Origin of the sequence: Paenibacillus sp. 2TAB26, from assembly GCF_052115145.1 — a bacterium.
Classification (GTDB): Bacteria; Bacillota; Bacilli; order Paenibacillales; family Paenibacillaceae; genus Pristimantibacillus.
In genome coordinates this window covers 1-173066 of sequence record NZ_JBFRGC010000020.1, presented here as the reverse complement: position 1 = coordinate 173066, position 173066 = coordinate 1, and the positions used below count along the sequence as shown (strand labels likewise).

160 protein-coding genes are annotated in these 173066 nt (G+C 43.7%); 130 read left to right on the top strand and 30 right to left on the bottom strand.

Going from position 1 to position 173066, the window contains the following annotated elements; all coding sequences use genetic code 11:
* Nucleotides 1-186 precede the first annotated feature (186 nt).
* Together AB4Z50_RS22900 and AB4Z50_RS22895 are read left to right on the top strand one after the other, a co-directional pair.
* A complete protein-coding gene (locus AB4Z50_RS22900) occupies nt 187-1563 on the top strand; it encodes an MATE family efflux transporter (RefSeq protein WP_441882532.1) in 1377 nt (458 codons plus the stop codon).
* A gap of 342 nt (nt 1564-1905) precedes the next feature.
* Entirely contained in the window at nt 1906-3183 is a 1278-nt protein-coding gene (locus AB4Z50_RS22895) for an ATP-binding protein (protein WP_441882530.1), read from the top strand.
* 53 nt (nt 3184-3236) lie between these two features.
* On the opposite strand, the gene AB4Z50_RS22890 is transcribed toward AB4Z50_RS22895, so the two are convergent.
* The 3 genes from AB4Z50_RS22890 to AB4Z50_RS22880 form a co-directional block, all read right to left on the bottom strand.
* Complete coding sequence (locus AB4Z50_RS22890; RefSeq protein ID WP_441882528.1) at nt 3237-5102, bottom strand: glycosyl hydrolase family 18 protein; 1866 nt, start codon at nt 5100-5102, stop codon at nt 3237-3239.
* 235 nt (nt 5103-5337) lie between these two features.
* A complete protein-coding gene (locus AB4Z50_RS22885; RefSeq protein WP_441882526.1) occupies nt 5338-5616 on the bottom strand; it encodes a YxcD family protein in 279 nt (92 codons plus the stop codon).
* 2 nt (nt 5617-5618) lie between these two features.
* A complete protein-coding gene (locus AB4Z50_RS22880; RefSeq protein WP_076265784.1) occupies nt 5619-6035 on the bottom strand; it encodes a hypothetical protein in 417 nt (138 codons plus the stop codon).
* Between the two features lie 192 nt (nt 6036-6227).
* On the opposite strand from AB4Z50_RS22880, the gene AB4Z50_RS22875 reads away from it, so the two are divergent.
* Nucleotides 6228-6770 carry a DUF309 domain-containing protein gene (locus AB4Z50_RS22875; RefSeq protein WP_441882524.1) on the top strand — a complete coding sequence of 181 codons (543 nt, stop codon included), beginning with the start codon at nt 6228-6230 and terminating at the stop codon, nt 6768-6770.
* A 24-nt stretch (nt 6771-6794) separates the two neighbouring features.
* On the opposite strand, the gene AB4Z50_RS22870 is transcribed toward AB4Z50_RS22875, so the two are convergent.
* Complete coding sequence (locus AB4Z50_RS22870; RefSeq protein ID WP_441882522.1) at nt 6795-7361, bottom strand: beta-class carbonic anhydrase; 567 nt, start codon at nt 7359-7361, stop codon at nt 6795-6797.
* Entirely contained in the window at nt 7358-7687 is a 330-nt protein-coding gene (locus tag AB4Z50_RS22865; RefSeq protein ID WP_076265787.1) for an iron-sulfur cluster biosynthesis family protein, read from the bottom strand. The genes AB4Z50_RS22870 and AB4Z50_RS22865 overlap by 4 nt, the downstream gene beginning before the upstream one ends.
* A gap of 139 nt (nt 7688-7826) precedes the next feature.
* On the opposite strand from AB4Z50_RS22865, the gene AB4Z50_RS22860 reads away from it, so the two are divergent.
* The 22 genes from AB4Z50_RS22860 (at nt 7827) to AB4Z50_RS22755 (ending at nt 35834) form a co-directional block, all read left to right on the top strand.
* A complete protein-coding gene (locus AB4Z50_RS22860; RefSeq protein WP_339209632.1) occupies nt 7827-9341 on the top strand; it encodes a carboxypeptidase M32 in 1515 nt (504 codons plus the stop codon).
* A gap of 157 nt (nt 9342-9498) precedes the next feature.
* Nucleotides 9499-10509, top strand: coding sequence for an ABC transporter substrate-binding protein (locus tag AB4Z50_RS22855; protein WP_430058807.1), 1011 nt, complete (start codon nt 9499-9501; stop codon nt 10507-10509).
* A 27-nt stretch (nt 10510-10536) separates the two neighbouring features.
* Nucleotides 10537-11334, top strand: coding sequence for an ABC transporter ATP-binding protein (locus tag AB4Z50_RS22850; RefSeq protein ID WP_441882519.1), 798 nt, complete (start codon nt 10537-10539; stop codon nt 11332-11334).
* Between the two features lie 82 nt (nt 11335-11416).
* Nucleotides 11417-12214 (top strand): ABC transporter permease, encoded by a 798-nt coding sequence (locus tag AB4Z50_RS22845; protein ID WP_441882555.1) that lies wholly within the window; start codon nt 11417-11419, stop codon nt 12212-12214.
* Nucleotides 12215-12252: 38 nt separating this feature from the next.
* The gene (locus AB4Z50_RS22840; RefSeq protein WP_076265791.1) at nt 12253-13221 is read left to right on the top strand and encodes an aromatic acid exporter family protein; all 969 of its coding nucleotides are present in this window, start codon (nt 12253-12255) and stop codon (nt 13219-13221) included.
* Nucleotides 13222-13822: 601 nt separating this feature from the next.
* On the top strand, nt 13823-14386 hold the full coding sequence (locus AB4Z50_RS22835) for an outer spore coat protein CotE (protein ID WP_076265792.1): 564 nt from the start codon (nt 13823-13825) through the stop codon (nt 14384-14386).
* A gap of 139 nt (nt 14387-14525) precedes the next feature.
* A complete protein-coding gene (locus AB4Z50_RS22830) occupies nt 14526-15944 on the top strand; it encodes a putative amidoligase domain-containing protein (RefSeq protein WP_441882516.1) in 1419 nt (472 codons plus the stop codon).
* Nucleotides 15945-17473: 1529 nt separating this feature from the next.
* Nucleotides 17474-20173: a DNA mismatch repair protein MutS gene (gene mutS / locus AB4Z50_RS22825; RefSeq protein ID WP_441882514.1), complete on the top strand. Its 2700-nt coding sequence runs from the start codon at nt 17474-17476 to the stop codon at nt 20171-20173.
* Between the two features lie 27 nt (nt 20174-20200).
* Entirely contained in the window at nt 20201-22282 is a 2082-nt protein-coding gene (gene mutL / locus AB4Z50_RS22820) for a DNA mismatch repair endonuclease MutL (protein ID WP_441882512.1), read from the top strand.
* The gene (locus AB4Z50_RS22815) at nt 22279-23055 is read left to right on the top strand and encodes a class I SAM-dependent methyltransferase (RefSeq protein ID WP_441882510.1); all 777 of its coding nucleotides are present in this window, start codon (nt 22279-22281) and stop codon (nt 23053-23055) included. The genes mutL and AB4Z50_RS22815 overlap by 4 nt, the downstream gene beginning before the upstream one ends.
* The gene (gene miaA, locus AB4Z50_RS22810) at nt 23052-24065 is read left to right on the top strand and encodes a tRNA (adenosine(37)-N6)-dimethylallyltransferase MiaA (protein ID WP_441882508.1); all 1014 of its coding nucleotides are present in this window, start codon (nt 23052-23054) and stop codon (nt 24063-24065) included. Before AB4Z50_RS22815 ends, miaA begins: the two co-directional genes overlap by 4 nt.
* Before the next feature lie 17 nt (nt 24066-24082).
* Nucleotides 24083-24328 carry an RNA chaperone Hfq gene (gene hfq, locus AB4Z50_RS22805; protein WP_076265797.1) on the top strand — a complete coding sequence of 82 codons (246 nt, stop codon included), beginning with the start codon at nt 24083-24085 and terminating at the stop codon, nt 24326-24328.
* Between the two features lie 152 nt (nt 24329-24480).
* Complete coding sequence (locus AB4Z50_RS22800; RefSeq protein ID WP_441882506.1) at nt 24481-26961, top strand: PBP1A family penicillin-binding protein; 2481 nt, start codon at nt 24481-24483, stop codon at nt 26959-26961.
* Nucleotides 26962-26978: 17 nt separating this feature from the next.
* Nucleotides 26979-27617 carry a peptidylprolyl isomerase gene (locus tag AB4Z50_RS22795; RefSeq protein ID WP_339202718.1) on the top strand — a complete coding sequence of 213 codons (639 nt, stop codon included), beginning with the start codon at nt 26979-26981 and terminating at the stop codon, nt 27615-27617.
* 224 nt (nt 27618-27841) lie between these two features.
* Nucleotides 27842-28399, top strand: a complete 558-nt coding sequence (locus AB4Z50_RS22790; protein WP_076265800.1) for a DUF402 domain-containing protein — start codon at nt 27842-27844, stop codon at nt 28397-28399.
* Entirely contained in the window at nt 28396-29073 is a 678-nt protein-coding gene (locus tag AB4Z50_RS22785) for a YdcF family protein (protein WP_441882503.1), read from the top strand. The genes AB4Z50_RS22790 and AB4Z50_RS22785 overlap by 4 nt, the downstream gene beginning before the upstream one ends.
* Nucleotides 29074-29162: 89 nt before the next feature.
* Nucleotides 29163-30152 carry an AAA family ATPase gene (locus AB4Z50_RS22780; protein WP_339202714.1) on the top strand — a complete coding sequence of 330 codons (990 nt, stop codon included), beginning with the start codon at nt 29163-29165 and terminating at the stop codon, nt 30150-30152.
* Nucleotides 30153-30177: 25 nt separating this feature from the next.
* Nucleotides 30178-31467: a GTPase HflX gene (gene hflX, locus AB4Z50_RS22775; RefSeq protein WP_441882501.1), complete on the top strand. Its 1290-nt coding sequence runs from the start codon at nt 30178-30180 to the stop codon at nt 31465-31467.
* 93 nt (nt 31468-31560) lie between these two features.
* On the top strand, nt 31561-32853 hold the full coding sequence (locus AB4Z50_RS22770) for a methionine gamma-lyase family protein (RefSeq protein ID WP_441882499.1): 1293 nt from the start codon (nt 31561-31563) through the stop codon (nt 32851-32853).
* A gap of 62 nt (nt 32854-32915) precedes the next feature.
* Nucleotides 32916-33326, top strand: coding sequence for a MerR family transcriptional regulator (locus AB4Z50_RS22765; RefSeq protein WP_053376247.1), 411 nt, complete (start codon nt 32916-32918; stop codon nt 33324-33326).
* 44 nt (nt 33327-33370) lie between these two features.
* Nucleotides 33371-34699, top strand: coding sequence for a type I glutamate--ammonia ligase (gene glnA / locus AB4Z50_RS22760; protein WP_441882497.1), 1329 nt, complete (start codon nt 33371-33373; stop codon nt 34697-34699).
* A gap of 505 nt (nt 34700-35204) precedes the next feature.
* The gene (locus tag AB4Z50_RS22755; protein ID WP_441882495.1) at nt 35205-35834 is read left to right on the top strand and encodes a hypothetical protein; all 630 of its coding nucleotides are present in this window, start codon (nt 35205-35207) and stop codon (nt 35832-35834) included.
* A 111-nt stretch (nt 35835-35945) separates the two neighbouring features.
* On the opposite strand, the gene AB4Z50_RS22750 is transcribed toward AB4Z50_RS22755, so the two are convergent.
* Nucleotides 35946-36056 (bottom strand): sporulation protein YjcZ, encoded by a 111-nt coding sequence (locus AB4Z50_RS22750; protein ID WP_083681511.1) that lies wholly within the window; start codon nt 36054-36056, stop codon nt 35946-35948.
* Between the two features lie 152 nt (nt 36057-36208).
* Here AB4Z50_RS22750 and AB4Z50_RS22745 point away from each other — a divergent pair, with 152 nt between their 5' ends.
* Nucleotides 36209-36703 carry a GNAT family N-acetyltransferase gene (locus AB4Z50_RS22745; protein WP_441882493.1) on the top strand — a complete coding sequence of 165 codons (495 nt, stop codon included), beginning with the start codon at nt 36209-36211 and terminating at the stop codon, nt 36701-36703.
* A gap of 72 nt (nt 36704-36775) precedes the next feature.
* Here AB4Z50_RS22745 and lexA read toward each other — a convergent pair whose 3' ends face one another.
* Nucleotides 36776-37396 (bottom strand): transcriptional repressor LexA, encoded by a 621-nt coding sequence (gene lexA / locus AB4Z50_RS22740; RefSeq protein ID WP_054024635.1) that lies wholly within the window; start codon nt 37394-37396, stop codon nt 36776-36778.
* Between the two features lie 158 nt (nt 37397-37554).
* On the opposite strand from lexA, the gene yneA reads away from it, so the two are divergent.
* From yneA to AB4Z50_RS22700, 8 genes are all read left to right on the top strand, one after another.
* Nucleotides 37555-37929, top strand: coding sequence for a cell division suppressor protein YneA (gene yneA, locus AB4Z50_RS22735; RefSeq protein WP_430058841.1), 375 nt, complete (start codon nt 37555-37557; stop codon nt 37927-37929).
* A gap of 159 nt (nt 37930-38088) precedes the next feature.
* On the top strand, nt 38089-38808 hold the full coding sequence (locus AB4Z50_RS22730) for an ABC transporter ATP-binding protein (RefSeq protein ID WP_076265809.1): 720 nt from the start codon (nt 38089-38091) through the stop codon (nt 38806-38808).
* Nucleotides 38798-40153 (top strand): ABC transporter permease, encoded by a 1356-nt coding sequence (locus AB4Z50_RS22725; protein WP_441882490.1) that lies wholly within the window; start codon nt 38798-38800, stop codon nt 40151-40153. Before AB4Z50_RS22730 ends, AB4Z50_RS22725 begins: the two co-directional genes overlap by 11 nt.
* A 26-nt stretch (nt 40154-40179) precedes the next feature.
* Nucleotides 40180-41262 (top strand): efflux RND transporter periplasmic adaptor subunit, encoded by a 1083-nt coding sequence (locus AB4Z50_RS22720; protein WP_441882488.1) that lies wholly within the window; start codon nt 40180-40182, stop codon nt 41260-41262.
* A 121-nt stretch (nt 41263-41383) separates the two neighbouring features.
* A complete protein-coding gene (locus AB4Z50_RS22715) occupies nt 41384-41575 on the top strand; it encodes a DUF896 domain-containing protein (protein ID WP_441882486.1) in 192 nt (63 codons plus the stop codon).
* Between the two features lie 45 nt (nt 41576-41620).
* Complete coding sequence (locus AB4Z50_RS22710) at nt 41621-42610, top strand: aldo/keto reductase (RefSeq protein ID WP_441882484.1); 990 nt, start codon at nt 41621-41623, stop codon at nt 42608-42610.
* Between the two features lie 26 nt (nt 42611-42636).
* Nucleotides 42637-43143 (top strand): hypothetical protein, encoded by a 507-nt coding sequence (locus AB4Z50_RS22705; RefSeq protein WP_441882482.1) that lies wholly within the window; start codon nt 42637-42639, stop codon nt 43141-43143.
* 24 nt (nt 43144-43167) lie between these two features.
* Complete coding sequence (locus AB4Z50_RS22700) at nt 43168-43956, top strand: HAD family hydrolase (RefSeq protein WP_441882480.1); 789 nt, start codon at nt 43168-43170, stop codon at nt 43954-43956.
* 73 nt (nt 43957-44029) lie between these two features.
* Here AB4Z50_RS22700 and AB4Z50_RS22695 read toward each other — a convergent pair whose 3' ends face one another.
* The gene (locus tag AB4Z50_RS22695) at nt 44030-44578 is read right to left on the bottom strand and encodes a 1,2-dihydroxy-3-keto-5-methylthiopentene dioxygenase (protein ID WP_441882478.1); all 549 of its coding nucleotides are present in this window, start codon (nt 44576-44578) and stop codon (nt 44030-44032) included.
* Nucleotides 44579-44744: 166 nt separating this feature from the next.
* Between AB4Z50_RS22695 and metH the strand changes: the two genes are divergently transcribed.
* Together metH and rnz are read left to right on the top strand one after the other, a co-directional pair.
* Nucleotides 44745-48161, top strand: a complete 3417-nt coding sequence (gene metH, locus AB4Z50_RS22690; protein WP_441882553.1) for a methionine synthase — start codon at nt 44745-44747, stop codon at nt 48159-48161.
* Nucleotides 48162-48271: 110 nt separating this feature from the next.
* Nucleotides 48272-49213, top strand: coding sequence for a ribonuclease Z (rnz, locus tag AB4Z50_RS22685; protein ID WP_441882476.1), 942 nt, complete (start codon nt 48272-48274; stop codon nt 49211-49213).
* A 39-nt stretch (nt 49214-49252) separates the two neighbouring features.
* Here rnz and AB4Z50_RS22680 read toward each other — a convergent pair whose 3' ends face one another.
* Both AB4Z50_RS22680 and AB4Z50_RS22675 read right to left on the bottom strand, forming a co-directional pair.
* Nucleotides 49253-49864 carry an SdpI family protein gene (locus AB4Z50_RS22680; protein WP_441882474.1) on the bottom strand — a complete coding sequence of 204 codons (612 nt, stop codon included), beginning with the start codon at nt 49862-49864 and terminating at the stop codon, nt 49253-49255.
* Complete coding sequence (locus AB4Z50_RS22675; protein ID WP_339202685.1) at nt 49861-50148, bottom strand: autorepressor SdpR family transcription factor; 288 nt, start codon at nt 50146-50148, stop codon at nt 49861-49863. The genes AB4Z50_RS22680 and AB4Z50_RS22675 overlap by 4 nt, the downstream gene beginning before the upstream one ends.
* Before the next feature lie 236 nt (nt 50149-50384).
* On the opposite strand from AB4Z50_RS22675, the gene AB4Z50_RS22670 reads away from it, so the two are divergent.
* From AB4Z50_RS22670 to AB4Z50_RS22565, 22 genes are all read left to right on the top strand, one after another.
* Nucleotides 50385-52631: a DEAD/DEAH box helicase gene (locus AB4Z50_RS22670; RefSeq protein WP_441882551.1), complete on the top strand. Its 2247-nt coding sequence runs from the start codon at nt 50385-50387 to the stop codon at nt 52629-52631.
* 2 nt (nt 52632-52633) lie between these two features.
* Nucleotides 52634-52759 (top strand): hypothetical protein, encoded by a 126-nt coding sequence (locus AB4Z50_RS22665; RefSeq protein ID WP_441882472.1) that lies wholly within the window; start codon nt 52634-52636, stop codon nt 52757-52759.
* A complete protein-coding gene (locus AB4Z50_RS22660; protein WP_441882470.1) occupies nt 52756-54057 on the top strand; it encodes a ribonuclease H-like domain-containing protein in 1302 nt (433 codons plus the stop codon). Before AB4Z50_RS22665 ends, AB4Z50_RS22660 begins: the two co-directional genes overlap by 4 nt.
* 135 nt (nt 54058-54192) lie before the next feature.
* On the top strand, nt 54193-55005 hold the full coding sequence (locus AB4Z50_RS22655; RefSeq protein ID WP_441882468.1) for a TIGR01457 family HAD-type hydrolase: 813 nt from the start codon (nt 54193-54195) through the stop codon (nt 55003-55005).
* 38 nt (nt 55006-55043) lie between these two features.
* Nucleotides 55044-55874, top strand: coding sequence for an Fpg/Nei family DNA glycosylase (locus AB4Z50_RS22650; protein WP_441882466.1), 831 nt, complete (start codon nt 55044-55046; stop codon nt 55872-55874).
* A gap of 28 nt (nt 55875-55902) precedes the next feature.
* A complete protein-coding gene (locus tag AB4Z50_RS22645; protein ID WP_076265823.1) occupies nt 55903-56235 on the top strand; it encodes a cyclic-phosphate processing receiver domain-containing protein in 333 nt (110 codons plus the stop codon).
* Nucleotides 56236-57976: 1741 nt separating this feature from the next.
* Entirely contained in the window at nt 57977-58993 is a 1017-nt protein-coding gene (locus tag AB4Z50_RS22640) for an SAM-dependent methyltransferase (RefSeq protein WP_076265825.1), read from the top strand.
* A 135-nt stretch (nt 58994-59128) separates the two neighbouring features.
* Nucleotides 59129-60883, top strand: a complete 1755-nt coding sequence (locus AB4Z50_RS22635; protein WP_441882462.1) for a sensor histidine kinase — start codon at nt 59129-59131, stop codon at nt 60881-60883.
* Entirely contained in the window at nt 60876-62432 is a 1557-nt protein-coding gene (locus AB4Z50_RS22630) for a response regulator transcription factor (protein ID WP_441882459.1), read from the top strand. Before AB4Z50_RS22635 ends, AB4Z50_RS22630 begins: the two co-directional genes overlap by 8 nt.
* 116 nt (nt 62433-62548) lie before the next feature.
* Nucleotides 62549-63886 (top strand): ABC transporter substrate-binding protein, encoded by a 1338-nt coding sequence (locus AB4Z50_RS22625; protein ID WP_441882456.1) that lies wholly within the window; start codon nt 62549-62551, stop codon nt 63884-63886.
* Between the two features lie 102 nt (nt 63887-63988).
* Nucleotides 63989-64888 carry a carbohydrate ABC transporter permease gene (locus AB4Z50_RS22620; protein WP_076265829.1) on the top strand — a complete coding sequence of 300 codons (900 nt, stop codon included), beginning with the start codon at nt 63989-63991 and terminating at the stop codon, nt 64886-64888.
* Nucleotides 64889-64890: 2 nt separating this feature from the next.
* The gene (locus AB4Z50_RS22615; protein WP_441882452.1) at nt 64891-65727 is read left to right on the top strand and encodes a carbohydrate ABC transporter permease; all 837 of its coding nucleotides are present in this window, start codon (nt 64891-64893) and stop codon (nt 65725-65727) included.
* 35 nt (nt 65728-65762) lie between these two features.
* A complete protein-coding gene (locus tag AB4Z50_RS22610; RefSeq protein WP_441882549.1) occupies nt 65763-66794 on the top strand; it encodes a glycoside hydrolase family 88/105 protein in 1032 nt (343 codons plus the stop codon).
* Between the two features lie 76 nt (nt 66795-66870).
* Nucleotides 66871-68562: a serine/threonine protein kinase gene (locus AB4Z50_RS22605; RefSeq protein WP_441882449.1), complete on the top strand. Its 1692-nt coding sequence runs from the start codon at nt 66871-66873 to the stop codon at nt 68560-68562.
* Between the two features lie 86 nt (nt 68563-68648).
* The gene (locus AB4Z50_RS22600) at nt 68649-70199 is read left to right on the top strand and encodes an ABC-F family ATP-binding cassette domain-containing protein (RefSeq protein ID WP_339202673.1); all 1551 of its coding nucleotides are present in this window, start codon (nt 68649-68651) and stop codon (nt 70197-70199) included.
* Between the two features lie 203 nt (nt 70200-70402).
* The gene (locus tag AB4Z50_RS22595; RefSeq protein WP_076265833.1) at nt 70403-71101 is read left to right on the top strand and encodes a response regulator transcription factor; all 699 of its coding nucleotides are present in this window, start codon (nt 70403-70405) and stop codon (nt 71099-71101) included.
* Nucleotides 71098-72456, top strand: a complete 1359-nt coding sequence (locus AB4Z50_RS22590) for a HAMP domain-containing sensor histidine kinase (RefSeq protein WP_076265834.1) — start codon at nt 71098-71100, stop codon at nt 72454-72456. Before AB4Z50_RS22595 ends, AB4Z50_RS22590 begins: the two co-directional genes overlap by 4 nt.
* 24 nt (nt 72457-72480) lie before the next feature.
* Complete coding sequence (locus AB4Z50_RS22585) at nt 72481-73341, top strand: carbon-nitrogen hydrolase family protein (RefSeq protein WP_441882443.1); 861 nt, start codon at nt 72481-72483, stop codon at nt 73339-73341.
* A gap of 39 nt (nt 73342-73380) precedes the next feature.
* The gene (locus AB4Z50_RS22580; protein ID WP_441882440.1) at nt 73381-74040 is read left to right on the top strand and encodes a GNAT family N-acetyltransferase; all 660 of its coding nucleotides are present in this window, start codon (nt 73381-73383) and stop codon (nt 74038-74040) included.
* 14 nt (nt 74041-74054) lie between these two features.
* The gene (locus AB4Z50_RS22575) at nt 74055-74729 is read left to right on the top strand and encodes a GNAT family N-acetyltransferase (RefSeq protein WP_441882437.1); all 675 of its coding nucleotides are present in this window, start codon (nt 74055-74057) and stop codon (nt 74727-74729) included.
* Nucleotides 74726-75502 carry an MBL fold metallo-hydrolase gene (locus AB4Z50_RS22570; RefSeq protein WP_441882434.1) on the top strand — a complete coding sequence of 259 codons (777 nt, stop codon included), beginning with the start codon at nt 74726-74728 and terminating at the stop codon, nt 75500-75502. The genes AB4Z50_RS22575 and AB4Z50_RS22570 overlap by 4 nt, the downstream gene beginning before the upstream one ends.
* 446 nt (nt 75503-75948) lie before the next feature.
* Nucleotides 75949-77922: an endonuclease MutS2 gene (locus tag AB4Z50_RS22565; RefSeq protein ID WP_441882431.1), complete on the top strand. Its 1974-nt coding sequence runs from the start codon at nt 75949-75951 to the stop codon at nt 77920-77922.
* 74 nt (nt 77923-77996) lie between these two features.
* Here AB4Z50_RS22565 and AB4Z50_RS22560 read toward each other — a convergent pair whose 3' ends face one another.
* Complete coding sequence (locus tag AB4Z50_RS22560) at nt 77997-78635, bottom strand: thiamine diphosphokinase (protein WP_441882428.1); 639 nt, start codon at nt 78633-78635, stop codon at nt 77997-77999.
* Nucleotides 78636-78858: 223 nt separating this feature from the next.
* On the opposite strand from AB4Z50_RS22560, the gene AB4Z50_RS22555 reads away from it, so the two are divergent.
* Entirely contained in the window at nt 78859-79500 is a 642-nt protein-coding gene (locus tag AB4Z50_RS22555; protein WP_076265841.1) for a trimeric intracellular cation channel family protein, read from the top strand.
* Nucleotides 79497-79994 carry a low molecular weight protein-tyrosine-phosphatase gene (locus tag AB4Z50_RS22550; protein WP_441882425.1) on the top strand — a complete coding sequence of 166 codons (498 nt, stop codon included), beginning with the start codon at nt 79497-79499 and terminating at the stop codon, nt 79992-79994. Before AB4Z50_RS22555 ends, AB4Z50_RS22550 begins: the two co-directional genes overlap by 4 nt.
* Before the next feature lie 61 nt (nt 79995-80055).
* On the opposite strand, the gene AB4Z50_RS22545 is transcribed toward AB4Z50_RS22550, so the two are convergent.
* A complete protein-coding gene (locus tag AB4Z50_RS22545; protein ID WP_339202661.1) occupies nt 80056-80793 on the bottom strand; it encodes an alpha/beta hydrolase in 738 nt (245 codons plus the stop codon).
* Nucleotides 80794-81083: 290 nt separating this feature from the next.
* Here AB4Z50_RS22545 and pdhA point away from each other — a divergent pair, with 290 nt between their 5' ends.
* The 10 genes from pdhA (at nt 81084) to AB4Z50_RS22495 (ending at nt 93674) form a co-directional block, all read left to right on the top strand.
* On the top strand, nt 81084-82151 hold the full coding sequence (pdhA, locus tag AB4Z50_RS22540; protein ID WP_339202659.1) for a pyruvate dehydrogenase (acetyl-transferring) E1 component subunit alpha: 1068 nt from the start codon (nt 81084-81086) through the stop codon (nt 82149-82151).
* Between the two features lie 20 nt (nt 82152-82171).
* A complete protein-coding gene (locus AB4Z50_RS22535; protein WP_339202658.1) occupies nt 82172-83149 on the top strand; it encodes an alpha-ketoacid dehydrogenase subunit beta in 978 nt (325 codons plus the stop codon).
* 14 nt (nt 83150-83163) lie between these two features.
* Nucleotides 83164-84498 (top strand): dihydrolipoamide acetyltransferase family protein, encoded by a 1335-nt coding sequence (locus AB4Z50_RS22530; protein ID WP_441882420.1) that lies wholly within the window; start codon nt 83164-83166, stop codon nt 84496-84498.
* A gap of 3 nt (nt 84499-84501) precedes the next feature.
* Complete coding sequence (lpdA, locus tag AB4Z50_RS22525; RefSeq protein WP_076265847.1) at nt 84502-85917, top strand: dihydrolipoyl dehydrogenase; 1416 nt, start codon at nt 84502-84504, stop codon at nt 85915-85917.
* A 112-nt stretch (nt 85918-86029) separates the two neighbouring features.
* The gene (locus tag AB4Z50_RS22520; RefSeq protein WP_441882416.1) at nt 86030-86515 is read left to right on the top strand and encodes an acyl-CoA thioesterase; all 486 of its coding nucleotides are present in this window, start codon (nt 86030-86032) and stop codon (nt 86513-86515) included.
* Nucleotides 86516-86571: 56 nt separating this feature from the next.
* The gene (locus AB4Z50_RS22515; RefSeq protein WP_441882413.1) at nt 86572-87528 is read left to right on the top strand and encodes a thymidylate synthase; all 957 of its coding nucleotides are present in this window, start codon (nt 86572-86574) and stop codon (nt 87526-87528) included.
* A gap of 42 nt (nt 87529-87570) precedes the next feature.
* Entirely contained in the window at nt 87571-88062 is a 492-nt protein-coding gene (locus AB4Z50_RS22510; RefSeq protein ID WP_441882410.1) for a dihydrofolate reductase, read from the top strand.
* 245 nt (nt 88063-88307) lie between these two features.
* The gene (locus AB4Z50_RS22505) at nt 88308-89795 is read left to right on the top strand and encodes a glutamate synthase subunit beta (protein ID WP_441882407.1); all 1488 of its coding nucleotides are present in this window, start codon (nt 88308-88310) and stop codon (nt 89793-89795) included.
* Between the two features lie 257 nt (nt 89796-90052).
* On the top strand, nt 90053-91213 hold the full coding sequence (locus AB4Z50_RS22500) for a hypothetical protein (protein WP_441882404.1): 1161 nt from the start codon (nt 90053-90055) through the stop codon (nt 91211-91213).
* 202 nt (nt 91214-91415) lie between these two features.
* Nucleotides 91416-93674, top strand: a complete 2259-nt coding sequence (locus AB4Z50_RS22495; protein WP_441882401.1) for a DNA topoisomerase 3 — start codon at nt 91416-91418, stop codon at nt 93672-93674.
* 84 nt (nt 93675-93758) lie between these two features.
* Here the strand turns inward: AB4Z50_RS22495 and AB4Z50_RS22490 are convergent, their stop codons facing one another.
* Nucleotides 93759-94493, bottom strand: coding sequence for an HAD family hydrolase (locus AB4Z50_RS22490; protein ID WP_076265854.1), 735 nt, complete (start codon nt 94491-94493; stop codon nt 93759-93761).
* A 145-nt stretch (nt 94494-94638) separates the two neighbouring features.
* Between AB4Z50_RS22490 and AB4Z50_RS22485 the strand changes: the two genes are divergently transcribed.
* On the top strand, nt 94639-94776 hold the full coding sequence (locus tag AB4Z50_RS22485) for a hypothetical protein (protein ID WP_441882397.1): 138 nt from the start codon (nt 94639-94641) through the stop codon (nt 94774-94776).
* A 65-nt stretch (nt 94777-94841) separates the two neighbouring features.
* Here AB4Z50_RS22485 and AB4Z50_RS22480 read toward each other — a convergent pair whose 3' ends face one another.
* A complete protein-coding gene (locus AB4Z50_RS22480; protein ID WP_441882394.1) occupies nt 94842-95066 on the bottom strand; it encodes a hypothetical protein in 225 nt (74 codons plus the stop codon).
* Between the two features lie 158 nt (nt 95067-95224).
* Here AB4Z50_RS22480 and AB4Z50_RS22475 point away from each other — a divergent pair, with 158 nt between their 5' ends.
* The 11 genes from AB4Z50_RS22475 to AB4Z50_RS22425 all read left to right on the top strand — a co-directional run bounded on the left by AB4Z50_RS22475 (nt 95225) and on the right by AB4Z50_RS22425 (nt 105815).
* Entirely contained in the window at nt 95225-95950 is a 726-nt protein-coding gene (locus tag AB4Z50_RS22475) for a phosphonate ABC transporter ATP-binding protein (RefSeq protein WP_076265856.1), read from the top strand.
* Nucleotides 95947-96459 (top strand): GNAT family N-acetyltransferase, encoded by a 513-nt coding sequence (locus AB4Z50_RS22470; protein WP_441882390.1) that lies wholly within the window; start codon nt 95947-95949, stop codon nt 96457-96459. Before AB4Z50_RS22475 ends, AB4Z50_RS22470 begins: the two co-directional genes overlap by 4 nt.
* 15 nt (nt 96460-96474) lie before the next feature.
* On the top strand, nt 96475-97086 hold the full coding sequence (locus tag AB4Z50_RS22465; protein ID WP_441882387.1) for a DUF3298 domain-containing protein: 612 nt from the start codon (nt 96475-96477) through the stop codon (nt 97084-97086).
* 62 nt (nt 97087-97148) lie between these two features.
* Entirely contained in the window at nt 97149-97745 is a 597-nt protein-coding gene (locus tag AB4Z50_RS22460; protein ID WP_441882384.1) for a response regulator, read from the top strand.
* A gap of 131 nt (nt 97746-97876) precedes the next feature.
* Nucleotides 97877-99490: an amino acid permease gene (locus AB4Z50_RS22455; protein ID WP_441882381.1), complete on the top strand. Its 1614-nt coding sequence runs from the start codon at nt 97877-97879 to the stop codon at nt 99488-99490.
* 268 nt (nt 99491-99758) lie between these two features.
* Nucleotides 99759-100430, top strand: a complete 672-nt coding sequence (locus AB4Z50_RS22450) for an MOSC domain-containing protein (RefSeq protein ID WP_441882378.1) — start codon at nt 99759-99761, stop codon at nt 100428-100430.
* A gap of 15 nt (nt 100431-100445) precedes the next feature.
* Entirely contained in the window at nt 100446-101429 is a 984-nt protein-coding gene (locus AB4Z50_RS22445; protein ID WP_441882375.1) for a phosphotransferase, read from the top strand.
* Nucleotides 101426-102349, top strand: coding sequence for a polysaccharide deacetylase family protein (locus AB4Z50_RS22440; protein WP_441882372.1), 924 nt, complete (start codon nt 101426-101428; stop codon nt 102347-102349). Before AB4Z50_RS22445 ends, AB4Z50_RS22440 begins: the two co-directional genes overlap by 4 nt.
* A gap of 15 nt (nt 102350-102364) precedes the next feature.
* On the top strand, nt 102365-103324 hold the full coding sequence (locus AB4Z50_RS22435; protein ID WP_339202631.1) for an AAA family ATPase: 960 nt from the start codon (nt 102365-102367) through the stop codon (nt 103322-103324).
* 8 nt (nt 103325-103332) lie between these two features.
* Entirely contained in the window at nt 103333-104475 is a 1143-nt protein-coding gene (locus AB4Z50_RS22430; protein WP_441882368.1) for a DUF58 domain-containing protein, read from the top strand.
* Nucleotides 104472-105815 (top strand): DUF4129 domain-containing protein, encoded by a 1344-nt coding sequence (locus AB4Z50_RS22425; RefSeq protein ID WP_441882365.1) that lies wholly within the window; start codon nt 104472-104474, stop codon nt 105813-105815. Before AB4Z50_RS22430 ends, AB4Z50_RS22425 begins: the two co-directional genes overlap by 4 nt.
* A gap of 49 nt (nt 105816-105864) precedes the next feature.
* Here the strand turns inward: AB4Z50_RS22425 and AB4Z50_RS22420 are convergent, their stop codons facing one another.
* Nucleotides 105865-106839 carry a YpdA family putative bacillithiol disulfide reductase gene (locus AB4Z50_RS22420; protein WP_441882362.1) on the bottom strand — a complete coding sequence of 325 codons (975 nt, stop codon included), beginning with the start codon at nt 106837-106839 and terminating at the stop codon, nt 105865-105867.
* A 207-nt stretch (nt 106840-107046) separates the two neighbouring features.
* On the opposite strand from AB4Z50_RS22420, the gene AB4Z50_RS22415 reads away from it, so the two are divergent.
* The 3 genes from AB4Z50_RS22415 (at nt 107047) to AB4Z50_RS22405 (ending at nt 111471) form a co-directional block, all read left to right on the top strand.
* Nucleotides 107047-107589, top strand: coding sequence for an ADP-heptose synthase (locus tag AB4Z50_RS22415; RefSeq protein WP_076265867.1), 543 nt, complete (start codon nt 107047-107049; stop codon nt 107587-107589).
* 312 nt (nt 107590-107901) lie between these two features.
* A complete protein-coding gene (locus AB4Z50_RS22410; RefSeq protein WP_441882359.1) occupies nt 107902-109647 on the top strand; it encodes an ABC transporter ATP-binding protein in 1746 nt (581 codons plus the stop codon).
* Nucleotides 109648-109662: 15 nt separating this feature from the next.
* Nucleotides 109663-111471 (top strand): ABC transporter ATP-binding protein, encoded by a 1809-nt coding sequence (locus tag AB4Z50_RS22405; RefSeq protein ID WP_441882356.1) that lies wholly within the window; start codon nt 109663-109665, stop codon nt 111469-111471.
* A 49-nt stretch (nt 111472-111520) separates the two neighbouring features.
* On the opposite strand, the gene xerS is transcribed toward AB4Z50_RS22405, so the two are convergent.
* The gene (gene xerS, locus AB4Z50_RS22400; RefSeq protein WP_441882546.1) at nt 111521-112615 is read right to left on the bottom strand and encodes a tyrosine recombinase XerS; all 1095 of its coding nucleotides are present in this window, start codon (nt 112613-112615) and stop codon (nt 111521-111523) included.
* A 529-nt stretch (nt 112616-113144) separates the two neighbouring features.
* Here xerS and AB4Z50_RS22395 point away from each other — a divergent pair.
* The 13 genes from AB4Z50_RS22395 to AB4Z50_RS22335 all read left to right on the top strand — a co-directional run bounded on the left by AB4Z50_RS22395 (nt 113145) and on the right by AB4Z50_RS22335 (nt 123800).
* Complete coding sequence (locus AB4Z50_RS22395) at nt 113145-113942, top strand: TerC family protein (RefSeq protein ID WP_076265871.1); 798 nt, start codon at nt 113145-113147, stop codon at nt 113940-113942.
* Between the two features lie 308 nt (nt 113943-114250).
* Nucleotides 114251-114907 carry a spore cortex-lytic enzyme gene (gene sleB, locus AB4Z50_RS22390; protein WP_441882544.1) on the top strand — a complete coding sequence of 219 codons (657 nt, stop codon included), beginning with the start codon at nt 114251-114253 and terminating at the stop codon, nt 114905-114907.
* Nucleotides 114908-115058: 151 nt separating this feature from the next.
* Nucleotides 115059-115778: a DsbA family oxidoreductase gene (locus tag AB4Z50_RS22385; protein ID WP_441882352.1), complete on the top strand. Its 720-nt coding sequence runs from the start codon at nt 115059-115061 to the stop codon at nt 115776-115778.
* Nucleotides 115779-115802: 24 nt separating this feature from the next.
* Nucleotides 115803-116000, top strand: a complete 198-nt coding sequence (locus AB4Z50_RS22380; RefSeq protein WP_441882349.1) for a hypothetical protein — start codon at nt 115803-115805, stop codon at nt 115998-116000.
* A 108-nt stretch (nt 116001-116108) separates the two neighbouring features.
* Complete coding sequence (locus AB4Z50_RS22375) at nt 116109-117197, top strand: lactonase family protein (protein ID WP_441882346.1); 1089 nt, start codon at nt 116109-116111, stop codon at nt 117195-117197.
* A gap of 45 nt (nt 117198-117242) precedes the next feature.
* Nucleotides 117243-117458: a cold-inducible protein YdjO-related protein gene (locus AB4Z50_RS22370; RefSeq protein WP_076265875.1), complete on the top strand. Its 216-nt coding sequence runs from the start codon at nt 117243-117245 to the stop codon at nt 117456-117458.
* A gap of 129 nt (nt 117459-117587) precedes the next feature.
* The gene (locus AB4Z50_RS22365; RefSeq protein WP_441882343.1) at nt 117588-118904 is read left to right on the top strand and encodes an ATP-binding protein; all 1317 of its coding nucleotides are present in this window, start codon (nt 117588-117590) and stop codon (nt 118902-118904) included.
* A gap of 21 nt (nt 118905-118925) precedes the next feature.
* Entirely contained in the window at nt 118926-119564 is a 639-nt protein-coding gene (locus tag AB4Z50_RS22360) for a response regulator transcription factor (RefSeq protein WP_076265877.1), read from the top strand.
* Between the two features lie 135 nt (nt 119565-119699).
* Nucleotides 119700-120140, top strand: a complete 441-nt coding sequence (locus tag AB4Z50_RS22355) for a thiol-disulfide oxidoreductase DCC family protein (RefSeq protein ID WP_441882340.1) — start codon at nt 119700-119702, stop codon at nt 120138-120140.
* A complete protein-coding gene (locus tag AB4Z50_RS22350; protein WP_441882337.1) occupies nt 120141-121046 on the top strand; it encodes a DoxX-like family protein in 906 nt (301 codons plus the stop codon).
* Nucleotides 121047-121071: 25 nt separating this feature from the next.
* Nucleotides 121072-121749, top strand: a complete 678-nt coding sequence (locus AB4Z50_RS22345; protein WP_441882334.1) for a DUF4166 domain-containing protein — start codon at nt 121072-121074, stop codon at nt 121747-121749.
* A gap of 131 nt (nt 121750-121880) precedes the next feature.
* Complete coding sequence (locus AB4Z50_RS22340) at nt 121881-122756, top strand: radical SAM/SPASM domain-containing protein (protein WP_441882331.1); 876 nt, start codon at nt 121881-121883, stop codon at nt 122754-122756.
* 201 nt (nt 122757-122957) lie between these two features.
* Nucleotides 122958-123800 (top strand): undecaprenyl-diphosphate phosphatase, encoded by an 843-nt coding sequence (locus AB4Z50_RS22335; RefSeq protein ID WP_430058959.1) that lies wholly within the window; start codon nt 122958-122960, stop codon nt 123798-123800.
* A 51-nt stretch (nt 123801-123851) separates the two neighbouring features.
* Here the strand turns inward: AB4Z50_RS22335 and AB4Z50_RS22330 are convergent, their stop codons facing one another.
* Nucleotides 123852-125075: a voltage-gated chloride channel family protein gene (locus AB4Z50_RS22330; RefSeq protein ID WP_441882328.1), complete on the bottom strand. Its 1224-nt coding sequence runs from the start codon at nt 125073-125075 to the stop codon at nt 123852-123854.
* 95 nt (nt 125076-125170) lie between these two features.
* A complete protein-coding gene (locus AB4Z50_RS22325) occupies nt 125171-125524 on the bottom strand; it encodes a DUF5658 family protein (protein WP_441882325.1) in 354 nt (117 codons plus the stop codon).
* Nucleotides 125525-125631: 107 nt separating this feature from the next.
* On the opposite strand from AB4Z50_RS22325, the gene AB4Z50_RS22320 reads away from it, so the two are divergent.
* The 6 genes from AB4Z50_RS22320 to AB4Z50_RS22295 all read left to right on the top strand — a co-directional run bounded on the left by AB4Z50_RS22320 (nt 125632) and on the right by AB4Z50_RS22295 (nt 134439).
* The gene (locus tag AB4Z50_RS22320; RefSeq protein ID WP_441882322.1) at nt 125632-127200 is read left to right on the top strand and encodes a glycosyltransferase; all 1569 of its coding nucleotides are present in this window, start codon (nt 125632-125634) and stop codon (nt 127198-127200) included.
* Between the two features lie 139 nt (nt 127201-127339).
* The gene (locus AB4Z50_RS22315; protein WP_441882319.1) at nt 127340-129283 is read left to right on the top strand and encodes an ATP-dependent DNA helicase; all 1944 of its coding nucleotides are present in this window, start codon (nt 127340-127342) and stop codon (nt 129281-129283) included.
* A 242-nt stretch (nt 129284-129525) separates the two neighbouring features.
* Nucleotides 129526-131010 carry a spore germination protein gene (locus AB4Z50_RS22310; protein WP_441882542.1) on the top strand — a complete coding sequence of 495 codons (1485 nt, stop codon included), beginning with the start codon at nt 129526-129528 and terminating at the stop codon, nt 131008-131010.
* Between the two features lie 19 nt (nt 131011-131029).
* Nucleotides 131030-132124 carry a spore germination protein gene (locus AB4Z50_RS22305; RefSeq protein ID WP_441882316.1) on the top strand — a complete coding sequence of 365 codons (1095 nt, stop codon included), beginning with the start codon at nt 131030-131032 and terminating at the stop codon, nt 132122-132124.
* Nucleotides 132124-133338: a Ger(x)C family spore germination protein gene (locus tag AB4Z50_RS22300; RefSeq protein ID WP_441882313.1), complete on the top strand. Its 1215-nt coding sequence runs from the start codon at nt 132124-132126 to the stop codon at nt 133336-133338. The genes AB4Z50_RS22305 and AB4Z50_RS22300 overlap by 1 nt, the downstream gene beginning before the upstream one ends.
* A gap of 165 nt (nt 133339-133503) precedes the next feature.
* Nucleotides 133504-134439: a tyrosine-type recombinase/integrase gene (locus tag AB4Z50_RS22295; protein ID WP_441882310.1), complete on the top strand. Its 936-nt coding sequence runs from the start codon at nt 133504-133506 to the stop codon at nt 134437-134439.
* A 94-nt stretch (nt 134440-134533) separates the two neighbouring features.
* Here the strand turns inward: AB4Z50_RS22295 and AB4Z50_RS22290 are convergent, their stop codons facing one another.
* Both AB4Z50_RS22290 and AB4Z50_RS22285 read right to left on the bottom strand, forming a co-directional pair.
* Nucleotides 134534-135334 carry a (2Fe-2S)-binding protein gene (locus AB4Z50_RS22290; RefSeq protein ID WP_441882307.1) on the bottom strand — a complete coding sequence of 267 codons (801 nt, stop codon included), beginning with the start codon at nt 135332-135334 and terminating at the stop codon, nt 134534-134536.
* Nucleotides 135335-135431: 97 nt separating this feature from the next.
* Complete coding sequence (locus AB4Z50_RS22285; RefSeq protein ID WP_441882304.1) at nt 135432-136271, bottom strand: sugar phosphate isomerase/epimerase family protein; 840 nt, start codon at nt 136269-136271, stop codon at nt 135432-135434.
* Nucleotides 136272-136498: 227 nt separating this feature from the next.
* Here AB4Z50_RS22285 and AB4Z50_RS22280 point away from each other — a divergent pair, with 227 nt between their 5' ends.
* From AB4Z50_RS22280 to AB4Z50_RS22265, 4 genes are all read left to right on the top strand, one after another.
* On the top strand, nt 136499-137068 hold the full coding sequence (locus AB4Z50_RS22280; protein ID WP_441882301.1) for a class I SAM-dependent methyltransferase: 570 nt from the start codon (nt 136499-136501) through the stop codon (nt 137066-137068).
* A gap of 50 nt (nt 137069-137118) precedes the next feature.
* Entirely contained in the window at nt 137119-137805 is a 687-nt protein-coding gene (locus AB4Z50_RS22275; protein WP_441882540.1) for a response regulator, read from the top strand.
* Between the two features lie 10 nt (nt 137806-137815).
* On the top strand, nt 137816-138871 hold the full coding sequence (locus tag AB4Z50_RS22270) for a HAMP domain-containing sensor histidine kinase (RefSeq protein ID WP_441882538.1): 1056 nt from the start codon (nt 137816-137818) through the stop codon (nt 138869-138871).
* A gap of 82 nt (nt 138872-138953) precedes the next feature.
* Nucleotides 138954-139382 (top strand): GNAT family N-acetyltransferase, encoded by a 429-nt coding sequence (locus AB4Z50_RS22265; protein ID WP_441882536.1) that lies wholly within the window; start codon nt 138954-138956, stop codon nt 139380-139382.
* Nucleotides 139383-139434: 52 nt separating this feature from the next.
* On the opposite strand, the gene AB4Z50_RS22260 is transcribed toward AB4Z50_RS22265, so the two are convergent.
* On the bottom strand, nt 139435-140235 hold the full coding sequence (locus AB4Z50_RS22260) for an AraC family transcriptional regulator (protein WP_441882298.1): 801 nt from the start codon (nt 140233-140235) through the stop codon (nt 139435-139437).
* 184 nt (nt 140236-140419) lie between these two features.
* Here AB4Z50_RS22260 and AB4Z50_RS22255 point away from each other — a divergent pair, with 184 nt between their 5' ends.
* From AB4Z50_RS22255 to AB4Z50_RS22200, 12 genes are all read left to right on the top strand, one after another.
* A complete protein-coding gene (locus AB4Z50_RS22255) occupies nt 140420-141424 on the top strand; it encodes an aldo/keto reductase (RefSeq protein ID WP_441882295.1) in 1005 nt (334 codons plus the stop codon).
* Between the two features lie 130 nt (nt 141425-141554).
* Nucleotides 141555-142994 (top strand): SWIM zinc finger family protein, encoded by a 1440-nt coding sequence (locus AB4Z50_RS22250; RefSeq protein ID WP_441882292.1) that lies wholly within the window; start codon nt 141555-141557, stop codon nt 142992-142994.
* Between the two features lie 21 nt (nt 142995-143015).
* On the top strand, nt 143016-144824 hold the full coding sequence (locus AB4Z50_RS22245; protein ID WP_441882289.1) for a hypothetical protein: 1809 nt from the start codon (nt 143016-143018) through the stop codon (nt 144822-144824).
* The gene (locus tag AB4Z50_RS22240; protein WP_430059001.1) at nt 144800-145891 is read left to right on the top strand and encodes an AAA family ATPase; all 1092 of its coding nucleotides are present in this window, start codon (nt 144800-144802) and stop codon (nt 145889-145891) included. Before AB4Z50_RS22245 ends, AB4Z50_RS22240 begins: the two co-directional genes overlap by 25 nt.
* Nucleotides 145888-148215, top strand: a complete 2328-nt coding sequence (locus AB4Z50_RS22235; protein WP_441882285.1) for a DUF5682 family protein — start codon at nt 145888-145890, stop codon at nt 148213-148215. Before AB4Z50_RS22240 ends, AB4Z50_RS22235 begins: the two co-directional genes overlap by 4 nt.
* A gap of 1 nt (nt 148216) precedes the next feature.
* Nucleotides 148217-149425 carry a VWA domain-containing protein gene (locus AB4Z50_RS22230; RefSeq protein WP_441882282.1) on the top strand — a complete coding sequence of 403 codons (1209 nt, stop codon included), beginning with the start codon at nt 148217-148219 and terminating at the stop codon, nt 149423-149425.
* Nucleotides 149426-149543: 118 nt separating this feature from the next.
* Nucleotides 149544-150620, top strand: coding sequence for a D-alanine--D-alanine ligase family protein (locus AB4Z50_RS22225; protein ID WP_441882279.1), 1077 nt, complete (start codon nt 149544-149546; stop codon nt 150618-150620).
* A 5-nt stretch (nt 150621-150625) separates the two neighbouring features.
* On the top strand, nt 150626-151798 hold the full coding sequence (gene alr, locus AB4Z50_RS22220; protein ID WP_441882276.1) for an alanine racemase: 1173 nt from the start codon (nt 150626-150628) through the stop codon (nt 151796-151798).
* Nucleotides 151750-152601: a D-alanyl-D-alanine carboxypeptidase family protein gene (locus tag AB4Z50_RS22215; protein ID WP_441882273.1), complete on the top strand. Its 852-nt coding sequence runs from the start codon at nt 151750-151752 to the stop codon at nt 152599-152601. Before alr ends, AB4Z50_RS22215 begins: the two co-directional genes overlap by 49 nt.
* Nucleotides 152546-153616, top strand: a complete 1071-nt coding sequence (locus AB4Z50_RS22210) for an acyltransferase family protein (RefSeq protein ID WP_441882270.1) — start codon at nt 152546-152548, stop codon at nt 153614-153616. The genes AB4Z50_RS22215 and AB4Z50_RS22210 overlap by 56 nt, the downstream gene beginning before the upstream one ends.
* Nucleotides 153617-153953: 337 nt before the next feature.
* The gene (locus AB4Z50_RS22205; RefSeq protein WP_441882267.1) at nt 153954-154307 is read left to right on the top strand and encodes a zinc ribbon domain-containing protein; all 354 of its coding nucleotides are present in this window, start codon (nt 153954-153956) and stop codon (nt 154305-154307) included.
* Nucleotides 154308-154408: 101 nt separating this feature from the next.
* Nucleotides 154409-155092, top strand: a complete 684-nt coding sequence (locus AB4Z50_RS22200; protein ID WP_441882264.1) for a YjjG family noncanonical pyrimidine nucleotidase — start codon at nt 154409-154411, stop codon at nt 155090-155092.
* Between the two features lie 34 nt (nt 155093-155126).
* Here AB4Z50_RS22200 and AB4Z50_RS22195 read toward each other — a convergent pair whose 3' ends face one another.
* Entirely contained in the window at nt 155127-155540 is a 414-nt protein-coding gene (locus tag AB4Z50_RS22195) for a hypothetical protein (protein WP_441882261.1), read from the bottom strand.
* A gap of 101 nt (nt 155541-155641) precedes the next feature.
* Nucleotides 155642-156829 carry an ROK family protein gene (locus tag AB4Z50_RS22190; protein ID WP_076265903.1) on the bottom strand — a complete coding sequence of 396 codons (1188 nt, stop codon included), beginning with the start codon at nt 156827-156829 and terminating at the stop codon, nt 155642-155644.
* A 294-nt stretch (nt 156830-157123) separates the two neighbouring features.
* On the opposite strand from AB4Z50_RS22190, the gene AB4Z50_RS22185 reads away from it, so the two are divergent.
* Complete coding sequence (locus tag AB4Z50_RS22185) at nt 157124-157759, top strand: GntR family transcriptional regulator (protein WP_441882258.1); 636 nt, start codon at nt 157124-157126, stop codon at nt 157757-157759.
* Nucleotides 157760-157805: 46 nt separating this feature from the next.
* Nucleotides 157806-158975 carry a helix-turn-helix domain-containing protein gene (locus tag AB4Z50_RS22180; RefSeq protein ID WP_441882255.1) on the top strand — a complete coding sequence of 390 codons (1170 nt, stop codon included), beginning with the start codon at nt 157806-157808 and terminating at the stop codon, nt 158973-158975.
* Between the two features lie 97 nt (nt 158976-159072).
* Here AB4Z50_RS22180 and AB4Z50_RS22175 read toward each other — a convergent pair whose 3' ends face one another.
* Entirely contained in the window at nt 159073-159978 is a 906-nt protein-coding gene (locus AB4Z50_RS22175) for an RraA family protein (protein ID WP_441882252.1), read from the bottom strand.
* A 231-nt stretch (nt 159979-160209) separates the two neighbouring features.
* On the opposite strand from AB4Z50_RS22175, the gene AB4Z50_RS22170 reads away from it, so the two are divergent.
* From AB4Z50_RS22170 to AB4Z50_RS22155, 4 genes are read left to right on the top strand one after another with little or no spacing between them, the layout of a single operon-like run.
* Nucleotides 160210-161163 (top strand): carbohydrate ABC transporter permease, encoded by a 954-nt coding sequence (locus tag AB4Z50_RS22170; protein ID WP_441882249.1) that lies wholly within the window; start codon nt 160210-160212, stop codon nt 161161-161163.
* Nucleotides 161160-161990 (top strand): carbohydrate ABC transporter permease, encoded by an 831-nt coding sequence (locus AB4Z50_RS22165; protein WP_076265908.1) that lies wholly within the window; start codon nt 161160-161162, stop codon nt 161988-161990. The genes AB4Z50_RS22170 and AB4Z50_RS22165 overlap by 4 nt, the downstream gene beginning before the upstream one ends.
* Nucleotides 161991-162028: 38 nt before the next feature.
* Nucleotides 162029-163375 carry an ABC transporter substrate-binding protein gene (locus AB4Z50_RS22160; protein WP_441882246.1) on the top strand — a complete coding sequence of 449 codons (1347 nt, stop codon included), beginning with the start codon at nt 162029-162031 and terminating at the stop codon, nt 163373-163375.
* A gap of 23 nt (nt 163376-163398) precedes the next feature.
* The gene (locus AB4Z50_RS22155; RefSeq protein ID WP_441882243.1) at nt 163399-164406 is read left to right on the top strand and encodes a mannonate dehydratase; all 1008 of its coding nucleotides are present in this window, start codon (nt 163399-163401) and stop codon (nt 164404-164406) included.
* A gap of 163 nt (nt 164407-164569) precedes the next feature.
* Here the strand turns inward: AB4Z50_RS22155 and AB4Z50_RS22150 are convergent, their stop codons facing one another.
* From AB4Z50_RS22150 to AB4Z50_RS22140, 3 genes are all read right to left on the bottom strand, one after another.
* A complete protein-coding gene (locus AB4Z50_RS22150; RefSeq protein WP_441882240.1) occupies nt 164570-165958 on the bottom strand; it encodes a mandelate racemase/muconate lactonizing enzyme family protein in 1389 nt (462 codons plus the stop codon).
* A gap of 64 nt (nt 165959-166022) precedes the next feature.
* A complete protein-coding gene (locus AB4Z50_RS22145; protein ID WP_441882237.1) occupies nt 166023-166808 on the bottom strand; it encodes an SDR family NAD(P)-dependent oxidoreductase in 786 nt (261 codons plus the stop codon).
* 21 nt (nt 166809-166829) lie between these two features.
* Nucleotides 166830-167609 (bottom strand): SDR family NAD(P)-dependent oxidoreductase, encoded by a 780-nt coding sequence (locus AB4Z50_RS22140; RefSeq protein WP_441882234.1) that lies wholly within the window; start codon nt 167607-167609, stop codon nt 166830-166832.
* Nucleotides 167610-167797: 188 nt separating this feature from the next.
* Here AB4Z50_RS22140 and AB4Z50_RS22135 point away from each other — a divergent pair, with 188 nt between their 5' ends.
* Nucleotides 167798-168307, top strand: a complete 510-nt coding sequence (locus AB4Z50_RS22135) for a hypothetical protein (RefSeq protein WP_441882231.1) — start codon at nt 167798-167800, stop codon at nt 168305-168307.
* Between the two features lie 98 nt (nt 168308-168405).
* Here the strand turns inward: AB4Z50_RS22135 and AB4Z50_RS22130 are convergent, their stop codons facing one another.
* Nucleotides 168406-168936 carry a PCYCGC motif-containing (lipo)protein gene (locus tag AB4Z50_RS22130; RefSeq protein WP_441882228.1) on the bottom strand — a complete coding sequence of 177 codons (531 nt, stop codon included), beginning with the start codon at nt 168934-168936 and terminating at the stop codon, nt 168406-168408.
* Between the two features lie 165 nt (nt 168937-169101).
* Between AB4Z50_RS22130 and AB4Z50_RS22125 the strand changes: the two genes are divergently transcribed.
* From AB4Z50_RS22125 to AB4Z50_RS22115, 3 genes are all read left to right on the top strand, one after another.
* On the top strand, nt 169102-170109 hold the full coding sequence (locus AB4Z50_RS22125) for an SDR family oxidoreductase (protein ID WP_441882225.1): 1008 nt from the start codon (nt 169102-169104) through the stop codon (nt 170107-170109).
* A 318-nt stretch (nt 170110-170427) separates the two neighbouring features.
* Nucleotides 170428-171513, top strand: a complete 1086-nt coding sequence (locus AB4Z50_RS22120) for a glucosaminidase domain-containing protein (RefSeq protein WP_441882222.1) — start codon at nt 170428-170430, stop codon at nt 171511-171513.
* Nucleotides 171514-171594: 81 nt separating this feature from the next.
* Nucleotides 171595-172119: a hypothetical protein gene (locus tag AB4Z50_RS22115; RefSeq protein ID WP_441882534.1), complete on the top strand. Its 525-nt coding sequence runs from the start codon at nt 171595-171597 to the stop codon at nt 172117-172119.
* 82 nt (nt 172120-172201) lie between these two features.
* On the opposite strand, the gene AB4Z50_RS22110 is transcribed toward AB4Z50_RS22115, so the two are convergent.
* Together AB4Z50_RS22110 and trhO are read right to left on the bottom strand one after the other, a co-directional pair.
* Complete coding sequence (locus AB4Z50_RS22110; RefSeq protein ID WP_179089728.1) at nt 172202-172348, bottom strand: hypothetical protein; 147 nt, start codon at nt 172346-172348, stop codon at nt 172202-172204.
* A 99-nt stretch (nt 172349-172447) separates the two neighbouring features.
* Nucleotides 172448-173066: oxygen-dependent tRNA uridine(34) hydroxylase TrhO (gene trhO / locus AB4Z50_RS22105; RefSeq protein ID WP_441882219.1), on the bottom strand; the 619-nt coding region annotated here is incomplete at its 5' end.

Below are 173066 nucleotides of genomic sequence, written 5' to 3'. Positions count from 1 at the left end.
GTTATAATACGTAACAGCAGTTATTTTCAGAATATAGTTAGATATCTAACAGTATTGTTCGAAATTATTTTTGTGTAAACGTGCTTTGAATTTGAAAGATGGATTTTCATTTTTCAGCATTTAGTTAGATATCTAACTAAATTGACAATTGTTGGCTCCTCAAAAAAACAGAAAGAAGTGATTTTCATGGAACAAACCGTCATTGAATCGAACGAAAGTATTTATTATTTTGAAAAAGCCCCAATTCCCAAAGCAATTGCTCATTTTAGCATACCCATGATTTTAGGGATGTCTGCAAGTGTTATTTATTCAATAATTAATGCGTACTTTATTGGTTTCCTTCATAACTCAGAAATGTTAACGGCGATCACGCTCACCTTGCCCGTCTTTGCTATTCTGATGGCATTTGGGAATCTAATTGGCATCGGTGGGGGAACCTATATATCGCGGCTCTTAGGGGAAAAAGAATATAAAAGCGTGGAACAAGTTTCTTCTTTTTCATTTTATAGTTCGATTCTTTTAGGAGTTGTCATTTGTTTGGTTAGTATACCGTTCATAAGTTCAATCGTATACGGGTTAGGGGCGAGCTCCATATCGTTTCTCCATACGAAAGACTATGTGACCATAATGCTTATTGGAGCTCCGGCTGTAATCGCAAATTTTGCGCTGGAACAGACTGTTAGATCTGAAGGAGCAGCCAAAGTATCGATGTATGGCATGATATTAAGCGTGATTTTGAATATTGTTTTGGATGCTCTTTTTATTTTTGTATTCGACTGGGGAATGAAAGGAATTGCTGCCGCTACTATGCTCGCAAACCTTGCGTCTGTAGTTTATTATGGCCAATATATTCATCGTAAAAGCCCATTTTTAACGCTTTCCTTGAAGGCTTGTCGAGTAACGATAACTATGATTCGAAATATTTTAAGTGTTGGTGTTCCTGTTTTTTTACTCAGCGTTTTTATGGGAACGACGGCATTGTTTTTTAATCATTTTCTCGCCATTTATGGAGATACCTCTGTTGCGGCCTTTGGAACATCTTCTCGGCTTATGCAATTTCCTGAATTTATTATAATGGGCTTATGTGAAGGAGTGATTCCTTTGATAGCCTATTGTTTTACAGCAAATAAGAAACGAATGAAAGAAGTCATCCAGTTTACTGCTGCTGCTGTCATTTCGATTGCTGTCTTATGCGGTACTATTGTATTCTTCATCTCGAATCATCTAATAGGTCTGTTCACGATCGATCAAGAGCTGATTGCAACAGGGAGTTATATTTTGAAAGTAGTTTTTCTATCCTTGTTTATGACAGGTTTTACGCTTTTAATTACTGGTATTTTTCAAGCTACAGCACAAGGAAAGGCAGCTCTTGTTATGGCGGTTGCCCAGGGAGTTATTTTTATTCCAACTCTGTTTGTGATGAATCATTATATGCAGTTTCATGGTGTTATTTGGTCCATTGTCATCGCTGATTTTATGGCTTTGGTCATCGCTAGCGTACTGCTCTTTGTACTTCGTAATAAGCTGACGATAGCGCCGGAAATGGGCTCATTTGAGGGCTGAAATGTAAACGTTAGGAAAGAGGAAGGTAAGTAACGGCAATAGTGAACTTCATCGAGTCTGTGTAGAAGTACTTCGTACTCAAAAATAAATATATAACATTCTAAGGAATATATAGTTTCTTTTCATGGCAGCAAAAACAGAGCGGAAAAGCAGAGAACGTAAGCTTAGGTTCCCAATATCTTAAACTAGCTCATGTCTTATGACATGGGTTTTTCATTTTTACTGATATCTTCCAAAAATTTCATGATTATTTTCTATTTTTTATGATATTATACAGGGGACAAGATCGTTCGAAAGAATGAAGAAAAAATAGCAAAAAGGAGAGGGAATTGATATCTAGATATGATAAATCAATTATTAATTCATCTAATTATCATATGTTTTCCGATCTTTATCCAACAATTTTTTTATTCTCGAAATAAATTAATTAATAGAATTTCTTATCAAGTTCTAAATGGATTTGTGTTTGGAGCATCCTCTATCCTTTGTATGGCTTATCCTATTTATGTGATGGGCAACTTTCATGGCGATTTAAGAAGCATTCCTTTAATTGTTCTGATCATTTATGGCTATGAGTATGTTGTACCTGGCATTATTGCCCTTGCTGCTGCCATCTTATACTGCTTGTGTATGGGAGGAGATGATGTCTTCCTTTCTACAGCAACATTGTTGCTAAGTGTGGGGCCGTGTTTCTTTTTTTTAAAGTCGTTGCGTAAAAAACAAGCTACCAGACGTATGCTGATTTGTATGAACTTATCGATTTATTCCGTTATTGTGTTCATTTTATCTTTTTTTGTTTATCTAGAGATTAACTCCTACACAAACGAGATTCATTCAGACTGTATTTTTATCATTTCGATTTTAGCTGCAGCATCATTTATTGGAATGGGTGTCTCTATATTACTGAAAGAGCATTTTATCGAAACGGCATATTTGAAAAATGAGCTGGAGCGTAGTGAAAAATTGAAGATCGTAAGTCAAATTGCGGCTTCCGTAGCTCACGAGGTGCGAAATCCTCTGACGGTAGTGAAAGGATTTTTACAGCTGTTGAAGGAATCTGTCGATGACAAAAAAAAGGATTACTTGAATATTGCTTTAGCTGAATTGGATAGAGCAGAGTATATTATTTCTGATTATTTGAATCTGGCTAAGCCGCAAGCAGATCAGCTGGAAGTAATCGAGATTTCCGAATTTCTGGTACATACATTGGAAATTATGAATTCTTATGGGTTAATTCAAAATGTGCAAATCCACTTAAACTGTAATCAAACGGATCTTTATATAAGGGCAGACAAACCGAAGCTGACTCAAGTGATATTAAATCTAATTAAAAATGGGGTAGAAGCGATCCCAGATAAAGGTGAAGTGACTGTCAATGCCTATTATTACAAAGAAGAAATTTGTATAGAAATTATTGATACTGGAAAGGGCATATCTAGAGAGGAATTGGAGCAATTAGGTACCGTTTTTTTTACGACAAAGGAAACGGGGACAGGCTTAGGCATTTTGGTAACCTTTCGGATTGTCGAAGCATTAAAGGGTAAAATTGCTTTTCAAAGCGAGCTCGGAATGGGGACGAAGGTATTGCTGAAATTCCCTGCCGTAGATCAATTGAAATAAGTCTATAAATGAAGAATAGCCCCATTCTCCATAGGAGAATGGGGCTATTCATGTTATTTATTGCGAAGCATCATCGTCCACAAATCAGAGCTTTCATAACCGAGGCGCCAAGCTGCAACGCCAGCCAAATCGTAAGTTTTGGCTATATCGATACGAGCTTTGACCGTGTTTTCGGTTTCAGCCCAGAATAAATAGGTGAAGCCGTCTTTGGTATACTTATATTTCATCTGTCCGGATTCCGGGTCCATCTCACCTTGAGCGTTCGTATCTGCAATAAGCTTAGGTATTTCCTTCATAAAGATGGCACGGTTGCTGACTAGCTTATTCGTGCTGTCGAGCTTCCATTCACGAACGTAAAAAGGAATGCCTAGCATAAGCTTGTTACGCGGAACGCCATAGCTCAAAAATTGCTTAACGCCTTCTTCAACCCAGTTGAGGCCAGCAACGGAACCAGGCACCTCGCTTCCTTTCCAATGCTCATCATAAGCCATAATGATAATCGTATCGACGACTGCCGATAGAGCGGTATGGTCGTAAGCGGTTCTATCATTCCAGCTTAAGCTGCCGCGTGGCAAATCGATAGATATTTGCATACCTTTGTCATGCACGGCTTTAGCAAGTGCTGTAACAAAGGTGGTATAGGCAGCCCGATCCGTTCCAGCGACCTCTTCGAAATCAAGATTGATGCCTGCAACACCGAGTTGAGTAAGCTTCGCTACAAGCGTCTTAATGAAAGCTTGCTGGGCGGTGTTGTTCTTTAAAAATTCCGTCGTCATTTTTTTGTTAAATTGATTGTGAACGAGCGGCATTACTTTAATTCCTTGTTCTTTGAATGTGTCTACGACTACTTGATCTGAAGTGTCGATCATTGAGCCATCCGCAGCGGAGAGCTCAAACCAAGTAGGGGAGTCAATCGACAATCCTTGCGTATTAGCGACATGGCTGATAATCGTTGCGCTTGTAGCGCTGCCATTCCATCCCATATAAACTAGGCTTTTGGTATTGCTGAAAATTTTACGGCCTTCGCTCGTTTGAACAGTGCTGTTCGCAAAACCCTTCGCATACGCAATTGCACCGGTCTTTGTATTGAAGGCTCTTAATTTCTTGTCGCCTTGATAAACGGCTAAATAAGGAATACCGGACCAGTATACTTTCTCATTAAAGGTAACTTCTGCATTTGGTGTTTTTTTCGCAAGCTGTACAGCCCCATCTAAGCTAATAGAAGAGCCGACCACGGCACCATTTTGTTTTACTAAATAAGCAGGAACATTCGAATGAACGATCTTACTCGTTGCTGTATTTAATACCTGACTGCCAGAAATGGAGTATGAGGCATTCATAGCATCGAGGAGGTAGGAGTAAAGCGGTAACTCTTCTACAGGTGCCCCATCCACAGTAATCTGATAGACGGGTGCAGCTGCGCGCTGTGCTTTAGTTTGTGCAGCTGTCTGGTTTCCCCAAACCCATTTGTTCGTTGTTAAGTCGATTACATGGGCATTTCCCCATTTTTTAGCTTCCTGCTTAGCGGCAGCAAGTGTAAGGAAGGACCAATTGTCACGAGTGTTGTCGCCTTGATAAAGCTTGAACTTGGAATAGGATTGATAACTCCAGCCAATGTTTTCAAGATCACGGATATGTACGTTAGTTAGGTTTTTAGCAACAGATAATGCTTGATTGTAAGTGCTAAACTCCCATTTCGGGAGAGTTTGACCGTTCTGATAAACCTTGTAACGAGGGAAGTTATCCCATACCCAAGCACGATCGGCAATTTTCTCGACATGACTGTAACCGAATTTCCCGGCATAGGAAATCGCTTGGCCCTCCGTAGTGAACTCACGGAGCATTTGGTCATTTTGATAAACACGGAATTTTGTCATTTGATTTGCTGCAGCATCTGCAATGCCTGCCGTTGCTGTCATGATTGTTTGGCAAAAGAAAAGCAAAAGCAGTGCTGTACTCATTTTTTTTCTCATAGATTTGTCATATACACTCCTCTCTAGTCTAATGATTAGACGCAGGGAGGACGAGGATGTTGCTGGAAATCTATTAATATTTCTCTAGTAATTATTGGGAGAGCATTTTTTGGCACAAAAAAAAGCATCCGTTAACTGCTTATCCATAAGATAATGCAAGCTATTGGATGCTTCTTTTATGCTAATCGGAAATGTCTGCCCAAAATTCTTCATCTGCATCCAACGTAATGTTGGAGCGGAAAACGCGCCGACTATATTGTGTGAACATATATTGCTCGATAGCCTCGAGGATATTCGCTTCAATGATGTACTGGCTGCGGCCCTTCACCCAAACCTCGGCCGTATACCCATACTCTTCTTCCCATGAGAGCTGCACTTCCACATCGGTAGGGTTAACTCCCCGTCGTTCAGACATATGAAGGCAGATAGCGTTTATAATCTCATCTGTATAGATGCGCACGATTAGTAGGGTCTCCGTTGATCTGGCGGGTTACGCTTGCTGCGCAGATATACAAATGCTACACGTATTAGCATGATGATGGCGAAAATAGCCATTAAATTAATCATTAGACCAAGAATATTACCGAATGCGCCCATGCCCGCGAACAAACCGCCGAACATCAAGCCTGCCAAACCGCCAATCATTAGGCCTTTCATCAAGCCGCCGCCGCTAAAAAATCCAGGTTTTGTAGCGCCAGTAGTTGCTCCAGCTTTCTTGCCTGGGTTCGATTGATTAACGTTATCCGATTTCTTAGGGTTTTGCGTAACGCTTTGTTTCGGAGATTTCATTCCGCCTCGTGGTTTTGCATCGGCATACTGTCCGAAACCTAGTGTGATGAATAGTGTGAGTGCCAGCATGACCATGAATCCCTTTTTCATCTGTGTTTTCTCCTCCTGATATCTTTAATACATTCTTTACAAACATAGATAATATACGGCTAATAGACATATTGGTTTCATTTATTTCTATAGGATTGGTTTAAATGTATGAAAGTATAAGCGACATATGCTAATATTTTTATTATTAATGAAACGATGAATTCGATTGGAAAAAGTCATTTGGAGGTTTTTATGATTTCTTTTCCGAAAGCGTATATTGCTTATTTAGTGGAGTTCCATGCATCCAGAGATTATTTCGAATGTCACGAGCTTCTGGAGGAGTACTGGAAAGAGAATCCCGGTGATCGATTTGCGGATACTTGGGTTGGACTTATTCAGCTGGCTGTTGGCCTCTATCACGAGCGCAGAGGCAATGTTCGCGGCGCAGTCAAAATGCTAACGCAAGCAGATCGCAGACTGTCTGCAGCCCCGCTTGATGAGCTTGGTTTAGGTAAGAACAGCTTGCAGATGCAATTAAGTGCGAGATTGGCTTATTTGCAGGCAGAGGACGAAACTCCCTATACAGATATTAATTTGCAAATTGTAAACGAAGACGTCGTTTTATTGTGCAAGCAGATGTGTGATCAAAGAGGATTGATTTGGGGAGCTACGAGCCCATTAGATGATGATGCAATCATACACAGGCATTCAAAGAGAGACAGATCCGATGTGATAGCAGCAAGACTTRCAGCTTATGAAGCAAAAAAACGGGAACGTAGCGGTATGATTGAATAACCGCTGTGTTCCCGTTTTATTTGTTTACAATTGAGGCGTTGCAGCGTCTACAAGCTCTAGTTCACCAGTTTCGGAATCAATAATCAATCCATGTACTAAAATATTAGCAGGCAGCAGGGGGTGATTGCGGATGATGCTTACACTGTTTAGAACACTGTCTCTGACGTTGTCGAAGCCAGTCAGCCAGCGCATCAGATTAAGACCTGAATGCTTCAAGGTTGTAATCGTCTCATTGGAGACGCCTCGCTCTTCCATATGCTGAATGATGAGTTCAGGGTTGAGACCAGTCATCCCGCAATTGCTATGGCCAACGACAAATACTTCGTCAGCTTGCAGCTCATATAAGGCGACAAGGACACTACGCATAATATTGCCAAAAGGCTGGGTTACGATAGCACCAGCGTTTTTAATGATTTTGGCATCGCCATTTTTGAGATTCATAGCTTTGGGCAGCATTTCTGTCAGCCTTGTATCCATACAAGTAACGATGACCATTCTTTTGTTTGGATATTTGCTCGTGGAATATTTCTCGTATTTCCGGTTCTCAACAAATTCTTTATTGTAATTTAAAATTTCATCAATCTTGTTCATGCTGCTCCTCCGCTTAGAAAACGAAGGTTTACCGTATAGATTTGGCTGTCGCTCTTGAGACTAAAGCTGCTTCGTTCCTCATTGTAATCAACACGCAGCTGGGGTTCATAATATATTTCATGGCGAGGTTCATAATAGAAGGGCAAAGGATCGCCTTGTGCGAGTTTGTCGTCCACCGTGGGCTCACTAATCAACTGAAGGGCAGGAACGCCGCTAACGACACAACCGCATCCTTCTGTATCATGAAGCAGTTTTAATTGGTTTTTCCCCTCTTTTAAATAAGGAGTTAACCGATCAGTAGCTGCTTTGGAAAAAATGATATGCATATGGCTTCCTCTCTTTCTATCTCTTGCACTGGATGTCTTGCAGGTTTAAGATGATTATAAGGATTGGAATAAGTAAGATCAAGTAAAGATCCCATGAATCATAATCAATGTAAAAACGAAGCAGGAAGGTGGAACAATGATGTCTACAAAACATACGGAAGCTCTGCAAAATTTCAGAGAAACCATTCGCAAAATTTCGAGCTATGAGGAAGCACTCGGAGTTCTATATTGGGATTTGCGCACAGGCGCTCCGCGCAAAGGAATGGATAATCGCTCAGAGGTCATTGGCGTGTTATCCGGTGACCATTTTAAGCTGGCAACATCACCTGAACTAGGAGAAAATCTGTCCACACTGGAGGATCGTTCTGTATACTCAGAGCTCAGTGAAATCGATCAGCGTTTAGTTGCGGAAACTCGCAAGGAGTACGATCGCAGCATCAAAATACCACCGAAGCTCTATCAAGAATATGTGGTGTTATCCTCGCAATCCGAAAGCAAATGGGAAGAAGCGAAGGAAAACAATGATTATGCAAGCTTCCAGCCTTATTTGGAGAAGGTCATTTCCTATACAAATCAATTTATTGATCTTTGGGGACCGAAAGAGACTCGTTATGATACGCTTCTCGATCAATATGAACCGGGCATGACGGTTGCTGAACTTGACCGAGTGTTTGGCGGTTTACGCGAGCAGCTCGTACCGCTAGCAGCAGCGATCGCAAACTCGCCGCATCAGCCAGATACTTCATTTCTGAAGCAAAACTATGATAAATCGTCTCAAAAAGCGTTTAGTCTATACATATTGGAGCAAATGGGCTACAACTTTGAAGCAGGCAGGCTCGATGAGAGTGCTCATCCATTCGCTACAGGACTTAATCCCGGCGATGTTCGAATTACGACAAGATATTTGGAGGACGATGTAACAAGCGCATTGTTCGGAACAATTCATGAAGGCGGTCATGCGCTTTATGAACAAAATATTATGGAAGAGCTTATCGGCACAACACTTTGCACCGGAACTTCCATGGGGATTCACGAATCGCAATCCCGCTTCTGGGAAAATGTCATTGGCCGCAGCAGACCGTTCTGGAATCGTTATTTCGGCGAGCTTCAACAACGTTTTCCTGGCCAGCTTGATGTGAGCGTTGATCAATTTTATCGTGGGAATAATGTTGTGCAGCCATCGCTTGTTAGAATAGAAGCAGATGAGCTGACTTATAATCTGCATATCATTATCCGCTATGAGATCGAGAAGCTTATATTTAATGGCGGCGCGAAAGCTGCAGATCTTCCAGCTATCTGGAATGAAAAATACAAAGAGTATTTAGGCGTGACTCCGCAAAATGATGCAGAAGGCGTTCTCCAAGATGTTCACTGGTCAGGTGGAGCTTTTGGTTATTTCCCTTCCTATTCACTTGGCAATATGTATGCGGCACAAATCGCAGATACGATGGAGCGTGATCTGCAAGGTTTCTGGGGCAGTGTAGAAAAAGGGAATTTACTGCCGATTAAGCAATGGCTTAGCGAGCGCATTTACAAATACGGCAAGCTGAGAACGCCATCTGAGCTTATCCAGAGCGTTACTGGCAAACCGCTTGATCCACAGCATTTGGTTGCTTATTTAACGAAAAAATATACTGACATCTACAAGCTGTAATAAGCAGCTAAATTTAATATCAAGATGAGAAGGCTGTCCAATCGTCCAATGACGATAATGGGCAGCCTTCTTTTTGTGCATGTATTCACCGCCCTTCGCTAAAGCGCATAGGCTGAAGTACATTTATTAAACGCATAGTTGCAGAAGGGACTCAAAAATGAAAAAACGAATGGTATTGACGATGCTGCTCGCCGCAGTGCTAGTCATGACAAGTGTACTTGCTGGATGCGGGAAAGGCGATTCAGGCAATGTGAAGATTCGTATCGGCGAAGTAACGCGCTCATTATTTTATGCACCAGAATACGTAGCTGTCGCGAAAGGCTTCTTTAAAGAGGAAGGGCTCGATGTGGAATTAACGACTACGCCGGGCGGTGACAAAACGATGACGGCATTGCTCTCAAATGCGATCGACGTTGCATTGGTTGGATCGGAAACGTCCATTTATGTGTATCAGCAGGGGACGGATGATCCGATCATTAATTTTGCCCAATTGACTCAAACCGATGGTACTTTCCTTGTAGCTAGAGAGGCTGATGCAAACTTCGATTGGAACAATTTAAAAGGAAAAGTATTCCTTGGCCAAAGAAAAGGCGGAATGCCGCAGATGGCCGGCGAGTTTGCGTTAAAGAAGCTAGGCATCGATCCGAAAGCGGATTTGGAGCTGATTCAAAACGTTGATTTTGCAAACATACCTGCAGCCTTCGCATCGGGTACTGGCGATTATGTCCAGCTATTTGAACCGACAGCTTCGATTTTTGAGAAGGAAGGCAAGGGGCATGTGGTAGCATCATTCGGTGAGGAAAGCGGTCACCTTCCTTACACGGTGTTTATGGCTAAGAAAAGCTATATCAACAAAAACAAAAAAGCTATTCAATCGTTCACGAACGCTGTTCATAAAGCGCAGCTCTGGGTTAAGGACAACAATGCAGAAGCCATTGCCGATGTTGTGCTGCCATATTTTGAAAATGTGGATCGCGATATTCTTATCAGCTCCATTGACCGATACAAAAAACAAGGCTCGTTCGCGACAGATCCGATCATTGATGAAGGGGAATGGAACAACCTTCTTGACGTTATTACGAGCGCGGGAGAACTTCAGAAGCGTACCGAGCATAGTGAAATTGTAGATACTAGCTTTGCCGAAAAAGCAATCGAAGCAGTGAAATAACTGCCGGCATGAAATGGAGGCTTAGGCATGATGGATGTACCCGTGCTTGAGCTGCAGCAATTATCACATGTATATGTGAATGAAAAAGGAGCCTCCCTCGCGGTCGAACAAATTGAACTGACGGTTAACCGCGGGGAGTTTATCAGCTTGGTTGGTCCTAGCGGCTGCGGCAAGACGACGGTGCTTAGTCTGTTAGCCGGCTTGTTTCCACCGACTAAGGGTCAAGTACTGCTAAATGGTGAGCGGGTTGTGGGACCTTCGCCCAAGGTAGGCTACATGCTGCAGCAAGATTATTTATTTCCATGGCGTTCTATCAAAGAAAATGCCGCAATTGGACTTGAAATAAGCGGACGAAAATCAGAAAAGGCGCTTCAAGCGGTAGATGAGCTGTTGGTTGAGCTTGGACTTCCGGATTCAGGGCGAAAATATCCTCATGAGCTATCAGGCGGAATGAGGCAGCGAGTCGCACTTGCAAGAACTTTAGCTACAGAGCCGGAAGTGCTTCTACTCGATGAGCCTTTCTCAGCACTTGATTTGCATATCAAGCTCCAACTCGAGGACTTGGTTCATCAGACATTAAAGAGACTTGGCAAAACAGCCGTTCTCGTCACACATGATCTGGCAGAAGCTGCTGCAATGAGTGACCGTGTTATCGTGCTAGGCAGAAATCCCGGACATATTCGATGTGAAGTGGAAATACCGGAAGAGATTCGTCAAGCAACCCCGATGGCGGCTCGCAAGCTCCCAGATTTTCAACAATTGTTTGATCGCTTATGGGAGGAGCTTGATGAGGACGACATGGAAGGGGGTGGAAATGGTGGATAAACGAAGCGGGCAGGATATATTGAATAAAGACAAAACAGGTAAAGCTGTTGTAGCGGGTATTCAAGAGGATCGCCTGACTTGGATGGGCGAGCTGCACACTCGGTTCAAAGAACACAAACGGCGTATTACAGCTGCGGTCATCACAACACAGTTTGTGCTGCTGCTCCTGTTTATCGGTCTATGGGAAGCAGCTGGGCGCAAAAATTGGATTGATCCTTTGCTGTTCAGCTATCCCTCCAAGATGTTTCTACAGCTTTGGAAGACGATGGTGGACGGCTCCATCTGGCCTCATGTTGGCATGACCGTGACAGAAACCGTCGTAGGTTTCTTGCTTGGTACGATTTTAGGCACTGTGATTGCCGCTTTGCTATGGTGGTTCCCATTTCTATCTCGTGTATTCGATCCTTATTTGGTCGTCCTCAATAGTATGCCAAAAGTAGCGCTTGGACCTATTTTTATCGTTGGACTTGGACCAGGCTTTATGTCGATCGTTGCCATTACGCTATCGATCACTGTCATTATAACGATTTTGAACATTTATAATCGATTTCGTGAGATTGACACCGGTTATATTAAGGTCGTAAGGCTGTTTGGTGCTTCTAGACTGCAATTATTTAAGCTAGTCATTTTGCCGGGTTCTTTTCCTGTCATTATTTCAACGTTGAAAGTTAATGTCGGGCTAGCGTGGATCGGCGTCATCGTGGGTGAGTTTCTCGTCGCAAAGCTAGGTTTAGGTTATTTAATTATATATGGCTTCCAAGTCTTCAATTTCACACTAGTGCTATCAAGCTTGATTGTGATTGCTGTAGTCGCTACGGTTATGTATCAATTAGTTGCAATGCTGGAGAGAAAGTTGACTGAGGGTTGGCGCGAGCGGTAGGATGTAGAAATAAATCCTACTTAACGTGAGGTTAATTCATGGGCATTCGTATTATCAAAACGGCGTTAGCCGCCATTGCAGCCATTTATACCGCAGTCTATCTCGGATTGGAGCCGCCGCTTGGCGCCGGGATTCTTGCCATACTTGGTGTTGAAGTGACGAGGATGAAGGGGATTAAGAGCGCATTTGTGCGATTTATCGCTTCTGTGCTCGGACTTTTTTTTGCTTCGCTTATCTTTACTGTATTTGGTTTTCACATTTGGGCAGTTGCTATATTCATTCTCATTACTTTTCCAATATTGTCGCGCTTCCAATTGAAGGATGGCATCGTTACAAGTTCGGTTATCGTATTCCACCTTTTCAATCGGGCTGAGGTGACAACCGACATTATTGGAAACGAAATTATGCTCTTATTTGCAGGTTTGGGATGGGCAACCATCGTGAACATCATTTATATGCCTAAGGATGAGCATCAACTTAGCTTCTTTCGTTCTTCAATTGAGCAAAACTTTGCCGTCATCTTTCAAGAAATGTCGCTGACGCTGCGAGATCCATCGCATATATGGAATGGCGGCGAAATTTTGGAAGCCTATAACGCGATTGAGGAAGGAGCCCAGCGCTCCGTTCGCAATCGCGAAAATCGGCTTTGGGGCCAAGAGCAATATTGGTCCACTTATTTTGAAATGAGACGTCAGCAGCTCGAATCCATCCAGCAAATGATGGTTAAGCTTGCTTTCGTATATGAAAAGTTTCCTCAAGCGATTATGATCGCAGATTTGTTTGATCAGCTGTCTAGCGATGTGAAATCAGATGTTTATAAAGGCAGCGTTGGAGAGCGGCTGCTAGAGCTGTCTCGATTATTTCAAGCGATGGAGCTGCCAAAAACAAGAGATGAGTTCGAGGTTCGCGCTTCGCTGCTCATGCTTTTAAGGGAACTTGAACGGTATTTAGGTATCGCGAAGCGATTAAAAAAAAGAAAAGTCATGACGTCCGAACTTCGACCATAGAATGTAAAGGGAAAAATTCGTTGCGAGGCAAGCGTAAATAGCTGTGGCGACATTCGTAGACATAGCTATTGTACCGCCTAGAAATTCAAATGTGATTATGGCGTAATAAGTAATTGCATGAATTTCTGGCGTATGCGGCTGTGGCGGCATTCGTAGACATAGCTATCGTATCACGTTGAAATACGAGTGGCTTATAGGTTTTAAACTATAGCCGCTTGAATTTCTAGCGTAAACGGCTGTGGCGACATTGGCAAACCTAACTATCGTTTTGCGCATATATGCGAGCGTGATTGTAGAGATAAAAGCTATAATCGCATGCATATCAATCGCAAGCAGTTCTGCAAGCCATTTCGGCACAGCATACGTTTAGCTGAGAAATATAAGCATCGTTATAAGTGTGGCACTTATGTATTCTTATATTTCAAGCGTAACGGCTATTTCCGACGTCAGGCGGCTCTAGCATCCGTTCCGCAGTGATCTATATGGATCGCTATAAGTATAAAACTTATATAATCTTATATTTCGAGAAAATAAACAGTCACCCTAGACGAATGTCCTGCATACACTTTAAATGAATGATTGTATGGAGGAGGTTAAATCAATGACTATTGCAGATAAACAGCTACAATACAGAGAAATAATTACGAAAGCTGTCTGCGGCAAAGGTCGTAAGTTTTCCACTGTAACCCATACCGTAACGCCGCCTCATAATCCAACCAGTATTCTGGGAGCATGGATCATCAACCATCAGTATGAAGCGGTTCGTTCGGGCGACGGCATTGAGGTAATTGGTACTTACGATATCAACATTTGGTATTCGTACAGCAAAAACTCGCAAACAGACGTAGCTAAGGAATCCGTGCATTACGTCGAGCATGTCAATCTATCCTATGTAGACCCGAAACATCGGCCTTCTACAGTGGAAGTGTCAGCCGAGGTAGTTCAGGAGCCAAACTGTATCGAAGCGAATATTTCTTCGAACGGTTCAGGCGTCGTGATTCGTGTAGAGCGTGAGTTTTCGGTAGAGCTAGTTGCCGAGACTAAGGTTTGTGTAGCGGTTCTTCCAGGCGGTTGCGACGACCTGGACGGCAAGGATTTGGAATTCAGCCTCGGCGATAATGATTATGAGGATTTGGATCCTGATCTGCTGGACGATGAGTTGTAAGCAAGCCGGGAAGCTTTGCTATCAAGGTATCATATGCTGCGCGAGCGGCAAATTCGAGGGCGAAAGCCCTCTTTTTTTTTGAAATTATAAATAAAACGATATTTTATGTATACATCCCTTGTTTAAAGGCGGGAAAGCAATGGCTTCGACGTGGATATGGCGGGGCAGCTACGATCGGCTGGAGAAAATTACATACGATGCCAACGAGCAGCATACCTCAGGCGAGCGCAATGGGCAGCCGATGCATGCCGAGCACTGGTCAGCAGTGAGAGCAGGGGATGCTGTGCTCGCATGGTCAGACGCCCGCACAATCGATAGCAGCCGTTTCACAGGGATGTGGATTCTTAATGTCAACGGTCACATTGCCACAAATCTGCTTGATTCGGAGAAACAGCGCATTTGGCGCCGAGCTGGCTTGTGCGGCGGTCCTGCGATTCAGAGTGAACGATTGTACCGCATCAGCGTCGTCCATTTGGAGCCCGTCGAAATGCTGCGAATTGATGCATCGGGGAAAGTGATGCAGAATAAATCTTTGCTGCCAATCAGCGGCGGTTGGCCTGATGATCCAGCGCTGCGAAGAGTGGCGCGTTCCGCTGTAGCGGCACTCTATGCGCTTGGCCTCGATATTGGCGAGGCCGAGGTGTGGCTTGGCGGGGACGGGCGCACAGCCGTCCGTGATGCTTGGCCGAAGCTGAGGGACACGAGGCTGGAGGCTGCTTCGCTTAGGCGTTTCGCCGCATGGCATGCTGCGGCGAGAGCGGAGACTATGGATCGGCAGCTGCTTATTGGCGCCGATCCGGAGTTTGTGCTTGTGACGCCAGCGGGGAAGATCGCGTCGGCGTCACGGTTTTTTGGAGCTGGCGTCGGCGGGGCAGCCGGTGCCGACGCCTTGCTCGTAGGGCGACGGCTGCTGTATCCCGTCGCCGAGCTGCGGCCCGAGCCGGCCGATAGCCCGGCCGCGCTTGCCGCGAATGTGCGGCGGCTGCTGCTGCGCGCCGCCGATCGCATCAGCGACCCGGCGCTGCGCTGGGCCGCTGGAGCTATGCCCGTGCCGGGGCTTGCGCTCGGCGGGCACATTCATCTTAGCGGAGCGCCGCTGACGAGTCGCTTGCTCCGCTTGCTGGACAGCTACGCGGCATTCCCGCTCGCGCTTGTCGAGGACCCCGCAGGGCGGGCCCGCCGTCCAAGGTATGGAACCCTTGGAGACTTCCGTCTGCAGCCGCATGGCGGGTTCGAATACCGCACGCTGCCGAGCTGGCTTGTATCGCCTGCGGCAGCCAAAGCCTCCTTCGCGCTCGCGCTTATATGCGCCTGCGAAGAACAAAATCTATCCTACATGCCGTCCCTGCAGGAGCGTTATGTAGCAGCATATTATTCCGGCGACCGCGCAGAACTAGCGAACTGCTTGGATGGCCTCGTTTCAGCACTCTCGGCCACAGCAAGCTACTCTGAGCTCGCCCCATACATCGAGCCATTGTTTGATGCCGCAAGAAAAGGCAAGACATGGGATGAAAGCACAGATATACGTGTCAAATGGAGACTGCCATTAAGAAGATAGGCGTTGCGAAATGGCATCTGTAAGTCGCTATTGCTTGAGTTATTGCTTCTGAGTGTGTTAATTAACTCGTCGGCACACGCTGCACTTGGCTTTTATTATGTGTTATTTACTGTTGCTGCAAGAAGATGTGCAAAACAGGAGATGAGCTCCATATTGAACAGAGTATGGAGCGGATGTGTCGGCTTTCGATAACATTGGTATTTTCCTAACGGACATACGATCCGCTATTTTGGAGAATCGGGCGCATATTTAAATCTAACGGACATACATTCCGCTATTTGCGCAAAAGGGAGCTAAAAACTAGTTCCAGGAGCCAAATAAGGGATTCTATGTCCGTTAGTGCTGCGTAAACAGCCAAAATGAGCATAATAACGTATCTGATGTCCGTTAGCTCATCGCATAAGTTACCGCACACTACCTAACGGACATACGATCCGCTATTTTCGATAATCAAGCACATATTTGAACCTAACGGACATACATTCCGCTATTTGCGCAAAAGAGAGCTAAAAACTAGCTCGAAAAGCCAAATAAGGGATTCTATGTCCGTTAGTGCTGCGTAAACAGCCAAAATGGGCATAATAGCGTATCTGATGTCCGTTAGCTCATCGCAAAAGTCACCGCACACCACCTAACGGAATACGATCCGCTATTTTCGATAATCAAGCACATATTTGAATCTAACGGACATACATTCAGCTATTTGCGCAAAAGAGAGCTAAAAACTAGCTCGAAAAGCCAAATAAGGGATTCTATGTCCGTTAGTAATGGGTAAACAGCTAAAATGAGAATAATAGCGTACCTGATGTCCGTTAGCTAATCGCAAAAGTCACCACACACCTCCTAACGGACATATGTTCCGCTATTTTCGATAATCAAGCACATATTTGAATCTAACGGACATATATTCCGCTATTTGCGCAAAAGGGAGCTAAAACTAGCTCGAGGAGCCAAATAAGGGATTGAATGTCCGTTAGTGCTGCGTAAACAGGCAAAATGAGCATAATAACGTATCTAGTGTCCGTTAAACCTACTCCTTTCTCCCATTTCACAAGTTACCTCATCTCCACACAGTCACAAATTTTTAGCATTCCGCACCGAAGCCAGCTAACATAAGCAATGCTACTGGTAACCATCAGCAAACACCGCTTCCATGAAGCCCCTCATTTAAATAACTCCCTGCAGTTAACTCCACAAACCCTACAAACCCCACAAACCTCACAAACCCACAAACCCACAAACCCACAAACCTCACAAACCCCACAAACCCACAAACCCCACAAACCCCACAAACCCCACAAACCCCACAAACCCCGTAACCCCACCAAACCACCTCCCACAAAACAAACAAAACCACCCACAACCCGTTTCACTTATGGCGCACATCTGTTCCGCTTGTTATAATGAATATCTACTGTTTACTGCATGGGCGCAAAAGGATTATATTATCGCACGCATGTAATTAACGATATTAATTATTTGAACATATACGGAGCAGCATGCTGCCTACGTTTTTGAGGAGGATCGGAATGGCTGGATATACTCCAATGATTTTGCAATACCTAGCTATAAAAGAAGAGGCAAAAGATGCTTTTTTATTTTTTCGATTAGGCGATTTTTATGAAATGTTTTTTGAGGATGCAATAGCCGCTTCGCGCGAGCTGGAAATTACGCTGACAGGCCGAGAGGGCGGCGGCGAGCAAAAAATACCGATGTGCGGTGTACCCTATCATTCCGCTGAAAATTATATTAGCAGACTAGTGGACAAAGGCTACAAGGTAGCTATTTGCGAGCAGGTCGAAGATCCGGCAGTGGCAAAAGGTGTTGTCCGCCGCGAAATTGTTCGAATTATTACACCCGGTACCGTTATGGAATCGAAGGCGCTTGACGGAAATACGAACAACTTTATTGCTGCAATCGTTCGCTCCCAAGGCTTGTTCGGGCTTTCGGCTTGCGATTTATCGACAGGTGAGCTTTATGTAACCTCATTCCAAGAACATGTCGAAGCGCTGATTGATGAAATAAATGTTTATCAGCCATCGGAGCTGGTCGGGGACAAAGAATTGCTTGACCGAGTTCAGGCTGCAGCCGTGTGGAATAAGCAGCTGCTGTTAACCGCCCGTGAGCCAATGGATGCGGAGAAGCTTGCTGAGCAGTTCGGAGAGCAGGAGCTTGCCAAAATTTCTGGAGCACGCCTGCTAGCGGTAAGTGTACTTACGGGTTATTTGGACGAAACACAAAAACGCTCACTTGGACATGTGCGTTCGATAACGAGTTATGAGCCGAATCAATATATGATTTTGGATCATTATACACGTAGAAATTTGGAGCTAACCGAGACGGTTCGCGATCGCAACAAGAAGGGCTCGCTTTTATGGCTACTTGATCGTACACAAACGTCAATGGGAGCGCGGCTTCTGCGCCGCTGGATCGACAAACCGTTATTAAACAGCGCTGCCGTTGAAGCTCGATTGGATGCAGTGGAGACCTTATACCTTAATTTAATTTTGAGAGATGACATACGCTCAGAGCTTCAGCCTATTTACGATCTTGAACGGCTTGTCGGCAGAGTAGCTTTTGGCAGCGCAAACGGGCGCGACTTAAATGCACTTCGCAGTTCGCTTCGCCGCATTCCGCAGTTGACTGCTTTGTGTGAACAGTCTGGCTCAGAGGTCCTCAAAGCACTTGTGGATGGGACGGACAATTGCTCCGATTTAGCTGATCTGATTGAAACCGTGTTAGTCGACGATCCTCCAGTTACCATTAGAGAAGGCGGACTGATTCGTGCTGGCTATGATGACTATTTGGATCAGCTGCGCGAGGCAAGCACGAACGGCAAAAAATGGCTGGCTGAGCTCGAGCGTCAAGAGCGCGAGGCAACAGGCATTAAAAACTTAAAAATCGGCTATAACCGCATTTTTGGCTATTATTTAGAAGTTTCAAAAGCAAATTTATCAAGCTTGCCTGAAGGCAGATATGAGCGCAAGCAAACATTGGCAAATGCGGAGCGATTTGTAACTCCTGAGCTCAAAGAGAAAGAGCGGCTGATTCTCGAAGCAGAGGATAAAATGGTCGATCTGGAGCATGAGCGTTTCATCGAGCTGCGTGATCATTTGTCGCAACACCTTCATCGGCTGCAGAAGGCCGCTGCGATTATCGCTGAGCTTGATGTTTACCAATCGCTGGCAACGGTCAGCGCTGAACGTCGTTTTTCACGTCCGCGCGTGACTGAGAATTATGATCTGCACATAGAGGATGGAAAACATCCAGTCGTAGAGGCGATGATGGATGGTACGCCATTTATTTCAAATGGTACTTCGCTCCATAAGGACGAGCAGTGGATGCTCCTGATCACAGGGCCTAATATGGCTGGTAAAAGCACATACATGCGCCAAGTCGCACTCATTTGCATCATGGCTCAGATGGGCTGTTTTGTTCCTGCTAAGTCAGCGGTTATTCCGTTAATCGATCGCATTTTTACACGAATTGGAGCGGCTGACGATCTTATCGGCGGGCAAAGCACCTTCATGGTTGAGATGAAGGATATCCAGCTAATGACGGAGAAAGCAACGGCGAACAGCCTTGTTATCATAGATGAGCTGGGAAGAGGCACCTCAACGGGTGAAGGAATGGCAATCGCACAAGCAGTTATTGAATACGTCCACCATCATATTGGATGCAAAGCACTGGTATCCACGCATTTCCATGAGCTGGCGCATCTCGAGGAATCTTTGCCATCTTTGACTAACGCACGTATGGCGGTTGAGGAAAGCGGCGATAATGTAACGTTTCTGCGAAAGCTGATTCCAGGTGCTGCAAGCACTAGTTACGGAATTTACTGTGCACAGCTTGCTGGACTGCCGCAATCGATCATTGGACGAGCTTATGAACTGCTTGATGAGACACTAGCGGACGAAACTCCGAAAGCAACAGCTGGCATTGAAAGTGCTGTTTCTAGCAATCGTTTCACTTACCCAGTACCGGAGGACTCTTCAGTGTTTTCCAATACCAGCACTCGCAATGAACGAGTAAAGGAAACCAGTGCAATGGTACAGCTTTCGATATTTGATGAGCCAGCAGCTGCTGTGGAAGCAGRGCCCATGCGGAAGAAAGCGAATCCGAAAGCGGAGCAGCTGGCGGATCAATTGCGCAAGCTCGATTTGTTTAATTTGACGCCAATGCAAGCTATGCAGTGGCTTAACGATATGAAATCGAAATTAAATGACTAGTTTCGTGAAAGGGGGAACAGCAACGTCATGGCAAAAATTAATATATTGGACGAGCAGCTAGCCAACCAAATAGCCGCAGGAGAAGTGGTAGAGCGGCCTGCTTCAGTCGTCAAAGAGCTTGTTGAGAATGCGGTAGACGCCGGCAGTACAACGGTCGATATAATGATTGAAGAAGGCGGCTTATCGCTTATAAAGGTCATCGACAACGGCTACGGCATAGAGGCAGCCGATATCGTAACCGCATTTCAGCGGCATGCGACGAGCAAAATCTCTACAGCAAGCGACTTGTTCCGTATTGCGAGCCTTGGCTTTCGCGGAGAAGCGCTGCCGAGTATCGCAGCTGTTTCGAGGCTGCAGTGCACCTCTTCGGAAACGTCGACAGGACTTGCTCGCCGGATTGTAATAGAGGGCGGCAAGGTTACCATTGATGAACCAGCAAATGCGCCGCAGGGCACGGAAATGACCGTGCGGGATTTATTTTACAATACACCTGCGCGCCTTAAATATATGAAGGCAATTCAGACGGAGCTAGGACATATTTCCGACTATATTAACCGCATCGCACTTGCTCATCCGGGCATTGCATTTACGTTCAAGCACAACGGGAATGTACTGCTTCGTACGCTCGGAACTGGCGATCGACTTCAAGTCATTGCGGCCGTTTATGGCTCAAATACAGCGAAGGTGATGCTCAAGATCGAAGCAGAAACTTCAGATTACGAGCTGAGCGGCTATATCTCGAAGCCGGAACTCACACGTGCGAATCGAAATGGGATTACTGCAATCGTTAACGGACGTTACATTCGCAGTCATACGATTAATCAGTCTTTGCTGCAGGCTTATCATACGCTGCTGCCGATCAATCGTTTTCCGCTTGCGATATTAGAAATAGGAATGCATCCAAGCTTGCTCGACGTAAACGTTCATCCATCCAAAATGGAGGTCAGGTTCAGTAAAGAACCGGAGCTTCGTACAATGATAGAGGATGCGATTAAAGCGGTGTTAGGTCGCCAGCGACATATACCGGGCCCAGAATCAAGCAATAAGCTGGAGCGTTCAAAGCCATTGTTCGTTCAAGATGCGATTTCTTTCCATCGCCCTGAGCCCATGGCGGAATCGTTTAAGCCTTACCAACCAACAGCGACAAATAAGACTTCATCGACGCCTTATAAGCCGCCGGTTATTGATCGGGAATATGTTCCTAGGAATGCGGCAGAGAAGCTTTATGCTCCTCCTCCAACGTTTCCTATTGACAGCTTTACCGTCCGTGAAGCTCCCGCGCATATGGAGCAAGCATCTAATGATTCGGGTTCTAATCTAAAATCACTTGAAACAGCCTTAGACACTGATTCGTTACGAAATGCTGCTCAAGAAGCTGCTGTGACCCTTGAATTCGCTGAGGCTCGAGCTTACCAGGCGGATGTGCCGCAAGAGAACCTTTTTGATGAGGTGCAGGCGCCAGTAGTTCAAGCCATGATCGCCGAGCTGCCATCAGAAGAAGAAACAGTAGAGGATCAACCATCCTTTCCTGAGCTTCACTGGATTGGACAGCACCATGGCACCTACATCGTAGCGCAATCGGAGGATGGTCTTTATTTAATCGATCAGCATGCTGCGCATGAACGGATCAATTATGAATATTTCTTTCAAAAATTCGGAAATCCTGAGGCAGCTAGCCAACAATTGCTTGTTCCGTTGACGCTTGAATTTACAGCAGGAGAAGCGATGCAATTAAAGGACCTTATTCCTATGTTCGCGCAAGCAGGCGTGGAGCTGGAGTCCTTCGGTCCTCAAACGTTTCTCGTTCGTTCCTACCCGGAATGGATGCCTCAAGGCGAGGAGCAATCCTTGCTTGAGGAAATGGCAGAGCTGCTCATCTCCGAGCGAAAAACGATTGATATCGGCAAGCTTAGGGAAAAGGCGGCCATTATGTGCGCATGCAAAGCCTCCATTAAAGCAAATGATCGTATGAACCGTGAGGAGGGCGAGACACTCTTGACAAGACTTGCAAACTGCAAACAGCCCTATACTTGTCCGCATGGCCGCCCAATCATTGTGCATCTATCGACCTATCAGCTTGAAAAAATGTTCAAGCGGGTGATGTCTTGATTGTTACAACGACGGCGAAGCCTTCAGAACGGGCTTTGGAGCAAGCAAGCCGGCTTTCTGAAGAGCTAGCCGCTTCGCTCAAAGCACGCGGAAACTTAACGGTTAACAAACTATTATCGTTAAGCAATGACAGTCAGCTAATCGTCGTAACCGAGGAAGAGGTTCGTTATTATGACGGACAATCAGAGACGCCGCTTTATTTTCACCCCAGCATGGCATATGTGCGGGTAAAACGGCTGCGGCGCGGTGAAACAGATCCTCTTATCCAGCTTTCGGGATGTTTGGAAGGGGATCAAATCATTGATTGCACAGCAGGTCTTGCTTCGGATTCTCTAGTGTTTTCTTATGCCTCTGGACCTAAAGGAGCTGTTACCGCGATTGAGAGCGAGCCTATCTTATGCGCTATCGTTCGAGAGGGTCTAGCAGGTTATGAAACAAGCCTTCCTGATGTGAATGAGGCAATGAGACGTATTGACATGAAGTGCATGAATCATTTGGAATACTTAAAAGCATTGCCTGACAATAGTGTAGATATCGTTTATTTTGACCCTATGTTCCGGAAACCGATTAACGAATCCAGCTCGATGGAGCCGCTTCGCGGCATTGCAAATATGGACGCATTGTCGGATGAAGTGATTGAGCAAGCAAAACGTGTTGCAAGGAAAAGCGTAGTTCTAAAGGAGCATCAAGCTAGCGGTGAATTTGCAAGACTCGGATTTGAACGCAAGCATGTGAATACTTCGAAAATTGCATATGGAGTGATAAAGCTTTGAGTGAAGAAATAAACAATACGCAGTTAGCTCAAGAAGGGCTTCCGATTCGAAAGCAGCCTTTGCTAGTCCTCATTGGTCCTACAGCTGTAGGCAAGACACGAATGAGCTTAGATATTGCAAAAGCCTGGAATGCGGAGATCATCTCGGGCGATTCCATGCAGGTTTATCGCGGCATGGATATTGGTACTGCCAAAATCGGACTTGAAGAGCGTGAAGGCATTCCTCATCACCTTATCGACATTTGTGAGCCGGATGAAGCGTATTCCGCTGCTGATTTTCAAGCTGGAGCAACGAAAGCGATCGCGGAAATATCGGAGCGAGGAAAGCTGCCGTTTATCGTTGGAGGTACTGGCTTATATGTGGAGTCCGTTTGTTATCAGTTTCAGTTTGCAGAAATTGGTTCAGATGCTGCATTCCGGCAAGAGCAAGAGCGTTATGCGGCTGAATTTGGCGCAGAAGCGTTGCATGCGCGCTTAGCTGCTATCGACCCTCTAGCAGGGCAGAGATTGCACCCAAATGACATGCGCCGCGTCATCCGTGCGCTGGAAGTTTATCACATGACTGGACAAACCTTTTCCGATCAGCAAGCCGGCCAAACTAAGGTGTCTCCATACGAGCTTTGCATCATCGGTTTGACTATGGACCGTGCGGAGTTGTATCGTAGAATAGAGCTGCGGATAGATGAGATGATGAAGCTAGGTTTAGTAGATGAGGTGAGGCGACTACTTGAGAGAGATTTGCCGCCTGCAGCGGTTGCTATGCAGGGTCTTGGCTACAAAGAGATTGCACAATATTTACAGGGAGAATGCTCATTGGAAGCAGCGGTAGAGCTACTGAAAAGAGATACGAGAAGGTTTGCAAAACGCCAGCTTTCCTGGTTCCGTCATATGAAAGACATTCATTGGATTGATATGGGGGAAAATTTTCACAACAATTTGCAATCTGTTCATGATATAATAGCAGGAAAGTTTCAAGTTAATCTTGAATATACTTCTAATCAATCTTTTTAAGACGGGGGTAACGTCCAATGAACAAATCGATCAATATTCAAGATACGTTCCTGAATCAGCTTCGCAAAGACAACATACCGGTTACGGTTTTTTTAATGAATGGCTTCCAAATTCGGGGCGTTATTAAAGCGTTCGATAATTTTACGATTATCATCGACAGCGAAGGTCGTCAACAAATGGTATACAAACATGCTATTTCGACGTTTACCCCGCAGCGGAATGTTTCTCTTATGCAGCAGGATCATAACAGTTCCGATTCATAGGCTTAATCAGTTAGTGAAACTTTCTTATAACGTGTCTCGTTTAACTAGATAGCGGCAGGCAAGAGCAACCCCGCTCCAAGCTGGGTTGCTCTTTTCATTTTGTGGTAAAACTAGATTAGACAGACAATTGAACAACAGGAGGGGAGTCGGCTATGGCTGAACGACCAAGCAAAACAACTGCACCTAAAACTTCTAAACAAAAGAAGAAAAAGAAGATATCAGGAAAGAAATGGTTTTATGGATTATTTTTCACCGCTGTAATCGCCATCGTATGCGGCTTGATCGGATACTTGCTTATCGTGCTGAACGGTGAACGAGTTCTGACTGAAAATGCGAACAAACTGACTATGGGTGAAGCATCCATCATTTATGATGTGAATGGCAATGAAATTTCACGATTGTCCGATCCAAATGAAAATCGTGAGATTGCTGAATTTTCGGAAATTCCAAAGCAACTGCTTGATGCTATTGTAGCAACAGAGGACCAACGTTTCTATGAGCATTCAGGAATCGATTTTTTTGCTATCGGACGTGCTGTTGTGAAGGACGTTATCGCACGCAGCGCGGTTGAGGGAGCAAGTACAATTACCCAACAGCTTGCCAAAAACGTATTTCTAACTGCGGATAAGACGTTTTTCCGTAAAGCAACGGAAGCCTCTATTGCGGTAGCGCTTGAGCACAAAATGTCCAAGGAACAAATATTAACGATGTATTTGAATCGAATATTTTTTGGCAAGAGAGTACATGGCGTTAAGGAAGCAGCCAAGTATTATTTCGACACTGATCTTGATAAGCTGGAGCTTTGGCAGATTGCTACTATTGCCGCTATGCCGAAAGCGCCGAACCGCTACAATCCAATAAATCATCCTGAGGATTCGATGAACAGGAGAGCAGTCGTGCTTAAGCTTATGTACGATCAAGGCTTGATTACGGCAGCAGAGATGGCAGAGGCAAAAGCGGTCGTGTATGAAATTCCTAAAAATCATGAAGAAAGAAATACCGAAAAGTATCCAGCATTTATTGATTATGTGGTTGAAGAAGCGATGGAGAAGACTGGGAAATCCGAGGAAGAGCTTCGGATCGGCGGTTTCCGGATTTATACGTCGCTAAACCCGCAAGCACAGGATACGATGGATACACAGTTTAACGATGATGACAACTTTGAGAAGAGCAAGGATGACCAACAAGTGCAAGGCGCAATGATCATTATTGATCACCGCGATGGCACGATTCAAGCCTTAACAGGCGGCAGAGATTACGTGAAAAAGGGACTTAACCGGGTAGAGGTTCCTCGCCAGCCAGGTTCAGCTTTCAAACCGATTATCTCTTACGGTCCTGCCCTTGAAACGGGCAAGTATTATCCATGGACTGTACTTGCAAATGACAAGAAATGTTACGGCAGCTATTGCCCAACGGATAGATGGGGAGCAACTGCAGTTACGATGCAGCAGGCGATTAAGGATTCTCGAAATCTTGCCTCCGTTTGGATGCTGAATCAAGTAGGCTTGAAGCAAGGGTTTGCTTTTTCAAGCAAGCTTGGCATCGAGCTTGAGAAAGATGATCGTAATTTAACAGCTGCACTGGGGGGCTTGTCCAAAGGTGCAACGCCTATGCAGATGGCAACAGCTTATAGCGTATTTGCAAACGGAGGAAAGTCCGTTGATCCTCATGCGATTTCGAAGATTGAAGGCAAAAATAATTATAAGTATGAATATAAAGCTCCACCTTCCAAGCAGCTCATGTCTGAAAGCACTGCCTATTATTTGACCGAGATGATGCAGACGGTCGTACAAAAGGGCGGTACAGGTACAAGAGCAGCAATTGATCGTCCATTGGCAGGGAAAACGGGTACTACTCAGCATGGTATTCCAGGTTACAAAGGCTCGGGTATCCGGGATGCTTGGTTTGTTGGCTACACGCCGGAGTGGACAGCAGCCGTATGGATGGGATACGATAAGACAAATGTGGAACATATCCTTAAGACGGGCAGCAGTCAAGCGGCTTCCATGTTCTCCAAGGTTATGAAACCTGCAATGAAGGATGTAGCGAAGTCAAGCTTTAAGAAACCGCAAGGCATTAAAGAAAATAAACCGCCGGCAACGATAACAAATTTTAAAGCAGTATTTATTCCAGAAGAAATGAAGGTTCAATTGTCGTGGGATCCGTATCAGGATGGAAAGGTCACTTATCAGGTTTACCGCAAGGAAGCTTCAGAAAGTGACTTCATCCGCTTCGTAGACTCGCTCACTTCCACAGGGGTAGATGATATGAGTGCATTCCCGGGAATGACCTATGAATATTATGTTGTGGCTTATGATGCTGAGCAGGATTTGGAAAGTGCCCCATCTCAAAAAGTTAAAATCAGCATTCCGGAAACAGAAGTGATTCCGGATGTGCCAATGGAGCCGAATCCAGATGAGCCGGACGGAGGAGAGCCTACACCTCCAGTAGAAGGCGGTGATGGAGAACCGACGCTGCCTCCAACTGATGGTACAGATCCAGGAACAACTGAACCGCCAGGATCAGGAAACGGAACGGGTGAACCAACACCAACGCCAACTCCAAACACTGGCACAAATACGAACAACAGCAACAATGCTCTAGGAAATACTGAAACCGGCGGCAATACGTAAGAAACGGGTGGTTAGCAATGGCGAATAGAAAGAGAGCACCATTCTTGTATTTGATCATTGTTGTCGCAGCAGTTATGGTTATAGCTGGCTGCGGCAAGGATGGTTCAGGAAGGGATAGTGCTTCAGCTTCAGCCAAGTTGATGAACTGGGACAAGATGCCTGATATGCAGATTGATCTCGACAAGTCGTACTTAGCAAAGTTTAAAACGACTAAAGGCGATTTTACAGTCAAGCTGTTTACGGAAGACGCGCCGGTAACGGTGAACAATTTTGTTTTTCTCGCGCGAGAAGGCTTTTATGATGGATTAACTTTTCACCGTATTATTGAGTCTTTCATGATTCAAGGCGGAGATCCAAAAGGAAATGGATATGGTACTCCAGGTTATTCAATTCCAGATGAACTAAGTTCGGAAATGAAATACGAAGAAGGAATTGTCGCGATGGCAAACGCAAGCAAGCCTAATTCGGGTGGCAGCCAATTTTTTATTTGCACGGGACCTGATGCTGCAAATTTAAACCGCGAGCCTAATTATACGATTTTCGGCAAGGTGGAGAGTGGCATGGATGTTGTAAAAGCCATTTCGAAGACGCCTTTGAAAAACAACTTGCCAACTGAAAATATCGTCATTGATTCGATTGAAATCGTTGAGCAATAAGAGGAATACCGCCTTTCGGGGCGGTATTCTTTTTATTTTATCGCAAAGAGCTTGGTTTATTTTGGCTGTCGGCTGGAGATGGACGTTAAGTTATGGTAATCTTTTTTTATAGGTAAATTTCAATTGTCGTTGGTCGCAAAATGTTCGTTGTGTTAACAAAGCCAAGAAGAGCTGTGCAGGTTGCTTGCGAGCTTTTCCCAAATGAACGGAAGGGTACGTTCCGTATGAAGAGAAAATTTTCAGACCGAGCTAACTGGCGGCGTATCTTGCGTAAGAGCTATACGTGCCTAGCGCTGGACGGTGAAGAGTTCAAAGGTCTCGTGACGTTTTACCGGATTCATGAATTGCGTGAGCCGTTATGGAAGGAATATAACGGACGTAGATTATGTTTGGCAGATCGCGGATACTTGTGGATGCAGCATTTTCCAAGAGGCGAGCATTTTGTCGTCACGACGATGTTTGATGACAAGGGACGTGTCGTGCAATGGTATATCGATGTTTGCAAAACACAAGGCTTAACCGATCAGCAAGTGCCTTGGTTCGATGATTTATATTTGGACGTGGTTGTGCTGCCAAGCGGCGAGGTATTTCTCATGGACGAGGATGAGCTGGAGGATGCCTTAAGGCAAGGTGATGTTAATGGCAAGGATGTTGCACTTGCACGCAAAACAGCAGGGAAATTATTATCGAGCATACGAAACGGACGGTTCCGGTATTTTACGCTGAGCCTTAAGCATCGCAAGAGCTTGCTTGCAAAAACCGGGGAATTAAGCGAATCATGAGGAAGGCAACCGTCTCAAGGAGCAGCCCGCGCAGAAGATCGAAGAAAAAGCGACCGTGGCTGCTCTTGTTTCGTGTTGTTGCCTGGTTAATATGTGCAGGCGTGTTCTGGTGTGGATATTTACTGTGGTTAATTAACGGTTTCGATACGAATAAGCCGCTTGTTCCATCGGATGTAGGCATCGTTCTTGGTGCTGCTTTGTGGAATGATGTGCCAAGTCCAGCACTGAAGGAACGGCTTGACCTTGCTTGGCAATTATACAAGGCGGGTACGGTAGACAAGCTTATTTTGACAGGTGGATTGGATGGCAACGGTTCAAAGAAAACAGAAGCCGAGGGTATGAGGGACTATCTCATAACAAAAGGTATTTCAGCTGACAAGCTGTTGCTAGAAAATAAGGCGACCAGCACGTACGAAAATCTTGAATTCAGCAAGAAGATCGCAGAGCAGCAAGGCCTGTCAACACTAATTGTCATCACCCATGATTATCATGCTGCAAGATCAATGGAGATAGCAAAAAAGCTTGATTTTGTTCAGTTTCAAGTCGCTGGTATAAAATCAAAGGTGCTAAATCCTGTCTATAATGAGTCGCGTGAAGTACTAGCTTTTACAAAGTGGAAGCTCGACTCTCTATTGCTTAGTCTCGGATTTCATTCTTCCGATTCGAAGCTGTAAATCTGCTAATATGCTGCTGCAAAGTAGAATAAACTTGTAGTGCGGTTAGCCGCTACAGCTTTCGAAGCAAAGGATAGGTGATGCCACAGATGAGTGGACACGTCAAATCGGGATCCGGCAATGGCACTGCAAGGCCTTCCCGTCAAATCAATGTGGTCCTAAGAACGCAAGAAACATTTCAGACTGGGGCCTCTGCTCCTGCTTTAGAGACAGAACCGCTGCCTGCAGTGAAGCCGCTGCCGGGCGTCGATCATTATGCTGACATTCAGAAAGAGCTTGAACCGATGATTGGCATGGACAACGTGAAATCTCTTGTGTACGAAATATATGCGTTGCTTTATATTAGCCGAATGCGTTCTGAAGCAGGATTATTTGGCGGCTCTCATGTGTATCATATGATTTTTAAAGGCAATCCAGGGACAGGAAAAACAACAATCGCCCGCATCGTCGCGAAGCTGTTTCAAAAGATGGGTGTACTTACGAAAGGACATTTGATTGAGGTGGAGCGAGCTGATCTTGTTGGCGAATATATTGGACATACCGCTCAGAAGACGCGAGACCTCGTTCGAAAAGCAATCGGCGGAGTGTTGTTTGTTGATGAAGCGTACAGTCTAGCTCGGGGCGGGGAAAAAGATTTTGGCAAGGAAGCAATCGATACGCTTGTAAAAGCAATGGAGGATCACAAAAATCATTTTGTGCTCATACTCGCGGGTTATCCTGCCGAAATCGACGATTTTTTGCTCACAAATCCAGGCTTGCCGTCACGTTTTCCGATCCAAATTGAGTTTCCAGATTATTCGGTTGATCAACTGATTCAGATTAGTGAGCTCATGGCTAAGGACCGTGATTATATATTGCAGCCTCAGACCATATTTAAACTAAGACAGCATTTAATGCAGGAAAAGCTAAACACCATGTTCTCGTTCAGCAATGCCAGGTATGTTCGAAATGTGATAGAGAAAGCGATCAGGTTTCAAGCTGTTCGTTTGCTTACGCAGTATGCCAGTTCCGTTCCCGCAAAGCAGGAATTAATGACGATTAGACCAGATGATTTAAAGTGGGACACGAAACCAATATGATTGCGTAGTTTAGAAGGAGTATGAGATGAGCGAGATAACATTCGATACGAATACGAACATGATTGAAAAAGCGATACTGATTAGCTTAGTTACGTCAAAAGACAAGCGGAAAGGCGGAGACCCTGAGCTGTCGCTACAGGAGCTTGTACAGCTGACGGAAACAGCTGGGGTTGAAGTGCTGACGACCATTACGCAAAACAAAGAAACCGTCGATTCCAAATGGTTTATTGGCAAAGGAAAAGTACAAGAGGTTAAGGCTCTAGCTGATGAACTGGGCGCTACAACGGCTATATTTGATCAAGAGTTGTCCGGCGCTCAGGTTCGCAATTTGGAAGAATCACTGGATTTGAAAATCGTTGACCGCACCCAGCTGATTTTGGATATTTTCGCAGGTCGTGCCAAAACGCGCGAAGGTATTATTCAGGTTGAGCTGGCGCAGCTCAGCTATCTTTTGCCACGTCTATCTGGACAAAGTAAAAACTTGTCACGGCTTGGCGGAGGCATTGGTACCCGCGGTCCAGGTGAAACGAAACTCGAGACGGATCGCCGTCATATTCGTGATCGGATTTTTGACCTGAAGACGGTGCTTGACGAGGTTGTCCGCCACCGTAAATTGCATCGCGAGCGTCGCAAAAAATCCGGCGCCATTCAAGTAGCTCTTGTTGGCTATACGAATGCCGGGAAATCGACGCTGCTTCGCGAGCTTACTCATGCAGATGTGTATGTAGAAAATCAATTGTTCGCAACGCTTGACCCCACCTCAAGGACACTTGAGCTGCCAAATGGCCGAGAAATTATACTTACAGATACGGTAGGTTTTATTCAAAACTTGCCGACAGATCTTGTAGCAGCATTTCGGGCGACGTTAGAAGAGGTATGCGAGGCTGATCTAGTGCTTCATGTCATCGACAGCAGCTCTCCAATGCGGGATGAGCAAATTGCAGTCGTTAACAAAATTTTAGGTGAGCTAGGCGCTGCGGATAAACCCTATATTATGGTCTACAATAAGAAGGATTTGTGTATAAATAACGGTTCATTAGCAGATTTGCCGATTACTAGCGGCGACAATCTTGTCATTAGCGCGTACGATGCTGGAGATCTCGAGCTGTTAAAGCAAACCGTGCAAGATAAGCTCAGCGGAGACGTAGTAGTCTTTAACGTGCCAGCAGAGCGTGGAGATTTGATCGCACTTGCTTATCGAAGCGGCGAGGTCATCAATCAAGAAGTGAATGAAGAAAGCTTACGACTTACCGTTCATGTGAGTAAGCAGGAATACGAGCAGCACGGTCATCGTTTAAAACAATATATTGAGTAGGGTTTGCTTACGAAGTAGTTTTGCTGTGCAAAACTTAGGCTTATGCTTACGAAGTAGTTTTGCTGCGCAAAACTTTAAGGAGAAGATATCATAATGAACAGGCAACATGTAAACCAAAGACTATGGGAGCACCTAGAGCAGCTAGCAGAGCAGTCCGAGGTGCTTGCCTCAGAAGTTTTTCGCAGCATTGACAAGATAGCTGAGCGGAATCAGTGGAAGGTCATAGAAGCGTTTCAACATCACAAAGTAAGCGATTTTCATTTTACCGGTTCAACGGGATATGGCTATAATGATCGCGGACGTGAAATACTTGATCTTGTTTACGCAGAGGTAATGGGAGCGGAAGCGGCTATTGTTAGGCCGCATTTCGTTTCTGGAACACATACAATCAGCTGTGCCTTATTCGGAGTGCTGCGCCCTGGGGATGAGCTCCTGTACGTTACGGGAAGACCTTACGATACGCTGCATAAAGTTATCGGCAAGCCTGGAGACGGCATGGGTTCCTTGCAGGATTGGGGCGTGAAATATTCCGAGGTAGCGCTCCTTGAGGATGGTGGATTGGACTGGGCTCAAATTGAGCAAGCGATCTCGGAAAAAACGAAGGTCATCGGTATCCAGCGCTCGCGTGGTTACGATTGGAGAGCTTCATTTACCGTTTCGGAGATTGAAACTATCGTAAATAGGGTAAAAGCAATAAAGCCGGACCTGATTGTTTTTGTGGACAATTGTTATGGTGAATTTACAGAGCTGCTCGAGCCTACTCAAGTTGGAGTAGATTTGATGGCAGGCTCGCTTATCAAAAACCCAGGCGGGGGCTTAGCTGAAACGGGGGGCTATATTGCCGGGAAAGCTTTTGCCGTCGAAGCTGCTGCTTACCGCTTGACTGCTCCGGGCATCGGCGGCGAGGTAGGCGCAATGTTAGGCACGCTTCGCTCCATGTTCCAAGGTTTATTTTTAGCCCCTCATTTGGTCGGACAAGCGATCAAAGGAAGTGTGCTTGCTGCTGCTTTATTTGAAGAGCTTGGGTTCGAAACAAAACCGAGATGGAATGAGCCGCGTACAGATCTCATCCAAGCGGTTCGTTTTGGACAAGCTGATCATTTAATCGCTTTTGTTCAAGGGATACAGCAGGCAGCTGCTGTTGATTCGCATGTGGTTCCCGAGCCTTGGGACATGCCTGGATATGAGAATGCTGTCATTATGGCGGCAGGAACGTTCATTCAAGGAGGCAGTTTAGAGCTATCAGCTGATGCTCCAATACGCGAACCTTACATTGCATATATGCAGGGTGGACTGACGTATGCTCACGCTAAATATGGTGTTTTAACCGCATTATATCGCCTTGTAGACAGTGGTTTAATTGTGATTAAACCTTACATAACTTGACACATTTGCGTTGTAACGGTTAGAATGAACATATAAAAGAGCGACTGGAAGGTTGATGCGACATGGCTGATGATATTCGCAGAAATATGGCCTTATTTCCCATCGGCATCGTTATGAAGCTGACGGATTTAACAGCCCGCCAAATCCGTTATTACGAGCAGCATGAACTAATCGTTCCTGCAAGAACAGCAGGCAATCAGCGGTTATTTTCATTTAATGACGTAGAACGGCTTTTGGAAATTAAATCGTTAATTGAGAAGGGCGTTAATATCGCCGGCATTAAGCAAGTAATGAATCCTGTATCCAAGGAATCTGATGATGCGACAATTGTCAGTGAGCAATCGGAAGTGAAGCGCCGTGAGCTATCCGATCAGCAGCTTCACCGACTGCTTAAACAGCAATTGCTGGAGAAGAGACCTGGACAAGCTTCGCTAATTCAAGGACAATTGACTCGTTTCTTAAATAAGCGCTAATTTAACATGATAACTATTGCTTCGCAAACTAAGGAGATGATTCTGTGAGTTACACTAAAGACGATATTAGACGTATAGCACAGGAACAAAATGTTCGATTTATTCGTTTGCAATTTACGGATTTGCTCGGAACAATTAAAAATGTTGAAATTCCTGTAAGCCAGCTTGAAAAAGCGTTGGATAACAAAATGATGTTCGATGGTTCTTCTATCGAAGGTTATGTACGTATTGAAGAATCAGATATGTACCTGTATCCTGATCTTGATACATGGGTTGTATTCCCATGGGTAACACAAGATCGTGTTGCTCGCTTGATCTGTGATATTTACATGCCAGACGGAACGCCATTCGCTGGAGATCCGCGCGGTATTTTGAAACGTGCACTGAAGGAAGCAGAAGATCTAGGATACACAGCAATGAACGTTGGTCCAGAACCGGAATTTTTCTTGTTCAAAACCGATGAGCGCGGCGAACCTACGACTGAGCTTAATGACCAAGGCGGTTACTTCGACTTAGCACCTATGGATATGGGTGAAAACTGTCGCCGTGAAATCGTTTTGACACTTGAAGAAATGGGCTTCGAGATCGAAGCATCCCATCATGAAGTGGCACCAGGCCAGCATGAGATCGACTTTAAATATGCCGATGCGATTAAAGCGGCTGACCAAATTCAAACATTTAAGCTAGTCGTAAAAACAGTTGCTCGTGAGCATGGCTTGCATGCATCATTTATGCCTAAACCGTTGTTTGGTGTGAATGGTTCGGGTATGCACTGTCACCAATCGTTGTTYMAAGGSRATACGAACGTGTTTTACGATGAGAAGGACAAGCTTGGYCTAAGTGCTGCTGCTCGTCACTACATGGCAGGAATCCTGCTTCATGCGCGTGCAATGGCTGCCATTACGAATCCAACAATTAACTCCTATAAACGTCTTGTGCCTGGTTATGAAGCGCCTTGTTATGTAGCATGGTCTGCAAGCAACCGCTCGCCAATGATCCGTATTCCTGCTTCGCGCGGTCTTAGCACACGTGTAGAAGTACGGAATCCAGATCCAGCTGCTAACCCGTATTTGGCACTTGCTGTAATGCTCAGAGCTGGTCTTGACGGCATTCAAAACAAGCTGCCTTTACCAGCACCAACAGATCGGAACATCTACATCATGACAGAGGAAGAGCGTCAGGATGCAGGCATCCCGAGCTTGCCGCTAGATTTGAAAGAAGCACTGGACGAAATGCTCAGAAGCGACATCATCTGCGATGCGCTGGGTGATCATGCTCTTGCTCATTTCTACGAGCTTAAAGAAATTGAGTGGGATATGTACCGCACACAAGTTCACCAATGGGAACGCGATCAGTATTTGACGCTTTACTAAAGTTCAAAAACCTCAACGCTGCTGGCGTTGAGGTTTTTTTGCGTTCAGTTATACAGCTGAAATTAAGCATAATGAAGTGAAGGCACAGACATATGTCGATAAGTAACCTATATTATCGCTCAGCAACGTCTAAGATGCGCTGAGTTTGATTTTAAAGATTATCAGAGACATATTAAGCAGTGGACTCAAAACGCGCCTAAAGAAAAGTATACAGGTCTAAGAGCTACGGTCTAGTGCTTATATGTCGATGATATATATGCGTCATTAGTAAAATAAACTTTTATAGGATCAGTCAAACACATGGATAATGTGTTTGTGGCTGGTCTTTTTTAGGTTGACTAGAGCCAGTACCACATAGAGTTAGTACTATTCGGGTGGTTATATTGTTGTTATATTCATAACAGTTAATCAACCCAAGCTAATAAACGAAATCGTGACATATATCTTAAACTCAAAAATGACCTAACTATAACCTGGATAATCAAAGATAAATGAGGTGAGCAGCATGACAGAAACTAGAATAGATGAAGAAACCAATGGCAGTATTTATGTGTTGCTTACGGACACGGGCACATGGTTTACTCGAATGATCAAATTATTTACTGGTGCACCCTATAATCACGCTTCACTTGCACTGGATATAAATCTGAAGAATATATACAGCTTTGGGCGTAAACGTGCAAACAACCCGCTAATCGCTGGATTTGTCAAAGAAAACGTCTATACTGGAACGTTTCGATATTTCCCTAATACGCGCTGTGTTCTTCTAAAGATTGCTTTATCAGAAAAACAACATGCCGCATTGCTTCAATACATTCGTGAGTTTGAAAAAAATAAAGAAAATTACCGATACAATTTAATCGGATTGTTAGGTGTACTGCTTGAGCTTAATATCGAGCCAACAGATTCATATTTCTGCTCCCAGTTTGTTGCTGAAGCCATGCGGAGCAGTGGTATAAACTTGTGGGAACGACCATCCGCGCAAGTTACACCTCATGATTTTCTAAAACATGAGCAAATGCAAATCGTATATGAAGGATTACTTTATGATTATCCGAAACTTGACCGCAAGAAGCTAATACGAATTTCTAGTTTAAGAACAACAGCAGTACTGCTAAGAAAACGTGTAATTTAAAATCTTTCCATTTAAATAACAAAGTAATGGTTGTAAGGAGTATGAAAAGCAAAAAGAAGATCCATCAAATGGATCTTCTTTTGTTAATATGAAGAATGGCTCAAATACGAATTAATATCCGAAGCCAAAGCCGCCGCAACTGCAAGCAATGATCACCAGTAGAATGAATAATACTAAGATGATTCCTAAGCTTGAGAAAGCTCCACCCACGTAACCGGACATTTTTCAATGCACCTCCTTACGAGTTGAATACACAGTATGTTATGCTTTGGAAATACATAGTGATTGGGTGTTTGTCATTAGATGATTAATTCATGCAGGCATTGCGTTTTTAAGTTAAGGAAGCAGGTTTGTATAAATAGCTTGCTTAGGGAGTGGTTCAGCTGAATGTTGAAATTAAATTAGCCCATACGGAAGAAAAAATAACAATGACTCATTTGCTTCAGCTTTATATGTACGATTTTACAGAGTATACGGATGCTGCAGTAAATTCATCAGGATTATATTCACAATTGACCGATTGGGAAAATTATTGGCAAGAGTCCGATGCTTATTTTCCTTATATCGTAACTGTGAACGATGAGATCGCTGGCTTTGCATTAACCAAAAAAGTAAATCAAAATGACAGACACTATAATTTACTTGCGCATTTTTTTATTATGCGAAAATATAGAAGATCTGGTGTTGGTAAACAAGCAGCTAAGTTAGTTATACAAAAGCATAGCGGAGAGTGGGAGCTGTATCAGCTTGAACGTAATGTTCCCGCACAAGATTTTTGGACAAATGTCATTGGAGAGCTTACAAATGGGAATTTTGTTGAAAGGCATGAGAATGGCAGACGATTCCAAACCTTTAAGCAAGATCGTTAACATAATAATCAAAGAAAAGGCTGAATCAACGATGTTGATTCAGCCTTTTCTTTATGTACATATAAGTTGGTATTAATGAATATCACGGAAAAGTCCAATGACTTTACCTAGAATCGTTACATTTTGAAGTAATATAGGCTGCATTGTGGAATTTTCCGGCTGCAAACGAATATGATTTTTCTCTTTGTAAAAGGTTTTGACTGTTGCTTCGTCGTCCTCAGTCATTGCAACTACGATCTCACCATTGTTTGCCGTTTGTTGTTGACGAACGATAACATAATCCCCGTCATGAATACCTGCTTCAATCATACTCTCGCCCATGACATTCAATATAAAAACACTGCTGTCACCAACAAAATGGGAAGGAAGCGGGAAATATTCTTCAATATTTTCTGTAGCAGTAATCGGCACACCAGCGGTAACTTTACCAACAATAGGTACTCTAGCTACGGAAAGTGGGATAATGCCATCAGAGCCTTCTTGATCCAAAATTTCAATAGCACGCGGTTTAGTAGGATCTCGGCGTATTAAACCTTTTTTCTCTAGACGGTCCAAATGACCGTGAACGGTTGAACTGGACAACAATCCAACAGCTTCGCCGATTTCTCGAACGGAGGGTGGATAGCCTTTCTCCCGAACTTCATTCTTAATAAATTCAAGAATTGAATGTTGTCGGTTAGAAATCTTCGACACTGCAATCACTCCATTAGTAGGTTTGCAAAAAATTATAACATAGAACTCGAGTTCGTACAAACATAAGTTCTTAAGTACAGAGGTTCGTATTTTTTCGTTGACACCAAACGTTTGTTCGTGTAATCTAAAAACAGAACAAACGTTTGGGGTGTTGATAAATGATAACTAGTCCAAGTTTTTATAGAACCATTCATAAACAAGATACGAACAAAGCAACAAAGGTCAACCGCTTGATTAGGCATTTCATAAAGCGTCATACTGTTAAGCTCGTCGTTTGCACTGCTGTGTTTTTCTTATTGTTTACAAGCTTCCTACTTATGGGGACATACGCTTCGAGTAATACTCCCGAAGCTGCTTCCGCGGAAGAACAAATTATTAGGGTGCAATCAGGCGATACACTCTGGAATATTGCAAAACAAGTTTCAGATGGCAGCCATGATATCAGATATATCGTATATTTGATTAAAGATCGGAATGATCTACAATCAACAGTTATAAAGCCAGGACAGAAGTTAATTATTCCTAGCATTTAGCTTGATTTTCCATTACAATTCAATAGTTCATACAAAAAATTACTTTCTATTTAAAGTAGATGCAGGCCAATCTACTTCTTTAGAAAGTTTTTTTATGTTTACTGCAGGTTAACCATTAGTTTAGCCGTCTATTAAAGGGGACTGAAAGGAGATGCTATTTTGTTACGAGTTGAAGAGTTATCCCACTCATTTATGAATGGGCATGAAACGACTACTGTATTGCAGAAAATAAGCTTTCACGTACATAAGGGAGAAATGATTGCGTTGTTAGGGAGCTCCGGTTCCGGTAAATCAACTTTACTGAACTTAATGGCTGGCTTAATGAAGCCTACAGAAGGCCAAATCTTTATTGCGGACCATAATATTGTAACGATGAATGAAAACCGCTTGGCAGAGTTTAGACGGAAGCATATCGGATTTATTTTTCAAGCGTATGAGTTGATAGCCAACTTGACGGTTAGGGAAAATGTGGAGCTTCCGCTTGTATTTCAATCGATGCATCCTTCAATACGGAAGAAAAAAGCTCTTTCATTATTAGAGCAGGTAGGAATTCCTGATAAAGCAGAGTTATTCCCATCTCAGCTCTCCGGAGGACAGCAACAACGTGTCAGTATTGCAAGATCTTTGATAACAGAGCCATCGGTTATTTTTGCGGACGAGCCTACCGGTAATTTGGATACCAAAACAGAGGAAGAAATTATTATGATTTTGAAGCAGTTGAATAAAACGATGGATACTACCTTTATTATCGTAACCCATGAACGTGAGGTAGCAGCACAAACGGAAAAAATTATCACGCTGCGAGATGGTTATCTTGTAACGGATCAGGAAGCCGCACGAGAAAGTATGCTTGCGGGGGGAATTCAAATTGAGAATTAGTGATATTACAAGATTATCATGGGATCAGGTAAGGCGTAGAAAGGTTGTAACGGCATTATGCGCTGCGGGTATTTCTATTGGATGTGCTGCAATTATAATTGCACTCAGTATCGGTGAATCTGCTCAAGTTTACATTGAAAAACAAATGAATAGTTACTTGAAGATGGATGAAATAACGGTAACAGCGAGTACAGGAGCATACGCTGGCGGCGGAGCATCCACAGCTGATGAAGCTTCTTTGCAGAAAGGCAAGTTAACAAAGCRAAAGCTTGACATTATGAGACAAATCGAACATGTCAAAGCTGCTTCACCATATCAACAGCTTAACTATGTGGAGACGATGACGTTAGATGGGCTTACTTCACAAATTCAAACTGAAATTATTGGTACAGATATTGAGATGCTTTCCGCTTTTGGAAATGACATCAATCAAGGAGAAGCAACGAATGTATTAGGGACCATCGTTCTTAACTATGGAGCGACAATGGGATTTATTGATGAAGAGTCGAAACGTAAAATTCGAGAGCAAATCGATGCCAATCCCTATGATGAAACGGTTTATCAGCAATTTGAGAAGTTAAATCGTGTACCAGGGGCTTTATATCAGAAGCAAATACAGCTTCGCTCCTCTTCACCTGATGGCCAAGTCGTGTTGAGCGGACCCCTCCGGGTAATAGGTGTGCTTAAGAAGCCAGCTGGAGTCAGTGATGAGCAGTCGATGTATGACAAAAAAGGATATGTCTCATTAGAAACAGCGGAGCTCCTGAAGAAAGAGTTGAAGCTAGGGAATGATGAGCAGGAAGCTTATAACTCTATTATTGTAAAAGTAGATAACCAAGCAAAGATTGAACAAGTAGAGAAGCAGCTGCAGAAACTAGTCGTTACGACGCGAACAAATCTACAGCAGAAGGAGCAGCTCGCAAATGAATTTAAAATCATTAAAGCTGCGGCGCTTGGTATTGGTGTGTTTATTCTGATCATAGCCTCGATATCGATCGTAGTAGCGATGACGATGTCTACCTATCAGAGACGTAGACAAATTGGGATAATGAAGGTGCTTGGTGCGAATCTGGCTCAAATTCGCAACATGTTCATCATCGAGGCAGCGCTGCTCGGGTTGCTTGGTGGATTGTTAGGTGTACTTTTCTCCTATTGGATTGTATGGGGTATAAATGCCCTCATTTATAACTTATCCGGCGAGACGGACTCTGTTATTATTTTTATTCCATTTATAACGATTCCAATAGGCATGGCTTTTGCGCTTGCTACAGGTATACTATCGGGTATTTATCCAGCAATAAGCGCTTCACGTACGGATGCTTTAACAGCGATTAGACGCGATTAATTTATGGTTGAAGAAGGAGCTTACATATGAAAAGAAAAATAAAGTGGGGAATAATCGGTATTATTATTATTGGAATAAGTTTTGGACTATACAAGATAGGCAATCCTCCAAGGCAAACAGAATTCGTTTCTGATTCTCAACCAATTACATTCCAAGTGACGAACGAAACGATAGCCAATACGGTTGAAGTAAAGGGAAAATCATTGTATGAGCAGGAAACACTCATCTATGCACCTTATGGCTCCGAGGTTAAACAGTGGGCGGTAGAAGACGGGCAGCAGGTGAAAAAGGGTGATATATTGTTTAACCTGGATCAGACGGCCGTGCAAAACGATATTTTGCAAATGGAGGCAGTACTGCGAAAGGGCAAGCTTGAGGCTGAGTTAAACGATTACCTCAATCAATTGAATGACGAATCAGCGGCGATGGAGTCGACGGAAGAAGCACGAAAAAAAGTGCTCGTTGAAAGAGAAATCGTACGTTTATCGAAGGATGTTAATGAAGTAACAGCTAGCATTCAAGCCAAGGAGCTGCAGCAAAAGAAAAAAATGCTTAATGAATCCAGCTTTCGTTCACCAGCAACGGGAATCTTTTTATTCGATAATCCTAACAAACGGCCACAGGCATTGACCGTTAATGAGTATGTCGGCAAAGTCGTTGACTTGAATAAATTGCAATTTATCGCTTTAGTTGGCGAGCAGGATGTGTTTCGAATTAAAGCGGGCATGCCGGTCAAGGTGAAGATGAATGCGATGAAAGAGCTGAATCTTTCAGGCAAAGTGCTTAAAGTTTCTAAATTTGCAAAAACGGGAACGGATCAAAATAATTTAAATCAAGCCGCACAATTTGAAGTCGTAATCGTGCTTGAGCCTAACGAGTATTTGATTGCCGGCCTTAGCCTCAGCGGTGCTATTGAAACTGAACGCAAAGAAAATGCAATTTCAGTGCCATCGATTGCGATTATTCGCGAGAAAGATAAACATTTCGTGATGCTCGATACAGGCAATGGTCAATATGAGCGTAAAGAAATAAAGATTGGCCTCGAAACGCCAGAACAAACAGAAGTGCTTGAAGGATTGAAGCCAGGCGATCAAGTTGTTTTGCAATAACGAATGCTGCTGTCTGTCGTTACTTTATTCGAGATGAGCTCTGTTGCCTTGACAACTGATTGGTGGAAATGTAAAAGTAGAGAGTAGAGTTTTTTTCATCATGAGAGGAGTAGAGCAAGTAATGGAATTTGATAAAATTATAGAACGTATTAACGAGCTGGCTCGTAAAAATAAATCGGAAGGTTTATCCGATGAGGAAACGGTTGAGAGAGAAGAGCTTCGCAAGCAGTACTTGACTGTTTTCAAAAGCAATTTCCGTCAACAGCTTGATCAGATCGAAATCGTTGATGACAAAGATAATGTTAAGCACTAACGAATGTACTGTGTAATCATTTAATATCCAAGATGGGGTGATTAGATGAATTTCAAACTATTAGGCAAAAGTGGACTAGCTGTTTCTGAGCTTTGTTTAGGTACCATGACATTCGGCAATACGACAAGTGAGGAAGATTCGATCGAGATGATCGATCGTTTTGTTGATCGTGGAGGCAATTTTCTCGATACGGCCGACGTTTATGTGAGCGGTCGTTCCGAGGAAATCGTCGGCAAAGCGATCAAAAACAAACGGTCTGACATCGTTCTTGCTACAAAAGTGCGAATGACAACATCCAGCAATATTAACGGTGTAGGCTTATCGCGCAAACATATTATGGACGGTGTAGAAGCTAGTCTTAAGCGGCTTCAGACAGATTATATCGATCTGTATCAAGTGCATGTATGGGATCATGCGACTCCGATAGAGGAAACGCTGCGCACACTGGATGACCTCGTTACTTCCGGTAAAGTTCGTTACATAGGATGTTCCAATTTTTTTGCTTGGCAGTTGATGAAATCACTAGCGTATAGCGATGCTAGTAGATATGTACGTTTTGTATCGATTCAGCCTCAATACAGCTTAGTGAGCAGACAGATGGATCGTGAAATGCTGTCGCTTTGTTTAGAAGAGAAAGTCGGAATTATTCCTTGGGCCCCAATTGGCGGCGGTTTTCTAACGGGACGCTATACAAGGGAAGAGCCAAAGGAAGGGCGTCTAACTTCCAAAGTAGGCGAGAGCGCGTGGACTCTGCGGTCTAATGATAAAAACTTTGAAATTCTCGACGCATTGCTGGAAGCAGCGAAAGAGCTGGATAAGTCACCTGCTCAGGTAGCTTTAAGATGGCTCATTCAGCGAGAAGGCATTACTTCACCGATTTTTGGTGCCAGCAAGCTGGAGCAATTTGAAGATAATATTGGTGCCATCGGCTGGGAAATGCCAAACGAGGTTTGGAACCGTTTGGAGCAAATAAGTGCGCTTCCGGAAGATTACCCTAATCGTTTTATTGAAAAGTTTCGCAGACCGTTTGAATAAGGTATTTAATTAGGAGGAGAATTTGTTTGTCACGTTCCTGGGAGCGCAAAGTGCGCAAAAATATGAATGTCGTAAATAAGCAGCGCAAGAAGCAAGGAAATGGTCAAATCGTTTTTAATGCAGAGAAATCAGAAAAAATCGTTGGCCGCAATTTTATTGCGCCAATTCTTTTGATTTTGTTTATCGGGATGTACGTCATTTTGATGTCCAGCTCCTCTACATTTAAAATGGATACGATGTTTTGGATTACGGTAGGATGCTACATTTTGCTTGCGGCTTTGTTCTTTTTCCGCAGACCGTATATTACGATCGGCAAAGACTACATTCAATCACGTCGTCTAACGGGGGACAAGCGTATTCCAGCAGCATCGATCAAAGGCTTCAGCGTGCAAAAAGGCTATGTGGTCGTGGAGATGCAAAAAGGCGGAAACTGGGTGTTCTCTAAATTGACGAACCGTTTTCCAACCGATGAAATTGGCGATAAGCTGAAATTATTTGCAAATGCTAATGGAATCGCTTTTCAGCAAAAATAAATAGGCAGGAGAGTTCGAACAACGATGGCTAAACAAGCAGTATTATTTGATCTGGATGACACATTGCTGTGGGATGACCGCAGCGTTAAGGAAGCTTTTGAAGCTACATGCCAAGCGGCAGCAGCAGAATGTGGGGTTGATCCGAGCGAGCTTGAAGAATCCGTTCGCCGTGAGGCAAGAGCTCTCTACGAATCCTATGAAACGTTCTCGTTTACCAAGATGATCGGGATCAATCCTTTCGAAGGGCTCTGGGCACCGTTTCTTGAAGGTGAACAGGAGGAATTCCGCAAGCTTGAGTCACTTGCTCCGAGTTATCGGAAAGCAGCTTGGACACAAGGCTTGAAAGCACTTGGCGTTGATAACGAGGAACTAGGTGCGAAGCTGGCTGAGCAATTCCCGGCTGAGCGCCGCTTGCGTCCTATCGTATATGAAGAAACATTCCGCGTTCTAGATGCACTCAAAGGAAAATACAAGCTGCTTTTGCTTACGAACGGCTCGCCTGATTTACAGCGTGAGAAGCTTGCTGGCGTACCGGAACTTGTGCCATACTTCGATCATATTATAATCTCGGGTGAATTTGGAGAAGGAAAGCCGGCTGCATCGATATTCAAGCATGCGCTTGAGCGTCTTGGAGTAGAGACGGATCATGGAATCATGGTTGGAGATAAGCTGACAACGGATATTCTTGGCGCAAATACGATTGGTATGACATCAGTTTGGATTAACCGTCACGGTGTTGTTCGCAATGACGAGATTGTCCCATCACATGAAATTAAACATTTGGAAGAGCTTCTTCCTTTGCTTGAAGTTTAAACTAGCATCAAAAAAGCCCCTCGCGGACAGCTTGTGCTGCTGAAGAGGGGCTTGCATTATTTTTGATTTAATATTAGGCCTGATTAGCAGCGAACTTGTCGTCAGCAAACGGATGAGCGATCCAGCCCTCTGTTTCAATGAAGAGACGAACAGCAACGATTTGGCGATTATCCATTAGCGTGAAGAAATGCGGTTTGTATTCCGGTACGGAAATGACATCGCCAGCTTCAAGCTCAACGTCGAAATAACCAACATCATCAGTACCTTTTATAATAAAGATGCCGCGTCCTGCTGTAATCGCACGAACTTCATCTTCTGTATGCGTGTGTACATTTTCAAACTTTTTGAGCAGCTCGTCTAAGTTAGGCGTAGCATCGGACAATGCGATAATATCCCAAGTTTGATATCCGCGACGCTGTGCCAAATCTTTAATTTCTTCGTCATATGTCGCTAAAATTTGCTGCTTCTCTTCATCGGAGAGAACGAATTTTTGCTGTAAATCTTCTGCTAGCTTGCTTGGATTCCAATGCTCGTAAAGCACCTCTTGCTGTTCTAGAAATGCACGAACAGCCTCTTCCCCTTGAATCCGTTCTTCAGTATTGCGAATTCTAATTTGAGCCATGAACATTCCCTCTTTTCCTATAGAGATTAAATGATATAATGATTATAAAACAAATCAAATGGATTGTCGATGGATTACCTTTTCACCACACAGGTATTCTGATAAACTATGTGTTAATGATTTTTGGGAAGGGTGTAGTATTTTGTCAAAACCGACCATACAACAAATGCTTCAGGAGCGCATACTTATTTTGGACGGCGCAATGGGCACGATGATTCAACAAGCTGGATTAACTGAAGATGATTTTGGTGGAGCGGAGCTGGACGGTTGTAATGAAATACTCGTTCTGACACGTCCTGACGTTATACAGTCTATTCATGAGCAGTACCTAGAGGCTGGCGCAGATATTTTGGAAACCAATACATTTGGTGCGACAAGCGTTGTACTCGATGATTATGATATTCCTGAGAAAGCGAGAGAGATCAATCTAGCAGCTGCAAAATTAGCGCGTGATGCATGTGATAAGTACAGCACGCCAGACAAGCCGCGTTACGTTGCAGGCGCGCTTGGACCAACGACCAAAACTTTATCCGTAACCGGAGGGGTAACTTTCGATGAGCTCGTCGAGAGCTATTATGAGCAAGCGCTTGCTTTAATCGAAGCTGATGTGGATGCATTATTGCTTGAAACCTCACAGGATACGCTTAATGTAAAAGCAGGCAGCATCGGTATTCGCAACGCCTTTGATAAACTTGGCAAAGAGCTGCCGATTATGATTTCAGGTACGATTGAGCCGATGGGAACGACGCTCGCTGGTCAAACCATCGAATCGTTCTACATTTCGTTAGAGCATTTGAAGCCGATCTCCATCGGACTCAACTGTGCGACAGGCCCTGAGTTTATGCGGGATCACCTGCGGACACTGAGTGAAATCGCAAACGCTGCAATTAGCTGCTATCCAAATGCAGGTTTGCCGGATGAGAACGGGCATTATCACGAATCTCCAGAGTCGCTGGCTAAGAAGATGTCAGCATTCGCTGAACAGGGCTGGTTGAATATTGCCGGCGGCTGCTGCGGAACAACTCCTGACCATATACGAGTGATGGCTGAAACCATGGCGAAGTATGCTCCGCGCACGAAGATGGGCGAGCATCCAGATGCGGTTTCAGGTATTGAGACGGTATTTATTGAACCGGAAAATCGCCCGATCATGATCGGGGAACGAACAAACATATCCGGTTCGCGGAAGTTCAAACGTCTGCTTAAGGAAGAGAAGTTTGATGAGGCTTCTGAAATTGCACGTGCACAGGTGAAGGGCGGCGCCCATGTCATCGACATCAACTTGCAGGATACCGATATTGATGAAGCTTATGCGGTTCATCAATTTTTGCCGCAAGTTGTAAAGAAAATAAAGGCACCGCTTATGCTGGATTCAACTTATGATCATATCATTGAGCTGGGTCTGAAATATTCGCAAGGTAAAGCGATTATTAACTCCATTAACTTGGAGGATGGTGAATCCAAGTTTGAGAAGATTTTGCCATTAATCCATCGTTATGGAGCAGCAGTTGTTATGATTCTAATCGATGAACGCGGCCAAGCGGTTACGCGTGAAGCGAAGATGGAAGTTGCGGAACGTTCCTACAATCTTCTGACTCAGAAATACAAGATGAATCCGGAAGATATTATTTTTGATCCAAATATGTTCCCAGTTGGTTCAGGTGATCCGCAATATATCGGTTCAGCTGTTGAGACACTGGAAGGAATTCGGATGATCAAGGAGAAGTTCCCACGTGCCAAAACGATCTTGGGTCTGAGCAACATTTCCTTCGGTTTGCCTGATGCGGGTAGGGAAGTACTCAACTCGGTGTACTTGTACCATGCGACAAAAGCAGGGCTAGATTATGCCATTGTTAATACAGAGAAGCTGGAGCGTTATGCTTCGATCCCTGATGAAGAGCGTCAACTGGCTGAAGAGCTAATTTACAACACGACGGACGAGTCGCTTGCTGCGTTCGTTGCCGCATTCCGTGACAAGAAGGTAGAGAAGAAAGAAAAGATTTCGAATCTATCGCTAGAGGAACGTTTAGGCTCCTACGTAGTCGAAGGAACAAAAGAGGGGCTTATCCCGGATCTGGATGAAGCGTTGAAGAAATATACGGCGATGGAAGTCATCAACGGGCCGCTAATGCGCGGGATGGAGGAAGTTGGCCGTTTGTTCAATGGCAATGAGCTCATCGTTGCAGAGGTGCTTCAAAGCGCTGAGGTGATGAAAGCTTCGGTAACTTACCTTGAATCATTTATGGAAAAAAATGAATCCTCCGTCAAAGGTAAAATTATTTTGGCGACCGTTAAAGGCGATGTTCATGACATCGGTAAAAACCTAGTCGAAATTATTTTATCAAACAACGGTTACAAAATTATAAATCTAGGCATTAAGGTGCCGCCTGAGCAATTAATTGAAGCTTATCGCAATGAGAAGGCCGATGCTATCGGTTTGTCTGGTTTGCTCGTCAAATCCGCACAGCAAATGGTTATTACGGCGCAGGATTTGCGTACAGCCGGCATTGATGCACCGATTCTTGTTGGCGGCGCGGCGCTGACACGGAAATTTACAAAAACGAGAATTGGCCCGGAATATGATGGACTCGTTCTTTACGCAAAGGATGCAATGGACGGTCTTGATATCGCCAACAAGCTGATGGACCCTGAGCATCGATCACGGCTTGAAGATGAAATGGCCGCTTTTAAAGCGTCTGGCGGAGTATACGAAGAAGAGAAGAAACCTTTGCCGCAATTGACGCGGGCTGTTCGTTCCAAAATTTCACCGGATGCGCCTGTATTTACGCCGCCGGATTTGGATCGGCATATTCTGCGTGATGTACCGCTTCCTCATGTCATACCTTATGTCAACATGCAAATGCTGCTTGGTCATCACCTCGGACTCAAAGGCAATGTTGATCAATTATTGAAGGATGGCAATGAAAAAGCAGTGCAGCTTAAAGCAACCGTTGATGAAATATTGCAAAAAGGAACAACCGATGGCATTATAAAAACCCACGGTATGTACCGTTTCTTCCCTGCGCAGTCTTCAGGCAATGATATAATTATTTACAATCCAGTGGACCCGCGTCAGGAAATTAAGCGGTTTACGTTCCCTCGTCAACAGGTGGAGCCTTACCTATGCTTATCTGACTTCTTGAAATCAGTGGAAAGCGGCGTTATGGATTATGTTGGTTTCCTAGTCGTAACCGCTGGACACGGCATTCGTGAAATTGCGAATGAATGGAAGGATAACGGCGATTATTTGCGCTCGCATGCACTTCAGTCCGTAGCTCTTGAGGTTGCAGAAGGAATGGCAGAGCGTGTCCACCATATTATGCGTGATATCTGTGGTTATCCAGATCCTGCGGAGATGACGATGAAGCAGCGTCATGGCGCTCGTTATCAAGGCATTCGTGTATCGTTCGGATACCCGGCATGTCCAAACCTTGAGGATCAGGAGCCATTGTTCGATTTGATGAGACCCCAAGATATTGGCGTCGAATTGACTGAAGGCTGCATGATGGAGCCAGAGGCATCCGTATCTGCAATGGTATTCGCTCATCCAGAAGCACAATATTTTAATGTTGAGAAACTATAGCGTATAATAACAAAGAGCCCTTGAGCGTTCGTAATGACGAGCTTAAGAGGGCTCTTCGTTTCAATTCCAGAAGTCGAGGCCGCAGGGCTAAGAGTGGGGTGGATAATAATATGAATATGTGGTTTTTGGGAACGGGCGCAGGAAGACCTTCGAAGTATCGCAATGTAACAGCCGTGGCGCTGCAGCTTCCTGAGCCAACGTGCAGTTTGCTGTTATTCGATGCTGGAGAGGCAACGCAGCATCAGCTTATGAGAACATCGCTTAAACTGAATAAGATTGAATACATATTTATTACACATCTGCACGGTGATCACATTTATGGGCTGCCTGGCTTGCTCAGCAGCCGCTCTTTTGATGGCGGAATCACACCTGTACAGCTTTTTGGTCCTGTTGGGATTAGGAGCTATATTGAGACAACCTTTGCGATTAGTGCTACGCAGCTCGATTATGAGCTCATTATCCATGAATTAACGGGAAATGAAGGTGTTGTTTTTAACGATAATCGATTTAAGGTTGAGGTAGCGCCGCTTGAGCATCGAGTGACTTGCTTCGGCTATCGCGTAACTGAACAAGATCAGCCCGGCAAGCTGCTCGTCCACAAGCTGAAGGAGTATGGGATTGAAGCAGGTCCGCTTTACGGGGCGTTAAAAAGAGGGCAGTCGTTTACATCTCCGAGCGGATTGCTCATTCACACTGAGGATGTTACCGGCCCTACTTATATCGGGAGAGTAATTACAGTGCTCGGAGATACGAAGCCATGTGATAATGCTATAACCTTAGCGAAAGATGCTGATCTGCTCGTTCACGAAGCGACCTTCGCTGCGGGCATGGAAGAAAAAGCACATGAGTTTGGACATTGTACGACGGCGGAGGCGGCAGAAACAGCTGTTAAAGCAAACGCCAAGCGGCTGGTGATGACCCATTTTAGCGGACGCTATAGCAATGAGGCTCTTGCACAGCTTGAAGAAGAGGCTGGCGTACACTTCTCACCTGTCATAGCAGCAACAGATTTTCTACATATCGAAATAAAACGTGTGACTCAAATAGAATAAAAAAAAGCAAAAACGTGAGGATTTCCTCGCGTTTTTGCTTTATTTGTTATCTTTGCCAAAGTGAAACGATAGAAATACAGAAGCTAATACGATGATGACAACAATACCGAAAAAAATAAACATTTGGTAAGGGTTTGGAATAAAAGACGAGACAATCATCAGCAATCCGCCAATCAGATAAAATTTGGATGCTGCTCGATGTGTTTTGTTCCAAACATCTTCACTGCCAAGCGTATTAACGGTTTTTATTCCAATATAGCTGTTTGGTTGAAAATGCGGCATATACAAGCCTGCCACTGTGAAAATAATACCAATGATCGTGATGATGACTTTGGTGATATCAATAATGAGTCCGTAACCAGATGCAATGGTAACACCGTGAAGCACGAGCAAGCTGATCAAGACTACATTTTGAACCGTGTGAAGATTAGGCTTTTGGTTTTGGGAAGCATGTTTTTTTGGAAGGATGACAATTAGGATGACCATGAATGCTGGTAAAAGCAGCAAGGTAAATGCTTTATGCGCCAATCCATCGAATTCAATATTCATATCCCAGTAAATCGCCATTTGCTCGGGTAAATCGGGATAGGTTACGATGCTGGCAATTAAAGCAATGGCAACAATAATCCAAGAGAAGATACTTGCTTTCATTTCTCTACAATCCCTTCGGATTCGCTCTGTTGAAAGGAATTCATCCAGTCCATTAAGTCGTGGAAGACAGCTGTGTTAAGTGAATAATAAATATGCTGGCCTTGACGTTCATCGGATACAAGCTCTGCTTGCTTTAACAGGCTAAGATGATGAGAGATGCTGGGCTTAGTCATTTGAAAATGGTCGGCTATTTCTCCAGCAGTTAAGTCACGTTCTCGCAATAGTTCTAAAATTTTTCTGCGAGTAGGGTCAGATAGTGCCTTAAAGGCTAAATTGATTGACATGTAAGCTGTCCTTTCCAGCTGACTTTTGAAGTCGTTAGATATTTAAACAACCATCTAATTGTAATATAAATTTACTATATTGGTTTTTGTTTCGTGTGTCAATTTGATAGGTGCGACGACAACAAGTTTATGGCAAATTAACAGTTTTTCTTTGGCACTATATATCCAGAACTAAAGACTAGTAAAGGGAACAGATATTCGCTAATATATAGGGTATAGTGAGGTGCTAAGAAATGATAAAAAAGAAATCACTTTCAGAAATGATCCAAAATTTACGAGCCAATGAAAATATTATAAATTGGACTGAAATAGAGCCTCAAGAGGCAAAAACAAAACCTCTGCCAGAAAGTGTTGATCCAAGAATTAAATCGGCTTTCGCAAAAAGAGGAATAGAGCATTTATATACACACCAGCACTCAGCCTACGAAACGATACGTAAAGGTGAAAATATAGTCGCTGTAACTCCGACCGCTTCTGGAAAAACGCTTTGTTATAACCTTCCAGTGTTACAAGCGATAGCGGAAGACGACGGCAGTCGAGCTTTATATTTATTCCCAACGAAAGCTCTTGCACAAGATCAAAAAAGTGAATTAACTGAAATGATAAACGAAATGGGAATTGATATTAAAAGCTTTACCTATGACGGCGATACTTCGCCTGCTATTCGAACGATTGTAAGAAATGTAGGACATATCGTCATCACGAACCCCGATATGCTGCATTCCGCTATCCTTCCACATCATACAAAATGGGTAAGTTTATTTAGCAATCTTAAATATATCGTTATTGACGAGCTTCATACGTATAGAGGCGTATTCGGAAGTCATGTAGCAAATGTCATTCGAAGGCTCAAACGAATATGCAAGTTTTATGGTAGCGATCCACTGTTTATTTGTACATCTGCCACAATTGCTAACCCTAAGGAACTAGCAGAACAATTGACAGGGAATCCTATGCGATTAATTGATGATAACGGCGCACCAAGAGGACGGAAACATTTTGTTTTTTATAACCCGCCCATTGTAAATAAGCCGCTCAATATTCGAAAAAGTTCTACTGTAGAGGTTAATCAATTAGCGAAGGAATTTTTGACGAACAAAATACAGACGATTGTTTTTGCTCGCAGCCGGGTAAGAGTAGAAATTATTTTGAGCCATATTCAGGAATTGGTTAAAAATGAAATCGGCACTAAATCCATACGAGGCTACCGTGGCGGCTACTTGCCAAATCAAAGACGAGAAATTGAAAGAGGATTAAGAAACGGCGAAATATTAGGCGTGGTCAGCACAAATGCTTTAGAACTAGGTGTAGACATTGGACAGCTGCAGGTCTGTATTATGACAGGTTATCCAGGGAGCGTTGCAAGTACATGGCAGCAAGCTGGACGAGCTGGAAGACGACATGGGGAAGCACTTGTACTAATGGTAGCTAGCAATACGCCTATTGACCAGTATATTGTCCAAAACCCCGAATATTTCTTTGATCGATCCCCGGAATCCGCTAGAATCAATCCGGAAAACTTACTCATTCTAGTTGATCACGTTCGTTGTGCCGCCTATGAGCTGCCTTTTAAAAAGGGAGAACAATTCGGTTCAATAGAAATAGTAGACATATTGGAGTATCTGGTAGAAGAACGGGTACTCACTCAAGCAGCTGATTCGTTTTATTGGGCTAATCTGGCTTTCCCAGCTAGTGAAGTAAGTCTGCGTTCTGCCGCACAGGAAAATGTAGTTATCATCGACCAGTCAGAAACAGCGAACGTGAAAATCATAGGGGAAATGGACCGTTTTAGCGCTATGACTCTTTTGCACGATGAAGCCATTTATTTACATGAAGGTGTACAATTCCAAGTAGAAAAGCTGGATTGGGAGCATAAGAAGGCTTATGTTCGAAAAGTCGATGTAGAGTATTATACAGACGCGAATCTGGCGGTAAAACTTAAAGTATTAGCAGAGGATAGGATAGAGAGCAAGCGAACTTCATCCATAATATATGGAGATGTTGTAGTAAATTTTCTCGCAACACTTTTTAAGAAAATTCGATTGACGAGTTTTGAAAATATTGGATACGGCCAAGTAAATCTACCGGAAGATGAATTGCATACCAGCGCGACCTGGATAGAATTGAAAGAGGTAGACCCAGCGATTGAAACAAAAACGCTAGAACAGCTGCTTCTTGGAATAGCGAATGTGCTTAGGCATATTGTACCTATTCATGTAATGTGTGACCGAAATGATATTCATGTCGTTTCACAAATCAGGGCCGAGCATACGCAGCTTCCTACGATTTTCATATATGACCATTACCCTGGGGGCATTGGACTAGCAGAGGACGTATATAAACGGTTTGATGAAGTAAAAGAAGCTGCAATAAAATTAATCCGAAAATGTCCATGCGAAGATGGTTGTCCGTCTTGTATTGGCACTGAAATATATGGAATTCATGCAAAACAAACAAGCTTAGATCTGTTGAGGTCATTATGATTATGAAGGATTATATTGGCAAGTACGAAATACAGCTCGCTCATCGCGCTCAACTTGGACCGATTCATGAGATTGGTGTGCGAAAGCAAACATGTTATCTTCTTAATGAAGCGGAGGGCAAACGATGAGCTTATTACGCGATAAAATGAATCGTTTGCGGGGAAACATCCGCGAGGAAGAGAACCAGCCAGCGGCGGTGGTTCCTGCCACTGAAGAGAAGATGGTACAACAGCCGGAAAATGATGAAGAATGGCTTTCACCCGTGTGGGAGACCTTCGATGTCAAGCTGGTTACGAATGAAGTTGGAAGCTTTTTGCTCCGAAAAATCATTTATCCGTCAGATTATCGCCATGGTCATCATGCATTAGTAGAACTGCACGAGGCTGCACCTGCCTTATCAGCGTTTCATCCTGATTCTTTAACATCTGCGGAACAAATTATGTTTCTTGATTTGGAAACGACAGGTTTAGGCGTTGGAGCAGGGAACGTTCCTTTCATGGTTGGCATAGGCTATTTGTCAAAGGACCAATTTGTCATCGAGCAAGCGTTGATCAGGCATCCTGCTGAAGAGCGGGCAATGCTTCATTATTTGATGGGGAAGCTGAACGATTATACTTTTTTGTCCACCTACAACGGAAAAACCTTCGATTGGCCGCTCGTTCAAAATCGTTTTATTATGAATGGACTTGGCCAAAAAATGTGGGAGCCTAAGCATCTTGATTTCTTGCATCCTGCAAGATCGATATGGCGTAATACGCTCGTTTCGTGTAAATTAAGCCATGTTGAAGAAGAGCGGCTCGGTATCCACCGGGAGGATGACGTTCCAGGATCACTCGCTCCTCAGCTTTATTTTCAATTTCTGGCGAATGGAGATCCAGCACCGCTTGAGGGAGTTTTTCGCCATAACGAAATAGATATGTTATCCCTAGCTTGTCTAGCAATTCGATTTGGACATTTGTTAAACGGAACGATTAAGTTGTATATTCCGTTGCCCGATGAGCCTGAGGAGATGGTGCGTACAGGTCTTTGGCTAGAGCGTATGGGTAAAATGGAGCTTCCTGATCATTTATTCGATTTAGCCATGAAGGAAGAGAACTCAAAACCTTCTACACTAGTCATGCTTGCCGCGCGGGACAAGAAGGCTGGAAATTGGGATCGTGCTGTGTTATTGTGGCAGAAGGCTATTATTCATTCTTCTAATCATTTTGGATCTGCTGCCCATGAAGCAAGCATTGAGCTTGCCATGTATTATGAGCATAAGATCAAAGATTTTGAGTCAGCTTTAGGATATGCGAATGCAGCTTTTGAACATGCACTGAATCATTCGCAGCTCATTCGGCCTGACGCCAAAAAAAGAGCGGAGCTCGATGCTTTGCGTAATCGAATAGCAAGGCTGCGCCGCAAATCAACCAAACATGTTCATTAAGAAGCTACTTTTTAAAATAGGATAAAAGCGTAAACAGACAGCTGCAGCTCAACTATATAGCTTATCTTTCAACGGAAAACGTAAGCTTGACCACTATAGTGGCGACTGCCGTTTACCCTCGGGAGGAAAACAACGATGACAACGGGACTGCCTGCCATGCGCGGCTTATTAATTGATCTTGACGGAACGTTATATCACGGTACTCATCAAATTGCTGGTGCAGCTGAACTCATCACTTATTTGAGAGAGATTAAGCTTCCATATCGCTTTGTTACAAACAACTCCTCTTCTACACCCGATGAGGTAGCTGAAAGGCTAATGAAAATGGGTATTCCAGCTGCTGCTGAAGAGGTATGCACGTCCGCGCAAGCGGCTTCTGAGCATATCGCTTCGATGAAGCCAGGTGCATCCGTATTTGTCGTTGGTGAAGCAGGACTAAAACAGGCTGTCCAAGAAGCAGACTTAATTCTCACAGAGGAACAACCGGATTTTGTTTTACAAGGAATTGACCGTTCGTTCACTTACGAGCGATTAACAAAGGCCGTTCGGTATATTCACAGTGGGGCTGAATTCGTTATGACAAATCCTGATTTGCTGCTGCCATCCAGTGATGGACTCATTCCGGGAGCAGGCTCTATAGGAGCTATGTTGAAGGCAGCGGGCGGCAAAGAACCTGTACTCATTGGCAAACCATCATCCATTCTTATGAGCTATTCATTAAGATCGATTGGCTTAAGCGCTGATGAAACATGGGTAGTAGGCGACAATTTGGCAACAGACATCGCTTTTGGAGCAGCTGCTGGCTGCGGTACGATTCTTGTGCTGACCGGGCTTACTACAGCGCAAAATATCGAGTATTATATGGAGCAGGCAGGGTGTAAACCAACTGTCATTTGCAATCATTTAGAAGAGCTTCGTTCTTATATATCTGATCATAGAGATTGTTAAGACTTATAACGAAGAAAATAGGAAGGAAGCGAGCTTTCATGCATGAATTGCCGGAACTGGAAAATTATCGGGCTTTATTGGCGGAGCAATTCGCTGGCGCCCAAATTACCGGTATCGAGATAACAAATGGTAAAGTTTTTCAAGCAAGTGAAGAACAAATTGAGCGTGACGTGGTTGGTAAAGTTGTATGGTTCGTTGAAAGAAGAGGTTTACATTTAGTTTTACACTTGGATAATGGAAAACGTCTATTGCTTCATTTGGGGCAAGGGGCTTATTTGCATAGAGGAAACGAGTCTGACAAACCTGATCGCAACGTTCAGATGAAACTGCTTTTCGGTGAAGCCGTATTGTATGGAGTCGGTTTGCGTGCGGATGATTTGCAGTTGTTGACTGTGAAGGAAGTCGAAGGGAAACTTGGACGCCTAGGACCAGATGCATTGGACAAAAGAGTGACAGTGGATCGTTTCATTGCACTATTTGCCAAAAAACGTGTTGCAATCAGAACCGCTCTTAGCGACCAAAACGTGATTTCTGGAATTGGTGCTGCATATGCGGATGAGATTTGTTTTGACGCAGCGATTCGCCCTGACACTAAAGTTCCAGTATTAGAAAACGAAGCATGGGAACGCCTATACGCAGCGATGCATAATGTACTGAAGGAAGCGATTTCACAAGGAGGAGCGGGAGAGCATTCGTTCTTTGAGGGAGATAGCTTAACTGGAAAACATCGGAATCACTTTCAAGTCTTCGAGCGTGAGGGTCAACCATGTTCACGCTGTGGTGCTGTGATCGAGAAAATCGATGTATCTGGCCGCAAAGCGTATGCTTGTCCTGCATGTCAACAAGATGAGGGATTAAGCGCGCTTTGAGTCTATCGGTTGAACGGGGGATTCATTTATGATTCATGTATATTTAGACGATTATCGCACTTGTCCAAAAGGTTTTGTATTGGCAAGCAACGCCGAAGAGTGCAAGCAGCTGATTGACCTTGAGGAAGTTGATATTTTATCGCTTGATTACGATCTAGGCTGGTCACAGCCGACTGGCTACGAAGTCGTGCGCCACATTGTTGAAACGGGTCGATATCCAAGCCAAATATACTTACACACCTCAAGTGCCGCTGGTCGCATGCAAATGTACCATATGCTTTCAACGAATGCGCCGGCAGAGACCAAGCTGTTCAATGGTCCGATGCCGGAGGCTCTCATTAATAATATAGCTGGGCAATAGTATACACCCGGGCCCTTTAAGGGCTATTACACCCAAACCCTCAAGGGCTTTTTAAACCCAGACCCTTTAAGGGCTACTACACCCAAACCCTTAAGGGTTTTTTAAAGTGAAATCTTTGAGGATTTTTAAAATTCCCGAACCTAAGAGATTTTCGAACCCACCCAAACCCTCCCTTCCAAGGGAGGGCCCCAAGGGTTGCACCCTCTGGACACCCGCAACTGGACTAACGTGGGAGCTTGATCGGCGCTTGAGAGTTAGGGTAGAGCATCGAACGCTTTCGTCCCTTTGGGACACGCTTTCACTAATGCGGGGGAACCCCAAGGTGGGTTCGAACCAACCTAAACCCTCGCTTCCAAGGGAGGGCCTTAGGGTTGCACCCTCTGGACACCCGCAACTGGACTAACGTAGGAGCCTGACCGGCGCTTATGAGTTAGGGTAGAGTATCGAACGCTTTCGTCCATTTGGGACACGCTTTCACTAATGAGGGGTAATTCCAATGGTTTTTCGAACCCACCCAAACCCTCCCTTCCAAGGGAGGGCCTTAGGGTTGCACCCTCTGGACACCCGCAACTGGACTAACGTCGAAGCTTGACCGGCGCTTGAGAGTTAGGGTAGAGCATCGAACGCTTTCGTCCCTTTGGGACACGCTTTCACTAATGCGGGGGGGAACCCCAAGGGCGTTTCGAACACACCCAAACTCTATATTTTTTAAGGACTTTGAAAGTTACGCTCTTTGGACACCTGCAGCTGGAATAACGTGGGAGCTTGATCGTCGCTTGCGAGTTAGGGTAGAGTATCTAACGCTTTTGTCCCTTTGGGACATGCTTTCACTGAGAGGCTTTCACCTTTTCTTAATAGATAGTCTCATTAGTTTGAATTATCAATTTGGATATTGTGTGAGCTGACCAGTTTTTATTTTTTGATGCAGTTTTATAAATAATATCAACTACATATTGTTAAGCCAGTTACACATAAGACTAATTTTTAGACTTATTTGGAGTAATTCGATTGGTTTGAGGGTAATAAGACTAGTTTTTAGTTCTATTTGTGCTCAATTTTACAATAAGCAGTAATAAAATTTATTTTTCTCTGGTTTAAGACTATATTCTAGTCTTATTTAGTTTTATTGAGCCCATTTAGTTGAAATAGGTCTAGTTTCTATATCTATTTCACTAACATCGTCCATTAATCATTATTTATGGGCTAAAACAATGGTTCATATGGCTATACTCAAATAATACCTAGCAAAAATAATATCTGAGTTAATTACTCGAATAATTACACGAAATGTGACATATTCGGTTATAATGCAAACAAAGACTAAAAATATAAGTAGAACTAAAATGCTGAGGAATTAATTTCCTGGCATTTCTATGTTTTTTTATTATCTCTGATCTATGTAAATGTTTGTATTTACGAAGGCTTCAATCTTTCACACATCAAGACACGATTTACATTTACAGACAACAAACTTCCAGCGTGTCCCGTAGGGACGAAAGCGCTCATCCGTAAACTAAACATTCCAGCACAGATTATCGCCAACGTTAGTCGAGTTGCGGGTGTCCAGAGGGTGCAACCCTTGGGGCCCTCCCTTGGAAGGGAGGGTTTGGGTGGGTTCGAAACGCTTGTAGGGTTGGTGTAGTAATTGTTTAGGGCTCAGGGTGCTAAACCCTCGAGGGCAAGGGTGAAAAAATCCCTCTAGGGATCTAGGGTAATATAACACGAAAGAGGTTTAACATACGTGAGTCAATGGATCGGAACAGCTAATCAAACTTATGCACCATATGCGATGGAGGAGCTTCGAAGGCTGATTGAGGGCGTTGCCTTCACACAGCTGGCAGCAGGCGAAGTTTTTTTAATGACAAGCCCGCTAACACGGGAAGAGACGCTGCAAGCTATTCATCAGCAGGAGCCGATCTTTTTGCGCCATGTGCAGCCGGTGGATCGGACGATTGAAATTACAGGAAATGCGAATGATTTAGAACAATTGTCTAGCATGGTTCGAAATGCTGTATTAACTTTGGAAAATAAACGGGTAGCCGTTCATATTAGACGTACGTCGAAATCGGAGTTTGTGTATTCGGCTGCGGATACAAAAGCGGTAATTGATGCGGTACTCGAAGAGATTGACGCGGAACCTGTTGTACAGCAGCCAGACGTTATTATTGCGATCTATGCGGCGATCAATCAGCTTTATGTCGGTTTTGGATCGCCATCGGAGATGCTCTCGGATTGGCCAGGCGGAGCCGTTCGTTTTCAACGCGAAGAAGGACAAGTCTCGCGTGCCAAATTTAAGCTGCTTGAAGCAGAACGTGAATTCAACCTAAATTACGCACAGTTTCAAAATGCCCTTGATGTTGGCGCAGCGCCAGGCGGCTGGACATCCCTTTTACTTGAGCGCGGCTTGAGAGTTACAGCCATCGATCCTGCTGAATTGCATCCATCGCTAATGGCGTATCCCACGCTAACTTACTTAAAGCGCAATGCTTCCGAAGTGAAATTCAATCCTGATTCATTCCAGCTACTAGTCTGTGATATGAGCTGGAGTCCGATGATGATGTGCAAGCTCGTTCTCGATCTTGAGCCTGCACTAACGAAGGGTGCAACTGCCATAATTACAGTTAAGCTGATGCACCGGAAACCGCTTCAAACGATTCGAGACGTGATTTCAAGACTTTCAACGGAATTTAAGCTTCAAAAAGCTAAGCAGCTGTTCCATAACAGAGAAGAAATCACACTTTATTTGATCAAAAAATAACAGGAGTCGCCCCCCTTGTTGAAAGGAGGGCGCTCTTTTTTCAAATCCAGCTTACAATCCTAGCAAAGAATAAGTATGTCTTCTAACCACTAATAAATCGATAATAGCTGTAATCTCTTAAAGGAGACCTGGCCAATGCAGAGCTTGAAAGCGCTTTATATGAATTTGCGTATCAAACACAAAATGTTTGTGTTGATATCAGTCATCATGCTGGTTGTTGCTATGCTTGCTATCATCATTCAGCAATACGCTTTTGATTTTTATGATCAGGAAATTTATAAGCAATCTTCCAAAGCGCTCAGTTTGTCGTCCCTCAGTATCGAGAATGAGCTGAAAAAGATGGAGAAGCTTACCTTTATGCTTTCAACGGATTCTACGATCCAGCACTATTTGAGATCCATCAAGAGCGGTTTGTCCGATTATGATAACTATGTTGTGCAATTAACGGTGAAGGAGCGAATGGTCAATATCGGAGGGCTTGATAAATACGTGCTTTCCGCCCAGCTGTATGACGTAAATGATAATGAATATGCGGTTGGTGCAAACTCGATAACGATTTACCAGGACCGTCTGGATGCATTCAAAAATGCAACAGCGGTCAAAAAGGGTGGGAATACGTGGATTGCCCCCTACAGCAACGATAAGTCCTTAATTGCTGCGCGAGAAGTGCGTTCGTTTGAGCAGCTGAGCTTAGACTATCTTGGCACTTTAGCGCTTCGCATCGATATGAACAAACTGTTTAGAGATCTTGCTAAAGGGATGAACAGCAACGACGCCAAGCTAGTCATTATGAAAAACAATGAAGCGGTGTATCCTGAAGCGTCCGCTTTTTCCATGGAGTCCTTATCTGCGCTGCCTGGCAATGAGGGCTACAAAGTTATACGTTATGAGGGGAAGCAATATTTTGTTACTTATATAGCGTCAACGTATACCGATTGGACTTATTATACGCTGATCCCATTTGATGACATCTTTGACCGTGTCGTGAAGGTCAAAAATACGATTATTATTATTTTTGCTATATTATTTATCGTCATTCTCCTCATTGCAGTTGGCTTCGCAAATGGTATTACTGAGCCTATTGAACGCTTGAATGCTAAAATGAAAAGAGTGCAGCTCGGCAATTTTGAATATATCGAGGAGCCGAATGAGAGAGCGCTTGCAATGGATGAAGCTGGTCAAATGCATCGAAACTTCCGAATAATGATTGAACGTATCAATGAGCTCATTCATGAAAATTACGTGAAGCAGCTTACAATTCGCGATACGGAATTTAAAGCGCTGCAAGCTCAAATTAATCCACACTTTTTGTACAACACATTAGAGTCGATCAACTGGTCCGCCAAGCTAAGCAACCAAACACATATTTCTCAGATGGTTGAAGCGCTCGGCTCCCTGCTCAGAACGTCAATCAATTTGAAGGAGCCGCTCATTCCGCTTAGCAAGGAACTGGACATCATTAATCACTATGTCACGATTCAGAAATATCGTTTTGAAGAACGGCTTGATTTCCATATTGACGTACCAGACAAGTTACTTAACTGCAGCATTCCGAAGCTTTCGCTTCAACCGCTCGTTGAGAATGCAATCAATTACGGCCTTGAACAAATGATTGACACCTGTAAAATACAAATACATGCCTATGTGGAAAATGAGCTGTGGTTTATTTCAGTGGAGGATAATGGGCCGGGAATGGAAGAAGAGTTTGTCACAAAGCTATTAAGCGGACAAGTGCAGACGAAAGGCTCCGGCTTAGGCTTGAAAAATATCGAAGACCGCATCAAGCTGCTGTATGGCGATGCATACGGCTTAAACGTAGAGAGCAAGCCAAACGGCGGTACCAAAGTGAAGCTGATGCTTCCTTATGAAATGAGGGATTCCCATGTATAAGGTTTTGTTGGTTGATGATGAACGAATCATCGTAGAAGGCATATCGCGAACTGTAAACTGGAATGCATATGAGGCAGAACTGGCAGGAACGGCGCGCAATGGACTTGAAGCTTTGGCCTTTATCGAGAGCCATATGCCGGATATCGTCATTTCAGATATCAAAATGCCAGGCATGAACGGGCTGCAGCTGGTGGAAAAAGTGTATGAAAACTACCCGCATATCGTTTTTATTCTTCTTTCCGGCTTTAGTGAGTTTGATTATGCTCGCACTGCGATGCAATTTGGAGTTAAACACTATTTGCTTAAGCCATGCAATGAAAATACGATTACGGATGCACTAACCGAGGTGATAACAGAGCTGAGGAAACAGCAAACGCAAGAGAGCTTCATGCTTCATATCCAGAAAGAGCTTTCAAAGGTACTTCCTCACGCGAAGGAGCAATTCCTTAAGGAGCTTGTTACCAATAAAACATATGGCCAGCGTGATTGGGATGATTATGGCAACCTGTTTCATATTACAGTAGACAATGAAAAGGTTCAGTTGATTTTGTTTCAAATAGAGGGTGTGTTTGAATTTGAGCATCTGTTTGCGGTCAAAAATATCGCTCAGGATGTCCTCGGCAAACCGACGGTACTTCTCAGTACGACGATAGGAAAACATGTGCTGTTGCTCATTAAAGAGATTAACGGAACAGACGTTTTATTTGCACAATTGAATGAAATTAAGCAAACGTTTTCTTCCTATTACAAATTGGATGCTACAGTGGCCGTCAGCAATCCAGGTCAAATTATCGATGCTCGTAAAATGTATCGTGATACGCTGGAATGCTTAAATTATCAATTTTATTTAGGCGAAGGAAGCATCATAACGCAGAAGGATGTTGAAAGAGGAGATGATAATGCGCTTAAGCCTTTCATCTATGATGAAGAGCCTCTTTGCATGCATGTCAAATCAGGAGACTGGGCGTTTGTTCAGCATGAGCTGCAAAACTATTTTGATATGCTTGCCGACAGCCGCATGGACATGCATCTCTCGAAATCTTATGTCATTCCGCTTTACATATCTGTCGTTAGACAAGGCAAACCTGAAGAAATCAATGAATATTTAACTAAGATTGCAGGATTTGATCAATTTACAACACTAAAAACGACGCAGCAATTCGTCACCGAATGTGCGCAGCAAATATGCTTGAACAACTTTCATACCCACACCAATAAGCATTCCGCCATTATTCAGAAGATGATTCAAGTAATTGAAGCACATATTTCCAATCCTGATCTATCGCTCAACTGGGTAGCGAGTGAGATCTTATACATGAACGCAGATTATGTAGGCAAGCTGTTTAAGAAGGAAATGGGAGAAAAATTCTCAAATTATGTTGTTAGGTTAAGGATGGAGCGAGCAATGGAAGAGATCGAGAAAACAGGTGATGTGAAGGTTTTTGAACTCGCTGAGAAATTTGGTTTTGGCGATAATCCGCAATATTTTAGTCAAGTTTTTAAAAAACATACAGGGTTCACGCCTTCCGAATTCAAAAGGTCGCCATAATGGCGACCTCTGTTTTTTTAACAAAGAAAGCGGTTTTTTTAATTCCGACGATTCGACATTCACCCTATAATAAAGCTTGTAAACAACATTAAAGAGTCTGGAAGGGGCGTAACACAATGAAAGCACCAAAGAAAATGCTTTTGATGCTCATGGCTTTTGCACTAGTTCTCGTAAGCGCTTGCGGCGGAAACGCAAACAATGAAAAACCAACAAATGCGACCAACGCACCAAAATCAACAAACGAAGTGAAAGAAGAACCAGCAGAAGCAAAGCCGGTCACTCTTCGTATCGCATGGTGGGGCGGTCAGCCGCGTCATGATTACACAATGAAAGTCATTGAGATGTACAAAACGAAAAACCCGCATGTAACGATAGAAATGGAATATGCCAACTATGATGACTACTGGAAAAAGCTTGCTCCTCAAGCAGCTGCAAACGAGCTTCCTGATATCATCCAAATCGATACGCAAAACTATTCGCAATACGCTGGCAGAAAACAATTGGCTGATTTGACTCCATTTATCGGCAATCAAATTGACGTAAGTGACATTAGCCAAAACGCGATTGATGGCGGTAAATTAGGCGATGGACTATACGGTATGAACCTTGGTGTAAATGCTCTTGGGTTTAACTACGATCCAGCACTACTGAAAAAAGCAGGCATTGATTCCATTCCTGAAAACTACACTTGGGATGATTACGTAGCAATGGCTGCAAAAGCAAAAGCAGCAGGAATTTTCTTCGACAACGGTATGCGTCCAGAAGTGTTCTTCGGCTACTACCTTCGTACACTTGATAAAACGTTGTTTAACGCAGAAGGCAACGGCCTTGGCTACGAGGATGATCAACTATTCACCGATTTCTTCGGAATGCTAGCTAAACTTGTTATCGATGGTGCAGTACCGTCGCCAGACGTTCTAGCTCAAATCAAAGGCGCAGAAGACAGCCACCTTGTATTGAACCAAGGCATTGGCGTATGGCAATGGTCGAACCAATATGTTGGATTGCAGCAAGTGGCTAACCGTCCGCTAGCAATTGCTCCAATGGCTGGTCCAAATATGACTAAAGGGTTATTCCTTAAGCCAAGTATGTTCTTCTCCGTATCGGAAAATTCGAAAGTGAAAGAAGAAGCAGCTAAGTTTATCAACTTCTTCGTAAATGATATCGAAGCTAACAAATTGATTTTAGGCGATCGCGGCGTACCTGTTTCCTCTAAAGTGAAAGAAGCGTTAAAAGCAGTTTCTACTGAAGCACAAATCCAAGTATACGACTATGTTGCTTGGGCAGAAGCGAACAGCTCACCAATGGATCCAGCTGATCCAATCGGTTCTGCAGAAGTGTTCAAATCGCTCACAAGCCTTGCAGAGCAAATGAACTACAACAAAATTAAACCAGAAGACGCAGCTAAGAAGTTTAGAGACGAAGCAACCGCTATTCTTAAGAAAAACAAGTAATATTGTTTGAGTAGAAGCGATGGTTGGTCGTTAGATCGACCATCGTTTTTTCATAAATAAAGATGCATTGGCACGCTAGACTTCGTATAGGAGTTGGATAAGATGAAATCGCTATCACTTAAAAACAACTTGGTAGGCTACACCTTTATTGGTCCATTTGTTATCGGATTTTTATTGTTCACCTTAGTACCCGCTGTCGCATCGTTATATTTCTCGGTTACCGATTATGATCTCTTATCGACACCATCCTTTATCGGATTAGAGAATTACCAGACGATGTTTTTTGATGACTCGAAGTTTTGGGCATCTCTAAAGGTTACTTTTTTATACGTATTTATCGGTGTACCGCTTAGATTGGCCTTTGCTTTATTTATTGCAATGATATTGAATACAGCCTCGAAAGCAATCGGGTTATATCGGACCGTTTATTATCTTCCTTCGATTATTGGAGGTAGCGTTGCCGTGTCGATTATGTGGCGCAACCTTTATGGTGACGAAGGGGTTATAAACATTTTTCTGAATGCACTCGGTTTAGATAGCGTGAGATGGTTTGCTGAACCTGCAGCTGCGCTGTGGATGCTCATTACTTTGTCCGTTTGGCAATTTGGATCGTCGATGCTTATTTTTCTTGCAGGTCTCAAAAATATACCGCCTGAATTGTACGAGGCTTCCAATGTGGATGGAGCGGGGCCAGTCGTTCGCTTCTTCAAAATTACTTTGCCAATGCTTAGCCCGATCATTTTGTTTAATACGATCATGCAAACCATCGGAGCATTTATGACTTTCGTTCCAGCTTACATTATTTCAAAAGGCGAGGGCGGCCCGTTAGACGGCACACTTCTTTATTCCCTTTACTTGTTCCGTCAAGCATTCGTTTATTTCGATATGGGATTTGCTTCAGCAATGGCGTGGGTAATGCTCATTATTATCGCTATCCTAACCGGGATTTTGTTCTATACCTCTAAAAAATGGGTTCATTACGAGTCGAAAGGTGGCCATTAAACATGACATTCAAAAAGCTGAAGTGGCCGATCTACCACGTATTTGTCGCAGCGCTCGCCTTAGTAATGGTTTACCCGGTGTTATGGCTGTTAATGAGTTCATTTAAGCAAAGCAATCTCATCTTCGCAACGGCTGATTCCCTTATACCACAGCCTTGGATTTGGGAAAATTATAAAATAGGCTGGGTCGGCATAGCAGGTCAGTCATTCGGCAATTTTATTATGAATTCTCTAGAAATTGTTGTTATTTCTACCATTGGAGCTGTATTATCATCTGCATTTATCGCTTTTGGATTTGCAAGACTTAATTTTGTGGGGAAAACGTTTTGGTTTGGAATCATGATGGTTACGCTAATGCTTCCCCATGATGTTGTACTCGTTCCGCAATATATTTTGTTTGCGAAGCTTCATTGGTTAAACTCAATTAAACCTATTGTTATCCCGCAATATTTCGGCATTCCGTTTTTTATCTTTTTACTCATTCAGTTCATCCGGACCATTCCGAATGAGCTTGACGAAGCAGCAACGATCGATGGCTGCGGGAAGTTCCGCTTGTTTTTCCGAATTATTTTGCCGCTCGTCGTTCCAGCTCTGGCTACCGCTTCAATTTTCTCGTTTTACTGGCGCTGGGAAGACTTGCTCGGACCGGTTTTATACTTGAATCGTCCAAGTTTGTATCCTGTGTCGATGGGTCTGAAAATGTTTCTCGACAGCGATACTGTCTCCAACTGGGGCGCTATGTTCGCGATGTCAATCGTCAGCCTTATACCGGTGCTCGCCATTTTCTTCGCATTCCAGAAGTATATTGTTGAAGGTATCAGCACCAGCGGTTTGAAATAGACATTCAAAATGAAATAGGGGAGAGGAAGATGGAAATGCCACAGCTTCAATTTGACGAAAATCATATTAAGGACGTTATAGATCGTGTTGTAGATCGCACATTCAGAATGGATTTTAGCTGGGATTGGCCGGGCGGTGTTGCTTTCTATGGGGTTGCGGAAGCGTACGAGGCAACAGGTAATGAACGTTATATTCAGCTTTTGCAGGAATGGATTGATGAGAAGCTGGAAGACGGCTTGCCGAAGCTATCAGTCAACGGAGTATCCATAGGTCATGCTTTAATTTCATTGTACAAAGCAACTGACGAGCAAAAATATTTAGATGTCGCCATTCAAATGGCCGAATACTTAAAAAATGATGCGGTACGATTCGCAGATGGCATTTTCCAGCACACGGTCAATTCAGAAACGTATAATTTTCCTGAGCAAGCGTGGGTGGATACGATGATGATGGCGGGTTATTTCCTCGTGCGTATGGGACATTTGCTAGGACGAAACGACTATTTGGAGGATGGCCTAAAGCAGTATCACGGTCATGAGCATTTTTTACAAGATCCCGTTACGAACCTCTACTATCATGGCTGGGACAATATTGCACAAAATCATATGTCCTCGATCTTCTGGGCACGCGGAAACTCTTGGGCTGCTCTTACAATGGCAAAGGCATTGCCTCATATAGCCGTTCAGCATCCTTCATTTATGATTATTGAAGGCTCAATGCGAGATCAGCTAAGTACATTAGTGCGTATGCAATCCGAAAATGGGCTATGGCACACGGTTTTAAACGATGATAGCTCCTATCATGAAACATCGGGTTCAGCAGGAATTGCGACTGGATTATTCGCTTTTGGTTCCTTATACAACAAATACATTCAGCGTTCGATCGAAGGTATTTTGAGCCAAATTACAGAGGACGGCGCAGTGCTGAATGTATCAGCCGGCACAGCAGTTATGAATGATTTGCAGGGCTATCGTGAAGTGGCTCACAAACGTGTACAAGGCTGGGGACAAGGACTTGTGCTTGCGTTTTTGGCGGAGCTGTTGAATTCCAAGAAACGTGTATTTTAATAAAAAGCTGCTTGTTTCAAGTTTAATAACTATGTTAAAGTAGCACTAATAGATAGGAAATCAGGAAGGCATCCTGATGCGGTTTGTAACTTACAAACGGCGTCGGGATGCCTTTTTTTTGTTCGTATTTTATGCTGGAGGGATCGATATGGAAGGTACGGAAATGATATTTTCGCCTTATGCAATAGGATCTGTGGTGGGGGATCGATACCGAATTGTCGGCATTCTTGGGCGAGGCGGCATGGGAGTCGTGTACGCCGCTGATGATATGAAGCTCGCAAATAAACGAAGAGCTATGAAAGTAATTGCACCGCTGCCAGGCGGTCGGAAATATGCAGAAGAAGCACAAATGATGATGAGGCTGGAGCATCCGCAGCTTCCATTAATGGTCGACTACTTCCCTCCGAATGAGCTGCAATTCGAAGCACTGGTAATGGAATATATTGAAGGCTGCACGATTGCAGATTTATTTCGTTCAAACGGAGCACAGCTAACCTTTACAAACATAATTGATATCGGATTACAGCTATGCTCAGCAATTCGTTACTTGCATGAACATACGCCTCCAATTATTCATCGTGATTTGAAGCCCTCAAACGTGATGATTGACAAAAAAGGAAATGTGAAACTAATTGATTTTGGTATTTCACGCCAATATATTAACGGCAAGGACAAAGATACCGTTCAGCTTGGAACGTATGGCTTCGCAGCGCCGGAGCAAGCAGGAGCAGGGCAAAGCGATGAACGTACGGACATTTATGGACTCGGTGCGCTGCTGTATTTTATGGCTAGTGAGGGAAGTATTTATCATCAGAAAGCGAACTGGACAGCGGAGTCTGCTTTATTTACATCTTTGCAGCCAGACGTTCCGAAAGCCTTTAAGCTTGTGCTAAAACGTTTGCTTCAACCCGATCCTCAATATCGATATGCAACTATTGCTGAAGCGGAGAAGGCGCTAGAGGTTTTTGTAGAGCCTGATAGCGACAATAAGGTGTTCTGGAATCAACAAAAAAGCAAACCCCGTACACAATTAAATCAGAAGCTGATCGGCTTATTATCTTTATCCTCAGGTGCAGGGTCTACCTTTTTGACGCATGCGCTTGCAGTCCTGCTTGGGAGGCAAGGCGCTTCAATAGCAGCAGTCGAATACGACGATACTAAGCCTGAATGGCATGCATGGTTATCTGGACATAAAAGTATCAGTAATTATGAACAGTCTGGTCAGCTAATGCAGGATAAACGTTATATCCAGTATAAACATAATGATTTAGAAGTAAATTGGTTTTCATTTCGTTCTGAACTAAGCTCCGATGATGCTAAATATGATGCTATGGCTTTTGCACAAATGCTTCGGACTTCATCAACTATGTACCAGCTATTCGATTTCTCTGGCAGATGGAAGGAGTCTAATGCTTTATCCATGCTGAAGCAGTCGCATTTCGTATTTGTAATTGGTGATCCTGCTGTAGTTAAGTGGCAAGCGAGCGAATTAAAGCTGCTAATGGACTTGAAGCAAAAAATGAAAGCCACAAGCGGAAAATTATTTTATATCGCGAACAAAGATCTGAACTACCATGGTCGGAATGAATGGCTTTCCTTATTTCCCGACAAGCCATTAGCCATCGTGCCGCGACTTCCGGAAGAGACGCTGCTTTCTTTGCAATGGAAAGGGCTCTGGGCAACGGATGAATCGCGCTTAAATAAACGATTAAATCATGCGCTTTCGCCCATTTTACAGCTCCTTTATAAGGAAATGAACACAAAATGACCATTTTTGTGGTACAATGATACGGGCAAAACGACACATTTCACAAGCTATAACTATGGTTCATATATGAATGGAGATAAAGACAAATGAGTTTGTTAACAGTTGAGCAATTATCACATACGTTCGGAGATCGTGTGCTTTTTAAAAATGTAGCCTTCCGTTTGTTGGATGGAGAGCATGTTGGCCTAGTCGGTGCGAATGGTACAGGCAAGTCAACACTGATGAATATTTTAACAGGCAAACTGTTGAAGGATGAAGGAAAGGTCGAATGGACACCGCGTGTTCGTTACGGCTACTTGGATCAACATACGAAGCTTGAAGCAGGTAAAACAATCCGTGATGTACTGAAGGATGCTTTTTTACCTTTGCTGCTATTGGAAGAAGAGCTAAATAACATTGCAGCTCAAATGGGCGATGCAGATTCAGATAAATTAGATGAGCTGCTTACACGTATGGGTGAGATTCAGGAAGAGCTGGAGATCGGCGATTTCTATTTAATTGATGTAAAAGTAGATGAGATGGCAAACGGGCTAGGTTTGAATGCGATTGGACTTGATCGTGATGTTACTGCACTTAGCGGCGGTCAGCGGACAAAGGTACTGCTAGCGAAGCTGCTTCTTGAAAAACCAGGTGTTCTACTGCTCGATGAGCCTACGAACTATTTGGATGAAGAGCATATCAATTGGTTGACTAACTATTTAAAAAACTACCCGCATGCGTTTGTTCTTATTTCACATGAAACGAGCTTTATGAACCAAGTGGTTAACGTGATTTACCATCTAGAATTTACGAAGCTGACACGCTATTCGGCCAATTATGATAAATTTCTTGAAATGGCTGACCTGAACAAGGCRCAGCACATCGATGCATACGAGAAACAAAAGGATTTTATTAAGAAGCAAGAGGATTTTATCCAAAAAAACAAAGCACGCGCTTCAACATCAGGACGTGCTAAGAGCCGCGAGAAGCAGCTTGATCGTATTGATCGTATTGATAAACCGGAAGAAGCGGCTAAACCAACGTTTAACTTTAAAGAATCGAGAACGAGCGGCAAGACTGTATTTGAGGCAGAAGGCATGGTCATTGGCTACAATAAACCTCTGCTGCCAAAAATGGACATGGTCATTGAACGTGGTGATAAGATTGCTATCGTAGGATGCAACGGCGTTGGTAAATCTACACTGCTCAAAACCATTTTAGGCGTCATTCCAGCCCTTGACGGCAAAACCTATCTGGGCGATTATTTAAATCCTGCTTACTTTGAGCAAGAAGCAAAAGCTCCGACCATGACGCCGCTTGAGGATGTATGGGATGAGTTTTCCTTCATGACCCAATCAGAGGTTCGGGGTGCCCTTGCACGCTGTGGCTTGAAAAATGAGCATATTACACGCTCGCTTAACCAGCTCAGCGGCGGCGAGCAAGCGAAAGTTCGTCTATGCAAGCTTATGATGCGCGAGAGCAACTGGATTCTGTTCGATGAGCCGACGAACCATTTGGACGTTGTGGCTAAAGCGGAATTGAAGCGTGCTCTCAAGGCTTATAAAGGAACAGTCGTGCTTGTATCTCATGAACCGGAATTTTACGAGGATATGGCTACCAAAACATGGGATGTAGAAGCCTGGTCGATGCAAAACTAGGAGTGGTTTTAGCTTAATATCCTTTATCTTCGTGAAGATAAACACCCTCCGTGGCAATTGCCGGTCTACTCTTCTTGTAGATCGGCTTGCTTGCATTTGTGATAGGTCTTCATTATGATAAATTTAACCGTATTTATAGAAGAAGATACGGTTGATTAACGGCATTAATATTATTTACAACTGGAAGCAGGTGAACCTCTAGAATGAAAGAACGTATTCTAGTCGTCGAAGATGAAGCGGGTATTTCCCGAATTTTACAACTTGAGCTTGAGCATGAGGGTTATACCGTAGGAACTGCCGCTGATGGCAGAACCGGATATGAAATGGCTTCGACAGGTGAATGGGAGCTTGTATTGCTCGATGTCATGTTGCCTGAGATGAGCGGAATTGAAGTGCTGCGATTACTGCGACAAGCAGGAAATCCTGTACCTATTATATTGTTGACTGCACGCGACACCGTACCGGATAAAGTAAGCGGATTCGAGCATGGAGCAAATGATTATATTACAAAGCCGTTCGCAATGGAGGAGCTGCTGGCGCGCGTTCGCAACATTTTGCGTATATTCCAGCAGTATCCGAAAGAAGCGGAAGGATCCGACATGATCAAGGTTGGCGACTTAACGATCGAGCTGCGCACACGTAAAGTTTATCGCAAAGATATTTTGATCGAGTTAACGCCGCGTGAATTCGAGCTGCTCGTATACCTTGTGGAAAACAAAAATGATGAGAAATCGCGTGAAGATATTTTATCCGAAGTTTGGGGATATGATTTTATCGGTGAAACAAATTTAGTAGATGTTTATATCCGTTATTTGCGTCAGAAGTTGGACAAGGGTTATCGTCATAAGCTTATTCATACGGTTCGAGGAGTAGGTTATATGATAAAGGAGCCCGATGCATGACACTCCGCAAACGGTTTACGCTTTTCACCATTTTTTGGCTTATTTTTATTTTGATTCTATTTAATATTTTTGTGTATTTCTATGTGATCAAAATAACGACTGAAAGTGAAGAAGAGGTCATTGCGAATAAAGTGAATCTCATGCTTGAGAATCCCCGAATTCAGAGCGGCCGAGGTTTAAACTATCCGGAGCTGCTCAATGAGTATTACAACGTAAACGAAATGATCCGCATCATTGCGCCTAATAACAGGGTTGTAAATATAACAGGAACGGATGAGCTGTTGCAGCAGCTGCCAGCGACCTTTGAGGTACATCACCATACCGGGATGATCACGAAGGGCGGAGAACGAATTTTGTTCATGCGAGTTCCGCTATATGACGGCAATCGTGTCATTGCAATGCTTGAGATTAATCGAATACTAGATGAATTGGACAATTATTTGCAGGTGCTGGTCGCAGCGTTAAGCGTCACGAGCGGCGGTGCCATTTTGTTTGCCATATTCGGAACGTATTGGTTTACTTCAAGACTAACGGCGCCCATTCAGCAAATGGTTAATACGATGCGAGAAATTGACCGAAGCGGGAAACTTAGACAAATTGAGCTTAGCAACCGTGAGGAATCTGCTGAGCTTCTGCAGCTCGTTCGTGCATTTAATCAGATGATTGAACGACTTGACCGCACATTTGCTAAGCAGAAGCAATTCGTAGCAGATGCTTCTCATGAGCTCAAAACTCCTCTAACTGTCATCAGCAGCTATGCTGGTATGTTAAAGCGTTGGGGACGTGACGATGAGAGCTTGCGAAATGAAGCAATTGAAGCAATCGATAAAGAAGCTAATCGTCTGCAAAACTTAACAAAATCCATGCTTATGCTCGCTGAGGCAGAGCAGGAGGATTGGCTGAAGCAGGAGCTGTTTGATGTTGTTCAAGTGGTTGATGAGCTAGCAACGATGCTGCAAACGACGTTCGGCAGACCGATTCGAGTGAAAGCGATGTCCAAGGCGGTTCGTATGGTTGGAGACAAGGACAAAATCAGGCAGCTGCTCGTCATTTTGCTCGATAACGCAATTAAATACTCGAAGGACCCGATCGATATTACGATTACACTCGTTAGACATATCGTGAAAATCGAGGTTAAGGATAAAGGAATGGGCATTCCAGAAAACGAAATTCCGCATCTATTCGAGCGCTTCTACCGTGTGGATGGAGCCAGAAGCCGCACAACAGGCGGAGTAGGTCTCGGCTTGTCCATTGCCAAACGAATCATAGATTTGCATGAAGGAAAGGTAGATGTGTTTAGTCTGCCGGATTTGGGAACGACGATTACTTTGCAATTTAAACAGCGCAAACAATAACGATACGATTGGAGGATTTAACGAATGAAGTTTCGTACGGCAGCCGTTCAGTATAAGCTTGCTGATATTAATTCGTTTGAGCAATTCGCAGAACAAGTAACACATTATGTACGCAATGCCTCGGAATACGGGGCACAATTTATTTTGTTTCCTGAGTTTCTGACAACCCAATTGATGTCGATTGGAGATGAGCAGGGCGTAGCGCTTCCTATTGATCGGCTTCCTGAATTCACGGAGGATTATCTTGCTCTCTTTCGCTCACTAGCTGCTGAATATGAGGTTTACATTGTTGGAGGCACCCACGTGATTAAACAAGCGGATGGAAGTTTGCGCAATGCTGCGCATCTCTTTCATCCCGATGGGAAAATTGACGTTCAGCATAAAATCCACATTACACCACCAGAAGTAGAAGGCTGGAATATGTCGGCAGGTGAAGGTCTTGAGGTATTCGAGACCGCTTATGGCACCATTGCGATGCTCACTTGCTACGATATTGAATTTCCAGAGATTGTTCGAATGGCTCGTGCCAAAGGAGCAGATGTTATTTTCTGTCCATCGTGCACGGATGATCGTCATGGGTTTTATCGCGTAAGATACTGCTGCCATGCTAGAGCAGTTGAGAATCAGGTATACATCGTAACGACAGGTACAGTTGGCTCACTTCGTAAAGTCGATCTGATGCGTGCAAATTTTGGTCAAGCTGCAATTATTGCTCCGAATGATATTCCGTTCCCGCCAGCCGGTATATTAAGCGAAGGCATCATCAACGATGATATGCTTGTCGTGGCTGACCTCGACTTAACTTTACTTGAGGAAGTTAGGCTGAAGGGTTCTGTTACGACGTGGCGTGACCGACGCACCGATTTGTATACCGATTGGACTTGATTTTTTTATCTTGTTTAGCGAAGAAAGGGGGAGACCGTGATGCGTAAGGAGCTGTTCTTGTTCATCGATGGAAAGCCGCAAAAAGCAGTCATTCGTAATTATAAACCAGCAGATTTTGATGGATTAATTGAAGTTCAGCGGCTAAGCTTTCCCCCGCCTTACCCACAGGAGCTTTGGTGGAACAAAGAACAATTAACTGAACATGTGAACCGATTCCCTGAAGGTGCCTTATGCGCAGAGGTTGATGGAATGATTATTGGCTCCATGACCGGAGTAACCATCGATATGAATGATTATGGCCATGCACATAATTGGGAAACGATTTCTGACAGTGGTTATATTCGCAATCATGATATAAACGGAGACACTTTGTATGTAATAGACCTTTGTGTCATACCGGAGTTCCGAAAATCTGGCATTGGCAAATGGCTCATGCAATCGATGTATGAAACGGTTGTTCAGCTTGGTCTTATGAGATTGCTTGGGGGTGGCCGCATGCCCGGTTATGGGGCGCTAATACAAGAGATGACGCCAGAAGCTTATTTGGAAAAAGTGCTAACTGGAGAATACAAAGACCCTGTCATTACTTTTTTGCTTAGATGCGGACGGATGCCGATTGGGGTTGCTCATGACTACTTGGATGATGAGCAATCGGGTAACTGCGCTGCAATCATGGAGTGGCGTAATCCATTTAAATAAGGAGATGTACATATATGCTAACCTATCATCGAATCGTAAGCATTGAGGACAAATATTTTGAACCATTACATAAGCTTCTTCAAACGATTTTTCCGCCTGAGGAAGTTCTTGCTTATGAACTTTGGCGCGAGCCGCTTGAAGACCCAACCATTCATGTATATGTTGCATTGCATGAGGGGGAAGTCGTAGGTTCAACGGAATATCGTTATTATCCAGAGCTTCGCGTTGCTATGACTGATTTTACGATTATCGGAAAACCATCACTTGGCATCGGTCGTTTTCTACTCCGCAATCGAGAACAAGATTTGCAGAAGCTAGCTGAGCAGTCGGGTACTTTCTCGCTTGGCATGTTTGCTGAGGTATATGACCCTTATCGCGCAGGTGAGCATGCATTTGGCAGAGTTTCACCTATGAATCCGTTTGTGCGTCGCGAAGTGCTGTCACATATCGGCTATAAGAGAATCGCTTTTCCTTATGTTCATCCTTCTTGGGACCATGAAGGCCAAGCTGTTGCTGAACTGGACTTATGTTTCCTTCCGAAAAATGAAGAGCAAACAACGATTGATGCAGCTCTAATCGCCTCATTCTTAGAAGGCTATTATGCCGCATTGCCAAACAAGCCGGAACAATGGCTTCAAATGATGGAACAAATCCGTGCATCGGAGTCGTTTGAGCTGCTGCCGCTATGACGAAGCTGATTTTTAGGGGAACGGGAGATTCCATGAGTGTGCCTCGCATTTATTGTGAATGTGAGGTTTGTGAGGAAGCACGGGACACACAGGAAAACCGTCGTTATAGATCGTCGTTGCAGCTGGAGGATCAAGAAGCTGGAACGGTGTGGATTGACTGTGGGTCGGACTTCGCAAAACAATTAGAGATGGCATCACTGCGTGAGATCGACACACTGCTCATTACACATGCTCATTTTGACCATATCGGAGGATTGGTGGAGTGGGCAGACGCTTGTCGCTGGACGAAAAAAAGAGGTCAAGCTTACGCGCCCACTGAAGTCATTAAAGAAATATTAGATCGTTTTCCTTGGCTAAATCGGCAGATTGAGTTCCATTCATTTGACACTCCTATTATGCTCGGCAAATGGCGAGCATATAGCTGGCGAGTCAATCACGGGAAAAACGGCTATGCCTACGCATTTCGCTTTGAACATTCAGAAACAAACTGCAAATGGGTTTATTGCTCTGATTCCATCGGCCTGACGGATGAGCAGCAGCAACATTTGGCTGATCTTGATTTGCTTGTACTAGGAACAAGCTTTTACGAAGAGCCTTTTGCTTATGAAACTCGTTCTGTCTATGATGTTGTTGAAGCTATCGAGCTTATCCAGAAATGGAAGCCCAAACAAACCTTTCTCACACATATGTCGCATGATATTGATCTTCGGAGAGATTATAAGCTGCCCGATCACCTTCAATTTGCACGAACAGGCATGTCCATTTCTTTATAGCCATAAACAGTAGATTAAGTCTCGCTTGACAAGCTGCTTGTCTTTTATGTACATTTATTAAGAATCCTATTTTGGATTAACTTTTAACAATATGCTTAAAGGGGAAATTTTAATGTTTGCTGGTGTCCATAACTCATAAATTGGATAGAGTCAGATGAACGTTGGTCTTGCGACGATTCCCAGTGTGAATTCACTGAGATGCAAGGCTCTATTTCGTGATCTGACGCCAAGAGTTCTGGACATGAGGATTTCCGCCTGAAGCAATTCGACAGCGGCCCAATCACCGTGCTCTCGCAGCGCGGTTTTTTTATATCCATTTTCATGTTAACGATTTTGTTAGCGGTGGAAATGGTATTGGAGCATTTGTCGATCAAAGACAGGAATGGAACGCGCCCGCGTTCTGTTTCTGTCTTTTTTTTTTACTCAAAATAGAGGAGGCCATACAGATGAATGAAGCATCTTGGCGAAGATTAGAATTTGATAAGGTAAAAGCAGGCGTAGTAAGCCACACGATTTCACCTGCAGGACGATTATTGGCTGAAAGGCTTGAACCAAGCACGAAGCAGCGGCAAGTTGAAGCGTGGCTGCAAGAAACGTACGAGGCTGCTGAACTTCTCGGAAGCGGGGCAAGCATTCCATTGTCCGCAATGGACGGCATTGATTCGTTTCTGTCGCTGCTTGGCAAAGGTAGAATATATAATGAGCAGGAACTAGAACAGCTGTCAGTATGGTTAAGCTCTGTTGTGCAAATGAAAAAGTACATGTTCAGCAAACGTGAGATTGCGCCAACGATTTCTGCTTATGCGGAGTCTATGTACGATTGCCCCGTACTTAGGGACGAACTAAAACGTTGTATTCGTTACGGCCAGCTGACCGATCAAGCTAGCCCTGATCTTGCCTACATCCGCAGGCATATTTATGCGGCGGAGGACAAGATCCAGAAAAAAATGGAGAATGCGCTTCATAAATATCGTACTGCTCTACAAGAGCCGGTCATCAGCAAGCGCCATGATCGGTTTGTCATTGCTGTAAAGCGCGAGCATCGCAAGCAGGTGCCAGGGACAGTATGGGATGAATCCGCTAGTGGTCAGACCTTGTTCGTTGAGCCATTAGACGCATCAGAGCTTCAGGTGGAGCTGCAGCAGTGGAAGGCGGATGAGGAGAGGGAGCGTACTGTTATATTATCCCGATTGTCTGAATATACCGAATCGTTCTCCTTTGAGCTGTTTCGCAACGTAGAAGCTATGGCTTCATTTGACTTTATTACGGCAAGAGCGAAGCTCTCTAGGTCGTATAACGGTAAAAAAATCGAGTTATCCGATCAGCCAGTCGTTAGACTCGTCGGTGCACGCCATCCACTGCTAGGACAACATAGCGTACCGCTGCATGTGGAGCTCGGATACAAATGGAAACAGTTAATTATTACTGGACCGAATACAGGTGGCAAAACGGTAACCTTGAAAACCATTGGATTATTCGTATTGATGGTTCAATCTGGCCTCCTGGTTCCAGCTGAGAAGGGGAGCGAGATCGGTGTATTCCAGCACGTTATCGCCGACGTTGGAGATGGACAAAGTTTGGAGCAATCACTGAGTACATTTTCTTCTCATATCACCGTTCTTAAGGATATGCTTCAAGCGGCTGGCCCTAGAGCACTGCTTCTGCTTGATGAATTGGCGGCGGGTACCGATCCATCAGAAGGGATAGCGCTCTCTATCGCACTATTAGAACAACTGTTGAAAAAAGGAGCATTAGCAGGGGCAACGACTCATTTTAATGAAATTAAAGCTTTTGCTGCTCGAACCCCTGGATGCCAAAATGGGAAAATGGCTTTCGACGCGGAAACGTTAAAGCCGCTTTATCGCTTAGAGATGGGGGAAGCAGGAGAGAGTCATGCATTCGCGATAGCAAGGCGCTTTGGTCTGCCGGAAGAGGTGATGCAGCGTGCAGAACATTTGCTTGTGCGGAAAGAAAATCAATTTCATGAAACACACACAAATGAGCAATTAAGAAATGAAAAGGAAGCTCAGAAAACGTCATCTACAGCAGCAACAGATTTTATTAACAAAAATATTAAAAAGGTTGATGAAACGAAAGCACAGAGCCCGAAAGAAGCAAAAAAACCTTTTGAGAAAGGTGATGCAGTATGGATCTATCCTCTAAATAAAATGGGTGTAGTATATCGGCCTGCAGATGAACGAGGAAATGTGATTGTCCAAATTCAAGGGCAAAAGCTTACGTTCAATCATAAACGGTTGAAGCTGTATATCGCCAAAACGAAGCTTTACCCGGGTCAAAATGAGGAGTATGATCTCGATATTGTGTTTGAATCAAAGGAGAATAGAAAAGCTCGCAAGCTGATGAATCGCAAGCATGTAGATGGTTTAGAAATTGTTACAAAAGAGGATGAAATTCTCTAAAGGATTAATCTCGAAAAAACAAAAGACCCGACAGGAGGATTAATTGCCTCGGTTGGGTCTTTTTGTTGAAATCGTTAGTCACGACTTTGGATGACTAACAACAAGCCTTTTCTTATGGAGATGGTTCCAGTAGATGATACAAGGACATTGCTAATCCCGAGAGACTGACCAATCGTTAGCTCGGCGTCAGTCAGCGGATATTGAAAACCATCAAGCGTAATTCCTTCTACTTTTAACGACAGCGGAAGCAAAGAAACGTTTGGATATCCTTGCTGCTCGATGTTTAATTGATCGCTAATCAAAGAAATTTTATTATGGTCATCGATAATCGTCATTTTCACCTGTTGCTGGGAAGAAAGCGCGAGCAGGTGGACATTAGCAAGTGAATGATCAAATCTAGTGCCCAGCGCTCCAAGTAAAATGATTTCAGTAGGCTGCAAGTCCAAGGCGAGACGTATGGCCATTTCCGTATCGGTGTAGTTTTTGTCGATGGGGTCACAAGCTATCGTTTGACCGCTATTTTTACGAATTTCTAACAAATCTTCTTCTGATACGGAATCAAAGTCTCCGATCGAAATATCCGGACGTCGTCCGTTCTTAATGAGAAAGCGAGCACCGCTGTCTGCTCCAATAAGCAGATCATCGGGCTTTATATGTGCAAGTGCCCAGGCGCCAAGCTGGCCGCCCGTGCATATGACGATGCGAGGATGCATGATGAATTTTCCTTTCTTTTTGGCGAAATCTAATGTAATTCACTCCAGTATAATGCCTTTTGTTCTATAAAAACTAGAGGAGTGGAATAACTGTATGGATAAACGAATGAATTTCACGAAATTTGTCGTTGCGTATCCACATCCTCCCAGCTAAAATGATGAATGAAAGTCAAGGTGCATTGATCGGTTCATGTACGGGAAGCGAGGAGCATTTGCTGTGAGTATGGACATTTTTGGTATTTTTAGCATTATCGGAACAATTGCCTTTGCAGTCAGCGGAGCGATTGTCGCTATGGAGGAAGAATACGATATACTAGGTGTGTTCGTGCTTGGACTTGTCACAGCATTTGGCGGCGGTGTCGTGCGTAATCTGTTGATAGGTATGCCAGTTACATCGCTTTGGAATCAAGGATACCTACTCAAAATAGCTATCATTGCCATGACGATTGCTTTTCTATTGCCTGTTGACTGGATTCAGCGCTGGCGACGGAGCGAGGCGTTTTTTGACGCGATTGGATTATCAGCCTTTGCTATTCAAGGAGCGCTGTATGCAACGCAAATGAAGCATCCGCTCAGTGCGGTTCTTGTTGCGGCGATGCTGACAGGGATTGGCGGCGGTATCATTCGCGATGTGCTGGCAGGCCGTAAGCCGCTTGTGCTAAAAGATGAAATTTATGCCGTATGGGCCATGCTTGCAGGTCTCGCGATTGGACTTGGTTGGATAAAATCAACCTTGGAGCTCTTGGTTTTATTCGTTATTATTATTAGCTTCCGGATGCTATCTGTCTATTTCAAGTGGAAGCTGCCAAGACGCACGTTACATATTCATACTTCTAATGAACAGCAGAAAAGAGGAATATCATGAAAGCTCGCATTTTATTTGTTTGTCTCGGAAACATATGCAGGTCCCCAATGGCTGAAGCCGTTATGCGCCATCAGGTAGAGCAAGCAAAATTGACAGATCAAATTATGGTTGATTCCGCAGGAACCGGTGACTGGCATTTGGGTCATCCGCCGCATGAGGGAACGAGGGATCAGCTGGATCAGCACCAAATTTCACATCAGGGTATGAAAGCTCGATTAGTTACGCCTGATGACTACAACACGTTTGATTATATCGTATGTATGGACACAAACAATTTACGAGATGTACGCAAGCTGTTTTTTGGAGAAGGTAAATCTACAGCAGAGGAATCCAAACGATTGTTTACTTTTATGGAGCTGCTGCCTGGAAAAGGAATAGCCGATGTGCCTGATCCTTATTATGAAAACAATTTTCCGTTTGTTTATGAATTAGTCGACAGCGGATGTAAGGAGCTTCTCAAACGGGTAAAAGCAGATTTGCAATTAAATGAATAAATTCATTAAAAAAGCTGTCCAACAGTTCCGAAAGGAGCCAGCTGGACAGCTTTGCTTTTGATTATTCAACCTCAATGAAATAGGCGAGAGCTTTATCAAGCTCTTTTTGCCAAAAACCCCATTGATGCTTGCCGTCTTTTTCTTCATAGAAGACAGTAGCTTGATTAAGTTCGAGCAGCGCCTTGGCGTTGCGATTCAAAGCTACAAAATCAAATACGCCACGGTCTGTTTCATAGGCATCCTCTTGCAGACCAACAATCATATAAATATTGAGCCAGCTAAGGTCTCCTGCTGCGGAAATGATGTTTTGGGATACGCCATAAAAAGCACCTGATAATGACATGACACGTGTAAATAGCTGCGGGTAGGAGAGAGCTAAATGCAAGGAAACGGAGCCGCCGAGTGAATCGCCTGCCAATAATCGATGCTCTGGTTCTTGTCTTACCGCATAACGTTCCTCAACAAACGGAATGAGCTCTTCCGCGAAAAACCGAATGTATGCCTCGTGCCGATTGCCATCTGGCGTGTATTCCTCCGTGCGCTGCTTTTTGTCGACATCAACACCTACAATAATGAAGGGCTCAAGTCCCTCATCCAAAATCAATCGCGTCGCTGTAGTAGCAATTCGCCCAAAGTTGAAAAAATCTTCGCCATCCTGGCAATAGACGACCGGGTAGCTAAGCACCTCGTTATAACCTGGCGGCAAAAAGATACGTAAATTGCGGCTTTGTTCAGCCAAATATCGGCTTGGCACGGTTTCCTTTACTATTGTTCTCTTCAAATATCGCTCATCTGTCATTTCTTTCTCTCCTATCGGTTGAATTTATTGAATGGAAAACATCTGTTGTGGGTAAACAATAGAAAGACAATCAAAGGAATCACATCTATTTCTGTCTTGTTGTATTATGCTGTTATACTAATAAATAAAGTCTGTAGCATATACAATTTCTTAAAAGAATGATGAGAATCAGCGAAAAAACAACGGTTTTTGTGTTTTTTGCTTTGACCATTTTCATTAAACAGGTTTATAATAATTCTATAACAGAGGTAAACGATTTTCAAATATTTCGATTGAGGTGAGCGATCAAAATGAGCAAATTGCCATACGAAGTTCAAACGGAACCGGTAACTCCGCTATCTGTCTTGTCACTCGACGGGGAAGTTGTTAACCCGGACTTATTGCCAGCTTTGTCTGATGATCAATTAAAAGAAGTTATGTACCGCATGGTATTTACTCGTACATGGGATGAGCGTGCTGTTAATTTAGGCCGTCAAGGAAGACTTGGCTTTTACGCTCCAGTATCAGGTCAAGAAGCATCAATGGTTGGTAGCGAATACGCGTTAAACAAAGATGATTTYATTTGCCCAGGATACCGTGATATGCCACAGCTTGTATGGCATGGTTTGCCATTGTACCAAGCTTTCCTATATTCTCGCGGACACCAACAAGGTGGTCAAATTCCTGAGGATGTACATGTTCTTATGCCGCAAATCATTATTGGCGCACAAGTATTGCACGCAACTGGCGTAGCAATGGCATTTAAGAAAAAGAATGAAAAACGTGTAGCTATCACTTATACAGGCGACGGCGGTTCGTCAGAAGGCGACTTCTACGAAGGCATGAAYTTCGCAGGCGCTTATAAGCTGCCTGTCATTTATGTTGTACAAAACAACGGCTATGCTATTACTACACCTTACTCCAAGCAAACAGGCGCTTTGTCTGTTGCACATAAAGCTGTTGCTGCTGGTATTAAAGGTGTTCAAGTGGATGGTATGGACGTACTTGCTGTTATCAAAGCTGTTCAAGAAGCAGCAGAGCGTGGCCGCAATGGCGAAGGCGCTACTTTGATTGAGCTTCTAACTTACCGTTTCCGTCCGCATTCCTTGGCGGATGATACGACTAAATACCGTACAAAAGATGAAGAAGCAGAATGGGCTTTAAAAGATCCGCTTGTTCGTTTCGGTAAATATCTAGAGAAAAAAGGCTTGTGGACTGAAGAAGACACAAACCGTGTGAAAGATGAAGCAAAAGCAACTGTAACTGAGCACATCAAAAAAGCTGAAGCAGTTGAAAAAATGACTGTAGCAGGCTTGATCGATAGCATGTTCGAAACAACACCGCAATACTTGGAAGAGCAAAAGGACGATTTTCAATAGAAGAGGAGGATCTGACGATCATGGCTCAAATGAATATGTTGGAAGCAATTCGCGATGCGATGCGCGTAGAACTTAAACGTGATTCGAACGTTGTCATCTTTGGTGAGGACGTAGGTAAAGTCGGCGGAGTATTCCGTGTGACAGAAGGTTTGCAGGATGAGTTTGGTGAAGATCGCGTATTTGATACGCCTCTTGCTGAGTCAGCTCTTGCAGGTATGGCAGTTGGTATGGGGTTGCAAGGCTTCCGTCCAATCGCTGAAATTCAATTCGTAGGTTTTATTTATGAAGCGCTTGACCAAATGTTTGTCCAAGCTGCTCGTATGCGTTACCGCTCTGGCGGTCGCTACAACTCACCAATCGTATTCCGTACACCTTTTGGCGGCGGCGTTAAAGCGGCTGAGCTGCATACGGATTCCCTTGAAGGTCTTGCTATTCAAACGCCGGGTATTAAGGTAGTTATTCCTTCAAACCCGTATGATGCAAAAGGCTTGATGATTTCTGCAATCCGTGAGAATGATCCTGTATTTTTCATGGAGCACTTGAACTTGTACCGTGCGTTCAAGGCTGAAGTTCCTGAAGGTGAATATACAGTTGAGATCGGCAAAGCAAATGTTGTTCGCGAAGGCAGTGACGTAACGATTATTTCTTATGGTCTTATGGTTCACACAGCTGTCAAAGCAGCAGAAGAGCTTGAAAAAACAGGCGTGAGTGTAGAAGTTATCGATCTTCGCACACTGCTTCCGCTTGATATCGATACAATCGTTGCTTCAATTAAGAAAACAAACCGTGCTATTGTCGTTCAAGAAGCACAAAAAACTTCTGGCGCAGCAGCAGAAATCATTGCTCAAATCAATGAAAAAGCTATTCTGCACTTAGAAGCTCCAGTACTACGTGTTGCTGGTCCGGATACTGTATATCCGTTTGCTCTAGTTGAGGATGCGTGGCTTCCTACGGTAGCACGTATTTCTGCAGCAGTTAACAAAGTACTGAACTTTTAAAGGAGGTTAAAGCGGTGGCTAAATTCGAATATCGTTTCCCAGAGCTCGGCGAAGGTTTGCACGAAGGCGAAATCATTAAAGTGCATATCAAAGTCGGAGACACGGTTACAGATGATGACATTATTATGGAAGTTCAAAACGATAAAGCGATCGTCGAAGTGCCTTGCCCAGTAAATGGTAAAGTACTCGAAGTACTCGTAAAAGACGGACAAGTTTGCCACATTGGCGAGGTTGTTGCAATTATTGATGCAGAAGGCGAATTGCCAGAGCAAGCTGAACCAGCAGCAGCTGAAGCACCTAAAGCAGAAGCTCCTGCAGCGGCGGCAGCACCAGCAGTTGAGGCGCCTAAAGCTGAAGCTCCTGCAGCACAAGCAGCAGCTGCTCCTAAAGCAACTGGCGGTCTTGTACTAGCAACACCTAGCGTTCGTAAATTTGCACGCGAGCAAGGCGTAGACCTAACACAAGTAGGCGGAACTGGCAAAAACGGACGTATCACTCGTGATGACGTAACTGGTTTTGGCGGCGCTCCTGCTGTTGCGGCTACAGATGCATCTGCTCCTGCAGCTGAACAATCAAGCAACGCAGAAGTTGCAGCTAAAGGTGCTGGCGAAGCTAAACCTGCAGCAGTATCGGCTGGAACACCTTACCGTCCTGAAGAGCGTGTACCATTCAAAGGTATTCGCAAAATCATTGCTAACGCAATGTCGAAATCGGTTTATACAGCTCCACATGTTACGATCATGGATGAGGTTGATGTAACGGAGCTCGTAGCACTTCGTGCTAAATATAAGCCGTATGCTGAGAAAAAAGGCTCCAAGCTTACGTACTTGCCGTTCATCGTGAAAGCTCTTGTGGCAGCATGCCGCGAGTTCCCGATCTTGAACGCAACGCTTGATGAGGCTAATCAAGAAATCGTTCTTCGCAAATTCTACAATATCGGTATCGCTACAGATACAGATAACGGCCTAATCGTGCCGGTTATTGAAGATGCAGATCGTAAAAACCTATTCAAAATTGCTGACTCGATCCGTGATCTAGCTGCTCGCGGCCGTGACGGTAAACTTGCTGCTAACGAGCTTAAAGGCAGCACAATCTCGATTTCCAACATTGGTTCCGCTGGCGGTATGTTCTTCACTCCAGTTATCAACTTCCCAGAAGTTGCAATTCTTGGAACAGGCAGAATTACTGAAAAAGCAATTGTTCGCAATGGTGAAATCGTAGCTGCTCCTGTAATGGCTCTTTCACTTAGCTTCGATCACCGTCTTATCGACGGCGCAACAGCTCAAAACTTTATGAATTACATCAAAACACTTCTGGGTCAACCAGAACTGTTCATAATGGAGGTATAAGACATGGTTGTTGGTGATGCTTCCCTAGATATTGACACTCTAATTATTGGTGCGGGCCCAGGCGGTTATGTAGCAGCGATCCGCGCTGCTCAACTTGGTCAAAACGTACTCATCGTGGATAAAGAACATGTAGGCGGCGTATGCTTGAATGTGGGCTGTATTCCATCGAAAGCACTTATTTCCGCATCACATCAATATGAATCAATCAGTCACGCTTCCGCATTCGGTATCGAAGTTGGAGAAGCTAAGGTTGACTTTACAAAAGTGCAAGAGTTCAAAAACGGCATCGTGAAAAAATTGACAGGCGGCGTTGCTTCTCTTCTGAAAGCAAACAAAGTCCAATATTTCCAAGGCGAAGTTATGTTTATTAACGAAAACGAAGCGCGTGTATTCAACGATCAAGAAGCGCCTCGTTACCGCTTCAAAAACTGCATTATCGCTACAGGATCACGTCCAATTGAACTAAAAGCTTTCCCTTTCACTGGCCGTATCGTATCTTCAACAGGCGCATTGTCCTTGCCAGAAATTCCGAAGAGCCTTGTCGTTATCGGCGGCGGCTATATCGGTATCGAGCTTGGTCAAATGTACTCCAAATTCGGCACAAAGGTTACAGTAATTGAAGGCTCCGACGCGATTTTGCCGGGCTTTGACAAAGATATGTCTAACATCGTTGCGAAGAAACTAAAAAGCACGAATGTGGATATCATTACTGGCGCACAAGCAAAAGGTGCTGAGCAAACAGATAAAGACGTTACTGTAACGTATACAGTTGGCGATAAAGAAGAGAAAGTAACTGCGGATTACCTGCTCGTAACGGTTGGACGTCGTCCAAATACGGATGGTGAGCTAGGTCTTGACCTTATTAACGTGAAGCTGTCCGATCGTGGACTAGTTGAAGTTGATGAGCAATGCCGCACTAACATTCCTCATATTTATGCGATTGGCGATATTATTGCTGGACCTGCGCTTGCGCACAAAGCAATGTACGAAGGCCGCATCGCAGCTGAAGCCATTTCGGGTCAATCTAGTGTTATTGACTACAAATGTGTACCAGCAGTTTGCTTCTCTGATCCAGAATGCGCAAGCGTTGGTTTCAGTGAGAAGGAAGCAAAAGACAAAGGTCATAATGTAAAAGTTGGCAAATTCCCGTTCGCAATCAATGGACGTGCAATGTCGCTTAATGCAAATGAAGGCTTTGTTAAACTCGTATCCGATGCAGACTCCGGTCTTGTACTTGGTGCGCAAATCATCGGTATTGAGGCTTCCAATATGATTGCTGAGCTTGCTTTGGCTATCGAAATGGGCGCAACTCTTGAGGATATCGCACTTACAATTCACGCGCATCCTACACTTGGTGAAATCGTGCTTGATGCAGCTGAGGTTGCACTTGGCCACCCGATCCACACTTTTATTAAATAAATCGCAATAATGCTATCGTTTTGCGACAACAGAGGTCACGCGGCTCTCCAGCCGGCGGGGCCTCTTTGCGCTTCAAGAGCTTTAATCCAACAAATAGGAGGCGTACACGAGCATGGAACAATCAACGAAACTGGCTAGAGAATCGCGAACAATTATGACGCAGCTGATCTTTCCTTTGGACACGAATCATTTTGATACGATGTTTGGTGGAAAGCTGATGGAGTACATGGATAAGGTTGCTGCGATCTCAGCCATGAGACATGCACGTATGCAAGCTGTAACCGCATCAACGGACAGTCTTGATTTTTTGGCGCCGATTCGGGTCGGAGAAGTTATTGAGGTTGAAGCCTTTGTTTCGTGGACACATCGCAGCTCGATGGAAGTGTTCGTGTCCGTTCAATCCGAAAATTTGTTCAGTGGGGAGCGCAAAACGACAGTTACTGCTTTTTTCACTTTTGTTGCAATTGATGATCATGGCAAACCTGCTATTGTTCCAACTGTCGTCCCAGAGACAGAAGAGGAGATAAAGCTGCATCTTTCCGCTCCTGAGAGGCATGCGCTGCGAAAGAAACGAAAGCAGGACAGAAATCCTGGTTGATGATATAATTAATTGTTATTTTTCTGATTTTTTTCATGATAGGGAGCAATGTCCAAATGAGCAAAAGCGAACAAACCTACCTGAATTTGTTGAAATATGTTTTAGAACATGGAACAAAAAAAGAAGATCGAACGGGGACTGGAACGATTTCTACCTTTGGCTATCAAATGCGTTTTGATCTTAGCGAAGGTTTTCCGATGCTTACAACTAAACGTGTGCCATTCAAATTAATTGCCAGTGAGTTGATTTGGTTTATTCAAGGAGATACGAACATTCGTTATCTGCTGCAGCATAATAATAATATTTGGAATGAATGGGCGTTCAAAAGATGGGTGGAGAGCGCATCCTACACGGGCCCTGACATGACGAACTTTGGTCTTCGGTCGCAAACGGATGCTGAATTCTCTAAAGTATATGAAGAGCAAATGGATCTCTTTAAGCAGCACATCTTAACGGATGACCAGTTTGCCGCTGAATTCGGCGAGCTCGGCAACGTGTATGGCAAGCAGTGGAGAGAGTGGAAGACGACGCAAGGGGATGCGATTGATCAGCTTAAGGATGTCATTGCGACGATTAAGAAAAACCCGGATTCGAGAAGACTGATCGTCTCCGCTTGGAATCCAGAAGACGTTCCCAGCATGGCACTGCCTCCTTGCCATACGATGTTCCAATTCTATGTAACAAACGGCAAGCTTTCATGCCAGCTTTATCAGCGAAGCGCTGACATTTTCCTAGGCATACCATTTAACATCGCAAGTTATGCCTTATTGACCCACATGATTGCACACGAATGCGGGCTTGAAGTGGGAGAATTCATCCATACGCTTGGAGATGCCCACATTTACACGAATCATTTGGAGCAAATCAAGCTTCAACTCAGCAGAGAGTCTAGACCGCTCCCTCAGTTAAAATTAAACACAGACAAACAATCAATCTTCGACTTTGCAGTTGAGGATCTATCCATTGCGGATTATAACCCTCATCCAACGATTAAAGCGCCGGTAGCTGTGTAAATTCATATTCATTTTTAAAAATGAAGAAAGGAGTTAACCATTATGAATATTACTTTGATTGCCGCTATGGATCGCAATAGAACTATAGGAATTGGAAACAAGCTGCCATGGCGTTTGCCAGCAGAAATGGCTTTTTTCAAGAAGATGACGATTGGTAAAACGGTACTCATGGGCCGTAAGACGTTTGAATCCCTGCCTAAGCCATTGGTTGATCGTAAAAATGTCGTATTGACACGTCAAACGGATTTCCACCCTGAGGGCTGTGAAATCGTACATTCGATTAAAGAAGCGCTAGAATTATATACAGCTGAAGAGCTTGTTGTGATAGGCGGTGCTGATATTTACGAGCAGTTTCTGCCCTTCGCTAATCAAATATTGCTTACAAAAGTGGAAGCAGATATTGAAGGCGGAGATGCATTTTTTCCTGCATTCTCTGATTTGCAGTGGAAGCTTGTGGAAAGCGAGAGCAGAGATCGTGATGAAAAAAACAAGTATGCTTTCACGTTTCAAACGTTTATTCGGTCGGAAGTATAGCTTTTTAAGGTAAAACCGAACGTTTGACGAACGATATGTCAGAAAGTGCAAATGATTGTACGCATAATCCATTACCTTCATAAGTACTTGAATGCTAGGATGTTGTAAAATAGTAAACGAGTGCTTTAGACAAAATATTCGTTTTCGCAGAAAGTTCGTTATTGAATATTTTAAGAATTCCCGATATAGTTTTAAAGAGAATCTAAGCAGTGTTAACGGGAAATATGGATGGAGGAAATGCGATCATGTCTACACCTACTGGTTTTATGGAATTTCAGCGCGAATTGCCGGCCGATCGCGACCCGCTAGAGCGTATCAAAGACTGGCAAGAGTTTCATAAGCATTTTTCGGATGAGCAGTTAAAAACACAAGGCGCTCGCTGCATGGATTGTGGTACACCATATTGCCACACAGGCATTGAACTGGCAGGTTCGGTTTCAGGTTGCCCAGTAAACAATCTCATTCCAGAATGGAATAATTTGATTTATCGCGGGTTATGGCGTGAAGCGCTAGACCGTCTGCATAAAACGAATAATTTCCCTGAATTCACTGGCCGCGTTTGTCCAGCACCGTGTGAGGGATCTTGTACGGTTGGTTTAATAGGCGATGCTGTAACGATCAAAACGATCGAACAAGCAATCATTGATCGCGGGTTTGAAGAGGGCTGGGTTGTTCCACAACCGCCAAAAGTCCGCACAGGCAAACGAATTGCCGTGGTAGGCTCTGGCCCTGCTGGAATGGCAACTGCTGCACAACTGAATAAAGCAGGACATACCGTAACCGTATATGAGCGCGCAGATCGCATCGGCGGCTTGCTAACCTATGGTATTCCTACAATGAAGCTTGAGAAACATGTTGTTCAGCGCCGTGTTGACATTATGGCAGCAGAAGGCGTTGAGTTTGTAACGAATACAGAAATCGGCAAAGATATTACAGCTTCTGAGCTCGTTAATAGCTTTGATGCAGTCGTTCTTTGCGGAGGCTCGACAAGAGCTCGCGACGTTGAAATGGAAGGCCGCGATTTGAACGGTGTTCACATGGCAATGGATTACTTGAATGGCACAATTAAGAGCTATTTGGATTCGAATCTTGAAGATGGAAACTATATTTCCGCGAAAGACAAGGACGTTATCGTTATTGGCGGCGGAGATACTGGATCGGACTGCGTGGCTACAGCACTGCGTCACGGTTGTAAATCGGTTACGCAATTCGGCACACATGCGAAAGCGCCGCTAGTGCGAGACAACGATAAAAATCCATGGCCGCAATTCCCGAATGTGTACACGCTGGATTATGCACATGAGGAAGCAAAAGCACTATTTGGTGAAGATCCTCGAGCGTTTTCTGTACTAACGAAGAAATTTGTTGGCGATGGCAATGGAAACCTTAAAGAGCTTCATACTGTTCAAATTGAACGTACGGTTGATGAGACTGGACGTAAAATATATAGTGAAATTCCAGGAACAGAAAAAGTATGGCCTGCAGATCTTGTATTTATTGCAGTAGGTTTTGAAGGCCCTGAAACGACGCTGATTGAGCAGCTTGGTCTTGCACAAGACCGTCGTACAAACGTAAAAGCGACTTATGGCAAATACAACACTAATGTGGATAAAGTATTTGCTGCAGGCGACATGCGCCGTGGTCAAAGCTTAGTGGTTTGGGCGATTAATGAAGGTCGCGAGGCCGCTCGTGAAGTGGATAAATATTTGATGGGATCATCGATGCTTCCTTAAATATTGGACGTGAGATAATAAATTTGATGGATGAGAAGCGCCTTAGGGCGCTTTTCTTGCTGAGTATGGGGTCAATACTGTCCCGCATGATAAAGGCTGTGATTGTGAATATCAATTTACGGTTAACGAGAAGGAACAAATAACAGCATTTATACTGCAGCCGCGCACATTCAAGAAGAAATTCAAAAACTAAGCTCACTGTCTTAAGGAAACTTGTGGTAAAATCGGTTTGAGATGACGCAAAGGGGCGATTCGTCATGGCAGCCGATGAAGCATATGTTTTGTCACCAACAGACGTTCGAAATATTCGAAGTTATGTACAACACAAATACGCTGCGCTGCCTGGGGAAAAACGAGCAGAAATTGTAGCGGATGCGGTCAAACGCATAATACATAAGCAATTACCGAATTTCGAGACCAGAGTTAAACGCTCCGTCACAGAAATGCTCATTAGAACAGCTGTTTTGGAGCGGCAAAGACCGGTTAGAGCGGAAGATATTTTTCAAGCCTGCTTAGAGCTAGATCGAACCTCGGCAGAAATATATGATCCGTTCCATGATTGGCTGGAAGAGCAGCTGCTCATAAGCTGCAAGAAGCCTCTCATGCAGCGTGTAATGGACGAACTCGTATTAAACGGGGAGCAATCGGGTGTAGCTTCAAATGAGGCTGAGAATGGCCTTCTGACGCAGCTGAGAGGATTGCTTATTACTGAAGGTGCTGAATCGCGTAATATGACGCAAGCTTCAACTCAAGCAGAGGTCATTTCATTACCTGCAACGATATGGAGCAATACGTTAGCACGTAGGATTAGTACGAGGACTTATATATACAGCACATTAAGTATTCTATTAATTGCAGCTACTTTATTGTATGGCTGGTCTTTAAATTTACCGTCTGATAACAAGCTGCAGCCACCCGTTGTTATGAACCAAGTTCAACCTATTGTTGTTCCTGTAGACGGGCTGCCTATCGAGCTTCGTTATCAAGAAATTGATCAAGCGCGGTTGATCTCATTTTTAAAGACGAAATCATCCATATTAGCTGAGGAGCCTTATTTTGGAGCAATTATAACGGCAGCGCAAGCCTTCGATATTCATCCGGTCGTCTTATTCGCTATAACTGGACAAGAGCAAGGGTTTGTACCGAAAACGAATAAGCAGCATAAAAAGATTGCCAACAATCCTTTTAATGTTTTTCATAGCTGGCAGGATTTTAACACCAATATTAAGCAATCGGCAGAAATTGCGGCGCGAACCGTATTTAACTTAAGCAAGGATAGGCCGGCAGAAGTAGATCCTTTTACATGGATTAATCGAAAGTATGCGGAAGACCCGAAGTGGTCGGATGGTGTTCGTTCGATTTTTGCCAAAATCATTGCCTATATGGAGAAGCCGGCTATTAACACAGACCTTCCTTGAACCCAATTGGGACAACTCTCCCACTTGGGTTTGCTTTTTTCTATGGAGAAATTTCAAACTTGATATGGGGAAAAACATTTCTTTTTTGCGCGGAAATCTGTAAAATGTTCTAGTGGCTGTACAGTGCGAAACGTTTATTGCTAATTGTGGAGAGCGATAGGCGTTAGACTTTCGAAAAGCTTAATGAAGGAGCGATAATCTTTTGAAGACACTAATCATTGCGGAAAAACCTGATATGGGACGAAATATAGCAGCCGCAATCGATCCTAAAGCAAAAAATCACCGTTCCTACATAGAAGGCGAGCATTATATTATTACGTGGGCGATCGGTCATTTAATCGGTCTTGCAGAACCTGATGCCTATGATGATCGTTACAAAAAGTGGAATATTAATGATCTTCCCATTATACCGACACAGTTCAAGCTCGTACCGAACAAAAAAACAATCGATCAGCTTAAGGTTATCGGCGATCTGGCAAAACGCAGCAATCTGCTTGTCAACTCTTGTGATGCCGGGCGAGAAGGGCAATATATTTTTTCCCTCATCCAGCGCCATCTTAAGTTAAATCAACCCGTTAAACGGCTGTGGATTTCAGACCTTACCCCGGAGACGATTCGAAAAGGTTTCGAGGAATTGAAAGAGGGCGCCGAATATGAGAATTTGACCCGCGCAGCAACAGCAAGAAGCGAGGCGGATTGGCTAATCGGAATGAATGGTTCACGTGCTTTTACAACGAAGCATAATGTGCTGCTATCGGTTGGTAGAGTTCAGACGCCAGTGCTCGCCCTTATATATGATCGGCAGAAGCAAATTGAAGCGTTCTCCTCTTTGAAATTTTTTGAACTGGAAGGACATTTCACACAGGATGAAATGACGTACCGCGGCATGTGGCAGGCCGAGAGAATGACAGATCAAGCAAAAGTTGAGGCCGTTGCGGCAAAGGTTAAAGGCAAGGCGGGACGAATTGCGTCTTATGAAGTTAAGGATACGAAGGAGTATCCGTTTAAGCTATACGATCTCACTCTTTTGCAGCGGGAAGCCAATGGCAAATATGCTTTTTCTGCGAAAAAAACGTTGGATACAGCACAGGCGTTGTACGAGAAGCATAAAGTTATTTCTTATCCGAGAACAAACTCAAATTACGTGACTGAACAGAACATTCCTGAAATGCACAAAACGTTGAATGCACTTCAAGGTACCGCCTATGATGATCTCGTCAAAGGGGCTAATCGGAGCCTTGTGCATAAGGGAAATAAATTTATTTGCAACCCGACAAAGGTTGAGGATCACCATGCCATTTTGCCAACGAATCGTAAAGCAAATGGACTTAGCCCTGATGAGCAAAAGCTGTATGATTTGATCGTGCGAAGGTTTTTGTCGCAATTTTATCCAGCTGCTGAATATAAGGTTCACACCGTCTTGACTGAGGTAGAGAACGAAATGTTCAAAACGACGGTTAAGGAGCTTCTAAGCTTAGGATGGAAGGTCATCTATGCTGACCAGAAGAAGGAGAAGGCAAAACCTTCCGCCAAAAGCAAGGATAAGGAAGAAGCAGAGGACGAAGAAATTGAAGTAAATGAGCCTTTCTCCATATCAGCAGATGCAGGGATTATCTGTTCGGATGCCATTGTGAAAGAGAAGGACACACAGCCTCCCAAGCATTACACGGAGGGTACACTTCTTAAAGCAATGGAGAGCGCAGGCAAACAAATTGAGGACGAGGATGTCCGAGATGCAATGAAAGATTCAGGATTAGGTACACCAGCTACGCGTGCAGCTACGATTGAGCGGCTGAAAAACGTTGGTTATGTGGAAATGCAGGGCAAAAAAATACAAGTTACACAAAAAGGGCGAACGGCTATTGAGCTGATTCGTGGTGCGGGTATTGATTTGCTTACCTCTCCTGAGATGACGGGGTTGTGGGAGCGACGATTGAACGAGATATCTAGAGGAACAGCTTCGGATGGACAATTCATGGAAAATGTCAAAAAATTCGCGACGATGATCGTGGACAAGGTTCGCGTTCAATCACGAGCCGCCAAAACATCATTTGAGAGTGAAGCTCCTGCTTCCGGCAAAGGCACTGGCGGGAAGTCAGGTACAGCGACTCGCACCCGTGCAGCCTCAACTAAAACGGCTGGAGCGGCAAAAAAAGCGGCATCGGCTGCGTCTACTGTATCAGGCAGCCCGACTGTTATTGCCACTTGTCCAAGGCCAGGCTGCGGCGGTTCCATCTTTATGGGGCGCAAAGGCTATGGCTGTTCTCACTATAAGGAAGGTTGTAAATTCGTTATATGGAAAGAGAGCTTTGGCAGGAATTTGACGGATACTCAGGTGAAAGCTTTAGTCGAGAAGGGGAAGACGACTAAGCTGAAGCTTGAGCTTCCGGATGGTACGCCTGGAGAAGGGAAAATAGTGCTTAGAAATGTCGATACCGGAGAACTGGCAATCGAACAGTAGAAGCCATTTTTCTCACATAGCAAAAACCCGAATTCGTCAGAAGCATCAAGGACGAATTCGGGTTTATTTGATTTTGTCTTTCCTTTATCGATTAACGTACCCGTGAATAGCGCCAGGGACATCCTTTAGATGATCCAAGGTTAAAAAAGCGCCTTTTGGTTCCACTTCAATCTGAATGATGTTATATTCCCATTCGGTTATCGCACGCATATGAATAGCGTGAATACCTGCTGTTAATGCAGGAACAACATCCGTTCGAATGGAGTTGCCAACCATCCACGTACTGTTGCGATCGAAGACACCATTGGACAAAATGGTTTCTAGTGCGTCGCTATTTTTGACGCGTCGAATGTAGATGCGGGAATCGAAATAACGCTCCAAGTTTAATTTCTCAATCTTGCGACGTTGAATGGGCATCTCGCCCCCCGTATAGAGATGAAGCTCATGGCCGGCCTCCGCTAGTGAGAACAACGTTTGTTCCATATTTGGATACGGCTCGGTATCGTGCTCATATACACTTAAGCCAAGCTTCCATAGAAAGTTTTCTTCATTTGTTGATCTCTTGCGACCAGTCAAATGAGAGAAGTGAATGTAAGTATCAACAAACGATTGTGGGAAATGCTCGCTTTTAAATCCGAATACGGCTACGCCGGCAATATCAATCTCCATTTGCTTGTCTCGGATGGCTTGTATTGAAACGAGGGGAGAGCTGCCAAACCAAGTGGTCATCGCATCAATAAATTGATCAATGACCAAGTAAAAGTATTTATTGCAGTGAATTAATGTATCGTCGAGGTCAAACATAATTTGTTGCTTCATGTATACGATCTCCTTTGCAAAACTTGAAACTGTATGATCAATCTACCGCAAGTGGCAGGGTCGAGTCAATGTAGGGTGTAAGAGAGGGACTGCTTTTACATACATATCCAATAATATCGGCATAATGATAGTGGAGGTGATTGCAATGGCTATCAACAAAAACGGCACTGGAGAATCTCGTCAAAATCATTCTACCTTGCGTGGACAGTCAGGCAAGCTTAAAACCGATAAATTCGCGAAGCGACCTGCGAGCTTAAACGGCATTAACAAACAGCTCCCTTAATGAAGCAAGTTTTTATGAACACAGAAGGAGAGCTTGAATTGCGTCAGCTCTCCTTCTAATCCATGTTATGCATATTTAAGCTGTGAAGCTTTTAATTGATTCTTAATGAAAGCGATACGTCTGCGAACGTAGAAGTCCTTGCTGGCGCCCTTTAAATCTTTGGGAGTGATCACCTCCTCTGCAACATTATCGATGATAATAAGCCGTCCATCGGCGTAAAACTTAAAAGTTAAGTCGCGTCCAAGACGTTCATTCTCTACATATCGGAAATTTTCGCAGATGTTATTCATGGTGATCAGGCCTCCTTCAAAATGTTGAATTCGTCGATCATTAGAACATTTGTTCTTGTTTTTATTATACCAAACATTTGTTCGTATGGAAACTGTTTTTTGTTTAACGTAAACTAGATTCATAGAAGCAGTTGCTGCAAACAGAAGGAGAGCGGAAAATGATCAAAGTAAAGAACTTATCCAGACGTATTCCCGGCGGGCCTAAGGTGCTCGATGATATTAGCTTTGAGGCTTATCCTGGCGACTTTATCGCCATTAAAGGTGATAGCGGAAGCGGGAAGTCCACACTTCTTCGGTGCCTAGCCTTGCAAGAAAAGTGGAGTGAAGGTTCCTATCAATTTGATGGCAAAGATATTTTCAAAGAAGGATTCAAAGGCAAGCTTAAAGTTCGCAGAGAGGTTGCTTATGTGGAAGAAAAACCTTTTCTATTCCCGAACAAGACGGGATTAAAAAATGTTATTATCGGTTCAATTTCACAAACGCCTGCTTGGCGGAGATGGACCGGGATGGTACGTAATGATGATTATATGGGTGCAATGGATATGATCGAAAAACGCGGCCTGCTTGATAAAGCACATCAGAAGGCGAGCACTCTAAGCGGGGGCGAACGTCAGCGTATGGCTATCGCAAGAGCACTCGTTCATGGCGCTAAAGTCATTGCAGCCGACGAGCCGGTTTCGGGACTTGATCCCCATACGGCGGATCAAGTTCTAACTGATTTGAAAGCGCTATGCAAGGAGCAAGGCGTAATTGTGATTGCTGTTATGCATCAGGGGGACTGGGCGGAGCGATTTGCTGATCAGATTCTAGGCTTGAAAGACGGTAAACTTGTTCTTAACGTAAGCGGCAGAAGATTGACTGAACGCGAGAAGGCACTCCTGTGAACGAGATTGAACTACGCCTCATAACAGAAGCTGAGCTCGACGCTGCTATTAAGCTAGAGCAAAAATGCTATTCTCCTGAAGCTGCTGCTACCATGGCAGGGTTTCAATTTCGCTATAAGCATTATCGTTCATACTTTTGGTCAGCTTGGCTTGGCGACCAATTAGTTGGAATAACAAACGGCATCCGTACTTCACAGACTGATTGCGGTGATGAGATGAAGGGGAATCAAGCTGATTTTTTTGAGGGGAACAACTTTTGCATCCTTACTATCGCAGTTGATGCACATTATCGCGGGCGTGGAATCGGCACATTGTTGCTGAGGAAGCTGATCGAACAATGTAGTTCATCACATATTGAAACCATTATACTGATGTGCGAGGAGCATTTGATTCCGTTCTACGAATCGGAGCAATTTGAGCGTAGAGGGGTGTCTGCTTCTACGCATGGCGGAATCGTTTGGCATGAGATGAGACGTGTAATGCATACAATGGAGCATCTTACCGAATAGGAAGGTGTCTTTCATATGTCATTTCAACCGCCAGTCGTTATCCAAACGGCAAAAGCTGATTTTCCGAAAGCCGAGCTGTCATTGCCTTATGTGAGCGGGGGCAGAAGCGAAGCTGCAGATAAAAAGATCAACCATACGATTCATCATACCGTGCAGCAGATGGTTCATAATCAAGGCTCGCTTGATGATCCGAGAGCGCAGATGCTGGGTTATTTTGAACAGAAAAATAATCAAAAAGATTATCTTAGTCTTTCCTTGTTCAATTATGCCTTTACTGGCGGAGCTCATGGCTTGACGCTTCAGCAATCGCTGACTTTTAAGCAATCGACAGGACAAACCTATACGCTGGCCCAGCTGTTTAAGCCTGGGTCGGATTATGTGGGGCGGATAAGCGCTATCGTAAGCGCACAAATCTTGTCAAGAAAGATTGATACGCTGGAGCCTTTCAAATCCATAAGACCTGACCAGGACTATTACGTAGCGGACCGTTCACTTGTCGTCTATTTCCAGCTATATGAGCTGGCAGCTTATGTGTTTGGATTTCTGTATTTTCCGATATCCGTCTACGAACTGCAAGATATCATTAATGAGGATGGTCCACTAGGTCCGATGCTGGTTAATGACTAATTCTGAATGAAACCATTTTCTCTTAGCAGTTATTCAGCCTAAGAACATAAGGAGACAACGCATTGATATATTTTCTCATATTATTCGCAGCAGCTCTAATTGTCGCGGTGTCGTTTGTCTTCTTTCACCAACGAAAAATGGAAAAGGAGCAGCAATGTTCCACCGAAAGGACGCCTGTTTTACCATCCGCGACAGTTACGTCAATATCTACGAATCGAATAGCAGATCAACCCCTTGCTGAGACCGCTGCGAAAGCAACTATAAGCTCGATGCCTTATTCAGCAGATATGCTCTATAAGATTTTAGTTGTAGATGATCAACCCGCTATTCGAATGATGCTTGTTGAATTGTTTGCTGCGCAGGGAATCGATGTTTATGAAGCTGAAAGCGGCAGTATCGCCTTGGACATTTACGAGAAGCAGAAGCCGAATTGTGTACTGCTTGATTTGAAAATGCCCGAAATGGATGGGATAGAAATTTTGCGTGGGATAAGAATGTTGTCGCCAGAGGTGCCTGTCATTCTCATAACGGCATATGCAGATCCAGACATAATGGAAGAGGCGCTTGCGCTTGGCATTACACATTGTTTTACGAAACCCTTTGATATCATAGAGCTCAAATCACTCGTTTATGGAATACTGGAGCAAAGTGCTAATTAAGCTGAGTGAAAAAATAGAAATCAATCGACTCGCATCTAGATAGATGCGAGTTTTTGTTATGCGTTTTAATCACTCTTCCTTTTGCATGTGACATCCAAACCACTCATACAGTTACGTAGGAGGGTGATTGGATGATTTTATTGCTAGCGGGATTATTATTATTTGCGATTGTCATTGCCGTGATTATGGCCATCGCATTCAAAGCGCAACAGTCCATTTCATTATCTAAGCATCAGAATCTAATTGGTTATGGCTTGCAGGCGCAGTTGCTGCAGGACAAACATGATTTGCATCGTTATGGTTTAGCGCAGCAGCTTAGACGGCGGTTCGGCGGGTTATCGTCATTTGGTTTATCGTTTAATGTGCTCGGTCTAATTGGAAGCGCAGCTTTTTTGTTTGGGCCAGCGATCGGAGAGGGGGGACCGTCGGTTATTGGATTTGGTTTGCCCATAATCGCTTTATTTGCACTTATTTTAAGTGCATCTCTCGCAGAACTCTCATCTGTGACACCGACTGCAGGCGGGATTTATCATACGGCATCCTCATTAGGCGGGCGCTCATGGGGAGTGCGAGCAGGCTGGCTTCAAGCATCTGGACATTTAGCTATGCTTGCGCTGCTAAACTGCGCATGTGCAGCTTTACTGGACGGTTTTATGTCCGCTCGAATAGGTTATCAAACCTCGGATTTAACTTTTTGGTGTGTCGTTGCAGGGCTGACTGCTTCCCAATGTGCAGTGAATCACTTTGGAAACCGGATGTTAAGCAAGCTGCAAGCAGGCGGAGTTATACTGCAAATATTTATTGCTTTATTCATTATTGCTGGGCTAGCTTGGCTTGCATGGCCAGGCAGCTATTCTCCTGTATTGATGTATCAATTTCAAAATGCAGAGTGGAATGGTACCGTGCAGGCGGGATCATTCGTCAGCGGTACGCTCCTTTTGTTAAAGCTATTTATTGGCATGGAGGGCTCAAGCCAAGGATCGGAAGAAACAATTGATCCTCGTGTACGAGCACCGTGGTCGATTTTTTTATCTACTGCTTACACATTTGTTATTGGTTTTGTACTTCTGAGCTTTATGCTTATATCCATTCCATTGTCTAACGGACCAAGCTGGTTGGGAACGTTTCTACAAACGGCAGCTGCTGGCTGGGGCGGCACCAGTATGATCATTATTTTTGTCATTCTATCATTATGGAGCAGCGGACTGCAGACGATGACAGTATGCTCGCGGATTGTATACAGCCTAGCACGTGATGGCGCCATGCCGCTGAGCCAACGGTGGTCTAATGTGTCGGAGCGGCATCAGACGCCGATTCCTGCCGTCTGGTTGTGTGCGGTCATTTCACTAACTATTCTTCTCATTGCTTTTTTCAGCTATAGAGACGATACAATCATTTTTCTTCTAACTGCAGCGATAATATGTTTAAATCTATCTTATGCCATACCGATTGCCTGGAAAATAAAACAGGGGAAGATCCATGCGCAGTTGCATGCATCACCGTGGCATTTGGGCAGCTGGAGTATCCCAATCCATGTGGTTTCCATAGCTTGGCTGCTGTTAACGACGATACTAGCTGCTATATTCATCGATTATCGAGGCTCAATTGCAGCTTTTGTAATTCTTACTTTGATCTCTTTCATGGAGCTAAGGTATCGGCAAAAACATGGGATGAGCCTGCAGAGCAGAGTTAATCGTTCGCGCAAAGAGCTTTATTTTATGGAAAGAAAATTTCCTTTAAATTAATCTGTATGTCGATGCTGTGGGAAATAATGAGGTACTCATTTAGGAAATAGTCGGACTATTTAAAAAACATTTCCCGGGGAAACGCAATAAGTAACAGAAAAGAGAGGTTTTCGACAGCCAGTGGCTAACGCAAGTAGAATGTGTCGAAAGCGTTGCTGGGAAAGGGAAAATCACAAAAGTTATCGATATAGTTATCTCTCTTTGCCAACATCTCCCTTAGAAGATTATAATAGTCAAATGAGAGATATTTATAGGAGGAACGAAGCTAATGACACATCATATAGAAACGGCTAAACTTGTGTCACTAAATATAGGAATGCCGAAATCAATAACACACGGCAGCAAAGAAGTATTAACAGGAATTTATAAGCAGCCTTCACAAGCAACCCATGCTTTGAGCACTATAGGACTTGAGGGCGATGGACAAGGCGATACGATTCACCATGGTGGACCGGACAAAGCGGTATGCGTCTATTTCGAGCAACGATACGCCTATTGGCGTGAGAAATACGAGGAGCCATTTGATTACGGAGCTTTTGGTGAAAACTTTACGCTCTCGAGCTGGACTGAAGGGGATTTGTGCATCGGCGATATTATCCAGGCAGGCGATGTGATCCTCCAAGTAAGTCAGCCAAGACAGCCGTGCTATAAGCTGGGGCTGCGGCATAAGCTCCCTGAATTGCCGGGACATGTTCAGCGTGAAGGCTACACAGGTCTTTATTTCCGCGTACTCCAAGAGGGCCATATACAGGCAGGGATGACGTTTGAAATTAAATATAAACATCCGGCCCGTAAAACGGTTATGGAAGCTAACCGTGTCATGTACCGTGATAAAGATGACATAAAGGGAATAAGAGAGCTGCTTGAAGTGAAAGAATTGGCTGCGAGCTGGCAGGAACATCTAGGGGCTCGCTTGACAAGATTGCAGCTTGATCAATAAGGAGGCTTGTCTGTTTTGACCGACACCATAGATTTTACAGCTTATTTAGATGCATATGTGTTCGCCGAGCCTTGTCATATTGAGAGCCGGGAGAGCGGAATGAATAATACGACCCGAATCATTTCGTCGGGAAATAAAAAATTTGTTTTTCGCATTTACAATAACCATAAGGATATGGATATTGTAAGGCTTGAACATGAGATACTGAACGACTTGAATAAACAGAAGCTAACCTTTAAGGTGCCGATTCCAGTTCAGAATAAACAAGGCGAAACGATTAGCGTTGCAACAGATGGCACCTTATCGTCATTATTTCAGTTTATTGATGGTGACCGACCGACGGTTTCAAACCCAGCGCATGTTTATGCGCTAGGCGTTACAGCTGCGAAGCTTTCTAGCGCATTAAGCGAAATAAACCCAAAAGGCTTACCGCTTTACAGCCCTTATTTCATGTTGGAGAATACATATGCTTTGATGGATGAGGAAGCTTTTTTTGCAATGGCAGAGCTGTCCGTAGATCTTAAAGGTAGAAAATCAAGCTTCATGGCCTTGCATGAGGAGCGTCTGAAGCTGAAAGAGGATTGTAATCAACTTGTCGGGCTGCCGGAACAATGGATCCATGGTGATTTGGTTTTTAATAATACGGTATGTCAAGGCGATGCGATCGTAGGTGTGCTGGATTTTGAATTCACGACTGTCGATGTTAGAGCGATGGAGCTTGCTGTCATTATTGTCGATATCATAAAACCAGATGACCTAAATATAAAAGAGAAGGTGAAGCGTTTATTGCAGGGTTATCAGGATACGAATCCGTTAACTCTTCATGAAATTAAGATATTGCCGATATTAATGAAATTAAGATTGCTTGATGTAGCATTGCATTTTGCCATACGCTTAAGAGATAATTTAGATGATGAGGAAATACTTTGCGGCATTATCGATCAGTCAGCATTTGGCTGCCGCTGGATTAATGAATATTGGGAGGATGATTTTTCATGAGTTTAGCCAAAGCACTGGGATACGGCGAGAACGAAAAACTGCTCATTATTAACGCAGATGACTACGGAGTATGCCATTCGGTAAATGTCGGCATTCAGCAGCTGCTGCTAGAACAAACGGTGAGCTCGGCGACGATTATGATGCCTTGCGGCTGGGCGAGGGAAGCAGCGCTATGGAGTGCAAGGCATCCGCAAGTCGATGTGGGTGTCCATTTCACATTTACTAGCGAATGGGATATGTACCGCTGGGGTCCAGTCAACCGCAAAGGAAGCACAAGTTCACTTGTCACCCATGAAAATTATTTCCCGAAGGACAGTAAAACCTTTGAGCTGCAAGCTGATCCAGAGCAAGTAAAAGAAGAACTTATCGCACAAATTGAAATGGCTTTAGCTATGGGGATGAAACCATCGCATGCAGACAATCACATGGGAAGCTTGTATGGGTTAGCAACCGGCAGAAATTTCTTATCTATCGTTCTGGATGTATGCGCTTCCTATGGCCTGCCTTTCCGTTTGCCGCGTAATTTAAGGCAAAATATTGGTCAAGTGGCCTCTCCTGAGCTGGAAGAGCAAGCCAAACAGCTCGGAATGCTGGCGGATTCGAAGGGTGTTGTTATCCTTGATTATTTAATCGGCTTGCCGTTCCACTTGGAGGAGGGTGAAACATTTGATTCACTAAAGGCAAGCATGCAGCAGGTGCTTGAGGGTCTGCAACCAGGAGTCTCTGAAATTATTATACATCCGTCTCTCGTAACCGATGAGCTGAATGCTTTTCACATGCAGCCTCTAAAGCGGGGAATGGAGTTCGAATTATTCCGTGATGCTGAGATCAAGAATACGTTGCAAAAAGAAAACATCCGTATGATTCGCTGGAGTGAACTGCAAAAACTGCAGCGTGCTCGAACAGGCTTTACAACCTAACGAAGGAGTTGACTTATGTCTATTGAAGCGATAAAACAACTAGCCGAACAATTGAAATCTAATATTGGACGCGTCATCGTAGGCAAAGAGGAAGTTGTGGAACTAATGCTCATCGGACTCCTTACATCAGGGCATGTGCTGCTCGAGGATGTGCCAGGAACAGGAAAGACCTTGCTCGCTAAATCTATGGCCAAATCATTGGCTTTATCTTTCAGGCGAATTCAATTTACACCCGATTTGCTTCCATCGGATCTAAGCGGCATTCATTTCTATAATCAAAAAATAAGCGAGTTTGAATTCAGAGCTGGTCCATTGTTTACTCATTTGCTGTTAGCAGATGAGATTAATCGTGCGACGCCTCGTACCCAATCGAGTTTGCTCGAATGTATGGAAGAGCGTCAAATCAGCATCGACGGTGAAACCAAATATTTGGAGCGTCCATTTATGGTTATTGCTACACAAAATCCAGTGGAGCATCAAGGAACGTTTCCACTTCCGGAAGCACAGCTCGATCGTTTTTTATTCAAAATTAAGATGGGTTATCCGACGACTGAAGAAGGTTTGCAGCTATTAAAACGTTTTAAAGATCATGATCCGCTTGCGGAGCTTGAGCCAGTTGCAGGAATAGATGTCATTCAGAAGGCACAGCAAGCCTATTCAGCGGTGAAAGTGAACGATGACATCCTTCAGTATTTGCTGCAAATCGTGGAGCAAACACGAAGGCGTGAGGAGGTTTCTGTTGGTGTCAGTCCGCGTGGCAGTCAAGCGCTGCTCCGCGCTTCCCAGGTACATGCCATTTTGCGAGGACGTGATTTCGTTACGCCTGATGATATAAAGGCAATGGCGAAGCCGGTCTTGTCCCACCGACTAGCCATTCGCGGCATGCATCGTACAGCAAATCAGGCGGAATCCATTATTGATGACATTATTCGTTTGACGGCCGTGCCTGCTGAAGCAGGCGTTACGGCTCGTTAGGCAGCCTGATGATTTTATTCTGGTTTATATTAGCTGCAATCGTCATTTTGTCACTACAGGGCAAAATATTTCAAAAGCTCGTATTGCGCCGTATCCAATATGAACGGCGTTTTACGAGCAAAACATGCTATAGCGGCGAGCAGGTTGAGATGATAGAAGAGATGGCCAACGCCAAATGGCTGCCGGTGCCCTGGCTACGCGTGGAATCACAGCTATCCACTCATCTGCATTTTCAACAGCTTGATAATTTTTCTGTGAGCAGCGGGCAGCTTTATCAGAACCATAAGAGCTTCTTTAGTCTATCGCCGTATACAAAAATTACGCGCACACACCGCATCACCTGTGCAAAACGAGGCTGGTACAAGCTTCAAACCGTCACGTTAACGGGCGGTGATCCGCTTGGTTTAACCCATTCGTCCGCTCAAATTGCGCTTCAAGGGGAACTGCTTGTTTATCCAAAGCCTGCCGAGGTGCCCATTCATGAGCTACCTTATCATAGCTGGCAGGGTGATCAATCGATTCGCCGCTGGATTATCAACGATCCATTCATTATTGCAGGCGTTCGCGATTATCAAGCGGGCGATACGTATAAGCAAATCAACTGGAAAGCTACTGCAAAAACAGGAAGCCTTCAAGTCCATCAGTATGATTTTACCGCGGACCGCAGACTGATGATTTATTTGAATGTGGACGATGTAGAGGGCATGTGGCGAAGCGTTACTGATTTATCGTTAATCGAGCTAGGCATTGAATGGGCAGCAGGGGCAGCTGAAGCTGTCATTCAGCAGGGCATGGAAGTTGGTTTTGCATCCAATATGCCTTTGACCGGCATGATGGAAAGCGTTCACATTGAACCTAGAGGCGGGCATGAGCATTTAATCGTTATTTTAGAGGAAATGGCGAAGCTCGATATAGAACGAACAGAGCTGTTTCATCATTTGTTGGAACGCGAAGCAAGAAGCGGCTTCAGTGAACGAGATGTGCTAATGATTACGGCTTATTGGAACGAAGAACTGGAAAAACAAGCTGAACAGCTTCGCTACAACGGCAATGCAGTCGCAGTTTGGATGCTGACAGATAAAGCTAAGCCAACGATTAGCGATGTTGGACAAGCGATATCAGGTAGCGGCAGAGAAGAGGTGACCGCGTGAATGAGCCACAGAAGCGATCTTTTTCTTTAAATACCTTAGGTCAAGGCGTTATTGAACTGCTCTTTTATTTGCCTGTATTTTTAGCGATAGCTGTTTACTTGCTGCCTGCTGGAGCTTTGTGGCCATGGATAGCAACGATTCCTCTCTGTTACTGGGCGGCATCGCTAATTCTCGGAAAATATCCAAGATTACGATACGGCGTGAAGCTGCTTCTAGCTATTGCTATTGGGGCGATGCATAGCAGTTTGTTCATTATCGCATGGGTAGGTAATGTGGATATCGTCCCTATGGTTGTATGCGGACTTGCTGCTGCTGTAGCAGCAATGAAGGGCATGTCGGCGCAATTGCGCGGATGGTTCAACTCATTTCCCAATACACAGATGCTGATTGGCGTGCTCCTTTATGTCGCTGTGCAGCCGTTAAAAATAATTGCGTTAAAAAAACTGATGGAGTTCAACGGTGTTTTAATCGTTTGCGGAATTGCTGCCGTCATTATATTTTTCTTTTTTGCAAATGAGCGGCATTTGAACAGTGAAACAGTAGATTCAGGGAAAACGTCAGCTACTCTTGCTTTCAAACGTCAAAATCGTCTATTAATTATTGTAATTGTCAGCATCATTAGCATTCTTGCTCTTTTCCGACAAATTCAGAAGATGATTGAGAGCTTCTTTCATTCAATCATTGAGCGAATAATGAACTGGCTAAACCAGTCTAGGGAGCAGACACCGGTTGAAGAACCTCCTATTGATTCTTCAACACCTGAGATGCCTTTGGAGGAAACGAAACCGCCGTCTGATTGGATGCTGCTACTCGAGCAAATTGCGAAAATCATCGGCATTGTGTTAGTCATCATCATCCTCTGCATTCTGTTCTATTTTATTGCTAGAAAGGTAATGCAATGGGCGAAGCTGCTTGCTGCTAAATTGCAGGAAAGAGGAGCAGATAGCCGCAATAATGGGGTTGGCTTTACAGATGAAGTTGAAAGTTTAATGACATTAACTAAATGGCGTGAGCAAATGGGCAATAAACTGAAGCAGCTGCTGCCAAAGAAGCGCTCCTTTGCTCAGGAATGGAATGAGCTGCGAACAAATACCGAAAAAATCAGGTTTTTATATGCTCGCTTATTGAGAAGCAGCGCCGAACAGGGGTATACGGTCAAAGAACATATGACTCCGCGCGAAACGTCAGAAGACCTGAATACATGGCAGGCTGGCAAGCTCGACAATATGCCTCGATTTATTGAGTTGTACGAAGAAGCAAGGTATGGCGATAAACAGCCAGATGACCAACAAATCAACGCTCTTAAAAACCAGTTCGAAAAAAAAGGGAATCAAGCTTAACAAGCTGATTCCCTTTTTTTGGTGTATGATTCAAAGCTTAACCATATAATCATTTGAGGCTTAAAATATGTTCGGCAATTTTATGGCCATGATACCGTCCTGATTCGATGAAAATTTCATTTGCTTCATGTCTGGAGGCTACCACACCTGCCAGATAAATGCCTGGAACATTCGTTTCCATAGTATCTTCGTTGAAGGTTGGATACCCTTCTTCCTCAATCGTAACGCCGCTTGTGTTAAGGAAGTTGCGATCGGGATGGAAGCCGGTCAAAGCTAATACAAAATCATTTTCCAAACGGATCTCGCCTTCAGGTCCTAGTACAGTGATCTCATTGTTTTCGATAGAGGTTACAGTTGACTGAAACAGCATGCGAATAGAGCCTTTCGTTACTTTGCTCTGGAAACCTGGCTTAACCCATGGCTTAATGCTGGTGGAATAATCATTGCCGCGATAGACGACCGTTACCTCTGCACCGACCCTCTCAAGCTCTAAAGCTGCATCGATTGCGGAGTTGCTGCCGCCAATAATGGCAACTTTCATACCAACGTAGGGATGCGATTCGCGGAAGAAATGACTAACCTTATCGAGCTGCTCACCGGGAATGCCCAGCTCATTCGGATGATCGAAATAACCTGTAGCGATGATGACATACTTGCTTTGGTATGTGCGCTTCTCGCCAAAACGATCTTCTCCATACAAAATAAACTGTCCATTCTCAGGCGTAATCTTATTTATCATTTCATAGGCTTGCACACGAACGTTTTTGCGCTGCGCGGCTGTTCTATAATAATTAAGTGCTTCGAGTCTGGAAGGCTTATCGTTAGCCGTTGTGAATGGTATATCTCCGATTTCAAGATTTTCTGGACTGCTGAAAAATTGCATATAAGTGGGATATTGCGAGATTGAATGTACAATGTTGCGTTTCTCTATGACAAGTGGCTGGAGACCAATCCGTTCGAGTTCAATCGCTGCTGCCAAGCCGCACGGACCGCCTCCAATGATGATGGCTTCTTCTTTTTGCATTCGTATTACCCTCCTATACTATAATGAAGCTATATAAATTCTAATATAACGATCATTTTACTGCGAGGCGTACATATTGTGCAAATCTGGATTTATGGCTCTCGTGTACATGCAATATATTATTGTATAATAATGTGTAACCATTCTTATTTGTATACTGGTTCTATGAAACTAGCTTTATTTCACAAAATGATAGGAGGAGATCACATGCGGCGACGTTTTGTAATAGAGGCAGTACTGGTGGCAACGTATGGACATCTTCTTGTACCGAGTCGTCCAATTGATTTTGTCGTTCCTTATTCATCCATAGCTGAGCTGTATGAAATGAGAGACGGTGTTGAACCTGTCATGGATGATCCAGATGATGATGGGCATGTAAAAACCAAAATAAATGAACTTATTGCTTTTTTTGAGGATGCTCTTAATCGCAAAAAAATTGAAAAGGCCATGCAAGTGCCTTGGCGAGAAAGCTCTCCACTCATTCTAAATGATACGATTCATTTTACGGTCGTGCATGCTGTCGATAATGCCCATTATGGCGAGATGTTCGATCCGATCGAAACGGAATTGCTGTTAACAGGGTTGAAGCTGCAAGTCCCATTGCTGTCGGATCAGTTTGAGTTTCAAGATAAGCTGATAGAAGCAGAGGTCCCTGTACAAATTTACGATATTGAAGATTTTGAGTTTGCGGTAGAGGAAGGCATCTCCTCAAGCGACTTTGATTTGCCGAATGAGTCGGACAGGTTTTAAATCATTTTTTTGTAAAAACCTCTTGCGCAAAGGCAGAAACAGGTGTTAAGATTTGGATGGGTTAGGAAAATATGATCAAATGGATACGAAAAGGGGGGCTCACGAATGTTTTTCAATCAGATTGGAATGAATGTCGAAGGCGCGCAGTTTAGCATGAATTTCCATTCCGTTGTTCAAACATGCCGATCGGGCTGCCTTCGTTCATTGGTGTCAACGCAGCTTTTTTGACCGTTGCACGCTATTATACGAAGATCTCAAGCCGATTATGGCTTGAGGTCTTTTTTTGTTTCCTATAGGGGAAGGGGCAATCCAATGAAAACGCTGTTACGTTTGATGATTTATGTAAGACCGAGTGCCAAATGGGTATTTACAGCGGTTATCATTATGATTTTTGCGACGATATTCGATTTGGTAGCTCCTTGGGTATTAGCCAAAATATTTGACGAAGGAATCGGAAAAAGCAATATGTCCGTCGTGATCGGATTAACACTTGCTTTGGCAGGCATTCAAGCTTTAAAGAGCTTGGGCATGTTTATACAAGGTTATTCCCAAGAGCTGGTTGGTCAAAATGTCGTGTTTAAACTCCGGAAAGAGCTTTATGAGCATTTGCAGCGGTTATCATTTTCTTATTATGACCGTGCGCAGACTGGTCAGCTCATGTCCAGAATGACTGGGGATATTGATGCGGTAAAAAACTTTGTCGGGTTTGGAGCGATGAACCTATTTACTGGCATGCTGACGTTTATCGGAACGACGATTTTCATGATGACGATGCAATGGAAAGTAACTTTAATCAGCTTAATTACCATTCCTTTTATTTTGTTCGTGTTATTTCGCTTTAACCACAAAGTAGGACCAGCTTGGTCCAATATTCGTGAACAAATGGGGCGCTTAACGACTACGCTTCAAGAAAATATTTCAGGCATTCGAGTTGTCAAATCATTTGCAACGGAGTCCGTAGAACAACGGAAATTCGCTGAGCGTAATGAGCAAAATTTCGATACAAATATGGACCGGGCAAGGCTGGAGGCAAAAGCATTTCCGCTCATGGGCTTTTACGGAGGACTCACGTTTGTTTTGATGATCTGGATCGGTGCTATTTTTGTTGCTCGGGAAGAGATGTCGATTGGTACCTTTATGGCGTTTCAATGGTACACATGGGGCATTATTTGGCCGCTGAATATGCTAGGCTGGCAAATTAATATTTTCCAACAAGCGATTAAAGCAGCTCCACGTGTATTTGAAGTGCTGGACACACCGGTTGATATTCAAACCCCTGAACAAGCGATAAATACGGACGAAATGCACGGCAACGTCGTTTTTGATCGTGTAACATTCTTCTTCTCCGATCAGGATTTAGCGAAGGATAAGCCGATATTGGATGAGGTTTCTTTCCAAGTGAAGCAAGGTGAGGTTATCGGTGTACTTGGTGCCACCGGTTCAGGCAAAAGCAGTCTAATTGGCTTGCTTTCTCGTTATTATGATGTGTCCGGTGGCAGTGTACTTATTGATGGTGTAGATGTGCGGGAATATGAGCTTGATGGACTGCGGCGAAGCATAGGTATTGTACCGCAAGAGACCTTCTTGTTCTCAGCATCGATTAGAGATAATATCGCCTACGGTCATCCGGATGCGACGCAGGAGCAAATTGAGGAGGCAGCACGCAAATCGCAAATCCATTCCTTCATCGAAAGCATGCCAAGCGGCTACGATACGCGAATCGGTGAGCGGGGTGTCGGGCTCTCTGGCGGACAAAGACAACGTGTGGCGCTTGCTCGTGCGATTTTAATGGATCCGCCAATTTTAGTACTGGATGAAGCGACAGCGAGTGTAGATACAGCTACAGAATCAGCTATTCATGAAGCTTTATTAGAAGTCATGAAGGGTCGTACGACATTTATAATCGCGCAGCGGCTTTCCTCGATTCAGCATGCGGACCGTATTATTGTGCTTGAAAATGGCCGTGTGGCTGAAGAAGGCACACATAAGGAACTAAACGAAGGCAGTGGCTTCTTCCGTCAATTGTTTGATAGACAGAAGCAAATCGCACATCAATAGAAGAGAGGTGAAATCATGAGTCAAGTGGAGTGGGATATGGATTCTGATGTAGAAGAGAAGCCGTTTAATGGGAAATACATGCGGCGTATGCTTCAATATCTTATCCCTTATCGCAAATTAATGACGTGGGTCATTATTATRGTGCTTATTAATATGTTATTAAGCTTATCCGAACCAATTATTCTTGCGTACATCATCGATAAAGGCATAAACCAAAAAGATTATTCGGTTATCCATGTATTGGGTGCTATTCTGCTGGGCGTTAAGCTAATAGGCTGGTTGTTTAGCTATATGCATACCAGATGGATCAATTTTACAGGCCAACGTATTTTGTTTGATCTTCGTCAGCAATTATTTAATCATTTGCAAACCTTGTCCTTTCGTTTTTTTGATGGACGTCCCGCTGGTAAAATTATGTCCAGAATTACGAATGATACAAATGCAATTGGCGAGCTAATCAACGGCGGTTTGATAACGATGGTGATGGAGGTTACGCATTTACTTGGCATCGTCATCATTTTAATCTGGATGGATTGGCAGCTTGCTTTGCTCTCATTTATTATGATGCCGCTGCTCTATTTCATCGTTGCAAAGCTCCGTCCAAAAATTGAAGGCTCATGGTCGCGTTCACGCTCAACGATGTCATCGATTAACGGTAATGTGAACGAAACGATACAGGGCATTCGTGTCATTCAAGCCTTCTCACGCCAGCGGACAAATAATGAGCGATTTGAAGGCATAAATACCCGCAACAAAGGCGCATTTATGCGTGCAATTACGTTGGAATCGACTGTATATCCACTAGTTGAAATGATCGGAATGCTGGGCACCTGTATAGTAGTTTGGTTCGGAGCCACGAAGGTCATTGAAGGCGCGCTTACGCTTGGCTTTATTATGGCGTTCATTAATTATTTATGGCGCTTCTGGGGGCCGCTGAGCGCCTTATCCAAGGTTTATAGCCAGCTGTTGTCAGCTATGGCTTCTGCCGAGCGTATATTTGAAGTGTTGGATACCGATCCAGAGGTGAAAAATAGCAAGCATGCTTTAGAACTGCCGCAGGTTCGCGGTGAGGTTGAGTTTGATAATGTTTCGTTTCGATATGAGGAAAATAAACCTGATGTGCTTCATAACGTTTCATTTCTCGTTAAGCCCGGGCAAAGAGTAGCTTTAGTCGGGCCAACCGGCGCTGGAAAAAGCACGATTGTTAATCTCTTGATGCGCTTCTACGATGCTACTGACGGTACCGTGCGAATTGACGGGATGGACGTTAAGCAGGCAACGCTCGAATCTCTACGCAAGCAAATGGGAATCGTGCTTCAGGATTCATTTATTTTTGCGGGTACGGTAGAAGAGAACTTGCGTTATGGCAACGACCATGCAACAGAGGAAGAGCTGCTTAGAGCAGCCGAGAGCGTAAGGCTAGACCGCGTTGTAAGCAAATTGTCAGATGGGTATCAAACGCAGCTGGAGGAGAGAGGCTCAAAACTCTCGGTAGGCCAAAGGCAATTGCTCGCTTTCGGCCGTGTGTTGCTATCAGATCCCGGCATACTCATATTAGACGAGGCTACATCCAGTGTTGACATGGAAACAGAGCAGCATATTCAAGAGGCTTTGCACACGCTGCTAGCAGGAAGAACGGCGTTTATTATCGCGCACAGACTATCCACCATTAAGGATGCTGATCTTATTCTCGTCATTGAGAACGGAAGAGTAGCCGAGCAGGGGTCACATTCGGAGCTGATGAAGAAAGGCGGCATCTACTCCAATCTTGTTCTGACACAGCTGTCTATGCAGGAATCTGTTATTTTGCAAACCAGTTCTTAATGGCATTAAATAAAAGAAGAGGGCAAGTCAGGCTTACGCAAAAAATGCGCTAGCTTGACTCGTCCTCTTTTTTTGTGCGATCGATTGCTTGTGCCATCGTTTTATCTGTTAAATGCGCATAAATTTGTGTCGTTTCCGGCGAAGCATGCCCAAGCTGCTCTTGAGTTTTGTAGATGTCGTTTCGCAGATAGTAGTCCGTGGCGAAGCTATGTCTAAGCTTATGTACAGATAAGTACGGTTTTCCAAAGCGTTTGGCATATTTCAGGACCATTTCTTGAATTGCTCGCTTCGTCATGCGCGAACCCTCATTTTTTCCATTAGCAACAGCCAGAAACAAAGCTTTTTCTCTTTTTGGCGCCTTGTAACGGAGTTCCCTAAGAGTCAAATAAGCTTGCAGATCCTCAACTGCCTCTTGGCGAAAATATACAGGAGTTTTAAACGTATCGTCATTTTTACCTTTGCGATACACATAGGAAAGCTTCTTCTTGAGATCGATATCATCGACGTTCAAATTGACGAGTTCAGATACACGCAAGCCTGAATGTAGAATAAAGCTAATGATACATGCATCTCTTATCATATTAAGTTCGTATGCGTAAAGTGCCTGCTTGTTTTTGGCAACATCCGTCCCATAATGCTGTTTAATATAAGCCATAAATTCGGAAATTTCCTCTTCTTGAAGCAGCTTGCCCTCAAGCTTTGCGGCTGTATCCTTCGGCTTATGCGTACGTTTAATCGTAACCTTTGCCATAACATTCCGTTTGAGCAGGGGATAAAACTCCTCATCCTCTGCAATTTGACTTAAATAATGAAATAACGAGCGGAGGGAGGAAAGCTTGCGTGAGATCGTCGTTTTACTGTTTCGCTCCACTTTATGAGTTGATAAATACATACGGAAGCCATCTATACTGTCCATATGCAGCTTTTCCAGTTCAATCAAAGCTACATCTCTAATATTTGCTGCTTCAGAAAGGCCTTCTGCCATTAACCAGTTAAGAAAGGTTTCATAGTCTCTCATATATTCGACAAGCGATGAAGGAGATAAATCCGGAAGTTTGTAATTAATAAATTTTTCAATATACCAAGGCATCATAGGAAGTTTCTTGTCGAGCTCTTCACGATCTTTTTGTTTAATAATATTGATGGCGAGTCACTCCTAAAATTAATGGTGCGAATAATTAATGGCGTTTAATAAACATAATAATAATTATGTTAACAAATTATAATAATAATCAGATGAATAGTTATATTGTAACAATTAGAGTAAGGGGGTACAACGTCATAAAAGGGTAATAGGCAAAAAAAGAAGGATCTGCTCAGAGACTTTTTCTCATTATGACCCTCATACGTTGAATATGGTGCTTGGATGTATAAGAATTTATTTAATGGTCACTCTAAAAAAAAACAAAATAATATCTCATTTATTTTATTTTTTATTTTTGAAACCCATTAATAAACAGCCCGTATACCTTTTTATAACTTCATCGTGCTTCATTCCAAAGGGGAGTAGCTGCTACAGTAAAGTCGTCATTACGAGAATCTAACGATCTCCGGCTTTATTGGCAACTTAACGTTGTTAGCGAGACCTTTGCCACTAGTCGGCAAAGGTCTATTTTTTGGGTGTAAGCACAAGTTAAATTTACTTAAGCAGAGTCGAAAGGGAGGAATCTTGTATGGATTTTGGTTTGTTAATGGAATATGGATGGGTTCTGCTCATCCTCATTGCAATTGAAGGTTTGCTCGCAGCAGACAATGCACTTGTGCTGGCTATCATGGTCAAACATCTGCCGGAGAAAGAACGGAAGAAAGCATTGTTTTACGGCTTAGCAGGGGCATTTGTTTTCAGATTTGCTTCGTTATTCGCTATTTCCTTTCTGGTTGGAGTGTGGCAAGTCCAGGCAATTGGCGCATTGTACCTATTATTCATTGCGCTAAACCATATTTTCCGAAAAGTCATTTTCAAGAAGCATGTCGATAATGCAACAGAAGACAAAAAAGAAACCAAAAAAGCGAGTGGTTTCTGGTTTACCGTATTAAAGGTAGAAGTTGCAGATATCGCATTTGCAGTAGATTCCATCTTGGCAGCAGTTGCGCTTGCAATGGCGCTTCCAACGACCAATTTGCCGAAAATAGGCGGAATGGATGGCGGTCACTTTGCAGTTATCTTTATCGGTGGTTTCATCGGTCTAATCATTATGCGTTTCGCTGCTTCAGCTTTCGTGAAGCTGCTAGAGCGTAAGCCTGGACTTGAAGTTGCTGCATTCGTTATCGTAGGTTGGGTAGGCGTCAAGCTGGCTGTTGTCACATTGTCTCACCCTAAACTGGGGATCATTCCAGAATCATTCTCCCATTCAGCAGCTTGGAAAATTACCTTCTATGTAGTCCTTGTCTTGATCGCGGTTATAGGTTGGTTCCTATCGAGCGACAAAGAGGAATCCAATGACGGTAAGGTAGCTACAAATAACAACTAATCTATTTTCAATATAAATCAGAAAAAAACTGTTGAGGAAACTCAACAGTTTTTTTCTTTTTATTAGCTTATAAATGTTCCGAATTCCTCTATATCACGTCACATTAAACCGTTAAGATTGTTTCAGTATATGATTCAGATTTTTGCGATGTTGTAAATTAGTAAATATATGCAATTCTGCAAATTCGGTTACAATTCCATTTTAACTGTGCTAAACTCAAACGAGTCTGTAGAAGAGTTGCCAATCTTCTTCCAAATTGCGGACAATTTGTATGTACGCTATAGAAAAAGGAGGTTCATTCTTAAATGATGAACACTAAATTCATACAACATAGTATGGCGCTTATTATTATATTTATGCTGGCATTTTCGGTTCCGCTCGAAGCTGCTCATGCTGCTCCGCCTGCTACATTAAAGGTAGGAAGCTCAGGACCCGATGTTCCGGATTTGCAATATCGGTTAAAAACGCTAGGTTATTTTAATAAAGACGTAACGGCTTATTTTGGCACAACAACGTTAGAGTCACTCAAACGTTTTCAGAAGGATTATGGTGTGGCTTCCGACGGTGTCGCAGGCGCACAGACCTGGAAAACACTTAAGAGTGTATCCGTGAATCAAGGAGAGCTTGATTTGCTGGCAAGAATTATTTATGCAGAAGCACGTGGCGAATCCTATAAAGGACAGGTTGCAGTTGGAGCTGTCGTTATGAATCGATTGGCATCGTCCAGTTTCCCAGATACAGTTAGAGGCGTTATTGAACAGCCGCGAGCATTTACGGCAGTTGATGATGGACAATATAATCTTACTCCAAACAAACTTGCCTATCAAGCAGCACAGGAAGCTGTCAAAGGTTATGATCCAACAGGTGGAGCTCTTTATTATTTTAATCCAGAAACAGCTACCTCTGAATGGATTTGGTCACGCAAGCAAACCGGAAAAATTGGACGTCATATATTTGCAGTATAAACAAAAGATTCTTATCGACAAGGTAACTTGCGATAAGAATCTTTTTGTATCTATCATATTTGCCAGCGAGATGTTTTCAAAAAGTTATGCAATCATGTTACAATAAGAAAGATAGTATCATACTTTTTTAAACATTCTGGAGGTGCCAACATTGAAAGTTGAAATTTGGTCGGATTATGTATGTCCGTTTTGTTATATAGGAAAAAGGAAGTTCGAACTCGCGCTTGCAAGATTTGCGCATAAAGACAAGATCGAAATCGTATTCCGCAGTTTTGAGCTAGATCCTAGTGCTGATCCTAATTCAAATATAAGCACATACAGCATGCTTGCAACGAAGTATGGAATGAGCGTGGAGAAAGCAAAGGAAACAACGGCTAACGTAGCAGAACAAGCTGCAGCTGTAGGAATCACTTTTCATTTTGAAGGAACAGTTTCTACAAATACGTTTGACTCACATCGTCTCGTTCACTTTGCTGCTGAGCAGGGCAAGGAAAAGGAACTTTCCGAGAGATTGTTTAAAGCTTACTTCACAGATGGCGTAAATATCGGCAATCGCGAGCGCCTTGTTGAAATCGCTGCTGAAGTTGGGCTTGATACTGCCGCAGCAGCTGTAATGCTTGAGTCTAACCAATTCGCTGACAATGTCCGTGGAGAAGAAGAGGAAGGCAGCAAGCTCGGCATTCGAGGTGTTCCTTTTTATGTAGTTGATCGTAAATATGCTGTTTCCGGCGCACAATCGCCTGAAGTGTTTTTGGACACATTAAATAAAGCGTGGGAAGAAAAACATCCAACCTTTATTCAAGTGAATGAAGGGGACGCTGATGTTACATGTACGGATGGTTATTGTGTTCCTGATCCATCAAAGTCGTAACAGCTTACGAAGGGCGGACATTTCATGGAGGAAACAACTCTAAGGAGCAACTGTCAAATTGAGCGAATTGGTAAAATTATCGAGTTGTCTCGCATGTCTGCTTTTATTTTAATAAATGAAAAAAGTATTGAAGTGCCATTAACGAAAGTCGCTGAGGGTGTAATCCTCGGCGACTTTGTTGTCTGGACAGGCAGCAGCTGGAATCGTAAAACGATCTTATGAAAAAACGTATTTGTCGGATTAGCTTTCACAACTTATAATAGATAACGGTATAAAAGTCAGACGTTCGTTAAGAAGCGACGACATGCAAATACTTAGGGGGTTTTAAACGTGACAAATGAACAACAACGTCTTCTTGTGTTCGCAGGCTCTTATGCAGAAGCAGAGGAGAATGGCGTGTACGTGTATGCATTCGATGAGCAATCGGGTACATTAACGTTGACGGACGCGGTTGCTGATTTTAAAAATCCGACGTTTCTCAATGTAGATGCAGACCGCAAGCTATTGTATACGATCTCCGAAACCGTGAATCAATCAGGTCTTAAGGTTGGAGAGGCTGCGGCATTTGCCATTGATACCAAGGAGGGCTCATTACGGCTCATAAACCGTAAAGAGACGGTTGCTTCGACGACCTGTCATATTCAGCGTGATGCGAATAGCCGTTATTTGACGGTTACTAGCTATCATGGCGGCATGATTGGACTATTTGGCATCACAGAAGAGGGCGCTATCGATCAAGAGCTTGATGTGAAACAACATGTTGGAAGCAGTCAGCATCCAGAACGCCAGGATCGTCCGCATCCGCATTCCTCGTTCTACAGCCCTGACGGTCGATACCTGTTCGTTTCTGATTTGGGACTGGATCGAATTGTCACTTATCGCTTGGATGATGCTGATCATAAGCTTATTCACCATGCCGAAATTTCTTTGCATCCGGGAGCAGGGCCGCGTCATCTGTCGTTCCATCCGAATGGTAAGTTCGTCTATGTCATTAATGAGGTGGATTCAACAATTACATCGTTTACATACGATAAAGAAACCGGCCAGTTGACGACTTTAGCAACCGTTAGCACTCTTCCGTCGGATTTTGAAGGTGAAAACTCTTGTGCTGAAATTACAGTATCTTCAGACGGCAAATATGTATATGGTTCCAATCGCGGTCATGACAGCATTGTTGTTTTCGCAATCGATGAACAAACGGGTGCTTTGTCGCTTGTACAGCACATTTCGGTTGAAGGCGGACATCCACGTCATTTTGCACTGACGCCAAACGGCAATTATTTACTTGCTGCAAACCGAGACACAAACAATATCGTTACATTCAAAGTTAATAAATCAAGTGGACAATTGGCCTTCACTGGGAATAGCGTATCGTTATCTAAGCCAGTTTGTGTAATCCCTGTTTATTTAACGATGTAAATAATTAATGACGTAAGCATAGAGAGAAAAGGGGAATACAGAAGCGTGGCAACTAGCGAAGAAGAAAAACCGAAATTAAAGGCGACCAAAATTTTCAAATGTAAAAATCCGGACTGCAAGGCATGGGTTAGAGATGAGTTTGCTGCAACGGAGCAAACCTGTCCGATCTGCAAAGGACCAATGCTCAGAAGCATGAGGCATTTGCCAGCCGTTCAGAATAAGCCGAAACCTCAGCCACGTAAGCCGAAATCGGACTACTAAAATGTTTATTCAAAAAAATCCCAATCCTCTCATAAGAGCTGGATCGGGATTTTTTTATTGCACAGTGGAATCGTTCGACTAAAAATATGGTAGGATAGACATACAAACAATGACAGGATGGTACCCTATATGCTGTTTTATTTTGTCGCATTATTTACGGCAGCCGTAATTGTCATCTTAAATAATCGCAGGAGCGAATCGAATCGCTGGGCTGCTTTATTTTTGTTCAGCGCTTCAATTGGCGGACTCTCAGAAGTTTTAATAGACCATGGGTTATTCATGATAACTGATCTACTGCAATTTCTTAATTATACATTCACGCCTTATGCTGTTTTCGTATTCTGCCTACTTTATGCGTCTGTTCTAGACCATAACCGAATGAGAAAAAAACTGAAATTTTATCTTTCCATTCCGATTTTTTTGATGGCTTTATTTGTTATGATTTCTTCTGATGTGCAATGGTTTTTTAACCTTTTGCTGCTATGGAGCGCACCTTATTATATAATTTCCTGTTATTTATTAGTCGCATCCTTTTGGAAAGAGCGTGATGCAAGGATAAAGCGAAGCCGCTTTATCACCACAATCATAATGGTTCCAACACTGCTTGCTGTTCTAATCTTCATATATGTGGCAAAGGTGATTACGCCGGATTTTGAATTTTTTAATTATATTTCAGTCTTTATGATTTATTCGTTGTCGGTCGCGCTGTTAAGTACCTTCATGTATGGTGTTCTTGGTGTTAAACTCCGCTTTGAGCATGATCCAATGGAAAGTACGATGCGAGCAGTTAGCACTGGAACTACGATGCTTAATCATACGATAAAAAATGAAATTGGAAAAATAGCCATCAGTACGGAAAATTTAAGAAATCTGCTACCTGAATCGAAYGAGCAATCTATGCAGCATATGCAGATCATAACGAATGCATCCAATCATATGCTTGAGATGATCAGCCGTATTCATAGTCAAATAAAGGACATTACCTTGAAAGAGCAGCCGGTTCAGCTCGATCAGCTCATCGAAAAAGTTCTTTTTCAGCATGAGGGTCTGATGCAAAATAAAGGAATTTCGTTAACCGCGAAGTATGAGTTGCGTCCTGTCATCCAATGTGATCCCATTCATATAAGCGAGGCATTTGGTAACCTGCTCATGAATGCAAGTGATGCAATGCCAAATGGGGGAGCTATTGAAGTGAGGCTTGCAGCGTATAAGAATGGGGCGGAGCTTTCTGTGCAGGATAGTGGCATGGGCATCCCGGAGGAGAAGTTAAGCCAGGTGTTTGATCCCTTCTATAGCAGTGGGAAAAGTGGACGGAATTTCGGACTCGGCTTATCTTATGTTTATAATGTTATGCAAAAGAGCGGTGCAAAGGTCATTCTGACCAGCCAAGAAGGTGTAGGAACACGTGCAGCCTTAATATGGCCGCGAAAAAAGATTTTAAAATGAGTAGAGAAGGAGGGAGCAACCTTGAGTCATATCAAAGTGTTTATCGTTGAGGATGACACGGATTGGATTAAAGCGCTCACTACTTTTTTGAATAAAGAGTCTGATTTGCTTGTTGTAGGAACGGCAACTAATTCTACCGATGCGATAAATCTTGCACAAACGCTTACGTTTGATGTTGTACTAATGGATATTCAGCTGGAAGGCAGCAGGCTTGACGGCATTCATACAGCAATTCTTATGCATGAGCATTCTCCCGCTAAGATTATCATGTTAACGTCATTAAATGATGAGCAGACGATGACTCAGGCCTTTACAGCCGGTGCTGTACAGTATTTGGAGAAGACACGCTTCCAAGAGCTACCGCAAACGATTCGTAACGCATATCATCATTCTGCTCCTATGGAGGCTTTACTTAACGAGCTGACTCGGCTAAAGCGCGAGGAGCAGCTTAAGGAATTAACAGGCGCAGAACGTGAAGTATTCGAGCTTATTGAAGCCGGCTACACGCAATCGCAAATTGAGAAGAAGCTCTACAAGGCAGAGAGCACGCTCAAAAATCAGGTCAATAAAATGCTCAAGAAGCTTGGCGTGCGCAGCAGCAAAGAAGCTGTGGAAAAAGTGAAGCGAAGAGGGATTTTCCAGCGGGATGAGAAGGAATAACCTATTTTACATAGCTAGAAGGCAAAGGGGTACTACATAACGTAGTACCCCTTTGTTTGTCGTTCTATGAAAGATGGAACTGCCGTTACTATACAGCTTACGGTTAAAATAAAACGAGAGAGGGAGCGATTTAACATGGAAGCAATAACCTCACACAACGACGAAGCTGCTGTGCTGCTCATTGATGGAAAATGCATGTTATGTAATAAAATTACTCACTTTGTCGTGAAGAGAGATAAAAAGAAATATTTTCGATTTGCTGCGCTTCAGTCGCCTGTTGGCCAGCAGTTGCTTAAGGATGGAAATTTGCCTATAGATGATCTTGATACGTTTGTAATAGTGCAGTCGAATCAGTACTATACCAAATCCGAAGCGGCGCTTCGAGTATTTCGCAAGCTTGACGGCTGGTGGAAGTTGTTGTATTGGTTTCGCTTCGTACCGCTTGCTTGGAGAAACTATGTATATCATTTTATTGCGCGAAATCGCTATCGTTGGTTTGAGAAACATGAAATGTGCATCATCCCGACACCAGAGTTATTAGAGAGATTTTTGGACGATGGAATAGGAGGAGCATGAGTGAATAGAAAACCGATTTACGTCGAGCTTGAAATTCGTGCAACACAGGATGAGCTGTGGGCGCATACTCAAATCCCACAGCTGCATGAGCAATGGGATCTCCGATTCTCGAAAATTCAATATTTTCCAAAAAACAGTGAATCCGACATCCAGAAATTCCAGTATGAAGCGAGAATTGGCTTTGGTCTAAACATTAGAGGCACAGGAGAAACGAGCAGCACAATTTTCAAAGATGGAAATGAAAGAGTATCAACGTTAACTTTTGCTTCAGAGCAGCCAATCTCGCTTATACGAATCGGAGGCGGTTATTGGAAGTACAAGGATCTTGGAGACAAACAGTCCTTTATAACATTATTTAATTATCAGACTCGTTTCGGTATTGCAGGACGAATTTTGGATCGCTTTTTATTCCGACCCCTATTTGGCTGGGCTACCGCTTGGAGCTTCGATCGATTGCGAATATGGCTTGAGGAACGTATTCCTCCTTCTGTTGTTGCAGAGAGAGCTTTGCTTCATTATTTGAGCGTCTGCTTCATCGTTCTGCTCTGGTGTTATGAAGGCCTTGTGCCTAAGCTCTTGTTCCCAGAAACGGGAGAGTTGACAATGATGAGGCAGGTGGGTTGGTTTAAAGGAATGGAGCTGCAAATGGTTCAATTGATCGGTATTGGAGAAATGGGACTTGGTGTGCTAATCGCTTGTTTCCATAGGAGAAAATGGATTTATATTATTCACGTATTGGCACTTATTTCATTGACAATGCCAGCTCTTCTATTCTATTCAGAATTGCTGAAGTCGCCTTTTAATCCAATTACGCTTACGATGCCAATGATTGGTTTAGGCTTAACAGCCTATTTAAGCAGACGTCACTTGCCGCAAGCGAGCCGCTGTAAAAGACAATTTAAATAAACAGATTAGAAAAGGGGAAATCACGATGCGTTCTATATATGAACAAGCGTTAGGAGCTGATTTTCAAAAGCTCCATCCTCGCATACAGAAGCGTTTTGGCTTTTGCAGTCAAGATCGTACCGCGTCCATCGGACATGGAGTCATGCAGCTTATATGGTACAACAAACTTGCTGCACTGCCATTGTTTATTGGAACGCTCCGCCACATCATGTTTCCCCAAGGCGGCGTAAACATTCCATTTTCAATAGAAAATTATGCATATGTAGATGCATTCGGACGTGAAACCGTCACGTKGATTCGCAAATTCAAGTTTCCAAGGACGATCCGCCATTTTGACGCAACGATGGTGTATAGCGGAGAAAGAGAGATTATCGTTGATTATTTAGGAAATAAGCAGCATTTAGCAGTCGATTTGGATGTTGCGGTTTCCACAAAGGGTGGAATTCGAATCATTTCGGGTGAGCAGCGTTTCTATGAAGGGTGGCTTCAATTTCGATTTCCTCGTTTGTTTACTGGCAGAGCAGAAGTGAATGAGTGGTATGACGATGAGGAGCGCTGCTACAAAATATCAGTGGACGTTCGGAACCCTATCCTTGGGCAAATTTTCCGTTATGAAGGCTCTTTCCAAGCTTCATTCGTGAATAGCGGGCATGAGGCGATTCCGATTGGAATTCGGCCATTGCGTGAAGAAAAGAGGGAATAAACGGCTACTGCTGTTTATTCCTTTTTGTCACTTTCGTGTTTGGCGTTGTATAATAGAAGCTGACACGATAAGCAGGTCCAAGCTAACGAGGTAAATGCAGCTGGATCCATGGGAAACGGAGTACTAGACTAATGAAAAAATTTAAAAAGTTTTATATAGAGACGACAAGTATTTGCAACTTATCATGCAGCTTCTGTCCGCCCACATTGCGAGCGAAAGGTTTCATTAAAGTGGAGGATTTCAAAAAAACACTGGATCAGATCAAGCCGCATACGGATTATATTTATTTTCATGTAAAAGGCGAGCCAATGCTGCATCCTAAAATGGACGAGCTTCTTGATATTAGCCATGAGAAGGGCTTCAAAGTAAATATTACGTCCAATGGCACACTTATTACGAAAAACAAGGAAAAGCTACTGAACAAGCCAGCCTTGCGTCAAATCAACTTCTCGCTGCACAGCTTTGACGGTCATGCCGGTTCTACGAATAAAGAAGGTTACCTTGCTGAAATCTTAGCCTTCGTAAAAGAAGCGGTCGCAAGCAGCAATATTATTATTTCGTTTCGGCTATGGAACTTAGATATGGACAATGAAACGAATCAGCAGAAAAACAAAAACCGAGAGCTCCTGGGCATGATTGAGAAGGCATTTAATCTCGATTATAAAATTGAAGAAAAATTCATACCCGGCTCAGGTGTCAAAATAGCGGAGCGCATTTACCTAAACCAAGATCCTGAGTTCAAATGGCCGGATTTAAAAGAGCCGGAGTATAATGGGAAAGGCTTCTGCCATGCCTTAAGGAATCAAGCTGGCATTCTCATCGACGGAACAGTCATCCCTTGCTGCTTGGACGGAGAGGGCGTCATTAATTTAGGAAACATTCATGATACTCATTTCTCGGAAATTATTGAGAATGAGCGATCAACTAATCTCTATGATGGTTTCTCAAGACGGGAAGCTGTCGAGGAGCTGTGCAGGAAATGCGGCTATCGCCAACGTTTTGGGTGATTACTAGGATTATGCTAGTAGGTCAACAAGGCAATTTGTAATGACAAAATAACTATAGTAACGATTATTAATGAAATAAGTTATGTGAATTATAGGTATTGCGTTGGAATTGTTGAGTGGGGTCGTTTTGTGTTATGATTTATTCCGTGCTGTTCTTTGTCGTCTTTCTATCAATCAGAGAGTTAGGAGATTCAACTACACATGGATTTTATTACGATTTTAAAAGCGATTATTTTAGGTATTGTTGAAGGATTAACGGAATTTGCACCTGTATCCTCGACAGGACATATGGTCATTGTTGACGATATGTGGCTTCAAACGGAACAGTACTTGACGAAGTACGTTGCGAACACATTCAAAATTGTTATTCAGCTCGGCTCCATTTTAGCAGTAGTCATTATTTTCCGAAATCGTTTTATTGACTTGCTGGGCTTGAACAGAGGCAGCAAGGACGCTGCACAAGCTTCTTCTCAACCGAAGAAAAAGCTAAAGCTAACACATGTTATCGTTGGTCTCATCCCAGCTGGTGTACTTGGTCTATTGTTTGACGATTACATTGATGAGCATTTATTCTCGATACGTACAGTGCTAATTGGTCTAGTTATCGGAGCTATACTTATGATTATTGCCGATCGTTTTGGGCCTAAGAAACCTAAGATCGAGTCAGTTGACCAGATCACTTATAAGCAAGCCTTCTCCGTTGGGCTTATCCAATGTTTATCCCTCTGGCCAGGCTTCTCCCGTTCCGGTTCCACTATTTCCGGAGGGGTGCTGCTAGGCATGAGTCACCGCGCTGCTGCTGATTTCACTTTCATCATGGCTGTGCCGATCATGGCTGGTGCGAGCTTGTTGTCCTTGGCGAAAAACTGGGAATACTTCACGTTAGAGTCATTGCCGTTTTTTATCGCAGGTTTCATAAGCGCATTCGTTTTTGCACTTCTTTCGATTCGTTTCTTCTTGAAGCTTATTAACAAAATCAAGCTTGTACCATTTGCAATATACCGCATCGTGCTTGCTGCTGTAATCTATATCGTTTATTTTTAACCAATAGAAAAAGCCTGCTCCCTTATGATAAGGAGCAGGCTTTTTTTCGATTTATGGGCGTAACTCAATTGGTTTTTGAGCTTCATAGATGCCGATTCGACCTGAACATATAAATGCGATTACGCAGCCGATAAACATATAAATTGCACCTTCAGCCCCAAATAATTCAATGCCCATGATGAAGCAAGCGATTGGCGTCTTGGCAGCGCCGCTGAATACGGATATGAAACCAATGGCAGCGAGCAGGGGGACGGAGACATGGAGCAAACCTGCAAGTGCGCTTCCTAGCGTTGCACCGATGACAAAGAGTGGAGTTACCTCCCCGCCTTGAAAGCCTGTCCCAAGCGTTATAGCAGTAAATAGTGTTTTCAATAAAAAAACAAACGGAGAAACCGCCTCTTGAAAGGACTGCTCTAGGAGCGGGATGCCTAGTCCCAAATAATCACGTGTTCCGATCGTATAGACGAGAGCAATAATGAATAGTCCGCCCAAAAAACTTTTGAGAACAGGACTTTTAAACCATTTACTAAATAAACGTTTGAATCCTCGTACCAGCTGAGTGAATAATAATGCGGCTAGACCAAAAAGCACAGATGCAATGAAAACTTTGACAATGAGCAGCCAATCGAGCGGAGGGACATCGCCCATTGAATAGGAGATATGTTGAACTCCCCACGCGGTAGCAACCAAATGGCCAACATAACTCGCGATAAAGCAGGGGAGCAGCGCTTCATAACTGATGACGCCGATTGCAAGTACTTCTAGTCCAAAAATTGTTCCAGCTAAAGGTGTGCCAAAGACAGCACCAAAGCCGCTGCTAATGCCGCACATCAAAATGATTTTGCGATCAAGCGGGCCGCTTTTAATTAGCTTGCCAAACCATTCCGCTAAGCTGCCACCCATTTGTACTGCAGTACCTTCACGACCAGCAGATCCACCAAATAAATGGGTGATTAAAGTTCCAATTAGAACAAGTGGTGCCATTCTTAATGGGATGAAGCCATTACCGGTATGTATTTGCTCTATGATTAGATTATTTCCTCTACCTGCTTCTTTCCCAAACTTGAGATAAAGATAACTTACGAAGGCACCGCCGAATGGCAAAAGCCACAATAACCACAAATGTTGTATACGCGTTTCGGTTACGAATTCAAGACTGGCTAGAAATAATGCGGAAGCAGAACCAGATAGGATGCCGATCACTCCAGCAATGAACAGCCATTTCAACATATATTTGGCAAGTGTGAGCGGTGCGAAATGCCTTACATCAATCATGCATGTGAACTCCTTCGTTGGCTCCCTGAGAGAAGGAATATGTTGTATTGTTTCTATTAGCTATTATACAACACTCCTAGAAGAGGTAAAGAAATTCATATCAGCGAATCAAGTGAAAACCAGCCGTCATAGACACCGTAAGAAATCCAAACCAAGTGATAAATATTGACGAGAAAGTAGATCAATACCGTAATAAGAATACATGGGTTGATCCAATACCGATTTTTCATTCGATAATAAATGAGGATTAGCAGCAGCGGGAGCAGCAGCTTCATCCCATAGTAGCTAACGATATTCCAGTCATAAAGTTTTTGTACGAGTGGATTGAGCTCCTCGATTAATGATAGCCTCAAGCCTATATCTGTAAATAAAGCGTCGGCAAAGCAAAGAAACAGCAATCCGAACAGCAGCGGTTTTAAGTCCCATTCTTTGAGAGCAGTAATGGCCATTAAGCCTCCATTCTGAAAAAATGATCTGGGTTTTGCATAATAGATGCATATGCCTCATATGGATTATCATTCCTAAGGAATTTCTGTGGAATAAAGGAGGCCTAACGTTGAAGCGAATATTGATTGGAAGTCCCATTCGCCAAAGACCGACCATATTGCGTCACTTTTTAGCCTCGCTTGCGCGAATCGAAGCAAGCTCTTTTAAAGTAGATTATTTCTTTATTGACGACAATGATAACGAGGAGTCCTCGCAATTGCTGAGCGATTTTATATCGAAGCAAAAAGAGAACAATGAAAGTGAAACCATCTTAATAAAAGGCGATTCGATAACACCATATGCCAGGGATGAGTTTACTCATTACTGGAGCAATGATTTAATTGATAAAATCGCAAGCTGGAAGGATCATATGATCCAAACAGCGAGAGAGCAGCAATATGATGGACTATTCCTCATTGATTCGGATTTGCTGATTCACCCGGAAGCAATTGAATCTTTGATTTCTTCCGAAAAAGAGATCATTTCCACTATTTTCTGGACACAGTGGCAGCCTAATACGATGGAAATGCCGCAGGTTTGGCTGAAGGATACGTATTGGCCGTTTCAGTCAGATGGAACAGTAAAAGCCGGTGACGGTGCGGAAGCGGCTGTCATGTTTCTAATGAAGCTTAGAGTACCTGGTGTTTATCAGGTTGGCGGCCTTGGTGCATGCACGTATATCACTCGCTCAGCACTGGAGAAGCCGATATCATTTCGGACGATCTCGAATGTATCATTTTGGGGCGAAGATCGTCATTTCTGCATTCGAGCAGTTGCTCTTGGCATCGATTTGTATGTGGACACCAGATACCCAGCCTTTCATATCTACCGAGAATCGGATATTGAGCGCGCTATATTGTTTATGGAATCCACGCAGGACAAAGCATATACAAATTCGAATATGTTGCCAGCACAAGGACCTACGATCATTGTGCCCACAGCAGGTCCTAAGCTTACGTTATCTATGATCGTAAAAAATGAGGGAGAGCGCTTTTTAAAGGAAGTGCTTGAGCATCATAAGGAATATATAGATCATGCGGTCATTATTGACGATGGAAGCACGGATCATACCGGGGAAATCGTTCATGAATGCCTTGCCGGCATTCCGTTGACCTATATTAAAAACGAAAGCTCGCAATTTCATAATGAAGTAAAGCTAAGAACGCAGCAATGGGAAGAAACGATTCGCATTCGGCCGCAGTGGATTCTGAATATGGATGCGGATGAATATTTTGAGCAAAAATTTAAGGAAGAGCTGCCAGTGCTGCTAAACGATACGGGAACGTTCACTTATTTGTTTCGATTATTTGATTTTTGGTCGGAAGATCATTATCGCGAGGATGTATACTGGAATGCCCATAGCGTGTACCGCCCATTTTTATTGAAATATGTAGAGGGATTTTCTTATGTGTGGAAGCAAACCCCTCAGCACTGCGGGAGATTTCCTGAAAACATTTATTCACTTGCTAATAAGACGTCAAACCTGCGAGTAAAACATTTCGGCTGGGCGCGGGAGCAGGATCGTTTGCATAAATATGACCGGTACAAGAAGCTTGATCCTGATGCGATTTATGGCTGGAAGGAGCAATATGAATCCATTTTGGATGAGAAGCCGAATCTGGTGAAATGGATAGAGTAATAAAGCAAATAAATCATAACCTTTGACTAAGCATACACTCTAGTGATATATTTGAGTGTACGATTAGTGCAGGAGATTTCACAACCGGCTGTGTGTCCGCATACAGCCGGTTGTGCCTACTATATGGAGGCAAGCAACCTTGAATAAATATCCATTTGAGTTTGACCCGAAACAACCTTTTATACAACAGGCTAGCGATTGGATCGCTGATGTTTTTTATGAGAAGCTGCCTGAAGCTGGTTTTGAAATTAGAGATGAACAAATCTATATGGCTTTTCAATTGGAACGTGCTTTTGCAGATAAACAAACGATATTTGCTGAAGCTGGAGTTGGAACAGGTAAAACATTCGTTTACTTGTTGTATGCGATCACCTATGCTCGGTACACAAGAAAACCAGCAATTATTGCTTGTGCCGATGAATCCTTAATTGAGCAGCTTGTAAAGCCTGAAGGCGATATTGCAAAGCTTGGAAAATATTTGGATCTAACGATTGATGCTAGATTAGGCAAATCAGCAGATCAATATATTTGCTTGAAAAAGCTGGATAATGCGAGAGCTGGACAAGATAACGCGGAGCTATATGACAATATATATCGTGAACTTCCAAGCTTCGTCCATAAGCAGGATTCTATGCAAAGCTTCCATCCATATGGAAATCGCAAGGACTACCCAAGCTTAAATGATGAGCAGTGGAACGAGCTGGGCTGGGATGTATTTCAGGACTGCTTAGTGTGTGACGTTAGACATCGCTGTGGTCAAACACTCTCACGCGACCATTATCGCAAATCTGCAGATGTCATTATTTGCTCGCATGATTTCTATATGGAGCATATATGGACATATGACGCAAGAAAACGTGAAGGCCAGCTTCCATTGCTGCCAGAGTACAGCTCTGTAGTATTTGATGAGGGCCATCTGCTTGAAACAGCCGCACAGCAAGCGCTGACTTACAAGCTGAATCATGCTGTTTTTGAAGGAATCGTCATAAGACTGCTGCAAGAAGAGATTCGTGAAACTCTTGCTGTAGCTGTTGAGGATGCGATTGCCCAAAGTGAATTCTTATTTAAAATGTTGAATAAGCACAGCCAGAAGGTTCCTGCTTCGGATCGCAAGGAAATCATTTGGAGTGCGGAGCTTATTCGTGAAATTAATCGTTTGCAGGATACGCTATCGGTTATAGAAGAAGAGCTCGTATTCGAAAGCGGCTTATACACAATCGATACGTATCAGCTAAAAATCGTTGAAGAGCATTTGGAAATGATTCAATTTGCGCTTTCCTTATTCAAGCAAGCGGACAAGCCAATTAGCTGGGTTTCGCAGGATAAAGAAGGAACGTCACTCGTCATCATGCCAAAAGTGGTGAAGGAAGTGTTGAAGGAGCAAGTTTTCTCTCGTAAAATGCCAATCGTATTTTCCTCAGCAACGCTCTCGGTTAACGGCTCATTTGAATATATGATGGACATATTGGGAATGGATAGCTCATTATCGTTCTCGGTTCCATCACCATATGACTATGAGCAGCAAATGACTGTGGAGATTCCAAAAGCTGAACAGTTTACGGCGCTTAACGATAAGGTAAATGAAACGTATCGCTTGCTTAAGCAATCAGGCGGAAGATCGCTTATTTTGTTCCCATCGATGGAGCAGCTAGAGCAATTTAAGGCAGAATCGGACAAGCATGCGGATTGTGCGGCTTATACTTTCTTTTATGAGGGCACAAGCGAAATTAGCTATTTGATCGAACAGTTTCAACAGGATGAAGCCAGCATTTTATGTGCAGTGACATTATGGGAAGGTTTAGATATTCCTGGTCCATCTCTTTCCCAGGTTATTGTGTGGGAACTTCCGTTTCCTCCAAATGATCCATTATTCGCAGCGAGACGGAATGACTCGGAATTACCATTCGAACAAGTGGATATGCCGTATATGCTGCTTCGATTACGTCAGGGCATTGGACGTTTGATTAGAACACGTGAAGACAGCGGGAAAATCGTTATTTTTGGCCAAAAAATGAATGATAGCTATGTGCGTGAACAAGTGGAAGGTGTGCTTCCGAAAGGTGTAGCATTAAGTTATTCCTAAAAAGAGAATAAGGTTCAAATAAGGAGAAGGGGAAACCCTTCTCTTTTTTTTATTCCTGCACTTTGAACGAACATAAGTTTATAACCTACCCATTACGGCAAAAATAGGAATAATTCGACAAAAAACAACAAGGAGTGTATGTGCTATGGCTTTACACGATCAGATAAACATTCCTAATTGGACGGTATGCGTACAAGCTGTTGTCACCCTCGTGATTCCTCTTCTTATCTCATCTATTTTTAATCGGTCTCGCCAAGCTGATGATGAATAATCCGATGAGCGGAAATATTCAAGTGCGGCTGAAAGCCATTCATGAACAAATGGAGTTTCATTCCGATGTTTTGGTACGTGAGTGCTCTATTGGGGATACGGGTATAAGCGCTGCTATCGTTTTTGTAAATGGATTAGCAGATTGTGATTTGATTGATCAGCATATTTTGAGAGCGTTAATGTCTGTTCAAGGAGAAGGCAAAACCGTCTCAAAATCGTTTATAACCAATCAGATATTAACTGTTAGTCAATTAAGTGAAGTCCATTCTTTAGAAGAAATGCTGCCAAAAGTGTTAATGGGTGCAACAGCAGTGCTCGTTGATGGAATTGATGAAATTATTATCATTGGCACTGCAAGGAGCAAATCCCGAAATATTGAGGAACCAATCTCTGAGGCATTAGTTAGAGGGCCGAGAGCAGGCTTTAATGAGAACTTATCCGACAATACTGCGATTCTAAGAAGACATGGTGAAAATGCCAGCCTATCATTCATGAGCATGCATGTTGGCACACGTGCTAAGAAGCAGCTCATCATTGCTTATATTAAAGATATTGCTGATCCTGAATTAGTTGAAAAGGTCAGGAGCAGGGTAAGCAAGATCGATATTGATAATTTACCCGAATCAGGATACGTTGAGCAGCTGATTGAGGATAATTTTTTGAGTCCATTTCCACAGGTGCAGAGTACGGAAAGGCCCGATCGGGTCATTGGCGCATTGATGGAAGGCAGGGTTGCTATTCTGCTCGACGGTACCCCTTTTGCGTTGATTGCACCTGTTACATTTAGCATGCTTCTGCAATCACCGGAGGATTATTATGAGCGTTGGATGGTTGGCACATTGCTCAGAATGCTGCGTTTTCTTGCTGCTTTGATCGCGTTATTGACACCAGCGATGTACATCTCTTTCATATCGTTTCATCCAGGCCTAATACCAACTAAATTGGCTATTTCTATCGTTGGTGCTAGGGAAGGTGTGCCTTTTTCATCTCTTGTTGAAGCGCTCATTATGGAGGTAGCGATTGAAATATTGCGAGAGGCGGGGCTTCGACTGCCTAAACCAATTGGGCCGGCCATGGGAATCGTAGGAGGTTTGATTATTGGTGAAGCGGCTGTTCGAGCTGGTATTGTAAGTCCGATTTTGGTTATTGTCGTTGCGGTTACTGCGATATCGTCGTTTGCAATACCACAATACAATGCTGGGATAGCGCTTAGAATGCTGCGTTTTGCTGCTATGTTCTGCGCTGCTGCATTCGGTATGTATGGCGTAATTTTGTTTTCCTTAATGTTATGCGCACATATCGTCAAACTTAAGAGCTTTGGCGTGCCCTATGCGAGCCCGGCAGTTCCTTATCGCGTTAAAGATTGGAAAGATTTTATTGTTCGCATGCCGATATTTATGATGAAAAAACGACCTGAAATGCTGAAGCCGAAAGACAATACACGCATGAAGAATTGAATTTGGAAGAAGGCATTATATGAAAAAGATGTCCAATGATCGTATTACAACCGTTCAAACCGCTGTGATCATTTCAAACTTTATGCTGGGTTCAGGAATTCTTACGTTGCCTAGAGCTTCTGTTGAAAAAGTAGGGACACCAGATGTATGGATATCGGTACTGATCGGGGGAACGGTTGCCTTATTAGTAGGCGTGTTTATGGCTGCATTGGCAAAATTACATATCAATCAAACGGTATACCAGTTTACTCAGAAGCTTCTCGGAAAATGGATAGGAGGCATAATTGGCATCGCGTTTGTTATTTATTTTTTCATGACAGCTGCTTATCAGGTGCGTGTTTTATCTGAGGTTACGGAATTTTTCCTGCTGGAAGGAACGCCTCCATGGGTCATTGTCATGGTTTTTATTTGGGTTAGCTTCTATTTGATGACCAGCGGCATTAATCCCATTGCGAGGTTATTTGAGGTCATTTTGCCGATAACTATCGTTATTTATGTATTAGTCATGTTAATGTCTTTACGGATATTCGAAATCGATCATTTGCGGCCTGTATTAGGGCAAGGAATCATGCCTCCTCTCAGGGGAGTCCAAACAACCTCACTGTCCTTTCTAGGCGTAGAAATTATATTGATTTTAACTGCATTTATGGATAATCCGAAAAAATCGGTAAAAGCAGTCGTCTATGGCACAGCGATTCCGTTCTTTATTTATTTGCTGACCGTAATTATTGTAGTAGGCGGGCTATCGATAGATGTTGTCATTACGCGGACGTGGCCAACACTCGATCTTGTACGCAGCTTTGAGCTTTCTGGACTAATATTTGAAAGGTTTGAATCGTTTTTCCTTGTCATTTGGATTATGCAAATCTATTCTTCTTTTGTCATTACGTATTATGCTGCAGCCTTGGGATTGTCACAAGTATTCAAAGCAAAAATGATGAAATGCTTATATTTCTTACTGCCCATTGTATTTCTAGTTTCCACGCTTCCCAAAAATACGAGCGCTCTGTTTGTATACGGCAGCTTGCTAGGCAATACCGCTCTTTATTTGTTTGTCTCTATGACCATCATATTGTTTGGTATAACGAAGTGGAAAAAAAGGAGTGTAAAATGATGATGATCCACAGCAACAGTCGGGGACGATTTTTACTAGCATGCCTATGCACGCTAACGCTGCTTGTCCAAACGGGTTGTTGGAGCAAGGATGAGATTGAGGATCTTGGGCTATATGTCGGAATAGCGCTTGATGTTGCCAGCAAAACGGAAATTGAGAAAAAAATGGATAAGCTGAGTACCTCTAATCGGAAAAAGGATCTGATCACCTACACGCTGCAAATTATAGATAAACAATCAGAGGGGAAAGACAGTGAATCTTCAGGCGTTGTAGCGGCTAAACCTTATATAAATGTTTCGGAGACAGGAGATTCGCTTTTTGAAATGGTGAGAGGATTTTCAGCTCGAATGGAGCGTCCTGTCATCGGTCATCATTTGAAGGTGATCGTTATAAATGAAATGTTATCTCGAAAATACAGCATGAATAATCTCCTTAGCTTTATGTTGAGGGATAATAATATTCGACCGAATAGCTTAATTGTCATGAGCAGCGGAATGGCTAGAGATGTATTTGAATCAAAAGGTACTAACATTATACCTTCGTTCCGTGTAATTGAAATGATCGGTAATCGTTATCGTACATTGAAGATCATACCTCCGATGTCGCTTATTGCAGTAGAGGGTAAAATGCATGCAAAGTCCAGCTATTTACTTCAAAATATCGTAGCTGCTGAAGGTGAGATTGAATTTTCAGGTGCTGCCGTTATTAAGGGGAAAACCCAAAAATTCAAAGGGCTGTTATCGGAGGAAGAATTGTTAGGCATAATGTGGTTGACTGGCGAAGGCAAAGGCGGTTTAGTAAAAAGCTATGATCCTGAAACGAAGCAGGTCATTGCCTATGAGATCAAAACGCTTAAAAGTAAAATAATTTCACAGGTCAAGAATGGAAAAATTAGTTTTCACGTAAATATAGAATCGGATGGTCGACTAATTGAAGAGTGGTTAATTGACAACGAGCCTCTGGATCATAAATTTGTAACCAAAGCTGTACATTCATCAGAGAAGGAAGTAGGCCGACTCGTGAATAGAGCCTTACATAAAATTCAAAAGGAATATAAAACAGACATCATGGGTTTCGGTACTAAACTAAGCATATCGCATCCAAAAGTATGGCAAAAGGTTAAAGAGGATTGGGATGAAGAATTCAGTCGCATTCCGATTACGTATAGCATTAAACTAGCTATTACGGATACAGGAGCAAAACGGAAGCATTGATCGCTATTTTTATCGAAAAAATCATCATTTCTGCGGATAAAAAACTGCGTGAAATACATATTTCACGCAGTTTGCTTTTATATCAACTTTTAAGCTATCATAATAGAGTAATGGTCACTTAAATAGAGTGTGAAAATAGGTTTTTTATGGAGGATTTGCTTGCGAATGGGACAACATGAGGTGACGGATAGCTACGGCTTGGAAATGGACTTATTTTCGATTTGGATGAAAAATAAAGGGATGACAAAATCCACACATCAAGCCTACATAAATGATGTTCGTTTTTTTCTACAGACGGTACATCCAACAGAAACAAAACATATTACGAAAATGGATATTATGCGCTACATGGCCCTTTGCCGTGAGAAGGGGGCAGGGGATGAGGCGCGCAATCGCAAGCTTTCTTCTTTGCGTTCATTTTTTAAAGCGTTGAACGAGATGGAGCATTTGGAAGGCAATCCTGCTGCACTTATCGCAAAGTCCAAGCAGGAGAAAAATCGTATTCCGGTTTACTTGGAAGAAAATGAACTCGAAGCGCTTCTGCAAGCCATACAGGGGAAATATTATATTCGCAATGTCGCAATTGTTTTATTAATGTCCTATGCCGGTCTTCGCGTCGGTGAGGTACACCGGATGAATGTACAGGATTTTAGGCAGGATGGATCGATTCATATTCTCGGGAAAGGGCGTAAATGGCGAGTTATCCCTTTGCCGGATGCACTGCAGCATGTATTGAATGAGGCGCTTGCTGAGCGCAAGGAATCCAGGCAGGGTRAGGAGCAGCCGTTTTTTGTATCGCAGTTTGGACGAAGATTATCTATACGAATGATACAGACCGTCGCTGATGAAACGATCAAGCTGCTAAAGGAGACGATGCCTGCACTTGCGGATAAAAGGCTATCGAGCCATAAGCTACGGCATTCATTTGCAACGATGCAAATTCGCAGCGGTACAGACATACGCACCTTGCAAGAGCTGCTTGGGCACGCGAGTATTGAAACAACACAAATTTACACGCATATTGATAATAAACAGCTTCGAAATGCGATGAACAACATTTCCAGCAAAATCCCAATGAAATTTCAGAATAAGGATACATAATAATAATTATGTAAACAAATATCGAAATTATAAAATAATGCAGCAAAAAAAGCTGATGTCAGGTACATGTAGTATCTGATATCAGCTTTTTATATTAGTGGACGCCAGCTGCAACCAGCTTGCGTCTTTCTTCACGTTCTTCTGGCAGCATGCGAGGGCAGGTATAACATTTCACACCATCAACACGACAATCATACATACAGCATGAAGAGCGAAGAACGATTTGTGGACCTCCAGGTGACCACGGATCATCGATATACCGAGGCTTGTGAACAAAAGGGTTCCGTTTCCGATTAAATACCTCAGCAGGCAGACCGAGAATGACCTTAAGATCGCGCTGAACAACTGTCAACAGTGACTGATCATTCATATTATTTTTCAGAAAATCAATCACACCCTGCAGTTGTCCACCGACCTGGTTCCAGATCATGGCGGATTTCACATCGGCACTTATGGCTACAGCTTCGACGATATCGTTAATCTCATCCGTAAAGCTAGTTCGGAAGGCATTCTCTAAAAACTGCTTTCTTTCTTGTTCTTCGGTTGGCACATCTGTCCAGCGAAGCTCATTAATTTTGAAGCCCAGATGAGCATGATCATCGTGTTTCTCAAGCTGATAAGTTAAATTATGTAGCGATAAATCCAAATAACGGTTGTATTGGGCAACAAAAAATAGATTCGTTATGCACAGATTAAAGAAGGACATGCCTACAAAGGAAGCAGCTAGTTGCATGCCCGTTGCTTGCACCATTTCTCCGGCTTTTATAAGTGTTGCATGAGCAGTATCTTTGTCGTAAAAGCTGGTCGCTGGCAGCTCAAGCAAGGGATGAACGGCACCTTTCGGAGAAATGTGAAAATATGTTTCTACAAGTGTAAAGTCCATGTCATGTGCCATTTATTTGTGCCCCATTTCGGTTTCTCAAAATATACTTATAGAGTAGGTTTACTCGATAATGATTATCATTATTCCACTCTATAAGTATAGGAGGGGGCTAGCGGACTGTCAATATTAATGGCTCTACAATTGCTTTAACTCGGTTAAGCCCTTCCCACATATCTCCTGGACCATCGTATATAAGAACATAAGCACCCTTAAACCCAACTCGTTCAACCTCAGTAAGATAGGAGACTAGCTCGTCCTTATCAGGGACACCGGCATCATCATAGGTAGGCTTAACATGAACAGAGACGCTTAGTGGTGCTGTATCGCCGATTTCACTGATTTTGTCCGCGCTATGATAGTTGCCGAAGTCGGTTATAAAGCCTACTGCTTTACCCGCATGCGCAAGCAGCTTAAGACTGCTTTCCGATGTCGACGTAAGCGCTTTGAAATTTTCAGTTATAACATGAACATTTCTAGAAGCAGCATATTCAGCTAGCTCGGACAAGGAGGAAGCGGACAATTCAATGGCAGCATCATCACTTGGTGAAGATTCGCCAGCAATGACACGAATTTGTTTCGCCCCGCATTGTGAAGCAACATCGATCCAATCCCGTATGAAACTAAGATCTGCTGTTCTTTTAGCCGCATCTACTGTTGTTATGTCACCATAGTCGAGCAGCAAGGTATCAAATTTAATCGCAGCATTATCGAAAGAGAGGCGAAGCTGCTCAAGATAAGCCGGATCTGTTGAAGGAAAATGAAAATGGCAAACTTCAAGCGCTTGATAACCTCTAGCAGCTGCCTCAACTGGAAGGTCTAGCAAAGTCGTAAGCTGCGGTTGTTCTTGTACACGCGTTTGATGAGTATTCGTTTCGGTATCCCATATCGTCCAGTGAAGAGGTCCAAGATTGCGATGTAAGCTCCATGTGCTGATTGATAGATATGACACTATATATCCCGCCTTTACTATATTATTTAATCCTAAGGCTAGCATAGCACGCAGCAAGCCGAAAAAAAGCTTCGCTTTTGGCATATTACTCCTCTAGTTGGTCATTTTTGTGGGATATTGAAGTGAAAGAATGAATGCTCTTCAGAATAAATTCATATTTATCCTCGCTTTATCCGCACAATTTCTTGTTAGCATGAGGAAAAGAAGCGAGGGAGTGACCAACAATCATGGGAATAAAACAATCGTTAAAGGAAAAATGCTTGTTTCTGTATAAGTTTTTATATAAGCCTATGGAAATCGGCAGTGTCATGCCGAGCTCCAAGTATTTGGCCCAAAAGATGGTCGAGAGCGTCCCATGGCATGAGGTACTGGCGGCAGCGGAGCTTGGTGCTGGCACCGGTGCGATAACAAAGCATATTCAGGAAGCTGCTCACCAACAAACGAAAGTTTTGCTTTTTGAGACAGATCCGTTTATGTTAAAAACATTGGAAGAAAATTACCCAAATTTTGCATGTTATGAGAACACGACAAACTTGCAAGCAGCCTTACAGCAAGAAGGAATTGAGCAATTGGACTGTATCATTAGCGGCTTGCCTTTTTTCAATTTCCATCAGACACTGAGGGATGTGCTGATCGCGCAAATAGTAAACTCCTTAAAGGATGATGGATGGTTTGTTGCCTTTCAGTATTCGCAGCAAATGAAGAAGCAATTAAGTTTACATTTTCATATTGAAAAGATCATTTTTGTACCTATCAATGTTCCGCCTGCTTTCGTATACGTTTGTAGAAAAAAATAGCCTTTATAAGCATGTCGTAAAACTTCATTTAAGGAGGCAAACAAGTGAGCATGACGATTTTGGTTGTTGACGATGATCCGGAAATTCGTGATATACTACAGATTTATTTAAGGAATGAAGGATATCGTGTAGTGGAAGCGGTCGATGGACAGCATGCAGTAGAGGTTATCAACCGCGAACCCGTCCATTTGATTATTCTGGACGTTATGATGCCCAAATGGGATGGGATTAAAGCTTGCCTCAAAATTAGAGAGGAACACGATGTCCCCATTATTATGCTTTCTGCAAAGGGCGAAGATATCGATAAAATTACAGGCCTATCCACAGGGGCTGATGATTATGTTACAAAACCGTTTAATCCATTGGAGCTGCTGGCGCGAGTCAAAGCACAGCTGCGAAGGCAAAGCTTGACGGTTCAGGCGGCGAGTGCTTCAAACGAAATTACGATAGATGCGCTTATCATCAATAAGGATCAGCATTTGGTTACAGTAAAAGGCCAAGAACTAGCACTAACACCTATCGAATTTGCAATATTGCTGCTGCTCGCATCGCACAGGGGGCAAGTCTTCAATATCGATAAAATTTATCAGAACGTATGGAAGGACCAATCCGCCTTTTACTCCGAAAATACGGTCATGGTTCATATCCGCAATATTCGAGAGAAAATCGAAGATAACCCAAGAGAACCGAGATATATAAAAACGGTATGGGGAGTTGGCTATAAGATTGAAAAATAATGTGAGCAGTATGCTAATGGGACTGCGCAGCATTCGTGGTCTTATGCTGTGGGTGCCTGTCCTAAGTTTCATCATTGCCGTGGTGTTTATCGTAGGAATGGATCATTTTACTCGAACGCAGTTTGGGTTTATACTCAATAATTTCATATCGTTGCCTTTATTTTTCGGTATCTTTATTTTTTTCTTCTTTGTTTTTACGCGTGGTGTGGTCAGTTATTTCAAAGAAATAACGTATGGGCTAATCAAAATAGCTGGTGGGGATCTGGAATACCGCGTACCGTTAACAAGGCAGGATCAACTGGGTATCGTTGCTCAAAATATTAACCATATGGCTCAGCAGCTGCAAACGCAGCTAGAGCGTGAACGAATGCTCGAACAGTCGAAGATGGAGCTAATCACACATGTTTCGCATGATTTGCGGACTCCGCTTACGAGCATTATCGGTTATTTAGATTTATTGAAATCACATGCCTCTCAAGATCCAAGTGAACAAGAACGATTTATAGACAATGCTTTCCACAAGACGCAGCAACTTAAGAAATTGATCGATGATTTGTTTGAATATACACGTCTGACTGGCGGAGATCACAATTTCATTAAGCAATCCGTAGATATCAACAAACTAGTAGAGCAGCTTATTATTGAATTTGAGCCTGTTGCTGCCGAGCAGGGAATCATAGTGGTGAAAAGCTTTTGTGCAAGACCGATATGCGTGGAGAGTGATACCCAGAAAATAGTCAGAGCAATTGACAATCTTTTAATCAATGCGCTCAAATATTCGATCAAACCGAGTGTGATGACGGTAAAAGCAACTGCCTCGAACGATATATTTCGGTTAACCATTGAAAATGAAGGAGTACCGATTAATCCTCATGAGGAAGCGCAATTGTTTGATCGTTTTTTCAAGCGGGAGTCGAATGATATTCGCAGCTCTATGCCAGCTGGTACAGGTCTTGGACTTACCATTGCCAAACAAATAGTAGAGATGCATGGAGGAGAAATCGGCGTTGTTCATGACAACGGCCATTATATTTTTTGGATTGAAATACCGATAAGTTTTGGCTAATTAGCAAATTAGCATTATAATAAACATAGAGGCTGAATAGTCGCAGTTTTATAGAGATTTCTTTATGGAAGGAAAGAGAAAGATGGAAACAAAACGGATTACGACAGATGAGCAATTGGAAGAGGCGTACCTGATTCGAAAAACAGTCTTCGTCAAAGAGCAAGGTGTTGCGGAGGAAATAGAGCTTGATGAATACGATGCAATCGCTGATCATGTTCTTGTATATTACGAGAATGTACCTGTTGGAACGGGCAGAGTGCGGATCGTCGATGATATGGCAAAAATAGAGCGGATTTGCGTTTTGGCTTCACACCGCATGCATAAACTCGGCAAAGCAATTATGGACGAGCTTGAGTTGATCGCACGTGAAAAGGGGCTTAAGAAAGCGAAGCTGCATGGACAAGTTCAAGCAGCAGCTTTTTATGAGAAGCAAGGTTATGAGGTAGCATCCACCGTCTTTATGGAAGAGAATATTCCACATGTTAAGATGGTTAAAGATTTATCACATTAAATAATAATGATGAAGAGAGCCTGCTCCTGCAAGCTCTCTTTTTTTGAAGAAATTAGACAATTTCTTTGCGATAATGACTGGGAGATATCCCTTTCACTTTTTTGAACATTTTCGAGAAGAGAAGAGGGTCGTTATAGCCGACGGAGTGGGAAATATCAGATACCGAAAGCTGTTGATTGTTCATGAGATCACAAGCTTTATCCATTCGATAATGCAATAAGTAGGTTTGTGGTGATTGATTTACAACTTCCTTAAATAAGGCGGATAAGTATATGCGGTCTATGCCAATGAGTTTGGCCAGCTCAGTAATGCTTATTTTGGTGTAGTAATTCATTTTGATATAATCGATCGCTTTGCGAACATAAACATCCTTTGCTTTAGGCAAATAACCGATTTGATTAGGGGCAGTCAACATATCGATCCAATCCGAAATAAGGCGATAGAGCAGGCTATGCACGACAAGACCGCTGTTTTTCTCAAGTTCCCCAGCATCATTAAACTGTTCTAACCAAGGCTCAAACCAATTTGCTGGAGCGTACGAGAAAGAAGGGGCCGTTTTGCTTAAGTGGACCTGTTCAAGTAAACCGTCAACACATGTTCCTTGAAAAGCAATCCACGAATAGACCCACGGATCTTGAAGATCCGCCTTCATATGGCATATCGTATTTGGAAATACCATAAAGCCTTGTCCTTTTTTTAAGGCATATGTTTTTCTGTTAATCTGGTAGGTGCCTTTACCTTCATGAATAAATAAAATTTTGTAATGATCCTTAACGCCGGGTCCCCAGCTATAGCCAGCTTCGCAGAACTGCTTCCCGTGATAATAATAGACCAGATCATAATGCTCGCACATTCATTGTCACTTCCTTGATTGTAGGTCTCTAACATATTACATTATGACATATATGACTTGCATGTGGACATTCCTTATTGCAGCAGCATTAAGCTATACTTTAAAAGCAATAACGATAGTAAGTAATCATTATATCATGTTTCAAACAACGAAATCATTCTAAAAACAAAGGGGAATATGATAAATGCCTTATGCTGCTGATTCATCACGTTATTCCGATATGTTGTATAAACGCGCAGGCAAAAGTGGAATTAAGCTTCCTGCGATATCCCTTGGTCTATGGCAAAATTTCGGCGGCAATCAACCGCTTGAAAACTCACGTGCAATGCTTTTAAAAGCGTTCGATCTCGGCATTAATCATTTTGACCTAGCAAACAACTATGGACCGCCTGCCGGTTCTGCTGAAGAAACGTTCGGAGCAGTATATAAGAAGGATTTGGCTCCCTATCGCGATGAGCTTCTAATTTCTACAAAAGCGGGCTATTACATGTGGGAAGGTCCATACGGCGAATGGGGCTCACGTAAAAATTTGCTGTCCAGCTTGGATCGCAGCTTAACGAGAATGGGACTTGATTATGTCGATATATTTTATTCCCATCGTCCTGATCCAGAAACGCCGCTTGAGGAAACAATGGGCGCGTTAGATCATGCGGTAAGACAGGGTAAAGCTTTGTATGTTGGTTTATCCAACTACAGTGCGGAGCAGACAAGCGCTGCTGTGAAAATTTTGAAACAGCTAGGGACGCCTTGCCTGATTCATCAGCCGAATTACTCCATGCTGAACCGTTGGATTGAAGACGGTTTGCAGGATGTACTTTCTGAGAATGGCATAGGCTCGATCGCTTATTGCCCGCTTGGAAGAGGACAACTGACGAATAAGTATGTCGATAAAATCGAAGCGGAATCGAGTGCAGCTTCCAGCGCGATGAAACCAGAAGCAATCACGGCAGAGCGGGTTCAAAAATTCCGCAGCCTAGAGCAGCTAGCGGCAAGAAGGGGACAAACCTTATCCCAATTGGCATTAACATGGGCTCTGCGTGAAGGTGGAGTTACCTCAGCATTGATCGGTGTCAGCCGCGTAAGCCAGATTGAAGAGAATGTAAAGGCACTGGAAAGTGCTCCGCTGTCTGCTGAAGAATTAGCCCAGATCGACGCTATTATGCACAATATTGGAGATATTCCATGGTAATACCAAGCCCAGGCGCATACGCCTGGGTTTTTCTTTGTTTTAAACACTGTAAATGACCCCAAAAGCAGGAAATGATACGTGTTTTGTGGAAATAAACGAATGAAATCAAACCTAACGAGTGAGGGAAACTATGACCCATCTTACTGAAGCTTTCATCGATGCAATGGCGCCCAATGCGGGAGCAATCAAAAACGGTAACGATCTCGTACGCAAAAACAGCTTCCAGAAGTTATGCCGTACGGAAGACGGATTGTTGTTATTTGGGGAATGTAAGGGCAGCGGCAAAGAGCCCTACAGCTGCTCCGTTGACTTCGTAAAAGCCGAACAACCTGTATTTCGCTGCTCCTGTCCAAGCCGTCAATTTCCATGCAAACATATATTAGGACTTCTGTATGCATATGCCGGAGGAAAGGCTTTTTCAACGGAAGAGATACCTGCGGATATTGCAGATAAGCGCGAGAAAGCGGACAAGCGTGATGAGAAAAAGAAGGAAGCTGCCTCGATTCCAGCAGGTACAGAGACTAAACGCAAGGTTAACAAAAACGCTCTTATCAAGAAACTCGCTTCGCAGCTTGAAGGGGTCGAGCTCGTTCACAAGCTTGTGCAGCAAATCGTACAAAGCGGTTTAGCTTCGTTGGATAAACGCTCTCTTCACATGTATGAGGAGCAAGCAAAACAGCTTGGCAATCACTTTGTACCCGGGCTCCAAGCTGCATTTCGAGAGATATTGGTTTTAGTAGGCTCAAGTGATAATCCGGAGACGATTTACTCCGAGGTTTGTGAACAGCTTGCTGCTATGCATGCTGTAATTAAGCGCAGCCGGGATTATTTGAAGGCGCGAATGGAAGATTCAAGCATTCCAATGGATATTTCAAGCCCTCTTGAAGAAAAAATTGGCCATGCATGGCAGTTAGCTGAGCTGCGTGAGCATGGACTTCTCCGTGAAGCAGCTGAGCTTGTACAGCTATCTTTCCGCTCCTATTCCGACGAAGCACGCGGTGAACATGTGGATGAGGGGTATTGGTTGCAGCTTCAAGATGGAGAAATCGTCGTCACACGCAGCTATCGGCCTTTCCGAGCAGCCAAACATATGAAGGAAGAGGATAGCTGCTTTATGGTCGTCCAAACGAAGGAGTTATTCGCTTATCCAGGCGATTTGAATAAAAGGGTTCGCTGGGAAGAGATGACTATGCGTGAATTGATTCCAAGTGATCGCGTTGTTATACGTTCTTATGCAGAGCGATCCTATTCAGCGGCAGTAAAAACGGTGAAAAATCAGCTCAAAAATCCATTAGCAGACCGCAACCCGGTCATGCTGCTTCATGCTGCACAGGTGGCAAATTCGGAAGGCGGATTTGTTCTAGTTGATGAGCAAGGAGCAAGGCTTCCACTTGATGGAATCTCAAAGCTGAAACATCCTACATTGCCTTTACTCCGTAATTTAGATAAAGAGCTGCTTTCAAATGTGGCGGTACTTGTCATGTTCGAGGATCGTCTCGCAGAAGGAAAGCTGCTGGCACAACCTCTGGCTCTAATTACCGAACAAGAAATGATCCGCTTATTCTATTAATGGTTGACGAAGGAGCAAAATATGAGTATTCCATTATTGCGAGATTTGTATGAAGACGTTCGCCGTTTAGTCATAGCAGGTGCGGGGATGGCGGCAGATGATGCGCGTTTGAAACGGTCGCTCCCACAGCTGCAGCAATTTGGTGAAAAGGCACCCATTTTCAAACGAATTGCAGAAGAAGTCGATAGTGTTACAAGGGCTGAGCCAGAGAATGCGGCTGACAAGCTGCTGGATTTAACGGTATTGCTGCAAGCGGTCTTGCATACACAAAGCTCTATTGAAGCGCCTGGTGAGCTGCTGCCCGTTGGAATAGAAGCAGCAAATAACAAAACGATCACGACGGTCCCTTATCGAAAACTTAAGCCGCTCATTGATTCGCTGACGCTTCGCGGTCCCAATCGGCTCGAAGCCATTAAACAAGGGGTTGAGGCAGGACTGTTCAACGATGTAAGAACATTCGCACCAGCCGTCAACGCTTTGAGAGACAGCTATTCTGAAATTGCTGAATATGTCGCAGATCATGTCATCCCGCTTCTTGGTTCAGCTGCCTTGCCAATACTGCATTCAGAATTTGATATGCAGGGAGGCAGCGGCGACGCGAGAATGCTAGTATGCCTTTATAAGCTGGCGAAGGACAAAAAAGAATTATGGCCAACTCTGCTGACAGCGCAGAAGGATGGAGGACTGCCGGTACGTATAGCTGCGATATCGCTTACGGCTGGTTTGCCTAGCTTCGAGGAACATTTGCTTGATCTATCGCATGACCGAAAAAAAGAGATTCGCAGCGCAGCTTTAATGGCATTGTCCCGCTTCGAATCTACACAAGTCGTTGACCGTTTGATGGAATCACTAAAGAAAAAAGATACAGACATCGCCATAGCTCCCATTCAAGCGTGTGAGCTTACTGCATTAACCGAGCAATTGTTGGTTTATGGTTTAGAGCTGGCTGAACATGTCGTTTCAGCTAAACAAGATACGGGCTTCCAAGAAAAGTTCAGCAGCGTCATCACTTGCTTTCAATCCAAAGCAGATGTTCAAACCGTTAGAGAATTTCTGATGCAAATGCTAGATAATGATCTCCTTTCTTTCAAAGAAATGGAACCATTGATGAGCCAAGCAGCTCAAATATTATTAGATTCCAAAAATGATGAGGCATTAGTGTTTCTTCATGAGCTTCGCAATCGCCGCGCCTATTTGATCGCGTATTCGTTCAAAGCCGCACGACAAGTATTAAGCCCTGCAGATGTTTTTGACAGGTATGAAGGCTATGTAGAAGAGAAAAAGAGTAAAGCTGCACGCGAGCTAATACAAGCCATATATGAACTTACTCCTCATACGGTTGTGCAAGCCGCATTTACGCAACATCAAAATCAGTGGAGCTGGGATGCGAGATGGACAGATCGCTTTATCACATTAAATGAGGAAGAGCTTGTATGCCGATTAGTGGAACGCCCTAATGAGAGGGCAATCCGCTATTTAGTCGACAAAGCGAAAGTAGCGCCACAACTGATGAAGCATCGATCAATTCATATTTTGTACACGTTATTCCGGCTCGGACATACTGATACGCCAGAGATGCTGATGTCATCACTGGAGCTTTCTACGCAAAAATCCTTTTATTATATGGACCGAGATTTGCAGCTATTAATTGCTATGCTTCCGGGGGAATTTGCGGATAGGCTTCAGCAAATCGCGGATAAGATGTCAAGCGAGTACTCTCGTGACCAATTAAAACAGCTAGCCGAACACATTGCCGCTAAGCCAGCGGAGCTTGAATCGAAACCAGAAGGAGCGGGATTTCTAGCATGGATCAAAAACAAACTATCTTAAGGTTGCCTGCAGAGCAGTTATATGCACATGAACTCGAAGCACTGAAGAAACATGACACTGGGGAGAAACCAGCAGGTTGGCAGCTGTCACCGCGGGCTGTATTAACTTTTATTACAGGTGGCCGTGCTGGCAAGGTAGATATTACGCCAAAATATATTGGTCACACAAGACTCGTTGAAATTGCGATTGCGACACTGCTTACCGACCGAGCCTTATTGCTTATAGGTGAGCCGGGAACAGCAAAGTCATGGCTCTCGGAAAATTTGACGGCGGCCATTCATGGCGATTCATCTAAGGTTATTCAAGGAACCGCTGGTACAAGTGAAGAACAGGTACGATACTCATGGAATTATGCAATGCTTCTTGCTAATGGTCCGTCCGAGGAAGCGCTTGTCAAAAGCCCGATCTATCGTGCGATGGAGGCAGGAGGCATTTCGCGGTTTGAAGAAATATCACGCTGCGCTTCAGAGGTACAGGATGCTTTAATTTCCATTTTATCGGAGAAGACGATTTCTGTACCTGAGCTAGGCAGAGACATTCCCGCTGCAAGAGGTTTCTCCATTATTGCAACCGCAAATACGCGTGACCGCGGTGTCAACGATATGTCCGCCGCTTTGAAGCGTCGTTTCAACATCGTTGTGCTGCCGGCACCATCAGATTTGGATACGGAAGTAGCCATTGTGCGCAAACGGGTAAGCGAGATTGCTTCCAATTATCGGCTTGGTGAGGCTGTTCCTGAGGAGGAAGCTGTACGCAAGGTTGTGACCATTTTCCGCGAGCTGCGCAGCGGGATGACACTAGACGGCAAAGAGAAGCTGAAGCAGCCAAGTGGTGCAATCTCAACTGCGGAAGCAATATCCTTGCTTATTAATAGTATGGCGCTGGCAAGCAGCTTTGGGGATGGGCAGGTTGCTGAAGAGGACCTTGCTGCCGGTCTGCTTGGAGCTGTCGTTAAGGATGAAGCAAAAGATGATGCGGTGTGGAAGGAATATTTGGAAAATGTGATGAAAAAACGGGGAGCCGAGTGGCGAGGGCTATATCGTGCTTGCCGTGAGCTGAGTTCGTGAGTACGGCTGCCGTATCCAATTACGGCGTTCATTTATTCGGCGTACGGCATCTCTCACCGACCGGGGCATTTCATCTGCAAACTTTTCTTCAAGAAGTTAAGCCGCAGCTCGTACTCGTAGAAGGGCCATCGGATGCAACGGAGCTCATTAGCCAAATCACATTAAAGGGTGTAAAGCCGCCCATTGCCATATTAGCCTATACCGATCAATTGCCAATCCGTACGCTTGTTTTTCCGTTAGCGGAGTATTCCCCTGAGTATCAAGCATTTGTATGGGCAGCTAGAAATGGCGTTGAAGCCAGATTCATCGATTTGCCGTCCGATATATCGGTTAGCCTTCACTTGAAATTAAGTGCTGCTAGTGAAAAAGAAGATTATGCCGAAGGTGCCCGCTCGCATCGTGAACAAATCAATGATCGTTATGAGCAAGTGGCTATATCAGCGGGAGAATCCGATTACGAAACCTATTGGGAACGTTCGTTTGAACATAGCAGCGAGCCTAATACCTACCGCCATGCTATTCATGCTTTTTCAAGTGAGATGAGGCAGCTATCTGAGACGGATGAACGGATATATACACCGCTAGAGGCCGCTCACAATGAAATTCGCGAAGCTTACATGCGTGCACGAATTGCTGAGGCGATAGAAGGAGGCATTCCAGCTGAGCGAATTGTAGTTGTTACCGGAGCGTATCATGTTTCAGCACTCGAAGCGGAATTGGACGGCATGACTGAGCAAGAAGCAGCAGCATTGCCTAAGATACCGACCAAGCTGACGCTTATGCCCTATTCGTATTATAAGTTATCCAGTCATTCAGGCTATGGAGCGGGTAACGCGGCACCGTCCTATTTTGAGCTTGCTTGGCAATGTTTAGTCAGTGGTGACCTTGGAAAATTGTCTTCCGCTTATCTAGCAACGATTGCAGGTTATATGCGGCAGAGCGGTAATTTCCGTTCCGCAGCTTCCGTTATCGAAGCAGTAAGATTAGCTGAATCACTGGCTTCCCTGCACGGAGGAAGATTGCCGACGCTGCGTGATCTTCAAGATGCCGCCATTACTTGTCTTGGATATGGCGAGCTTTCGATTGTAGCAGATGCGCTTGCAAGAACGAATATTGGTACCGCTATTGGTGCTTTGCCCGACGGAATCAGCCAAACTCCTATTCAAGAGGATCTTAATCGAAACTTGAAATCGTTAAAGCTGGAAAAATATAAAACGACGGTAGCAACTGACCTTGAGCTGGATCTTCGGGAGAACAGAAGAGTGAAATCCGAGGATGCTGCTTTTCTTGATTTAAGAAGATCTTTTTTTCTTGAGCGACTTCAGCTCCTATCGATTAGCTTTGCTAAGAAACGAGCAGTCAAGCAGGACGGCGCAACATGGGCAGAACACTGGGTGCTCTGCTGGACGCCAGAAGCCGAGATTGAGATCGTTGAGTCCATCATGAAAGGGGAGACGATCGAACTAGCAGCTGCTTTCTCTATTAAGGAGTCTTTAGCGCAGAGCACTAACCTATTAGTCGCTGCGTCGCTCGTTAAGGCAGCATGGCAATGCGGGCTGCCCGCATCTATGGAAGATGCGCGTCGCACACTACAAGAGTTGGCAGTAGAAGCTGGTGACTATACTCAAATCGCAGGGACACTTCGTGAATTGTCTATTCTCGTACAATTTGGCGATGTTCGAAAAATGAATACGGATGTGTTAGTACCTCTTCTTCAACAGCTTTTTTTAAGAGGTACGCTGCTCCTTGTTGATTCGTCGATTTGCAGTGACGATGCCGCGGCAAATATGGCTTCAGCAATCATCGATATGCATACTGTATCACAGCAGCATTTTGAGGTGGTGGATGACGAGCGATGGGTACAGCAACTAGAGGAGCTTGCTTATCGCGATGATCGGAATGCTAAACTGTCAGGTCTAGCATTTGCTTTGCTGCTTGAGCGCAACCTAATCGATCATGAACGGTTAGCACGAGAGGTGTCGAGACGATTATCCCCGGGGATACCTGCTGATATCGGAGCTGGCTGGTTTGAAGGCATGTCTCTCCGCAATCGTTATGTGCTGCTGTCTCGGAGGCAGTTATGGGAACAGCTCGACCTTTATACAAGATCGCTTGATGATGAGCAGTTCAGACGATCGCTTGTTTTTCTTAGAAGAGCTTTTTCATCCTTCGAAGCTAGAGAAAAAAACGCGATTGCGCAATTATTAGGTGATGTATGGGATTTTGGATCCTTAGAGGCGGCCGATGTATTGCAGCGCCCACTGAGCAGTGAGGAGCAACAAAAAATAGATGAGCTCAATGAGTTCGACTTTGGAGACTTATAATATGAGCGATAATGAGCATTTCGAACAATTAAAGCGTTGGCGCCTCATTTTGGGAAATTCTGCAAACGACAAGCTATCTGACATGGCGAATGGTCAGGAGTTGCTCGATAGTGAGCTGAGCTTGATGGATCAAGCTCTTGCAGCCATTTATGATGAAACAACTGAGATTATGACGGACAAACCCAAAAACAGCGGTGGTCGTTCAGCTGGTCTTGGCGCATCATCGCCCAAATTAACCAAATGGCTAGGTGACGTTCGCAGCTTCTTTCCATCTGATATTGTATCGGTCATTCAAGCGGATGCCATTGAGCGGAAGGGCTTGACACAACTGTTGTTCGAGCCGGAGACGCTAAGTCAGGTGAAGCCTGATATTCGGATGGTTGCGACACTCATCGCGTTAAAAGGCCGTATCCCTGAGAAAACAAAAGAAACAGCAAGATTACTCGTTCGCGAGGTCGTCGATGAAATTTTAGCTCGCTTGGAGCATGAAATTCGGCGAGCCGTTACAGGCGCTTTGAACCGAAGAAAACATTCACCGTTGCCTTCGATGACAGGGCTGGATTGGAAAACGACAATCCGCAGAAATTTGAAGCATTATGATTTGGATAGCCAAAAGCTTATTCCAGAACGGTTTTATTTTTTTGAACGCGCTCGGCGGAGTAAGGAATGGACCGTTATCCTCGATATCGATCAGAGCGGTTCGATGGCGGATTCGGTCATTTATGCTTCTATTATTGGTTCTATTTTTGCGAGCTTGCCTGCCTTGGATACACATGTTGTCACCTTCGATACTGAAGTTGCTGATTTAAGCGAGCAATGTGCCAATGATCCAGTCGATATGTTGTTTGGCATTCAGCTCGGCGGCGGCACAGACATTAACAAATCAGTTCAATATTGCGAGCAGTTTATTAGCGACCCCAAGAAAACATTGTTTATTCTAATTTCAGATCTCTATGAAGGCGGCAACCAAGCAGCACTTATTAGGCGGATGGAAAATATGCGGCAATCCGGCGTTAGCGTAATTTGCTTGTTAGCCTTGTCGGATAGCGGAGTTCCTTCTTATGACGCTGCGCTTGCAAAAAAGCTGTCCACATTTGGCATTCCATGCTTCGGCTGTACGCCGGACCGGCTTCCAGAGCTGATTGCAGGCGCGCTGCAAGGGCGAGATTTGCAGGAGCTTGCTAGCGCAATTGATCCAGCGGGTAAATAAACCTTATAAACAGTTTATGGAATCTTAAGCTTTAATTAAACTTTACTTACAAGCCTCTTAACGATTGATTGTTATCTTTAGTAATAGATAACAAGTCGATTTTGGGAGGTTTTTTTTTATGCAAACAAAACTATATGTCCTATACGGCGGCAAATCCGTCGAGCATGAGGTTTCATTAAAAACAGCATACACCGTTATTCAATCCATAGATGATTCTAAATTTGAAGTATTCCCCATTTACATTACGCGAGAAGGACTATGGTGTACGCCTGACAAGTTAAATCAAGAAGGACTTCAATTAACCGATCTTATAGCTTTGCCCAAGCATAGGAGTGAAGCCGAGTCCATCGGACAGGTTTTAATGAGTCAATTCGCATTGCCAGGAAAAAAAGTTGTCTTGCCGCTGCTGCATGGCTCATATGGAGAGGATGGAACCGTACAAGGGCTGCTGGAATTGCTTAATGTTCCTTATGTTGGGAATGGTGTATTATCCTCAGCGCTTACACTGGACAAAGCCATCTCAAAGCAGCTGTTAGAGCAAGCAGGCATTCATCAGGTCGACTACCGTGTTTATCGATATGATCAATGGCTCGAAGATCATTCAAAGGTACTTCAAATGGCAGAGGAGACCATTGGTTATCCTTGTTATGTGAAGCCAGCCTCACTTGGATCAAGCATCGGCATCAGCAGATRCCACGACAAACAAGAGCTGGTTGCTGGCATTACCGAAGCATTTAAGTATGACAACAAAATTGTGCTTGAGCGTGAAGTGATCGGCAGAGAGATTCAAGTGGCTGTTATGGGTAATGAGAAGCCGCTTGCCTCACTGCCAGGCGAATTCATCCATGACCATGTCTTCTTCGATTTCGAGTCCAAATACATGGATAAGCAGCTAAAGATGTCGATTCCAGCGCATCTATCCGAAGAAATTACGTCGCAAATTAGGCAGCTAGCCATCAAAGCATACCATACTCATAACTGCTCGGGTCTTGCACGGGTAGACTTTTTCTTAGATGGCAAGGGACAGTTGTATTTGAATGAAATCAATGCACTGCCTGGCTTTACGAATTACAGCATGTATCCGGTCATGTGGGAGCGGACGAATGGAACTCGATATTCGGAGCTTGTCGAGAAATTAATTGATTATGCTATCATGCGTCATGCTGAAAAACAATCGATTCAGTACACGAGGTGACCGATATGCTTAGAGATACTTGGGCAGACATTCATTTGAATCATATTCAAGACAATCTAATACAGATTCGCGAAACGCTGCCAAACGATGTCAAGCTGATGGCTGTTGTGAAAGCAAATGGCTACGGACATGGCGATCTTGAATCTGCGCATATGGCTGAACAAGCAGGCGCTGATGTTCTGGCTGTTGCTTATTTAGAGGAAGCGCTCCGCCTTAGATCCTATGGCATGAAGCTGCCTATCCTTATTTTGACACCAATAGACGCTGAATATGTACACTTAGCCATCGAGAGTGATTTGATGTTAACCGTTACAAATGCCACATGGTTTAAGAAAATGAGAAAATACAAACCCACTGCATCTGCCAAGAAGCTTCTTATCCATGTGAAAGTGGATACGGGGCTCGGGAGAATTGGTATTCAGTCAAAAGAAGAGTGGGACAAGCTTGTGCCATGGCTAAAAGCGCCAGATATCGAAGTGGATGGATTTTACACTCATTTTGCGACTGCAGGCAAAGCAGATACGACATTTCTTGACCTGCAAACAAGCCGCTTTATGGAGATGATGGAATGGAGTAAAAAGTCCGGTCTCCATATTCGTCATTATCATTGTGCGGGAAGTGCAGCTGCACTCCGATTTCCTAATCTTGCAATGGATATGGTACGCATTGGGGCGGCGATGTACGGCTTTTATCCAGAAAAGCTTGTGCAATCTGTGAAGCTCAAGCCTGTTTTGAGCTTGCACAGCAAGCTCATACAAGTAAAGAAGCTTCACAAAGATGAGTACCTAGGATACGACAATTCCTATCAGGCAGAAGAAGAGCAATGGATTGGCACAGTTCCGATTGGATATGCAGATGGCTGGTCACAAAGCATGCAAAATTCCGAGGTGCTGGTTAATGGACAACGGGCAAAAGTCGTCGGAAAAATATGTATGGATCAGCTCATGGTAAAGCTGCCAGGACCTTGTGCGGAAGGAACACAGGTGACTTTAATCGGACGACAGGGAGCAGAAGAGATCACATTTGCAGAGCTAGCCGCCCATATTGGGAGCGTAGCACAGGAAATATCAACGTCGCTAACAGCTAGAGTAACAAGGAAATACAAGGACGTAGAGGAGGCTTGGACGAATTGGGGCAACCGAACCAAATTGAAACCATTCAAGAAAGCGGTTATGTAAAGCATACAGCTGTTCAAGTTAGTCGTGCAGAAATGTATGAAGGTCATCTGGTATTGGTTAATCAAGCCAACCCTATAAAACAGTCCATTTCATTGGACAAGCTGATCCCGCTTCATACTAATCCTGACATAAGATTGCTGGAGGAAGGTTTGTTACTAGAGAAAACATGCTTGCAGCATTTCAATATACTTCTAAATGAATCTCAAGCCATGAATGATATTATTGCAGTTAGCGCTTATCGCTCGAGAGAGGAGCAGGAGCAAATCTATGAAACCTCTCTAGTGGAAAATGGTGACGATTATACCGCTTGTTATGTGGCTTTGCCTGGTCATAGCGAGCACCAAACGGGACTTGCCATCGATGTTGGGAAAATAGATGAGCATGTCGACTTTATTGCGCCATCTTTTCCAGATAGCGGCATCTACATGGCATTCAAGCAGCTTGCTGCAAAAAATGGCTTTATTCAGCGGTACAAATCAGGAAAAGAGGCTATTACAAATATCTCTTGTGAGCCATGGCATTTTCGTTATGTCGGTTATCCTCATGCCGAAATTATGGAGCAGCATGATTTTTGCTTGGAGGAGTACATCGATTTTGTCCGAAAATTTACTTATGGCGGGAATTATCTCACCGTAGAAACAGATAGCATGCTCGTGCAAATTTATTATGTGCCGGCAGAGGATGGACCTTCCACGACTGTTCCCATCCTAAATGGTGATCTATATCGAATATCAGGAAATAATAAGGATGGTTTTATCGTTACGGCTTTTACTGGAAAAGGGCAAAGATCACATGGTCTCTAAACCCAATTATAGTGGGCTCGACTGGCTTAAATTTATAGCGGCCCTATTCGTTATTGCCAATCACACCAGTCCGCTGCTCTCGTATAACGAATATTTTGACTTTCTATTCAGCGGAATCATCTCGCGATTAGCGGTGCCTATATTTTTTATGTCAACGGGCTTCTTTTTCTTCCGAAAGCTGACAGGAGATAAAGTTAAAGATCAAAAAGCGTTGTTCAAGTATTTAAAGAAAATCGGAATCTTATATCTGATTGCTGTCTTATTGTACATTCCTTTGAATATGTACAAAGGTGATTTTTCTACTCATTTTACCTTTGGTTTCTTTATAAGAGATATAGTTTTTGACGGTACGTTTTATCATCTATGGTATCTGCCTGCGCTAATCATTGGACTTGTTCTTACGTATTATTTGCATCAGAAAATGTCGCTTTCCATGCTGCTCGTTGTTGGTTTGTTGCTCTATATAGTAGGACTCTTCGGAGATAGTTATTATGGAATTACGGAAAACATAGCTGTTCTTAAACATGTCTATGAATGGCTGTTTCAATTTTTTGATTATACACGCAATGGTTTATTCTATGCACCGATTTATCTCATATTAGGCATATGGGCAGCAAAACGTCCACAGCCTGCTAGAACGCCGATAAACTACGCGGGTTTGTTTCTGATTTCGTTAGCACTAATGATAGCCGAAGCATCCCTTCTGAAAGCAATACAATTTCCGCGGCATGACAGTATGTACGTATTTGCATGGCCAGCAACCTACTTCTTGTTCCACTGGGCGTTATCCTGGAAAGGCCGGTCTGGAAAAGCATTTAGGGAGTGGCGAGTATGGATTTATATATTGCATCCTATAGCTATCGTACTCGTTCGAGGAGCAGCTGAATTCGTGAAGCTGGAAGCTTTATTCATTACAAATAGCCTCATTCATTTTGTCGCTGTATGTCTTGCATCTATCGTTATGGCAGCACTCGCCGTACGAATATCCGTCATAAAATTTAAGTTACGACCATAGATATGATAATGGGAGATGTTCGTTAAGCAAATGAACGAGAGGAGAAGCCGCAGCGAAGGAGCATTACATGCAGCTGGGAGGGATTGCAATGAGTAACGAACTGCTCATTCAACTACTCGTGCTTATCGTAATGATCATCGATATGGCTAACCGATCCAAAGATTCGTAACGTTAAAAGGCAAAACATCGAAAGTGGTGTTTTGTCTTTTTTTTCGTGTTTGTATGAAAGGAGAGGAAAAGACAGCGCAGCAACGAATATGTTTAGATGTTGAGAAAATAAGAATCGTTCCCTTAAGCTTACGTTTTGAGAACGTAATAGATAGGAAGGAGCAACGCCGTGATTGAATGTCCTTGGTGCGGCAGCAGCGTTATACTCGAGCATAATTGTTGTCCGGAATGTAAACAAGAGGTTCTTGATGAGCATTTAGATCCCTTTGTTGATGAGCAAGAGAATGAGCTTGAAGAATCAGATCTCGAACTGGATGAGTATGATATAAACAACAGCATCGCGAATTCATTCAAATGCACAAAATGTAATCATAATGAGTGCGATATTAATGAATTGGCTATGACAGGTGCGGGATTAAGCAAGCTTCTAAACATTCAATATCAACATTATTTATTTGTTTCTTGCATGCAATGCGGATTCGTTGAAATATATGACCCTACGATATTAAGACGACGCAAGTGATGCTATTTCAAATTCAGCTTTAATGGAAACATACAAAGAATTTAGCTTGAAGGTAGGTTATAATCCATTCATGCTTAAAAGGTTAACAGGAGGATTTTCTAGTGAAATACGAAGTTATTTTGTTTGATGCGGACGATACCTTATTTGATTATTCTTTAGCAGAGGCGCATGCCCTTAAAAGTGTTTTCTTGGAGTTTCAAGTCGACCTTCTACAATCACATATTGAACTCTATCGCTCAGTTAATCAGCAGCTTTGGAATGATTTTGAAAAGGGTGAGATTACTCTTGATTTTTTGCGGCATGAGCGATTTAGAAAACTGTTTGCAGAAGTTAAAGTCGAGCTTGATGCTGTGCATTTTAGCGAGCGTTACGTTCATTACTTGGGAGAGGGCTCTTTCTTAATCGAGGGCTCGGATGTTCTTATTCAGCAGGTTCTTCATAATGGGCATCGCATTGCAATCATCACAAATGGGATTAAACAGACACAGCATAGTCGAATTGGCAGGTCTGCTTTAGCTCATTCGTTCGAGCATATTATCGTTTCTGAGGACACTGGTTTTTCGAAGCCGCAAACGGGAATTTTTGATTTTGCATTCGAGAAGCTGAATCTGATCAATAAATCAAAGGTGCTTATGGTCGGAGATTCATTAACATCTGATATCCAGGGCGGCCTCAATTATGGCATCGATACTTGCTGGTACAATCCGAAGCGAAAGCCTAATCGTACAAGCATTATTCCAACGTATGAAATTCATCATTTAAACGAGCTGCTGCAACTACTATAAAAAAGCTGTTATTGTATAAAATTGGATCAATCATTCATTCGTAATGTTTCCCTGCATCGGGAAACTTTCCTTCTGGCGGCATCCAAGAGCTTTGGAAAATGTTTTTTTCATTAACTACTGAATAGGTATAAGTCCAACCCTTTTCGTTTATAAAATTAACGTTTAAGTGATAAGGGTTATATTGTCTACCTACTTGTCGACTAATTTCCCACTTTTGATTAGGGTACCGTTCCTCTAAATATAGATTTAGCTGTTTTGTTTTATTTGAAACTTGATAATCAATCCAGTAGGGACGAATAACAAAAAGCAATAGCAAAAGTACAGTTAATGAACAAGACATACATAAACTCAGTTTTCTAACCTTCTTGGGTAAAAGTAATGCGATAACAAACATAATCATGACAAACACAATCGAAGCTGCAATTTCAAATATGGTTATTGGATGCAAAGAAATCCCCACCTCAAATTTTCATTTGTAGGATATTAGTTCTTCCATCATAGCCTATAAACAAGAACGATGCAGGCGACAGCCAGCATCGTTTTTTGTTTCTAATTAAGTTCCCAATCCTGCAGCAGCATAATGGCTGCCCCGGCGGTAACGGCATCCTCAGTCAGCTGTCCTTGCGAAAATTTCGGTTCATATTGCGGTGAATAATAAATGTTGCTCCGCGCAACTTGAATGACCGTTTCATAAATCGTTTTATCGACATTGACGAGCGGGCCACCTAAAATGACAGCCTCGGGATGCAAAATATTAATGAGATTGGCGATACCAATGCCGAGATAGGTAGCCGTTTGTAGAAATTGCTCCGTAATGAATGCATCTTTTTGCAAATACGCTTTCCGCAACGCGTCAAATTGAACTTCCTCTGGCGGAATACCCATTAACGTGCTTGATCGGCCAAGCTTCAGTTGTGAGCGTATTTTCTTCTCCAACGCTGGAATCGAAACAAGCGCTTCAAGCGCGCCATAATTTCCTTCGTCGCCAAGCCTTGGACCATCAGTCTGAATGATCATTTGACCGAACGAGCCTTCCATATCTACTGCGCCTCTAACGATTTGTCCGCCTGACATCATCGAGGTACGCAGACCAACTCCCGCATGAACATAAAGCATGTGTTCAACCTCTTCATTGCGCAGCGCCCAATGCTCGCCGATAATAGCTGTGTTCGCTCCATTATCGAGCAGGGCAGGCATGCCAAGCCGCTGTTCCAACCAGTCACAGATGGGAACATCAATCCAGCCTCGTGCAGGAAAATAACGGGGTTTTAGCATAACGCCATCTTCACGGCTCAAAGGACCAACGGCGCCTATCCCAATTCCAATCACTTTGTTGCGATCAATGTGAAAGTCACTCATCATACGTTCAGCAATTTGAGTGATTTTGCCCACAAGCGTTTCTGGCGTCATTCTTTCATCCATCTTCCATCGTTCAAACGCGAGCGGTTTTAAATTCAAATCATATAAACCGATAGAGGAGGAGAAGCGGGATATTTCTAGCCCAAAGACAGCACGATGATCTGGATTGACGCGATACAATATAGGCTTTCGCCCGCCTGTAGATCTTCCCAGCTCTGAAGCAAGAATTAGACCATCCGTTAGCAGTTCCTCCAGCAATCTCGACAAGCTCGTGGATGTTATCGTTAGTCGCGCCATTAAAGCAGCTTTGGAAACGAGTCCATCGCGAATGATCAGATCAAAAACTTGTTTTTTTATTGTAGGTACTTTTACATTCATATTTGAATCTCCATTTGTCCAAGTAATTATATCGGATATTAATCAATCTCTATTATATGCTCTAGGAATTTGCATGACTAGACAAAGTCTTAAAATATTTTATAAGTCATTTTAATTTTATGTACCATTCGTTTTGATCAGATGCTTATTCACAACCAAGCCGCAGTATATTTGTCAGTTTTCGACAAAATAATCGGTTGTCATAGCTGGGAATAAGTTCTATAATCTTGTTACAAAGCAGATTATCGATAATCGATAATCGGAAACGGAGAAGTGAATGTTATGTTTGAGAACATGTCAATTCCTTCGGTTAGCTCCATTAGCGATCAGGTTTACACAGCATTAAAGAAGGAAATTCTCTCAGGCGAGCTGCAGCCGGGAGCTCGGTTGCTGGTCCTCGAGATTGCAAAGAAATTCAACATCAGCCAAGCACCGGTTCGTGAAGCGCTGGAACGACTGAAATCAGCAGGATTTAGTACGAGCACCCCCAATAAAGGTTCAATTGTTTCATACATAACCGACAAGGAAATAAAAGATATTTTCGAGCTGAGAGAGATCATAGAAGGTTTTGCGGTACGGCAATCTATGAAGCAGCTAAACGAAAATGATTTTAACTATTTAGAAGATCTGATACGTCAAATGGATCTTGCTCATGAGCAAAACGATATTTTGAACATATTAGAGCTTGATATGGAGTTCCATGGCTTTTTTTATAGACGCTGCGATAACCATATGATTCTCGATCTTTGGAATCGGATGCGAATCAAAGTAATGCGGTTCATGGCTATTTCCAATCGTCATTACTCCACAGAAGAGCTGGCGGATTGGCATCTTCGACTCGTAGACGTTCTGCGCACTGGCGACGCTGCACTAGCAGAAGAAGCTTTTACTTTGCATATGCACTCTTACAAAATGATTCATCTCAATTAAAGTCATTCATTTCACAAGTCGACCTTACAAGAGGGGGAAATGGAGAATGTTAAGCGAGGGGTTATTATTTAAAGAAGATGTCATTCTTACGTGGATGAGGGAGCGTTTCTTGCGAAACCTGGTGTCTAATGCCCGTGCAATGAAGTCGGATTTAAAAGAAAGCTTATCCAGGCTTCAGCTTAATCCCTATTACACTTTTCCTGTTATGGCTTTGGTAGAACCGACGATCCCATTTGAAGATGAGCATGAGAAAATCATTTATTTGGAGCAAATTCGGGATTATATGCAAAAAAAAATGACCGAAGGCAGCGTCGTATTTGTGGATGAGGAGGGCAGAATTGGCATGCTCTTCTCATGGGTATCGAAGGAATCTATCGAGAAGATGCAGACTATGCTCAAAGAGCATTTTCTTCATTCCTTTAATGTCGGTGTGGGCAAACCATGCAGTCAATTATATGATATTGTTCATTCCTATCGACAGGCTGCGCGCGCGCTGCAGTATAAATTTTATAGTGGAACGGGCAAAATTAATTATTTCAGCGAGCTGGGACGCTTGGAATCGCTGCAGCAATACCCATCAGATAAGGAGAAGCAGCTTTTTGACGTTTACAAAGCCGCAGAGACAACCGCAGAGATTGAAGAAAGTGTTCACCTTTTTTATGCTGAGCTGCTTCATGATGGACCGATTGATACACAGAGCGTATATGATGTGACCGTTAGGCTTCTCGTCGGAATAGAAAAACGTGTATTATCAGAGACAGAACATGTTAGCATGTATGAGCGGTTTGACGTGATGTCGATCGTGAAGCTTGCGACTTTGGATGAAATTAAACAGTATGTCATTCATTTTTTAATTGGATTGAAAGAAGTGTTCTCGTACAACCAGAAGGAGAGCCACCGCAGCATTATCAAAAAAACGATTCATCATATGGAGCAGGAATGCCAATATGTATCCTTGCAAAGTGTGGCACAGAAAGTGTATATGACGCCAACCTACTTAAGCCTGCTATTCAAAATGAATACAGGAAAAACGTTCATCGAGCATTTGACGGACATTCGAATGGATAAAGCGAAGGACATGCTAAAGAGTACCCATTACAAAAATTATGAGGTAGCAGAGAAGGTCGGCTACCAAGATCCGCGGTATTTCAGTCAAATCTTTAAGAAAAAGGTCGGGCTCTCGCCTAGTGAATATCGGGAAACGATTGGTAAGTAAAAGCATCTCATATGAAAAGGACTCTAGCGGCGGCGTGATCCAGTTAGAGTCCTTTTTCTCATATTTAAACCACAATTGCTAGTTTCAAACGAATTGCCTAGAGCCGAACATCGCTTTGCGGTCCGTTTCGATCCCTCATTTGTGCTTCCTCAAGCTCAGTATCCCAGTTTAGATGACGATATTCCTCGGCTGCGGCATCATTTTCGAACCAGTTCAAGAAATCTGTCCAAAGGGCAATGTCCCATCCGGCATCAATTTGTGCTGTCGAGTATACGCTGTCACGCAGTCTAACGAAACCAAACACATCACGTACTTGGGATTTTTCCGCTTGTACGACCGTCAGCTCAGCTAAATGAGGCGGAATAAAAATAACGCCAGAAGGAGTGCCGAGTACTACATCGCCAGGCATACAAATAGCCTTGCCAATTCGTGTTGGAACGTTCATGCCTACCATTGTAACGTCCGCAATCGCAGTAGGATCGCTGCCGCGATAATACACATTGATATTATCGATTTCTACGATTTGCTGATTATCGCGAATGCCGCCCCAAATGACAGCACCGCCACGCTTCGTGCGTGTGGAAATAGCTGTAGATAAATTCCCGCCTACGTATGTGCCGAGATGCACTTTATCAAACATATCCACTACTGCGACGTCATCCTCTACAAGCGAATCAATAACCCATTGGTTGAAAAAGCCTTTTCGGTTTTCTTGCTCATGTCCACAATTAAGCAGAGCTTCATGCAGATCAGGTCGTTTAGGCACCATTACAGCTGTAACAGCGCGTCCAACCATTATTTTATTCGGATGGACAATTTTGAAATCACCTTCGAACTGAAAGGCATAACCTCTGTTCCAGAGAGGGCCCCAAGCCTCCTCCAAAGTGATTTTGCGCATGCGCCTTAGAACATCTTCGGATACTTTAGGACGTCCATTCGAAAAGCGTTCACCCTCCCAAAGCGGCGTAAGCTGGATCATATCTTCCGGATTGTCAAATTTCATCTGAGCACCTCTTTCGCAATAGTGTGTTTGAAGGCTGCTGTTATTTGCTTTCTATGTCTATTGTTAGGGACATTCCCATATTTGTCGATGCGACTTTCTTAAGGTATTTATGGGGCAATCTATGAATTTTTCACACTATATAAAATCAAACGATTTCATAATTTCTTCACCTTCATTCATGTAACCGCTTTCGTATAAAGTAAAGGAACATTATCTAGGAAAGGGGACGAGATGATTAGAGTGAAAACAGAGACTGTTATACCTAAACGAAAGCAGGCAAAAACGAAGCGCAAACAGCAAGGAGCTGCTCATTTAGCCGGATACATTTTTATATCCCCTTGGCTAATCGGTTTTTTGCTGTTGACGCTTTGGCCCATTGCACAATCGTTTTACTTGTCTTTTACCGAATATTCTTTGCTGGAGGACCCGATATGGACCGGCACGGACAACTACACCAAAATATTTACTGGTGATTCCACTTTCACGAAATCGCTAAGCGTGACGTTTATGTTTGTATTATTCTCCGTTCCATTAAAGCTGTTTTTCTCCCTTATGGTCGCATTGGCACTCAATAAAAACATTCGAGGCATGAATATTTATCGGACGGCAATTTATTTTCCATCCTTAATCGGAGGAAGCATTGCGGTAGCAGCGCTTTGGCGCAATATGTTCGGGATAGACGGTTATATCAATCAGGTACTCGCTTGGTTTGGGATTGAGGGGGTAGGCTGGATATCCAATCCGGACACCTCGCTTGGCACATTGATTTTACTCAATACGTGGCAATTCGGATCAACCATGGTTATTTTTCTAGCTGGGCTTAAGCAAGTGCCGCAAGAGCTTTATGAATCAGCCTCTGTAGACGGTGCCGGCAAGGTAAGGAAGTTTATAAGCATTACGCTGCCGATGCTCTCGCCGGTTATGTTCTTTAATCTCGTGCTGGGCATTATCGGATCGTTTCAAACGTTTACCTCAGCGTTCATTATCACAAAGGGTGGCCCTATTAATTCAACCTATATGTACGCTATGTTCCTGTACGAGAAAGCGTTCAAGCATTATCAAATGGGTTATGCGTCTGCACTTGCTTGGATATTGCTAACCATTGTTGCGCTTCTCACGCTTATTAACTTCGCAGCCTCGAAATATTGGGTGTTCTATGAATCAGATGGGGGGAAAACCAAATGAATTCGCTGCGTTCGAAGCTGACGAGCCATTTGTACCTATCCCTGTTCTCTATTCTGATGCTGTATCCCGTCATCTGGTGGGCAGGAGCCTCTTTAAAAAAGACAGAGGAGCTAAGCTTGCCGACGATCTGGCCGAAGACACCCATGTGGAGCAATTACTGGGATGGCTGGCACTTCTCATCGGAATATACGTTTGCACATTTTTTTGGCAACACACTGCTTATGGAGCTGGGCAATGTCATTGGCGGCGTTGCTACGGCTGCGATCGTAGCTTATGGCTTCGGAAGGCTAAACTTCAAGCTGCGCGGCTTCTGGTTTTCCATTTTATTGCTGACCATGATGCTTCCAGGACAGGTAACCGTTGTCCCGCAGTACATTTTGTTCAACAAATTAGGATTTGTGGACAGCTATGTACCGCTCGTTCTTCCGCATTTTTTCGGAGGCGGCGCATTTTTCATTTTCTTGCTTGTGCAATTTATTCGCGGAATCCCGAAAGATTTGGATGAGGCCGCAACGATTGACGGAGCAAGCGTTTACGGAATCTTTTGGAGAGTGATCCTGCCACTGCTGAAGCCCGCACTTGTTACCGTAGCTATCTTCACCTTTATATGGAGCTGGGACGACTTTTTTGCACAAGTGCTTTATTTAAGCTCCGTTGACAAATTTACTGTTGGGCTGGCACTGCGCATGTTCATCGATCAATTCGACATTCAGTGGGGGCAATTGCTAGCCATGTCCTTGCTGTCGATCTTTCCTTCGGTAATCATCTTTTTCTTTGCACAGAAGCATTTTGTCGAAGGAATTGCTACTACAGGATTAAAAGGGTAAGTCATTTCATTTCACAAAGGAAAAGGGGATGTAAGAAGATGAACAAAAACGGGTCAAGAAGCTTGGGGCTGTTGATGCTGGCATTACTGCTCGTATTGACCGCTTGCAGCGGAGGTGGAAGCAGCAATGGAGGGAAGCAAACGAATGAAGGAACGAAGAGCACAGCAAAGCCGGACGATGCAGGCGGCAAAGCAGCTGGCGCCAAAACAACACTCAGCATTATGTGGTGGGGGCCGGATGCCCGGCACGAGGCAACAAAAAAAGCGCTAGACATTTACTCCCAGCAAAACACGAACGTATCTTTTAAGCCGGAGTTTATGGCATGGGATGCATTCTGGCAAAAGCTTCCGACACTTGCTGCTTCGAAGTCAATAACAGATGTACTGCAAATGGATGCTGCCTACATTCAAGAATATGTATCGCGCGGTCAGCTAGAGGATCTCTCTGACATTGACCTAAGCGGCATTGTTGATCCATCCGTGATTTCTAATTTGCAAATAGATGGAAAATTGTACGGTATTCCACTAAGTCAGAATGCACAAGGCTTAGCTTACAACAAAGCGGAGCTGGAGCAATACGGGATCACGCTTCCGCATAAGGATTGGACTTATGATGAATTTTTTCAGTGGGCAAGAGATGCTCGGGCGAAGCTGCCTGATGGGAAATATCCGATCGGTGATACAACCACTTGGGATAGCTTCAACTATTACCAGACGTCGATGGGCAAACCGCCCGTTATGTCCGATGGCGGGAAAACATTTACGCTTGATAAGGATTTGTTTATGACCTTCTACCAAACGTATGAAGAGTTCCGCAAAGCGAAAATCGTACCTCCTGCAGAAAAAGCCGCTTCATTTCTGGAAAATGACCCGCAAGCTGATCCAATGGCATCCGGCGTCGTAATGACAAGAGGAGCAACAACCGGCTCTGTCAGCGCTTTAGAGCAGCTTATGCCAGGAAAGGTAGGCGTAGTAAATCTTCCTGTTGGTCCTGCGGGTGGCGGCTGGGCGCAATCAACCATCTTCTTAAGTGTAAGCGCGAATTCCAAAAACAAAGATGAAGCGAAGAAATTTCTGAGATGGTTCGTTACCGATAAGGATGCAGGCAAAGCGCTTGGTCTCACACGCGGCATTCCGATCAACCCTGACATTTATAAAGAGCTGGAGCCAACTCTTGAGGCTAAAGATAAGCTCGGCAAAGAAATATATGACCTTTCACTAGACAAGGCTTTGCCGTTCTATCCGCCGGCAGCAGGCTTCTCCGAATGGGTTGATACGTATAAGAAGGAGATGGAGGCTGTAACCTTCGGCCAGCAATCGATTGAAGATGCCTACAAGAAAATAGACAAGATGGGCAAGGAATTGGCAGCAAAAGTGGCTGGTTAATAAAATATGGAGGTGGTATCTGGATGCAGCTAGCAGAGTTTTTCTCATCGCAGCCAGCAAGATTATGGCTTTTGGCAAAGCAGCTTGGCATTGAATACGCAGTTGGAGGACTTCCATGGGAGGAAAAGCAGGAGAAACCATGGGATCTGATGCCGCTTATTCGCATGAAACAGCGCTTTGCAGATTCTGGTCTTACGCTTAACGTGATCGAATCTATGCCTCCGAGCAATGAGATTAAGCTTGGAACGGCAGAAAGAGATGCCGAAATCGAAGTGTTCCAGCAATTTATTACGAATATGGGTGCAGCCGGTATTCCTGTCCTTTGCTACAATTTTATGGCTCAGTTCAATTGGTTTCGAACATCGACTACCACACGGACGAGGGGCGGAGCACTTGTGTCCAGCTACGATCACAGCCTCATGAAGGATGCGCCGCTCACCGAGGCTGGCCTTATTAGCGAAGATCAGCTTTGGGAAAATCTTCAATACTTCATGGAGCGAATTGTCCCTGTTGCAGAGAAAGCAAAAGTGAAGCTTGCGCTACATCCCGATGATCCTCCGATCACACCTATTAGGGGGATATCGCGTATTTTGACAAGTGCAGCTGCCTTGCAGCAAGCAATTGATTTAGTTCCAAGCGCATATAACGGCATTACTCTATGCCAAGGAACACTCGCAACGGCTGGAGAACATATTCCGAGCGTCATCCGCCATTTTGCAAAGCAGGATAAAATGTTTTTCGTCCATTTCCGTGATGTTAAAGGAACGCCGGAAAAGTTTGAGGAAACGTTCCACGATGATGGGCAAACCGATATGCTCGAGGCGATGCATACGTACTATGAAGTAGGCTTTAACGGACCAGCAAGGCCAGATCATGTGCCGACGATGGAAGGCGAGGATAATGCGAATCCCGGATATGAGCTGTTGGGACGCTTATACGGTATCGGTTATATCCGAGGTTTAATGGAGGCAGCTGCTGCTGCTGCGCGATTATCAAATGAAGCTAAGACGAGTGTTAACATTTCGGGATAACCTCCATACGTTCATAAAGCAAGCACCTTCAACTCCACATATCGTGTGGAACTGGAGGTGTTTTTTTAATGCTCATCTTTTCTCAAAGCGCAATCGATACATCAAACATGAAAAAACGGAACGCTATTAAGCGTCCCGTTTTGATCCCCACAGTATTAACATACTAGCTCCAAAGCCGATCATTGGAATGGTAATGATTCCAATTGTCCGTATGCTCCCACAGCCCTGGGATTTTTGGATGCAGATGCTGTGCTAGTACCTCATCATTCAAGTCGTCAATGCCCAGACCAGGCGCATCTGTCATATGAATGAAGCCATTCTGAACGAGCTTGTTCGGAAGCTTGCTGCTAATGATAATATCATCCCACCATGGCACCTCACAGGAATGATACTCTAGCGCCATAAAGTTCTCTGTCGCTGCTGCTACATGTGCTGCTGCGAGACAGGCGATAGGACTCTCAGCCATATGGATCGCCATGGCCACACCGTATTCCTGTGCCATATCACCAATTTTTTTCGTTTCCAAAATGCCGCCAGTCGTCAGAACGTCTGGATGAATGACCGACACCCCGCCAGCTTGAAGCAGCGGCCTGAAGTTTTCTTTCAAATAGATATCCTCACCTGTACATATCGGCGTTGCAACAGCACGCGCGAGCTTCGCATACTGCTCGGTATACTGCCATGGAAGCATATCCTCCATCCAAGCCAAATTAAATTTATCGACGCGGCGGCCAAGCTTAATGCAATCTTCAAGACCAATATGACCAAAGTGATCTACAGCAAGCGGAACCTCATAACCAATTACAGCGCGTACATCCGCCACATATTGCTCCAGCATATCAAGCCCTTTATCCGTTACATGAATCGCCGTGAAAGGATGGGGGATGTTGTGAATATCATAATGTTGATTTCGGATATCACGAATCTCTTCTTCGGTTAAGGTGTCATGGTTTGCACTGTAACGGTTTTTGGAAGCATTTCGCATTTCATCAATGAAGCCTATCGGAGCACTTAAAGTACCTGGCTCATTAATAATTTGACCGATGCCAAGATCCATCTTTAGGAAAGTGAAGCCTTCCTCCATACGCTTCTGAAGCGCGAGTCCCATGGCGGTGCCGGTATCCTTGCCGACGACCTCGGTATCGCAGTACATTCGAATTTTGTCACGGAACTTGCCGCCGAGCATTTGATAGATCGGTACGCCATATGCTTTTCCAGCCAAATCCCATAAAGCGATTTCAAGCCCGCTCACACCACCGCCTTGACGAGCATGACCGCCAAACTGCTTTATGCGGCGAAAAAGCTTATCGATATTGCATGGATTTTCGCCTAATAACCGACCTTTCAGCATTTGCGCATAAACTTTATCAGCTCCATCACGTACTTCACCAAATCCGATTAAGCCTTGATTCGTATACACTTTAATCAAGCTGCTATGAAACGGCCCGCCTACAATATCGGTGAAGCGAATATCCGTAATCCGAAGTGCGGAAGGACTTGCATGCTTGCTCACATGGGCTAACGTTTCTTCATAAGAAGGATTGTTGGACACGAAAGGTCACTCCTTGTTTATAAGTTAGGTATTGAATGGGGTTGATCTCATTCATTCAGTTAAGCTAGAGCAGCATACTGCCGCCATCAAGTCGAATGGCTGAACCGGTCATGAATTCGCTTTCATTGGATGCGATGAAGCATACGAGCTGAGCTACGTCGAGTGGACGGCCAACACGGCCAAGCGGGAATTTATCATGTATAGAGCGGGTCGTTTTTTTATGCTTCGCGACGTCCTCGACGGACATGATTGGCTTCGATTCTCGGGCACTTTGCTTGCCGACATCAACGGCTCCTGGCTCAATCGTATTAACGGTAATCCCATACCTTGCAAGCTCAATTGCGCTTTCTCTGCCTAACATGCGAATACCGCCCTTGGTCATGGAATATATGGCATCGAAGTCGGTGGGGCGCTTGCTATGAACAGAAGACATATTAATGATGCGTCCAGACTGCTTTTCCTTCATATAGGGAACGACGGCTTGTATGCATTGCCAGTAGCCTTTTAAATTAATGTTCATCATGCGATCGAAAGAGGCTTCATCATGCTCAAAAAATCCATAATTCAGCTGCAATGCCGCATTATTAACCAAAATGTCAATGCCGCCATAATGCTCTGCAGTGGTGGAGACCATCCGTTCGATTTCATCTTTTTGCGAAATATTCGCTTGCACGATCATCGAGCTTCCACCGAAATCATCAATCATCTGTTTGGTATGAAGCGCACCGGCATCGCTCTGATTATAATGAATGGCAACCATAACCCCTCGTCGTGCAAGCTCGATTGCAACGCCTTTGCCAATTCCTGTTCCGGCGCCGGTAACTAAAGCGATTTTGCCAACGATACTCATTATTCACCTCCATACCGGCGATTACGGTTTTTTCATTTTGAAATTCATATAATGAAGCAAAAAACCGCCATCCAGCCTTATATCTGCACCATTAATGAGTCTCGCCTCATCGGAAGAGAGAAAATTCACAAGCTCGGCGATATCTTCATTGCTGCACAAAACAGCATTAGGCACCTTATATTCGTAATCGTTGTACAAGGTGGATAGGTGACTGTGAAACAACTCATCGTCGCCAGCAACAGAACCCACTTCAATGGTATTGACACTGATCCCATATCGCCCTAACACAAGAGCTGCTTCTTTGGACAGCATTTTAACTGCACCTTTTGCAATACTGTAGGTAAACGCTGAACCAGTCGGTTTCTCAGCATGAATGGAAGAGACATAGATGATTTTCCCAGCTAGCTTCATCATCATTTGTTTGCCGACAGCCTGCGTACAAATAAATGCCGATTTGGCGTTTACTGCGATGCTTTGCTGAAAAAGCGCTTCATCTCCATCTTCAATTGTGCTTGGAGAAATCTCATTATTGTTGTGAACGAGAATATCAACCGTACCAAGCTGCTGCTCCGTGAATAGAAGCATATCCGTGACTTCAGCAGTTTTACAAAGGTCAATGGTAACTACGACCGCCTGCAAGCCTGCGTCCTGTACTAGCTTTAATTCTGACCCAATCGCAGAGCCTCCTGAATGACTATTCAAAATAAAATGCGCTCCGCTTTCCTTTAAACGTCGAATGATCGCTTTCCCGCTGTCACTGTCTGAATCCGTAATAAATACAACCTTATTTGGCAATCGCATAGATCCCCTCCAAGGAACAGACATAAAATGATGTATATAGCCTTATTTTAGTTACTTTGGTTCAAGCATAGCGATGCTGTAAATTTATGATTTTGTTTGATTTCTTGCATAATCCGCCAATACTGCAACAACCCTATGACTGCATTCGTTATTAAGGAAGAATAGGAATCCAAATGGAAGGGAAAGCCATGCGCAAAATAAAAAAATTCATTTTCATCACGCTTCTAATGATTATTTTAGTTCCGTTTATTTTGAACTACTCGAACTATCGAATGACTAGAGTCCATAACGATTATGAAGTCTTATTCACCGAGCAGCTTAAAGCAGCTGTACATAAGGGAACCACATTTGATATGAAGGAAGTCGCGCCATTTGATTGGGATAAAATGTTTGTTTTTGAAGCTTATCGCTCAAGAGAAGAGATGGAGAGAACAGTCGGACGAGAATGGACCAATGAAGCCTCCTACACCGGATATTGGATAGATAGAAAGATAAGCGGACAATATCCTTTGCTGGATGAGTCGGTACATAAACTGGTTTTTGTGAAAGGGAATAAAGTGGTGTTTGATACTACTCTAGACCGAGCAATAGCTGACTTCTCGGTTAGCAGCAGCATGATTGATCGCGAGCATTCCCGATATACCATTATGAAAACAGAACAATCATTTGCTACGGTTTATAATGTATTAGAAGAGTAGATAGATTGATAGACTAGGGAGCATCTAGAAAAAAATGACAGTCTAGAACGATTACTCCTGTTCTGGACTGTCATTTGTTTAAATCATTGATGAACAAACTAGGAAACAGGAGGGAGCTTAGTCTTCGTTGGCTTGGCATAACCCTCTTTATACGTTTCGTCGATAATTTGGCGAATCCGATCTACTTCGATCCCTGAAGACTTCATTGCTGCGGTTGTTACAGCAATTTCGATGCATACGCCGCAGCGAGTGCCATGATCGTCCCAGACAACAGAGCCGTCTTCCTTTATTTCGGCGATAAAGCAATTGAGATTGCTTTGGTGTCCCGCGCTTTCGCCACACCCGCAGTAACAAGGGATATAGGGCAATACATCCGTAACCGTTGCAGCGGTTTGATAGGCGATACGCAAGTTGTCAGAGGCGCCATCTAGAAAAGTTGGTAAAATATCAAGCGATGCTGTCGTCTCTTGCAAATCGCCAGATGCTGTTTGATGATCACCATGATTGCCGCCATTTGCTTCATGTGCGTTCGTTGCTGATCCAGCTGAATTTGTTTGGCTGCTGCATGCGCTGAGCAGCATCGAAGAGAGCAGAACCGAATAGAGTGTGGTTTGGGCTAATCGTTTCAAGTATAGCAGCTCCTTGTTTCTATTAATTGGTTTTATTATAGCATTTTCAAATATTAAAAGAGTAACGTATATGGTACTATTAATTGACGATTTAGATCGTTTAAGCCGTAAGCTCTCCCGTTTAATCGTAACAAATGCCAAGATACAAAAAAGGAGCGATTGTCGATGAAGGTATTGTTTATTGGTGGAACAGGATTAATAAGTGAAGCTGTTTCTAAGCTCGCGTTAGAACGCGGAATTGAACTTTACCTTTTTAACAGAGGGAAACGAGACGAGTTTGTACCAGAAGGGGCAAAGGTCATCAAGGGTGATATACGCGACCCCGAGCAGGCTGCTGCTGCACTTGAAGGCTATCAGTTTGATGTGGTAGTCGATTGGATTGCCTTCACGCCGGAGCATGTCAGCACGGACATTGCGTTGTTCCGTGGACGAACGAATCAATACATATTTATAAGCTCAGCCTCTGCTTATCAGAAGCCGCCTAAGCACTATATCATCACAGAGGATGCAACACCGCTCGAAAATCAGTACTGGCAATACTCGCGTGACAAGATTGCATGTGAACAGCTGCTGCTCGATGAGCAGGCGTCATCAGGTTTTCCAGTTACTATCGTAAGACCGTCATTTACCTATGGCGATACGATGATACCCGCTGCCTTAAACAGCTGGCAGCATCCATGGTCTCTGATCGCAAGAATGCGTGCGGGGCAGCCAGTTATCGTGCATGGTGATGGGTCTTCTTTGTGGACGATGACACATAATTCCGATTTTGCCAAAGGTTTTGTCGGCTTGCTTGGACGTGCTGAGGCGATCGGAGAGGCGTATCATATAACTTCAGACGAAGTCCTTACGTGGAATCAAATCTATGAAGCGATTGGTTCAGCAGCTGGCGTAGAGCCGAAGCTTGTCCATATTTCTTCCGAGTTTCTTATTTCGCATGACCCTGATCTTGAGGGCGGCTTGCTCGGCGATAAATCTGTCACGAGCGTATTTGATAACCGCAAAATCAAAAGCTTAGTTCCCGATTTTTCAGCGGATCTTTCCTTTGAGGAAGGGATTAAACGGACGGTTGCATGGTTTGAGGCTCACCCTGAGCGATGCACCGAAGATGATGAGTGGAACGAGCAGATGGATACGATTATCGCTGCTCATGCAACCGGATTTAAAAAATAAAGCGCAAGCAAATGACGAAAATATAGATTTTAAGCCGTACATTTAGAGCAATAAAAAAATTTTTTTAGCGATTTTTATAGATAAAAAAAAGTGCTTATCCTCTAGGGATGAAGCGCTTTTTTTGTGTTTTAAACCTCGATCCCTAAATGCTAAAAAATTTCTCATAATTTACAAGAAGCATAAAAACTCGTCTTTTGAAGGAATGAGCGACATATAATCTTCACAGACCGTCCACTGTTTCTTGATGCCTGCTTATTCTCGCCATCTAACTTATATCGTAACAGGTATACTTCATTAACTTAAGGGAGAGGTATAATCATGCGAAAAAAGTTGAACCAGCATTTATTAGTTTACTTGCTCATTTTATCGTTAGTCATTACTTTAGGCATGTACGTCCAACCTTTAAATAACGAACCGGATTCACAAGCTTTAGAAACGTCTGCAGCAGATCCATTTTCCTTAACTACCCTATCACCGCTTGTTGTTGACAGCTTAGAGAACAATAAAAAAGTCATCGCTTCACCCACTCCAGCACCTATACCTGTAATATTCAACGAGATTAGCGCAGCTACAGTTAACGCATCTGATCAACCTCCAACCATCCCGCTTGAAACGACTCTTGAAGTTGAACAACCGCCAGCCATCGCTGAAAAACTAATGAATACATATGAGGTTACCGCGTATTACCTTAACATTCGAACAAAACCGAGCGCCACTTCGGATATTATAAAGGTTGTAGAAAAGGGAGCAAAGCTTGAAATTACAGAAGAAACAGACAATGGTTGGCTTAAGCTGCAAAATGGTGGATACGTACATGGCGGATATGCAAAAAAGGTGAAAAGTGAAGTTTCCGTATTATCCCTTGCTGCTGATGTTAATCGTCAGCCTGCCACTGCACTTAAGGCAAAAAGCGAGGAGCAACGTATAGATAAAATAGAAATTTTAGAAGAAGCAGTAGAGGAAGAACTTATGAAGCCAACATCAGCTGTAGAGTCTGATTCTGGCCTTACCATCGAGCATATTGAGAAAATATTCGAAGGAACAGCACTATCCGGGCATGATTTGGAACAAGCTATCCTTGAAGTGGAGGATGAATACGGCATAAATGCTTATTTTACAATAGCCGTGATGAAGCTGGAGAGTGGAAATGGCAAAAGCAGGCTGGCCAAGAGCAAAAATAACTTATTTGGCCTCAATGCGATAGATGGCGATAAATACAATAAGGCGTTCAGCTTTGAAACCAAAGGGGATAGCGTACGAAAGTTTGGACAGCTCTTATCTAAAAACTATGTGGGCAAGGGACTGACTACCATTGAGAAGGTTGCCCGAAAATATTGTCCCGCCAACTCTAAATGGTCAAGTTTAGTGAAGAATATAATGAAAAGTGACTACAGGAAGCTCTGACATGGCAATTTCCCACCAAGTATGTTATTTTAGGCTCCTAAGCATTTGACGACTTAGATAATAGGAGGCTGCAAATAATTGGTGGATAACGTGCAGAAAATGCCATTCGGCTATGAGCCGCCTGTAGATGAGCTTAAAGGAACGATTGTATACTATGATACATTTGAGCATACAACGGAACGAGAGCTTGATCTAGCCGCAGATTGGGTGCAGGCGCGTTCCTTTCGCAAGCTTGTTCTCTATCCACTGCATGAGCTGAGCATCAAGAGGATGTCAAAAGAGAACGTCAGCCCATTTTATAAGCGGGAAGATCGACTGCATGAATGGAAGCGGGACCGAGCGGAGACGAACATCGTTGTTGAACGTTTTGAAATTAAACGCAAGAAGTATACGCCAATCGATTTTGCTCTAAGACATTTGGCCGAAACCTATCCGAAACCACTATTTGTACTCATGACGGCTGAAATGGCGAATATGTTCGCTTCGTTCTCATCATTCGAGGAATGGATCGTGAAAATCAGGCTTTTGTTGACGGAAGAGCCTGCACAGCTGCATCCACGGCTTTTAAAATATCAGCATCGCTGGGAAGCCATTGTCACCAAATAAACCTTTGAATACATAAGAAAAGAGCTGTCCGTGAGTAACACTCATGGGCAGCTCTTTTTTCTGTTGCAAAACGTTTATTCGTCTAGCCGGTTGATGGGCTATTCGGAACATGGCCTTTTTGATTGATATTCTCTGCTCTGGCCGAAGCTGAATTATTTTCCGCTTCCTTGGAGCTGTCTTCAAACGCTTGATTTTTGCTTGGAATCGATTTGTTTTTGTTGTGAGCCATCCACAATAACCTCCACTAGCGTGATTGCCTAAAACTCCGAGGCTAGCTTAGGTTAACCATGTTTCAGCAAAATAACCAACATCTATAGCTGCTTACTCATTATTTTACGCTAACAACATGCTCTTCGCATGCTGTAGAGCAGAAGCCGTGCTTCGTTTCTTCACATTCCTTACATACGATATGCTGCAAATGACAGGAGTCATCCGCACAATTGATATAGGTATCAGCAGGCTGCTCGCAGTGGTGGCATTTGCCTACAACAACCGCTTCGTCTGTTTGATTAATGACAACGGATGTTCTCTCATCGAATACATAACATTTGCCGTCAAACAGTTTGCCTTGTACTTCCTCGTCCTTGCCGTAGGTTACAATACCGCCCTCAAGCTGGTAGACGTCGTTAAAGCCTTCGCTAAGCATAACGCCAGTAAGCTTCTCGCAGCGAATGCCGCCTGTGCAATAGGTAATGATCGGCTTGTCTTTGAATTCCGCCATATTCTCGCGAAGCCATTCAGGAAACTCCTTGAATGTTTCAAGATCGGGTCTGATCGCGTTGCGGAAATGACCAAGATCGTACTCATAATCGCTTCTGCCATCTAGTACGATAACATCTTCTCTTTGCAAATACTCATGAAATTCTTTAGGTGATAGACGAGTGCCGCTTAATGTATTCGGATCTAAAGGCTTATCATAACGAAGCGTCACTAGCTCTTTCTTGTAA

Bases quoted from the DNA above. Each gene is read 5' to 3' on its own strand.
- AB4Z50_RS22900 (WP_441882532.1), top strand. From the start codon at position 187: ATGGAACAAACCGTCATTGAATCGAACGAAAGTATTTATTATTTTGAA.
- AB4Z50_RS22895 (WP_441882530.1), top strand. From the start codon at position 1,906: ATGATAAATCAATTATTAATTCATCTAATTATCATATGTTTTCCGATC.
- AB4Z50_RS22890 (WP_441882528.1), bottom strand. From the start codon at position 5,102: ATGACAGCAACGGCAGGCATTGCAGATGCTGCAGCAAATCAAATGACA.
- AB4Z50_RS22880 (WP_076265784.1), bottom strand. From the start codon at position 6,035: ATGAAAAAGGGATTCATGGTCATGCTGGCACTCACACTATTCATCACA.
- AB4Z50_RS22870 (WP_441882522.1), bottom strand. From the start codon at position 7,361: ATGAACAAGATTGATGAAATTTTAAATTACAATAAAGAATTTGTTGAG.
- AB4Z50_RS22865 (WP_076265787.1), bottom strand. From the start codon at position 7,687: ATGCATATCATTTTTTCCAAAGCAGCTACTGATCGGTTAACTCCTTAT.
- AB4Z50_RS22860 (WP_339209632.1), top strand. From the start codon at position 7,827: ATGTCTACAAAACATACGGAAGCTCTGCAAAATTTCAGAGAAACCATT.
- AB4Z50_RS22855 (WP_430058807.1), top strand. From the start codon at position 9,499: ATGAAAAAACGAATGGTATTGACGATGCTGCTCGCCGCAGTGCTAGTC.
- AB4Z50_RS22850 (WP_441882519.1), top strand. From the start codon at position 10,537: ATGATGGATGTACCCGTGCTTGAGCTGCAGCAATTATCACATGTATAT.
- AB4Z50_RS22845 (WP_441882555.1), top strand. From the start codon at position 11,417: ATGGGCGAGCTGCACACTCGGTTCAAAGAACACAAACGGCGTATTACA.
- AB4Z50_RS22840 (WP_076265791.1), top strand. From the start codon at position 12,253: ATGGGCATTCGTATTATCAAAACGGCGTTAGCCGCCATTGCAGCCATT.
- AB4Z50_RS22835 (WP_076265792.1), top strand. From the start codon at position 13,823: ATGACTATTGCAGATAAACAGCTACAATACAGAGAAATAATTACGAAA.
- AB4Z50_RS22830 (WP_441882516.1), top strand. From the start codon at position 14,526: ATGGCTTCGACGTGGATATGGCGGGGCAGCTACGATCGGCTGGAGAAA.
- mutL (WP_441882512.1), top strand. From the start codon at position 20,201: ATGGCAAAAATTAATATATTGGACGAGCAGCTAGCCAACCAAATAGCC.
- hfq (WP_076265797.1), top strand. From the start codon at position 24,083: ATGAACAAATCGATCAATATTCAAGATACGTTCCTGAATCAGCTTCGC.
- AB4Z50_RS22800 (WP_441882506.1), top strand. From the start codon at position 24,481: ATGGCTGAACGACCAAGCAAAACAACTGCACCTAAAACTTCTAAACAA.
- AB4Z50_RS22795 (WP_339202718.1), top strand. From the start codon at position 26,979: ATGGCGAATAGAAAGAGAGCACCATTCTTGTATTTGATCATTGTTGTC.
- AB4Z50_RS22790 (WP_076265800.1), top strand. From the start codon at position 27,842: ATGAAGAGAAAATTTTCAGACCGAGCTAACTGGCGGCGTATCTTGCGT.
- AB4Z50_RS22785 (WP_441882503.1), top strand. From the start codon at position 28,396: ATGAGGAAGGCAACCGTCTCAAGGAGCAGCCCGCGCAGAAGATCGAAG.
- AB4Z50_RS22780 (WP_339202714.1), top strand. From the start codon at position 29,163: ATGAGTGGACACGTCAAATCGGGATCCGGCAATGGCACTGCAAGGCCT.
- hflX (WP_441882501.1), top strand. From the start codon at position 30,178: ATGAGCGAGATAACATTCGATACGAATACGAACATGATTGAAAAAGCG.
- AB4Z50_RS22770 (WP_441882499.1), top strand. From the start codon at position 31,561: ATGAACAGGCAACATGTAAACCAAAGACTATGGGAGCACCTAGAGCAG.
- AB4Z50_RS22765 (WP_053376247.1), top strand. From the start codon at position 32,916: ATGGCTGATGATATTCGCAGAAATATGGCCTTATTTCCCATCGGCATC.
- AB4Z50_RS22755 (WP_441882495.1), top strand. From the start codon at position 35,205: ATGACAGAAACTAGAATAGATGAAGAAACCAATGGCAGTATTTATGTG.
- AB4Z50_RS22750 (WP_083681511.1), bottom strand. From the start codon at position 36,056: ATGTCCGGTTACGTGGGTGGAGCTTTCTCAAGCTTAGGAATCATCTTA.
- yneA (WP_430058841.1), top strand. From the start codon at position 37,555: ATGATAACTAGTCCAAGTTTTTATAGAACCATTCATAAACAAGATACG.
- AB4Z50_RS22720 (WP_441882488.1), top strand. From the start codon at position 40,180: ATGAAAAGAAAAATAAAGTGGGGAATAATCGGTATTATTATTATTGGA.
- AB4Z50_RS22715 (WP_441882486.1), top strand. From the start codon at position 41,384: ATGGAATTTGATAAAATTATAGAACGTATTAACGAGCTGGCTCGTAAA.
- AB4Z50_RS22710 (WP_441882484.1), top strand. From the start codon at position 41,621: ATGAATTTCAAACTATTAGGCAAAAGTGGACTAGCTGTTTCTGAGCTT.
- AB4Z50_RS22700 (WP_441882480.1), top strand. From the start codon at position 43,168: ATGGCTAAACAAGCAGTATTATTTGATCTGGATGACACATTGCTGTGG.
- AB4Z50_RS22695 (WP_441882478.1), bottom strand. From the start codon at position 44,578: ATGGCTCAAATTAGAATTCGCAATACTGAAGAACGGATTCAAGGGGAA.
- metH (WP_441882553.1), top strand. From the start codon at position 44,745: ATGCTTCAGGAGCGCATACTTATTTTGGACGGCGCAATGGGCACGATG.
- rnz (WP_441882476.1), top strand. From the start codon at position 48,272: ATGAATATGTGGTTTTTGGGAACGGGCGCAGGAAGACCTTCGAAGTAT.
- AB4Z50_RS22680 (WP_441882474.1), bottom strand. From the start codon at position 49,864: ATGAAAGCAAGTATCTTCTCTTGGATTATTGTTGCCATTGCTTTAATT.
- AB4Z50_RS22675 (WP_339202685.1), bottom strand. From the start codon at position 50,148: ATGTCAATCAATTTAGCCTTTAAGGCACTATCTGACCCTACTCGCAGA.
- AB4Z50_RS22665 (WP_441882472.1), top strand. From the start codon at position 52,634: ATGAAGGATTATATTGGCAAGTACGAAATACAGCTCGCTCATCGCGCT.
- AB4Z50_RS22660 (WP_441882470.1), top strand. From the start codon at position 52,756: ATGAGCTTATTACGCGATAAAATGAATCGTTTGCGGGGAAACATCCGC.
- AB4Z50_RS22655 (WP_441882468.1), top strand. From the start codon at position 54,193: ATGACAACGGGACTGCCTGCCATGCGCGGCTTATTAATTGATCTTGAC.
- AB4Z50_RS22650 (WP_441882466.1), top strand. From the start codon at position 55,044: ATGCATGAATTGCCGGAACTGGAAAATTATCGGGCTTTATTGGCGGAG.
- AB4Z50_RS22645 (WP_076265823.1), top strand. From the start codon at position 55,903: ATGATTCATGTATATTTAGACGATTATCGCACTTGTCCAAAAGGTTTT.
- AB4Z50_RS22635 (WP_441882462.1), top strand. From the start codon at position 59,129: ATGCAGAGCTTGAAAGCGCTTTATATGAATTTGCGTATCAAACACAAA.
- AB4Z50_RS22630 (WP_441882459.1), top strand. From the start codon at position 60,876: ATGTATAAGGTTTTGTTGGTTGATGATGAACGAATCATCGTAGAAGGC.
- AB4Z50_RS22625 (WP_441882456.1), top strand. From the start codon at position 62,549: ATGAAAGCACCAAAGAAAATGCTTTTGATGCTCATGGCTTTTGCACTA.
- AB4Z50_RS22620 (WP_076265829.1), top strand. From the start codon at position 63,989: ATGAAATCGCTATCACTTAAAAACAACTTGGTAGGCTACACCTTTATT.
- AB4Z50_RS22615 (WP_441882452.1), top strand. From the start codon at position 64,891: ATGACATTCAAAAAGCTGAAGTGGCCGATCTACCACGTATTTGTCGCA.
- AB4Z50_RS22610 (WP_441882549.1), top strand. From the start codon at position 65,763: ATGCCACAGCTTCAATTTGACGAAAATCATATTAAGGACGTTATAGAT.
- AB4Z50_RS22605 (WP_441882449.1), top strand. From the start codon at position 66,871: ATGCGGTTTGTAACTTACAAACGGCGTCGGGATGCCTTTTTTTTGTTC.
- AB4Z50_RS22595 (WP_076265833.1), top strand. From the start codon at position 70,403: ATGAAAGAACGTATTCTAGTCGTCGAAGATGAAGCGGGTATTTCCCGA.
- AB4Z50_RS22590 (WP_076265834.1), top strand. From the start codon at position 71,098: ATGACACTCCGCAAACGGTTTACGCTTTTCACCATTTTTTGGCTTATT.
- AB4Z50_RS22585 (WP_441882443.1), top strand. From the start codon at position 72,481: ATGAAGTTTCGTACGGCAGCCGTTCAGTATAAGCTTGCTGATATTAAT.
- AB4Z50_RS22580 (WP_441882440.1), top strand. From the start codon at position 73,381: ATGCGTAAGGAGCTGTTCTTGTTCATCGATGGAAAGCCGCAAAAAGCA.
- AB4Z50_RS22575 (WP_441882437.1), top strand. From the start codon at position 74,055: ATGCTAACCTATCATCGAATCGTAAGCATTGAGGACAAATATTTTGAA.
- AB4Z50_RS22570 (WP_441882434.1), top strand. From the start codon at position 74,726: ATGACGAAGCTGATTTTTAGGGGAACGGGAGATTCCATGAGTGTGCCT.
- AB4Z50_RS22565 (WP_441882431.1), top strand. From the start codon at position 75,949: ATGAATGAAGCATCTTGGCGAAGATTAGAATTTGATAAGGTAAAAGCA.
- AB4Z50_RS22560 (WP_441882428.1), bottom strand. From the start codon at position 78,635: ATGCATCCTCGCATCGTCATATGCACGGGCGGCCAGCTTGGCGCCTGG.
- AB4Z50_RS22555 (WP_076265841.1), top strand. From the start codon at position 78,859: ATGGACATTTTTGGTATTTTTAGCATTATCGGAACAATTGCCTTTGCA.
- AB4Z50_RS22550 (WP_441882425.1), top strand. From the start codon at position 79,497: ATGAAAGCTCGCATTTTATTTGTTTGTCTCGGAAACATATGCAGGTCC.
- AB4Z50_RS22545 (WP_339202661.1), bottom strand. From the start codon at position 80,793: ATGACAGATGAGCGATATTTGAAGAGAACAATAGTAAAGGAAACCGTG.
- AB4Z50_RS22535 (WP_339202658.1), top strand. From the start codon at position 82,172: ATGGCTCAAATGAATATGTTGGAAGCAATTCGCGATGCGATGCGCGTA.
- lpdA (WP_076265847.1), top strand. From the start codon at position 84,502: ATGGTTGTTGGTGATGCTTCCCTAGATATTGACACTCTAATTATTGGT.
- AB4Z50_RS22520 (WP_441882416.1), top strand. From the start codon at position 86,030: ATGGAACAATCAACGAAACTGGCTAGAGAATCGCGAACAATTATGACG.
- AB4Z50_RS22515 (WP_441882413.1), top strand. From the start codon at position 86,572: ATGAGCAAAAGCGAACAAACCTACCTGAATTTGTTGAAATATGTTTTA.
- AB4Z50_RS22510 (WP_441882410.1), top strand. From the start codon at position 87,571: ATGAATATTACTTTGATTGCCGCTATGGATCGCAATAGAACTATAGGA.
- AB4Z50_RS22505 (WP_441882407.1), top strand. From the start codon at position 88,308: ATGTCTACACCTACTGGTTTTATGGAATTTCAGCGCGAATTGCCGGCC.
- AB4Z50_RS22500 (WP_441882404.1), top strand. From the start codon at position 90,053: ATGGCAGCCGATGAAGCATATGTTTTGTCACCAACAGACGTTCGAAAT.
- AB4Z50_RS22490 (WP_076265854.1), bottom strand. From the start codon at position 94,493: ATGAAGCAACAAATTATGTTTGACCTCGACGATACATTAATTCACTGC.
- AB4Z50_RS22485 (WP_441882397.1), top strand. From the start codon at position 94,639: ATGGCTATCAACAAAAACGGCACTGGAGAATCTCGTCAAAATCATTCT.
- AB4Z50_RS22480 (WP_441882394.1), bottom strand. From the start codon at position 95,066: ATGAATAACATCTGCGAAAATTTCCGATATGTAGAGAATGAACGTCTT.
- AB4Z50_RS22475 (WP_076265856.1), top strand. From the start codon at position 95,225: ATGATCAAAGTAAAGAACTTATCCAGACGTATTCCCGGCGGGCCTAAG.
- AB4Z50_RS22465 (WP_441882387.1), top strand. From the start codon at position 96,475: ATGTCATTTCAACCGCCAGTCGTTATCCAAACGGCAAAAGCTGATTTT.
- AB4Z50_RS22455 (WP_441882381.1), top strand. From the start codon at position 97,877: ATGATTTTATTGCTAGCGGGATTATTATTATTTGCGATTGTCATTGCC.
- AB4Z50_RS22450 (WP_441882378.1), top strand. From the start codon at position 99,759: ATGACACATCATATAGAAACGGCTAAACTTGTGTCACTAAATATAGGA.
- AB4Z50_RS22440 (WP_441882372.1), top strand. From the start codon at position 101,426: ATGAGTTTAGCCAAAGCACTGGGATACGGCGAGAACGAAAAACTGCTC.
- AB4Z50_RS22435 (WP_339202631.1), top strand. From the start codon at position 102,365: ATGTCTATTGAAGCGATAAAACAACTAGCCGAACAATTGAAATCTAAT.
- AB4Z50_RS22430 (WP_441882368.1), top strand. From the start codon at position 103,333: ATGATTTTATTCTGGTTTATATTAGCTGCAATCGTCATTTTGTCACTA.
- AB4Z50_RS22420 (WP_441882362.1), bottom strand. From the start codon at position 106,839: ATGCAAAAAGAAGAAGCCATCATCATTGGAGGCGGTCCGTGCGGCTTG.
- AB4Z50_RS22415 (WP_076265867.1), top strand. From the start codon at position 107,047: ATGCGGCGACGTTTTGTAATAGAGGCAGTACTGGTGGCAACGTATGGA.
- AB4Z50_RS22410 (WP_441882359.1), top strand. From the start codon at position 107,902: ATGAAAACGCTGTTACGTTTGATGATTTATGTAAGACCGAGTGCCAAA.
- AB4Z50_RS22395 (WP_076265871.1), top strand. From the start codon at position 113,145: ATGGATTTTGGTTTGTTAATGGAATATGGATGGGTTCTGCTCATCCTC.
- sleB (WP_441882544.1), top strand. From the start codon at position 114,251: ATGAACACTAAATTCATACAACATAGTATGGCGCTTATTATTATATTT.
- AB4Z50_RS22380 (WP_441882349.1), top strand. From the start codon at position 115,803: ATGGAGGAAACAACTCTAAGGAGCAACTGTCAAATTGAGCGAATTGGT.
- AB4Z50_RS22355 (WP_441882340.1), top strand. From the start codon at position 119,700: ATGGAAGCAATAACCTCACACAACGACGAAGCTGCTGTGCTGCTCATT.
- AB4Z50_RS22340 (WP_441882331.1), top strand. From the start codon at position 121,881: ATGAAAAAATTTAAAAAGTTTTATATAGAGACGACAAGTATTTGCAAC.
- AB4Z50_RS22335 (WP_430058959.1), top strand. From the start codon at position 122,958: ATGGATTTTATTACGATTTTAAAAGCGATTATTTTAGGTATTGTTGAA.
- AB4Z50_RS22330 (WP_441882328.1), bottom strand. From the start codon at position 125,075: ATGATTGATGTAAGGCATTTCGCACCGCTCACACTTGCCAAATATATG.
- AB4Z50_RS22325 (WP_441882325.1), bottom strand. From the start codon at position 125,524: ATGGCCATTACTGCTCTCAAAGAATGGGACTTAAAACCGCTGCTGTTC.
- AB4Z50_RS22305 (WP_441882316.1), top strand. From the start codon at position 131,030: ATGAAAAAGATGTCCAATGATCGTATTACAACCGTTCAAACCGCTGTG.
- AB4Z50_RS22300 (WP_441882313.1), top strand. From the start codon at position 132,124: ATGATGATCCACAGCAACAGTCGGGGACGATTTTTACTAGCATGCCTA.
- AB4Z50_RS22290 (WP_441882307.1), bottom strand. From the start codon at position 135,334: ATGGCACATGACATGGACTTTACACTTGTAGAAACATATTTTCACATT.
- AB4Z50_RS22280 (WP_441882301.1), top strand. From the start codon at position 136,499: ATGGGAATAAAACAATCGTTAAAGGAAAAATGCTTGTTTCTGTATAAG.
- AB4Z50_RS22275 (WP_441882540.1), top strand. From the start codon at position 137,119: ATGACGATTTTGGTTGTTGACGATGATCCGGAAATTCGTGATATACTA.
- AB4Z50_RS22270 (WP_441882538.1), top strand. From the start codon at position 137,816: ATGCTAATGGGACTGCGCAGCATTCGTGGTCTTATGCTGTGGGTGCCT.
- AB4Z50_RS22265 (WP_441882536.1), top strand. From the start codon at position 138,954: ATGGAAACAAAACGGATTACGACAGATGAGCAATTGGAAGAGGCGTAC.
- AB4Z50_RS22260 (WP_441882298.1), bottom strand. From the start codon at position 140,235: ATGTGCGAGCATTATGATCTGGTCTATTATTATCACGGGAAGCAGTTC.
- AB4Z50_RS22255 (WP_441882295.1), top strand. From the start codon at position 140,420: ATGCCTTATGCTGCTGATTCATCACGTTATTCCGATATGTTGTATAAA.
- AB4Z50_RS22250 (WP_441882292.1), top strand. From the start codon at position 141,555: ATGACCCATCTTACTGAAGCTTTCATCGATGCAATGGCGCCCAATGCG.
- AB4Z50_RS22245 (WP_441882289.1), top strand. From the start codon at position 143,016: ATGAGTATTCCATTATTGCGAGATTTGTATGAAGACGTTCGCCGTTTA.
- AB4Z50_RS22240 (WP_430059001.1), top strand. From the start codon at position 144,800: ATGGATCAAAAACAAACTATCTTAAGGTTGCCTGCAGAGCAGTTATAT.
- AB4Z50_RS22230 (WP_441882282.1), top strand. From the start codon at position 148,217: ATGAGCGATAATGAGCATTTCGAACAATTAAAGCGTTGGCGCCTCATT.
- alr (WP_441882276.1), top strand. From the start codon at position 150,626: ATGCTTAGAGATACTTGGGCAGACATTCATTTGAATCATATTCAAGAC.
- AB4Z50_RS22210 (WP_441882270.1), top strand. From the start codon at position 152,546: ATGGTTTTATCGTTACGGCTTTTACTGGAAAAGGGCAAAGATCACATG.
- AB4Z50_RS22190 (WP_076265903.1), bottom strand. From the start codon at position 156,829: ATGAATGTAAAAGTACCTACAATAAAAAAACAAGTTTTTGATCTGATC.
- AB4Z50_RS22185 (WP_441882258.1), top strand. From the start codon at position 157,124: ATGTCAATTCCTTCGGTTAGCTCCATTAGCGATCAGGTTTACACAGCA.
- AB4Z50_RS22180 (WP_441882255.1), top strand. From the start codon at position 157,806: ATGTTAAGCGAGGGGTTATTATTTAAAGAAGATGTCATTCTTACGTGG.
- AB4Z50_RS22175 (WP_441882252.1), bottom strand. From the start codon at position 159,978: ATGAAATTTGACAATCCGGAAGATATGATCCAGCTTACGCCGCTTTGG.
- AB4Z50_RS22170 (WP_441882249.1), top strand. From the start codon at position 160,210: ATGATTAGAGTGAAAACAGAGACTGTTATACCTAAACGAAAGCAGGCA.
- AB4Z50_RS22165 (WP_076265908.1), top strand. From the start codon at position 161,160: ATGAATTCGCTGCGTTCGAAGCTGACGAGCCATTTGTACCTATCCCTG.
- AB4Z50_RS22160 (WP_441882246.1), top strand. From the start codon at position 162,029: ATGAACAAAAACGGGTCAAGAAGCTTGGGGCTGTTGATGCTGGCATTA.
- AB4Z50_RS22155 (WP_441882243.1), top strand. From the start codon at position 163,399: ATGCAGCTAGCAGAGTTTTTCTCATCGCAGCCAGCAAGATTATGGCTT.
- AB4Z50_RS22145 (WP_441882237.1), bottom strand. From the start codon at position 166,808: ATGAGTATCGTTGGCAAAATCGCTTTAGTTACCGGCGCCGGAACAGGA.
- AB4Z50_RS22140 (WP_441882234.1), bottom strand. From the start codon at position 167,609: ATGCGATTGCCAAATAAGGTTGTATTTATTACGGATTCAGACAGTGAC.
- AB4Z50_RS22135 (WP_441882231.1), top strand. From the start codon at position 167,798: ATGCGCAAAATAAAAAAATTCATTTTCATCACGCTTCTAATGATTATT.
- AB4Z50_RS22125 (WP_441882225.1), top strand. From the start codon at position 169,102: ATGAAGGTATTGTTTATTGGTGGAACAGGATTAATAAGTGAAGCTGTT.
- AB4Z50_RS22120 (WP_441882222.1), top strand. From the start codon at position 170,428: ATGCGAAAAAAGTTGAACCAGCATTTATTAGTTTACTTGCTCATTTTA.
- AB4Z50_RS22110 (WP_179089728.1), bottom strand. From the start codon at position 172,348: ATGGCTCACAACAAAAACAAATCGATTCCAAGCAAAAATCAAGCGTTT.